Below are 230,686 nucleotides of genomic sequence, written 5' to 3' on the forward strand. Positions count from 1 at the left end.
AATAGCGCTAAAAATTTCACGACCCGCTTGAGTGGATAGTCCTTGAATTTGATGGCAGCGAACCGGTAATTTGTCTCCTTCTAGGCCATTTAATCCCTGGGGTTTCTCTCTAGAGGTGAGAAGTAGACAGCTTTGGTGATAGGTTTCTCCGACAATTTTGAATAATTGCCCATATCCTTCATACCCCGCTCGATAGACGCCAGCCCGGTTACAGTCTTCTAAAATCGACTCAACATTGTCCAAGATCAGCAAGCAGCGACGCTCCTGTAAATGCTGCACCAATCGCGACAACAAATCTGCAATAGATTCAAACACTCTTGTTTCCAGGTGATGAGAGAGGACTTGAATCAACTGAGACAATAAGGACTCTACAGCAGGGGCATTGCGTAAACTGCGGAAAATGACCGTGTCATATTGATCCTGTAATTCTTGAGCTAATTTCACAGCCAGAGACGTTTTGCCCACTCCTCCCATACCCAGAATGGTGATCAAGCGACATTGATCCGTCTGAATCCAGGTGTGCAACGTAACGAGATCCGCCGACCGACCATAGAACCGGGAAACATCTATGGCCTCTCCCCAATCTTGAAAGTTTGCCGGAGGGGTGGGGGATTGTGATGGAGGCGATTGATGCTGTGAACCGCTTTTCTGGACTGGATCGCCAAGATCTGCCACCGTTTGCCAATCTAAATTCAGTTGTTCGCAAAGCTCAACAAAAGTGGCGAAATCGACAGGCTTTCCTCTCAAAAAGTTACTGACGGTAGACAAGCTAAAGCCAACATGCTCAGCCAAGGAGCGCTGACTGTGGAAGCCACTCCGCTTCAACACCACTTTAGTACGGGCAATACAATCACTATGGACACTCAGAGATCTAGACATGCGTCATCCCAAAAAAAGTTGGCTAATTCGGTCCTATCGGTGGATGGTTCTGTTACAGGTCTCAATGGGATCTGGACAGCTACGGCTCAAGTTCTTCTGCTACCTAAGAAGCTTTCTCTAAAAGAAGGGGTATAGATTTAGTTTTTTGAAGCTTATTTTTTACTCTAAAAAAATGATATATCTGACCTCTATTAACGGTTGAGGCCAATACTCTAAAGGGCTTATCTTGGCAAGTTCCATATATTGAATAGGTCCTTTTATATTTAACGTTTATTCTATAAAAAATCAAAAATAAACTGAGCAAAAAGTCAGGCAGAAGTCAGTCATTCTCAGGGCTTAAATCAGTCAACCATGTCGTTTGATAGTAAATATCAAGTCTTTGATTCACTCAAATCTTCAATTCTATTGGTTTAATTATCAATAGAATTGAGATTGTTTTTATCTAGATAAAACTAAATTCAATGGGAAGATATTTCTATCCTAACCATGAATGAATGGCACAGCTTTTTACCCAGGTGCCAAAGAGATAGGAACGAAGAACCTTACTTCTTAGCTCTTGCTCAGCCATGAAAGCTGACAAACAGATTTCATCAAATTTTGACTCGGTGTTCCCTATTTCCAATTAGCGCAAATATTTGAGATTCGCGGTTGGTTCAGATTTGCAGGTGCTTGCGCCTCAAGCTGAAATTCAATGGGCGGAATCAAATGACACTCAATTTCTAATGGTTACAGGGAGATAAATCCATGGCTTTATTTGAAGGAACAGGCGATATTTCATCTGTGGTAGCAGATTTTCAGGCAGCATTAGGTGGGCCAAACAACGGCAATACGTTTGGCCCAGTTGCCAACGGCAGACGAGAAATTAATTGGGATGCCAATATTGTCCCTTTTGACATGCCTGCTGATTTTTTCAACAAAACCGTTACCCGGGGTGCAGAATTTGTGACCAACGCCGGATCTGAGTTCCGAGTAAGCAACCCAGACCCGAGTGATCCAGGTGCCCCTGACAATGAATTTGACAGTATTAATGCCACCTACCCAGATCAGTTCGATACCTTTAGTGAATTCCGACTGTTTACCCCTTCGGGGTCAAATGTGACAGAAGTGGAATTTTTTGTGCCCGGTTCTGATGTCCGGGCGACGTCTAGTGGATTTGGGGCAGTCTTTACAGATGTTGACTTAGCAGACAGCACCAAGATTGAATATTTTGATATCGACGGCAATCTTCTCCAGTCTGAGTTTGTCAATCCTGACCCTCAAGGGTTGTCCTTCTTGGGGGCAACCTTTGAAGAAGGCAATTTATACAAAGTCAAAATTACCAGCGGTAATACCCCCATTGGAGCAGATGATGATCCTGCCAATGGGGTAGATGTGGTTGTCATTGATGACTTGCTCTACGGGGAACCTCAAGCCGCCGAAACACAGGATGGTGATGACGGTGACAACGTGCTGACCGGGACACCCGGAGGAGAATTTATCCGAGGTTTCGGGGGCAACGATACCATTCTGGCTTTTGGCGGCAATGACATTGCCCAAGGGGGCGATGGAAATGATGTCATTAGCGGAGGAGATGGCAATGACTTCCTGGATGGCGGTGCTGGCGATGACACCGTTATCGGTGACAAAGGAGATGACACCAAACTCGGGGGCGATGGCAACGATCGGATTATTTGGAATGATGGTGATGGATCTGATCGGATTGATGGCGGTGCAGATATGGACACCGTCGAAGTCAATGGCAGCCCTGATCTAGGCGATGAGTTTGAAGTGGCTGCTGGAGCCAGCGATGTCTTTTTTCAACGGGTCAATCTGGGTCAATTCGACTTGGATATTAGTACCGTTGAAACCCTAGAGGTGAATAGTGATGGCGGCGACGATCAATTCACCGTTGGAGATCTGTCTGGCACTGGGCTAGAAAAAGTGGTTTTCAATGCCGGGGATGGTAGCGATGTCCTGGAAGGTGCGGATGCAACCACTGATGTACAAGCATTGGGTGGCACTGGCGACGATACCTTCACCACTGGCTCGGGAAATGACACCCTGGAAGGAGAAGGTGGCAATGACTCTCTTGCTGGCGGCAATGGTGATGATCAGCTCTTGGGTGGCGAAGGGGATGACACCCTTCGAGGTGGCAATGGCAACGATCTCACAGACGGCGGAACGGGTAACGATACGGCTGATTTTAGTGATATTCCCTTTGAGATCAGAGCAGATTTAAATACGGGGAAAGCTCAATACGATGTGGCCCCAAGTGTAACCGTCGAAGACACATTAGTCAGCATTGAAAACCTGACGGGTAGCACTTTCAATGATCGACTAGCAGGAGATCGCAATGCCAATATTTTGGACGGCGGAGATGGCAATGATCGCTTAACGGGTCGTCGAGGAGCCGATACGCTTCTAGGAGGCAACGGAGATGACAACTTAATCGGTGGTAGAGGAGCCGATAGGCTAGTTGGTGGCGCGGACAAAGATGTCTTGCTGGGCGGTCGAGGAGCTGATGACCTCAATGGTGGAACCGGCAACGATCTGATGCGAGGCGGTCGAGGGGCGGATGTCTTTCGATTTGAACGTGATCTCCTAGACGGCATCGCTGATCGTGATGTTATTCTGGATTTCCAAGCCCAGGATGCCTTAAATTTCGATGATTACCTGGGTGCTGGCGGATCCGTTACCTTCTCAAGAATTACGGGCGGCTTAAATATTGATTTGAGCGGAGAGGATACCATTACGGTTTTTGGTAGCCGAAGTGCACTTAATGCGGCAGAAGCCCAACTGAAAGCATTGGTCTAAATACCAAATAGCGAAGTAAGTTGAAGCCATACAGAGGAAGCTAAATCCCCTAGCTTCCTCTGTTTCTTGCGAATGCCTGCATTAACCAAACCGACCTGAGACGTAATCGCGGGTGTAGTCTTGCTTGGGATTGGTGAAGATGGTGACGGTATCGTTAAATTCCACCAAATACCCCAACTTACCCCCCTGCTCAGTGGCTTCGGCATTGAAAAAGGCTGTTTTGTCAGAAACCCGAGAAGCCTGCTGCATGTTGTGAGTCACGATCACAATGGTGTACTGCTCTTTTAGCTCCTGCATGAGTTCTTCAATGCGCAGGGTAGAGATGGGATCCAAGGCTGAGCAGGGCTCGTCCATGAGGATGACTTCGGGCTGGATTGCGATCGCACGAGCAATACACAACCGCTGCTGCTGTCCCCCCGACAAAGATAGTCCACTCTCCTTGAGCTTGTCCTTTACCTCATCCCAAATGGCAGCCTTCCGAAGAGAGCTTTCCACCAGCTGGTCCATATTGCCCTGGTAGCCATTGATGCGAGCGCCAAAGGCAATATTCTCGTAGATTGATTTGGGAAAAGGATTCGGCTTTTGGAAGACCATGCCAATCCGACGCCGAACTTCAACCGGATCCACCTTCTTGCTGTAGAGGTTAACGCCCCGGAAAAAGACATTTCCCTTCACCTTGGCACTAGGAATCAAGTCATTAGTGCGATTGAAGCAGCGGAGTACCGTGCTTTTACCACAGCCCGATGGCCCGATAAAAGCCGTAATTTGACTCGCAGGAATGTCGAGAAACACTTCACGAACAGCCGGAGTGGATCCATAATAGACGGACACCCCTTCCATTTTTAATGCAGGTTGTTCAGTGACTGGACTGGAATCAGAGGTCATAGGTGAGTCGGCAAGGTTAGTCATGGGTTCGCATCCACAAGCTTATCAGTGAGAGTCGGTTTATTATTCTCATTTCACCTTAAAGAACACAGCTTATTACTGGGTTAAGAAATGAAAGAAAATAATGAGATTAGGATCACAGCTTTTGATTCTGAAATTTATTACGAAGCAGAATCGCGGTTGTATTCATCAGCAACAGCACCACTAGCAAAATAATGATCCCTCCAGCTGCAATGGGTTCAAATGACTTCTGAGCCCGGGCAATCCAGACATAAATTTGAATGGGTAACGCTGTAAAGTCAGATTGCAGCCCTTCCAGAGACAAAGGAGGAGCAAAAGCGATATAGCCTGCCGCACCCACCACCAAAATAGGGGCTGTTTCGCCAATAGCGCGGGAAAGGGCCAGAATCGTTCCGGTTAAAATCCCCGGCAGAGATTGAGGAAAAACTAGATCTCGAATCACTTGCCAGCGGGTAGCCCCCAAGGAAAATCCGCCCTGGCGCAGGCTGCTAGGAACAGCCCGCAACGCTTCGCGGGTACTGACAATAATGATGGGCAAAATCAATAGGGCTAACGTTAACCCTCCAGCTAACACACTATTTCCACCGGTAATGGGACGCATAATGTCCACGAAAACCGTTAGTCCTAGAAGGCCATACACAATGGAAGGAACGGCTGCCAAATTGCCCACATTAATTTCAATGATCCGGGTAAATAGATTATCGGGGGCAAACTCTTCCAGAAAAATGCCAGACCCAACACCAATCGGAAATGCAACGGCTGCAGTAATGCAGAGGAGCCAAACGGTGCCCATCAGAGCTGGCCAAAGTCCAGCTTTTGCAGCTTTGCGGGAAGGTGGACTGGTCAAAAAATCAAAGTCAATACTGCTCGCCCCGTCAGAGAGTACATCGAGAAGTAAGGTCACCAACACCACCAAACTAATAAGGGTGGCCAGCCAAGTCAGAATTTCAAAAAAACGGTCCCACCGATAGCGTCTACTTAGAGCAGGCTTAAACTGATCGTTGGCATCGTCTTGAAGACTGGGTAAATCCCTGGGATTTGATAAGGTCATTCGTATTTCTCCTGGAAACGGCGGACAAACCAGAAGCTAAAGACATTCAGACAAAATGTAATCAGAAACAACGTCATCCCCACCACAAACAATGTTTTATAACCAATCGTGCCGACCGGATTGTCTCCAAAGGTGGCCTGAACAATAAACGAAGTCATGGTCTGTACGGAAACCCGAGGATCCAGGGTCAGTACAGGGGATGCACCAGCAGCAACCGTGACAATCATCGTTTCCCCAACAGCACGGGAAATAGCAAGTACGCAGGATGCCACAATCCCCGATAGAGCAGCGGGTAGAACGACCCCGGTTACGGTTTCTCGCTTCGTTGTCCCTAATGCGTAGGATCCTTGCCTAAGACTTTGGGGAACTGCATAAATGGCATCTTCACTGAGGGAGGCCACCAAAGGCATAATCGCGAAGCCCATCACCATACCCGCACTCAGAGAGTTAAAAATCTTCAAACCTGGAACGAATCCCTGGAGTAACGGTGTGACGAATAACAAAGCAAAATACCCGTAAACCACGGTAGGAATACCGGCTAACACTTCCAATGCCGGTTTCAACCATCTACGAACATTGGGGGAGGCATACTCACTCAGACAAATTGCAGCCAATAGACCAATTGGTAATGCCACCATCAACGCGATCAGCGAAGTCATAAAGGTCGCGCTGATCAACACAAAAATTCCGAATTGATCACTAAACAAGGGGGTCCATTGGGTATCGGTTAAAAACCGAATCAAGGGAATCTCCTTGAAAAACTCAAAGGTCTCAAAGATGAGGGTGCCAACAATGCCAACGGTGGTGGCAATTGAAATAAGCGCAAAGCTGGCAAACAAATATTTAACGATTCGTTCAGACCATACGCTCAATCCTCGTTTTGGCCTCCACAACTGTGAGTCATGAGGTGGGGGGAGTGAGGTGGATTCAGTATGCATATTCAAACCAATCAGGTTATCTCAATTCTCGAATTATTTAGGGATTCTGAATAGCGCTACCTGCCCAACCAGAATCCCTAGGTGAGTGGTGTTAATTAAAGAACGTCACTCAATTTAACGCCAACTGTCTTTCCGTCAGGGAAGATGGTTCCAGTCTTCCCTTCCTGGGCACGGGCCAACGCCTTGCCATAGATATCATCTGGCATGGGGAAGTAACCCACATCAGCGACGAGTTCCTTGTTCGCTGGATCCAAGTAAAACTCAACGAAGGACTTCATTTCAGGACGATCCATAGCCGTCTTGCTGACATAAATGAAGAGAGGGCGCGCTAGAGGAGAATAGGTTCCATCCAGAACAGTTGCATCGCTAGGGGTGATACAACCATCCCCCCCATCAATCTGAACTGCTCTGAGAGAATCCTTATTTTCCTCATAGTAGGAATAACCGAAGTAGCCCATGGCATTTTTGTCGCCTGCAACACCACGGACAATTGTGTTGTCATCTTCACTAGTGGCAAAATCGCCTCGGCTCCCTTCTTCGTCAGTAATCGCTTCATTGAAGTAATCAAAGGTACCTGAGTCTGTACCAGGTCCATAAAGGGTTAGAGGGGCATCTGGATACTCAGAATTGACCTGATTCCACTTACTAATCTTGCCTTGAGCACCCTTTGCCCAGGCGGTCTTTAACTCGTCGACAGTCATACATTCCGCCCAATCATTATCCTTATTGACAACAACAGATAGGGCATCATAGGCAACAGGTATTTCGATGTATTCGATATTTTTTTCCGCACACAAATCTATTTCTTTTTGCTTAATGGGGCGGGATGCATTTGAGATTTCGGTTTCACCTGCACAGAACTTCTTGAAGCCCCCACCAGTACCAGACTTACCAACGGTAATCTTGACATCACTGTTGGCCGCCTGGAATTCTTCGGCCATGGCCTCAGCGATGGGAAGAACTGTACTAGAACCATCGATCGTGATCTTGCCAGATAGGTTCGCGTCGGTGCCAGTGCTAGACGGCCCGTCACTAGTCGTTTCGCCACCCGCACAAGCGGATACGCTAGCAACCAAAACAGCTAGGGAAACATAGCGTAATAAATTCATAGATTTATGCTTCAGAAACATGGGTTATAAATCTCCCTAACCACACAAAAATAAGTAAGTTTATTCTACCTTCCGTTGGAGAATATCTGCTCAAGGTAAAGAATAGGTTAAATTGGCGATAAGGGAAGCTAAATAATAGGGATAAAATGACGTAAATTGTCGGTAAATTTATTAAAATTCTTTGACACATTTTGGCAAATAAGTTACTCAAAAAAATCTTTGTTAGTTAGAATAATTAAGATACGAAAAAATATTTTGCGTGTTTGTTTGAATTCACCCCATTCTCCTAAAGACCAGTCCGATAGCAAATATCGGTATTTATACCCTCGTAGTAAATACAGAGGGAGCTTTACTCCTGAAAAACTTGCATTCAATGCAAATCTTCAAGAATTTGCCCATAAAGTTACTTTTATCTGTGCTCTGGAAACATCAGGAAAAATCTCTTCTCTGCAGGCTTATAAAGACATCAAGCGCCTTTGGAAACAGCTTAAAAAAAGTAAGAACAACTTACAAATCGGTCAAGATCAACTGGATTAAGAACTGGTTGGATTCACGAGTACTTGGAAAATATTAACTCTAATAAAGAAATACTAAATATTTCTTCCAGAAAATGATGATTGCACAAGAGAAATATAATTAAACTTTCTCCAATAATCCTTTAGATAAGTCAACAAGAGATTTATCATAGTAAATTTAGCCCAAATTCACTGCTTTAATCTCTCTATCTTTCTTATCCTATGTTTATCTATTGTTTTATCCTGATTTAGTGGTCTGTATTTCTCGGGGAATGATGCCTGAGAGACACTCTTGGAGGTTAAGCAAAGGTTAATATAAGTCTGGCTGCCCATCAGCTGGGTTCTTCAGGGCTTTTATGCCATACCATAGGGCACTGGTTCTAAGAATCCTCTTCTTCTGCAGAAGTTCTCTTCTAGGTTGAGCATCTTCTGTAGAACTCCCTTTGCCCCAGTCTCGACCGGATGAGCTTATCCATCATGAAAACTCAATCCTCATCTTCTACTCAAAAGAGAAAAACGAAGTCTTCACAGCTCGATGCCCAATTATCCTTGGGGGAAGTGGCCTATCGCGCGATTCAAAAACATTCTAAGAAATCCACGAAGTATCAAGATGGGGTACTGGCGGATCGCGATCCAGAAAATCTCCACCAAATGCGAGTGGGCATGAGACGATTGAGAACGGCCCTTGAAGTATTTGGTCCTGCGATTGATCTACCCGAGGCTGCTCAATCCTCTCAGGTTACTAAAATTGCCAAGCAGTTAGGCAAGGTGCGAGATTTAGATGTCTTGCAACTCTGGTTTCAACATTTTTTATCCATTTCCAGTACGAGCGCTGAAGAAGCCCAGGAAATTAAGCGGGTTTTAGGCCGACTAAACAAACGCCGTCAGAAAAAGTTCGCTCAACTCCCCAAATTGTTTAGGAGCAAACTCTATCGACAATTTGTCGTCGCATACCAAGATTGGTTAGAAAAACCACAATACCAGGCTATTGCCATGATGCCTGTATTAGATGTGGTCCCAGATTTATTATTGCCTCTGCTCAGCCAACTCTTTCTTCATCCTGGGTGGCTGGTGGCAACGGAACCCCTTGAAGGGCGCATCTATCCTACGGTGGGCATGAGTATGGAAGCTCTGGATCAGGTGTTGGCTCAAGAAGGACCCGATCTGCATGATTTGCGTAAGCAAATGAAACGAGTGCGCTATCAAACAGAGTTCTTTATCCCATTTTTTGGAAAAACCTATCAGACTCAGACGCGGGGATTTAGAGATCTGCAAGAATTATTGGGACTTTTCCAAGATGAGGCAGTCTTAAATGAATTCTTGGTCAAAGAATTGGGAGCCTCTTGGCCAGATCAGCTTCCTTCTCTAGCCAAGCTACTGCAAGAAGAGCGGTTTCGAAACTGGAAAAAATGGCAAGCGCAACAGCTCAAGTATTTGGATCCAAAGTTTCGACGAACCCTCAGCCGTCGAGTTATGTCACCATCCTTGGAAACACTGACCACCTGATATTGGCCTTCGCAAGATACCAAACAGACCAGAAAAACGGATAGGTGGACTTAGGATAGAGCTGGACTATCTGGATGTAATTTATCCCAATCCCAGGCATGGGGGTTGGTAGTGATGTATTGGTGGAAGGTGTGAAAGGCAAACCGATGAGGAATGATATGCTGATCCACTTCTTGTTGCCAAAGGGGTTGATGGGGCAAGTTTCTCAGATGCTTGATGCGTTGGCTGGCCATCCCTTTAAAGGATGAGATCCACTTGAGCAGGGAATGCGATCGCACCTTCGTTTCCTGCATCAGGGGCTGTTGGGCCAGGTCCTGGGAGCTTGGGTCAGCTGCGCCAATAATGCCGTGAATATGATTGGGCATCATCACCCAATGGTGAAGGTCAAAGTCGGAACTCTGCTCGAAAGAGATCTGCCATTCTTCTGCAACTAATGCTCCTAAATCATTGAGCTGCATTTCACCAGCAATAATTTCCCCAAACAAGCACTCTCGTTCATGGGTGCAGAGAGTAATAAAGTAGGTCTCTGTCTGAGGAAATGTCGATTGGAGGGTGGGGGCGGTGGGGGAAGGGAGGGTTAAAGTTTGAGACACGAGAGGAAAGCTATTGTTGTTGGAAAGAGTTGAGTTGGATTTGAATGCATTGTCCTTAGAATGCCCATATGAATGGGAAATCTAAAGAATATAAATATATTTAATAAGTAATATTACTAATATTTACTATTAATTAATCCGTAATTCAATTATGGCAAATATTTAGAATAGATGTCGTTTCTTTCGATACAAAATAGGGAATTAATCCTATGGGTCATGTGCCTATTGATTGGAACTAATCTCGTTGATTGCCATCAGTAAATGTGCGTAATTCTTACTAATTGAGAGAAAATATATCAAAAGTTGACATTTGTTTTACAACGAATACATAAAGAAGACTCAACCTGAATTAAGCTGAGTCTCTTAGAACGGATGATAGCTACTGCAAGTATTTCTAATATGGCCTAATATAGCTCTGTTTAGCAGTGTTTGACTGAAAGTTGAGTCTTGAACTGCTCTGCTCAGATACAGTTTGGGGGCAATCCCGTTGAATTTTTTTCACCACATCGCAACTAACGTTGCTGAACAATATATTCTAGGCTGATAATACCCCCACCAGTGCTGAAAAATAGTCGGATAAACGGCCTTGGAACGCAGCGAGTTCAATGTTGGCCATTGCACCCAATACTCAAACTATTTTGGTTTGCCCAATGGGAAAAGTAGTTATAACCATAGATATCAAATTTTAAGGGGTCTTAGACTCTCGATGCGCTGTCTTACGCTTTGGAAATGAGCGATTAGACTGGGCAAAGGCCTCGGTTCCAAACCTACCCAGGGAAGACATCAGGCTAGAGAAAATAGCCAGGCTGCTTAATAACTTTTTCACGGACATATCCTCTAAATTGATATTTCTATGAAAACACTAAAAAATCAGCTTTTAAGGGATACATCCCACAACCTCGTAGAGATATTATCTGCAAAATTGTGGGGGCTAGATCATGGTCTCACGCCCATTGGATCGGTAGAATAGTTGAATTCTGAATGATGTTATAACCTGACAACGATTTAGCCCTGACACCCAAGAGACCTGTCATAGGTACACCACAGCATCTTGTCAGTGCTGCCCAGTACGATATTGATTTTATTGAGTCCCACACATTTCATTCACCAGAAATACCCCAGGAGATTAGAACGCCATTTCTATTTTCTTAAAGTCCAGCTCAATTTCAGCCCAAAGAGCCTTATTGTGAGGATCCGTATTCAATGCTTTCTTGAGATAAGCTCTGGCCTGATTGAGTTTCCGTTCCCGGATGAGTTGCCGTCCCCATGATTGGTAAATAATGGCCTGCCATTGTCTCACTTCCACATCCTGGGGAAGACGTTGGGCAAGGGCTTCAATAAGGGCAACGGCTCTGGGAAATCTCTGGCGCTGAATTAATTCTTGAAGTTGCTTATAAGAATCCACCTTCAGTTTGATGTCTGCAGGTGAAAGGGGTGACTTTCTGGGTGCAGAGGAAGGCTTGGGTTGAGGAGTGGGCTGCTTTGGAACCGTTACACGCGGCCTGGATATCGAGGCTTGAGGTCGAGTCTGATGCTGAGGCTGTTGTGGGGGCGGGGGCGACGAAGGTTTTGCCGGCTGGGTCGAAACTTTGACTGAGGGAGCAGAACGGGGCTTTGCTGTTGCTCTGGATGGAACAGATGCTGGAACTGTACTGTTATTCGGGGCAGGAGGGACAATTTTTTGCAGCGTTTTGTAAGCCTCAGTAACCTGAATAAATTTCTCATGGGCGAGTTGATCGCCCGGATTAGTATCCGGGTGCCATTGCCTTGCTAGTCGACGGTATGAGGCTTTGAGGTCTTCTATATTGGCTCTAGAAGTCAGTTGTAGCAGGCGATAGCAGTCTGCGATATCCATGTGTTTTGTTAAAGTCAGAAAACCCTTAATTGAATTTAGATCACCTGTCGGGATGCTCGATTTACTTATTCCACCTCTATAGTTGTCACTTCCAACAAATTTCTTTCACCATGAGCAAATATATTCACGTTGAACCACAGTAGCATCAACGCTAAGTTCGCAACAATAGGCTATTTGCGGATTTACCAGAGTCTGACTGGCTAGAATACTGCATCATCGAGGTCAATCTATAGAGTCTAAACCAGCCAAAGAAAGGCAAAACTGATTCCATAGGTTTAAGCATTGTCTTTAAACTCAGGGGAGACACTAAGGTTTGCTAAACTGCCTCTACCACTCAACATATGGACGAAGAGTTTGGTTTGACTGTCTCTACTGCTGTTTGTAGCAGGTACCCCTTGTGCAACAACTACCGAGCTTCTGTATTGTTCATCCCCCTCAACATCTCACTTCCACAACCCAAGACGTGTTTTATCAACATATCTATGAGCTGGTTCAATCTCGGGTTGAGGTCATTCTGATCAATTTGGAAACCGTCACCCGTTTAGATAGCGGGGGTTTAGGTATTTTATTTGGCGCTTTTCGGATTTCCCATCGCCAAGGAAAGCGGTTAATGTTGTATTCACCTCAGACCCATGTGGTGAAGAATCTCCACAAGACGGGACTTACTCAAATCGTTGGGACTTATGCAACCCTGGCAGACTGCATCAAGGATGCCATCCCCTACTCCCATCGCTGGGCTCAAGATCGGTCGATTCAACTGCCTGAGTTTTAGGCTCAACCAGGTTCATTCAAGAGGGCTTAGAGCTGAAAAACTGGCACCTTTATTCCTTAACTAGGCGAAAGCCAAATAGAATATGACGAGAATTTTGGGGGCGGGAATGTTGGTAGGCAGCCCGGCAAAAACCCGGTGAATCATCCCACGAGCATCCCTTCATAACGACTGCTGAGCGAATGACCTGTTGCGTTAGGGTAGATGTATATTCAAAGACATTTCCCGCCATATCTTCTACCCCGGCTGGACTCCGACTGAGGGGATAAGTTGCGATCGCACTGGTCTGCAGTCCACCATGATTAGCCCAGTTGGTGGCATCGGCTTGCCAATCATTGCCCCAAGGAAAGTAGCGGCCATCGGTTCCCCGAGCGGATTGCTCCCACTCTAAGGCAGTGGGTAAGCGATAGGACTGTCCATCTTGTTGGCCTCGCCATTGAGCAAAGGCTTGGGCATCGGGATAAGACACTAAAACAACGGGGTGCTGACCTTTACCCGTTGGAAAGCGTTGACCTTGCCAAAGAAAGGGTTTGACGGAGAGATAGGGGTGCACTAGAAACCCTTGTTTTTGATAATCATCAGCAGAAATAAATGGCGAACGATGACCCGTGGCTTTAACGAAGGCTTGGTATTCCGCATTGGTGATCAGGTTTTTTCCCATACAAACTGATGGTTGCGATCGCACCTGCCGATTCGGTTCTCCATCGAACCAGCCCCTTTTGCGTAAACGGGCTTCCGCTTTGGCCCGCTGTTCCGGTTGTTGGGCCGAGGTCGCTGCTGAGATGCGATAGGCATAATCTCGTTCTTGGCGATCGCTCCCGAGAATATAGTCTCCTGCCTCAATCCAAACGAAATCCCCCCCTTGCTCGCACTGAGTTGGCGTTAAAGACGATGGTTTCACTCCAGTCTGGCAGCCCAAGAGCTGAGTTAAAGTCAGTACCCCCAGCAAGGATAATTTGAGGTAGAAGGTCTGATGCATGGGTCTCCAAAGGATTGAGAGTAACCCTCTTTATCTTAAGGGGGCAGGTCTCCAAAGGTATGAAGGGGGAGTCGATTAGGGCCTGGCACTACATATCAGTCTTATTGGGACCTGGCATAAGGTCCGGCGTATAGACATTCCCCGCTTCAATGCGTCCCACTAATGTTGCGCCTGTGCCGCAGAGAATCACTACAATTTGAGAAATATCGCTGCCGGTCATTTTACCCTCATCTACACTGTTGCCAACGATGGGGGCAATGGCGGCAACGGTCGTAAAAATAATTCCCCAGAAGGTCTTACTGGAAAAAATACTTTTGCCTGAGCTGTTGGATGGAATGGAAGGGGGATGAGTGATGGTATTCATAGCTGCTTCCTGATTCGATACTCCATACCTTAAGAGAGAGTTCGGTCAGCATCAGTGACTGTTGTAGAGTAAAAAATGTGACGCTGATCGAATAAAAATCAGGCTAATTTTATTTTTTAAGGTCAATATTCGCCAAAATTAAACTTTCACAAAGAGATACTAGCATTGACAATGAAACCCAGGGAATGGCTCCCCTGGGCAGACTCCTTGGTGTGAGAAGTTAATCTACTTTGATAGTAGACAGGGAATCTGAGTATTGGCTGATGAAAGTCTGAGAATCAAGCAAGGATTTAATGGGAATTAGGGGGAGGATGGATTGCCTGCTTCTTCCTCTGTTGAATCCTCAGTTTCTAAGGGAAAGAACTGCATCTGCTTATGGGATTTAATGGCTTTATCAACTTGTTGCCACTGCACTAACGTAATTCTGATTTTGCCAGTGGTATTCAGCTCTTTTTGAAAGCTGCCGGCTGTGCCTGCGGTCAAGATCTTGGGTTTGATTTCAGCTGTGCCTGCTTCAATAATTTTGTCCGTCTCTTCGGAATAAATTTCGTAATAGACCAGGGGGGTCAGAATTGAAGCATCTGACTGATTTTTTAAACTGCCCCGTAACGTATAGAACCAGGTGTCTGCAAAGTTCTCTTTCAAGATTTCTACTTCTGTAACCACTGCGGCGGGTGGCTTTTTGTCCTTTTTAGCGAGTAAAACATTAGAAGATAGAGCCGGACTGGGCAGGAGGACGCTGCTTTGCAATGCGACAAGGGTTGAGTAGAGAAAGAGGTTGGCCATAGTGGGGGACAGTAAACTTTAGAGTCTAAGACGAGGTGAAAGGGATCAGTCGTTCCCGCTTGCAGTCAATATACAAAACAATCCTGAGCATGCCTCACCGGCATGCTCAGGATCGCAAGAATATGGATGGGAAGACTTCTCAGTAGAAGGCGTTGAAGACTAGGCTAGGCCCAGATACGAAAAAATGCCCTGACCGGTGACCGCTTCAAAAACAAGAGCGGCAATAAAAGCAATCATTGCAGCACGACCGCCAAACCGTTCTGCAAATTCATTGAATCCAAACTTGGGAGAAATTTGATTTGGAACGCGGCTGGGTTCAATCATGGTTGGTGATCCGGGAATGTTAAGAAAGTTTACGTTAGTCTCAGAATAAAAGCCAGAGACGCTCTAAGTCAATCTTAACAAAAGGACTTTGCATCGATCACAGGGGCCGCCAAATCGCGTCTGCCACCTGGCAAACCTCTCTCATGGCTGCTCCATCATGAATGCGGAGGATGTCGGCACCACCTTGAATGGCCGCGCAACAGGCCGCAGCCGTCCCCCATACTCGTTGTTGCGGATCTGGCTGATTTAGGATTTGACCGATAAAGCTCTTTCGGGAAGGTCCCACCAAAATAGGACAACCTAAGGCCCTAAACTGTGCGATTTCTCGCAGTAGGGATAGGTTTTGGGGGCCAGTTTTAGCAAACCCAATGCCCGGATCAATCGCCAGGAACTCTCTAAGGATGCCTGCGGCCTGGGCAGCATCGATTTGCTGTTGCAAGAAGTCAATAATGTCCTTAACCAAATCCTGATAGTCTGTGAGTTTCTGCATGGTTTGGGGGGTACCCCGCATATGCATCAAAATAATCGGGACCTGTAGATGGGCAACGGTGGACAACATCTGTGGATCATAAATGCCACCCGAGACATCGTTGACGAGATCGGCTCCGGCTGCGATCGCAGCTGCTGCTACGGAAGATCGGGTCGTATCCACCGAAATGGGAACGTCTAGTTGAGACCGAATCGCCTGAATAACGGGAATAACCCGATCTAACTCTTCTGCCTCAGCAATTTCAATGGCTTGAGGACGAGTGGATTGCCCCCCAATATCGAGAATGTCAATACCAGCTTTTACTAGATGATGGGCCTGAGATAGGGCTGCGGATTGGGAGTTAAATTGGCCACCATCACTAAAACTATCCGGGGTTACGTTCAAAATTCCCATTAAATAGGTGCGACTTCCCCAGGCAAAGGTGTGATTGTGCAGTGTCCAGGATGGAATTTGGGCAGGAACATTCATAGGTATAGATAAAAGGGGATGGCAAAGCACACATTCTCTGAACAGTTTAAGGTTCAAAACTCCTGTAAATATTTACTGGCTATCCCAATCGAGACCAAATAGCGTGCTTTCCCAGGACGCAAGTCTTTCCCTCATTAACCAGAAGTCAGCTCTCTCAATTTGGGACCGTACTATGGCATTAACATCAATGACAGGTCGCTCTCGCTTCCAAAGAATGCGAAATAGGATGATCTGGATGGGACTGGGTGCTATTTGTACCTTGTCTTGTCTAGGCCTTCACACCGAAACGGCCCTGGGGGCCACCAAGATTAAATTTACCTATGGGCCATTTGGTCAATCCCTCACGGTACAGGAACTCAAGACCTTTGCTGAAACCGGTAAAGCCTCTTCCAAACTCAAGTTTTTTATGAATGCTGCCGATCAAGATCCAAAGGTCGTCCGTCGATTTTTAACTCAAGATGTAAAAATTAGCCTCAGATTGGCCGATCGGTTGCTCTACCTATTGCCAGGTGAATATGCCTTGTTTCAAGCGGGCCAGATTTTTCAGACTCCAAGTCAAGGGGCCAATATCCAAGCCCTTCGCTCGGGGGTGATTCAGTCCTTGAGCGATGATAGTCAAATTTCCCTGTTGGAGTTTCTGGAAAAGTATCCCCTGGCTGAAATGACGATTGATGGTGTCAAGTTGGCCCGAGCCGCCGATCAGATTGATCGACTAGTGAGTCGGTTTGCACCTTCCGTGGAATCCGGTGCTGCGATCGCAACTGAACTTCTAGAAAGTTTGGTTTGTGATTGTGAGTCTGGTGCGATTCGACCCAAACCATCTGTTACCACGCCGAACCCAATCCCTGAACCAGCCCCTGACTCGACACCTCCCGATTAAGAGTTGAAGGAGGCTCAAATCTGATGATGGTCGGATTTTATTGGATTAGGGAAATCAAATCAGGAGCAGAATCATAGACCGAGTTTTGCTGTTCTCGTAAAAATGCTCCGGTTCGATGTTTAACAACGGCCTGGATCTCTGACACTATCGCTAAGGCGATTTCGCTAGGCGTTTCTGCGCCGATATCTAGGCCAATGGGGCCATGGAGCCGATTGAGCTGCTCCGGCGTGAGAGAGCCCCCATCCTGTAGACCTTGAATAAGCTGTTGAGTCCTTGCTTTTGTGCCAGGAACACCTAAATAGCCAATGGCACTAGACCAAAGAAACTTTACGATCGCCAAATCCTGCTCAAAGTCTCCAGTCATCACAACAGCAGCTGAATAAGATGAGAGCTGAATTTGTTGATGCAAGTCCTGAGGCTCGACTTGCAAAATATGATCTGCCTCTGGAAAATGGTTGAGTTTAATCTCTCGCGATGGATGCTCAACGATAATAACAGTCCACCCCAACTGTTTTGCGAGGAGTGTAATGGGGGAAGTGTAAGGTGTAATGCCAAAGATATAGAGCTGGATGGGGGGAGTAATGACTTCAATCAGGGCTTGGACATAACCGTCAATAAAGGGATAGCTCCTAGTCCGAGTTTGACCCGCTGCCAATATTTTGACCGTATCTTGAAAAATAAGATTGGTGAGAAAATGGTCCCCAATTTGATTGGCCACTGAACCATCCATCTTGAGAAATAATCGGGAGGCGACTTGGGCAGGAATATCACCTTCTACAGTAAAGACAGTTGCGATTGCCCCGGATTGGTTCTCGTCATAACATTCAGCGATGAAATCAAACTGAGCTCTAGTGGATCGACTATTAAGAGGCTCCAGTAAAATCGTAGTTCCGCCTTGAGAACTTATCTTATCTAGTGTGTGGAGTGTATCGATATGATATCGATACACTTGGGGACAGTCATTAATCTGAACAAGTTGTTTGACTTGGTTAATAATTTTCTGATCAACATAATCCTCACAAATCGCCCGAATGGTTTGATCAGTTTTGGTCAACAGAATCCGAGTTCCAGACCTGCAGTAGCTTGATTCCTCCGCTTGCAACACAGTCGCTACAATAATTGACGGATCTTGATGATCGGCTTGAATAACAAAAGGAATGATTTCTTGTAGCTCTTTCATTCGAACGGGTAGCAAAACTGTAAAGTGATTGCTCTAAACGGAAAAAATCTATTTCCAAATTTAGTTATAGGTATGCTTTTCTGCTCTAAAAGTCATCAATCCCCCCAATCATCTAGTAATTCTTTTTTACTGCGAAAATCCTCGTTAACTTCAAATAAAATCCTTCTAAAATATTTCTCAAAATATTTAATGGGAACGTTGGCTATTTTCCAAATCTTGAGTTTATACTGTTACCATTTCTTAGTTAGCTACTAATTTATACTTTGCTATTTAATCCAGCTATAACCCTTTAGCAAGGCATTGGCTCATAAATATTAGTAATCTTTACAAAAAGCTGAGAAGTTTACTTGTTGGCACTTTGCTGTAAAAGATTTGTGATGAAATGTGAATTATTTAGATATTGAAGCAATTCAAAGTTTGACTAAATAAATGAAAATTTAGACAGGCATAAAAAGCGATTAATTTACTCTATTTCTGAAATTAGGACGAAATTCAATCTTTATGAATTCCCTTAGAACTCATCAACTCTTGATAAAGTGAGGTCACGTCTCACTGGTTTCAGATAAGGAGCAACAATAGTTGTGCGTAAGTACATTTTTCTACTGCTGTTGGGATTAATCTCTGTCCTGGGATGTGAATTGTCGACCCAAGCGAATCCTACTTTGCAGCTAGGGCTACCCATTGATTGCACCTTAGGTAATGACTGCTTTGTTCTGCTTTATCCAGATCGTGATCCTGGCCCAGAAGCGGTAGATTTTGGCTGTGGCCGGATGACATACGATGGCCACAAAGGAACCGACTTTGCTATCCCTGATGAGCAGGTAATGGCGGAGGGAGTCAAAGTAAAAGCCGCCGCCGCAGGAAAGGTATTACGCACTCGGAACAACATTCGCGATCGCCGCATTCAGAATCAAACTCAAACCGACGCCGTTGAAGGAATGGAATGTGGTAATGGTGTTGTCATAGAACATGATGAAAACTGGCAGACTCAATATTGTCATCTTCGGAAAGGCAGTGTTCTAGTTCAACCAGGTGACAAAGTGAAAGAGGGGACGCCTCTAGGTTTAGTGGGTACTTCTGGAAAGGCTTCTTTTCCCCATGTTCACTTGAGTGTTCGCTACCAAGATCAGGTTGTGGATCCGTTTGTGGGACCTGAAGCCCCATCAGGGTGTCAGGGTAGCAAGAGTCCTTTATGGAAAACGGCCCTTTCCTATCAATCAACGGGATTGATCCGGGCTGGCTTTGCAACGCAACTTCCAGAGCTAGAACAACTATGGGATGGAGAATTTAAAGATCAAGTGCTTCCAGTGGATAGCCCGGCCCTAGTGTTTTGGGTCCACACCTATGGAATGCTCAAAGGAGATCAAGAACGCCTGCAGATCCGAGATCCTCAGGGTAAGATTGTCGCTCAGTTTAATCGAACAGTATCGGAATCTCAGAAGGTATGGACCCGTTCATTAGGGAAAAAGGGCACTAAGCACCCCCTTATTCCAGGTCAGTGGTCTGGACGGTACCAGTTGATTAGAGACCAGAAAACGATCATTGATCATGAAGCAGATGTGCTTTTGCAATAGAGAAATAGGACAGATCCAAAGCTTCGGGGGTTATGATGTCTGCTTTTTATAAAGTACATGGAGGCTATCTTCTGCATTTGGATCCAAGAGGTCAAGTTTATGATGGGCTAGGTCATGGATTGATACCGACGCTCTAGATCCTTAATCTGCAAAGAGAGGTTAGATAGTTGACGGATTAGGTCAACTGGCACTTCTTCGGCTAATTGGATAATAGGGATATTAATATCAATTAAGTTTTTCGCTAAGGCATAACACTCAACCAATTCGCTGAGTCTGTAATATTTACTCTGGAAGTACTGGCGTTTCCTGGGCTTATCTGAAATTGATCTGATGTGAAAGACTTCATCTTGGCTATATGGAAGTAGCCTTTTATTAGCTTGATGCAATTTTGTTAATTCTATTTCCAGTTGTTGGAGCTGTTCTCCCCAGGCATCACTTTGTTTAATGAGTCGTTGCTCCAACATCAAACGATTTTGCGTTTTGGAGTTGTGTTGCTTGCTTCTCAAGACTCTTGGCAAAATATTACCGACTAAAAGGCTACCGAAAACCGCCACAATGATAATTGTCGCTAACCCTCCCCAAATCGATAAACCTAAGCAAAGAATAAATATACTGACCCCAATCACTGTATATCGTTGATATTTGAGAAATTGCCGCTGAGGATGGGGCAAGAAGTGAGACTGGTTGGTCTTGACGTCTACTAATAGAATGGGCTGTAAGTGACCAACACCTTTTGCCGGCATCATCAAAATAATTGGAATATTTGCACCGATGAGATGGTCAATTTCGACTGTTTTAATGGACCCAGTTCTCATCTGAATTCTAGCTAGATAAATATTTTGGTGATCACGGGAAAACCCCAACCATGCGCCAATAATGATACCAGGCTCAGCTTGGTAGAGTGAATAGCAATGGGAACAAATGACTTGCCATTTTCGCAGAGACTGATAGTCTTCTGGTAAGTACAATGAACGTTTACAAGTCGGACAAGTGCTTTTCATCTTCAGTTTAAATTGATAATTCCATGACCTTATTTATCGTGATTTTTTAGATAAAAAATAATATTAGAGTGACATCTCTACTCGCCCATTAGATATCAAGAGACTATTGTTCTTATTTGAGCAATTTGAAAAAATTAGCTATACTTATTACCTATATTTTTACATATGTAAAATACAGTCGTTATCTTTTGAAATTATTATTATTTAATGTAGTCGAAAGTAAATTATTCTCCTTGAATAGCCCTTTTAGATTGCTTGAACCTTAGGTCTAACACCCTAAAAGCAATTGACTATTGATAGGTTGTTTAAATTCTAAAAGTCCCAGAAAATAATTAGATAGATTGAAGGCCTTTCAGGATAAACACATTAAATTTTGGTCGTACACGGTTTAATGTTGAATGAGCAGAAATAACTGAGTGAAGTTTAAGCTAACAGAGGTGAGTCTAGAGGATTTCAAAAAGGAATCAACAATCAGCACATAAAGATGCAAAATTTAGAAGATTTGTCCGTGAATTATGTCGTCACAGATGAATAGCGTAAGATGTGGGACAAACGCAGAATTAAATTTTGGCGGTATCACTACAAACTCAACAGTGGAAGAGAATGAGATGAGTTTGAGATCGGATTTTCACCCTGCAAACATTATCTGGCCATTGGATTACCCCATTGTTGAACAATCATAAGAAAGTCTAGTAAATATTGGCGCTGGAAATGATGCCTCCCCAATAAGACATTGGATGGAGAGCTGTTGTGGAAACTACGCTCTGCTGTCTACAATAAATATGGCCATTTATGTTCCTAGGACCAGCTGAAACTAGGATTTATTACTAGCAAGTATGCTCATGTTTATAACGATAAGGTTAGGATAATTAACCCTAGCCGTCTAATGATCTTTGCTATTTGCCATGACCTAGCTTAAATCGACAGGAAAAAAAGTGGGTTCTTATGGTGTTAAGCCCAATCCCTATGCTTTCATAGCGTTGCTTCTGGGGGCGGTTGGTATTGCATTTGCTCCCATTTTTGTGCGCTTGAGTGAAGTAGGGCCGAGTGCAACAGCATTCTATCGATTAGGGTTTGCTGTCCCTTTACTGGGCGCTTGGTTATGGACGTCCCGACCTGCTACATCCTCCCTCCCGAAAGAACAGCGTGTAACGGGGTTGCCTCTGATATCAGCAGGGTGTTTCTTTGCAGCAGATTTGGCGGTTTGGCATTGGTCTATTCAATTTACCTCTGTTGCCAATGCAACCTTGTTGGCTAACTTCGCCCCTATTTTTGTGGTGTTAGGGGGTTGGCTACTGTTTGGGGAAACGGTTTCACGATGGTTTTTGGTTGCCATTGCTCTCGTTCTCTTAGGGGCGACTCTACTAGTCAGTGCGAGTATCGATACTCAACATTTATTTGGGGATGCATTAGGGCTACTTACGGCTATTTTCTACGCTGGATATATTCTGTCTGTGGCTCGGTTACGTTTGCATTTCCCGACGGCAACCATCGCCTTTGCCAGCAGCATCGTTGGAGCTACGATTTTGTTTTTTGTCGCTTGGCTATCGGGAGAAGGCTTCTTACCTATGACGATGACTGGGTGGTTGTCTTTAGTGGGATTAGCCTGTATTTCTCAGGTGATCGGCCAAAGTTTGATTATGTTTGCTTTGGCCCATTTACCTTCCGCATTTGCGTCAGTCAGTTTGCTGCTACAACCGGTTACGGCGGCAATTTTGGCTTGGCGATTGTTTGGGGAGGCGCTGACCCTGCAGCAAGGCTTTGGGAGCGTTATTGTATTGGCAGGGATTGTTCTGGCTCGTTGGAGCGATCGCAAACCCGTATCATAGCTTCTGGCAGGATCCTTCGAAGAATCGTCTATGCAATGCTCTACGCAACAACTAATTGCTCAACCCATTACTCCAGAGACATTTCAACCCTACGGTCAGGTCATATTTGCTTCCGAAGATGGGGCCGTTTATGGTCCTGACAATGCTCAATTACAGTTAGATCAGGGGATTCCCCGGTTCTATATTATGCGACTAGAAAAGTTGGGACGACGGTTTTCTCGCATTACGCGGCATCTAAAATGTACCCAATGTTTAGGGTCTCTAGCTGGTAAACCCTGGCTGATGGCCGTTGCTCCTCCAGGAGATGCTGCTCAACCTGCTCTAGATCAGATCACGGCATTTCAAATTCCTGGAGACTGCTTTATCAAATTAGAAGTGGGGACCTGGCATGCGGGTCCTCACTTCGATACCGACTTTATCGATTTCTATAATTTAGAGCTGTCTGACACCAATCAAGTGGATCACGATACGTGTAACTTGATCAACCAATATAATGTTGAATTCATCATCACGCCCATGTGATTGCCCTTTCTATCCGTTCGCCAGTGAAGCCCCGTCGTCGTCAATCCCTCCGCCGAAAACTAGCCCAAAGTTTGCCTCAAAAGAGCTACTTGAAGTTTCAAGATGGCAAATTTAGTATTTCTGGGTTGGGGGTTTGGTATACCTATTGGCGCGATCCCTATCATTTATTGCTGACGATTCCTTGGCTGGGCTTTCTGCTCATTCTAGTCGGCGGCTATTTGGTCATTAATGTACTGTTTGCACTGGCCTATCTGGCTGGGGGAGATTGTATCGCCAATGCGACACCGGGCTCGTTTTGGGATGCCTTCTTCTTTAGTGTGCAAACTTTGGGAGCCATTGGCTATGGAGCTATGCACCCCACTACGGCTTATGCCAATTTTGTGGTTACGATTGAGGCCTTTACCAGCATCCTTAGTGTGGCCTTAATTACGGGTTTGGCGTTTGCGAGATTTTCTCGACCGACAACTCGGGTGTTGTTTAGCCATGTTGCGGTGATTACACCTTACAATGGCGTCCCAACCTTGATGTTCCGCACTGCCAATCAGCGCCGCAACCAGATTCTTGAAGCTGAAATTAATCTCTATTTTCTGCAAGATGAAATCAGCATTGAAGGAGATGCGATGCGGCATTTGTATAATCTCAATTTGCTTCGTCCTCGAACGCCTTCATTCACCCTGACCTGGACGGTTATGCATCCGATTGATGAATCTAGTCCACTCTATGGTGCTACTGATGAATCCCTTGAACGTACAAAAGCGACCTTAATTGTGACATTGACTGGAATTGACGATACGGTGGCTCAATCTTTGCATGCTCGCCATACCTATGGAGCCCTAGATATTATTTGGGATCATAAGTTTATTGATATTTTCCATCAAACTCCAGATGGGCATCGATATATTGATTACACCCACTTCCACGACGTAGCCCCTAAATAACTCGATCAGAATTAAAACAAGTAGTTTTAGAACGAACTGGGTAATGGTCCCCAACACACTTGCCGGGTATATGCAGTATTTCGAGCCATTGTTTCCTCAATAGTTGATTTGCTTACACCTTCCGTCGCACTATCTAACTCCAAAATCTCATTTCCCTCTTCTGCCCCTACCGATTGAGCCACTTCCGAATTTTTTATTGACACGCGTTTCCCTGTAGCAAGCGCAACGTGGCCAGGATCAGTTCCAAAAGCAACTACAACTCCCTTTACGAGTGGTGTCGATATGGCAAAAGGGATCTTTGCAATTGCATCTTTGTCTTTTGTCAGAGGTCCTTCGGCCTTACCACTTGGGCCATCCATAATCGGTTTAACAAAAGCTGGAACACCACCTTTAATAACAATTGCTTTCTTAATATATTTTTTATCTATTAGACCAGCTTTGAATGCTGCAATAAGTACTGCCTCCCAACAGTTAAATACTTTAGGTTCGGGCTCACCTTCTTTATAGAGCCATAGAGCCAATGGAGTAGCTTGATTCCCATATTTTCTGGGTGGTTGAGTAGCCAGTCTCTTCGCTAATGGCCCTCCAAGGGTATTTGAACCCCATTCAAAATCCTCATCTTCCATCGACTGCATTGACTCAAAAAGAAGATCACCAACACCATCCAATGGCGCAACACTTAAAGCATTCCACTCAATCCAACTCTTCTTATTCTTCTTTCCCTGCAATGTAGTGTATTCTTCCTCTGTTCCAGTCGTTATTGCTTCAGCATTTGTGATCTGAAACCACATTGAATTAGACGAATCCATATACCATGTAACACCATCTAATACTTGGTCCCAATACCACGTTTCAGCTTTTTTCCCTGCCACCCATTGTGCCTGTACGATAGCATTTGACTTTTGCAAATCAGCATTTGAGGATTTCGAATCCTTGACCAACACCCCATTTTGTTGAACTACATGTGTGAGTTCGTGAGCAAGGAGTTCTTGCCCCGCTCGGTTGCTTGGTTGGTAGGCTCCTTGGCGAAAAAATAGATCTTGGCCTGTGGTAAAGGCACGCGCTTGGATAGATTTGTTGAGTTGATGCGCTTTAGTATCGCTATGGACTCGCACATTACCAAAATTTGCTCCAAAAGCTTGTTCCATGGGGCCGCGGATCTTATCGTCCAGGGGACGACCACCCCCTCTAGATTGGTTAATGGCTTGTTCTAGGTTGGGGTTCGCATCTTTAGGGCCATTGTGTCGTTGAATAATGGGTTTCATCATCAGCTCATCTTGTTCAGGTAAATCCTGACGTTGAGCAGATGATGGAGGATTTAGGCCCTTGGGAGAATGCATTTGGGTGACGACCTGCTTGGCCACGCGGTCGGCCTCTTGTTCATATTTATCTCCCGGTGCTCCAATGGTCAGTTTGGGTTGAAAGGGGTTTCCATTGGTTAAGCGTGGTGGCCCCATCTGCACCATACTGGTATCTAATCTCTGAAATTTCTCCAGTCGTTCTGCATGTTCTGCTAGGCCTTCAGCATTCGACTTAGGTTCTATGGTGGGGGATGGGGATGTCGGTTGAGTAACGGGTGGGGTAGAGGTAGGGACAGCATCTGTTTTGGCTTGCTGTACCTGATTTTGATGCGTCTGCACTGATATTCCCCCAGAATCCGTACGATATCATCGCCGAAGGAATTATCCCACTTCAAAAGGGTCTCAGGACCTCGCCATTGGGCTAATATTTCTGCCGTTTTCAAAGGCTGCCCAACCTACAAGAATACTTTGATCACTATCGCTGTTGGAGATCTTGGGCTATTTCCTGGCCAACGGTAGGAACATAGTTACCGACAAAGCCATGTCCTTTTGTACCACCAACACTCTTTAGCTTCGATTTCTTGGAGCCGCCTGTGCCAATAATCGAGTCGATCTTTCGACCTGTTTCGCTGTATGTGCCCACAAACATACTGACCAGATCAAGGCCACCCACAAACAGCTTGACATCGATAAAAGCGGAAGGATGCTGAACGGCATTACCTGCATAGATAAGCTGAATATAGTTATTCAACTGTTTCTTGGCTTCTTCTGCGGCAAAGCCACTGTAGCTGAGTTCAGCAAGCATATCTGCCGACAACCCAATTTGCGGATCGTTGGCTTGCCAATAGGCCATCACTTCTTCTTGTCGAGCTGCCCTGATGGAGGGCAATAATTCCTTTGTCAATATTTCATGAACATTGCGAACAGCATTGTCGGTCTTGATGGTGCCTCGGCTATGGGCAGAAACTGTTACCCGCTTTTTGCTGCGGACCGCATCCAGCATGATATCTTCTTGTTTGCCCGTGGCCTCATCCTCAATTTGGAGCTTGCCTTTGATGCAGTCGATCAAATCAAAGACAACATTGCCACGCTGGGCGCTGTAGGTGTACAGAATATCAACCGCATCCTGACCAAAAGCAACGTCCTCTTTCCCACCTAGAGCCGTATTAACGGTTTCTTGCAGGGCTGCAGCACTAAGTAAGCCAGACTTGGGAGCCACGGCCATGCCGTTGATATGGGTGACTTTTGGATACCAATCCCCCAAGGGAATGGGATCGGGATAAGGGGCAACCATGGGTGCTTTGCCCTTAAAGTTAGTCACCAGTCCAGTGGCATAGTAAACGACTGTTCCATCTTCCATCTTCTGGCGTTTGACTTCTTCGATGCGGCGTTGAGGTGCTCGCCCTGAGACTCGAAATTGCTTACTGTCGAAATCGCTAAAGTCTGAGCCATATTTTTTGCCCGCGCCAGTGACTTCTGCAGAAAAGGCGTTACGTCGAGATCGAGTTGGGGGTGGGTTCTCTGGATCAAAATCTTGACTGAGGGAGGTGGCAATTTCCTCCAATTCTGTCATCACTTCTTCTCGAAGCTGGAGGACAACAGGTTTGCGGGTGCTGTCTTCGCTAGCGACTTTGAGCCAACCATTAATGGCTTCTAGCAATTCGCTGAGCAGAATACTATCCATCCCCGATTGATCAATCTTTTTGAGGGGGCCATCAATGGCAGTTATCCGCTTGCGAGGATGCAACAATGTCCCTTTAGTCGCTTCCTGAAAGCTTTTAACATCCATTAACCGCTGAATGGGAGAATTGGCACCCATCATAGGAGAGATATGAAGGTGTGCTGATGGATCAGACGGAGATGTTATATTTTTGTCTCGCTGGGTCTGAAGCCAAGTTTGGGGAGAGTTCCCAGGCGGTTGGTCCATCCAAGCATTCCCTATCTTGGCCCATTTCTGTTGCTGGGCAGCCCATTCTGCCAGTCCAGCTTCATTGGTTTGTTCTTGTAGAGCTGGAGGCTTTACCAAGCTTTGCTGAGTAGGTTTCTCAATCTTGGTCTGTCGGGTTTGATTAAGGGATTTCTTCTTCTGCCGAGGACAGTAGGTTCTCATTGATTCAGGAAAACAGAACTGAATATCTCTAGCATGCCCAAAAATGCTTGAAGTTCAAGGTCTGACAATTAACTTGGAAATGAATAATCATCTGTGGAGTTAATAAAAAAGCGCCTAGAGAATAACCTACTTTAAATAAGCGAATATCTTGTTGCAAAAGGGTAGACTTCCCTTAATCCTCGATCGAATACCACCGCCACTAAACTCACTACCGTGCACCAGAAATCCTTACAATATATGCTCCAACGGCATCTGCCCCAACCAATAAAATTGAACCAGCAGGCTCTATCACTGATTTACTTATAGCTATCGCTCCTTCCCTCTGCAATCGCTGCTCATTCACTTCAAATTGCTCGAGTTCTTTTAATTTATGACCATTTTCATCAAAGACAATTAATTTCCTAGCATCTAAAACGTAATAACTATTTCCCTCGACTGCGATCAAGCGCGAAAATGAACTGCTGAACGAACTTACCTGAAATGAGGGATCAATTGCTTCTCCCGACTTCCAACGAGTGATGCATATTAAATCTTTTTCTCTTATACCAACATTGAGTTCTTCGTTTTCACGAACTAACCCAGCAATAGATAAACGTTCCGTCTCCAAGCCCTCGGAATTCATCCAAATCAATTCTCCCTTTTTAGGAATAGCTAAAAGCACTCTACCGTTTGGCAAAGAGCCCTGAGCCTGATCCAATATATATTGCAGTGGGGGTTCACCAAGGGTGTGTTGTTGACCCGTTTCTAAATTTTTGCTGACCCAAGTGTGCGTTCCCGCGTCAGAGAAAACAACCCAAGATAAGGAACCTTGATTAACCCATACTTTCTGGGGTGGCTGACTTTCAAAACTAACAACTGTTGTAGAAGAACCATTGGTCAAATCAATCTTTACAACTTGTCCAACTTCCCTACTCACAGCGTATAGGAACGTGGAACCATCAAAATCGACCAAGAGTTGTGCCTGAGTTAAATGCTGTTGAAGCGTTGGCAAATCGTTGCGCTGCCAGATTAATTCGCCTGTACTAGAAAGCCGCGTTAAAACAGAGTTCATGTCCCGGCGACTCAACACGATTAAGCTCCGATCCTCTGTTGGGACTAGCGCGATTATTTCATCTGTTTCAATTGCCTTCAGAGAGAAAATATCCGCTGCATCTGTGCCTTGAAGTCTTGCAACTGTACCTTTTGACATCAGCCAAAGTGTACCGTCCGGTCCACGGAACAAATCGGGGGGAATGCGAGCCAGCATCTTTGGTTTACCCAATTCAAGGGTACTGGCATATAAGATCTGATCTTGAAGTCCATCTTTCTGCCAGGTAACAGAACCGACAAGCTGAAACTTATACTGACTCATACAATTTGTTGCTCCATTCAATTGAGGGGAAGGGAAACTATTTCCTATTGGGATGAAAAATAGGCAAGCAACAGTTACCCCAGCAAACAAAACTCCGCGCTGCCTCTTACCACGGACATGGTGCAGTATATACATCCGGGTGATAGCCGCCTACAAATAGTTGATTTATCGTCAAATATTGGAAACTATTGCCTGGTTGATTCCAATGACTCATGATTTCCGCATTGCCTCCCACTCCCCTGCCTAGCGATATAGCAACATGCTCAAGTTTGTCTCCATTAGTTGGAGCTGCTTCATCAGTGAAAAACATAATATGTCCTCTTGGAACGCCTGTCAGTGGCATAGCGGTTGGATCCCAAGGGTTTGAATTATGGGCATTAAGGAATTGAGCTAGCCCATCATAGTAAGCATTCTGTGCGTTTGTCCACGCAGTATAAGCCGCTAAAGGTATTGGACCGACTCGACCACCAGCATCCCACGCTTGAAAAGCTGCAAACCCTGCGCCACCTGGATCGATTAGATTTGCAGCTGTAGCAACTTGGATATGTATATTGGTTAGCTGAAGATAGGTTAGCTTTCCTGCAAGGTATGCTGCAAAAAGTACGCCTTCCCAGCAATTCATCGTTGAAACGGCATTAGCCGTTGGTTTGTTTAGGTTCTCATTTCCACCCCGAATCCAGCTTGCAAAGGTAGAGCCAAGGCGAATTTCATAATTTTCTGAAGGCTCTGGTCCCGAGCCAGCAGGCCAATACAAAGATCCTTCTAATATAGTTGCCATAATGGCTGTTGCGTCTCCACCTGCCACCCATCTTTCACGAATGACTGACCGTAGGGCATCATGATTCGCAACCGCTTGCCTCTGTCCAGTGTTAGCGTTAGTATGCGATTCATTAATTACGTTATCAGCTGTTCTGTTTTGCTGAATTCCATCCTGAACAAGATATTCGCCAAGATTATTTACGGCAGGAGCAACAGCTAATGCATCTAGCTCATTGACCGTTAAGTTAGGTAGATTTGTGCCAAGGTTTACGAGATCTGCTAGTGGTCTAGCTCCTCCTCGTGCCAATGCACCCTTTAACTGAATAATTTGGGCAACTGCATTAACTTGCCCAAGACCCGCTAATTGACCGATATCAGCATTTGAAGTGCCCTCTAGCTGCACAATCTCCGCTACGGTTGGAGCCGGTACTCCTACAACATTTCCGGCTAATAAAGTCCCAATGTCTGCAAGTGTTCGGGTTAAAGGTGCTAGAGTCACAATATCCGGTACAGTTAAGTTCTGAGGTCCGGCTAATAAATTTCCAATACCTGCAGGAGTTAGGTTTAAGGGGGCTAGAGTCACAATATCCGGTACAGCTAAGTTCTGAGGAAGCTGTGCAAGATCCCTCAATCGTACTGCTCCCCAAGCTGGATTAGCCAGTAAAGCCGTCGCCAAGTTAGCAATATCAAGATCATTTCGGGCTGCATGTAAACTTATCAAGAGCACGAGATCGGCTACTGGTAAAACCGGCGCTCCCATTGTATTGATGATATTCACAACTCTCTGAGCCAGGACATTTGTACCGCCTAGGTTGCTAATTCCTTGCCCTAATGTCAGCATATCGGCATGGCCATACCCTAATGGTGGATTGCGGGTTAGATGAATATCGATCAGTGTTTCAACCACATTGTCTTGTAAACCAATTACCCTTAGAGCAGCTCGTGTTGTATTTCTTTGATTCTGTTGTGGTGTGTAACCGCCAATAGCTTCTGGTATATGCTTTCTAGGGTTCGCGTTACCCAAGTGCTTCTCGAGCAAACCACGCTGTACGACATGATTACTTTCGTTTAGGTTGACTTCAGATGACGAAGAGTCTGTCAAGGCAGGAGAGGTAACTTGTTTTTTGCTTCGCTGAATGCATGGACCATTCTGTTGCACCACATGGGTTAACTCATGGGCAATTAACTCCTGTCCACTCCGCTTTTCTGGAGTATAAGCCCCTTGCCGGAAAAACACATCTTGCCCCGTCGTAAACGCTTTTGCCTGCAACGATTGATTCAACTGGTTTGACTGGGCATCTGTATGCACCCGCACCCCACTAAAATCAGCCCCCATGGCCTGCCCCATCGTCTGTTGCAACCCCACGTCTAAAGGCTGTCCCCTGCCCCTAACCTTATTGATAGCTGATTCAAGGTTTGTTAAAGCTTCTCCCTCAGTGATAACTCCGCGTTGTGGATAAGTTGACTTTGTCTGCAGGTCCTCTTCATTTGGCATCCCTTTGCGTTGTAACCCAGGGGGTAAGGATAATATCCTTGGGCCAATGGTCCCCCTTTTGGCCTGGTAAAATTTATCGAATTCTGTCTGACGTTGAACTTCAGACTGTGGAAATGGCTGAGCTGAAACGGGAGCATTGATTTGTTGGACCACCTGGGAGGCAACCCGATCAGCTTCTTGTTCGTACTTATCATTGGGCTTACCAAGTGTCAGCTTTCTCTGAATCCAGGGTTGGGCTAGCTCACCAGATGGATTAGGAACCTTATCCATCCAGGGGGATCCTATGCGTTCCCATTTTTGCCGTTGCGCTTCCCATTCTGCTAACCCCTCCTCCTTAGATTTCGCTTGTACTGGTGGAACCCCAACTGAATGAGATTTAGTGACCTCTTTCCTAGGGGGTAATAATGGCGAAGTTAGCTTTTTAGAACGCAAGGCATGAGTACGCATAGTCAAAGTTTCCTTAGATTTAGATCGAGCTGCACTCTATCAAAGCAGACTTATAAGTAGGGTTTGCTGAAAAAGTAAATTGAGCTAATTCCTGGCATCAAATCGTACAATCAACCCAGTTGTGACGGCCAGGGCCATATTCCTTCACTGGCCCTAGAAAAGCCCCAAGGCAGCCCTGGCAGCTCCATAACGCTTTCCAACACCAGCAATCCCACCCAAAATGAATGATAAAAGGTGGCGGAGCCACCGCTCTAGATTCATCACCAAGAACGTGATAGCAATCGCACTAGCAGCCGTATCCGCTAACTTCGCCATCACTCGATTCAAGCCAAATCTTCGCTTGGCCTGCCCAAACTTGCCCTCAATTTGGACTCTCACCTTTTCGTCCTCCCGTGCTTGTTGCTTGAGTTGGCCCTGCACCTGGGGGTCTTGTTGAGGTCTTCCTAACGGTGGTCCACTCAATCGGATACCTCGAGCTTTACACCATCGTCGATTAGCTCGGGTTCGATAGATTTGGTCGGCATGGACTGAGAGAGGATAATGGCCAAAGCGACGATGAAAAGCTTCCACTTGATATTGAAGATGCTGGGATTCATTGAACGCATCCCAGCTTAAACGTTCCAGAAACACACATCCGTTGACACAACTGAGGGATAGCTTGGCCCCAAACTCAACAGGTACTCCAGCTTTGCCTCGGACCATCGGTCGGACATGAGGCTGAGTGAGGCTGACAATACGGTCATCTACTCGACGCACGTGCTGTTGATACATCCACTCTTGCTGTCGAAAGACTTCATGAATCACCAGCAACAGACGGTACTGTCGCCGGGACAGTCGGGACAGAGACGCTCCTAAAGCTATCAATCCATCAATGTGGGCTAGATTCCGACGCACATAGCCCAACTGCTGACGAATCCCTTTACGAATCAGCTTGCGACTCGGTTGACGTTTCTTGGCAATGGCCAGATAAGCTTTGCGGGCCTTTTGGCGGTAGGTGCGAGGTTTGCCCTTGAGAGACAGCATGACTTGAGCATATAAAGCATCAAGGATGGCTTCACTCGCTTTGCGGGCATCATTGAGCAGATCTAAGTCTGTCGGATAGCGAATATCGGCTGGCGCACAGGTCGCGTCTATCAACAATTGGCCCTGGTTGGGAGGGGCAGGAGGCTCATCTTCGTCATCTTCAGGAGAAGGAGATGACTCAGGGGACATCACAACAGGAGAACCCTCAGATGCGAGCACTGATTCCACGACTGCGTCGTTGACTTGAGTCAGCAGCTCTAGATTCAACCGTTGGCGAAAGTGAACCAGCATGGAGGCATCAAACGGAGCACTCTCTCGATATTCACTAAACCCCAGAAAGTACTGCAAGTAGGGGTTCTCTCGAATCTGTTCTACGGTCTCTGCGTCGGATACACCCAATTTCTCTTTGATGATTAAGGTCCCTAAGGCCACACGAAAGGGTTTGGCAGGTGCCCCCATGGTCTGACTGAATTGGTCTGCATATTCTGATTCAAAGCTTTCCCAGGGAATCAGCTCGGCGAGTTTGACCCAGCGATTCTCTTCTGATAGTTTGCCTCCGAAGGGCAAGTAGAAGTTCTTAAAGGACAGTTGACCGGGGGATGGGCGACGATACATTGGGGTGCATGTGCAAAGGTTTTGAGTATTTTGAACGATTTTCCTTGCACTTCTCAAGGGCGCTCAACACTTGGATACACTGCAAATATTCAACCTTAGACTTTCGAAGCAAGCCCTAAGTAAACGCAGATGCAAAGAAATCCTCACGACGACTGTAACTTACATCCATGTAGTACTTGTTCTAATTCTATGAGATTTGCGCAGGCAGAATACCTCAGCGTTGCCTCACATTTTTCCTCAGTTTCACCACCCTAGACCGGATAGGGGATGGAGCTACCATCGCTGATTCCTCCTGCGCCATCTAAACCCAACCTTTCACCTCAGCATCCGTCAGTGGCCGCTCCAGTTTGACATATTCACTGCGGGCCGCCTGCAATAAATGTTGCATTCCTACCGGCTGCTCATCGTCCGCTGCCAAGAACGCCGCATTCAAGGCAATATTGCGGATATTCCCCCCCGACACACTCAGCTTCGCTAGCTTCTTTACATCTAGCCCCTGGGTAGGAGCTTGCTGCGGGAAAATATGCTGCCAAATTTCCGCCCGCTGCTTCGCATCTGGAAATGGGAACTGAACAATAAATCGAATGCGACGCAGAAATGCTTGATCGAGAGAACCTTTAAGGTTTGTGGTTAAGATGGCTAAGCCCCGATACGCCTCCATCCGCTGCAACAGATAGCTCACCTCAATATTGGCATGGCGATCATGACTATCCTTCACTTCTGATCGCTTACCGAAGAGAGCGTCGGCTTCATCAAACAACAGGATCACGCCTCCCCCTTCTGCCGCATCAAACACTCGCCGCAAATTTTTCTCTGTCTCGCCAATATACTTACTCACCACCGAACTGAGATCGATGCGGTACACATCGAGTTGCAAGGTATTAGCCAATACCTCCGCTGCCAGGGTCTTACCTGTACCGCTTGCTCCGGCAAACAGAGCCGCAATGCCAAGCCCCCGCTGACTTTTACTTTGAAAGCCCCACTGCTCATACACCTGTCGCCGCTGCCGAACATGGACGGCGATATCTTTTAGTACCTGTTGCTCCTTTTCAGGCAGGACCAAATCTTCCCAGGTACTATTCGACTCAATGCGTTGGGCCAGCTCGTCCAGGCGGGGGCGGGCCTGTTGGCGGCAGGATTGCCACAAGAGAACCGTTGGCGACTGGGGTTCCTTGATTTTTTCCGTGGTTTTATCGGCTAGGGATTGCAGCCGGAATTGGTGACTAATCTCCCGAATTTTGCTGGCGCTGAGGTTAAAGTGGGACACCAATGCCTCGACTTGCCCATTCAGTTGGGTTGTCAATTCCCCCAAGGACTGTTCCCAAACTTGTTGCTGCTCCTGGGGATTGGGTGCTCCGATCTCATGGGTGACTATCTGTCTCAGATGCTGGGGACGACGGACTCTGCTCAAGAGAATAAGGGGGAAATCCAAACGATCGATGAAACCCGCTAATGCCCGATCTCGATCTTTCAAAGAGTCGTCCAAGCCATCACAGTGCAGGACGATCACTCGATGATGCAACAGCCATTCTCGTTCGAGTAATTTTTGAATAAGCTGCAAGCCAGATTGATCAACAGGTAACGTTTCTGCCGCCAGCCCAAACGGCCACATCCCCATTTGCTCACAAGCAGCCAGGGTTACTCCTTGCTGGCTGACTACATCAGGTCCGCAAAGCTGGATGATGGGAAATGACTGTTGCAGTTGAAAGGCTCGCCACCAAAGCTGCACTATCTGGTCCACAATCGCTTGGTGCGAAGAAACCAACTCCGTGGGGTAGGGAAAGGGCAAGGTCAAAGGCTTTAATCTCGGATCAACTTCACTATCCCCCAACAGGACCTGCAACAAATGGGGATCAAGGCTTAGGGGCCGAGTGGATAAAGCCGTACCAGCTCCTACCTCAATTAAGTGCCACTCCTGCAAGATCCGAAAGGACTGTAGCCCGATCCAATCTGATCCAGCAAAACAAGTTAGGGCTAACCCTAGGGTGGGAAAGGGACGATTCGGATTCCCGTGAGCCAGAGCACAAATGGATTCCCAGCCTCGATCGAGTTCCATGCCTACACAAAGCAGTAGCACATCCCGAGCAAAGGGCGATAGGCCAAAAGCTTTACTGATTTGCTCTAAATAGGAAGGGGGAGATAGTTCCGATGGGGGTAATGGATCAATAGGTTCAGGAGCTGGGTCCTGGGATTCCAGTTGCTTTCCTTGATGGCGTAGGGCCTGCTTCACCCGTAGCAAAGCTTGGGTGAAGTAAAGCCAATTTGCCTCTTGCCATGCGGCATCCCCCTGTTGCATGGGCACTTACTCCGACGTTTCAATGGTCTGCAATAGCGCAAGCAAAAAGGCTTGGGCTTCCTTGGGAGTCATCAATAGGGCTTGGCCCTTGTGTAAAATCTCATACTTGCCCTGGTGGTGACCATGCCCTAGGATCAATCCTGCAGATTGGGCACGATTGCCTAACTCATGGAGTTTGTTGTATTGCAGGGATTCTGACTCTAAGTTGATTCGAGGCTCTAGGGAATCATCAGTCATATTTAGCACACCTTAGGGGGTTGGGGTATTTTTTGAATGATGGGCACGGATGACCGGGGTGAGTTCGCCATCTGCCATCTGCCACAATTCCCAGGCGGTTTTGAGCTTGGGGGTGAGAGATTGGTTGCCAAAGTCTAAAGCTTTATCTAGGGTCTTCCACTGTTTGGCCAATGTCGGTTGAGTGCAAAAACGAGGCTGTTCGTCCTGCCAGGCTTTGTGGACATAGCCTAAATTGGGGACTTGGATATGGTAGGTGCTCATATCGTTGTCTCAAATGATCTGGACTGTAGGGCCCACAAAGCTACCAAACGTGGGGCTGGTTACTTCTGGGTCGATGTTTAACGAGCTCTCTGCCCCGTCAATTTGGATGCGGACAAAATATTCTCCTGGTTTTACATCGTCCACTTCAACTGTGATGGACTGAGTATCAGTCGTTCGGTGAGACGCTTCAAATAAATAGGCGGCTGGATGTTCAACCGTTCGTTCATTCAAGATGAGAGTGACCTGTTGCAGGCTAGCGATGGTAACGTCCGTTGTGATTTGAATCGCAGCAGACCGGAGTTCTTCTTCTTGGCCTTGGGTAATAGTGACGGCTAGGTCAATGATGGTGGGTCGCAACAAAAAGGGAGAAGCATTAGAGACCATCCCGACTTGATGGTTTGGAGCTACTAGGGCAGCTCTGGCAGAACGCCACGCTCCAGGCCGGTTTGGTGTGGGGGTTTGCGATTGATGGACCACTTGCAAACTCTGGACTCCAGCTCGGAGGCTATGGGTGGGCAAGCGAACCAGAGGCAGCAGCAGCTCCCCTTCACTCACCTGGGAAGGAGCAACTTCCACGGCCCCAATCCGGATACCGGTATGAATTCCTTGCAGCCGTTTGCCCCGAATTAATAGGGTAGAATCGGCCACAATTGGCTCAAATTTACCAGTCATCGACGCAATCTCCGTGATCAGGGGCTGGCCAGAGAAGGGGGCAACCGCTAAGCCTCGACTGGCCACAGGCAGGGCTTTTTGGGCTGGAGTCTGGCCTTCGATCATGATCACTGTACTGCGGTAGGCCATCGACAGGGCATAGGGGGTCTGAAAGAAGACCGACCAGACTTTGGAGAGATCTTCTAAGGACATATCCATGGGTTTAAAGTTAATCTCTTCCACCTGCTGCCATAGATCAGATTCAGCTAGGTATTCGTAATTAGAGTCGGAAAGGGTCTCTTGAATCATCTCCTCCCGCACTACCTGGGCATCGCTAAGGGAGCGGACGACGCTGCCTAATAAGCGTTGGGGTTCTAGCTCGACTTCGTTGCCATAGACGCTAATCATATAGTGCAAGTCTAGGGCGGTGCGCGATCGCTTGGCCGTATCGCTATGACGATGCCGACCCCGATGATCGGTATTGTTCCAGGCTGTATTTAGGGAGGTTTGATAGAGGTAAATATTGACTCCAGAAACCGGTGTACCCTTACCGATATCGGCGGGACGCAGGGTGGTGACCCTGGCTCCTTCTACATCCTCTTGAATGGCCGCTTGCAAGGTCCGTTGGAGGACCGCAGTTACGGTTGCGATCGCAAGAAAGTTACTCATTCAACCAACCTTAGGGGGTAACCAAACCTAGCTTCAGGGCTTTGACAATTGCCTGAGAGCGGCTTTTGACCTCAAGCTTTTCAAACACAGCCGTTAGGTGGGCTTTCACCGTTGCGATCGTAATGTGTAAGTGATTTGCGATCGCTTGATTCGATGCCCCCTGAACCAGCCAATGGAGCACCTGCTTTTCTCGCGCCGTCAGATGGAGGGTCTGCTCCGATTGAACAGCCCGGCCTTCATAGAAATGGAAAGATCGAAAAAATCCAGTTGCCGCATCCGGTGGCAGAAACACCTCATTCTTCAGCACCGTTTGAATAGCTTGATGCAAATTCATAGCTAACTGAGACTTAAACACATAGCCATCAGCCCCCGCTCGCATGGCTCGGAACACCCATTCATCTTCCTGATGGGCTGAAATCACGAGAATCTTGCCGGTGTAGTTCTGCTGTCTGAGGTGTTGTAGAGCGGCGACCCCGTCATCTTTCGGCAGTTCCAAGTCTAGAAACAGCAAGGTTGGATGTTGTTCCAACGCCAAACTAATCGCCTGATCGGCTGAGGCTGCCTCACCCACAATGTGAAATTGGAACGATTCTTGAGCTTGGTAAAACCCTAGTAATGTTCGCAATCCCTGGCGAAAGGTGGGCTGATCATCTGCTAAAACGACGGATAGCGGCTGAGTACTTCTCATGGTCAAATCCCCCGATAATTTTAATTGTTGGACTCTTGTGGCAAACTAATCGAAAATTGAGCACCGCCTTCTGGCAAATTAGATGCCCACAGCCGACCCCGATGACGACAGACGATTTGCTGTGCGATCGCTAATCCTAAACCTCGTCCCCCTTGCCGTCGTGAGTAATAAGGGGAAAACATGCAGCACAAATCTTCCGATGATAATCCCGGTCCTTGATCCCTGACCTCGATCAAGATTTCGGTTTGGAATCGCTGCCAAGTGAGCGTAATCCGACCTCCTTGGGGACTAAAATGCAGAGCATTACTCAGCAGATTGTCGAAAACCTGCAGCATTTGCCAACGATCTATCCAAACGACCTCAGACATTTGTGGATAGCAAATTTCCATGCCCTGACTTTGCAGGTGGGGTTGAAGAGCGCGGATATTCTCCGCCACCAAATCATGTAAATTACAGGGTTCAACAAGGGGGGAGTCCTCCTCTTCGTCATCCACCAAATCCTGGAGATGATGATGGAGTTGTTTAACGGCCTGTTGCAACGGTACTAGATAGTTCTGACCGTTTTGGGGGGTTGTTTTAACTTGCAACATGTCAGCATAAAGGGTGATGAGTGACAATGGCGTCCCCAATTGATGAGTGGTCTGGTGAAGATGCTGTTGTTTGGCTAAGAGCGCGGCTCGCTGTTGATTAAAGGCCAAATGCAGATCAAAATAGTCACTCATTAACAGAATTTGACGTTCTATCCATTGCCGTTCCGACGTCGTTAACGGTGACTGGGAGACAAATAAAAGGGACTGCCCCTGCTGCTGACAAAGGCAGCTACTGTAGACTTGCCAGTCTTGATAAACCCAGTGTTGTAAACCGGGTTGGGTAGATACAAGAGCAAATTGAGAAAATAGATTCGGGGATGCTAGGAGATCCTTGAAAGAGGTGCGGTTGTGAGCAGCCGTGAGTACATCCTGCGGTACACAACCGTCTAACTCCATCTCAATCTTAAGCTGATGACCCAAACCCCGCCGTAAAATCCAAGCGATGGGGAGGGATAAATAATCAATAATTAAATCTAAAAAATCCTGGCAATGCCGATTTAAATCGATGGTTGAGAAGGATTGGCGACGGTCTGGAAGTTTTTCCAGTCCCAAAGACCCATTGCTTAGAGTTATGGGTTGATCAACCTGCATAGCCGCCCCCCATCCCCATCCAAATATTATAAAAAACAATAAAACGAGTGAGCGCTTCTTTTATGATTGAAAATTTCACAATTGAAGCAAGGCTGGAGTGAGTTTTCTCCTCCATCACATATTCACACTTAGTAATAAATCTCATAACCAAACCACTCGCACTCATAAATCAGCCTACGGCTTTCTATTCAAATTCCCCTCGGTATTTAGATTCTTTTAAGTCCCTTAAAAATGAGGCTAATCCTCCTGGTAAATATTTAAAAATATGAGGATCTTGCTTTTGTATAAAACCGGTACAAAAGCGTTTGGAGAGTAGAATACCCAGTTATAGACTTTTTGGAATCAGTTTATTTTTATTCTAAAAAGGATAAAATTTGTGGCTTAACGACTCCTTCAGATAATCGTGAGAGATTGTTTATTGACAAAGTCCTTCATAGCAATAGTTCATTAGAGGTTATGGCATGGATAGGTCATTTGGGGGCTTAACTTTTTTAGTTTGGCATGAAGTAAAACTTAAAATGCTCCAGTTTTACCTCACTTTTTCCCAGAGATTAGTAAAGAAATATTTAGTTTTTTGATTTTTCTCAACTGGCATCGATAAAAGTCTTATTTACTTGAGTCTTTCAGTATTTCAGGGAAAAAACTTGTTCTAGGTGGCTATTGAATAAATGGTGCAGCCTAAGGAAGACAATAATTCCGACCTAAGTCTAATAACGATATATTTCGTAACTCCTTACTGTAGAGCTGTGCTTCCTCATGGCGCTCATTTATGATTCCTGCTGTCACTCAAACCTTGGCAGAAATCCTGTCTGACGGAACGTCTTCCATCACGAAGGACCAAATATTTTTCAACCACCCCAAAGTGGAACAGGAGATGGCAGTTGGGGTAAACCTTTACTGTTATGACGTTCGTGAAAGCTATCCTTGCCTCCCAACCGGTTTACCTGGAGAAGAAAAGTCTGTTCAGGATGTAGAAGCAAAACAGACCAAGCCCTTAAAGTGGTTTGATATTTCCTTCTTAGTTAGTGCCTGGGATTTTACTGCTTTAGGAGAGCAACATTTGCTTTCAGAAGTCCTGATGCTTTTATCCCGTTATTCGTTCTTACCCCTCGAATATTTATCTCCAGTTTTGCAAGGCTATGGCCGTTTGCCCATGAGAGTTTCGACTGGACGATTAGGAGACCCGATCGAACTCTGGCATGCCTTGGGTGCTCCCCTGCGTCCGGCGCTACATGTCATCGTTACCATTCCGTTTCTTATATCTGATCGAGCGTCTACTAATCCCAACCCCAGTAGGAATCATTGGTGTGAAAGCACGCCTATAAAGTAGTTCAAATTCTTACCCCGTATTGAATGGAGGAAGCTAGTCAATGGCCCTGGATTATTTTGCCCCTGGCGTTTACGTCGAAGAAGTTGACCGAGGGAGTCGCCCCATCGAAGGTGTCAGTCTCAGTGTGGCCGGATTTATCGGTTTTACTGAAGACGTACGCGGAGATGCTGAATTGTTCCAGCCGATGATGATCACCAATTGGGATCAATATCGGGAATTCTTTGCCAAACCTGGCTCAGATGGGTTTACGGATTATGACGCCTACTTACCTTTCGCGGTTCAAGGCTGGTTTCTGAATGGGGGTGGGCGCTGCTGGGTAACGAGTATTGGCACCCAATTACCGGGCTCTGCTGCTCCAGATCCAGAAGAAGCCGGAACCTTATTACCCACCTTTAGTGGCCGACCTTCCTTAAAATTTAGCCTTAAACTTCCAGAAGATTCAGGGGATGCTCCTGCACTCCCCTCTGGAGATGCCCGCATACAAGTGGCTATCTTTGAGAGCACGCCCAAGCCAGTGGACGACGATGAAGAGCCTCCGCTCAACTCTGGTGAATACTTTACCGTTGTCGTCAGGCAAGGGGGAGAACAGCTGGAGAAGTATGAACATCTGACCATGAATCCTGATGTTGACACGGCTGTTGCGGACTATGTCGTTACAGCGTTGGAAGAGTCTGAATTCGTCGCAGTTGCGAACCTCTCCCAATCTGGCCAGGCCCTATCTCGTCGCCCAGCTAATGGCGCTTTTGAAATTACCCCTCCACCCCAAATCTCCACCCCTGAAAGATTTCCTCGTGATCTGCAAGGCCAGCGGGATGACCGAACCGGGATGCAAGGAATATTCGAGATTGATGAAGTGGCGATGATTGCCTGTCCTGACCTCATGCGTGCCTATCAAAATGGCCTGCTCGATCTAGATCAGGTTCATGGGGTCATGGAAATGATGGTCAGCCTATGTGAGAATTCCTTCCCTGGACCTGCTTACCGGATGGCTGTCTTAGATCCCCCTCCTGTCAAAATTGGTAAAAATGACAATACCGCGGTTCCCCCAGAGCAACAGCGCCCCCAGCATGTCGCTCAGTGGCTCAATGAGTTTAATCGCCGCTCTATGTTCGGAGCCATCTATTATCCCTGGATCAAAGTCGCAAATCCACGCAATGGTGGACGCCCCATCATGGTGCCACCCTGCGGGCATATGATGGGAATTTGGTGCCGGACAGATGAATCCAGAGGTGTGTTTAAAGCGCCTGCGAATGATACCCCAAGAGGCGTTATTGGTTTAGCCTATGAAACCAATATGCGGGAGCAGGAACTCTTAAACCCCAAAGGGATCAACTGTATTCGCAACTTTGCCAATTACAATCGTGGCTTTAAGGTTTGGGGTGCCCGCACTTTGGTGGAGCCTGATAACGTCCAATGGCGGTATATCAGTGTCCGTCGTCTGATCAGCTATATCGAAAAATCCATTGAAATTGGCACCCAGTGGGTCGTTTTTGAGCCCAATGATCAGGATCTATGGGCACGGATTACTCGAACCGTTAGCAATTTCCTAGAACGGCTTTGGCGAGAAGGAGCATTATTCGGCGCTTCTCCCTCCGAAGCATTCTATGTCAAATGCGATGGTGAATTGAATACCAATGAAACCATTATGCTAGGTCGTCTTTATGTCGAAGTAGGAGTTTGTCCGGTTCGGCCAGCGGAATTCGTGATCTTCCGCATCAGCCAGTGGGCTCCAAATCAATAAATACCTTAGGGCAGAAAGCGGTGCTCTTGCTTTCTGCCCTAAAGCATATCCATTGGGATGGTAGCCCCTTTCAAACTCCATCGTTAATTTCATCGATCCCTGAACAAGGAGAATAGCTGTGGCGAGTGAACTGAATAAACCCATTGCCCCCAGTAGTTTCTATCTAGAAATTTCTGGTGTTGCGGATGGCGAAAAATCTGTATTCAAAAGCGTAAATATTCCCGATTACTCGCCTAAAGTCCAAGGGGGACAACAGGCAGTGGGGACCACGAAAGGAGGGAAAACCGTTTGGCAAGTCAACTCCGCAGGTTTTGAAGGGCTATTCTCCTTTGACTGCATTTGCATTGCCAGTGGAGATGGCGATAGTACCAGTATGAATATGTATAAATGGTTTGAGCAATGTCTACCCTCTTCCAGTGGTGGCAAAGGCAAGTGGGCCGATAACCAGAAAGAAGGCAGTATTACGGCCTACAACACAGATGGTGAAGAAGTGGCCAAATGGCAGTTTAGTGAAGCTTGGCCGTCTAAATATAAATGTGCAGACTTAGATGTTACTGCCGATAGCTATATCGAAGAGACCTACACCATCACTTGCGAGAAGTTTAACCGGACACAATAGTGCCGATTGCTTCTCATGGGATCTAGCACAACAGTCGTAATTATCAGGGATAAATTCGGAGATCCAAAATGGTTCAGTATCTAGCCAATTCCAAGTTTTATTTTGAGATAGATGGAGTCACCTCTTTGACCCTTAAATCAATTAGTGGCCCTGAAATTGAGCTGGAAGTGGCAGGGGGGGATGCAGCTATTGGTGTGACCAAAGATGCTAAAACCCAGACTCAGGCGACGATTGGTGGTGTCAAATACAACAGCACCATCGCCCTCACCTACGTTGCAGGTAACGAGGGAGAGCAAAAGAAGCTTTCAGATTGGTACGATGACTGCCACCCAGACACATTTTCTGGAGGAGGCTCAAAAGCCATGGAAGGCCGTAAAACCGGGTCTTTAGTCATTTATAACCCGGATGGCAAAGAAGCCATGCGCTTTAACTTCACGGATCTATTCCCTGGGGCGAAAAAACAGGTGGGTAGTCTATCAGTAGATAGTGGTGGACAACTAGCAGAAGACAATATTGATCTGTATTTCACTCAGGTCATCCGCAAAGTCTAAGTTCTATGCACAGTTCACTAGGGTAAACCGCTCCAATGCCCGATCTACCAGAAATCCTTACACGGTCAAGATTTTATCTAGAACTGAAACTCGAGGGAAGTCAAGATTCAGTGGATGGAATATTTATGGAATGTAGTGGATTTCAATCCTCCCAGGAAGTGATTGAAGTGGTAGAGGTGACCCCCCAACTCTGGGGAAAACAGGGAAAAACGAAAGGTCGCAACATCCGCACCAAGATCCCTGGCAATGCCACTTACTCTAACCTCACCTTAAAGCGGGGTTTGATGTCTTCCATGACCCTATGGAACTGGTTACAAAAGGTGCAAGACGGGGACTGGGCCGAGCAGCGCCGTGAAGGTGCATTGGTGATTTATAACCAAGGGGCGAAGGAACAGTGCCGGTTAGAATTTCAGGGAGCCTGGCCTGTTAGCTACAAAATTTCTGATCTAGATGTCAAAAGTGGGGAACATAACATTGAAGAGGTGGAGATTACGGTTGAATCCGTCAAGCGAGTAGAGGTAACGGCATAGTATGCAACTGAGTAATAATTTAGGGCTAGCACCTCCCCCTGAGGCTCCTCAACCGATAACAGAGCCTCAAACCATTATGGGTTCGGTGCAAACAGAGTTTGAATTTGAATTGCCCAAAGGCTACCTCGATACGGCAGGGAATTTACACCGAAAGGGAATTATGCGCTTATCCAGGGCCATGGATGAGATTGTGCCCATGCGCGATCCACGGGTAAAAGCCAATCCAGCCTATGCTACGGTCATTATTCTGTCTCGGGTGATCACTCGTTTGGGAGCCCTAGACTCAGTCAGCCCCAATATTATCGAAGGTCTGTTTGCCTGTGACCTCAGCTATCTTCAGAAGTTCTATCGACTCATCAATGAACTTGAAGATGGCGCAGAAGCTGAAACCCCTTCGTCTCCTGAAACCCAAGGATCCTAACCCTTACTAATCTATTCAGAATGAACGACTCTTCAACCTACGTGTTTACTTTGCCCAAAGGGTTACTGGATGATCAAGGAACCCTCCATCGTCAAGGAGGGCTACGTCTGGCCACGGGGCATGATGAGATCAAAAGTCAGCGAGATCCGCGAGTTCAAGACAATCCCCACTATGGAGCTTTGGTTCTGTTAACCCAGGCCATTACTTTTTTAGGACGCTTTCAGACCGTTACGCCCCTTCATTTAGAGCAATTATTTCTGACGGACTTTCTTTACCTGCAAGAGGTTTACGTCGATCTCACCCATTCCTACGGAGGCCCGATTGAACTGGGGGAGCACTGGGCTACCCCCTAGATAAACTCTATGAGGAGGTAGCCTATATCGCTTATCACTTTCACTGGTCCCGGAATGACATTCTGCTCATGGACCATGGAGAACGGTTGCAGTGGATTCGAGAGATTGAGCGGTTAGTTGGCTAGGTTTTTTCAGCATATGGTCAATATGAATCATGATCCCTAAGCCCCCCTACCCTCAATATGCCTGCCCACAAGGAAACCCTTTAACCTGCACTGAAGATTCAGAAAAGGGAAGTTGCTCAGTTTGTCATTTTCCAGGAATTCTCTCGGCCAAAACCAAAATAAACGGCCAAAATCAATATGAAATTGTTGATTTTTTAGGCCAGCGAGGAAACGGCCGCTTATATAAGGCAACCAATCTTTCCGATCAAAGCGCCTGTGTCTTGAAAGAATATGTGCTTCCACAGCAGACTTTTAATTCTAGTCAAATGGCTGAGCGGAGAGAAGCATTTATTCAAAGATCAGGCATTAGCTTAGCAGATGGTCGCACCCAGAACTTTCGGTTAGTGATGCCTTTAGAGGCCATTCCATCTCCCCTGTCTTCATCTGAACGGTATTTCCTGGTATACGGCGGTGAGTATACCCATACCACTTCTCTAAAGCAGTTCCTCGATCACCAATCTCCTCTATCAGTTGCGACAATCCGAAATATTTTGTCTCAGATTCTGCAAAGTTTGGAATTTATGCACCAACAGCAATTCCGATGGATCTCAGGTCAGGTGCAAGCAGGTCTTCTCCATGGCAATCTCAATTTAGATAGCGTGTTAGTTGCTGAGAAAAATCCAGGACTACTGGTGTATCTCTGTGATTTTTATTTTTGGGAGTCTCTGTTTACGTCTCCTTTCGCGCCGCAATGCCGACCTGCGATCGCACAGGATTTACAGGCCGTTGGAACAATCGCTGAGTATTTAACTACAGCATCCAAAGACATACAGCCACCTTTAGACGCAACTCAAATAGAGAGCCAGAGTAGATCTGATCTTCCCCTAGCAGATCAACAATTTATTCAGCGCTTAACTGGAGAATCAGACCCGCCATTTGAAACTTCAGAACAGGCGCGGCAAGCACTTTTAAGCTTGCCTCCTGTTCCTCCGTTAGACAGACCATTTTCTCCAGTCGCGGCGCAAAAAACGATCCCCACTCATCCATTTCGCTGGTGGATGGGATTAATCCTTGTTTACTTCTTCATAGGCAGTGTAGGTATAGGGTGGCTATACCTCAGAAATCAAACTAAACACTCACTTGTTACAGAGCATATCCCTTGTTGTATCGATCAAGTTGCCAATGTGCCGACAGGTCCTGTCCAATTCTTAGCTGAGAAACAAGGGACCTGGGATTTCCTTTATACTCAACCCCACCTGCTAAAACGGGATACAACCCTGCAACGGGAATTAAATCAGGCTCAAGCCCTACTTCAATCTTGGCAATATCAGCCCCTGTCCGTATCCCAAGATATGTTGGTCGCTAATCCACCTGGAGCCTATGGACAGAAAGTGATGGACTTGCTCAATGGAGATTCAGCAAACTTTATCATCACCAACCATGCTGATGATATTGATCCATCCTTTGGCGTTAAACCCTTTGCCTATAACGGCATTGCTGTCTTTGTTGCCTTTGGCTATGCCCAGCGAGAGAATAGCCTACCCCGAAGATTAAAGGGCAAAATTACCTTGCAGCAGTTACGAGGTTTATATACTGGCAAAATCAAGAATTGGCGGGAGTTAGGCGGCCCTAATCGTCCAGTTAAAGTATATTTCCCCAATCAGGATGGACTGCTGCGCATCTTCGAGCGTAAAGTTTTGGTGGACGAATCTAGCATTACAGCTTTCCGGGAACAGATAGCTATTCAGACTCAACCATCTAGGCGTATATCGGACCAAACCTGTGTGGGTTCCTTTTGCGGTTTTACCAGCACCACTTTGCAACTCCGATCCGTGATTGAAGACTTTGAAGATCGAGACGCCTTCAGCATTGGGTTCGATGAGTTAAACAAAGTCGTGAATCAATGTTCTGTCTATCCCTTAGCTCTGGCAGAAAAGGGGAAGTCTGCTATTTCCCCATTCCGGCTAAATAATAATCGCCCTGTTACGCCTACGACGGACTTATGTAATTCCAAAGCCAGTTATTCCGTCAATAATCAGGCACTTCAGAACCAAACTTATCCCCTCACTTTTTCCCTGAATGTGGTTTATGCTCGCGATAATCGACGTCAACCGGCTGGACAAACCTTTGCCAATATTCTCAAAACCCAAGAAACCCAATGTTGGCTCCAGCAAATTGGACTAGTTCCCCTCCGCAAGATTTCTGCAAAATCCGAATGTCAGGCGAAACCCAAGACAAAACCCTAGCGTTTCGCGTGACAAAGCAAATTGCTAGGGTTTAAGAGAGGGAATTTTAAATCCCAGGAATTTCAGAAAGCTCGCACTGTAGCTCTTCGACGTTAAAACCAATCATTTCTTGCCACTCATCTACTGTGAAGTTATAGCCATGCATCTGGGCCATGCTGACAAACTCTTCTTGACTTGAGGCTGTATTCAATTGCTGCCGCAGTATAGGATTCTCCTGTGTTGCTCTAAATAATCTTGCAAATTCTGTTTTTGCCATCGTTCCACCCTAATTAGACAATGGTTCGTGCCCCTCACTTATAGAGCACTGGCTCAGGTTTCTCCATTAGCCAAAAGTGGAGGGTGCAGACTATGAAAGATCTGGGGCCAATAAACGAGGCAGCTTAGCTTGATGTGAACCTTAGTTCAAGGGCTATAGGCTTGGATCGATGCTCTGGTGGAGAGACCCAACGCATGGCATACGGGGGACAATATAAAATTTATTTTAAAGAAATATGAGATTTCCCTGAGTTTAACCTTAGAATAATGATACAAGTAATAAAAAATTGCGCGGGGACAGATAATTACTATCCTACGGAGTATTGCATACTAATGAGCATAAGATAAGTTATTCTGGATTCGCAAAAAAGATAAGCGCCTCAGCTAATCAACACTAAACACTCACTTCTTTTTTGTTGTTATTAGTCTCCTTGTAGCCCGCGTTTTTGGACCGACTGTCTTTCAGTAGAAGCTTGGGCTATCGTGCATAACCGCTTACTTGAGACTAAATCAGTCCTGGTTGTGTGGCTAAGGGGTCAGAATCAGTTCCCTGCTGAATAAATAGAATATTCAAGCTATTTTTGGCTCTTAAGGTTGCTGAAGCTTATTGGCTTTAGCTGATTTTTTCAGCCTTAAATTTGGTTTGAAACAATATTGAATCTATGGACTTTCTCTGGGTTTAGACCTAGTGAAGGGGAAGTTTTGTAGGGCAATTTCTTCAATCAAGCTTGAACAAATTTTTTAATTGTTGGATTTTCCTGAGGTTGAAACCATGAACGATAACAAAATCACACCTAATTTTTTAGAGTCGACCGCCAATCCGCTCTATGGCTCTCGAATATTGGATATAGATCAAGTAAATAGTAGCGTTCCAGGTAATACAACCTCATTATTTCAATATCGTTCGATTGATGGAACAGGCAATAACCCTTATTTCACTGATGCGGGTTCAACCGGGACTCAGCTTTTAAGGCTTTTAACCCCTGCTTATGCTGACGGGATCAGTACTCCTCGTGGAGGGGTAATTACCTATGACTCTTCAAGAGGCCCTTACAGCATTCCTGATCCAGCTGGATTGCCTAATCCCAGAACGATCAGTAATACCGTGGCCAGCCAAACCGAGTCGGTTCCCAATTTTCTGGGAGCGAGTGATTGGTTGTGGCAGTGGGGACAATTTATTGATCACGACTTGGATTTGAATGAAGGTGGACATGAAGCCTTTTTTATCCCAGTTTCTCCATCTGATTCTCTCTTTAATCCGCAATTCCCCTTTCTGCCGTTTACCCGTGTGCCAGCTGCCTACGGGACGGGGACTAGCACTGATAACCCCCGCGAACAAAGTAATGAGATTACCTCATTTATTGACGGTTCTGGCGTGTATGGTTCGGATACGGAACGCGCAAACTTTCTCAGGTCCTATGCAAACGGTAAGCTGAAAACCACTGTTGCTGAGAATGGCGAACAACTCTTACCGTATAATCGCGCTGAGAACCCATTTGGTAATGCTGACGGTGGAGAAGATATCGCAGCTGCGGATCTTTACTTAGCAGGGGATGTTCGTGCCAATGAACAAATCGGGCTGACTGCCAATCATGTTTTGTTTGTACGTGAACATAACCGTCTAGCTGCCGACATTTTGAATCGGCTAGAGGCAGGTGAATCAGGACTTGTCGCTCAATATCAATCCTTCAAAGGTGAGTATCTTAATCAGAATGGAGCCACCAATGAAGGTTTAGTGAAGGATGAATACCTTTACCAAGCTGCCCGTAAGGTCATTGGGGCCAAGATTCAAATCATTACCTATAAAGAGTTTCTGCCGATTCTGATTGGAGATACCCTGTTAGATGACTATGAGGGGTACAAGCCCTATATCAATCCAGCTGTTAGCAATGAATTTGCAAATGCGGCTTATCGTTTGGGCCATACTCTCCTCAATAATCAAATCCACCGTTTTGATGACAATGGTTTAGAGTCGATTGCCCTGAAAGATGCCTTCTTTAAACCAGAAGAAGTGTCTGCCAATGGGGTTGATTCCCTTTTGCGAGGGCTGGTATTACAAGAAGCTCAGGAACTAGATAACTTTATTGTGGATGGCGTCCGCAACTTCCTTTTTGGCGCGGGTACTGGAGGATTGGACCTTGCCTCTGTCAATATTCAACGAGGCCGGGAAGTAGGTCTCCCTAGTTATGTTGATGCTCAAAAGCAACTTTTTGGCGTCGAAATTACCTCTTTTAAGGAGTTGCCGTTTGCTCCTGCTGTGATTGAGTTATTTGAGACGGCTTACGATCATGTGGGTCAGATCGATTTATGGCTTGGTGGTATTTCGGAGTTATCGGCAAATCATGGTGGCCTGCTGGGACCGACCTTTAGCTTTTTCATCAAAGACCAATTTGCTCGGGCAGCCGCTGGCGATCGCTTTTTCTTCTTGAATGATCTGGATGAATTAAAGGTGCTCGATGATGACATAACTCAAACCAACCTAGCGGATATCATCCGTCTAAACACGACTCAGGATTATCTGGTTCAAGACAATGTGTTCCAGGTCCCTTATGAGAACAAAATATTGGGAGATAATGGCCAAAATTCATTACGGGGAACTCGGCAGAACGATCTGATTGATGGATTAGAGGGCAATGACTTTATCCGTGGGAATTTTGGAGCTGATATCCTGATCGGTAATCTTGGTGATGACTACTTAGTCGGTGGTGCAGGAGACGATACCGTTATTGGCGGTGATGGGAATGACGTGCTGATTGGATCTGCTGACAACGATGTCTTAGTTGCAGGCAATGGCAACGATATGGTCAGAGGGGGGTACGGCAATGACATTATTAATGGTGTTGGCGATCAGTTTGGCCAGCGAGACTTTGACCTCTTAAAAGGCGGTAGAGGTGAAGATGTTTTTATCCTAGGAGATGAGCGTTCTGTCTTTTATAAAGGTCAAGGGCTTGCTATTATTCAACGGTTTGAACTCAATCGAGATACGATTGAGCTTGCAGGTAGTGCTGCAGACTATACGTTGATGACCTTCGGCAGTCGAACGAGTCTTAGTCTAGCTGGGAGTAACGATTTGATTGCAATTCTGGAAGGAAGAGTTGAAAATTTCAACACTGGCTTTAATTTCATTCAGAATCAGTAAATCGCTTTTCTATCTCACTAGCGTTCAATAACCTCTACGACCTCTAGGGAGTCCAACTCTAGAGGTCTCTCGTTTGGGGAATAGATTGAACGGGATGATGATTGCCGGGGTAAGGAGGACAGATGATCACCATTGGCAATGAGCGGGCAGGGGCGGCCTTTTCCCCTTGCCGGACCTGGCGATATCAATTGTGGCGTCGGTGGAATGGAACCCCTCTGATTATCATCATTGGTCTCAATCCCAGTACGGCTGATGAATCTTATAACGATCCAACGATTACCCGCTGTATGGGCTTTGCTCAGCGTGAAGGTTATGGTGGATTATTAATGCTCAATTTATTTGCTTTTCGGGCGACTGCTCCTGCTGACTTGAAAGAAGCCCAGGATCCGATTGGCCCGGAAAATGATGGGGTGATCTTGTCCAAATGCCAGAACCAAGATCGGGTAATTGTCGCCTGGGGCAATCATGGGGGGTTTTGTGGGCGCGATCGCACCATCAGTACCCTATTGAATTCATCCGCAACCAAGGTGGAGTGCTTTGGGGTCACTCAATCGGGATGTCCGCGCCATCCCCTCTACCTTAATAAAGACACTCCTCTAGTGCAGTGGCCTGGTTAAGGGAATAGATAAGATCGACAAAAGTAATGCTTTCATCTTGTCCAGGAATCGATCTCAAATGCCTGGGTGGATTTTATTTCACAGTACGCTGAAAGTACTGCTATAAAAACATTTCAGGAAGTCCATGAACTGCTATGCACCTTTTCATCGCGACAGAACTGAAACAATAAATCAGTCTCGTCAATCAATGATGTGGCCATGCCATAGGCAAATTGAATGGGCAATGTAAGAAACACAGACCGTATTGAATTCTAGAAATAGCTTAGTCTGCTCATTTCATTAGAGACTAAGATATATAGCACTCATATATCAACATTTTAATCAATTTTTAGCTAAAAAAGCGCATTTAGACTTATTTTTACGAATAAATATCTTTTTTTTATATTTTTTAGCCCAATATCTGCCAATAAAGATCTTCTTGTTTATTTCTTTAAGAAAAGATAAAATAGGATTTCATGGCTTTCATTAAGATGTTTTTATTTATACAGAAGAGATAAAGATGAAAAAAATACAATCAGAATGTTTTCAATCTTCCTGGAGACAGAGTCGCCTTCTCTACTCCTATAACTTGATCAATTTTTGGTAGTTCAATTACGCTTATTTGGGAAATTCTCATCCCGTTTTATTAGTTTTTATCTTGAAGATTACTATTTCTATCTTTTCGTTTATAAGCATTGAATAGGTAAAGAAATTATCTGAGAACAATCTTCTATAGGGTTGTCTGACATCTGCAAGACCTTTGTGCGGTTAGAGGCATTCCCATTAACTTCCATCTATTGGAGATGTAAAGAGTAGCAATGGATCAACGCTTTTATGTGCGCTCGATCACTGCATCCAAGGGTATCAGGGCCGAGTATAAGGTCATCGGGAAAAGAATCAAATCTGTTTGGTACGGCTTATTGGTTCTTGTCTCCCTCCTAAATTAGATGGCAGACAATCTGCAACCACATCTTTTTTTATTCATACAAGTCCAGCCTGCCCTGAGCTAACTGCGTGACCGCCATGAAAACGACTCTGCCAAAGCCAACCAAAGTAAGCCAAAACTTCATTGCAGACAAAGTCCTCATGTCTCTGCCTCAACCCAAGGTCTTATTAAAACCAACCAGCGCGGCCCAAATGAACAAGTCATTGCCAGAGCAGCAAGTTCTGAACTCTTCTATCACTGCTCTTCGATTGAACAAATCAATGCGCACCATCATACAGTGGGCACATGGCGGAGAAAGCAAATCAGTCTGTGTTGCCAATGTCCATATGTTGATGGAAGCCTATTGGCATGATAAGTTTTCTCAGGTTCTGCAAAACGCTGACATGGTCACCCCTGATGGCATGCCCTTAGTTTGGATGATGAAATTACTCGGGCGTAAAGGGCAAGACCGCGTAGCAGGTATGGACATCCTGCAAAACCTTTGCCAAAAAGCTTCAGAGGAGAAGGTTAAAGTATTTTTCCTAGGGTCTCAGAAATCTATTTTGGACCGGATGCGTGCTCGATTAGAGAAGGAATATCCCAATCTCGAAATTGCGGCGATGAAGCCTTTACCCTTCCGTCCGCTGACCGCTGCTGAGGATCAAGAGTTGATTGAAGAAATCCATGAATCCGGTGCTGGAATCGTCTTTTTGTCTCTAGGTTGTCCCAAGCAAGAGAAATGGATGGCCGAACATCAAGGTCGCGTCCAAGCGGTGATGATTGGACTCGGCGGTGCCTTTCCAGTCTATGCAGGCTTGAAAAAGTGGGCTCCTCGCTGGGTCAGACAAACCGGACTTGAGTGGCTATATCGCTTAGCTCAAGAGCCTAAGCGCCTTATTGGTCGCTATACCCAAACGATTCCACCTTTTATCTTTCTCGCCTGTGTGCAGTTAGTGGCCCATCACTTGGCACCAAAAAGATTGCTTAACGCTTTCAATCTCTAAGCACTGTCTCATCAGTATTAGAGGCTTATCTCAACCCAAAAGCGCATCTTCAAGGGTGCGCTTTTGGGTTGAAGCTGAACTCTTATAGGAGTTTGAGTGGATCAACATCCACTTGGAGACGAATATTTTGTGGGCATCGTTGTTGGCATCCTTGCCTCGGGAAAGGCCAAAGTTCAGTTTGCCCCATTTCTGTTTGGGGCCGTTTGATTAATACATGCCAATAATAACGACGAGCTACCTTCAAAATATTGGCAGGTGCTGGACCTAGAATGGTGCCCTGATAGCGGTGAGTATGGATGTAAGCGTGCAGGTAATTGGCAATCTCTAGGGCAGTCTTCTCCACCATCATTTCATTTAGACCACTAATCCGTAAGAGGATGAGCTGGTGAAACGGCGGATAATTGGCTTCCTGACGCTGTTTGAGTTCAGCGATCAGAAAGCTATCCATTTCATATTTTTGAACAGCTTGGATAACAGGATGTTCTGGAGCATAGGTTTGGAGCAGGACTTGTCCCGGATGTTCCCCCCGGCCAGCCCGTCCTGCGACTTGCAGCAGGGTCTGAAAGGTGCGTTCACTGGCTCGAAAATCGGGAAGGTTGAGCAAACTATCCGCGGCTAAAACGCCAATGAGTTGGACTTGAGGGAGATCAATCCCTTTCGTCAGCATTTGGGTGCCAACCATTAGATCGGCCTCTCCGCGGGCAAACTGATTGAGGAGCTGACGATGAGCGCCTTTACGGCGGGTGGTGTCGCTATCGAAGCGAATCACCCGTAATTCAGGAAAGGTTTTGGCAAGTTCCTCCATGACCCGTTGCGTACCGCTGCCAAAAAAGCGGAAATAAGAGGATTTGCAGACGGGACATACTTCTGGTTGGGGCTGAGCATAATTGCAATAATGGCACCGCAACAGGGTTTGACGGGAATCGGGGCTATGGTGATAGGTCAGAGAAACACTGCAGTGGGGGCATTCAGAGACATAACCACAGCTGCGACAGGAGACAAAAGTACTATGGCCACGGCGGGGCATAAATAATAGCCCCTGCTGTTGGTTTTGTTGCAGACTATGTAAGCGTTTTTGTAGGAGTCGACTAAAGATCGAATGGTTCCGATCCGCTAGCTCCAGACGCATATCCACGATGTCGATGGGAGGCATGGGGCGAGCATGTACTCGCCGAGGAAGCCGGAGATAATGGATATTGGCGTGAGAAGGCTGGGCGTTGGCGGGGGGCGTTTGGGACCAACTCTCCAAGCAAGGGGTTGCAGAGCCAAGAATCAGGGGGCAATTTGCCTGTTGGGCACGCCACCGAGCGACGGTGCGGGCATGGTAGCAAGGGGCGGGTTGATCTTGTTTGTAGCCTGTATCATGCTCTTCATCTAGGATCACTAAGCCAATATTGGTGATGGGAGCGAAAATGGCTGACCGGGTTCCAATCACAACTTGGGGAGTACTGGTAAGAAACTGCCGCCAGGTATCATAGCGTTCCCCCTCCGAGAGGGCGCTGTGATAAACCCGAATGCGATCGCCAAATCGAGACCGAAATCGATCCGTTAGTTGAGGGGTAAGCCCAATTTCTGGCACCAGGACGATCACCGACTGTTGTCGCGCTAAGACAGGTGTGATGGCCTGTAAATAGACTTCTGTTTTACCAGACCCCGTAACGCCATGGAGTAAGACTTCAGTGTAATCCTGGAGCCGGTGAATCTGAGCGAGAACCCCAGCTTGGTCAGGGGTCAGGGTTCGAGGTTGATCGGGCTGTATGGGAGAGGTTTCTAATCGGAGTCGCTCCTGTTGGTGTAGAGTGATACAGCCTTTACTAGCTAATTTTTTGAGGGTGGTGCTGCTCGTATGGGCCAGCCTCAAGAGATCTTGAGCCCATAATTCCCCACCCTCATGCTTGAGAAGGGTCAAAATTTCCTGTTGGCGCACGGTGAGATCCGGCGCACTAGGGTCAGTCAGAGTGACGGCCTGCTGTTGCCTCGGTTTGGTGGGGGCTTGGGTTTGCAGATAGCTTTCGACGAGGCCTTGCTGTTGAAGCTCTTTTAACCCCACCTGGGCTTTTTTGATCTGACGACGCAGATACTGCCAGGTATAGTCTTGACTGGGACTTTGCTTAAGCAGCGCTAGAATACCCTTTGCCGCAGCTCCTAAACCGTTAATGTCACTGGGATGAAGGGCTGTGTTTAAGCGGATACGGCGTTGCGATCGGTGCAACAATCCCGGCGGCAATGCCACTCGAATCACCGCCATCAAAGAGGTGTGATAATAGGCCGCCACTTTTTCTAGGAGTTGCCAATAGCCAGGGGGAAATAACGTGCGGCAAGCCACATCCAACACCTTCAGAATACGGGTGGTAGCTAACTCCGGCGGCAAATCGGCCAGAAACCGAATGGCAATGGCTCCAACTTGCTGAGCACCAAAGGGCACGCTGAGAATATCGCCAGGTTGAATACTCAGATCGGAGGGGACGCGATAGGTAAAGAGCTTGTCAGTGCCAGGACAGTCAACCAGGACTTCCACAAAAGGGGCAGCTGTAGTGCGGTCTAGAGAAGGAGAGGCTTTGGGTGTCGACATATAGGCGCACCCTGGAGTTTATTGTTTGTAAGCCAGGGTCCAATAAAATGTAGCACCTTGATTTACCACTGCATCAAACCAAATTTGCCCACCATGACAGTGGATGATACGTTGCACCGTTGAGAGACCAATACCACTACCCGAAAAGTCTTCAGAATTGGTGAGTCGTTGGAAGGGCAAAAAGATCCGGTCCGCATGACTCATATCAAATCCGGCCCCATTGTCCTTGACAAAATAGATGGGCTGATTGGGAGCAATGGTTTCAGCCGCGTTCAAGGGTTGTCGGCTCACATGGGTTAAGGTGGTTTTACCAAATTCAATTTGGGCATGTTCCAGTGCCCCAGTATACTTCCAGGCGTTCCCCAATAAGTTTTCTAGGGCCACCCAGAGCAGATGGGTATCCCCCTCCACATTCACTTGGGGTTCGATGACAAATTTGACATTCCGCTTGGGCTCTTGCAGCAAGAGCTGTCTGGCAATGGTTTGTACTGTAGAGCTTAAATTCATCACCTGGGCCTGGATCGGGTTGCGCCCAATATTCGATAGTTGCAAGAGCCCTTCCAACAAGGTGGCCATGTGCCGGGTGTAGTCTTGGATTGTGCCCAGATATTTTTGTAATCGGGGATCTTCATCCCCCATATAGGCTGTCAGTAAGGCACAGCCTGTTTTAATCCCAGTTAAAGGATTGCGCAGATCATGGGAGACGGTATAGTTAAAGGCTTCCAGTTCAGTGTTGGCGGCTTCTAGCTCTAAAGATCGTTTACGGAGTTCTTTGTTGAGGCGCTCCAATTCTATGGTTTTTTGCTTGAGGGCCAGCTCATTTTGTTGACGCTCAATGGAATATCGAATGGCATGGATTAAGGAGCCTGGCGTCACTTGGCCTTTCACTAAGAAATCCTGGGCCCCTTGTTGAACGGCCTGCATGGCCACCGTCTCATCATCTAAGCCTGTGAATACCACAATTGGGAGAACGGGACTTTGAGCAACCACTTTCTCTAAGGTCGTTAGCCCATGACTGTCCGGTAAGGACAAATCTAGCAAAATGACATTAAAGTCTTTCTTGGCCAGGGCTTGCAACGCATCCTCTAGCTTATCAACATGGGTGATTTCGTATTGAACAGCGTCTTCGCTTCGATTGACCCCCAACATGCCCTGAATCAAGAAGGCGTCCCCAGGATTATCCTCAACCAGCAACACGCGGATAATCTCACCTTCCTGCGGTAAGGCGGTGGAGGAACGTTCTCCCTCTTGTTCGGGTTTGGTTTGCTTTGATTTGAGTGACTTGGCCATTATTTCCTAAGAGGGGGTAGACATTCCTTGATGAAGTTTGAATAGGTTCATTAATTACGCCCTTGCCATTGCAACCAAAAATCTTGAATATCCTGTGCTTTTCCAGCAAATTCGTGAAAACTACTGGGCTTAGTGACATAATAATCTGCTTTGAGTCGATAGCTTTCTTCAATATCTTCAGGGGCATTGGAAGTAGAAAGCACTATAACAGGGATATGTTTTAGTTTCTGGTCAGTTTTAATGTCTGCCAAGACCTCTTTCCCGTTCATAATCGGTAGGTTTAAATCGAGCAAAATCAATTGAGGGAAGGGAGCCTGCTCATAGGAACGTAGATTCCGCAAAAAGTCTGTAGCAGACTTACCATTGTCAACGCGGTGCAGCGTATAGCTGAGGGAACTTTCCTCCAACATCCGTGTGATTAAAAACACATCGCCGGGGTTATCTTCAACGAGGAGAATGTCAATGGGATTCGTTTCCATCGAAACAACGGTTCTAGAATTGATAGACGATTGCCTTTTTAGTTGTATATAGGTTGCACAATTCCCACCGAAATTTGCACAGTTGGCAAACAAAATCCTACTTTTGTCAGTCGCTTTCTCTGTAAAAAAGAATTTTCTGCCTCAACAGTAACAACCGTTAGACAGGGCATTAATCTTCACACAAGCGCAAGGCTAATATTCGTCTACCTTCTAGAATACTGCGCTTCAACTGGCAGATTCCATAGGCAATGTGAAGAAAAATGTTGAACCTTGATCGACGTCTGATTCCACCCAGATTTTGCCCCCTTGCTGATCGATTATTTTCTTGCAAATGGCTAAACCAATGCCGGTGCCGGAATACTCCTGGCGAGTATGTAGACGCTGAAACACCATAAATACCCGATCTGCATGTTTTGGATCGATGCCAATGCCATTGTCTTTCACCCAAAAGAGATAGTCTTTTCTCTGTTGCTTGTAGTTGATTTCAATATGGGGGACTCGTTCTCCACGATATTTAAGGGCATTGCCAATCAAATTTTGAAAGAGTTGAGTGAGTTGACGAGGATTGGCTTGTAGAGTGGGTAACGGCGATTGTTCTAGGGTTGCCCCACTTTCTTGGATGGAGAGCTGGAGGTTTGAGATGGCGCTCTCTACAATTTGGTTACAGTCAACGGTTTCCAGAACTTTGGCCTGGGTCCCTACTCGGGAATAGCTAAGTAAATCTTGGATCAGCTGCTGCATGCGGGTTGCTCCGTCCACGGCAAAGCCAATAATTTGGTCGGCCTGCTCATCGAGCTGCCCCGCATAATTTTGCTCCAACAGCTGGGTAAAACTAATCACCATGCGTAGGGGCTCCTGTAAATCGTGGGAGGCAACGTAGGCAAACTGCTCTAACTCTCTATTGGATCGTTCTAACTCTTCATTCAGCTGTTGCAGTTCATGTTCGAAGTGCTTCCGCTCGGTGATGTTGCGAGCGACCCAAACCACGGAGTCTTTTTGTTCGGTGACGTTGCGGGCCACCCAGACCACGGAGCTATCTAGGAGAGGAGAAACATTAGCTGTAAACCAGACCGGTTCTTCGTCAATCATCAATTGGTAATCAAAGTTGACGGTCTGTTGGGTTGCAATGGCTTCTTGAATAATGTGGGACCATTGCTGATCGGGATCTTGCCACAGCTCATTAATCGTGTAACTGATCAACTCTGCATCGGGTTCGCTACCTTCGCTAGAATTCGTGGGGGCCACTTCGATATTGCTAATTTCACCTTTATCCACATCACAAACAAAGACCAAGTCCTTCATCGCTTCAAATACTGCTCGGATTTTGCCTTCAGAACTTCTTAGCTTGGCTTCTAATAATTGGCGATCGCTGACCTGATTCTCTAATTCCTTGATTCGCTGTTGAAGTGAAACGACATCATCGGAAGGCGTGGAGGCTGAAGATTGCTGGATTAAGGTATCTGATGTGATCAGTCCTTGGAGATGGGAAGCTTCATCAACAATGGCAACAAAGGAACTACCTTCGGTTTGCATGACTTGGGTGGCAGCAGGTAAGTCGTCGGCCTGTTCTAAAGGCAAGATCGGTAGTGGAGCCATCACGGATTGGACGGGGGTGATGGACAAATCAAGTTGGGTGGCGAGGGTGGTTACTAGGGTGCGATCGCAAACCACCCCCACAGGAATTTGATCTTCAACCACCACTAAGTAGTTGGCTTCCGCTTGATATAGAATTGCCACCGCATCTTCTACAGAAGTATCTGGCTGAGTGACTAAAGGCTCACGAATCATCACTTGCTTCATTGAAATACGTCAATACCTTGTGCCATCTAGCTTTGTCTAAATGCGATGCCAAAGGCAATCCGCATCGATACTAGCGTGAATCACAAGGCCAAGGCTTCCTTTTCTCCACCAAAAACAGAAAATTTTGCCAAAACCCTTGACGAAGCCAAAAACCTGTGCGAGATTTGGTACTACAAACGTAGTATTTCATCCGCTTTGGATCGAAACCTTCAAATGAAACGCAGACTCACCTCAGCCAACCTTCATCGTCCGTCGCAACGACCCGTTGTTGACGTAGCGATGCAATTTGGCTTTGAGGCCTTGACAAGAATAGTCTGCAGTCTCTCCGAAGGCAAAAATTGGGAAACCATTTTAGGTGGACTATATCCAGATCCAATTATCCAGAGCGGCAGGTGCGCCCAGGCACCGACATAACAGCAAGCCTTACCCAAACTTTGCTGAACCCCCGCTCTGACACCCAGAGCGGGGGTTCTTTTATTGAGGAGTGATCCATGACCGTTATCCAGCCTATTCTCCAAAACACCGTGGTCGTCTTTTCTAAGGCCTACTTGCCCTTGGCCCGGATCAATATCAAGCGGGCCATTGTGCTTCTGATCACGGGTCAAGCGGAATCCCTCGATTTTGGCATTACCCAGGTATGGGAAGTGCGATCGCCCAATCAAGTCTTGCGGGTATCAGAGCATATCCGCTTGTTGATGGGCAACCCAGAGCGGATGTGGAAAATACCCCCCGTTAACCGCCGCGAGGTCCTCAAACGCGATCAGCACCGCTGCCAATACTGCGGTAGCCAACGCCGACTGACGTTGGATCACGTAATTCCCCGATCAAAAGGGGGATTGCACACTTGGGATAACGTGGTTGCTGCCTGTGAGCCTTGTAATTCCACCAAAAGCGATCGAACGCCCACCCAAGCGGGGATGACGTTGCAGTCCAAACCCAAGGCACCGATCCATCCGGCTGTGGCCTTTGCCGACCAGTTTTGGAAAAGCCAAGAAAACCTAACCCATTAAGGGCTGGGCCGTCCCAGTTCTCCGACTTTAACTCAGAAATTTTTGGAGACAGTCCACCATGCTGAAACTGATCTATACCGAATTGGGACTGCATATGGAATATGTAGGAGACTCCCTAGAAACCGTTGTGTCTCAACATGTTGTTCTTACCGTTCGTACTGGCCAAACCCTCCATTTAGAACTGGGGCAGGCCTCATTCTTACTCCCAGTGTTGACCCCTGGCTTAGGGGCTTTAGAAACGGCACTTCGCCAATATGACCAAACCCTAGAGATCACTCGTGTGGATGCGGAATATGTCGAAGTTTGCCTCGCTGGGACCTGGATGGCCCAAACGTCCCAAGCCCACGAGGGGATGTTCTTAGCCGCCTATGATTATGAGACTGAATTAATTCTTCGTCGTCTCTGGCAAGCTTCTGATCAGGCCCTAACCTCTGTTGTTTAGTAAGCAAGTGCAAAACTCATAACAGTTTTGCACTTGTCCCCATTCCCTAATTTCAGGAAGAGGGTTCCAAATCCTTTTGGAAATATTTAAAAAGGTTATTTCGGCTCTTCTTGCTAAATTCAATACCTGGAATTTCTGCAATTAGTGCATATAGAAGAAAGCATAAATCTTGTAAGCCTTCTAGTCATTCTCTATCAACTGATATGCGTCGAATTATTGGACTTGCAATTCTAGAAGATGAAGTAATTATCACTTCTGGATTACAGCCTCCTCTGCATCGAGAGCGATCGTTCTATTCTCACCAAGGGACTAGTGCTCGACCACACTGAATTAGATAGGTAAGCTAGAAACAATCTAGCTGTTTTTAGCCAACCAATCATGCCTGATAAATATATTGTGACGCTAACGCCTGAAGAACGCAGTGAGCTGATGCAACTCACCCGACGTGGAACCTTGTCAGCGCGAAAAATGAAACGAGCCCAGATTTTGATGTTGGCAGATAAGGGACACAAAGACGACACCATTACTCAAATGCTCAATGCAGGCATCTCTACCGTGCATCGTACTCGCCAGAAATTTGTGGAAGGTGGTGTGGAGTTCGCCCTCAATGAGCGTCCCAGGCCAGGGGGGCAAAAGAAGCTCGATAGCAAAGCAGAGGCCTTGCTCATTGCGACAGCTTGTAGCGACCCACCTACCGGTTGTTGCCGGTGGACCATGCAGCTATTGGCAGAACGGCTAGTTGAACTCAACGTCGTCGAAAGCCTATCGGATGAAACGGTGCGACGCACGCTCGAAAAAACAGCTTAAGCCGTGGCTAAAAGAGCAGTGGTGTTTTTCTACTGTAGGCGCAGACTTTGTTTGGCGGATGGAGAACGTTCTAGATTTGTATGCCCAACCCTACCATCCTGAGGAGCCTGTTGTTTGTTTTGATGAACGGCCTTGCCAACTGATTGGCGAAACCCGGGTGCCCCGTCCACCAAAGCCCGGTCGTCCCAACGCTACGACCATGAATATGAGCGCAAGGGCACTTGTAATATATTTGGCTTTTTTCAACCGCTTAAAAGTTGGCGACATTTGAAGGTGACTGAGCATCGAAAAAGTGAGGACTTTGGGGTGTGCATGCAGTATCTAGTAGATGGTCTGTTTCCTGATGCTCAACAAGTGCACGTTGTCTTAGACAATCTCAACACCCATACTCCCGCTGCACTCTACAAAACCTTCAAACCTGATGAAGCTTTGAGGATTCTCAGTCGCATCCAGTTTCACTACACTCCAAAACATGGCAGTTGGCTCAATATGGTTGAGTTTGAGTTTTCGGCTCTTTCTAGGCAGTGCTTAAATCGACGAATTCCTGATATTGAAAAACTCCGGCATGAGGTCACCGCATGGGAACAAAGGCGTAACCGAGATAAAACGACGGTTAATTGGTTATTTACAGTGGATGATGCACGAACTAAACTCAGCCGACTCTATCCCCAAACTACCCTGTCATAATCACTGTGGTGAAGCACTAGCTACTGGTCTTACTTTCGTGCAGTTGTGAAGCGACCTCGCCTGCCAGGTTTATTCCTGCTCTCTCCTAGAATAGTGGCCGTCAGCGACATCCGTTATCACGATTCTCCCTACAGCCAACTATCTCTAGAAACATCCTCATCACTCACCACTATTGATCCTGGCATCATCATTACAGCTGGCTGTGGTGTGGATATTGGCCAAGAACAGCGTACTTTATTCCTGGTTATATGTAGGAATCGGATTAAATTTTTTATCCACTTCTGTGGAGGTCTATTTCACCCGATCACCCTAGAACTAAAACAACGGGGGAAATCTCTGGCTGGTCGATTGAGGAATCTCTTGCAGGAACTCCATTTCTCAGAGTTACCAACTTCCCTCTCTCTCTCTTCCAACTTTAATTGGTCTCAGCAAGAGCTATCGAGACTTGAGCGTAGTTGGAAGAAACCTATCTCACAGGAGGTTTATATTGTGAATGCTCAAATGGACAACCACCTTCAAGAAATATCGAAGGATATTTCTGAAGACTTTAATTTCGTGATCCATCAAAATTACTACACTGTTTATGAGCAGGGATTGCAAGTACTTTGCACTGATGCATCCTTGACTCAGCTCATAAAAATCGCGAGTTGAAGATAGATTTCCCTCTTTTTTCCTATAGTTCTTTACTGCCAGAGTTACTCCTTTTTCTGGGTGATTTCCGTATTGAATTAAGTGCCATTACTTTTACCTTGATATTTGTGATTTAGATATCCAAATCATTCTTTGTTGAAGTGTCTAGCACCACGAAATAAGTATTTCAGTTCATTTTGAAAAAGACAAAAAAACTTGTAGTATGCTCTTGACATTTTTGTAGTATATTTGTAGTATTAATGTAGTGCAGTTGAAACGAGCTACTACAGCCAATCAACTTCTGAACCTTGAAAACTGAATATTTTCCACATTTGGGGGTGTAGCTCAGTTGGTCTAGAGCAGTCGCCTGTCGAGCGAAAGGTCGCGGGTTCAAATCCCGTCTCCCCCGTATAGTCTCGTGGACGATTAGATAAGTCGCTTTGGTTCTCAGCTAAGGAGAAGCGGGTGCAACTCCCGTCGAGACTTCTTTACCTGTCCAGGTCGCCAAGGGGTTGAAGGCGTCGGTCTGCAAAATCGATATCGTGGGTTCAACTCCCACCCTGGACTCCAATCCTTGCGGGGATGGTGTAATGGCAACACCTCAGTCTCCAAAGCTGATGTTCTGGGTTCAAATCCTAGTCTCCGCGTTGCTCGAATCCAACGATTCAGGCAAATACCAAAGTGGTGTACGCAAATGGTTTAAGCGACTTGATTTTCAACCAAGTGATTGCGGGTTCAAATCCCGTCACCACTCCCAACCATAGGTCGGCTCGCCTACTGGCGTGGGCAACTGCCTGTAAAGCAGCCGCTTAATGCGTTGCAGGTTCAATTCCTGCCCGGCCTATCGACATGGAGAGATTGCCATTGGCAAGGCAATCTGTTTGCTAAACAGTCGTGGATTTTGTCCATTGGGGGTTCGACTCCCTCTCTCTCCGTTTTGAGAACGTGGTGTAACTGGATAACATCTCAGGCTACGAACTTGAAGATTGAGGGTTCAAGTCCTTCCGTTCTCGCTTTAGATAACCTGTCGGTTGTCTTATCCCCCGGTAGCTCAGAGGTAGTAGCGCTTGTTTGAAGAGCAAGAGGTCGCCAGCTCAAAACTGGCTCGGGGGGCTTTGTTGCCCTGTAGCTCAGTGGTAGTAGCGGTCGCCTGTTAAGCGAACGGTCGCAGGTTCAATCCCTGCCGGGGCAGCCAATTCTTTGCCGAGTGGACGAATAGCAAGTCGCCTGACTCTGAATCAGGAGGTTGTAGGTGCGAATCCTACCTCGGCATCTGTCTGACCTTGTCCTGTGGTGTAACTGGCAACATTTCGCTCTTTGAAAGCGAAGTCCTAGGTTCGAATCCTAGCGGGACAGTTGGAGGCCGTTGAAACAAAACCTATTGCCTGGGTCTATTCACGCCTCCTTTTCCTACTCCTGTGGCGCAATTGGCAGACGCAACTGTCTTAAACACAGTTTGTTGTGGGTTCGACTCCCACCAGGAGTATAGGAGTTTAGAGTTCAGAATTGAGGTACTTCACAAATAGAGGCATATCTCGAAAGCTACTTTTTACTCCTGTAGCCCAATTGGCAGAGGCGCTGGTTTCAAACGCCAGAGGTTGTGGGTTCGACTCCCACCAGGAGTATTACGGAATTCCAATTTCGGTAGTATCTTTCTCTGGATTAATGCTCCTCTCACTTCTGAATTCCAAACCCTTTATTCACTCCTGTAGCCCAACTGGAAGAGGCGCTGGTCTTAGAAACCAGAGGTTGTGGGTTCGACTCCCACCAGGAGTACTAGATGTCCGGGTGTAGCGCAGTTGGTAGCGCGCCTGGTTTGGGACCAGGATGTCGCAGGTTCAAATCCTGCCACTCGGACTGAGCCCCAAACAGATCGTGGAGGGGCCTTCCTCTCCATCGATCTGCTTGGGAACTATGAAGCTGAGATAGCTCAAAAGATTAATGGGCCGTTGGCAGAGCGAATATGCAGCCGCCTTTTAAACGGATAGATCTAGGTTTAACTCCTAGGCGGCCCACCAGGGTTGTTAGCTCAGTTGGTAGAGCAGTCGCCTCTTAAGCGAAAGTGCGTAGGTTCGATCCCTACACAGCCCATCATCCCCCTTGGGATGAAAATGCCGGATTAATGGGCATTGATTGAGTGAATATTGGTCAGCCAATTATAGGAGTGATGTGATGACTGTGATTGTAATGGAGGTAAAAAACGTCGAGAAGCATCCGAATGCTGACTCTCTCAAAGTGTATGTGATGCAATCCCCTGGATCTCCTCCTATTCAGGTGATTGCGAATTTGGAACGAACCTATGAAGTAGGCGAACATGTTCTGGTTGCCCAGGTCAATTCTGTTCTCAAAGACGGCACCAAAATCAAAGCAACCAAATTGCGTGGCATCATCTCCTACGGGATGGCACTGGGGAAAACGGAATTACCGATTGGTGAAGATGTATCTCAAACCTATTGCCAGCAGTCCGTTGTGCAGTCGGTACAAATGCAGCGATGGCCCAGTGTGGAACTCCTGCATAATGTTCGACGCAGCTTAATTGCTCTGGAAGCCACTCCGGTAGTGACCTATCGAGCAAAAATCAAACTGGATGGAACCAATGCCGGGGTGCAAATCTTCTCGGATGGTCGCGTAGCTGCCCAAAGTCGATCCCAGATCATCACGCCTGATGATGACAATATGGGATTTGCCCAATGGGTCAGTCAACAGATGGATTATTTTGCTCCATTGGCAGGTCACGAACACATCACAATCTTTGGAGAATGGTGTGGCCGGGGGATTCAGAAGCGAACTTCTATTTCCAAAATCGATCGCAGAATCTTTACGGTGTTTGCGGTCCAGTATGGCGGAGTAGAAAATGAAGTCGCCAAGCTGGAAATCGATCCAGATAAGATATCCCAGCTACTCCCATCTCACCCGGACATTTTTGTTCTGCCGTTTATGGGAGAGCCGTTGACCTTGGACTTTGGCAACCGAGACCAATTGGAATCCGTCGCCAATGCCATCAACCAACTCGTCTCTAAAGTTGAGCAAATTGACCCTTGGGTTAAAGCCACTTTCGGAATTGATGGGTTGGGGGAAGGCCTGGTTCTCTATCCTCAAACTCAAACTCGAGTGGATCGACTGACCTACCCTGAGCTGATGTTTAAGGCGAAAGGCGAAAAGCATCAGGTAGTCAAAACAAAACAGGCCGTGCAGCTAGACCCTGAATTCGTTAAGAGTATCGATGAATTTGTGGCGTTGATGGTGACTCCTGCTCGACTGGAACAGGGGTTAACTGAGAGTTGCCAAGGGCCATTGGATATGAAACAGTTGGGGGGCTTCCTGAAGTGGCTGGCTCAGGATGTCCAAAAAGAAAGCAAAGCTGAATTAGAAGCAGCCAAACTTTCTTGGAAGGATGTCAATAAAGCGGTTACCCATTCTGGAAAGTCTTGGTTTCGCGATCGCATCCTCTCTCTCTGACATTGCTCAGTAAATGGGTGGTCACTGTTCGCTCCTACGGGAGTTGAACAGTGACCACCACCCAACCTCGATTGCCTGGTAAACGCCAGCTCAGAATTGCTTGCGAGTCAAGATAGAAGTCTTATGGTCAAATCCAGTACCCATACAATCGCCCAAGAATTTTGTGATTGCACGCTACCTAAATCAGCGTGGACTCATGAGGCTCACCTAAGGGTTGGACTTTGGCATTTGATGCACTACTCTCCACCAACAGCCTTGAATCTATTGCGGGAGCGGATTCGAAGATACAACGTCGTCTGCGGGGTAGTGAATTCTGAGACATCGGGCTATCACGAGACCATCACGCAGTTTTATCTGAAGGTGATTGTTTACTTCCTTGAACAGCACGATGTTTCCCAACCCATCGACCAACTGGCTGAGGCTTTGATAGAGGCATGGGGCGATCGCAATCTTCCTTTGATTTACTACTCCAAGGATCGGTTGATGTCGAAGGAGGCCAGGCAGCATTGGGTGGAACCAGATTTGGCTCGAATGCCCGGAGCATAATTTCAGAGGGGGTGAGTTGCGATCGCAACTCATCACCCATACCCTGAAACAGCTCCAAAATTTGCAACCACTCAAGAACAATGCAGTATCGCAACCCTCATAGCGGAGATGGAGCAAGAGGGGCTCGGCAGTTTCATACGCTGCACATCCGTGAGTGCAACTCTCACCTCCGCTACCAAATCTTGGGCTGGTGTAGCTCAATGGCTAGAGCAATTGTCTTGTAAACAATAGGTTGCAGGTTCGAATCCTGTCACCAGCTTGTCCCATTATTTAGGTACAGAAAGATGATTCTTCTCACTAGGCGATTTCCAAAGGTGCTAATCCATGGATACCCGAATCGAAATAGTCCAAACTGATATCACAACCCTACAAGTAGATGCGATCGTCAATGCGGCCAATGAGTCCTTGCTCGGCGGGGGTGGCGTCGATGGCGCGATTCATCGAGCAGCCGGGCCGCAACTCTTAGCAGAATGCCGAACCCTTAAAGGCTGTAAAACGGGCCATGCCAAACTCACAAAAGGATATCAACTACCAACCAAGTATGTAATTCACACCGTTGGTCCGATTTGGCGAGGCGGGGGAGCCAATGAAGCGATTTTATTGCAAGCCTGCTATCAACGCAGTTTGGAGTTAGCCGTTGACAATGGGATTCAAACCATAGCCTTTCCTGCCATTAGTTGCGGAGTCTATGGCTATCCGATAGACCAAGCCTGTCAGATCGCCTTTGAAACGACCCTCAATTTCTTGCAGATAAATCAATCCATAACCCAGGTTATCTTTGCCTGCTTTGGCGAATTGATTTATCACACCTACCTAAAAATAGCGGAGCAGGTGAATTAATAGGTGCAAAATTAGTGAGGTCCACAAAACTTAGGTGCATAAAACCTAACGGATATAAACTCTTGCGGATATGGTGCAATGGCTAGCATGAGAGGCTTCCAACCTCTTGATACGAGTTTCTCCTGCGGAGACGCTCAGCGAACGACTCTCGTTATCCGCTTTGGGCGAGTGTGATGTAGAAGTAGCATCTGGCGGTGCCAACGCCAGCGCGTGAGTGCGAATCTCACCACTCGCTTTGTGGTCCTGTAACTCAGCCTGGGAGAGTGCCTTTCTTACAAAAAGGTAGCCGTAGGTTCGAATCCTACCAGGACCATCAGTGGGGGATAGCTCTGGTGAGCGGCTTCGCCTTATAAGCGAGGGGACCAGATTAGTCTAGACGGCTGGGATCATAACCCAGATCCCCTACCAAACCTGGGAGTGTCGCCTAAGGGATGGGGCACCGATCTTCTAAATCGGTCTGTGTAGGTAGCTCCGTTGGAGCCGCTTCGCGCACGAGTCCTACCACTCCCGCTATATGAGTCTGTAGCTTAATTGGAAAGCATCAGCCTTGCAAGCAGAAAGATGCCAGTATCTCCTATCAGAGACGCTATGCGTACAAATCTGAACAGAATCAACTATGTTGGCCGAATCCGAAGCGGACGAGGAGCTAGATTGTGATCCTAGTGTTAGCGGGTTCAAGTCCCGTCGGTCACCCCAATTCACACCTTATGGAAGGTGCCGCCGAATGGTCGGCAACTGGTCTTGAAAATCAGGGTACGGTTCGCTGTAGGGGTTCGATTCCTCCACCTTCCTTTCTCATCCCATATGCTGCTGTCGAAGAGCGGATAAAGATTGGTTCTAAACCTAGAATTCCACCAGCAGAGTTCGGTCCGCTGTAGGGGTAATTCCTTAGGAAATGCGATGCGAACGATTATTGAGGATTATTTTGGTCTAGCCCTACTCAATGGCGGGAAGTCTTAAAATTTTGCAATGCCCTAAAAGCTTTGGAATAAAAGTGTTTTAGGAGGCTTATGATAGGCAATTTATCCCTAGACTGACCAACTCTCAAGAACCCATAGAATCTATGTCCGCAGGACTTACAGCGATAGGGGTGAATGTTAAAAAGTAAAAGCACATTTTCATGGAATCCTCTAAGGCGAGAATGTATGAGATAACGGCTCTTACATCTGCGACAACTTTTAGCCACGGCTTTTACTTTGCTTCCTAGGACTGAGCTTTATCTACAGATATCCTGGCCTATTTCAATAAAAAATGTAGTAATTTTTGAGACAATCTTGTATGTTTAATCGATGATTTTTTCATTCAATCATATTGTTTAAACTCACTAATAAGTTTTATATATATAGGTCGATTTATTTTTTTTAGAATTTTAAATACGGTCAGAGACCCCAGAGGTTCAGTTTCCACTGAAAATTAATTTCTCTCTTATCGATATATATTTCGCCTTTACTAGAGGCTTAAAACCAGTTCGAATAAATAGTAAATAAGCAAAACTCGTATTACATATTACTTCACCTGGCGCTTGAAAACTCTGTCTGGCATGGCTTACAGGCACATCTAACTTCAAGGCTTCAGATCGAAAAAATTATCCGATTGAACACACTAAAACTCATGTGGGTGAAGCATTCTCAAGGAAATACTCCCATGTGATTATATTCCCCTTTCTGAAGGGGAATATAATCACAGCTTGCAGTATATACTACAAACGTGTTACAAATGATCTAACGCACGTTTGCAAGGGTTAAAACAATGAGTGATAAAGGTACATCTGAAGGCATTTAATAACAGAAGGGTTCGCATATCTACCTCTCTGTACGCACTAAGGGCTTCTATTTAAATCCCTCCTCTCTCTAGCATTCACAAGCTTTATTAACTTAAACGTTGGCAATACCAAATCTCAATTAGATGAAAAATACCGTCATCACAATGTATCGACCGACGGGGCCTGAAGAATTGAAGTTGCTCAAAGATGCTAATTTTCGTCGCTGGCCGCCAAGGCTACCGGAGCAACCCATCTTTTATCCAGTCACAAACGAGCAATACGCGATTGATATTGCCACCCGATGGAATATCAAAGCGAGTGGTGTTGGATACGTCACTCGGTTCAGCGTCAAAAAATCTTTTATGGATAACTATGTCATCCAGAAAGTTGGGGGTGCCCACCACACAGAATGGTGGATTCCCGCAGAAAAATTGGAAGAGCTGAACGACAATATCGTCGGTGAAATTGAGGTGATTGGGGAGTATCGCTAACCTCAGTCCATAGCTCTGGTCTCAACAACAATAGAACACCATCCATCATGATTCAGGAGGTCAAAATGGTGCATATTCGGTTTGAAGGGCGATCTTATGATGTCGCTGAACAACATTTAGGAATTCAAGGGGGGATGGGTGACCGCATCCTTAAAGCGCATGTAGCCCGCCACCTAGAAGTCCCCGTTAACCGTCTCGATACCTACGTGGTCGATCACCGTCCAAGTGGAGATGTGATTGTCCACCCCGAGGCCGTTTACGGATAAATAACTCCCGTGCCCCAATCGAGAAAGCTTACACACGAATAACGGTCCTAAGGTAGCAACGTTCGAGCGATCGCACTAGCGAAGCATCCAATATCTCTCGCAGATAGAAGATGCGGGCCCACTGCCAAGGTTGATTTGGTAAGAGCGGCCGCAAGTTGATGAACTGCTTTCTAAACTTGCATGGAAGTATTGTTATTGCCCAAAACTCGCGTTCGCACCCTAACGAAAAAAGCCTACATACTCGCCAAATGGTAAGGCACTTGATTTGTAGATCAAGCACATACAGGTTCAACTCCTGTGTATGACACAACAGCTTTTTTGACTTGTGCGAAGCGCTATTTCTTGACGCAATTGAGTTCTGGATTTCTGGTATTGGCAGCATTCGTTCCCCTCCACTCCCCATTTCTGAGGGGAGTATCGCCAAAACATTTACAGATTATCTAGAACCGCACTATGAGCGAACATCGATTAAGCGAAATCACCATTGAACGACCTCGTGGGGGAATGAGGCGTAGCCTGAGAAAGGTCAAGGGAGCCAGAAAACAGTTGGATCGCCTCACTGAAGTGGCCACCGAGGATGGTTTACTCAGTCCGTACCTCATCAAACCGAGAGGCAAAACAAAGTGGCTTTCAGATCATTTGGGACCGCTGCGGCGATTTTTAAAGTCCCATGTGGGTCAACCCTGGGATGACGTTTACAGCAAACTCTGTCGACAGCTTAAAACCAACACCATGGCGGGACAGCATGTTCTGAGCCATTTATGGGACTTTGTTGAACCCCATGTTGAAATCATGGATGGTGTGCTGTACCACAAGCCTCGCTGGGGGTCCTTTCAGCCTTTAGACTATCGCTGTTATCGGGACAAATTCTATGTGCATCCTGAGACTAGAATTCTATGTGCAGTTGAAAAGAAACCTCGTAAGCGGCAGCGACAAAGGCCACCATCCGATAGGGTTGTTATCGATGCCTATCATGAATATCAGCAACTCAACGAGCTTTGGTATCTGATTTCCTATGAGGACTTTCCCCCTTTCCCTGTGATGACTGTGAGAGATGTGCTGCGGGGCGAAATCCCTCGGCAGACTCGATATGGCAATATCAATACCCGTTATGCAGTCAAGAAAAAACAGTGTAACAAGAAGGAGATCCGATTTATTTTGAGTCAGATTAAAGCAGTTAAACCTACCTCCTGAGAGGGGTTGAAAGTCCTAGCTCTCTGTAGGAGATTGTTATGCCCCACAAACACCACTTTAACCAGATGAAAAATCCTGAATCGGCCTTTGCCCTTCAGGAAAAACTGCGGCACCAAGTCATCCAAGAAGACGATTTTGGCCCCCTTGAAACGGTGGCAGGAGTGGATGTCGGATTTGAGGATCAGGATCAAATTGCCTGTGCTGCAGTTGCAGTACTGAGACTATCTGATCTCAAGGTCCAGGAATCTGTGGCGATTCGTCGTCCGGTTACCTTCCCCTATGTACCGGGATTGCTGGCATTCCGAGAAGTTCCCATCGTTATGGAAGCCTTGGCAAGTCTGAAAACCCAACCTGGACTCCTAATCTGTGATGGCAATGGCACCATCCATCCTCGTCGGTGTGGATTTGCTTGCCATTTAGGAATTGTTAGTGGACTGCCGTCTATCGGAGTAGCCAAAACCCCCTACATTGGGGAATTCCAACCTCTAGCCGATGATCGTGGGGCATGGCAGCCGATCACAGATGGGGGAGAGGTTATTGGGGCAGCCCTGCGGACTCAAACAAAGGTTAAACCTATCTTTGTGTCCATTGGCCATCGCATTAGTTTGCAAAGTGCTATTGATTTGGTGCTCCAATGCGCTCCCGCATATCGTTTACCTGAAACCACTCGCCAAGCCGATCAGTTATCCAAGGGCAATGCCCAACCTGTCATCTTATAAACAATCCGCACCCCAACCAGAAAAGCTTACATACTTGGTTGAGTCCTTACTTTATAGGGAGGGCTGCAGGTTCAAATCCTGCTTTGCTTCGCGCAAAAATGCTTTTCATACTTGTGTGGATTTTTCAATTGGATATCGTGCTCTTCACCAGGTCGATGTCCTTCATTTTTTACTAATGGCAGTATTGCCGCACCCGAACAGGGGAAGCTTACATACTCTCAATGGCCTGTTGCGTCTATGGAGATAGAAACAACAGGCCGTCGCGAAAGCGAATTGCTTCCTTAACTTGTGCGGTGCATCCACCAGGATGTGCTTTGCGTGCAATCGCTGCCTCCGAACTCAACCCAGGAGGTTTATATGAATACTGCAGAACAGGATTTACGTCTAGAAATGCTGAATAGCTTGCTAACCACCCCTCATCGGAAGTTGGAGCAAGTGGCGGAAACACACCAGTTAATGGTGGAAGTAGACCCACTATTTTACGGTCACCTAGCGGTATGGTATCAACGACATGGTGATGTGCGTGACCACAAGGAGGTTTTCGTCAGTCACCTGTTAACCAGTGGCATGGCGGATCACCGAGAAGCGGGATTTGTCCTGTTGCAAGGACTGCCCCCATACCAGGTAGCCCGCGTCATTGACTTTATGAAGCAGAAGTTGGGCAAGGTCCCTCGATCAACTCGGACTGCAGTTCGCCGGTATCTGACTCAGCGAGAGCAAAATCCCAAACAATTTGATCGAGCCGCGCTACGGGCACGAAAAGCCATTAAGCATCTCTATGCGACCCTGCACATTAAGCCGGGAGTTCGGGCTGATGCCATTCTGTTCAAGAATGATCCACCCGATGGATCACTGGCGAAAGTCCTCAAGCAGATTGCAAATGCACCGAATCCAAGTGAACAGGCGCGATTGATTGTGGAGTTTAAGATTCCCTATGCGATCGCAACAGGCACTATCCAGCAACTCACCCCCACAGTACTGGCTGCTTTAATTCACAATATGAGTCCTCAAGAGGTGATCAATCACCTCAAGTCCCTGAAAGCACGGGGGGCAATGGACCATGCTGAAATGAAGCAGCTAATTGATGACAAGTTAGAGAAGGCCCAAACAGACACCCGAATCTCTGCCTTCAAAGCCCAAGTGGCAGCAGAGGCAGTCGACGTGGATGCGGAAACAACTGCCAAACTGGAAAAGGTCACCAATAAGCAGATTAAGCGACGTGGAACCATCGGTAAGTCTACAGCATTGTTAGTGGACAAGTCTGGCTCTATGAGCTGTGCGATTGAGGTAGGAAAGCGACTAGCTGCCATGATTTCTGGCATTAGCCAAGCGGATCTATTTGTCTATGCCTTTGATACGATTCCCTACCCAGTCCAGTCCCAAGGCTCAGACCTGAGTGACTGGGAGCGAGCCTTTAAACTAATCAAAGCTGGGGGCGGTACTAGTTTAGGTTGTGCCCTGGAGGTGATGTGTCAGCGCCAGCAAAAGGTTGACCAAATTATTTTGGTTACTGATGAAGGGGAAAATACAACACCTTACTTTGCTGAAACCTACCAGCGATATTGTCGGGCGTTTGGCCTTTTGCCCAATGTTGTGATTGTGCGAGTGGGCCATGTCTACCAGTTGGTGGAAGACCAGCTTAGACGGCAGCAAGCTCCAGTGGAAACGTTCACGTTCCAAGGAGACTACTACGCACTACCCAACTTGGTGCCCTTGCTGACTCGCCCTTCTCGACTGGAGTTGCTGATGGAAATCATGGAGACTCCATTGCCCATTCGGCACTAATTGATAGCTAGTTCAGAGAGCATTTATCCAAGGGTATCCCCATTCAATCTGCAGGAGCATAGTAATGGTCAATATCCATACATTACTGAACCACTTAACCATCCAGGAGGTAGAACTCCTTAATCAACAGTTTTTGGCACCTTGTGTCTGCAATGGTCGTGTCCGCACCAAGCTTTCAAACTTGGTTTACACCTTCAGACCTATCCCCCATGATTTTCAAGGCTGGGGAATCTTTCAACCAGTGGATAGAGCCCATGCAAGGGTCAATAGAATGGCAGATCTCCCCCAAATCGAAGCCTATCTACACCCTTTACCAACCCTCCGATTGATACTGGTCCGATTGCTGCAAGGCCAAACTTGGTTAGCTTTTCCCCTCAATGTCAGCGATATGACTCAACGATGGGGATGGGCCAAACCCGTTCCGATTCATCTGGTAACGGAAGGATCGGCATTTGATGTTGCGATCGCACGCCCAAACACCCAAACTTGGTGGTTTGACACCCTTGACCGTCGAGCCGACCCCCAACCCTCGGAGTTTCTCAGACAAGCCTTTCAGCAACATACACCCCCTGAGCAGCTCCGCTTCAAAGGCCTAACACCAGAAATGCGAATGGCCTATGAGCTAGCCACTCAGCCATTAGCTGAATTTTCTCAAGCCGAACGCGATCAAAGGCGGCTAGCGAAAGCCCTCAAAGTGGGGGGAGGCACCCTCCAACACTTCTCTAATCAGGAGGAGTACTGGCGAGTGGAGTGGACAACGGCGGAGGGCCAACCACAGATCAGTGCGATCGCAAAATCGGACCTCACCGTATTGAGTTCAGGTATTTGTCTCAGCGGTCGCGATCGCGATTTTGATCTGGAATCTCTTGTCGGAGTGATTGAACAGGAGGAAGAAGATTGGATCTAGCGGCACAACCTCTGTTCTGGAGTGTCAATGTGATATTCTCGCAGTGCCTATGAGGTGAAAAAATCAGGTCTTGCCCAAGAAAATCAGAGAATTAAAGTCAATGCTGAGGAAAGCTGGTTTTTCGGAACAACCCGCCAAAGGAAGCCATACTAAATGGCTGCACCCCTTGTATCCAGGGCGAATAACCTTATCTGGCAAAGATGGGCAAGATGCTAAACCCTACCAGGAGAAAGAGATTGCCAAAGCCCTTACAATGGTGAATGAGCAAGGAGATCAAGCGTAATGGATACCCTGCGATATCAAATGGTCATTGTTTGGTCAGAGGAAGATCAGTGTTACCTGGTACATCTGCCTGATTTTCCAGAACAGACCTACCGAACCCATGGCCAAAGTTATGAAGAAGCGGCGAAAAATGGTAGGGAAGTCTTAGAACTTCTTCTGGAAGAAGACGGCCTATCTTTACCTGAGCCAACTTCAGCCGCAGCCTGATGGAAATATGTATTAAATAGAAGCGGCGAGGCGTATTGGTTACATCAAAGGTGACTCGACAGGACGCATCATTCAACAACCTATAAACTTCCGTACTTACAGAAGTTTCAAGCAGGATTAGGAGCGGGCATTTTCTCCCTAGCCCCTGAGAAAACTGGGTGCAATTTTTGCAATGATCAATGTTCTCCACTGAAGAGGCTAGGGCTGTGTAAAAGCCTTTAATCAAGACAATTAAAAAAGAGAAGATTGGTATGACTGAACAATTTTTTCATGAGCAACTATATCGGTCTAGCCAGCAGATGGCGATGCTCCGAGATTATCCGGTGACCGTATGTGGAGCAGGTGCACTAGGGGCCAACTTAGTGGAAACCCTGGCCCGCTCCGGCTACGGAAAACTTAAAGTGATTGACTGCGATCGCATCGAGATTCGCAACCTTTCTACCCAGCCCTACTATCGATCTGATGTCGGGGCCTACAAAGGTAAGATCCTGGCCAATATGCTGTATCGAGCCCTGGGAACTACGGTGGATTTCATGCCCAAGCAGCTCACCGCCACCAATGCCCAGTCTTTGTTACGGGGGAGTTCTTTGGTTATTGATGCCTTCGATAACAGTGTTTCTCGCCAAGCGGTTAAAGACTATTGTTTAGAGCAGGATATTCCTTGCCTCCATGCTGGACTGGCTGCAGAGTATGCAGAAGTGGTTTGGGAACCGGCGTATCAAGTGCCATCGGCAACCCATGATGATATCTGCGACTATCCCCTAGCGCGGAATTTGGTGTTGTTGACTGTTGCGATCGCAAGTGAAACCATCACTCGATTTATCACGGAAGGTCGTCATCAAAGCTGTACGATTACCCTTCGAGATTTGGTGATTCACACCAGTTGATAGTTGCAAAATCTCTGTCAGGGATTGTCATGACACAATTAGACTGAAAATCTTCTAGAAATTCTGAGTGCAATAGTGTAATCTCTGTTTCTGAGCGCTTTGAACTCTGTTCATCAAGAACCCAAGTTAACGTTGTGATGGGCTCGGCAATCAATATGGACATCCAGCAATCATGGGGATATGGCGTTGTTGAAGGCTTCTTTGGTAAGCCTTGGCCTTGGCAAGCTCGGTTAGATTACGCCAGTTTTCTCAAACAAAATGGATATCAGTTCTATATCTATGCCCCTAAAGCCGATCCCTATTTGCGGATTCGATGGCAGGACGTTTGGCCAGAGACCACCTATGCAGAACTGAAGCAGCTAGGGGAACGGTATCGCCAAGCGGGTATCGCCTGGGGAATTGGCATCAATCTGTATGAGATCTTCTTTAATTACGATCAACAAACGATTGAGCAGCTAAATGCCAAAATTCGATATCTCAATCAACTTCAGCCGGATATTCTGGCGATTTTGTTTGATGATATGCGAGGAGATTGCGATTGCATTGCCCAGATTCAAGCTGACATTACCCACCGAATTACTGAACTGAGTACAGCCAAGACCTTTATTATGTGTCCGACCTACTACAGCAGCAGTCGGATTCTGGATCAATTATTTGGGGAACGCCCCGAAAACTACTTAGAAACCCTGGGGCAATTGATCGATCCACAGTTGCATATTTTTTGGACAGGGCCAGAGATTTGCTCAAACAGCTATCCCCTCGAACATTTGCAAGAGGTCAGCCAGAAGCTGGGGCGAAAACCCTTTATCTGGGATAACTACCCGGTCAATGATAGTGCCAATATGTGTAACTATCTGCATCTCAGGGCTTTTGAAAATCGGCCTTTTCAAATGGCTGACTGGATCTCAGGCCATGCGGTTAATCCCATGAATCAACCCTACCTTTCTCAAATTCCGTTGCGAACTCTGCACCTAAGCTATCAACAACAAGAGAACTATGATCCACTGCAAGCGTTGCAGGAAGCTGTTATGTCTCTATGTGACCCTACACTGGCCAAGAGTCTGATGGACCATCTCAGTCTGTTGCAAGACCAGGGTTTAGAGCAGATGGAGCCAAAGAAAAAAGCAGAGTTAATGGCCCAATACCAACCCATAGGCACTAAGTTCTCACAAGAAATTGTGGGGTGGTTACAAGGAGACTATCCCTTCTCCACGGACTGTCTCACGATGTGATTATCAAACCTGAAGGTATCCTAAATCGATGTCTACCTGTCATCGCTTTTTACCCAAAGAATACAGACTACGCCCGTGAAAATAGAGATTCTAGACCGCATTTTTTAACCCCTCACCCTGACACTATCAGTAGAGCTGGGGAACGAAAAACTGTTCGTTCAGGGGTGGACGGACATAATCTGTCGGAGCTGTCTTTCGGGGTGGCAACTCCATCGGTTCGGGGGTCATATCTTCGTAAGGAATCTTACTCAAGAAATGACTAATGCAGTTGAGACGAGCCCGCTTTTTGTCATCCGCTTCCACCGTGAACCAAGGAGCCTCAGGAATATTCGTATGGGCGAACATATTGTCTTTGGCCTGGGAATATTCAGCCCAACGATCGCGAGACTCTAGATCCATGGGACTCAACTTCCAGCGGCGGGCTGGATCCGTTGTCCGGGCCTGAAAGCGCCGCTCTTGCTCCTCATCACTGACGGAAAACCAATACTTCAGCAGAATGATGCCGGAGCGAACCAGCATCTGTTCAAATTCAGGGCAGGTCTGCAGGAATTCCTCATACTGGTCGTCGGTGCAAAACCCCATTACATGTTCAACGCCAGCTCGGTTGTACCAGCTACGATCAAAACAGACAATCTCTCCAGCTGCCGGAAGGTGTGCCACATAGCGCTGAAAATACCATTCTGTCTTCTCGCGATCGCTGGGGGTTCCCAAGGCCACCACCCGACAACCGCGAGGATTGAGGGGTTCGGTAATTCGCTTAATGGTGCCGCCCTTACCCGCCGCATCTCGGCCTTCAAACAAAATGACGATGCGAGTCCCCGTATTTTTAACCCAGTACTGCATTTTGACCAGTTCAAGCTGGAGACGGGCGAGTTCTTTCTCATACTTTTTTTTGGACAGTTTGGAGCTGCCTTCTGATTCCGAGATATGGTGAAAGACTTTGCGCTCCGAGGAGAGTTGACGGCTTGCTTTCTGCTTTTTACTTAGTTTATTTTTCTTCTTTGTTTTGGGTGGCTTATCCTGTTGGACCTCAGCCTTTTCAGGTGGGGAATTAGGGGAAGCATTTTGCTTCTTTTTTGATGACATTGCTCAAATCCTTCTCTTGGATAGCACCCAACTCCATCCTAGCCCTAGCTCTTCAGCAGAGTAGTTTAAGTGCGCTCTGAACAAGAAACTCACTTGACGACCCTCAAGTGAGTTTCTTATTTGTTATTCGCCAGTGGGGTTACTTGATGAACAACATTTCTTGATAGGTGGGCAAGGGCCAGAAACTATCCGCAATTTCACCTTCTAAGGCATCTGCATAGGATCGCACCTCGTCCATTAGGGGACGAATGGTTTTGGCACAATACATCATCTGCTCTTCTGTCGAACTAAAGTCATGGGTTTCCATCGCTGCAGATAATTTGCTAGTGACGTCTGCCATCGAATTGGTGAGTTCTGCAATTGTCTTGGCACTGTCCTTATGACAATCGATACCCAGATCCGACAGACTAGAGATGGTCGAGGACAACTTGGATAAGTACTCAACCGCTGCTGGATAAATAATGGTTTTGGCCATATTCGTGACCAGCTTTGCTTCCACCTCAATGGAGAGAATGTATTGTTCAGCATAGACTTCAAAGCGGCTTTCCAACTCAACGGGAGTTAAGACACCCGTTTTTTGGAAAAGGTCTTCAATGAATTCTGCTTTTAGATAGGGTAAGGCATCGGCAGTGGTGGGTAAGTTGGCGAGTCCTCGCTCTTCAACGGCCATCTTGTGCCATTCGTCAGAATAGCCATTGCCACCGAACACGACTGAACCATGGGTTTCCATTACTTCTTTGAGTACAGTCAAAATGGCTGTATTCAGTTCGAGTCCATTCGATAACTCACTTTCTAGGCGATTGCCGATCCATTCCAAGGAATCTGCCAGCATGGTATTGAGGACAATCAAGGGGCCAGAGACCGATTGGCTGGACCCTACCGCCCGGAATTCAAACCGATTGCCCGTAAAAGCGAAGGGAGAAGTCCGGTTCCGATCGCCCGCGTCTTTGGTCAGGGGAGGCAGGACATCGATGCCTAAATCCATCACCCCTTTGTGCTTGGAATCCGTGACCGAGCCATTTTTGATTTGCTCAAAGACTTCTTCGAGTTGGGTGCCCAAGTACACGGACATGATTGCTGGGGGCGCTTCATTGGCGCCGAGGCGATGGTCGTTGCTAGCGGTTGCGATCGCAGCCCGCATCAAAGGGCCATATTTATGCACACCCCGAATCACTGCCCCACAGAAGATCAAGAACTGAGCATTCTCATTGGGGGAATCGCCTGGATCTAACAGATTGCCTTGGGTGGCATTGCCCACGGACCAGTTCACATGCTTACCCGACCCGTTAATCCCCGCAAAGGGCTTTTCGTGGAGCAAGCAAATAAACCCATGTTTTTTGGCCGTATGCTTAAGGACCGTCATAATCAACTGCTGATGGTCACTAGCCACATTGGCCGCTTCAAAGAAGGGGGCAATTTCAAATTGTCCTGGAGCCACCTCGTTATGACGGGTTTTGGCGGGAATGCCGAGTTTATAGAGGGTTTCCTCCACATCCTGCATAAACACCTGAACCCGTTCTGGAATGGCCCCAAAATAATGATCGTCAAATTCCTGGCCCTTGGCCGGAGCTTTGCCGAATAGGGTGCGACCCGCTAGCATCAAATCGGGTCTCTGGCTGGCAAAGTTGGAATCGATCAGGAAATATTCTTGCTCAGCCCCACAGCTAGAGTTGACATGGGCAATATCCGTATGGCCCAACAGCTTCAGGACTTTGTTTGCGGCTTTATCCATGGCGGCGATGGAGCGCAACAAGGGGACTTTCTTATCTAACGCTTCCCCGGTCCAGGAAACAAATACGGTGGGAATACACAGGGTGGCTCCATTGTCCGTTTCCATAATATAGGCGGGACTGGTGACATCCCAGCCCGTATAGCCCCGAGCTTCAAAGGTGTCGCGAATGCCGCCATTAGGGAAAGAAGATCCGTCCGGTTCACCCTGGACGAGTACTTTGCCAGAGAATTCTGAAATAACGGTGCCATCCCCTTGGACGGAGATAAAGCCATCATGCTTTTCTGCCGTCAGGTTGGTCATGGGATAAAACACATGGGCGTAGTAGAGAGCCCCTTTGGCAAGTGCCCAATCTCTCATGGCCGTTGCCACGGCATCCGCTACGGATGGGTCGAGCTTTTCCCCCGTGGTAATGGTCTTTTTAATCGATTTGAAGACGGCTTTCGGCAGGCTCGCCTGCATTTTACTTAAGTTGAAGACGTTCTCAGCCCAAATTTTCTCCAGGGATTCAGGAGGCTTGGGTGGCATCAATTCCCGATTGGTAATTTGGTGAACAGCTAGGACTCGGGCTTCATTTCCACTCATGGTGATTCCTCAGGACTCGAACTTCCTGATGGTACGCAAATTTATTCCTTAAAATGGATAGAACGGATACCGAAATACAAACTGACCTGTACCTCACCTTCTATAGGGCAGATGAGACCAGTGAGTAAAAACCTTAAAGCTCTTTGAGAGAAGGAATAATGGCGTTACTCAAATCAAAAAAATCCCCTGGTATTAATAGAAAAATAGCTTTAATAAAATTTAACCTATCGTTCTCAACACGCTGAGTTTGTAAATTCAGCAACGCCATTCGAAGTTGGAGTAATCCAAGCCTAGACCTGAATTGCTTTCATTACTGACATGTAATCTAGACCTCTGCTGTGTTCAAAACTACAGAACGCCAGGATCCATTTCGCTTTTCCATAAATAAATTTTGTTTTCCCAGGGCAGGGGAATTGCTAAACTGGATCTTATTAGGAATCTCTCTCAACAAAATAATCCACCTTTAAATTGAACTTTATGGATATCTCTGCTGCATTACCCACCTTTGTTATCACTCTCCGAGAAGGCGTTGAAGCAGCTCTAGTGGTGGGTATTGTTCTGGCTTGCTTACAAAAATCGGGAAAAAGTTATCTCAATACCTGGGTTTACCTGGGAATTTTAGCTGGTTTAGTGGGGAGTGTACTTACGGGCTTTCTTTTGAACTGGACCCTTAACTGGGTAACCGTGAGTAACGCCACCTTTGAACCCATTATTGAGCCATTACTGAAAAGCGGCTTATGCCTAACGGCCATTGTCATGTTGAGCTGGATGCTGATCTGGATGACTCAACAAGCGCGCTCCCTCAAGTCAGAAATCGAAGGCTCGTTGATTTCCGCATTGCAAAAGAATGGCAAGTCTGCGGGATGGGGGGTGTTTATGCTGATTTTAATTGCAGTCCTGCGCGAGGGATTTGAAACCGTCCTGTTTATCTTTACCAATTTGCAGCAAGGAACTGCCGGTAGCGTGGGTGCGATCGCAGGTTTGATCGGAGCTACTGGCATTGGCTTTGGTCTGTTCAAATTCGGGGTCAGAATTAATATCCGCCGCTTTTTTCAGGTGATGGGGATCTTCTTGCTACTGATTGTCTCTGGGTTGGTCGTTTCCGTTTGCAAGAATCTGGATGCCGCTGCCTTTGCTTGGGAGCAAATGGCCATTTCCCCCACAAATCTATGTTTTGCCCAAGACTCGTGCCTCCTGGGTCCCCAATTGTGGGATACAAGCCGAGTCCTGTCCGATCATCAATTTCCAGGGTTACTGTTTAAGGCCCTATTGGGTTACCGCGATCATATTTACTTGGGGCAAGCCGTTGCCTATGGCACGTTCCTCTTCTCCGTCGGAACACTGTACCTGAGAAGTCTGCAGCCTCAAGCGGTGGCTCCTACCCCTTCCAAAACCACTGCCTTATGAAGCCTGACGAACGCTGGCAAAAGGAGTGTTATGGCACTTAGAGGCTATTTCAAACGGTAAGGTTTGGCCAAAGCCAGATTCACTAATGCTATGCACTTCGACGTGTAAATGTGGAGCCGAACTCCAACCCGAATTGCCGCTGTAGCCAATCAGGTCCCCCGTCCTCACCCAATCATTCAGCTTGATTGGGATTTTCTTTTTAAAGTTCTGCTGCAAATGAATGTAGGCCGAACGGACCCCATTACTATGTTCTAGCCAAATAAAGTTAAACTTCTCCGCATTTCTGCGTCTTCCCCCTTTATCGGGATATTTATCTCGTAAGCCGATGACTCGCCCACCCTGCATGGCATAAACAGGCATGCCAATGGGTACGCCAAAGTCATAGGCATATTTCATCCGGCCTTGATGAGTATTGCCTCGGGTCCCTTGACTGAGAAACCCTTTGCCTTGAAGGGGGTGACAATAGCCTTTCATGGCTGTACTGGGTAGATCCGTTAGGGGATGAGTTCCTCGACGATTATCAAACCACTGCTTTACCCCTAAGCGATTGAGAAGAAGGCTGGGCATGGTAGTGGGGGGATCCGGGAAAGCCCCCCCTTCTGGCATGGATGGAGCGGGTCGAACTGACAAGGGAGAGCAACCCGAGCCTAAACCACAAACCAGTGACAAACTCACCAAGGTGGCCGTTTGCTTCAGCCCCTTAGAAATTGGAGTTCGGATCGATTGATTTTGGTGGTTTTCTACAGGGAAATCGCACCGATTCTGCTTATTGCTAAATAATTTATAGAAATATTGATAATAATCAGCCTTAAATCCATTTTTCTCTTTATTTAGACGAAAAAAATGATTTTCTGGGGAAATATAATCTGGATAATTCTTATTTCTAAGCTTATTTGAGTGAAGAATAATAGAATTGAATATTGAGGTTAAAGAGGAAAATTCTCTTACCCAGCAAGGAATCTTCTCAGAAGGCATATTACTTGAACACACTTTTTAGGCTGACCAACTCTAAGATTGATCAAGATAATAATGTAGTAGCATTGAATACATTCATGAGAATAAAATTTATTCTTTAAATATTGATTGATTGTTTTTATATTAGGAAATGTTAATCATATTTTGTTGTTTATAGCCTTTATTTAGGATAGCTATTACACATTTATAGGAATAAAATAGATTTTAATTTTATGGGTAATTCCTTAGTTGATAAGAGGTTGCTCGTGAATTTGTCCCTGCTCGATCCCTAAGGGTTTGGAAAGATTCTGAAACGCATTATCCAATTTGAGAATCTCTCTCTTAGAATCAAAGCCTGGGAGAAGCAAGAAGCTGTATGGCTTTCAGCAAAAGAGGTACAGCCAATTTCTCCTTGCTTTAGAATTTCTTTTTTACAGAGAAAACCTGTTTTTTCCTGAAAGATGAAAACAGTTTAAAAATCATTAATACTCTTAAACCCTGCGAAATATAAATTCCTAAATTAGTGGTTTTAATTTCAGGGGATATCGTCTCTAAATACTATAAGCAAGGAAAAAATATGTCTGGTCCAATTAGACTCTGAGTGATGGCCGAATAAGAGACTGAATTAGAGGCGAATACCAAAAGTCTCGCTACTCTTTATACTGGGTCTACTTTTCGCCAAGGCGGTTCCAGAGCTGCCAAGCAGCTATTGTCCATTCCCCAAAAGCGAGTACCAGTGGATGTTGCGGTGTTCGAGACATCCGATAAGGGTGTGTAAGCCTAATACTTCTCTTTTTTATGTGAGTGCGGGAAGACTGAACGATTGGGAGATAGAGATTTGGTTAGCCGAATGGGCTTAGAAAGGGATCTTGGGGCCTTTTCTCATCAGAGGTGCTTTTTTGCAGATGTTAGCTGCTTGACGTTGCTTGGGGGAGAAACTCGTTAAAAATATATGCGACATTAGAGAACAGTTGGAAGTTCTGCTAGGTAATGGGTAAAAACTGGGCAATTGCCATTGGCATTAACGATTATCAAAATATGCGTCCGCTGAAATTTGCCCGAAAAGACGCGGAGGCGGTGTGCCAGTTTTTTCAGGAGTCCTTACATTTCGATAAGGTAGATTTGTTTGCCAAAGGGGCAGAGCCTGTCCGCTATGAGGATGGTCCTCCCCTTGAAGCTGACCCTACTGTCGGCAATTTAGATACGTTTTTTGATGTCCGGTTTGAACGCCCATTTCTAGAGCCGGGAGATAATCTGTGGTTTTTCTTTGCGGGGCATGGCAAACGCCACAAGGGGCGAGATTATTTGATGCCGATTGATGGCAGCCCCCGTCGCGTTGAGAAGATGGGTATTGCCATTGATTATATTGCTGAGCGACTGCGGCGCAGTGGGGCAGACAATGTGATTTTGATGATTGACGCCTGCCGAGGCGAGGATGATCGGGATGGGGGTGAAGGGGTGGGTCGTCAACAGCAGAAAGGGATTATTACGCTGTTTGCCTGTAGTCCCAAGGAGTTGTCTTATGAGATTGAGGAGATAGAGCAAGGGGCGTTTACCCATACGCTACTAGCTGGACTCCAGATCCAGGGGGCGGGCAATTGCGCGACGGTGGAACGCTTAAGCCAATATCTAAAAGTGCAGGTGCCTGAGGTTAACCGTCGATACAACAAACCTACTCAAACGCCTTACACTCGGATAGAACCTGAGTCGAAGCTGCATTTTATTCTGCTGCCGAGGCAAGCCACGCTGCAAGATGTAGCAGCAATGAAAATTGATGCCCTGGAAGCTGAGGCGGAGAATGATTTGGATGGGGCTGAGCATCTGTGGACTCGGGTGTTAGCAGCTTCCCCAGCGGATATGCAGGCGATTAAGGGGCTGCAACGAATTGCAGTTAAACAGGCGACGAGCCAGTCCCCCAGACCAACACCGACTCCAAGTCCAAAGACGGTAATCACTCGGGCTGATGACTCTTCCCGAGAACCTGGGGTTAACCTCCAGTCAGAGTCGGAGGCCAACCTGGCTGATAATGAATCGTCTGACTCTCAACCTTTAAAGGCGACGTTTACGGTAGTCAAGGTCAATGCCCAAGGCAAGGTCATTGAGCAGCAAGAGAATCAGGCAGAACAGAGCTTAATAATGTTGCCGGGAGAAGTTCCCCTATCTTTGGTTCGCATTCCCGAGGGGCAGTTTTGGATGGGTGCCCAGAAGAATGAAGTAGATGCTCTGGATACTGAGTACCCCAGGCATCAAGTGTCAGTTCCTTCTTTTTGGATGGGGCAATATTCGGTAACTCAACGGCAGTGGCAAGCTGTTGCGGGCCTGAGTAAAGTCAAGATGGAACTGAACCCAGATTGTTCCAAATTCACAGGAGAGACGTTACCCGTGGAGAAGGTGTCTTGGTATCAGGCGATTGAATTTTGTGAGCGCCTATCGCGACATTCAGGCCAGGACTATCGGTTACCGACTGAGGCAGAGTGGGAATATGCCTGTCGAGCGGGTACCGAAACCCCTTTTTATTGTGGGGAAACTATTACAACAGATCAGGCTAATTACTATGGGGATGATACCTATGGGCAAGGCCCCAAAGGGCAGTTTAGACAGAAAACCACAGCCGTCGGTTCATTTGCTGCCAATGCCTTTGGCTTATTTGACATGCATGGCAATGTCTGGGAATGGTGTCTGGATCATTGGCATGAGGATTATACAAACGCCCCTACAGATGGGACTGCTTGGCTAAGCAATAATGATAATCATTCTCACGTGCTGCGGGGCGGTTCCTGGGGCCTCTATCCGAGGAGCTGCCGCTCGGCTTCGCGCGGCAGGTACGAACCCGGCCTCCGGAACCTCGTTGTCGGTTTTCGTGTTGTGTGTGTGTCGGCGAGGGCTTTCTAGCCCTTTACCCTCTTTCCCTTTTGCCCTTTGATCGAATTATTTTTTAAATTATCCTAATAAATAAAATCCTTATGGAAGATCTACCTGTTATTCAAAAGACATACGATTGTATTCGCTGGTATGTGCCGATTCTGAGTAAATTGCCCCGCCATCATCGCTATACCTTGGGAGATCGAATGATCTCTAGCCTTTATGACCTCCTGGAAGGACTGATTACGGCCCAATATTCCCGCAATAAGCTGCCCCTGCTAGAAACCCTCAATAGCAAACTGGATATTCTGCGGTATCAAACCCGTCTGATGCAAGACTTTGAACTGATATCCGGCCAGCGGTACGAAAATGCAAGCCTCTTTCTCCATGAGATTGGTTTAGACCTGGGGGGCTGGATTAAGCAACAGCGGAGGCGGTAGCACCATGCGACGGGTCGGCAACTTGTGGCCCCAAGTCATTGCCTTTCAGAATTTGCTGCAAGCAGCGCGGCAGGCCCAAAAAGGCAAGCGATACCGAGCCAATGTTCTGCAATTCAACCATCACCTAGAAACCGAACTGTTCACGATTCAGTCTGAGCTAGCCACGCAAACCTATACCCCAGGTCCCTATCGAACCTTTGAAATTTTTGAACCTAAACTGCGGTTGATATCAGCAGCCCCCTATCGGGATCGAGTGGTTCACCATGCCCTTTGCAACATTATTGTTCCGGTGTTTGAACCCACCTTTATTCGCGATTCCTATGCCAATCGGTGGGGGTATGGTACCCATCGGGCTGTGCAGCGGTTTACGCAGTTTGCCCGCTCCAGCCGATATGTATTGCAGTGCGATATTCGCAAATACTTTCCCTCCATTGATCATGGACTGCTGAAGGCTTGTTTGCGCCGCAAAATCAAATGTCCAGACACCCTTTGGTTAATTGACCAAATCATCGATCACAGCAATCCCCAAGGTTCAGTCCTTGAATATTTTCCTGGTGACGACTTACTCACTCCCCTGTCCCATCGCCAAGGGCTACCCATTGGCAACTTAACCAGTCAGTTTTTTGCCAACGTCTACCTCAATGGGTTCGATCACTTTGGGAGCATGTCACCTTTGCATTCCAATTAAGCCATTGAGGTAAGCACACCGATGTGCCAGCACTTGCGGGACATTACTTTCATTCCACTGCGCCCCTGAAATTTTGACTCTGCGACTAATCTGCTTGATAGCAGATTCAACAGCCCCAGACCCAATAGAGCAGATTTGCTCACTCTGGTAATAGTCATAATTGACGATCCGATGCCGATGTTTGCGAACATAGTTGCAAAAGACTTGGGCCTGCTTTTCTTCAATGACTCAAATAGAGCCAAGGTTTCATCAACCTTCCCCTGCCATAAGAGCTGCTCAGCCTGGTGCAGACGTTTGAGGGACCCACCGACCTTATGAAGATTTTCCACCAGATGGTACCAGTCCAGAATCTCTCGCCGTTGCTCAGGTATGCTCAGCTGACGAATGATATTCCAAATGCCATCATGACCATCCCCTAAACAAGTCAGTGGAGAGGCTAACGGTTGCTGGTGAGTCCAGTCAATGAGCCGGGCATTATTGTGATAATCCGCGATGAGTCCCACATGCGTTGCCAGGGTTTTATAGTCTTTCCACTGACAAGGGTGTCCTAAAGGGGTGCGGATGCGCACTTTGCCACCATCTACACTCACTTCGGTTAAAGCTTCATGAGCCTGGGGGTAGGAAACCGTTGTTGATGCACCAATCGCTGCTGGGTTTTGGCTGGTACCTGAATCCCAGTTAAATAAGCCACATCTTTAGCAGTTTGAGCATAGGAGACATTGGCACTGATGCGCAAGCAACAATTCTCTAAATGAGGACTGATTTGACGATAGGGGGAAACGGCTAGATGCTGTGCCTGTTGAGTTGTAATGCTTAGAACGCCCAAGGTGCTTTTCAGGCGTCGGTTGCGGCCTGCTGCTGTGCCAGTAGCTGTGCGGATAAAAAATGACCGAGTTCGGGACTGACATGGGTCTGAATTTGCTGACGCACCGTCATCTCAATACCTTCTAGCGTCTTCAGGTTCTCTGGATCGCTTTCTTCGTACAGTAATTGGGCTATCGCATCAAGATGGACTTTGAGTTGAGCTGCTTTTTCGGAGTTCATTGATGAAGACTTCTGGGCAACACTTGTATCCTGAACGATTTCAAAACAATCTGCAAAGGTGACATGCTCCCGATCACTTTGTTAAAGAGCAGTTAAAAGCCAAAAAATACGTCAGATATGTGGATGACTTTGCCCTGTTCGATGACAGCCGCAAACAATTAGAACAGGCCCGCCAAGCCATAGAAGCCTATTTAACCCAACTCCGACTCAAAATCCATCCGATCAAAAGCCAAATTGTCGCCACTCAGCATGGCGTTACTTTTTTGGGTTTTCGGATTTTTCCCACCCATATTCGTATCCAGAGTGCCAATATTCGTAGAGGCCGCAAAAGATTACGAAAACTACAAAAAGCCTATGCACAAGGTGAAATTAGTGCCACGATAATCGATCAATCGATTAAAAGCTGGGTTGCCCACCTGAATCATGCTGATACTTGGCAACTGCGACAACGGATATTTGCTGACCTTGTGTTTTCAAGGCAGTAGAGATGGGCTAGACACAACCGTGCTGCGGGGCGGTTCCTGGAACAACAATCCGAGGAACTGCCGCTCGGCCACGCGCAACAGGAACGAACCCGACAACCAGAACAACAATGTCGGTTTTCGTGTTGTGTGTGTGTCGGCGAGTACTCTCTGTACCAGAACCGAGTGATGGGAATCCCTCGGGCGTGTGCTAGAAGAGTCCAAGTCTAGTCCAGAGATGCGGGTAACGGCATCCAAAAATCAAACCGGGCTGGATAGCTTCGTAAGCAATCCGCTGAGCAGTTATTCAGCCCAAGCCAACAACGTAAGCGGGGACTATTATGTCAGACACAATTGAACTCTGGGTAGTGGCAGAAGATGAATCTGAGGTTCCAGTAGAGACCGGGAGTCGCGACGGTGGCTATACCGGACCTCGCTTTGGCGAACGGACAACAGAGAAATTGATTGCGATAACTCGCAAACGAGTCCCTGTGGATGTCACGCTGCTTAAAAGACAGATGCATGGCATGATGCAGGTAGTGGATGAGCTATTTATCCAATCAGAAAATCAAACCAAAATGCAGCTGGATGAAGTAGAGCTGAAAGTTGAAATTAACGCAGAAGGTCAACTTAGTCTCGTAGGGAATGGCGGCAAGCTGGGGAATACAGGCGGAATCACCTTGAAATTTAGCCGTCCAAAGTCCTAGATACGACCTAACACTAACCAATGGCACCCTCCTGGGCGATCACTATAAGGGTTAACCTCTACGACCATTTACAAGAATTCCAGTTTGCCAAACGAGATGCAAGGTTACATTTTTAGTTATCCTGCAATTTTTATCAGTAGTTTAGTCGGCGGGTACAATCCTGACTGGTTACTGCCCAGGCTGAAGCACTGGTCTAACAGGATTGTCAGCAAAAATACTTTTGAGTGCATCCAGTACAGGGATATCTTGCTTTCTCAAAGTTGAAATATAACCGCGAATGCGGCAGAACTGCTGGGCACCTGCCAAGGAGCGAAAACATCCCGATATCTTCTGCTTCAACTTCATCATGCGGATATCGCGCTCAGCCTGATTGTTATCAAAAGGCACCTGAAAATCATACATAAACGCCAAGACAGCAGCTTGGTGCTTTCGAAGTCGGTCGAGCAAGTTTTTGGGTGTACTCTGCTTCTGCTTGCCTCGTTTCTTGGGTGCATTTTCATCGACGGTTGGCATTGGATTATGCTTGAATCCATCGGCTAACACTTGGCGATACCGCTGCTCAAACGCCTCGACTTGTCTCGCATCGAGAACGCTTAAGTGTTCAGCTTTTGCCCGCTCTACCTCAGCTTTGATATCTAGCAGCAGTGAGATCATCTCCTCAGCCCAAGGTTGTTTGTAGCGTTCAACAATAAATCGGAGTTCGCGCAAATGATGGGCATTGCATAAGCTATGCGTACAACCATAGCGGGCATAGCTCTTCCAACCATCATGAATACTCGTGCCCGTAAAGTTTGGCAGAATATCCATTTCGTCCATCGCTGCTGTGCCGCGTTTGGCATGGACAAAGTAGTAGGTTAATCCACTCGTACAAGCGACATGCAGCCACCACAACTTGCTGTTGACTCGCAACCCCGTCTCGTCAAAATGTCCCACAGCTGCTTGCTCAATAGCGTCTTTGATCTGGGCTTCAATCGGTTCTAATTGCTGGGCACAGGTTGTACGGGTGTTGCACAGGGTTCCTTCAGAAACCTGACAACCCAAGAGGTCTTTAAGCAGTTCACGGGTGCGCTCAAACGGCAACAGTTGAGCCTCCATCAAATACACCATCAAGCCTTTGAGATTACTGCCATACTGAACCACATTGGTGACATCGCTGGGGAATTTACCCCGGTTCAAGGTTTGACAGTGCTCACAATATTTGACTTCTGCTTGATGCTCGATGACCTGTAATGACAAGGAGGGCAGCTCATGAACCTGGCGCAGTTCATACTCAAGGACGGCGACCTCTGTTAACGAGGCACCACAGCCTTGACATTGAGTGACTGGATGTAACACTACGGCATCGACGGTTTCACGCCATTCCAAGGTACTACCGGGATGGCCTTTTTGACCCCCACTTTTACGCTTACTCTTACCCCGTAGACTTTTGGTCCGCTTCCCAAAGCCATCGCTTGAGGGTGGTTTACTACTGTTCCGACTATCTTTGCCAAGATGCTCTTCTAGTCGCTCTATCCGTTTAATAAGAAGGGTGACCAGCTCAACAACTGCATCCTCTCCTTGATGGTAGATTGCTCGAATATCAGATTCACTAATTTTCTGGTCAGAGACTTTCTTGTTCAACGAATGAGTACGGATTGACTGCTGGTGTGCTTAAAACATAGTCTCAGATAGAGTTATACCTTCATTCTCAACACAATGATTTAAGCCTGGGCAGTAACCCTGACTGAAACAATCTTTGGGGCACCCCAAAGAAACGCGATGGCCTTCGTTTTATCAAAAGCCATCGCCATCAGTCAAAGCCAACACAACCTGGAGAACCTCAACCTAACGCCACGTCTCGCGCCAAGCCCCTACCACATCAAAACCATTGCCTACGGGCTTAATTTTCAAAGAACCATAGTTGAAATGGTTACAAACGGGTCCAAACACACTGCCACAAATATCACTCGCTCCCGCTCCTTTTAGGGATCGAGTCCCTAAATGACTATAAGTTGATTGCCCCCATTGACCATTGCCAAACCAAGTTGTGAAGTAACGCTTGGGGGCGTAAGTTCCTTGCGGGCCAACCTTTAAGACACATCGAAGTCCTCTGCCCTGACGACCTTTTGGCGGCGAAATTAAATCTGCAACCCGATATTGATCAAAAAACTTACCGCAGGTACGTGCCCGACGTAAGGGTTGATATTGAGTTGTTCGCACCTGGATCCATTCTTCATTCCAGGCTCCAGTTACTTGGATGCGGTTGGGAGAGATCATCCTGACCCGTAGGTTGCCAGGGAAATTATTCTTAAAATGTTCGCCATTACCATAGATGTCCGACGCATAACCTCGCATTATGCGACGATTGCCAAACGCATGGCCGACGTGACGATAGGATTTACCATTCCAATTTCCTTCGCCATACCAAGCAATCTTGGGAAGTCGTCGAGATCCACGTCTGACGGTAGAGACCTTCACACAACGGATTCCCCGACCTCTCTGCTGATTTAAAGACCGGACCACAAAGGTTTTGAGATGGCGGCCGCAGGAAAATTTCTGGGTTTTCAGGGGACGCTGGCTAAAGGTACGCTGGTGAAGGGTTTGCGCATTGATAGCGGGTGCCATAGAAAGGGCCAAAACCCCACCTAAAGCGATCGACTTCAGTTGATTAATCTGTGCAGACATGACCTGACTCCTGTAGATAGTGAAAGGGAAAAGCTCCCTACACTCGTCTATAGGTTGGAGTCCGATTGATTATGCAGTGATTAAAGCAAAAGACTTCGTTTTCTTCAGATCCAAATAGGCCAAATCAAATAGCTGGCAAAGGTTCTGGCTGCTCTTGCCCCGCCCCAAATCCTATCGCCCCACTCGAATAAGTCGTACCAAAATTCTGAACAAGTTGATTAACCTGACTCAAAGCTGATCGAAAATCGCGATCTTGCAGCGAAGACAGGGGATGAAGAAAGGTAGCAAAGACAATGCCATTACTGACTGCATACCGACCATCCAAAGCGGTGTGGAAATTGGCAAGCAGCATATTATCCCGCTGTTCTGGGGTGATCTCCGCTGCCTTTTTGATGGGAGCCAGAATTCGCATCCGATCATGCTGCGCGCTTGTCAGTATGAGCATGGTTCGCCCGTCATACTTAAAGCTAATCTGCCCTTGCTCAACTTGAACATCGGAGGCTTCATCTCGCAGAATCGTTTCCAGCTGTTCAATGGTGGTCGATCCTGCCTCGGGACTTTCGGATTGAATGGCTTTGGGAAGGAGCTGAGCCTGAACTGCATTGAGCTTTGTCTGCGGCAAGAGTTCGGTCTGAGCCCTCGCCCAAGTCAAGGAGGCGATCGCTCCCACAAACAGAACTAATAGAGACATCCTTTTCATGACAGCACCCTGACCAGCTAACTGCTTAAGCATAAACATCTAAAGTGAGATTTCCCTGAATCCAACCTCAACGCAACGGGTGGGGCTTAGTCTTTGGATCCTGAGTCGTAAGCTAGCGGTCCATCACCCCCCACTCACAGGGGGAATTAACACCACCTCATCGCCGGGCTGTAAGGGCGTATCCCCAGGGACAAAGTCCAGATTGACGCCAAAATGGGTCACAGACTTTAAGGATGCCAGTTCGGGATATTGCTCCCAAAAATATTGACCGACGTGAGCCACGGTTGAGCCATTGGGAAATTCAAGTTCCAACTCTGGGGAACCCACCACTTCCTGGTAGGCGGCAAACAGCTTGACCGTAACTTTAATGTTGGGAGCAGACATCCTTAAGCATGCATTCCACATTCTGTACGGGCTTTTCCTCGCCAACGACCGGCCCGCTCTTCTTCCCCAGGCTTCGTCATGGTGGTTAAAGGCTCATCGCCGATACTGGCATAACCCTGATCATAAAGGGGGTTATACAACACCTGATTGTTGACCAGATAGTTCCACACATCTTTGTAAGACCAGTTGGCCAGGGGATTCACTTTTAAGCGCCCGTCTCGATCACATTCAAAAATCGGCATCTTCGCTCGGGTCGAAGACTGATCTCGTCGTCGGCCCGTAATCCAGGTGGCGACCTGTAGCTGTTCGAGTCCTCGTCGCAACGGTTCAACTTTGGTTAGTTGATGAAATTGTTCTAAATTCGTTTCCCAGAGCTGCTCACCATATTGCTGAGCAAATTCAGCACGGGACGTCACACCTTGGGGACGAAAAATTTGCAAATCTAATCCGTAATGGGCCTGAGCATCGTTGGCCAGTTTTAACGTTTCTGGAAAATGATGCAGAGTATCCAAAAACAAGACCGGAATGGAAGGATTGGGATTGAGGTCTTTGTAAAGCAGGTCCATAATCACCATGCCACTCGCCCCAAATGCAGTGCTCTGGATCAGCCCCTCAGGTAGATTCTCTAAACACCACGTCAAAATACTTTTGGGATGAGCCTTATCCAACTGCTGATTCAGCTGATCAATATCAACTGTCTGCTGCTTGGGGGTCTCGATGCATGGATCCATAGTGCCAATGCCAACCTATTTCAAATTCGGTACGAACATTCTAACTGCTTATTTCCCTAATCCCCACCGGATAACCGTAGTATAAAGTTCGGTCCCATTGAATTGGACACAGCTTAGGGGGTTGGCGAAGGCAAATGGTGTAGCCAATTTGACAGCTTTCCTAGCCAAGGCATGTATTTGATGGTTCTACCCCACCTTAGATCGGCGGGTAAGTGTGAAAGACTCGATACCCACAACAGGGCAGGCATTTAACCCTAACCGACTATTCCCTATTCCACCAAAGCACATTGGTTTCCCCAGCGTTGGCCTACTTAACTAGAAGCGGAAATACCACTGACTATGCTGGACTTCAGGGGTTTCGCCATAACTACTGACGGATACGGACCGGAGTTTACTCAGGAGGGTTTGAGCATTACTTTCCAGCTTGGAAATAACGGGTAGATTCTTTTTCAGAATGGGCTTCATCACGGGCCAATCTATATATAAGAACCCTTGATTGGGCTGATCGAAGGGTGCGATCGCATCTTGAAACGACCGCTGACTAGTCAAGGCATCACTGCCTGCATCCAGGGCTAACCCCAGGGCCTCTGGTGAGCTGGCCAAGATCTTTTGGTTATCAATATTGGCGTAGGCCCCCGTCACTTCCGTCTTGAAGGTGAGGTTGCTGCTGCGAGTATCGTCGATTTCTTGAGAGACCAAGCGGGTCCAGGCATAGACCTTGCGACCAGCTAGCTCAAACGGACTTGTGCCTAAATCCTGTTCCGTTGCTAGCTCATTTAAATGAGTCGCCAACTGCTTATTTTTATCGCTATTGGTCTGTTCATAGGCAAAAAGCCAATCTGCTTCTGCATTCGCCTGGGCCGACAGGACCGGCGACAAAGAATCCGGTAATAGTGCCCAAGCATAATCCCCATCCACCCATGGGAAAATTTTGCTAGTGAGATTGAGTCCGCGGGTTTTCCCCCAAGTGCCGAGGGTTTGATTCACCCAAGATTTGAGATTGGGATAGCCTTGCAAATCCTGGTTGATTTGAGACCATAGGGTGCCTAAATTCGATCCAGAGACTACAAATGGACTATTGCCGGGGAAATAACTAAGGGCCGCCATCGGCTCTTGTTGGGTTATCTTAACGGCGGGTAGGTCTCGTCCGGCCTTGGCAACCAAAGCGGTCTCAGCTAACAGCCCCTGCCGAGATTCACCAAAGGCAATCCCCAAGCTGCGATAGGTGGGTGGAGTCGTGGCCGCTTGGCCAGAAATGGCCGGAAGCAGCTTTTCTAAATCCAGATAGGCCATTCCAGACTTCTGTTTTTGAGTCAGGGATGCGATCGCAGTTTTATATTCTGACCGTTTTGCCAACTGCGGGGTCTTTTTTTTAGACGAATCTACCGCCTGCTCTATCACTTGGCGCTGATTGGCGATTAAGATAAAGCGATCATCCAACTTCGCGGTGGTCAAATATCGAACCGGCTTCAGCAGTCCTGGTAGACGAACAGGCGTAGCCACATTGGGCGATACATCAGCTGAGATCAGATCGACCCCAGCATACCGTTCAAAATTTATCGTCTGGCCATCTGTGGCCTGCTGCTGCCAAATCCGCTCCAAGAAGGCATCTGCATCCCGATTATTTCGGGTTTTAACCGCCAGCAAATATCCAGGCTGCCCGTTCTCCAAACTGGTCAAGGCAAAGGTGATTTCATCACTCACCCAGGGGCGAATATCCTTTTGATAATCGATGCCCCCAGTGGCCAACAAAGCCGCAGGTAAATCCGTTAGTTGGGAAGAGGCTCCTGCTGACTCATTTCCGGCCATCTTTAGTGGACTTCCCGTCAACGAAACCATTAAAGACGTTGTATCAGGCATAAAATGGGCCGATTCAGGGCCTAACTCAGGCTCTGGCTGAGGCGGGGCCAATTCAGGCTCTGGCTCAAGGGCCCAGACGGGTCCGCTCCAAATCAGCAGGGCAAGAACGCTGGCTAGTAACTGAAGAAAAACAGAACGAAGTTTTACCATAGAGTGCGAAAGTCAGGCTCATAAAGACCAGATATTGCAGTAGGGCTGAGAAAAACCCACAGAAGCTATTTGACCGTATCAGCCCCATTATTTCAGCAAACTGCACCTGAACAAGTTAAGCAATCTAAAATCTACAAGTCACGGCATCTATTCCCCATCAGGCCCTCTTGCAACGTTGCACCTAGGGGACTTTAGCCAGCCCGATCCACCACAGCATCCGTGTCATCCACTAACCGGCTGAGCGCTGAAACAGCGTATCTAAATAAACCCGAGCCGCACGACGATCCCCTTCGCCATTTTGCAACAAGAATAAAGATAGAGCCGCCGAAAAGACTCGATCCTGGTCCCAATCAGGATGAGACTCTAAATATCCTTTGAGGGTGAGATGCAGTTCCTCAGGAATTTCAGCAAGGATGCTAATGGTTGCATTCATAGTTATCAATTTTGGCAATACAGTTCGAATTGATCATTATTTGCGTGCACGAACCCTGCCCCCCAATACTGAGAGCACTCAAATAACTTAGGCCGATTCATTTTGCGCTATGTGGGGGTGGGGTTGTCAATGGTTAAGGGCCAGATAAATTCTTAAGAAAAAATGAAGCCCACAACGAGATGTTAGGGGTTACAGAGCTTTTTCGTTACATAGATACATATTTTCCTGGGGAAATCTCATTTATATCTCAAAATCCCCAAAAGATTCTCAAGGGCTTTGAGTCTCATCCATCCCCTGTGGAAAACATCGGAAAAACTGTGGAAAACTGTGGAAAAACTTGTGGAAAGCTTGGGGATAACCTGGGGAAAGATAATTATTCGAGAAAATTATTTTTTTTTACTTTCAAGTCACCATTTGACGATTTTTCTGGCCATCATACAGACCCAAGCAACATTAGGATCTTTTAAGCAAGCTAAATAAGAAATAATGTCTGGCCCTAGAAAAATCATTGGGTAGGAGTGGGATAATAAGCATCAGCCTCTTCCGCTATCCAAGTTGTCCATTCCCCTGCAATCCATTCTTGAGATTGCCCTGGATATTGTTATGAACCCTCTGAAGCGTCCCCAGCAACATAGAGATCTGGTCCTCCCAGGCATTATTGCAGTGGGGCTAGTCTGGTCCGTCGGCCTTTTGGGCTTTGGGGTTTGGCAAAACCTGCAAACCCCACAACTGCAAAGGGAACAACCTAACAATCCCGCGGTCAAAGCCGTTTCGGAGAATTCAACCTTCGCTCAAGTAAATCCCGTTCCTTCAGGTCGATTTAGATACAGCGGTAGCCCTAACTGGTCCTCTATCCGGCTAGTCGTTGACTCAGCGATCCAATCCGAACGGCGAGAATATCAACTGAGCTACGTGCAACCCAAGGATAAGTCTGCAAATTCCACCACCGCTATAGACCTTCTAATCCAAGACCAATTGGATTTTGTGCAATCTGACCGTCCCCTCCGTCCCAACGAGATCAAGCAAGCCCAAACCAAAGGGTTACAGCTCCAACAAATTCCCGTCGCCACAGACGGGATTGCCATCGCTGTACACCCCAGCCTGACCATCCCGGGCCTAACCCTCCAAGAACTGTCCGATATCTATCAAGGGAAGATTACCAACTGGCAGCAAGTGGGTGGTCCCAACTTAGCCATTCAACCCTTTTCCCTCTCGGTCGGCTCAGTCGGAAGCGTAGATATCTTTCTGAGCAAGGTGATGGAAGGCCAGTCATTTAGTCAAACCCTAGACTACTTCCCCAACCTGACAGCTGCCCTGAGAAAGTTAGCCCAGAGCCCAGGCGGAATTCTCTTTGGTTCCTCGGCAGAGATCGTTCCTCAATGCACCGTCAAGCCGGTCCCCATTGGTCAAGACACCCAGGAAAGGGTTGCCCCTTATCAAGCCCCCTACGTCTTATCTGAAGACTGCCCAAACCAACGAAATCGAATTAACAGCTCTGCCTTCTTAAACCAGCAATATCCCCTCACCCACCCCCTCTACGTTATCTATGCCCAAGGGGATGAACCTGCGGGAGAAGCCTATACTCAACTCTTGCTCAGCAACCAGGGCCAAGAATTATTGCAGAAAGCTGGCTTTGCCCAGCTTTCTGCCAACCCGCAGCCATAGACATTAACCCTAGACTTTTTTGCTTCGCTGGTGTCGAACCGTTCGGAAGGTAATAATCGCAAAGGTAATAATCGTCAACGGAGCGATAAACGTACTGATGACGGTGGTCAATACACTAATGCCTTCATGGTGCATGGTATCCAATACCAGATAGCTGTTATAGGCCATGTAATAGATCAAAAATAAAATTCCTTCCCACCGAGAAATCACATTGCCCGTGGCAAAAATGGGAAGACAGGCCACTGCTGCGGCAATCATAATGGGGATATCAAAGGAGCGAACCGTGTTGGTCACGGCGATACCATCTGGAGCAAGCATACTAGCCAACCCCAAGGCCGTTAAAATATTGAAAATATTACTGCCAATCACATTACCAACGGCAATATCTCGCTCTCCTCGAATACTCGCCACAATGGACGTGGCTAACTCAGGCAAAGATGTCCCCACTGAAATAATGGTTAAACCAATAACGAGTTCAGAAATCCCGAATTTCTGAGCAATGCTAACTGAACCATTTACCAAGGAATTGGAGCCTGACACGAGTAAAATCGCGCCCACAACGACATATCCTAGATTGGCCAATAAGCTGGGTCCTGAGAACTGGATCGGCTTACCGTATTCATTGGCATATTCCGCTTGAACCTCTTCGTTAAGTTCGCGTCGACCTTGATAAATCAAAAAGAGGGTATAGATAATCCCCCCTAAACACAAGATCACACCATCCGATCGACCCAAAGTGCCATCCCAGCTAAAAAGCCACATCAAGCCGGAGACCCCAATCATAATGGGGACATCTAGACGGACCAACTGCTGGGCTACCAATAGTGGGGTAATTAGAGAAGAGAGACCTAGGATCAGCAGAATATTAAAGATATTACTGCCAATCACATTTCCCAAGGAGATGTCACCTTGGCCAATGATGCTGGATTTGACACTAACGGCCATTTCAGGCGCGCTGGTGCCATAGGCCACAATAGTTAGGCCAATAATCAACGGAGACAGACCCACCATCGTTGCTAAGCGAGACGCACCTCGAACTAAGGCTTCCGCCCCAACAACTAACAGCACTAAACCGCCAACAATAGCAGCGATAGCCGTTACGATCATGGTTGTTCCCTAGATAAGATGGCAAAGTTGCACACATAATCGCGATTGTAGCGAAATCAGAATGCACGAGATAGCTGAGTCCCCTCTTCTCTAAGTCAAGCAACCTTTCAAACAACCCAAAACCGGTGCTGATGAAAAGACCTTTGGCATTTCAGATAGGATGGCTCAAACCTTCTACATTCTGCACTAAATATATCCATTGGCAAAAAAGTTTATGCCACCCTGGAAAGTGAGCCAGATAAATATGTCAGAAAATAATAGTCCCTAAGCTTGAATGGCCGCTCCACAGCTCAATTCACACACTTTAGAGGACCACTACTGCCACTCCAGAATCTGACTAATTTCCCGTCGAGACAAACGATGTTTAAGACGGTTGATGGGGTTACGTCCTCGATAGGATTGGACAAATTCTGCCTGGGGCTGTCCCTGGTTCGCAACCTTTAGAAAAGGGGGGGCGATACCCGGATCATAATCATTGGTGGACATGTACTCAATGACATAAGCCCAGCGGATGCCTTCTGTTGTGTTGGGAGTTGTTTTATGCAGCGTTAAAGATGAAAACAAGACGATATCTCCGACCTCTGCCGTAATAAAGGTGGGTGATTCAGGTTCCCCTTGATAAACCATATGGTTATTGATTTTTCGATGGGGCAGTAGCTGGTGATGGCTCCCAGGCACTAGCCAAAGACCACCATTTTCAATAGTCATCGAGGTAAGCGCGACCCAAAGTTGATAGTGGGTCTGCTTAAAGCCGTTATAGGCGTTGTCTTGGTGCCAGGGAAAGGTTTTTGCCCCTGGCCCTTTAGCAACCGCTTGATCCCATCTCACCCAGAAGTCTGAACCGATAAATGGGTAGAGGAAATTGACAATTTTAGGCTGAGAAACAAATTTTTGAATCGATTCATTATGACGATAGAGGTTGGCATAGAATCTCAGAGTGCCTTTGGTTAGACATTGATCTAAACATTGACGGCTCTGGGGAGATTCGATTTGCTCAATCAGGGTCGCCATCTCTTGGGGAGAGAAGAAATTCTTGATGACAACGTATCCCTGCTGCCTAAAGGTCTGTTGAAGGAACATGGAAGGAGTCGTTGGGGGTGTCGCTAATTCCATATGTTCAATCTGTAGTGAGACCAGTCTAGTCGGTGAAGTAGAACAATAGCCCCATCTCTATAAACTTCAAAGTCAGGTTGAAGCGACTATGGGTGGTGAGGCCTCTAATAATCATTCCCACCCCCGAGACTATCCTATCTCGCTTCATATCAAGATTTATGTTCTAAAGACCAGAGATTAGCTAGATTGACATCAATAATTGACCACCAAAAACGGACTGAGTTTAGAGACCCTACAGCAAGGGTTTTACAATTCAGATCAGATATTCCATTCTTTTGAGACCTTCAATGCAATTTAATGAATAGCGAGAGATAATACTAGGCTATTCTTAATTCCAAAAATCTATGCAATTGATACAAAGTATGCATACAAAGTCCGTTTTCTTTTATTCTTTATTCACAGTATTTTGTTAAATAGGATACAGTCGATTTTTAATGGACATGGTATGTTGAGTGGCAATCTAAAAATTTATATTTTCCATAATTCTAATCCCTCGGCGACTTCGCCGAGGGATTTTTGTACTCTATTATTTTTGCTAATTTTTCAATATTTTTTAAGCCGAGAACCCTTTAGGTTTGGCTTAGGGATGATTGAAAGGTCTGTTGATTTTTCAGAATCTGTAAGGAAAGAGAAAACGTCAGGGTAGCCATGTAAACCGTGAGGGAGGTCCATAGCAGATGATTATTTTGGTAATACCAACCCGCGATCGCAATCGGTGCATAGCCGATTCCCAATGCCGTCAACGCAGAATTTCGAAGAATAGCACCCTCTTTGAGACCAATAAAATATCCTTCTAATACAAAGGCCACCGCCGTTAGACTCAGTAGGGGCACCAGCCAGATCACATAGGTATGGATGGCATAGCTCACCTCCGTATGGCTGGTCAATAGACCAAACACCGTCACCGGAAAGAGCACGGACAGCACCGCAAAGGGCAGAGAGATTAGCAGTCCATGAACCATTGACGTATAGAGAACCGGCATCATCAGTTCTGACTCTCCTCTACCCTTAAAGTTGCCCACTAGAGTCTGAGTGGTAAGTCCCACCCCATTCACCGTGAACTGACTCAGCAAAGCAATTTGGAGCAGCAAACCATTCTCCGCCAGGATAGTCGTACCCAAAGTGGCGCTGAGATTGGTGAAAATGGCATAGGCGGAAATCAAGGCCAAAAAACGGATCAGAATATTCCCTTTCAGCAGCAGGGTGGATTTGAAGGCAGCGATATCCCAAATCTGCTTTAGGGCGGCAGGCACCGTGGCCCATTCAATGCTAAAGACCACTGCGACCAACGCCACCCCCAAAGCTAAGTATTGACTGAGGGCCGTTGCTAACCCGGCTCCCATACTCTCCCAACCCCAGCGGTTAATCATTAAGTAGTCCATCAGAACGTTGGAACCATTGCCCACCAGAGAAATAATCAGGACAATCCGGTTCATTTCCCGCCCCAAGAACCAGCCAATCAACACAAAGTTGAGCAATACGGCAGGGGCTCCCCAAATCCGGGCATTAAAGTAGTCAAGCCCGGCTGCTTCGATCTCTGGAGACCCTGACAAGACGGCAAAACCCAAACGCTGCAAGGGATATTGGAGGAGAAGGATGAGGATGGCTACTGCGATCGCAACCATGCTGCTGCGCAATGCAGCCAACAAAACCTCTTGATGGTTCTTCTCACCTTCCGCTTGGGCTGTAATAGCGTTGGTACTATTTCTAAAAAACTTGAGAATGCGGTAGAGGTAATCGAAGAGAACGCTGCCCAAGATCACCCCAGCTAGGTGGCGAATATCGTCGAGATGTCCCAGGAAGGCCGTATCAAACAAACCCGCCAGAGGCACCATCATATTCGATAGGGCACTCACAACAGCGAGCTGATAAAAGCGAGGGAGAAAACTTCTATAGTGAGCCGGGATTGATAAGCCCATACTTACCTTTTCTAGCATCCTCAATATGAACCTCTATCTGCATCTCTAAAGAATATTCAACAGAGAGGGGAATCCCTACATTGGCCAACCCAAAAGGTAGAGTTTAGTTTATTTAAATCATTCCAGGCTCATCAAGAATTGGGCTTAAAATGACGACCCTATATTTCTTCTAGATTAGGTGCAGATAAGTAACTGATAACATAGTTTTTCTAGGTTCTTGAATAAGCTTATTTGTGACTTAATCTGAGGTTTACCTACAATTAACCTTCCTCCTCAGCGGCAAAAGTTAATCTGCTAATTCTTCAGGATTTGGGTAAATTCATTACCTTTTCTTAAATTAATCACGATAGCCTTAGTCTTAGGCTCATTACCCTATATTTCATGTCCATCAGCCGCAGAGAATTCTTGCTATTTATGGGCGCTGCATCCACCATGGTGGCCTGCAACGCCTCCACGAATAGACTCTACCGTTCGTCCACGGCAACGGAAGCAACGATTTCCTTCAAGCCCGTTCGGGTCCCCATTCCCCTGGACATTGAAGGGCTATCCCCAGAACAGCAAAAGCAAACCTACAGCACCTATCAGGTCATTGATGATTTGGTCTTGCCAGAAGGCTATATCTATGACACCATCGCCGCTTGGGGAGACCCGGTTGGCGATTCTCGGTTTGGCTACAATAATGACTTTGTCTCTTTTGTAGAGACAGCACCAAACTCAGGTTATCTATCGATCAATTTCGAATATATTAGCGGTAAAACCTGGATGCAGACCTATGAGCAGGTTTTAGGCAAGTCTCTCCCATTTGATCAAGTTCGATCCGCTATGGGACAGGAGAAAATTGATGCTTTTGCCCTACCCGCGGACAATCCGCTCAAGCAACAAATTGAAGCGATTGCCAAGGAAGGACTGATTGATCAAGGCATTGGAGTCATTGCCGTCCAAGCCCAAAAAGGCAAATGGGTGCGCCAGCCTTCTGCACAAGATCGACGGATTTCTGGAATATCGGGGTTGGAAGATGGCCGCTATTTAAAAGCGACCGGACCTGGAGTGGCGGTATTTACCAAGTCCAACAAACGGGGCTACGACGATAATTTGGGCAGCCGCATTATTGGCACCTTTCAAAATTGTGCGGGTGGGACCACCCCTTGGGGAACCATCTTGAGTGCCGAAGAGAATTTTCAAGACCAAGTCCCCGAACCCGTGATGGCGGATGGCTCCTCTTTTCCCCCTTCCCATACTCCGTTTGAACTGACGGAAGATAAGGTGGATGGTCGGGGCAATCCCTTTGGTCTGGCTGGGAATAAATATGGCTGGATGGTAGAAGTCGATCCCAGCAATCCCAAGGACTATGGCACCAAGCACACCTGGCTAGGGCGGTATCGCCATGAAGCCGTTGCAGTGAATGCTATGGCAGGTCAGCCTTTGGCCGTGTATTCGGGATGCGATCGCAGGGGCGGTCATCTCTACAAATTCGTCAGTGCTGGCAAAGTCAAAAATCCCACGGACAAAGCCAACTCCAAACTTTTAGAGAACGGCATGCTCTACGGTGCCCAACTGAATGCCGATGGTACGGGTCAATGGATTCCCCTGAAAGCCAGCACTCCCATTAACCCCGTCCTTCCTAGTCAGGTTCTAGGCGAATCTGACTCTGGTCTGGTTACGTTACCCAACCCCGATCGCCAGGAAGGCGGCTACATCGACATCACTAACGATCCAGACGCCTTAACCTTCCAGCAGACCTTTCAAACCTTGGGCGATCTCTATGAAGGCAGCGCCAGCGAACGTCAAGGGGCGATCCTGGTCGATGCTCACTATGCAGCCAATGCGGCTGGAATTACTGGCTTAGCCAGACCCGAAGACACCACCTTTGATCCAGAACAGAAGGCGCTTTTTGTGGCCTTTACTTCCGGTGGGCCAGGGGAAGATGGTGGACCCGATCAACAGATTTTTCAAGGCCCCAATGGAGAAACGCCCTACGAATATGGGTGGATTATGAAAATCATGGAGGTAGACGATCATCCAGCCGCTATGCAGTTCCGGTGGGTGATGGTTGCCGTGGGAGGGGAACCGGCTCAGGATGGCCTTGGGTTTGCCAATCCAGACAACCTAGAAATCGATGCTCAAGGCAATCTGTGGATGGTAACGGACATGTCCACCAGTAAGCACAATCTGGCCATTCCCAATCGTAGTGGTGTTGATCAATCCAAACTACGAGGAATCTTCGGCAATAATACAGCCTGGTATTTACCTTTGATGGGCACCCATGCGGGTAAAGCCTTTCCTTTTGCGATGGGTCCGATGGATAGTGAGCTTTGTGGGTTATGTCTACATCCAAATCAAAAAGCGCTCTTTTTAACGGCCCAACATCCAGGTGAAGCAGGCGGTATCCGGCAAAAAATGGCATCTGAGACCCGAGAGATCGCCCTGCTAACCACAGATGGTCAGGAATTCCTACAGACTCGGGATGTGCCCGTCGGTTCAAACTGGCCTGGGAAAAAAGCAACGGACCCGCCTAAACCCGCTTTGGTTGCTATCTATCGCTCGGATGGCAAAGCCTTGATTTAATCATCCCAAACGTAAACTGGATACATCAATTCCATCGTCTACTGAAAATAGCGGCTTCTGGACAGAGCGGTTACTTGGATTCCATTGCTGCTTGCAAACCACATCCACCCATCGACAAATCGAACAGGTGTAACCCTAGTTTTTGAGAAAGTGCTTCTAGCTTGACGTTCGCGTAATCGGATCGCATAAAGATATTCAGCGTATGCTCGTCTAGCAATCAAGCTAGGACAGTGGCATGGCAGATCAACTTACTGTTACGACTGAGCGTATTGATGATGTAGTGCTCCTGCTGCACATGATGATGCAAATGGGCTTACCAGAAGTGCTCAACAAACATCTTCCCCGCCACTGGAAACAGGAAGGCTTAGATTGGGGGTGGGTGATTGTGATCTGGCTTTCCTACATCCTTTCCGAAGGCGACCACCGCAAAGTAGTCGTTCGAGACTGGGTCAAGCAACGCAGCACCATGATTGCCCAAGTCTGTGGTCTGACATTACGGGAGACAGACTTTACCGATGACCGCCTGGGCATCGTATTGAGTAAGTTGAGTCAGCCAGAGTACTGGCAACAAATTGAGGGGGACCTTAATAGTCAAACCCTCCGTATTTATAAGTTAGACCGTTATCGTGTTCGTCTTGATGCGACCACAGTTTCTGGTGTCCATCTGGTTCATGAGGACGGACTATTCCAGTTTGGTCATAGCAAAGATGATCCGAGCCTTCCTCATCTCAAAGCCATGCTAGCCAGCCTAGACCCATTGGGTATGCCATTGGCGACTCACATTGTTTCGGGGAGCAAGCTGATGACGGACTGTACCTACCGATTTTCGAGCAAGTCCGCCAAAGCTTTACTCGGCTAGGGTTACTGTGGGTAGGTGATTGTAAGATGGGTGCCCAAGCCACACGGGCCCGAATTCATCAGCAACAACATTATTACCTGACGCCCTTAGCGAGGGTGGGTTCAGTACCTGAGTTGCTGGAACAAGGACTCATTGATGCAGTTGCCAACGAGTCTCCTCTATTGAGAGTTCATCGTCTTGATGAGAAAGGACACCCCCAGGAAATTGCCACGGGATATGAGTTATCCAGAAAGCAGGAGCATCATCAAGCGGATGGCAACACAGTAGAGTGGACCGAACGAGTATTTTTAGTCCATTCTCCTGCTCATGCCCAACAGCAACAGCGGGGTCTGGAGCAGCGACTTAAACGAGCAACCCAAAAGTTAAACGCACTGACACCTGCCGTTGGACGCGGTAAGCGACAAGTTCGCAGCCTCTCAGAGCTTCAACAGAAGGCTAACGCCATCCTTAAAGCCCATCGCGTTGAGGGATTGATTGAATATAGCTATGAGTATCACCCAGCGGTAAAGCAACAGAAAGAGCGCTACCAAATCACCAAAGTTACACTCATAGAAGCCGCAGTTGAGACAACACAACAACGCTTTGGCTGGCGGGTTTACGTCACGAATGCTCCCCTTGAAGAGTTGTCATTTGAGGAAGCTGTCTTGACTGTTCGGAACGCTTGGATTCAAGAAGGTGGGTTCTCTCGCTTAAAAGGTAAGCCCCTCGGGGCATCTCCACTCTTCGTGCAAAGGGATGACCAAGCCAAAGGATTGATGCATTTACTGAGTCTGGGATTGCGGATCTTGACGTTAATTGAGTTCGTTGTTCAACGTCGATTAAAGCAACAGAACGAAAAATTGTTTGGACTCTTCCCTGGAAATCCAAAACGCGCCACTACCCGACCCACTACAGAAAGAATTCTAAGGGCGTTTAAGGACATATCTCTGACCATTCTTGGCGTAAAAGACGAAGAATATGGACATGTCTCTCCGTTAACTTCACTGCAACAAAGAATTGTAGAACTTCTAGGCTTGCCCCCTGATATCTACTCCAGTCTTGAGTCAAGTGCTGATGAGGCTTAAATTACAAGAGGATGAGGCAAGACATTTATTCAGACTTGGATAACGCGAATGCCAAGTTCTAGAACTCGACTGCCCCGAATGCTATTCCCATATTCATCCAGCAGGGGAGAAAATACGGCGATGCCGGCTCGGTTGGGAACCACGGCCATAATCCCCCCTGAAACGCCACTCTTTGCAGGTAAACCGACTTTATAGGCCCATTCTCCAGCAAAGTCATACATACCGCAGGTATACATTACACTAAGAATATCTTTGACATAGCCAGATTCAACCGCCCGTTCTTGGGTGATGGGATTGATGCCCTTATGAGCTAGGGTGGCTGCCATCACGGCTAAGTCATGGCAATTCACGAGTACCGAGCATTGCTGGAAATAAAGATCAAGGGCTTCATCGATATTCTTGTCGATCATGCCAAAATTGAGCATTAAGTGGGCAATGGCTCGGTTGCGATGCCCGGTATCCCGTTCAGACATAAACACGGGCATATCGATAAAGACTTCATGGCCCACATAGCGACGAAACATTTCCAACAATCGGTTGAGGCGCTCGGTGGGACCATTGCCTTGAATTAAGCTGGTTGTGGCGATCGCCCCCGCATTGATCATGGGATTGTCAGGGCGTTTGGAGTCTTCGTCTAGACGAATCAGAGAATTGAAGGGATCTCCGGTGGGCTCAACGCCTACTTTTGCGAGTAAGGCGTCCCGGCCATGATCAGCAAGGGCCATGCCGTAGACAAAAACCTTGGAAATGGACTGGATGGTAAAGGTTTGCTGGCAGTTCCCTACTTGGAAAGTTTGACCATCGGTGGTGACGATGGAAATGGCAAACCAATTGGGATCGGCTTTACACAGTTCAGGAATATAGCAGGCGAGTTGTCCAGCATCTTGCTGCTGGTAGGTTTGATGTAGGGATTCGAGAAGGGCTTGTAACTCCGACATAGATTTTTCTGCTAGGTCTGGAGCTATTGTCGCAAATTGTTTAGGTTGAGATCACATCGGTAAGGTCACTGGCTCAAATTCGGTTTTATTCATTTGCCGAGTTTTGACGGGGCGGGCGGGATTACCCGCATAAATGGTCATCGGTTCTAGAGTCTTGCCTGCAACACTTCCCAGACATAACACGGCACCTTGCCCCATCGTCACCCCTGGCCCAACTATGGCTTTTGCTCCAACCCAGGATCTTGATTCTAGGTGAATCGGAGACAGTCTAAGGGCAAAATTGGGATCTCGCCAGTCATGATTGCCGGTGCCTAGATAGGCTCCTTGGGAAATACAGACATGATCGTCAATGCGAATTTTAACCACGTTATCAAGCCAGACTTGCTCACCCAACCAGACATAATTACCAATTACAATCCGCCATGGAAATTTGATGTTGACACCAGGTTTGACTCTAACGCCTTTACCCACCTGAGCGCCAAAAAGCCGCAGTAGCCTTACTTTTAGGCCAGAGATGGGGAGCCAATAACTTCGGAACAGGGGTTGGCCGAGGAAGTACCACAGGAGCTGTTTGATATAGGGCGCACCTGGAGTGTATTGACCTACAGTGTATTGATCTAGACGCATAGCGTAAGGCAGGAAATGAACAAACTGACAGGAATCAAAATGGGGGGCTTGAGTAGAGTTGATATACTCTAGACAGCTCTTATGGGGACTTATTGGCGATGCAGGTTACTGAAAACCAACCCGATGCAGCCATTGTTTATCCAGTATCGGATGGTGAACCTGTGGCAGAAACCTATGATCATCTCTACGCGATCTTAGTGACGTTAGAGGTGCTGCGACAGCATCTTGACGGACAGCAAGCGACGGTGTTAGCAAATCAGTTCCTATACTATGCCCAAGGGTTGCCGAAATTACGAGTGGCCCCAGATGTGATGGTTATTTTTGGAGTTGAACCAGGGGGGAGGGATAGCTACAAAGTTTGGGAGGAGGGAGAGGTACCTAGAGTTGTCTTTGAAATGACATCGAAGGGTACTCAACAGGAAGACCAAATTTTTAAGCGTCGCCTCTATGCTCAGATTGGAGTAGAGGAATATTGGTTGTTTGATCCAAAGGGAGAATGGTTGGAGTCTCCATTGATGGGGTATCGCCTTGTGGGGGATGACTATGTTTTGATTGCGGATAGTTGCAGTCAGGCTTTGGGGTTGCAATTACAAGTGGAAGGGACGTTGATTGGCTTTACAAGTCTGGCGACGGGAGAACGACTATTAGCACCAGCAGAACTCAGTCATGAATTGGTACAAGAACAACAACGTGCGGAGCGATTACGGGAACAGTTAAGGGCTTTGGGTGTGGATCCGGTTGAATAGGGATATAGCAAGCAAGGGGATTTGTGATTATGGTCAAGACTTCTCCTCCACTGAGTTTAGAGGAATTTCTCAAACAACCTGAGCGTAAACCGGCTTTTGAGTACATTGACGGCAAACTCTATCCTAAGCCAATGCCCAAACGTCAACATTCCTTACTGCAAAGCGAACTGTGTATGGCAATAAATGCTGCAAGTAAGCCGAACAAGGTGGCCTATGCATTTCCGGAGCTGCGCTGTACATTTGGGGGCTGTTCGCTTATTCCGGATTTAGCGATTCTTGACTGGGATAAAATCGAGTTAGATGCAGAGGGGATTCCGGTAGATGATGTCTATATTGCACCGGATTGGACTATCGAGATCCTTTGCCCTGATCAAAGTGCGAATCAGGTAACAGCGAATATCGTCCATTGTTTAAAGTATGGTTGTCAGTTGGGTTGGTTAGTTGATCCTAGGGATCAATCGATTATGGTTTTTGAACCGGATCAACTTCCAACACTATTTCAAGGTGAAGAAGCTTTAATTGTTCCTAATCAAATTAACTTAACTTTATGTGCAAAAGATATTTTTGATTGGCTTAAGTTAAGGTGATTTTTTCTGTGAAAATATGATTTTTTGGACTTTCCTTGCGACCTGAAATTTAACGGCTTAAAGCTAAACGTATTAATTGAGTGAGTTCTGATAATACAAATTTAATTAGGATGGGTTAAGTTGTGCAATTAATCGAAACCAAGCCTGTTTTGCTAGACGTGCGGGGAATTACTCTGCGTGTTACCCATGCAGAGTTTGAGCGGTTATGTCAAGACAATCCAGATCTACGGCTAGAGTTAACGGCATCAGGAGAATTGATCACCATGCCACCAGCGGGATGGGAAAGCTCGAAGCGGAATGCCGAACTGACTAGATTAGTGGGTAACTGGAATCAGGAAACTGCGTTAGGAAGAGTCTTTGATTCTTCCGGTGGCTTTACTTTGCCCAATGGCGCGGTTCGATCACCGGATGTCACCTGGATTGCGGTCTCGAAACTGGAGGGAGTCTCTGGTGATATTGCTTTTCCAGCTATCGTTCCTGATTTTGTGATTGAATTGCGTTCAAAAACTGATGCTTTGAAAACTCTACAAGAGAAGATGAGAGAGTACCAGGAAGCAGGGGTCCAATTGGGTTGGTTGATTGATCCGCAAAACCAACAGGTTGAGATCTATCGACTAGGCAAGGATGTTGAGATACGGCGGTTACCCACTGATTTAGAGGGGGAAAATGTGCTACCGGGTTTGACAATTGATCTGGCTTGGATGTTGCATTAAGGTGGCAGTCGAACTTGCCCGGAAGAATCAGTTGATGAAATTGGTTTAATTGAAGACATTTTGATTGTTTATCTACCGAATTATGGCTCTGAATATGGTGATGAGAATTTCTCAGAACTTCGTGTAGCTCTACTATCAATTTCTACAGACTCCTACCGGAGGCCAAGGAGCTTGGTTTGATGGGGTTTGGCGAATGCTTCCTTTCCTGCTGGCGTTGTTCATAGAGTTTGGCATCGACGAGGAAGCGATACCAAAAGCCTTGAAGAAAATGAAAAACCAGTCCTTCCATACCATCAAGAAAACCAAGGCCAACCGTGTAACGCAGGAGGAAATAAATAAAGGCTCGTAGGAAAAGGGGAGATCGAGAGTAAAGATTATTCTTAACCCAGCGGCGTTGCTGTGCTTGAGATCGTTGTTGATTATGGATCAGGGGGTCATCTGAATCTAAGAGAACGCCGAGCATATCTTGGATTTCACGATCGGCGTAGTGATTGTGCTTATTAGTCCAGAAAGTAAGACCTTTTTGATTTTCGTCAATGATGTCGTTCTTGAGATTGGCGATTTTGCCTTGAGATAGAACCATATGCTCATCCATCCAGCGTTGTTCGCAGGTGCCGCTGCCAGTGCGCCATATACGTAGAAGCCAAGTGGGGTAATAGCCACCGTGTTTGATCCAACGTCCCATGAAAAAAACGCGACGTTTGACTTGGTAGCCGCTAATCTCTTGGGGAGTATTGGAGAGTTTTTGCTGAAGTTCGGAGCTAAGCTCTGGTGTTACCCGTTCATCAGCATCTAACCTCATAACCCAGGAGGTTTGGATTGGTAAATTCGTAAGGGCCCAGTTTAGTTGTTTGGCATAATTTTCAAAAGCATGTTTATAAACTTTGCAACCATATTGACGGGCAATGTCGATAGTTTCATCGGTACTACCAGAGTCAACAATATAAATATCTGCCCCGAGTGGTTGCAAGCTAGATAGACAGATTGGTAGATTAGCCGCCTCGTCTTTAGTCAGAATGATAATGGAGAGTAACATAACAAGTACTATTCATTAATAATCTTTGAACAGAGCATCGCTTTCCACAGGTAGAAGATTCGCCCAGCGAACTGGAAGTTGAGATCCCTATATCCCTCAGCTTCGAGTAGGTAACTAAGCGTCTTAACTTTCCTTGCTCTTCTAGTTTTGGCAGCATTGAAAGCAACGGCTGTAATAAAAAGCTGTGGGTATTGATCAGCTAATCTTTTGCGTAAAGATACTCATATTGTTTTTATTTTGTATAGGCAGAATTATTCTGTTGAAATATTTGGAATCATCTTTTAATAAGACTAAGGTCGTGAGGTCGAAAATGAATACTGTTGGTTTGGTTCTCGTCGGAGAATTGTTTGGTAAACCTCAATTAAGTTGATTGTAACTTTATCCCAGGTATAGTTTTCTTGGATAAATCTACGGGCACGTTCTCCCATCAGTTTGGCTTCTTCTGGATTTTTTAGACAATGAAGAAGGGCATTAGTAATGGCTGTTTCTTCTAAAGGAGGGACATATCCAAGTTGTTGCTGGAGGACAAGCTCGGATAAAGCCACGCCTGGTGTGACAAGTGCCGGTAAACCTGCAGCTAAGGCTTCAAGAACAGCAACACCGAAGTTTTCGGAATGGGACGTGAGGGCAAAAAGATCAGAACCTTGTAATAATAGGTTCTTTGTTTCACCTTCCACGAAACCAAGAAAGTGAGTGAGATCGCTTAATTGATGCTCATTAATTAAGTTTTTAAGATAACTTTCATAGTCAGAATCTCCAGAACCAGCAATCAAGAATAAGAAAGGATTATCTTTGAGGCTACTCAGAGCTGTAATCAAGTACTCAAGACCTTTTTTGGGGTGAAGACGAGATAAGAATGTGATGATGGGAGTTTTAGTTGATAACTGTAGTTGGGCTCGTAATTTTGTAGAAGCATTACTAACTTTTTCTGGAACATGTAATCCATGGGGTACAACGAAACTCGGAGCGTTGAGACCTAAAGATGAAGCTTCATTCTCTTCTGCTTGGGATGTAAAGTGTATACCCTGACTTTGTGTAAGGTTCTTTTTCTCTATTAGGCTTAGATAGGTTTTTTTCTTTATAGCTTGTTGACTTAAAGACCAATGACATAATTGTCCTAGAGGGCGAACAATATAGGGTACTTGTTTCCATCGCGCGAACGCCATTGCCACTGTAGAAGGGTATGAAAAAATGGCATGGATATGGAGTAAGTCGTAATTATGAATATTATTCCAAAGCCAAGATGTTAGGTCTGAGGAATAAGAAAACTCTCTTATGGGTGCAATTATAGGTGAGTATCTAGAAAAAAAATGAACAGGAACACCTTTATAGTTAGTCCAATCCTTAGTTGAGATTTTTAGTTGTCGGTCGCCATGATCATTTGTAGTGATTATCGAAGCCTCAATGCCATTGAAATTAAGACTTTCTACCATTTCAATAGCTGCGAGACTGGGACCACCCCTAATGGGAGATAAGGATGGAATGATATGAAGTACTTTCATGAAGATAAGGTTGATATTTCGGTCTGTAAATAATTTCTTAAAGTCCTCTTAAATGAGGTAAATCCAAATCTCTCTATTACTGAGGAGCGTAGTTTGTTTGGCTGAAACATTAAGTAATTAGGATATGTTCTATTAAGGATTTGGATGACAGTTTCGGCAATTTCCTCAGCATCATCAGGGTCTACAAGTGCTCCTAATTCACCTTTGCTTAGTGCATCAACTGCTCCATCTTGATTGCCACCAATAACGGGCTTACCACAGGCCAGAGCTTCCAAATAGACAATCCCAAAACCTTCTAATTTGCTAGGCATTACAAACACATCACAAAGATTGTAATAATCGCATAAGTCTTGATCTGGCACAAAGCCAGTTAATATCACATGTTCTTGCAAGTCCATCTCAATGATTTTTTTTTCAAGGCGACTTTTATCATCACCCTTGCCAACAATAAAATATTTTGCTTCAGGTATTGTTTTGAGAATAGTGGGTAGTGCTCCAAGCACTACATCGTAACTTTTATAAGATTCAGAGGCACATAGTCGGCATACGGTTAAAAGTATGGGTTGTCTAATATGTAAACTATGCTTTTTTAATAACTGATCTGGTTTAGGACTAGGCTGAAAGCGTTTTGATTGAAAGGTGTTGTGGAGTAAAGAGATTTTTCCAGATTTTAATTCTTGCTCCTTAATTAAGCGATCGCAAGTATAGTGGCTCACGGCTAATATTTTTTGTGCTTTACTCAAAGCATTTTTCAAATCAGGTCGAGTGATATCCCATGCCTCTACTCCGTGAGCTATTGTCCAGAAAGGAATCCCAGCAATTTGATTTAGCCTGTGAGCAACAACAGAAAAATTAAGGTGTGTAGAAATTATTAGATCAGGTCTATGAAACAAACCATATGCTATTAGATAAAAAGCATAAATCCACGAACGAAAGCTTAGCTTAAATTTGCCAAAAGAATGAAATCTTGTATCAGTTAAGAAACTTACCTGACTGCTGGCAATATCTTGACTAGTATCATGCAATAGAAATACATCTATTGTTGCAAATGGATAAATCTCTTGAAGTGCTTCCAAAAAAAAAGCTGAGTAAACTTGTACTCCACCTTTAAATCCAAAAATATTTGGAATCAAAAGATGAATCTTAAGCCTTTTTGATTGACTGAAATTTTTAAACATTATCAATCAGAAATATTGTTTTCGTCGCAGTTATGATGATATAAGCAATATTTTATGTATACTTAATATAATTATAGCGGCTTTCAGAATTATGAAATCGCCAAGTACCTTCCTAACAAGGCTCTAAACTGATCATGTAGTTTCGATAGTTATGCAATCTGCTATATTTAACAAGCTAGAAAAATTGGTAAATAAGTAGATTTTAATTGAATTACAGTCATCAATAATTCCAGTCATCAGGCAAACTACCAATGAGTTTAGAAAGCTTGATATTCTCTTCATTATAATATTCCTTTAGCTTTTCTAGAGTCTCTCTATTGGGATTAGCAGGCTTCCATTTAGGTAATGGAAAATCCTTTAAAATATTTCTATCAAATTTATGAACTACTTTCGTTAGGATTCCAGTAGAATAGTAACTTGCCCATACTCCTAGCTTGGTAGAAGCCAACTTGTTTTCTGGATCATGGACGTATTTAAACTTAAAATCATTATTAGCTCCTAAAAATCTTACGGTTTTTTCAAGAGTTAGTTCAGGAGTTTTAATAATATCAGACTCAAAAAAAAGAACTAAGATTTGTTCGCGATGGAAAAAGTTTAAGAATTCTGATAATTGCTTAAAATAAAGTCCTCTACTGAGGATACCATGGCGCTTGACCACATCAGAATACTCTGGCAAAAAAATCTTGTTGATATCCAAAGAAGGAAGAATTGCCCCTGATCTAACATTGTGATTCCAACCAGATATTGCTCTGGTGACTGGATTTCGTAAAATAAGAATTAATTTTGCTTCAGGTATTAGCTGTTTAATACGAAGAGGTTTATCTTTAGGTTCATTCGGAACATCATCACATGTGGTCCAAAAATAGTCAGGTGACTTCTCACATCGAATAACTTTATCGAGTGAATTTCGAAAAATTGATGAATACCATTCGGGTCCCTTAGAAAAATTTTTTTCGTTATCAAAATAATGAACTTCCCCAGGAAAAATATAAATATCTGGATGCTGTGAAAGGCGTTTTGATAACCAAGTTGTAGCAGATTTTTGAACCCCAATAATCAAAGAATTAGGTAAAGTATTCTGGTAATATTTAAGCTTTTTTTTTGTTTTTAACATATATGTTAATAACTAATATCATTCAGGTACTGTATTATTCAAGCTAACAAATTTGTGACATTAGACTGCGCACCAATAAATTTTATTTGTTAAGCTGTTAAATCAAATGAAATGGAGGTAGTTTTTCCTATCTACTAATAAAAAATCATCTATTTTTCATCTTAACTAAATACTGGTAAGTGCCTGGCTCTGCCGGGGAGACTCTCGTAGGTTTGACCGGGTGCAACGGTAGAAAATTCTCCTTGCAGTTTTCTCGCAAGGAGAAAGAAATGTCACCTAAGAAGTTAAATCATACGACTTGGGATTGCAAACATAACATTGTATTCATTCCTAAGCGTCGTCGGAAAGCTATATATGGTAGTCTTTGTAGTCATTTAGGAGTTTTATTTTGGGAGCTGGTGGAATATCGAGGTGTTGAAATTTTAGAAGGTCATAAATTTCCAGACCATGTTCTTATGTGTAAGAGAATTCCACCAAAGCATCCAGTCTCAAGGGTGTTGAGTTTTATGAAAGGTAAGAGTGCCATAGTGATAGCGCGTCACTTTATGGGAAAGCGCCGAAATTATTCAGGATAGAGCCTTTGGGCGCGGGGTTACTATGCATCAACAGTGGATTTGGATGAAGCGGTAGTTCGAGCATATATGTAATCAGGAGTTAGATGATGCTCGCTTGGAACAGCTAAACCTACCGTTAGGATGAAGCTAGAGAATTGCACTTTGGAGGCTATTCCACTGCGTTAACTAAAATAAGCCTCTGGCTCTACCGAAGGTAATTTTACTTCTCAAATAGCCTCCGAGAGATATGAGTAATAGGTTTAGGTTATACACTTATAGAATTAAATCTATTCAATTGATCTGTATAACCAAATGCATGGATATCCTTAGCATATCGTTTAGCTACCCATTCCCAAGTATGGGAATCATAATAGTCATAGTATGTTTTATGAAATTTTTCTTTGGACTTAATTCGCCTCCAAAGCAGCCTTGCGAAATTCTTTGCATACGATGTTTTGATGCTAATTGGTTGTTCTAATGTTTGATTGACATGAGGCAGTTTTTCTAGTGAAAAACCTAGTTTAGTTTGTATGACTTTAAAGTCATCTTCTAAACTTTCAAAGTGTCCAATAAAATCAACTAAGCATAAACCTTTTTCGTCATAAAGATAATCATATTGGGACATTACGTGACGCCAATCATCAGTTCCATCGGGTTGTGGAAAAGCATTATACAACCAATCTTTGAAGCTCCATCTCCTGTAATAGCCATGCCACTTATATTCTGAAACTAAGCGTGACCATGGATCCCGAACGAAAGAGAACTTAAAGTAACTTTCTAACTCTTCGTTTTTGACATACCCAAGTGAACTATATTCACTTGCTGTTAAGTGAGCAAGTCTAAATGGTCCCTTACTTGGATCAGTATTTTTATCAAGTAATAAAACACCTCGCGATTCCCATGGAATCTCAAATTTCTGAAGAAAAAAAAGCTCAACACTTTGCCCAGCAGTTTTAGGTACGTGAACAAAAATAATTTTATGTTTATGAGAAAGCATTGGTACAATGTAGTAAAATCAAGTTAACATTCTCGATGTGAAATTTAGATATATAAATTATCAAAAAACTGTTTTTCTTATTCTTTACTCTATAATCAAATTCATAATGGAATTAGGAATATTTTTGAGCCTTGGAATTTAATCTGTCAACTTCTTTAGGTATTCCAAGTGCTATATAAAAAATACATAAAATAAGAATTTGATTTCTAAAATTAACAAAAATCACTGAAAATGAATTAGCATCTACGTTAAGGAAGGAAATTTGACCTAAAAAAAGAATTTTTCCAATATATTGGTACCTTGACAATAGTAGTCGAGCTATAAAACCATTAAAAGCTCCAAATATATACCCTAAAATCAAACCTCCAAAAATACCTGTGTATTGGTAAATATGACTAAAAACAGTAGTAGCAGGATCTGGCTTGGATTTACTATTCTTATCAAGTGAAAAGTGATGTGATGATACAATACCGGCTTCTATAACTGGCTTATTATTACCTAAAAATAGTGAAGGTATTGGAAGCATTAGGTTTTCAGCCATATCAGTTAATGGCATATAATTCCAGCCATTTCTTAGTCTATTTAATTGTGAAGAAAAGCTGCCTTGCCAATGTTGATATCGATTTAAAATGCTAGCATCTTCAAGAGCTAGAGACTGAGCCTCTTTATCTGTCTCATTAAAAAGACCATAAACTGTAGACGGGATATACTCTGTGATTGTTTTCTCGATTATTAGCATTGGGTTATTTAAGAATATAGAACGTTCAGCACGATATATTGCTCTAATTCCTAAAATTGAATTTAGTGAAAAATTCAGAATAATTAACCAAGCAATAAGTGATTTAATCGGTAAAACAATTTTTTTGGACTCAGATATTGATGTCAGCGATTGTTGAGTTAGGATAATAGAAACTATTACCTGAATAAGCAGTAAACGTTTGCCTTCTAAAAATATTAATAGCAAAAAAAAGATTAAAATAAATTTAAATAATTTTATACTGTTTGATTGCAAACAGATTAGCACAGCAAGAAGAGGTGAAAGAAACTGCTGTATCATATAGTGAGCAGGGATTTGAAAATCTCCAGCATTGACAATATCTGTTCTCATCCAGCTAAAGTAAGTACCTGATTTGATGCTAATTATTCTAATCGTTAGGTCAAAAGCAAGAAGACAAAAAGTTAATAAGCGTGTTCTAAGAATTATCTTTTTATCAGGGAGGATATGTTTAGAATGATGTAAATTTTTTCCTTTATAAAACTGTCGAAAACCCATTGATATTGACAACATTATGGGGCACATCATAACGTAAGCTGTCAGAACATCTTCTCGCTCAAATGCTACACCATTAAATTGAACATAGCTACTTGAAGGGCTAAGTATTATATGAAAGCCAGCCACTCCATAACATACAAACAAAAATATCGGAACATACAGTTCCCCTAAAAGTTGAACCCACTCTTTCTTCTGCGCCAGTAAATAAGCACGTTTAATTAGAATAAATCCACTTATTCCTAGCAAATAAACATATATAAATATTTCCATAAATTAAGCATAAAAATTACATTTAAATACTATGAAAAATAGTTCTCAGGATATCTAATTAACTGATGAAACTTCGTTAAAAGTAGAAGGTTTAAAGCCTAATTTTATGAAATCAGCATGAGCAACAACTTGTCCTTGACTAAACTCAAAAATGCAATCGCATTTCCTAAGCGTACTTAATCTGTGGGCAATCAGGATAATGGTGAAGCGATTACTTAAACTTTCTATTGCATTCATAACCTCTTCTTCTGTCTGATTGTCTAACGCGCTAGTCGCCTCATCAAAAATAAGTACTGATGTATTGTTATATAACGCGCGCGCAATCCCAATCCGCTGCCGCTGTCCGCCTGATAGACGAACTCCACGTTCTCCTACATTAGTGTTGTACTGATTGGGTAATCCATTAACAAATTCATCGATTTGCGCTAGCCTAGCCGCTTTGATAATACGCTCAAAATCAATCTCTTGTTTAGGTATGCCAAAAGCGATATTCTCTGCGATCGTTCCATCCATCAAAAAAATACTTTGCGGTACATGTGCAATACTCTGCTGCCACTGCCGCAATCTTTCTCCTTCTAATGGAACTCCATCTACTGAAATACAGCCTTTTTGAGGGCTCAACAAACCCAAAATTAAATCAGCTGTCGTACTCTTGCCACTACCTGAACTACCAACAAAACCAACAGTTGTCTTTGCTGCAATTCTTAAATTCAAATTTTTAAAAATCCAACTGCTCTCATCACTGTAGCGAAACCAAATATTCTCAAACCTTAATTCATCTTCAACCCCCAGTCCGACCGTCGGTACCCACAATTGCAAAGGATCTATTGGACGATTTAACCCTCTAAGGATCCGCTTTAAAGAAGCTCGTGCCCCCTGGATAAAAGTCAGTGCAACAAATTCCTGTTGTAACAGGGGTAGCAGTCGATTTGCTCCTACAGCTAAAGCTCCTAGCACTGACAAAGTTTGACTTATATTCCCTACCCTACTCAACCAGACAGCCAAAATGGCAATTACGACCATGGCCAACATCTCAATCTGATAGCGAGGCGTCAATTGGATAACCATGTTCGATGCAAGAGCTTGCCGATAGGGCTGATCTGCCTTCTTATAAGCTGATTGGAAAAAACTTTGAGTTCCTCCGATCAGTACATTCCGGATTCCTCCCAGCCCTTCTTGAACTACCTTGACCTGTTGTTGACTACTTTGCACTAGAACATTGCTGTTAAGTTGCAACCTTTTCCGCCGAATTTGATAAAGCCTTGCATAGGCAGAACCCAACACAACAGCGCTCGTCAGAGCTGCGCGCCAATCAATTAAGAAAAGCCCTCCGACCAGTGCCAAAATCAATAAACTGTTAGTAACAAATATCAGCAGGGGGATTAAAATCCTACTAGTTAGTTGACGAGTATCCTCCATTACTGAATTGATCAAATCACTACTATTATGTTGTAAATGGAACACATAGGGTTGTAATAAAGTTCTGTTATAAAGAAGACAACTAATGTCGTTAGAAATATTCCCAGCCAAACGACTCTGAATGTTAATAGTTAAAATTCTCAGTCCGTTAGCGATTACTACCGCAACTGCAAACAAGATTGCAAAGAACATTAACAGCTGTGAAGGCTTATCGATTTTAAGTAGATTAACAAGAGGCTGTAATTGTTGAGTTTTTAGCAGTTGATCCGAGTTATTTAATGCATTTAAAAATGGCAAAACTGCCCCTAAGCTTAGCATTTCGCTAAAAGCAGAAATCACCATCAAAATCAATAGTAGCCCTAACTGTTGTCGTCGCTGCTTGCTTATATGACTCAATAAGTTATGTAAGTCATTAAATAATGACTTATTCTGTTTTTTTGCCTTTGTGGCGGCATAACTTGATCTGAAAATAGATTTCATATTGATTTGCTAAGGGTGAGACGAATTATGCACTAACATACTTTAAATAATGAATTCATCCAAAATTGCATTCACATTTTATGAAAACCTAATTTTCTCTCTCAGATATTAGAGGTTGATCGATTTTCTACAGAAAAATCATATATATGATGATTTTTTATGTCTATATTTCAGTATTAGCATCAATGTCTGGATTAAAACCTTGCCAGTTTCGTTTATGCTGATGTATCTCTCTGTTTAGTAAGGATTGGTTTACAACCTTGAAGTATTCCTTAGAAATTATCTGAGGCGTGAAATGTTCTTCTAAATAATTGTAAGCGTTTTTCCCTAACTCTTCAGTTATTCTCTGATCTTTTTGCAAGTAAAGAATGAAATCAGCCAACCCTTTACTATCTCCATTTTCAAAAGTTGTTCCACATTTTGCATCTGCAATTAACTCATTCAAATATGAGTTTTTTGGACAAACAGCTGCAATGGGCCGCCCTGAAGACAAAGCTGAATAAACCTTGCTTGGAGCTACCAGATCTTGCATACCAGAACTAATACTTACTAAGGACAAATTTCCAGCTGTTAATGAGTAAGGTAATACAGTTTTATCTTGGTATGGTAAAAACAAGCAGTTATTTAGATTGAGCTTATTTACTTTATTAATCATGTCCGGGCGCTTAGCTCCCCCTCCAATAAACACAAATCGGATGGGTTCATCTCGTAGACGAGTTATAGCATCTAACAACGTGTCCATATCATGACAACGTCCCATATTGCCGGAATAAATTACTGTAAATACATCAACTAACTGGTATTTCCATGAAAACCAGTTTTTTTCTTTAGGAATAGGTGAAATTTGCTTCGGATCGGCCCAGCTATGAATCACTGAAATTTTCCCCTTGATATCAGGACATTGCCGAATAACTCTTTTCTTCATTGCCCGGCTTAAAACGATAATCGCGCTGGCATTTTTCCAAACATGGTAGTTAACTTGACGCCAAAACTTTGCTAAGAAGTGATTATTCCTAACGACATTTAGTTCAATTGCAATATCAGGGTAAAGATCATAAATTAGGCAAACATAAGGCTTCCTTAAAATAAGCGAAGCTAAATACCCTAATATAGGCAAAAAAGGTGGAGCTGTTGTTAGTAGGATGACATCATACTTCCAGGAAGAACGAAGTAAATGTAAACCAGCACGGATAAAAAATAAAAGGCCATTAATAGCCTTGCCACGAATTTGTTGTGGCCAAAGTTGAGCCGTCCTAGATCGCTTAACTAAAACACTGTTTCTAAATTCTTTTAATGGAGCGGATTGATCTGAACGAAATGCATATCCGGGTTGTCCACTAAAAACATTGATCTTAATATCTTGATGAGATAAATGCTGAGTTAATTCATCAATTAGCTGCCCAGTTGGTGCATAGTCAGGAGGGAAGAACTGGGTAAAAACACCGAGTCGAGTATTCCTAGAAACTGGAAATTCATGTTCAACCTTTTTAACCTGACTAGTAGAGGGATGATTCGTATGTACAGCATTCTTTCGTGTCATAATCTCAATCAATTTTAGAGTAAGCAAACTAATATTTACGATTGTGGTGTGGTTAGAGAAATGTAGAAGATGTCTATTTAGAAAAAGTTGTAAAGGTTACCTCTTCTTCTTTATTCCTCTCTGTCATACAAATCCTTTTTAAGACCCAAGACTTGATATTGCATCTGACCTAGTTGTTAAGCCAGTACCAAGACATGAAATAGTTAGCTCATTGCTTTGTTCGAGTGTTAGGTCAACCTAATTAATTGGGTTGGTAAAGATATATCTGTTTAAATCTTATTCGTTGATGTATTGGCCAAATTGACAAGTCATTTAGTCTAAATTCCCTAGTCAAACTACTTTGGAAACAGCATGATCAGGTTTCGTTATTTGGTGGCACTTGGCAATAAAAAAGGACCAAACAAAGTTAAGCAGAAATTTACTTCGATCAACGAATCGTTCTAACATCCCCAATTTCATGAACAATACTTGTAATTTTCCCTGCCAAGTTCTGTTCTGCCCTGGCTGTTGAGCAAGCCGAGTTAGAACGTTATTGATTAAGAGTAGCAACCCTCTATCCTGACTAATCAGTTGATTAACTTCTGCAGGCAGATGAATCTCAAAGAACTCAGCGGTTAAAGATAGACCTAGTAGAAGTCGACGGGTACAGTACGCTTCTTTAGATCGAAAAACTACTTCATTTATATTCAACTGAGGATGGGATTTAAGTATAAAAGCAACATCACAAATCGATTGCAATTTATTCCAGCCATCTTGAGAGCCATGCACACACATTATCAATAGTGAATCTTCAGCTTCCAAACTCATAACAGTATCTCCCTGCAATGTTATGGGTTTAGATCGTCTCAAAATTTCATCAAAAGAGAATTGGAAATACTTGGATATTTGTCTATGCAAATCAATAAATAAATGATGATCTTGATGCTTCCGACCTAAAGGAAGTTCGTGAGCCATCACCCCACAGTGAAAAGAGTTAATCCACCTCAAGAACATTGAGCGTCTCCAGGTCTGACGTAAATAAGGAGACTGATAACCAGCATCTATTAATAGCTTCAGAGAGGTATCAAAATCTTGCTTTCTAACCCATAAATCTAAGTCACAGAAAGGACGCATACCCATATTTCCATAGACCATCTGGGTAAGCGTTGGACCTTTAAAGGGGATTACAGGGATCTGATACCGAGCGAACATATCCAAAACTTGAATCAGTTCTTGGGTATGGAAAGAATTTTTTAGTGCAATGGCACAAGATTGTTGCCTTAGCGTGGACAATACATAAGACGGCACTTGATTTTCACCAGCATTTTTAAGCCGTTGATAAATCAAAGGAACGACCTTGTGAAATCGTGCAAGCCTTAGAAAATATGGCCAATCAAATTCATTGCTAATCTGAATATCAGAACCATACTGTTGCCGAAATAGGTCCTCTCGATTTAGACAAGCCAGTAGAAAACTAAATTCTGATTCAATCAGATAGGATTTTTTGGGTTTCTGAACTAGCAGCATTTAGATCTATAGGCACAAGATAAAATTTATGTGCGGACCTTCATTTAAACGACTGAAAGTGAATGAGTGTTAGTTTGGACATGATGGTCCACGATGGAATCAACTAGACTCCATACTTTCGATAATGCCAAAGGCCGCGTTAAAGAGTAAACTGGCACAGCCTGCAAAAGGTTAATACACTGCTCAAAATGCTTCTCTCGAGAATTAGGATCCTGCAAAACTTTCCCTCGTGAATGTTTTACTAAGTTCAAGAATCCTTGCCGAGCTTTGAGTGGATCAATCCTTAACTGAGGCCCTTGACTCAAAATGTAAATTCCTGCTAAAGGAACATCCCCAGAAGTATTGTTCGTCGAATGATAGCGCTTATCAGAATCTGGATAAATAGAGGGTAATTGTTTGAGTTGATGCCCACAAGCTAAAGCAGAATCAGGCCATAACTTAATGCGGGGAATACTCGGTACAACCTGTGGATTAGCAGAATTGAAATGGATGGCTAGGACGTCATCTGTCACCACAGGAAATTTTTTCTGATAAAAAACCTCTGCCAAAGTTGATTTTCCAGCTCGAGATGCTCCAAGGAACGCAATGGCAAAATTGTCAATTACAATGCAACTGCCATGAAGGACTAATAAACCTCGCTGGCGTAAGAGAATTGAAAAAATAGGACCATAAATTGCCGATTGTATTAGGCTTAAATCTACATCTTCATAAGGGGCAATGCTAATTTCTTTCCCTTCATGTACTCTAAAACGTAGTGTATTATCAAGCTTTCCTTGGAAAGATTTTAAGCTTTTATTGGTGGGAGAGAGATGATTTTTCTTTGATAGTTTGAGGGTGACGTCTGGATGACAATTTACTTCTACCAATTCTGGTAAAGGCACCTGTGATTCAAGACAAAAATCAAAAACAGAATAGATGGGCATAATCTGAATTAATTTAATCAAAATAGGGAAAGGTGGAAAATCCTAACTTTCCCTATTTCATTTTAAAGAAAGTAGTTGTCTATTCTTACTCTTCCTCTAAATCGGGTTTAACAATCCCAATCGATTCAATATCATCTCCACCTTCTTCTATCCTCTCATTACGTTCCCTATCTTCGGGACCATTATCACCTAGTTCAGTGGTGATTTTTTCCATTCGACCAAAAGCAGTCAATGTTGGGGAACTAAATTTCTGTTTCATGGGAAAAACTCCTAGTAATCAGTATTGGGTTGGACGTGTTTCTTCAAGGACTAGATAAGCAGCTGATTAGCCTGACCTCGAAAAATAGAAAATGATCTGAGTGTGGTCCTAAGCTCCTGAAAATCCAGTAAAGACCCAAATTAAGGATCTTCCGCTATCCCTTAGGACTTTATAAATCGGTTCTTGTTCATTGTTTGTAGGAACATAAACGGGGGTAAAGGTTATACCTTGACTGCCTAAAACTATGGAAGCAATAGCTTTGGCTCTTGGCATATGGTCATTAGATGTAATGACATAAATGTGTTGAATTCGACGCTGCTTAAATTTAGGAACTAACGTCGTAAAGTTAGTGACAGTATCAGTTGCTTGATAATCCAAATGCACTCTCGAGCGTTCAATCCCTAAAGCCTGAAAAAACGATAACGCTTTTTCAGGCTTAGTGCCACTAGAGATCCAAATATCGAGATGGTTTTCGAATTGAGCAATTTGGGCGGCACTTTTTTCTCGATCTGGATTTCCACCCAAAACCAAAATGGCTTGGGGACTTGGAGCTTGCCAAGCTGCGATTGTAAGCCGAATGGGGATAATGCTGATCAAAGCAGCGCAGAGCCCCAGAAGAAATATGATGGTATATTTTCTAGTCTTGCGGTGGATTTTAAGCATTTACTAGAAAAACAAATCAATTAGGATAGATATGAGTTAATTAGTTTTCAAATACCTGTTAAATCAACCAGTTATCTAATGGTGTAATTCAGTGAGTTGCTTCACTAAACCATTGCTTGAAGAGTGTACTTGGTCTGTATAGCGTCCATAGTAGGAATAGTAGGAATGAGGTTCATTGCTATCTATCACACCGTTAATTACAGTTCCTAAAACGATTAAATTAGATTGCGTCAATAATTCATTCGCCTTTTGGGCAAGTTCACGTTCTAAGTGTTCCGGGCGGGCGACCAAAACAATTCCATCTGCAATTTTGCCAATCACTAATGGGTCAGCAACAGAAACTAATGGTGGAGAGTCAATCAGAACATAATCATATGTATCCAGTTGTCCTTGCACAAAAGCAGAAAATTCCTCAGATTCCAGCATGGGTAATGGATTTGATGAAATCCGCCCTGCCGTAATAACATCTAACCCTTTTGATACGCGATGGGTAGGGAGTGAATGCTGCTCAACTACGTTATTCCTTAAAAGAATATGCGTTAAACCTTCTTGGTTCTTCAACTCCCAAATATGGTGTTGTGAAGCCAGGCGAACATCAGCATCAATCAACAAGACTCGATGATTCATTTGGGATAAAGACGCAGCCAGGTTGGCGCATGTTGTGCTTTTCCCTTCTTGAGTAATGGCACTAGTTACCATAATGATGCGGGGCGACAATTCTAAACTCAAAAACTTGAGACTGGCCTGCAGCATTCGGTATGCTTCGCTCACATGAGATGCAGGATTCGCCAGAGTCGGGAGTTTGGAATATTCTCCTTCCGCTTCTGCAAAGGTGGGGATCTCACCCAAAATTCGGTAAGGATAAATTTGTCGAATATCCTCTTTGGACTTAAGCTTGCGATCGACTCGCTCTAGTAGGTACACGATACTAGCCGCGAGTAACAGACCTGCCATCCCCCCTCTCATACCTGCAGACATATAGGTTGTTCGAGTCGGTTCGGGACGGGTTGCGTTCTGCAAAATCTTGACCGTTGGCGTGGCTTGATTCGCTGTCACTTTTAGCTCTTGGATTTGCTCCAGTAAATTTTGGTAGGTTGATGCAGCCGCTTTAGCATTGCGTTCTAGATCATTTTGTTGCTGTTCCAGTTGCGGGAGCGTTTTAGCCTGCAGATTGTATCGAGAGAGTTGGTTTCTAAAGGTGGCTAATTGCTGCTCTAGCCCTCGCCGTTTAATTTCTAATTGAATCAACTGGGCGCGCAAGTCATGTTGTTGATTTCCAACAAGACTAAGCTGTGATGTGGATTGAGTAGATTCTTCAGCTTTCTGCTTTAATAACGCTTGCAGTTGCACTTGACGTTCTACCAGCTCCTGGATTACCGGGTGATCTGGATGAAAGTTGGAACGGGCTTCAGCGATCTGCTTTTCAACTTCTTCATGACTTTTGGTGATGCTAGCATGGCTGGTAGTAATTGTAAGCAATGCTTGTTGAGGATCGAGCCCTAGCAAGCTTTGTAATTTTTGTTGCTGGGCTTGCGTCTCCGATAACTGTCGATGAGTTTGATCTAAGGTAACTTGCAGATCATTTTGTGCTTTGGCATTTGCTTCTTTGGCACTATCCAAGTCGTTTATTTGATAGGTCTCCTTAAATCGCCGTAAAGCTGAATCAGATCTGAAAACCCGTTGTTTAACTTCAGGAAGTTGTCTGTTAATAAAGTCAATTGCGGCTAACGTAGAAGCCCGATTTTTCTCCAAGTTTTCATCCACATACTGCTGCATAATTTGGTTAACCACAGCTGCAGAAAGCTCAGGCTTGTTTGCAGAGTAACGGATTGCAACAACGTTAGTTTCATCTAACTGTACAATCCTTAAATTCTCCTGCATCTCACCAAGACTTGGTTGTATTCTAGGATCACCAATCTTCTCTAGTACTTTAATCAGTTGTTCAGGGGAAGACATCGACAACACTTCTGTATCCAAGGAACGTTGCCACTGCATGGAAGATTGGCCACGTTCGTTTTCATTGATAGCCGAATCCAAACCAATTAGTTCAGAGCTGCGCTGACCTTCTTCGAACTTAAGCTGGCCCGAAGCAATATACTTGGGCTCTTCTTGATAAACACGAAAAAGCGATATAACCAAAACAACGAGAAAGGTTAGGCTTGCTGGCAACCACCGTCGCCTAACCATCAACCAATATTTAATAAAGTCAGATTGTTGTGAACTTTCCATCACAACGGGAGTGTGAGTCATGGAGAATTACCAGGGATTTTAAAATTCTGTATCTCTCAGTAAGGTCGTCGTTCTTCTAAAAACGCTGAAGTCAAGTAGGAAAAATATGCTTACAAACACAACTAGATTTCTAGATCACTTAACAAACACTAGAAATCTTAGTAAATATGTCCAAACTGTTTGATTTTATGGGCTGCCATACGGGCTTGCTTACGCGTAAATTCCCCCACAGAGGGATTACCTCTTGGATCTGTCACCCCCATAACGCGTTGCCAAAGTTCGGGGGGAGGCGTAGAAACCCTATATTCCCGATCGATTTTGTGGATGTGATACCAAGTGACCTTTTGGCATTCCTCACACCAAAATGCTTCTAGCCAGTGATTATTAAGAATCACCTCTGACTGAGCCGCTAATATTCGTCGAGAGGCTTGTTTGCCAATTCCATATTCTAATAATTGGGATGGTTGATTAGAGTAAATGGCGTGTTTTTGACTAACACTGTCTAAATAGCAGTGATGAACAGGACAATAAATCGCTCTTCTTTTCGAGCGTTTCCGATTGCGATCGCACCTTCTCCCCAAATTCGGCCTCCTTTGCTCGTAAATACATCATTCGCGGCATCGCAAGGTTCGTGTTTTGAGGCTGAGATCAGAAAGACCATCGAAGACCCAGAAACAAAAATCAAAGGGTATTTAATTTATCTCAATACTGAAGAAAACAGCTGCCAAAAATCAGGATATTTAGATAGCAGCTAAAGGCATGAAGCCTTTTTCTATGTAAGAACCAGATTAATAGGTGTACTAAAAATCAAGATTCCATTGTAAATATGGCTCAGTTGTTGATGTAATGCCAGTCATATTTCCCCCTATGAATCGATTTGCTGACAATAAAAAAACAGGTGTGAACTATAGTTCGAATAAAATGTCAAGCTCAATACTAGTGTAATACATTCAAAATAGAAAGTAGACTTAACAGAAATTTTATTCTATCCATATTTATTGGATCCGTAGAAAGCATAGCACGCTACATTTATAATGTTAAGCAAAAAAAGTCATATAAAGTCATATATCTTGTGATTTAAAGTAGCCATACTATATTCATCGAAAATCAATAAAATTCCCTAAAAATTTAGCAATTGCAAGATTCCTTTTTAAGCTCAACCTTACTTTTCTGACATTATCGCTTATTTTTAGCAAATCAACATCCTGATATAATTCTGCTTAAGACTATGTTTTTTTCTCTTTGAGATGTAAAAAATATCCTTTTTATCTGGCTTTTAGAAGCATTTCATCTCAAGGCTTGAATAATAAAGAAATGGGCAGAAAAACGCTTAGAGACTACCCTTCGTTTCGAATTTGACAAAGAGCTTATCTCTCTTAAATTTGAACAATCAGAATCTCTGAAAACTAAAGTCAATTTTTTAGGCGAAGCCATACATCTTTTTGTTCTAAAAAAATTAAAATAGGATCGAATTGGAGCTGCTTTTGGTAGCATGCTTTTTTTGCTTTACCGCCTCAAAGGCTAGCCAATTACTCGTTCTCCCTTCTATCGTCGCTTTCTGCTGAATACCTCATTCCACACAGCAGATTGAGCTAAAGGAACATCTACTAGGATTCCCGATATGTACCAACAGGGCCCCTAGGGTATACTCGTTACTCAAGGTATATTTGCCTCTCTCGGCAAAATGAGGGTATTAGGATTGCTGGAAGGGATATCCATCTCCCCTGTAAGGGAACTATCAAGCTAGTGAATGGAGATTATTAACCATGCAAGTTCTGGTTACAGGTGCGGCTGGTTTCATTGGTTATCACTTATCCCAGCGTCTCTTGCAAGATGGTGTTCAAGTCATGGGGATTGATAATCTCAATGACTACTATGCCGTCGATCTGAAGAAGTCTCGCCTAGCCGAGCTGGAGCCGAATCACAACTTTAAATTCCAATGTTTAGATCTCAGCGATCGCAAGGGCATGGAAACCCTGTTTGAGAGCAATATCTTTGATGGGGTGATTCATTTGGCTGCCCAGGCTGGGGTTCGCTATTCTCTAGACAACCCTCATGCCTATGTAGACAGTAATCTGGTGGGCTTCCTTCATATCCTTGAAGGCTGTCGCCAAAGCAAAATATCTCACTTGGTTTATGCGTCTTCTAGCTCAGTCTATGGTGCCAATAAAAAAGTCCCTTTTTCCGTCGCTGATAATGTGGACCATCCCGTTTCTTTGTATGCCGCCACTAAGAAATCGAATGAGTTAATGGCCCATTCCTACAGCCATCTATATCAAATACCAATCACCGGACTGCGGTTCTTTACGGTATATGGTCCTTGGGGACGACCGGATATGGCCTATTTCAAGTTTGTGGATGCCATAGCAAACAACAAATCCATCGATGTCTACAACCACGGAAAAATGCAGCGAGATTTTACCTATATCGATGATGTCGTCGAAGGGATTGTCCGAGTTCTCCATCAGCCTCCTAATCCAGACACCACAACCCCTCCCTACAAGCTCTATAACATTGGCAATAACCAGCCCGTAACCCTGATGCGCTTTATTGAAGTGATTGAAACCGCCATGGGCAAAACGGCGGACAAGAACTTTTTACCGATGCAACCGGGGGATGTCCCGGCAACCTATGCAGATGTAGATGCCTTAATGAATGACGTGGGCTTTCAACCCAAAACCCCAATTGAAGATGGGATTCAAAAATTTGTAACTTGGTACCGCGACTATTATCATTGACATCCTCATCCAGCCAACCTAACGGTATGGCTGGAGATTCCCCGGATTGCTCCGAAGATTTCCTGCTTCAGTGCCAGTTGACTAGAATTCAGTACTGAACTCCCCGTCACCTCGACTCCACAGGCATTTTCTATTCCCCGTTGCCCACGGGTACAAATCACTTGAGCGGCAGCAATGTCTCTGGGCTTGATGGACCCACATTCAAGACAGTGAGAGATTCTAACACTCAAGTCTTTTTTGACTTCGGCACCACAATCAGGACATTCCTGACTCGTACCTCTTGGGTCAACCTTGGCGTAATAAACATCACGCTTAAAGCACACCCAAGGCAAGATTTGATTCGTAAACTGACCCAAACCAGCATCAAGTGTGTGCTTCCCTAGCATCCCCTTAGCCATAATGCGGAAGTCCAAATCCTCAACAAACAGGGCATCAGCTCTGTCACAAAGCTGATGAGCCAGCTTAAAGTGCCAGTCCTTACGAGTGTCGGCAATCCGTTGATGCACTCGTGCTATTTTCTGCAACAACTTAGAACGGTTAGCACTTCCCTTTTGCTTTGTCTTCAGCCGACGTTGCAGCAATTGCAGCTTGCGGTGTAACGGATTGAAAAAGCGAGGACGCTTCACCTGGAGTCCATCTGATGTTGACAGAAAATACTCCAAGCCCACATCAATTCCAGTGGGATGCCCTTGAAAGGGCACCTCTGGAATATCGACATCGGCTTGTAAGCTCAACAGGACAAAGTACCCTGAAGCTTTGCGGACAACCCTGGCCTGCTTGATTAAACAGATATCAGGAATGTCTCTCGACCACCTCACCTTTACCCAGCCCAGCTGTGGAAGCTTGATCCCTTGATCGCTGATGGGATTCCTCAGCATCTGGGGAAAGACAAAGCTACGCATTCTGGCTTGGTTCTTAAATCGAGGCAACCCTGCTCGTTTCAACAGCCATGCTTCCCAAGCAACTTCCAACTGCCTTAAGGTCTGTTGCAACATTTGAGCATTGACAGACTTTAGTTCAGGTATTTGCTGTTTAGCTTGAGTAAGCGCTTTGGCCTGTTTCACATAATTAGGAAACGGCTGATCAGCAGGCAATATATATTCCCGATGGAGGGAGCAAGCGTTCACGGGAGACTTGCGAGAATTCAGCCAGTCTTTACGCTCTGCTAGGGCATAATTCCAGACTTTGCGACACACGGATAATGTGCGCTCAATTTCTGCAACTTGCTCTACAGTTGGTTTTAGCTTGAATTCCCACGTCATATTGAGCATATCTACATTATACAACTTACAATGTAGATCTTGCTCCCTTTGGTCACGCTCCGCTACACCCCCAACCAAGCTTTCAGCTATGGTTGGAGTACTGCGAAGGTCTTTTTGATAGCGAAGTTCAAACTTGTGTTTTCTTCCATCTCTGCCTAAAGCTTCCGCAAAGCTGGTTGGTTTCCTTTCTCAGAATCAAGGTGTTTGTCCCAATACCGTATGGGTGGACTGTCAACTTATCTGGTTTCTAATCTAAATCACAGAATTCCATCAGGATAACCTCAGTCTCTTTGAATAGATTAGTAACTATCAAGGGTCAATCAATCCTTTTACAAGACAAACTCACCGTCGTCATCCATACCAGAGCTATCGATAATAACTCTGCTATCGGGTTCCCATATGTCACGCTGTAGAGTCTGAAGATTAGAAACGCACTGGTAATTTTCCACAAACACAAAAACCTTTAAAACCAATGAACCCCCACATATTGCTAGTTGAAGATGAAGTTAGAATTGCTCAGCTCGTTGAACTAGAATTGTCCGATGCAGGGTATCAAGTCAATATTGCCCATGATGGCCAAGTCGGTTTAGAACTTGCCCAGGCCATCCAGCCGGATGCTATTGTTCTGGATTGGACCTTGCCAAATTTGACGGGTCTAGAAATATGCCAACATCTTCGGGCAGCCGGAAATGCAGTTCCGATTGTGTTTGCAACCGCCATGGATGATCCGCCCCATCGTCAAGCAGCAATGGCCGCAGGTGCCAATGCCTATGTGGTCAAACCCTACAGTATTAACGATTTGATGGAAACCCTGACTGCTCAACTTCCCAGCGCTGCCGCTTAAAATCCTAGGGAGAATTAACCGTTGGTAAAGACACGGTAACGGTAGTGCCACTAGCAGCTGAAGACTGAATTACTAACTCGCCACCATGAGTTTCCACAATCCGCTTGGTAATGGCCAGTCCCAACCCATTTCCAGAGGACTTGGTGGTAAAAAACGGCTTCGTTAACTGGGGCAGCACATCTGCGGGAATTGGTTCCCCGCCATTATTGACTTCAATCTTGACTTGATCTTGCAGCGCTACAATCTGAAGCTGCCAAATAATGGGTTCACCTTCGGGAACCGCTTCACAGGCATTGCTAACTAAATTGATAAAGACTTGCTTCAGTTTATCGATATCAGCATCTACCCATGCCGACTCATCAGCAGGCATCAGCTGAATCGGACGATCTGCTGCACTGGGCATTTCTTGTAAGGTCGGCAGCATATCGGCAAACAACTGATTGAGCTCAACTGCCGTTGTGTCTAACTTTTGCTGTTTGGCATAGAGCAAAATTTCATTCAGGAGTCGTTGCAACCGTTCTGACTCCTCTAAGGCCAACTGCAAACGGAGTTTGGCCCGGTCGGGTAAGTCCATGCGCTGGAACGAATTCAGTCCCATCAGCACGGTTGTCAAAGGATTACGGACTTCATGAACAATCATGGCGGCCAGTTCGCCAATTTCCGCCAGTCGCTCTCGATCCTTTTCCGCTTGTTGTCGCTCAGTAATATCTCGGGCTAGGGCTAGGAGTAACTGTTCTTCTCCCGCTTCAAATAACCCTAATCGAACTTCGACGGGAAACTGACTGCCGTCTTTGCGCTGATGAGTGCCAATAAAGGTGAGAGGATCTTTCGGTAGCAGTCGTTGCCATAAGTCCACAAAATCGTCGTCGGACAAACTTTTTTGAATATCTGGTACCCGACAGGCTAATAATTCATTCCGGGTATACCCTAAGTTGGCACAGGCTTGCTGGTTCACATCCACAAACTGCCCCAGTTCGTTAACCACATATATGGCATCAACGGCTTGATCCACCAACATCCGAAATCGCTCTTCGCTCGCCTCTAGGGCAATTTCGGCTTCTTTACGCTCGGTAATGTCATTAATGACGGAGAGGATGCAGTCCTGGTCGTTGACCTTCAGCTGTTCGGAGGAGTAGAGAACCGTCTTTTCTTTGCCGTTGCGATCGCACAGTCGATACTCATAATTTCGAATAATGCCATCCTTGAGAATGGCCTGAATCATCTGCATCCGATCCGCTGGATCGGCCCATAGATCCAGTTCTAAACTGGTCCGACCTAATACCTCTGAAGCGGTCAACCCAAATAAATCCAAAAAGCTGTCATTCACTTCAACCAGACGACCATCTTCCAGGGTGCTCATGGTGATGGGATTGGGGCTGGCTCGGAATGCTTTAGAAAATTTCTCTTCTGATAACCTGAGGTCAGATTCGGCTTGCTGCCGGGATGCGATCGCATCGCGAATCTGATTAAACATCTGCTCGAAGGTTTGAATCACATCCCCCAATTCATCATCCGGTGGATTCTGGGTGGACTCAAACTCTGGCGGTGAACTGCCAGGTGGTGTCGCTAAGAAGGTCCCCGCCTGGAGCAAATCTTTCCGCAGCTGCAAGATGGGGGCAATCACAAAGGACTGCAAAACAATCATAGTTGCTAAGGACACAAACAGGGAAATAATGACCACCAGACCAATGATCCGCCAAATAAACTGATTGAGTTCGTTTTGGACATTGCTGGCATCGTGGCGAACAATTAGCACATATTTATCGAGCAAGGGCATGGGCCAGGTGGCATCGTATCGTTGTAGGGTTCGATTGAGATATGTTTCTTCGGAACGCCGAGTAACCTGCTCAAAAGTAAGCTCAGGCAGCTCGCCGAACTCCCCTACTTTGGTGCCATCAGTCCGAAATAGAATCCCACCCGTCACAGCTGGATTTTGCTCAATTACCTCAAGTTTGTCTAGGACCGTTTGATCGGTGATTTCATTGCCCTCATTGGCTAGTACACCTGTGGCTTTTGCTGCAGAAATATCCGTGAGGTGCTTCAGCAATTCGGCTTCACGTCGATAAACCGAAGGGATAAGAATAACGGCTTCAATCGCAATAATGCTCAGAAATACCCATAGCTCGATCCGTCGCGAGAGTCGAGCCTGAAAAAGTTGGGTGAAGGGATAAAACCGAAAGGGCACTACAACACTCAGCTAAACCTGATCCCCATTATCCCTGTAAGGGGGATGGGTTTTATGAGTATCGACAAACAGGTATCTATCCATATTTGCAATCAATACCTTTTGGAAGAACCTTCTCAAGACTCAATCAATGGTCAAATTCCTTGAGTATTAAATCCCCCTCCAAAAAGGACTAATCCTCTAAGCCTTCAAGATTAACTGTTACACAGATACTCTAAGGCTGGAAAATTCATTCTAAAGGAAATCTGCGAATCCAAATGAGGGTAGACTGTTCAGATTTAATCTAAGGAGGGCACAAATAGTGAAGTGTTAGAGGAGAAGTGATGTCTCACATCAGTATCAAGGGCATGGTTGTGGGTTGTATAGGTGCGATCGCAACCACAATTACCCTATACACAACCCCCGTATCAGCCAACGAACTCACCAAAGTGTTAGTAGATACACCGCTGAAACTGCAGTTAAAGACCTTGGATAGTACCTGGAAACGGCTGAGTTTGAACCAAGATTCGTTGGGACCTGCCATGCTGTTTGGGATCTCTGGCTTATTCCAATCTGCTTTAAGAACCAATATTTACTACACCCAAGGTCAAACCATCATGCTGGGTAAACAAAAGTACCTTGTGGTTTATCGTCCAGAAGGCAGTAGCTTGAAGTTGACAGAATTGATCAAGGATAGTCGCAATTCTGCCCTTGAATCTTTAGTTAAAGAACTCACCCCTGATACAGGATTGGTGCTATCTCTGATTAATCTTGCGAACATCGAGAGTCTCCAGGATATTCAACCCTTCAATCTCCAACAAGAAATTAGGGAATCAAAACAAGCTAAATCCAAGAAATCTGATGCCAATGAGAAATCGATTGCACCTCCCCAACCTATTGCTCCTATAAATGAGCCCAAATAACAATCAACGGGAAACCGTACCCTAAATGAACTGTTTCTATTACCTTAGAAACAGTTCATTTTTTCGGCTATGGTAACCCAACCCCAACCTCGCTACTCCGTTCAGTGGTTTGAGCAGATTGGACAGATTTCGCAGCAAGCTTGGGATGATTTGGCAGTCCCCCTAAAAACGCCGTTTTTAGAGTGGCACTGGCTTAATAATTTGGAGACGTCTGGCAGTGCGATCGCACGCACAGGATGGTTACCTCAACATCTAACGGTCTGGCGGGATCAGACCCTGGTGGCGGCAGCTCCACTCTATGTCAAAGGTCATAGCTATGGCGAGTTTGTGTTTGATCACCAGTGGGCAGATGTGGCCTATCGCATGGGGATTGAATATTATCCCAAGCTCTTGGGGATGACACCCTTTACCCCTGCAGAGGGCTATCGGTTTTTAATTGCCCCCGATGAAGATGAGGATATGCTAACGGGGTTGATGGTCCAGGTCATCGATGGCTTTTGTGCCCAAAACAATTTATCAGGCTGCCACTTTCTATTTGTCGATCCAGACTGGCAGCCCGTAATTGAACGTCACGGGTTTAAGGGTTGGCTTCATCACAGCTATATTTGGCAGAATGAGGGTTTTTCGACCTTTGATGATTACCTGGGGGCGTTTAATGCCAATCAGCGCCGTAATATTAAGCGGGAACGCAAAAGCGTTGCCAAAGCAGGACTAGAACTCAGAACCTATCAAGGGGAAGAAATCCCTGACTTTCTCTATGGTCGGATGCACCATTATTACCAAGACACCTGCGAAAAATTTATGTGGGGCAGTAAGTATCTGACCCGACGATTTTTCCTAGATCTGCAGTCCACCTATGCGGATCGGGTCATCTTTGTAGCGGCTTACCCCGAGGGGAATATTCAACAACCTGTTGGCATGTCGTTTTGCTTAACCAAGGGTGAGCAGCTATATGGTCGCTATTGGGGCAGTGATCAGGAGTTTGACTGTTTGCATTTTGAGGCTTGTTATTATTCACCCATTGAATGGGCAGTGGCTCAAGGGATTCAGCGGTTTGATCCGGGGGCAGGGGGCAGGCATAAAAAACGACGGGGCTTTCGGGCAACGCCGAACTATAGCTTGCATCGGTTTTATGAACCTCGTCTCCAACAAATTTTTCATCACTATATTGACGAAATTAATGAGGATGAGCAGCGGGAGATTGACTATATCAATCAAGAATTGCCCTTCAAGCAGAAAACTAAATCCTGATTACCCTGCAGGTTATGACTGCTAAACGAAAAAATGGTCCGATATCCAATTCGAGTTACCCAAGGTTGAGCATCTACATTGTTTTCATAATGCTAATCCATTGCTGCCATTGAGGTATCAACTATTTCAGAGGATAAGATCTCAATATCAGTTGCCACTACTTTGCCTTCATGAGCAACCCCGCCTGGGAAAGAACTTAAGTTCCATAAATCTCATTACCCTGTTGAGAAAAAGCTTATTTACTGTATCGAGGTTATTGAACAGCCATAATGCTTTCTATTTCACCTTAAGCCATTATTGTGGGCTGGTTATTTAAAGATAAAAGCTCAAGCAGCATAGATACTTTCGAATCTACACAAATGTTCTATTACTCTACACAAAAATCGTTTATCACCTAATGATAATCTGCATTCAGCCAGGGAAAGTAACGACTATATCGTCAGCAAATCCTCGATTGGTTCTTCTACCCTGCGTCCGTATGAGTGATTTTTGTTCCATTTGTTTTAGAACTTTTTTATAATTCGCTTTGATATATGGAGTATCAACACAATGCTCCTCATATATTTCACGCATCTTAGCCGTTCGTCCTCGAAAATCTTCCAGAAGCAACTCATGCAGATCGTCTAACGGTCGATTAAGTTCAAAGAGCAACTTCTGATTGATAGAAGTAGACGGCAAAAACTGAAAAGAGGGTACGCCTTGGAAATCTTTTGAGCTTTGTCTAGCCATGACTTGTTTCATCACTTCGTAACCTTTGAAATTCTTCGTTACGAATATGAGGTGATGAGTTGTTCTTGTCCCACCTTGAGTTTTAAAACAAAACGGGAGTACAAAACGTTGGCCAAAGGATTTGAGAGATTGAGCTAGGAATTCCACGATAGTAGCCTCACGTTCACAAGGTAGAAGATTCCTAAGCTCTTGGGTTAGCTCATCAGTTCGATCCCCAAATAGAGCTTTCATATGCTCGCGAACTAGGGGATTTGATAATCCAGCATTAATGCGCGCATAGTTAAAAAAGAAAATACAATCGCACCCCCAATCTTTGAGAAAAGCATCGACCAACCGAAGAGATAATCCCTTATAACCCCATGGATCAATAAATGCGAGTAACGGTATTGTTTTTATTTTGTCAAATTGCTTTGCAATACCATCTCCCACTTCTTCATTCCATATCACTGGCTTATTCTCTAATTTGGAGATGTTCTCTAAATCTTCTATTGCATAACTCAAAGATCGGGAATGCTCTTCATCTTTATCATTAAAAATAGTAACAAGCCGTTTGCAAAGGTCTTCATCTTCAATAGCTCTATTTAGTATTCGTAAAGGAGTAGATATTGATCCGTCTTTATATCTGCCTGGCCCAGCAAAAAGATCTACATATCCGACTTTCTGTGCATAATTTGAATATTTCTTCTGAGCTGAAATTATGATCTTTGCCCATGCTACAAAATAGAACTCAACAATCTTCGCTTTGACTATGGATTGCTCTTGAGACTCATCGAAGAATGTATTAATTGAGGGCATCCCTTATCCTCCTGAAGACTAAAGCACTGGCAGCTGGTTCCAGAATATTTGGTCTAGCATACGGCCTGTTTTCTTCTTTCCCACCTTTATGAATTGTTCTCCATACCATGTTTCAATCTTGGAGGGTTTACCTGGATTATCCATCTCTTCCAGAGGAGACCAGTCTCCCCATTGCTTGAAATGAAATGGTACATCATGAGCTATGCAAATATCGCGTATTTCTCTAAACCAGCTTGCCGAAGTTGGTCTTGCGTAAGGGCCTGTCTCACCACCAGTTATCACCCAAGAAATTCCATGAATCCATGTTGATAAATCCAGAGATTCTAACAGTGGTTCACATGAAAGAAACTTGACTTTAGCATTTATATCAAGGAGTTTCGGTATCCTTTCTTGTGCAGATACATTATCTTCCACAGTCGTTCCAATCCATATGTTGTCAGGCCATTTCTCATCCCAAGGAACAAGGCGCTTGACTAAATGAGGTCTTTTCGTAAGCAACAGCCAATCAAGATTTGGAGTGTTTTCAATAAGGAGCCAGAGACGCTCTCTAGGTTTAAGCAGATCTTTACGCCACTCAAATACATCAGCCATAGATGCACAGAATACACGTTTTCTACCAAAAGTCTTCGCTTCCTTATCCCACACTAAGGGTTGCTTCCAGTACTGATCGCTTAGTGTTCTTCTGGGAGCTTGGTATCCCCAAACCAAATGGCCCGTCCGTTTTGCCCACGCTTCGGCATAACAATTTCTGCATGCTTCAGAAACTTTGGTACATCCCCACCAAGGGTTAAAAGTGTGATCAGTCCATTCAATCTTCGAATCTCTCATAGGGCAATGCTATCACTGTGTATTTAAATGGAAAGGTTACAGTTCTATCAGGATGATGATGTCACGATAATCATCTTTACTTTTATCTTCCATCCCAAGGAAATAATCCCCAAATAAGAATAAGAACCATTTAAGGATTAGCTCAGATGGACTAATTCAGTTGATGCTCCATACAGTCATTGCTAAGTTGAACGGACTCTGCTGTTCCTTTGAGCAGATCTCGCTGTTTATTAAGAAGGTTTATCATTCAATATTGACTTCATGGACAGTTGTGTTGATATAGACAACCGTTTAGAAAAGTATCGAGACTGTTGGAAAGAGGCATTCCTTTGATCTGACTTCTCATCTTGACCAACTCGATCATCTGTAATAAGTACCTAGCCAAAAATAATTACATACTGTATTAGCCTAAAAGCCATCTAGGACTAACAGCTATCGTAAATAATTCTGTACAGTTACTTACTTTTCAAAGTCTCCAGCAAACATCGCAAAGGCTATCCTTCCGAAACCCGCGTTAAGCAGGGACACCAGGTGGTCAATGGCCAGAAGGAATTACAGGAAAAACTAGGCAGAAAAGACCCTTGCCCCTGTGGTTCTGGTCGAAAATTCAAGCATTGCTGTATGCAGAGCGGTCGCTTTGACGGTTCACTTAGAGACTACTATGTCCGAGAGTAGTGCGGCCTGGTCTATAGGCATAGAATCAGGATCTTGAGCGAACCAACCGGGCCAATGACGCTTCCATCACATCCGTCGTTTGCCCAAATACCGAAAAAGCTAACGCTTCTCGATAAACCCGTTGGGCGGGATGGTCCATTAAATTAGCTCCACCCCGCCCACTAATCACAGCCGCATGGGCACAGCGATTCGCCAATTCAATCGCCCAGGCTCTCAGCTGTAGACGTTTGGGCAGCGTTAACTCAGGGGTTTGCTGCTCCTGGTAAATTGCCAATCGGCACGACTGTAACTCCTGATCCAATAATTGTCGAGCCGGGTCTACAAAGTCCGGTAGCTTCTCACTTGAGAGAATATCCAACCCAGCCTGAGCACATCCCAAAGCAAAAAAGCTATGGTGTAAGCTATTTTTCTGATCATTGGTATGAATCCAGCCCGGTGGACGTATCACCACCACTGCATCCTGCAGAAGTTGCCAGCAGTTCAATCGTACCTTCACCGTCTGGGTAGACCCCATGGCCGCCAATGGTAGTGGATTACTGCAAGTGATCATGCCCCCAGCTTGAGAAACCGTTGCCAAGGGCACTAAGCCAAACACTGCTCGTCCATCCGCCAGTTGGGCTCCAACAATAAAGTGATTAAAACAACCATATCCAGTGACCCAAGGGACTTCACCCGTAATTTCATATCCCGTATCCGTTTCAATAGCCTGAACAGGGAGTGGATTCTGGCGGCGTAGATGAGAAAAGCCAATACCAACTAACACCTGACCACTACTCAGATGGGGAAGATATTTTTCCTGCAGCCCCGTATTGGTACTATGAGCAATGAGCGAGGCTGCACTTTGATGTTGGGTTTGTAAAAATGCCAATGCCCCCGAATAGCGACTGACCTGTTCTTGAAACTGGCGAAAGGTCAGCTCATCAAGATCTTGTCCACCCCATTCCTGGGGCACTCGCAGCCCCAGCAGCCCCTGAGTTCCCAACGACTGCAGCGCCTGAAATAAAGACTCAGAACCCTGGTCAATCTGTATCGCTTGCGGCGCAATCACCCCTCGCAAAAATGCCTCAGTCTGCTCAAGAAACGTCATTCAATTCGCCATCAGTGCCAGAAAGTCTCTAAAGTCTCTACTCACACCCCCAAGATCCAGAACTGAGCGAAGCCAAGCCCAAGCCAACGACTTAGGAAGCGGCTGGAGCTAGTTCTTCCTCTTCAGACTCCTCTTCTTCAGACGCTTCTGCCGCCATGTCTATAGTCGCTCGCGGAGCTTCAGAAAAGATCAGCTCATCCTCATCCCAGTCCACCATAATCGTGTCGCCACTAGTAAACGTATTCTCCAAAATTTTGGTGGCAATCGGATTTTCAAGTTCCCGCTGCAAGGCCCGCTTCAAGGGACGTGCGCCATACACTGGATCATACCCGGCTTCCACAATATGTTCTAATGCTTCATCAGAAAGCTGAATAGCCAACTTCTGTTCAGCTAACAATGCTTCAATTCGCTTCAATTGAATCTTGACAATCGAACCTAGCTGCTCGCGATTGAGGGTATGGAACATGGTGATTTCATCGATACGGTTGAGAAACTCGGGACGAAAGTGAGATCGCAACGCCTCCAACACTTTCATCTGCATCTCTAAGTATTGTTCCTCTTCCTCAGTTGCCTCAGTAATATGCTCACTGCCAATATTGCTAGTTAAGACAATAATCGTATTGCAGAAATTGACGGTCCGTCCCTGGGCATCCGTGATTCGGCCATCGTCCAGAACCTGTAGCAGGATATTAAAGATCTCTGGATGAGCTTTCTCGACTTCGTCCAATAGCACCACCGAATAAGGACGTCGCCGCACCATCTCTGAGAGTTGCCCCCCTTCTTCGTAGCCCACATAGCCCGGAGAAGCGCCCACCAGCCGGGATACAGCGTGCTTTTCCATATATTCAGACATATCAATCCGAATAATGGCATCTTCCGTATCAAACAGGAACTGGGCTAAAGCTCGAGCCAGCTCGGTTTTACCCACTCCAGTTGGCCCCAAGAACATAAAGGAACCAATGGGGCGATTCGGGTCTTTCATCCCCGCTCTAGCTCGACGGATAGCCGCCGATACCGCTTCCACGGCATCTTCCTGGCCAATCACCCGTTCATGCAAATGATCTTCTAATTGCAACAGCTTCTGACGTTCCGACTCCAGCAGCCGACTCACTGGAATCCCCGTCCAGTTGGCGACGACCTCGGCAACATCTTCCTCCGTCACTTCTTCTCTTAGAAGAGTGGGGCCCTGGGCTCGAATCGCCAATAGTTTGGCTTCATGCTCTTCCAATTCCTGCTGCAATGTGGCCATGCGGCTATAGGTGAGCTGGACGGCTTTTTCGTGGTCAAACTCTCGCTCTGCTTTTTCAATCTCAACCCGAACCTGGGCTTCTTGTTCTTTGAGGCTATTGATTTCCTCTAAGACCTGTTTTTCCGTCTTCCATTGTTCTTCCAAAGACTCACGCTTCGGCAATAGCTCTTCAATCTCTGCCATCACCCGCTGCAAATGATCTTCCGAAGACTCGTAAATGCCGCCAATACTGGAGCGTTTTTGCTCCTGTTCTAGAGACATCTTTTCCATCTCTAGTTGCATCACTCGCCGCTCGATTCCCTCTAGTTCGCTGGGTTTCGAGGTCATCTCCATCTTCAGCTTAGCCGCCGCTTCGTCCACCAGATCGATGGCTTTATCGGGCAGGAACCGATCGGCAATATAGCGATCGGACAAGACTGCTGCCGCGACAAGGGCAGAGTCCGTAATTTTAACGTTGTGGTGAATTTCGTATCGATCTTTTAATCCACGCAGAATTGAAATAGCAGAATCAACATTGGGTTGGTCAATATAAACCTGCTGAAACCGCCGCTCTAAAGCCGCATCTTTCTCAATATGCTTGCGATATTCATCAAGAGTGGTGGCTCCGATACAGCGCAGCTCACCCCGGGACAGCATGGGCTTTAGCAAATTGCTGGCATCCATGGAGCTTTGGCCTGACCCTGCCCCCACCACAGTATGGAGTTCATCGATAAATAGCACAATCTGACCATCGGAATGGGTGACTTCCCGCAAAACGGCCTTGAGGCGATCTTCAAACTCACCCCGATACTTTGCACCGGCAATTAAACTGCCCATATCTAGGGTGATTAACTGTCGATTTTTCAAGGATTCCGGCACATCGCCATTCACGATTCGCTGAGCGAGACCTTCTGCGATCGCAGTCTTCCCCACTCCCGGTTCACCAATCAAAACAGGATTATTTTTTAACCGCCGAGACAAGACCTGAATCACTCGTCGAATTTCATCATCGCGACCAATCACCGGATCCAACTTCCCGGCCTTGGCTCGTTCTGTCAGATCGCGACCATACTTTTCCAGGGCATTATAGCGAGACTCCGACTCTTGATCCGCCACCTTTTGGGTGCCCCGCATCACCTTGATAGCTTTCTCCAGATCCGTACGGGCAATTCCTTGGTCTCGCAGCAAAGACTGTCCCACCCGAGCATCTTCAGCAAAGGCTAATAAATAGTGATCAACGGAAATAAACTGATCGCCTCGATCCTGCCGTAGGGCATCAGCCTGATCAAGAAGGCGATCCAAACCTGGACCTAAGAACAACGCCGTTCCTTCGGCAACCTTAGTCTGTCGCTCAGCGAAAGCCGTTAACTGCTGCAAAATCTGCTCAAAATCAACCTTAGCCTTGCTCAAAATCTTATTGGCTAAGGGCTCTTCCTCTAACAGAGAAATGGTTAAATGCTCAACCTCTAGTTTGTTATTACTAAACCGTCGCGCTACATCTTGAGACTTAACAATCGCCGTCCAGACCTTATCGGTAAACTTATCAGGATCAGTAGGTTGCATACAAAAAGGAGACGGCTGGGTCTGAATTTTTTTCAGGACTAGTATAACAAGCTATTCCATTGGATACGGTATGGCCGCAAAGAGTTCACAGACACCATCGTCAGTTTGCGATTTAAGTCCCTTGGCTCGGGCTTTACCCATTCAATCCTTTTTCGCTAAACCTGAGACATTGCAAACCGAGGCAAACAATCCATCAGCTCCGACATGTTAGGTAACGCAGCATCTTTCTGCGAGAGGATCGGCTGGTCAATAGGCCAGTCTATAGCCAAGGCCGGATCATCCCAAGCCACCCCTTGCTCATCCGTTGGATCGTAAAAATCACTACATTTATACATAAAATCTGCCATCTCGCTTAGGACACAAAAGCCATGGGCAAAACCAGGTGGAACATACATCTGCTTATTGTTTTCACTAGAAAGATACTCCCCAAACCATTGGCCAAAATAGGGTGAACCCCGTCGGATATCAACAGCTACATCAAAAACCTCCCCCGCACTCACCCTGACTAATTTTCCTTGGGGAGACTTCAGCTGAAAGTGGAGCCCTCGCAATGTTCCATGGGCAGATCGAGAATGATTATCTTGCACAAAAACCTCATCAATACCAGATGCTGTATACCGTTGGCGATGATAGGTTTCCAAGAAAAAGCCCCGTTGGTCCGAAAATACACGAGGTTCAATCACTAACACACCCGGCAAAGGCGTTTCTATCACATTCACAGGGGTTGATCTCCCTCTTCCAACACTCTCAGGAGATACTCTCCATAACTGTTCTTGCACAAATCTCGACTTAATTCTTTGACTTGAGCGGCTGAGATATATCCCATCCGATAGGCCACCTCTTCCACACAGGCAATCTTCAACCCTTGTCGTTGTTCCATCGTCTCTACAAAGGCAGCCGCTTGCAGCAAACTTTCATGGGTTCCCGTATCTAGCCACGCCACCCCACGACTCATTTTCTCGACTTTTAATTGTCCCCGTTGAAGATAAGTGGTATTGACATCCGTTATTTCTAATTCCCCTCTAGCTGAAGGCTTCAAAGCTTTAGCAATATCAACCACTTGGTTGTCATAAAAATAAAGCCCCGTCACTGCATAATGAGATTTCGGGTGCTGGGGTTTTTCCTCAATATCCGTAACCTGCCCCTGTTGATCGAAGGCTAACACGCCGTACCGCTGTGGATCCTTGACCCAATAGCCAAACACAATCCCCCCCTTAGTGAGTCGCGATATTTTCTGAAGTCGCTCTGCTAGAGCTGCTCCATAAAAAATATTATCTCCAAGAATCAGGGCAACCGAATCATCACCAATAAAGTCCTGACCAATAATAAACGCTTGGGCCAAACCTTCAGGTTTAGGTTGTTCTGCATAGGAAAGGGTTAATCCCAGCTGATGACCATCTCCAAATAATCGCTGAAACAACGGTAAGTCTTGAGGGGTAGAGATAATCAGAATGTCCCGAATCCCCGCCAACATTAAGGTTGAGAGGGGATAGTAAATCATGGGCTTATCGTATACAGGCATGAGCTGTTTAGATAGCACCCGAGTAATGGGATAAAGTCTAGTACCTGAACCACCAGCCAGAATAATTCCTTTCATCAGTATTATCTCGGCAATATATAACTGCAGCGTTCTTTCTTCAAACTATGCCCATCTGACTGGAGATGTGTAACATGGGCAAAGGTCTATTACTGCTGGACAGCCGTTAATCCCAACCGTTGGCGTTCATACTGGTCGGATGTAACCTGATCACACCATGCCTGATGGTCTAAATACCACTGCACCGTTTTCCTTAATCCAAACTCAATAGTGACTTGCGGAGACCAACCTAGATGTTGATTGATTTTAGAAAAATTGATCGCATATCGTCGATCATGTCCCGGTCGATCCTGCACAAAAGTAATTAAATTCGCATGGGGGCTGTGGGCTGAATGAGGGAGCAGATCATCCAAAATTGCACAGATTTGTTGGACGAGCCAGAGATTCGTTTTTTCTGCATTCCCACCAATATTATAGGTTTCACCCATCTCCCCTTGAGTCAACACCAGGTCTATGGCTCGACAGTGATCTTCCACAAAGAGCCAATCTCGAATATTTTCCCCATCTCCATATACAGGCAACGGCTTGCCCTCAATTGCATTCAAGATCATCAAAGGAATTAACTTTTCAGGAAATTGATAAGGGCCGTAGTTATTAGAACAGTTGGTAATTAACGTTGGCAGATTGTAAGTGTGGAAATAAGATCGCACCAGGTGATCGGAGCTGGCTTTGGAGGCGGAATAAGGGCTATTAGGAGCATAGGCCGTCGATTCCGAGAACGGAGGATCTGCAGCCGAGAGGGTGCCAAAGACTTCATCCGTCGAAACATGCAGAAACCGAAAGCTGTTTTTTTCAGCAACAGAGAGGTTCTGCCAGTAGGACCGAACCGTTTCTAATAGGTTGAAAGTGCCAACAATATTCGTTTGGATAAAGGCATCTGGGCCATCAATGGAGCGGTCCACATGGGTTTCAGCCGCAAAATTGAGAATAGCCCTAGGATGATACTGAGTTAGCAAGTCCTCAACAAGCTGGCGATCACCAATATCCCCTTGAATAAAGATATGGCCTGGATCAGACTTCAGGGAATCTAAAGTGGATAAGTGACCTGCATAGGTCAACTTATCTAGGTTCAATACCAAGCCTTCATCATTTTGCCGCTTGCGCAAAACATAGTTTGCACCAATAAAACCGGCTCCCCCCGTAACCAGAATTGTCATGATATTTTGTTTTTTAGTAATTGACTCGTCAATTTACCTTAGCTAAGCAGAGGTGGGTTGAACAATCCCCCGCACCTGTAAAAATTCAATCACCTGCTGTGCACAAGCCTCTAGGGAATCTTCTCCCGTCTTCACAATGATCTCTGGTTCTTCAGGTGACTCATAGGGAGAAGAAATACCTGTAAAGTTAGGGATTTCTCCCGATCTAGCCTTCTTATATAACCCTTTTACATCTCGCCCTTCACAGACTTCTAGACTCGCTTGGCAATATATTTCAATAAAGTCACCTTCTGGAACCAATTCTCGAACACGATCTCGATCGGCTCGAAACGGAGAAATAAATGCCGACAAAACAATGATGCCTGCTTCCGTAAATAGTTTAGCGACTTCACCAATTCGGCGAATATTTTCAACTCGATCCTCACTCGAAAAACCGAGATCCGCGCATAAACCGTGACGAATGTTATCTCCATCGATAACAAAAGTTCGGCAATTCATCTTACATAGGGCATCTTCAACGGCGTGAGCCAATGTCGATTTACCCGCACCAGATAGTCCCGTAAACCAAAGAATCGCACTCAGGTGGCCATTTTGCTCCTGTCGGTTCTGGCGTGTGACGGTAGATTGATGCCAGACAACATTGGAAGATTTCATAATCATAATCAGTGAGGAATTTAGGAGCGCTCTACGGCATTAACATCAGCTTTTTTCTTTTTTTTCTTGGCTTTTGACTGTTCGCCCCCGGAATTCTCTCCATAATAATCTTGAGCATAGTAATAATAATAACTATCTGGCTCGTTTTCAGGTATAACACCATTAATGACAAGTCCTAAAACCTTCTGGCCAGCACGTTCCAATGCATCTTTTGCAGATTGAGCAGAGCCAGTGTCCACTAAGCCTGGACGAGTTACTAAGAGAATACCGTCCGTCATTTTACCGAGTAATAGGGCATCGGCGGCAACGGCTAGGGGTGGAGAATCAATCAGTACGTAATCATAGGCTTGATGAAATTCTTCAAGCAATACAGCCATGTGATGGGAGTCAATTAAAGGCACTGGGTTAGGAGGGGTAACCCCTGCCGTGAGAATATCAAGCTGATCATCCTCAGGGCGGATAGATTCATGCCAATCTTTTTGCTCCACCAAAACGTTACTTAATCCCAATGTGTTTGGCAATTCCCAAACTTGGTGTTGAGAGGGGCGTCTCATATCAGCATCGATAACTAAGACTCGGTGCCCCAGTTCACCCAACGCTAAAGCCAAGTTGGCCACAACGGTTGATTTCCCTTCTTTAGGAATGGAACTGGTGACCACAAAAACCTGTACATGGTGATCCGAGCTCAGGAACTTAAGATTTGCCTGCAACATTCGATAGGATTCACTCACGGAAGAACGAGGAGAATCTCGAACTACCAAATCAGGGGTGGGACGATCCAACCCCTTACGGGTCATCTTTTCAGCATCTTTCAGTAATGGAATATTACCTAGAACTGTATAGTCAAATAGATCTTTTGCTTCTTGGACTGTCTTAACAGAAGTATCCAGCGCTTCCAATAGCAGTGCAGTCCCAATTCCCAGCAGCCCACCTAGAATAAAACCCACTGCAAGGTTAAACACTTTACGGGGAGCAATTGGTTCTTTGGGTTGGAGTGCAGCAGCGATAATTCGAACATTGCCAATATTTTGGTTCTCACTAATCGTAATTTGCTGCAATGCTTTTAATAATTCCTCATAGGTCGTTTGAGCAACAATCCTATCCCGCTCTAGAGCAATTAATTGCTGCTCTAACTGAGGGATTACGCCTTGCCGACGCTTGTTTTCAGCTTGGGTTTGAGCCAAAGAAAGCACTTGTTTCTCCAACCCTAAGCGCTCAACTTCAGCTTCAACCAAAGCATCCGTTAAAGATTGCCGAGATTCGCCTGCTTGAAGATTGCGAAGCGGCTGGGCTTGATTGCTCTCGACAATCTCGCTTGTTTGCTTTCCCAACACCGCTTTAAGAGCAGTTCTTCTATCTTTAAGGTCAAGAATGGTGGGATGGTTCGGTTGAAAAACTTTTTGGGCTTCAGCCAGTTTTCGCTCATTTTCTTGGTAGTCGGCCAGCGCTTGCTGAACCACTGTCGATTGGCTCAAGGCATTGATATCTTCGCCTTGCTGGGGAGAAAGCCCCAACTTGTTTCTAAGCGCACGGCTTTTTGCCCTCGCATTAATAAGAAGGCTTTGCATTTTAGCCGTTTCTTTGTAAAACTCGCCTTCAACCTCCACAGACACCTTAGCTTCTTCTTCTAAAGCAATAATTCCGTTCTTTTCTTTAAACCGTCGTAAAGAGAGATCCAGATTTTTCAGTTTTGCGGCAACCTCTGGAACCTGTTTTTCAATAAATACCCTTGCCGAGGCCGCTTCAGCTCGATTCGTTTCAATATTATTCTTGAGATAGTCATTCATTAGCCGATTGACAACATCAGCGGACTCTTTTGGATCAATGCTTTTGTAGGTGACCTTTAGGACATCGGTATCCCTAACATTAAAAACATTCAAGGCTTCTAGGAAGTCCTTGGTTTCTAGAGGTTGATCCTCATCATCGACTAACTTCAGCGCAGTAATGGTTTGTCTTAGAATCGGTTCTGAGCGAATAATCTCTGCTTCTGTTTGGACCGGACTACTTTTGGTAGACAACGCTTCTAGGGCACCCAGCCCTCCTATCTCCAAATCAGAAATGGATGCACTTTGTTTCTTAAGTAGAAGCTTACCTTCTGCTTCATAAACAGGCTTTTGCAAAAATGTTGCCAATGCAGTTAGAACAAAAACCGAGCCAAATACAGCCGTTGCAGGTATCCATCGACGTCTAAGTATGCGGAGGTAGTTGCGGATATCGATGCTTTCATCTGTATACTCATTACTCATTGGCAATATGGGGTCTTCTTAATTCATTTCAGAGCAAAGGGTTGAGGATAATTTAGCTTTCAGCTATGCAAATGGCAAATTTCCTTGAAGGTTACCATCTCATATTCCCTGGAATGGAACATTACTTTTTGCATTAAACCATTCCTCGGTGAAGATTTGAGAAGTAGAACTGGATGTCCAATAATTGGCACATACATGGTTTCCCCCCTTCGGTCAAAAATCACTGAGGCACTTGGGAAATTATTGTATTTCGTTCCCAGAAAATTTCTTGGGCAAATCCTTGAATGGTTGGGTGAGAGTCAGCTAGTTCGATACGCCGTTCGGACAACAAGCAATACTCCTCATCAATTTCTATACCGATAAATTGTCTTTGCAGTTTTTTAGCCACAACAGACGTTGTGCCACTGCCCAAGAAAGGATCTAGCACAGTATCTCCAGGGTTGCTACTGGCCAGTATAAGCTTTGCAACTAATTTCTCGCTTTTTTGAGTGGGGTGATCCGTATTTTCTGGCATGGACCAAAAAGGTATCGAAATATCAGTCCATAAATTAGACGCAAAGGTATCTCTAAAGTTGCCATTTTCCGTTTGAGACCAATCTTTAGGAGACCCATCTGGACGTCGATAGGGGGCTAGTACCCGTCGCCGTTGCTTCACAGCTTGACTATTAAAGGTGTATGTGTTCGAATTTGTGCAAAACCAAATATCTTCGCTTGCATTTTTCCAATTAGAACGGGCACCTCTCCCTTTCTCGCGCTCCCATGTAATCCGGTTACGGACCTGAAAATGAGAAGTTGCAACTGTGAAAATTGAAGCCGATGAGAACCAGTCACCACAGATATATATCGAGGCATCAGGACGTAGTAGGGGTTTGAGCTTAGAACAAATATGATCTAACCATTCGGTATAGGCTGCAACAGATTGCTTGGCAAACGTTCGACCATTAAAGACTTTGTTCAGGTTGTAAGGTGGGTCAAGAATCAGCAAGTTGATACTGCTTTGAGGCAGTTTGGGAGCTATATCGAGGCAATCTCCTTGAACTGTAATATCTACCTTTGGCGATGTTTTTGTAATATTTTTGACGAGTTTCAATCTCAACCGCTCTCGGTCTGCCGTACTGAGGGTCAATGTACGGTTCATAGGGGCTCTTTTCTTTTGTGTTTGAGGTAGGTCTGACATAATCCAGTGTCTTACCTATATAAGCAGTTCCAAGAGGGTGCCTAGCACCTAAACTAATTAACGTTAGCTCAATTTCCACAAATTTTGATGAACAAAGCAGATCTGGCAAAAGCAATTTATGAAACGTCCCATATCACAGGTGAGTTTTTACTGCGATCGGGGCAAGTGAGCCATGAGTATTTTGATAAATATTTATTTGAAGCAAATCCAACTTTGTTGAAGGCCATCGCCGAACATTTAGCCGCCATGCTCCCCACTCCTGTGGATGCCTTAGCCGGTTTGGAAATGGGCGGCATTCCGATTGTGGCAATGCTATCTCAAATCAGTGGATATCCATCCCTTTTTGTCAGAAAGAAGGCGAAACCGTACGGTACCTGCAAACTAGCGGAGGGAGGAGAAATTGAAGGAAAACGGCTAGTCATCATTGAAGATGTGGTGACTTCAGGTGGACAGATCAAACTTTCAGCCCAGGACTTACGTTCCCTAGGCGCTACGGTTACGGATGTCATGTGTGTCATTGATCGTGAAGCCGGTGGACAAGCCAATCTAAATGCTGAAGGTTTAACGCTCCATCCCCTATTTACGATGACAGAATTAAAGCAGTCAGCTCAATAGTCCCTTAGCTTCCAATGGCTTACCTTCAAATCGTTGCTCCTAGAATAAGAACCAGATGCAACCATTGCTTTCAATTATGGATTGAGAAATAGTGATACGGCTCTTCAGATCACTCCCTGTTAGTTGGGCAAGGAAGATTGTGGGATTGATGATGCGTTCGCATCTACCGATCACGACTTTTCTATGTTTTTCAATCTTGACCGGATGTAGTTTCTTCTCAACCTTCCCCCAATCAAAGGTTGACCACTTAGCTCTCGGGAATCCTAGTCAAGCCAGAGTCGTCTTGGCCAATAGTAATAATTATTTGATAAAAAAGCCTCAATTTGCCCTGTCTTACAACCGCAGCAAGGGAATTCCCAACTGGGTGAGTTGGCAGCTGGATCAGACTTGGTTAGGAGACGTCGAACGTCGCAATGATTTTCGAGCGGATCAAAGCTTGCCGCCAAAATGGGAGAAAGTTGATTCGAGAGACTATAGCCGGAGTGGCTATGATCGAGGGCATATGGCTCCTTCTGGTGATCGAACTAATTCAGAAGTCAACAATTCTGCAACCTTCGTCATGACCAATATTGTGCCCCAGCGGCCAGATAACAACCGAGGGCCATGGGTTGACCTGGAGAATTACTGTCGAGATTTAGTGGATGAAGGCAAAGAGCTATTCATTATTGCGGGAGGATATGGGAAACGAGCTGCGATCGCAAAAGGAAAAGTCACTCCTCCCCAAAGCCTCTGGAAAATCATCGTCGTAATGGATGAAACAACATTAGGTGTAAAGGGTATTTCTACCAATACTCCAGTAATTGCCGTTGATATTCCCAATAAGCAGGGGATTAAATCCCATGAATGGCAACGGTACATTGTCACCGTTGACCATTTAGAACAAGAAACGGGGTATGACTTCTTGTCTAATATCCCCGACCCCCTTCAAGCTAAATTAGAAAGCCAGAAAGCTGTTTTAAGCACATGAAAGAGCAGACTGCAAAAATCATGCTCAGTACTTCCTCATAATCTGTACCCCACACTCCACGCCCACTCTAGACACGGCAATAGAGACATCTGAATATGATAAGATCCTCGGATGGCTCGTACCGAGTTCAATCCTATCCTGGCAAAGTCTAAGCCCATTCCGGTTAGTTTATGGTATCCCTCCAACCACCAGATATCAGCTCATCTACTCCAATCGCGGAGACCTCTCCCAACCAGCAAATACTTCCTCTATCTGCCGAAATTGATCAAGCAGGACAGATGGTTATTGGTGGATGTTTGGTTACCGATCTCGTTAAGCAATTTGGCTCTCCCCTTTACATCGTAGATGAACTCACCCTAAGGACTGCATGCCAACAGTACCGTCTCTCATTTCAAAAATTCTATCCTGGGCCATCTCAAATCCTCTACGCCTCCAAAGCCTGGAGCTGTATGGCTATCTCCGCACTAGTCGCTAATGAGGGCTTAGGACTAGATGTAGTATCAGGGGGTGAACTATACACCGCCCTACAAGCAGGTGTGGATCCTGAAACGATCTATTTTCACGGCAATAACAAATCAGTGCCTGAGCTGGAAATGGCGCTGTCTTGTGGCTGTACCATCATTGCGGATAACTGGCTTGAATTAGAACAACTCACAGAAATTCTCGCCACAATCGATGCCTTGCCAAACCCTCCTCGGGTCATGCTCAGAATTACCCCTGGTATTGAATGCCATACTCATGAATATATTCGAACAGGCCATCTAGATAGTAAATTCGGTTTTGACCCGAACCAAATCGATCAGGTCTTGTCCTTCGCTCAAAAAAACCCTCAAATTACTTGGGTTGGCTTTCATGCTCATATTGGGTCTCAAATCTTTGAGCTGCAACCTCATCAAGATCTCACCAGTGTGATTGTCGAGTGGTTAGCTAAAGCACAAGCTTTAGGCTTATCCATGAACGAACTCAACATCGGTGGCGGTTTAGGTATTCGTTATGTTGAGTCAGATGACCCACCCAGTATCGCTCAATGGTCAGAGATCGTCTGCAACGGCATTGCACAAGCCTGCCAAACAGCCAATATTCCACTTCCAAAGCTACTCTGCGAACCAGGACGCTCCCTAGTAGGTACATCCTGCATTACGGCTTACACGGTGGGAGCCAAAAAGAACATTCCCGATATCCGCACTTATCTTTCTGTAGATGGTGGAATGTCCGATAATCCCCGCCCCATTACGTACCAATCCGTTTACAGTGCTGCCATTGCCAACCACATGGACTCTTCTGCAACAGAAATCGTCACCGTAGCAGGTAAACATTGTGAATCTGGGGATGTTTTGCTGAAAGATATCCCTCTTCCTCCAAGTCTCCCTGGAGATATTCTGGTTGTAATGGGAACAGGAGCATACAATTACAGCATGGCATCCAATTACAATCGAATCTCTCGACCTGCTGCCGTTCTGGTACAAAACGGAGATGCCAACTTAATTCTTAAGAGAGAAACTTATCAAGACCTTATTCGTCAAGATTGTTTGCCAAGACATCTAGAGCAATAGGTTGGTTAAACCTCATAGCGATAACCAAGCTAGCCCTCTATTTACTAAATATTGCACTAATTACTGATAACGCTAAACTGACATAGGTATACGAAAAGGTTAGGCCAAAGGCATGGACGGGGTTAAGGAATGGCTGATAAACCATGACTGGGTTCAGACCTTTCGTTCCTTAATTGATATCAGCCTCGCTTTAGCTTTAACGTATATGCTGCTCTTAGTCATTGCTGAGCGGCGAACCCTATGGATGGTAAGAGGTGTCGTTTTTCTTGTTCTAGCAACCGTTGCTAGCAAACTACTGCAATTCAATTACCTCAACCAATTACTCACTTTCTTACTCATTGGCTCTGCCGTAGCCATGGCCGTCATTCTGCAATCAGAAGTCCGACGATTTCTGGAGCAATTGGGAAGAGGCGAACTGTTGAAAATGTTACGTCCCGCGCAGCAGGTCACCCAAAATCCAGATAACATCATCGATGAAATTGTTGATGCAATTAAAGAACTCTCCCAAAATCGGACCGGCGCTTTACTCATCATTGAAACTCGAAATATTCCGATTGATGAACGAGACTTTTCAGTACCAGGAATAAAGTTAAGTGCAGAAATTTCTCGGGAGCTCATCCAAACCATTTTTCAAACAACTACCTTGTTACACGATGGTGCCCTATTGATCCGAGGGGACAGGATCGTTTCAGCTGGCGTTATTCTACCTATTTCTGAACAGACCGCTTCTCGCCAATTAGGCACTCGCCACCGTGCAGCGATGGGGATCACAGAACGGGTTGATAATTGTGTCTGTATCGTCGTTTCCGAAGAGACCGGCTCCATCTCCCTGGCTGAACAAGGTATACTGAGACGCCCTTTAACTAGCAGTAAATTGAGAGAACTGTTGGCTGATCGATTAATCTTATCTGTGGATAGAGAAGTTGTCACCCCAAGCTTGAGAAGTTTAGGCAGGAAAATCAGAAAACAAATCTTTTCTTTGCTTTCTCTCATATTCCCATTGCTCAAATCTCGCAAGAATATATGACGTTAAATTCAAGTCTTCCAAAGCAACTCCCTTCAGACCTAGATGTTCAGCGACTGCCCAAACATGTCGCCGTCATCATGGATGGTAATGGGCGATGGGCCAAGCAGAGAGGATTACCCCGCATTGTCGGACATCGTCGTGGAGTAGATACCCTGAAGTCACTCCTGCGTTGTTGCAAAGATTGGGGAGTCCAAGCACTCACAGCGTATGCTTTTTCCACAGAGAATTGGGGACGTCCGCTTGATGAAGTGGAATTCTTGATGATGCTATTTGAAAGGGTTTTGCGTCGCGAATTACAAGAGATGATTGATGAAGGCGTACAAATACACTTTGTCGGTGATTTAGAAGCTCTGCCATTGACGCTACAAACAGAAATACAGCGAGCGATGACTGCGACAAAAGACAATCACACCATCAAATTTATCGTCGCCACTAATTACGGAGGTCGTAGAGAAATTATTCAAGCATGCCGCAATATTGCCTCTAAAGTTCAGCATAATCAAATCAACCTGGATGATATTGATGAAAGCTTATTTGAACGGCATCTATATACAGCCGGAATTATAGACCCAGACCTGTTAATTCGAACCAGTGGAGAAATGAGAGTCAGTAATTTCCTCTTGTGGCAAATGGCCTATGCTGAACTCTATGTTACCAAGACCCTATGGCCAGACTTCGATCGAGATGAGTTCCATCAAGCCCTTAAAGACTTCCAAGATAGGCATCGAAGATTTGGTAAAGTCAACTAATTATTTAGTAAGATGCTGCATATTTTGCATAAATTACTGATAAGCCTAAGTAAGCCCAGTTCAAATTAAGTCCATTTTTTAAGGTTCTTCTACTGAAGAATACAGGTTTTCACTCACGGAAAACTAGGAGTTTTAGCATATCTCAAGCTTAGGCCAAGTGATACCACTAAGGACCAGAAAACACTGCATCCTCAATATCTTGGCGGCTTAAAGAGTACTTGAAGGTTCGTTGAATATCGCGTTCAGTGGAAACAGCTGGCACGTATACAACAGACAACTCCTCGATATCTAGCCATATTTCTGCCTTCCACTGATCGCGCTCAACACGCCAAAGATGCAAATCCTGAGAATCTTGGTGGCATCCAAGCTGGTGAAGCCATAGCTCAATTTGAGGAAGAGGATGATTATACAGCGGAGTTTTAGGATCTGGCAAACAGGATTCAGTCATTAGCTAACTCTTACAACTTAGACACAAATTGATCGAGAGTATGTCACCTTTGCAAGTATATAAATTTTGAAAGTAACAGCTTGGCATCTGAAATCAAGGCTAGCAGGAATTACTGAAATGAGTATAAACACTCAGACACGAAGGTGACATACTCCCAAATTGATCAATAGTTGGGTGCTTAATTATAAAGAAAAACACGAGGTCAATGAAGGAGAGTTGAAGATGCCCATAACTCATCAAACGAGGTTCAATACTAAATCTTCCTAAAACCACATCATCATATGCTAAAAAGCAATAGAGAGAATCGTCTTACAAACTCCTAAAGAAAATTTCAAATTCATATCAGGTAAAGAGTAGCAAGTCCTACAAACATCATTTCTCCACGGGCAAAACCCAACACCACAGCCAAGATTAAACACCCTAAGAAGGTTATACACAAAATTAATAATGCAACAAGCTCGCCAGAAGACAAAGGACGTTCTTGGATTTGAACCTGTGAAGATGCCACTGGATTATCTGAACTGCGCACCTTCTGCACGGAGGTATATTTGGCAGGCGAAACACCTAAACGATAATCATATGATTTTCTTAGTTCAGGACTACTCAAAACACTATATGCATCATTAAGTTGTTGAAATTTTTGGATCGCAGTTTCCTTGGGTAAAGCCGTTGTGTCGGGATGGTAAACCTTGCTCTTTCTTCGATAAGCATCATGGATCTCATCACTAGAAGCTCCAGGAGAAAGATCTAGCAACTGGTAGAAATTTGAATCCATCGACATCACTCTAGTTCAAGCTTTTTATAATTCTGTGCTAAAAATTCAACACTCAAAGAAATTCCTAATACATATTGTAAGCAAGCTCTATCTCTTAGTCGATAGAGCTTGCTTACAATATGTATTAGGAGCTAGCGAATTTTAGCGTAAATCACACTTAAACCGAGTAAATTACTGAATAGCCCTTTATTAACCGATTAGATCGAAGATCTTGAACATAGGTAAATACATAGCCACAAGAATGGAACCAACCATACCTCCTAAAACAACGATCATCAAGGGTTCCATCACACTAGTCATGGCTTTAACCGCCTGTTCGACTTCATCTTCATAAAAATCAGCAACCTTCATAAGCATCTTGTCAATCTCTCCTGTTTCTTCCCCAACATTGATCATTTGAGTCGCTAGGAGAGGAAATACTTTTTCTTTTTGCAACGCTAAGCTCAACATGCCACCCCCTTGAATTTCTCGTCGAGCTTCATCAATAGCGTTAGATACAACCTGGTTTCCTGCAGTATCACGAACAATTTCGAGAGAATAGAGAATAGGCACACCTGAACGAGAAAGTGACCCAAAAGTTCGACAAAATCTAGCCACAGCCGTCTTTTGAATCAGATCACCAAACAGAGGCAACTTAAGCATGATTCGATCAATAGTTTCTCTGCCTGCTCGGGTTCGATAGTACTGCCGAAGGGCAAATGTGGATCCAAAAACAACAATTGCAGCTGAAATCCCATAAATCGGTGTCCGCAAAAATTCGCTGAGATTCACCATAAATTGAGTAAACGCAGGTAAGTCACCACCTAATTGGCTAAATATGCCATCAAATACTGGGATAAGGAAAATAACCATTCCCAAAAAGATTGAAACAGCGATAAAACCAACGACAACTGGATATGCTAGCGCTGATCGAATCTGATTTTTCAAACGCGCTTGATCTTCCAGCAAAGTGGCTAGACGATTGAGAACCTCATCCAAAACACCACCTGTTTCACCTGCTTGAATCATGGCAACATATAGCTGATCGAAAGCAGCAGGGTGGCCCCTCATAGCATCTGATAAGCTAACGCCTTGTTGGACAGCAGCATTGACATCTAGAAGTGCCTTTTTAAGCTTAGGATTCTTACACTGTTCAGACATAACTCCCAAGCCCCTTACCAATGCAACCCCGGCATTGACTAAAGCTGAAAACTGTCTCGAGAACAAAGCTTTATCTTTAACAGTGATGGACTGAAGAAAACTCAGATCCAGCTCAGCATTCATGCTGAAGCCTTGAGATTCCTTTATATCAAGGATCTGTAGCCCTTGGCGCTGGATATTAGAACGAGCTTCTTTTTGAGAGGTTGCGTTTACCCTTTTTTGGCTTGATTTTCCTTGAGAGTCTCGCGCACGGACGACGTAAGTTGGCATAACTCAATTCTCAGCAGTAAATGAAGAAAGAACGAATGTTAGGTTTATACTCAATGCTTATCGCCGATAGGATGCGGCACCAGAGCCACGTTGATTCCCCATAGGAGCTGCCCCCATAAGGCGTTGCATTTCATCAGGTCGGGAGGTTTTTGATACAGCAGATTCAAAGGAAATCGTACCTGCACGATACAGTTCTGCTAAAACTTTTTCCAACGTTACCATCCCCAACTTTCCACCAGTTTGAATCGCAGAATAGATCTGGGACGTTTTCCCTTCCCGAATTAAGTTAGCAATTCCAGGTGTTGATACCATAATTTCTTGGGCCATGACTCGCCCAAACTCGCCTGGTTTTGGGTTCTTTCGTGTCACCAGCGTTTGGCTAAATACAGCTACTAAAGAGTTAGACAATTGCACTCGAACTTGAGTCTGTTGCTCAGGTGGAAAGACATCTACCATTCGATCGACCGTTTGGGCAGCTGAACTGGTATGAAGTGTCCCAAAAACCAAGTGACCTGTTTCTGCTGCAGAGATAGCAAGTTGAATGGTTTCGAGATCCCGCATTTCCCCAACCAGAATAACATCTGGATCTTCACGAAGAGCTGCTCGTAGCGCATTCGCAAAGCTTTTGGTATCTTCACCAACCTGACGTTGATGAATCAAACTTTTAATGGGTTCATAAACAAATTCGATGGGATCCTCCACCGTAAGAATATGCTCAGCCCGAGTTAGATTGATATTGTTAATCATAGAGGCAAGGGTTGTTGTTTTCCCTGAACCGGTAGGCCCCGTAACGAGGACCAACCCTCGTGGTTTTTCCGACATTTCTCGGACAATATTGGGTAGTCCTAATGTTTCGATAGAAGGAATTTTAGAGCTAAGAGCACGCAATGCCGCAGCATAAGTCCCTCGGTCTTTATAGACATTTACCCTAAACCGAGCTAGCCCCCTCACACCATAGGAACAATCTAGTTCCCATGTTTGCTCTAGCTGCTTACGTTGAGTGTTATTCAGCATGCTAAAGATAAGACGCTGACATTGCTCTTGACTGAGCGGATCATAATCAGTAGGAGTTAATTTTCCGTTGATACGAATGTAGGGAGGTAAGCCTACTGAGAGGTGTAAATCGGAGCCTCCCCGCTCAACGACCTCTTCCATCAGATCTTCAATCATGTAGTCCATAAATAGCCTCTTAATAGTCTCAGCTAGCGTAAATTGATTGATTCAGCAAATACAAAAAATATTTCATGGATTCCTGTATTAATCTTGGAATCTTGGTGTCGTGCAATAGGGGCAATCCAACCACTCAGGCCTTAAATCTGCATCACAGACTCGACAAGTTAGAGATGTTTTGCGCTTAGCCTTAAGTTCAGCTTCTAAGCCACTATCTGTAAAGGTAACTCGTTCAACTTCAGCGAGAGTAGTATCCCCTTTCTTAACTAGTTCAAGACTGTAGGCCAGAAGGGTTTTCATTCCTTCTTCAACTGCTACTTCTTTAATCCGCTCGGTAGGGGCTCCCTCAGTAATTAGTGTTTGCAGAGTTTCAGTGATCTGCATGACTTCATAGACACCACAACGCCCTTTATAACCAATACCATTACAAGTTGAACAAACCGTTTGCCCGGTAGCTTGGGCAGTTTGAAGTTCATCAGCTGAGAGAGTATTAGCTTTATAAAAGGTAATCTCTGTTCCAGGAGAAGCAGATAACCCAAATCGGCCAAGCTCAGTGGGAGTAGGGTGATAAGGGATTTTGCAGTCTGAGCATACTCGCCGAACCAAACGCTGGGCAACAACACCCAGTAAGGATGCAGAAACCATAAAAGGCTCAACTTCCATCTCTGCCAGGCGAGCAACCGCACTAGCCGCATCATTCGTATGCAGGGTTGTTAACACAAGGTGGCCCGTTAGCGCAGCCTCAATAGCTGTTTTTGCCGTTTCTTTATCTCGGGTCTCACCCACTAGAATGACATCTGGATCTTGTCTTAGAAAAGCTCTCAAGATTGAGGCAAAATCCATTCCTTTCTCTCGAATCACCTGAACCTGGGTTAAACCTGGGAGAGTATATTCAATCGGGTCCTCAGCAGTACTGATGTTAACGCCTGGGTGATTACATTCGGCTAAGGCAGAATAGAGAGTCGTTGTTTTACCAGAACCAGTCGGTCCTGTCACCAAAATTAGTCCAAACGGTCGACTGACCATTTCTCTGACAATGTTTAGACTATCTTCATCTGAAACAAGTTTGTCTAAACCCAGTTGAGTCGAGGAGTTATCCAGAATACGAAGTACAATCTTCTCTCCATATCGGCTTGGTAAGGTATTCACTCGAAAGTCAATCTTGCGTCCTTGAAAAAGTCGCCGGATACGACCATCTTGCGGAAGGCGGCGCTCGGCAATGTCGAGCTCTGAAATGATTTTGAAACGGGATATGACTGCAGGAATGATTTTTCTAGGCAGTGGGTCAAAGGCCTGTTGAAGCACACCGTCTTTACGGAATCGAATCCGAAGATGATCTTCTTGGGGTTCAATATGAATATCAGAGACACCGTTCTGTAAAGCTTTAGCCAGAATTTTGTTAACTAGACCAATGATGGGAGCTGTTTCCGCATCCTGAAGAGCAGCCCCCAAGTCCGTTTCAAGTTCATCACTAGGGAGATCGTCTAAACCTGCGATCGCATCTAAGTCATCATCTAAATCGAACTCAATCGGCTTTTCATTCGCTTTTTGCTCAGCCGCTTGCTGATCAAGATACTTACTAATAAGTTGCTGATAGTCCTCAACCGCAATTACCATGCGTTGCAAGGTTAGATTTTTCTCCCTGAGAATACGTCCTAGATCGTCCAGGGCACCTAAATTATCTGGATCAACCATTGCCACCAGCAATGTTGCCGGATCCGTTTCTTTATCAAGGGTCAGGGGGACCATCTGATAGCGTCGACAGAGGTCTAGAGAAATATAATTCTGGATCAATTCTTCGATCTGATCCGTTGGAATTTGGCTTAACTCAAGATCTAAAGAGTCGATACCATACAGTATTTTTAGTTCAAAAAGTTGTTGTCGTTTATATTGGCGTAGAAGTTCTGGTGGTAAAGACTGTCCAGTGAGTCCTTGAAGAATTTCGACAAGTGAACGTCCTGAGCGTCGACTTTCTAGGGTCGCTTCCCGCATTTGGTCTTGGTCAACATAACCTGTTGAAATCAGCTTGTTGCCAAAAGGGGAAAAATTGTGCCGAGTAACGAGAGCACGCCGCTGTGAGGAAGAGTTAACCATAGCGATGAAAGCGAAAGACCTAACCGTGGATATGTAAGCTTGAAAATAGACTTCCTTGCCAAGTCGAGGCAATGGCGAGGCTGTTCTCAGCATGCCCACATTTTTTGAGGTTTTTACAATCTTCCTGGGTATCAAGAATTCCATTTCCCTCGACATCAGCAATTTTAGAGTCCAAGTTAGCCAAACTTCAGGCCTCTGATCCAAGGGAGATTCCAAGAGCAACTGCTAGAGTATATATAGGTTTAAAATATTCTTAACGTTAATATTCTCAGCCTTTTTCTACCATTAGGCTCCATTACTAGCCTTAGTAAGCTTAGATTGTTCAAATTATCGATATTTGATGATTTTCTGGTTCAACTCTCTACTCAGAATTGGAATAGCAATATAAAATCAAATTGTGGAAACAACTGAAAGGCAGGCTACTATATTGAGGCTTAAATCATCAGCAGTACTAAGGCTCCCAGCCCTTGGGGAGGTTTAATACTCTCATATTTGAGCAGGTCTGAGATACCATACGATTAATTACACTGAAACATGTTCGTTAAAGATCACAACACATTAAGGTTGTAGAACTGTTAACCAAACTGTTTGTTGATGGAAGTAAAGAAAACAGGAGCATCATGAGCGAAGACGCGAAGCAGCACGAGAATACTGAGGCTAATGATGTAGGTTACTCAGATGAATCTTCGCTTCATCAGGAAGAGTCAAACTCAGAGTACGAAGAATTAGTGGTAGACGACTCTGAAGAGTTGCCTTTAGATGCTTTAGAAGAACTGGTTTCATCTGCTTCGTCTGATGACGCCCCCCATAGCTCGACTGCCTCACCGGAAGAAACATCCATACCTGAGCAAGAAGACTCATCAGAAGCACTATCTCAGTTAGCAACAGAAGTTGAAACCTTAAAAAGTCAGTTAGACGAGCGCACCAGTCAATATGTCCGAATCGCAGCGGATTTCGAAAACTTTCGTAGACGTACGGCGCGAGAGAAAACAGATTTAGAACAACGGGTGAAACGAGAAACACTCAGTGAGCTTCTTCCCGTTATTGATAGCTTTGATCGGGCCAGATCTCATATCAAACCTCAAACCGATCAAGAAGAAAACATTCATAACAGTTACCAAGGGGTCTACAAACAATTAGTGGATTGTTTGAAGCGAATTGGAGTTGCACCCATGCGTTCTAAAGGACAACCCTTTGACCCTAATCTCCACGAAGCTGTAATGCGGGAACCCACTAACGAATTCGAAGAAGGTATGGTTGTTGAAGAATTAGTCAGTGGATACTTATTAGGTGAACAAGTTCTACGGCATGCCATGGTAAAGGTTGCTGCTCCTTTAGAGCAAGAAGAGCCAGAAGCAGTTACTGAGGAAGAAGTAGCTGAGGAAGCCGAAAATGCTGTCTCTGAATAACTTTGCCAGGGTCTGAATCATTCTCTTCTCACCTGTTTCTTGGGTTAATTTGCAGAAGGTTGATTAAATTCATGGGCAGATGAGGCACCCTACAGTATGAGGAGCATTTTAGAAAGCTCAATACATTTAATCAAGCATAATTGCTGTTTGCTGCGAAAAAGTTATGGGTAAGGTCATTGGTATTGATCTAGGAACAACGAATAGCTGTGTTGCTGTTCTTGAAGGGGGAAAACCGGTCGTTATCCCCAATACTGAGGGGGGCAGAACGACCCCTAGTATTGTCGGTTTTGCTAAATCTGGGGACCGCCTAGTTGGCCAACTTGCCAAACGACAAGCAGTCACCAATGCTGAAAACACCATTTTCAGCATTAAGCGATTCATCGGCCGTAGATGGCAGGAAACAGAAACGGAAAGATCTCGTGTCGCTTATACCTCTGTTCCTGGCAAAGATGAAACCGTTGATGTTCAAATTCGAGGGAAAAACTATACCCCTCAGGAAATTTCAGCAATGGTTCTGCAAAAACTGAAACAAGATGCTGAAGCCTACTTAGGAGAGGCAGTGTCTCAAGCAGTTATCACCGTTCCTGCTTATTTCAGTGATGCCCAGCGCCAAGCCACAAAGGATGCAGGAACCATCGCTGGATTAGAAGTTCTGCGAATCATCAATGAACCCACCGCAGCCTCTCTATCTTATGGTCTGGAAAAGCAAGAGGAAGACCATAAGATCTTAGTCTTTGACTTAGGAGGGGGTACCTTTGATGTCTCCATCCTTCAACTCGGAGATGGGGTCTTTGAGGTAAAAGCCACTGCTGGTAACAATCACCTCGGTGGGGATGACTTCGATGAATCCATTTTGAAATGGATGTTAGAAAGTTTTCGCCAAACTGAATCGATTGATCTATCCAAAGACAAGATGGCCCTGCAGCGATTACGGGAAGCAGCAGAAAAAGCCAAGATCGAGCTATCTAGTACCATTACAACCTCCATTAACTTGCCATTCATCACGGCTGATGAAACAGGTCCCAAACATTTGGAGATGGATTTAACCCGAGCCAAATTTGAAGAGTTAGCTGCTGAACTTGTAACAGGAACGATGGAACCTGTTGAAAGGGCTCTCAAGGATTCAGACTTACAAGCTGAGGACATTGATCGCATCATCTTGGTGGGAGGCTCCACCCGGATTCCTGCAGTCCAAGAAGCCGTCAAACAATACTTTGGCGGTCAAAGTCCGGATCGCTCGGTTAATCCTGATGAGTCGATTGCCCTAGGTGCTGCCATTCAAGCTGGTGTTCTGGGCGGGGAAGTTAAGGATCTATTGCTCCTGGATGTATCTCCCCTGTCGATGGGTATTGAAACTTTGGGAGGGGTATTTACCAAAATCATTGACCGTAATACAACCTTGCCCACCAGCCGTTCACAGAGCTTTTCTACCGCAACAGATGGGCAAACCTGTGTAGAAATCCAGGTTTACCAAGGTGAGCGGGCCATGGTGAAAGATAACAAGTGTCTCGGTCGTTTTGAATTAACCGGCATTCCTCCGGCACCGCGGGGTGTACCACAAATTGAAGTCACCTTTGATATCGATGCTAATGGCATTCTCAATGTTTCTGCCCAAGATAAAGGCACTGGACGAGAACAAAGTATCCGGATCTCTAATACCGGAGGCTTAAGTAGCTTAGAAGTTGAGCGAATGCGCCAGGAAGCCCAAATATATGCCGATCAAGATCGGCAGTTGAAAGAAGTTGCCCATCAGAAAAATCAGATTGACAGCATGCTATATAGCTGCAGTGCCACTTTGAAGGATAATGCAAGCACCGTTTCTCCAGAACTCAAGCAACGGGCCGAGCAAGCAGCGGCTGAACTTAAAGTTTTAGCCGACCAGCCTGATGTCACTGCAGAAATGTTGAAGCTTCGCATAGATACACTCCAGCAGGTACTCTTAGATATTGGGGCTGAAGTTTATCAGCAGTCGGCAACAAACTCACCGTCGGCGAATGATGTTTATAATCCGAGTGACGTTTATAATAGTCAACCTAGCACTGTAGTAACGCCTGATCTAGTTTCGGAACCTTCAGCACCGTTGGATGACGACTCCACCATTGTTGGAGATTTTGATGATACGGTTATCACTGACTATGAAGCCGTAGATTAGGGGTTAAGTGCGTTGCCAGCCTAATTAGTGACCTAAGTTAAGAACCATATATGGCCCGCGACTACTACGACATTCTAGGTGTTTCCCGCAGCGCCGACCCCGATGAGCTCAAGCGTTCCTATCGACGTTTAGCCCGTAAGTATCATCCCGATGTCAATAAAGAACCCGGGGCCGAAGATAAATTTAAAGAAATCAATAAAGCCTACGAAACCTTGTCCGATCCGCAAATGCGAGGCCGGTATGACCAGTTTGGTGAGGCAGGGGTCAGTTCTGCGGCAGGGGCGGGCTATCAAGATTTTGGCGACTTCGGTGGATTTGCAGATATCTTTGAAACCTTTTTTAGTGGTTTTGGAGGGAGTCCACAATCAGGAAGACGTCGTTCGGGGCCAGCGCGGGGCGAGGATCTGCGATTTGATCTCAAGCTCAAGTTTAGAGAAGCCGTGTTTGGTGGAGAACAGCAAATTCGCATTTCTCACCTAGAAAGCTGTAAAACGTGTGAAGGAACTGGGGCAAAACCTGGCACTCGACCCCAAACCTGCAATACTTGCCAAGGGTCGGGTCAAGTTCGACGGATGACCCGTACGCCTCTGGGAAATTTTACGCAAGTGTCTGTTTGTCCAACTTGCAACGGTCAAGGGCAAGTGGTTACAGAGAAGTGTGATAGCTGTGGCGGACGTGGGCAAAACCAAGTCAGCAAGAAATTACAAATCAAAATTCCAGCTGGCGTAGATACAGGTACTCGATTGCGGGTCTCCAATGAAGGAGATGCGGGCCAAAAGGGTGGGCCTCCTGGTGATTTGTATGTTTATCTGTTTGTACAAGAAGACTCAGAATTTCGTCGCGATGGCACCAATGTCCTATCTGAGTTTAAGATCAGCTACTTGCAGGCGATTTTAGGTGCCCAACTGCCAGTAAAAACCGTGGATGGAGAAGAGACCATTACGATTCCTGCGGGAACTCAACCAGGCACTGTTTTAACCCTGGAAAATCACGGTGTTCCCCGTTTAGGTAATCCGGTAAGTCGGGGAGACCATTTGATTACGGTCATTATTGATATTCCTAACCGAATTTCTACAGAAGAGCGTGAGTTGTTGGTGCAGCTTGCCAGTATTCGAGCGGAGCAAACTGGGAAAGGCGGAATCGAAGGCTTCCTCGGGGGCATTTTTGGCCGATGACGGAGCCTAGCCCACCGCTTTTGCCAGCATCAGATGACCAAATTGATTTAAGGGGAACACCTTGCCCCCTCAATTTTGTTCGCACAAAACTACATTTGCAAAAAATGGCTCCTGGATCCTTGTTAGAAGTTTGGTTAGATCCCGGCGAGCCCATTGAGCAAGTACCCGATAGCCTCAAAATGGCTGGCTATAAAATTGAACAATTACAGGACTGCTCTGGTTTTTACGCTTTGCAAGTCAGATCGGCTGACCTATGAGTAAGCAGGCACGAGCAGCAACGGATACTCCTTTAACAGGAACGGTGTTAGCTGTTCAGGCCAATTTTTATCAGGTACAGCTTCAGGCCGCACAGAATTTCCCTTCTAGTCAGCTGCTCTGTACTCGCCGCTCTCGTCTCAAAAAGCTGGGGCAGCAAGTCATGGTCGGGGATCAAGTGGTTGTAGAAGAACCGGATTGGTTAGGGCAACGAGGTGCGATCGCAAGTATCCTCCCCCGTCAGTCCCAACTCGCTCGTCCGCCCATTGCCAATGTCAATCAAATCCTATTGATGTTTGCCTTGGCGGAGCCCAAATTAGACCCTCAGCAATTAACCCGATTTTTAGTCACAGCGGAACAGACCCACCTCCCCATTATTCTCTGTTTCAATAAGCGGGATTTAACCTCTTACGCGACGCAAAAAGCCTGGCGCGATCGTATGAAGCGGTGGGGCTATGATCCCATTCTGATCAGTCTCCAAACGGGGGTAGGGTTAAAGGCCCTTGAGCGCCCCCTTAGGGAGCACATCACCGTGGCATCAGGGCTATCAGGGGTAGGCAAATCCAGTCTGATCAACCATTTCATCCCAAACATTGACCTGCGAGTGGGACGTGTCTCGGAACGATGGGGCCAGGGTCGTCATACCACCCGCCATGTCGAGCTATTTGAGCTTTCAAAGGGGGGCTTTTTAGCGGATACCCCTGGTTTTAACCAGCCCAGCCTAGGCAACATTCTGCCAGCTCAGTTAGGCCAGTGTTTCCCCGAAATCCGACAGCGGCTCTCCCAGGCCCGTTGTCAATTTAAGGATTGCCAACATATGGATGAACCCAACTGTGCCGTTCGAGGCGACTGGGAGCGTTACCCTTATTATTTGAATTTGCTGGCAGAGGTAACAGAAGAACATGCCAAGCGGCAAATGACAGCCACGACTGAAACTCGGACGAAGCGCAAATCCGGCAAGCGGGGCAAGATCAAAAATGAGCCCAAGTTAGAAACAAAGCGGTATCGTCGCCCCTCGCGACGCCAACTCCAGCAAGATCTCCAAAATATCGATTTAGATCACCTAGAACATTCATCATCTTGATGGGGAGCTGCTAGCCACCATAGATCTGGTAAAGCCTTTGACGAATCGCGATTAGATTTCGCGGCAGGTCTTTCCCTAGCTGCATTTCTATCGCTCTCACCGGAATTAAACGGGTTGGGCAGACTTGCAAGGTGTAGGTTAAGGTTGTGCCTGACTGATCTTCATTCTGGGTCATTTCCCAAGCGCCTGCAAAGGCATTGAAGTCACCTTCAACCATTTCAAATCGAATGGCATGGGGGAAATCTTCCACCATATCCAGCACAACCCGGGCCGAGAATTTCAGAAATAACGCATTCTTAACGCCAATTTGTTCAATGCGAATGCTTTCCGGATGAGGGATACGCTCACTTTTAGCCAGATTAGGAATAAAGTCGGCTAGGGCTTCATAGTCAATGAGGACATCCCAGATTTGCTCAGGTGAAAAGGGCAAAGAAATCTGGGCTTGGATTTGTCGATGCCGTTTCTCTAATTTCTGTGTTTCTAAGGTGACGGCAGCCAGCTCTTCGGGGGTAATATCTGGCTCCAACTGTTCATCAGGCGTATCTACAAAGCTTAAATCAGTTTCCATGCTGTCTCTGCAGGCGGTAGAAGGTTAGTATTAGCATCTCTATTTGAGGACAAGGACCCGTGATAACACGTTACAATACTTAAAAATATACCGTTCTTAAAGAGAATATCTGCATTGTCTGGCAATGCTTTGGAAAAGATGAATCGATGCCCCGCTTAATTACAGACTTTGATGGTCCAATTGTTGATGTATCTGAACGGTATTATCAGGTTTATCAGTATTGTCTAACCACTATTTCTAGACCGGGGCAAGCTATAAGCCGTCTTCCTAAGTCAAAATTCTGGTTTCTAAAACGATCAAGAATCCCTGAGACTCAAATTGGCATCTATTCAGGACTCGATGAATCCCAGGCAAAGGACTTTGCCCATTTACGTCGAGTTACTGTTCATACGATGCCCTATTTTAAGCATGATCTGATCATTCCCTGCGCCCGAGCTGCACTACAAAAACTCCAGTCCAGGGGAGTAGAACTCGTGGTGATGACCATGAGGCGCACTCGGGAATTAGACTTTGCCCTGTCGAATTATGGGTTAGATGAATTCTTTCGGCCTGAACGACGGTATTGTCTGACCAATGACTATGTGAAGACTCAAGATATTGAAGATAAAACCCTGCTGATGGAAAAGGCGATGCAGGAACTCCCCCCAGATCAAACATGGATGTTGGGTGATACGGAAGCGGACATGATTGCGGCCCAATCCCAAAACCTACCTGCGATCGCAGTTTTGTCTGGCATTAGGGATCAAGCCCAACTTTCTGCTTATCATCCAGACTACATATTGGAAGATATTGCTGCTGCAACAGACTTAATCCTTGAGCAGATCTTGATGTCCAGTGCTTCTGCTTGAAAAGGGCTCACCGTATTTGGGTGGTTTCACTTCCTATTATCAAGGCCATCAATCACAGACTTAAGCAACTCTTATCAGCTTCATTACAATTGTTGATCCCAAGGCAACGGATCAATAGTATGAATAGAGTGAATTGCTTGCATACACTGCTGCATGCACGGTGGCTCATTGAAATACATTGATTGAAGGTTATCTAGGATGAAAGTTCAACTCAACAAACTATGGGATTGGAAAGGACAACTACAGCGGTGGTTGATTGTTGGCCTGCTTACCCTCCTGGTCGGATTACCGCTTTGGTCTCCTCCGGCCTTGGCAACCGTTGTTGAGGATATCCCCAATCTTTCCGCGAGTCAGTCGACTTGGTTAGCCGATAAAGCAGAACTTCTGAGCGTCATTACTGAGCGCTCGGTGAATAAAACCCTTAAACAGATATCCCGACAGACTGGGACAGACGTTAGGGTCATTACCATTCGAGGTCTTAATTATGGTGAGACCGCAGATAGTTTTGCGAACACCTTATTTGAACAGTGGTTCCCTACATCAGAAGACCAAGCAAACCAAGTCTTGCTAGTTTATGATGCTCGTACCAATGCCCCTGCGATTCTAGTGGGCCAAGAAGCCCAGAAATTGCTTTCAGAAGAAACGGCTCAAAGTATCGCCTTTGACAATCTGCTGATTCCTATTCGTAAAGGGAACTACAACGAGGCCTTTATTGGAGCTGGGGATCGATTTGCAGCTGTGATCACTGGGCAAGAAGATCCGGGTCCACCTGAAGTTGAAGTCACCGCTTTTGCTGAAAGTAATTTCCGTACTGCAGAAGAAACCAATGACACCAGCTCCGCCATACTAGTCGTTGTACTACTAATCTTGGCAACAGCCATTCCGATGCTGACTTATTTCTACTATCAGCGTTCATAGGCTAGAAGATCTTCTCATCCTGATTTTCTAGCAATTCAGCTTAAAAAAGCAGCCCCAGATTTGGAGCTGCTTTTTTAAGCTGAAAGCTAACCCTTAACTACTGCAGAATATCCATCTGTACGGGAGCGACACCACTACTGGTCACACCAATCAGTTGAGCAGCACCTTGGGATAAATCTATGATGCGTCCAGGGGTAAACGGTCCGCGGTCATTGATTCGTACAACTACAGAACGCCCGTTATACAAATTGGTGACTCTGACTCGGGTCCCAAAGGGCAAGGTTTTATGAGCTGCGGTCAATGCGTACTGATTATAAACTTCACCATTGGCAGTGTAGTTACCATGAAAGCCTGGGCCATACCAAGAGGCTTCGCCACTAACTTGATACCGGACAGATGTTGCGGCAACGGCAGGAGCAGGAGGCTTAGGGCGACCGGGAATGTCTTTTAACGCCACAGTAGTCCCCATTTGACGACGCAGTAAATTCGTAATCTTCAGGGCGTCATCTCCCATATCCTTGGTAGTTTTGGGGAGTATCGTTAGCTCGCTCATTTCCAGGATGTGGGCGTCGCTTGTCTTAATTACATAGCTCTCGCGCTCTTTATCCCAAATGACCTTAATGTTATTGGCATCAACCCCATCTCGATCCAACTGATTAATCTTGGCGGCAATGGTTGTAGCCCGCCACACCGGATCTTGCTGATTCGCTTCAGGTTGAGCGGTTTCTGATTTGGTTGTAGCGACTTTCTCTGTTTCAGCAGACTTTTCTGTCCCTAGAAATGTAACGACGGGGATATTACGCACATACAAGGTAGCGGCCGGTCGACCCGACTTTTCATAGGCGTGAATTTTTGCGATCGCAGGTTTGTTACTAACCGCGCCCTTAGGTTGACTGTCTCCGACCTTAACCACATCAGCATCTTGAACCTCTTCAGACACATCGGCCTCATCCGAGGTTTCAATTGATGCATCTTGCTCACGGACTGTCTCTGGAGCAGGCTTTTCTACTTCTAGGGTTTGATTGGCCTCACTCGTACTCAGTGCGCTCACAACGGATACCGTAAGTGCGGCAGCTAGGCCAGTTAAAACCAGTTTATTTCTCATGAATGCTCTTGCCTGGAGAGTATAGAAGGACAAGATTGAAAACAGTCTTCCTTAACACAAAATACGGTGGAGACTCTATTAACCTTTACAGGATTCAACCTTCCTTTACAGAACTTAATTACCCTATCACGAACTTTGGGTTGCTGAAATCAGGGATTCTGCTGAGACCAAGACTAAAACTTACCTATTACAAACATTTTGTATTTGACATTCACTAATGCTTAAAGTGCTGAAAGCAAGAAAAATTAATATCTTCAGGCGATTAAGAACTCCAGACAATTGATTAGTAAAAACTATCAGTACATTTCTGCCGTTTGAATATTCAAATACTTTAATCAGCTGAGGATATCATTTTTATAGATATTTTTAGCACAGGAATAATATTAACAGTTGCAAATATCACCAAAAAAGCCCCACATACTCCCATCCTTCAAAAAGCCTTAAGACCTATCTATATATAGCCATCAGAGATTTTGAGAAGATTTTATAACGATAGATATCAGAGGACCCATAGGTTATTTTTATCGATCAGTTCTGGCAAATTTATTAATACGTAGATGGCGTTAATAATTTAGAGGTAAATATCGTTCTTAGTCAGCAATTTTTTAAGATCATTTTTCTAGCTGACTATAACTAGATTGATTTGGTCCTGATGATGTATTGCTTTGGTGGATCATAATCTGTCAATATGTCATGTTGCTCTTAGGTATCGGAAAGGTTTGGGAATGGATTATCGTGACGCTGGTGTGAATATACAGGCAGGACGGACCTTTGTCAGTGATATCAAACAGATGGTAGCCGACACCATTCGCCCGGAAGTTTTAGGCAATCTAGGAGGGTTCAATGGCCTATTCCAATTACCAACAGGCTATCAAGAACCTGTTCTGGTCTCAGGGACGGACGGCGTCGGCACAAAGCTGAAACTGGCTCAAGCTCTCAACCAACATCACACCGTCGGCATCGATCTGGTCGCCATGTGTGTCAATGACGTGCTGACCTGTGGAGCAGAACCTTTATTTTTCCTGGATTATCTCGCCACCAGTCAACTCCAGCCTGAACAGCTTAAGCAAGTCATCGCTGGGATCGCCCAAGGCTGCAAGACAGCTGGATGTGCTCTGTTAGGGGGAGAGACCGCCGAAATGCCTGGGTTTTATCAGCCCAGTGAATATGACCTTGCAGGCTTTTGCGTTGGGATTGTCGATAAACAGAAACTGTTGAATGGAACCAAGATCAACATTGGAGATGCTGTGATCGGTCTGGCCAGTCAGGGCGTTCATAGTAATGGATTTAGCCTGGTGAGAAAGATCGTAGCTGAAGGAATGAATCCCCATCGAGCAGAACCTGGATGGGATTGGCAAGACTGTCCTGAAAGGCTAGGGGGAATGAGCCTAGGCGAAACCCTGCTGACGCCAACTCAAATTTACGTCAAGCCCGTCTTGTCTGTCCTTCGCTCTGGCTTAGATATTCACGGCATGGCCCATATCACCGGAGGCGGATTACCTGAGAATGGACCTCGCTGCTTACAACCCGATCAATCCCTACAGCTCAATATCGGACAATGGCCGATTCCACCTATTTTTGAATGGCTTGCAGAGGCTGGACAGGTGAGTCCAGCCGATATGTTTGAGACCTTCAATATGGGGATCGGATTTATGTTGGTCGTTGCCCCAGAGCAATCCCAGACAGCCCTGGACTGGTTGGGTAAACATCAAATTTTGGCTTACGAGATTGGTTCAGTGGTTCCTGGAAATCAGTCAGTGCTGGGATTACCAATTGCTGGGAGTTGAACCATGGGTTGTCCCCAAAAGACTCAGACATCCTTGAACCCAGAAAGCACCTTAACAAGACTCCCAATCTGGACAGGAATCGGTAGGTGCACCATAAGGATGCATGCCACACACTAGAAAGGCTTCTCCATAAGTTTTGCCATGATAATGGCGACAGCCAACACAAGCAGGCTGCTGATCGAATAGGGGATAAAGCCGTTGGGTTAAAGGTGAAGCCAGATCTTCCAGCTCATGCTCAAACGCAATGAGATCAACAATAATGGGATCAAGCACTTCGTCTAATCCCTGTTCAATCTCTTTCACTACCGGCTCAACATACTCCTCTACCCCTTGCTCAATCTGGGCAAGGGTTTGATCCAGCATGTCTGCAGAAGCATCAAACATCTGCTCAGATTGATGAAGAACCTGCTGTAGAAATGCTTGTATATCCCTAGTCAAATCAGCCATTAACAATCCTTTAATCTGGCAAAAGGCATTATGAGGAGTGCTATTTATGAATCCTGGAGACGGCGTAGTTCTTCTTCAAGTTCATTAACTTGTGCGTGAATATCCTTTGATTCAGATGGAGCCTTTTCTTCAGCTTCGTCTCCTGTCACCAGTTCAATCGTTTGAGGCTGATCGGGATAGGGAACCTCTTCTACCGAGACTTGTGCAGGGGTGTCATTAAACTGATTAAGCCACCGATTTGCCTCTTCAGCATTCATCTCACCACGACGAATCATTTCATCGGCCAACTGCTGAGCTCGCTCTTGGATTTCAGCAACTTTATTACCAGCCTGTTCCCCTGCATAGGAGGCAACGCCAACCCCAAGGTAAAAGGCCTTTTTGACAAAATCAGGAAGGTCGTTCATTGCCTATTAGGAATCCAATCGTTTTGTGGGACAGGGTAAAGGCAGGTCTAAAATCTTGACAGGAACGTAGCGATTTTAGGCTCCTTCAATATCATTATATCCAGATACAAAAGTGACCCGGAGTCCACGCCTATCACAAGCATCCCGTATTGCTGCTACCTTCCGGTCCTGACAAGATTGAGGCGTTGTAATCGCATGGGTCCGAGCCAACATATAGTCTAACATCGTTGCCTCGGATTAACCCAACAAAATGCAAAAAAGGGCATCAACGACTGGCCGTGTTTCGTCTTGATGCCCTTTTTTTAGTTCGCTCCTCACACAGTGGTGATTATATATAATCTGTTGCCGGTTGTCATCTATAAACAAACTGTTTACCAGTCTGAAGGGGAAGCCATCATGATGCTAGGCTAAGGTGTAAGAGTATGCGATACATACTCTGTGACGGGATGTAGCGCAGTTTGGTAGCGCACTTCGTTCGGGACGAAGGGGCCGGAGGTTCAAATCCTCTCATCCCGATTTCATTCAGCAGAAGCACTGCGATTCAACAGCTCCATCACTGACTTATATGGGCGGAACATCCGCCGATTAGTCAGGTTTAGATCTTCGCCCATCTCGATCTTTGAGAATAATGGCCCCTGCCCTTGCCCCTGCTCGTGATGAGGGTAAAGCTAGGGACTTTCGTCTTTGTGCACCCAACGCATCACCCAAGGCACTAATCAAGTTTTGCTTCGTCTTTTCGTGGCTTTGCTTTTCTTGCTCCAAAGCTTGTAATAACTGATCTCGTTCAGCCATCAAATCAGCCATTTGGCTCTGTGAATGCCCACTAGATCCCCCCTTAGACTTTCCTGGTGAAAGCATCAGCATTGGTGCACTGCCTGAAAACTGGCACAGACGCTGAACCTCTGCTCTCAAACCTTGGATTGTTTGCTCAGCCTCGTCCGATTCTTTTTGACGCTGCTGTGCTTCAACTTCATATAAACGACGCCAGCGCTTTGCACTCGCCTGAGCCTGATCTCGCTCATGCATCAGGGCGTCTAATGATCGAGCAGGCTCAGGACTAGAAGGAGTAGGTTGATCAGGGGTCATGAACTTAAATAAGAACAGCTTTTCAGTTCAGCAGATATTGCTGAGCTACCATTGCAAAATTGCAATGGCTCACTGCCCTAAGCATGGACCGTTTGCTCTACTAAAAGATCAGTTTCCTGATTTTGAGTTTTATTTTGCGGTTGGGTTGAGTCATATAAACGATTCAACGCATTGAGATACGCTTGAGCGGATGCCACAATAATGTCCGTATTGGCAGAATATCCCGCATAAATTTTGCCATTCTGCTCTAGACGAATCGTCACTTCACCAATCGCATCAATTCCAGCCGTCACAGACTGGACTGAAAACTCAATTAATCGATTCGGCACTTTAACCACTCGATTAATCGCTTGATAGACCGCATCCACTGGCCCAGTTCCTACCGCAGCATCCGTCAACTCTTGGTTGTCAGGTGTACAAATGGTCACGGTCGCCGTGGGACAGGCATGATCCCCACAGGAAACCTGCACCAACTCCAGACGGAAGCCGCCAATCACTTGGGATTGGGTCTCGTCTTTAACAATGGCTTCTAGATCACGATCGGAGATTTCTTTTTTCTTATCTGCCAGCTCTTTAAAGCGAATGAAGGCTTTATTCAGATCTTGTTCGGACAGCTCCATCCCCAATTCCTGCAGGCGAGTACGGAAGGCGTTTCGACCAGAATGCTTACCCAAAACAATTTGGTTATCCCCTAATCCAATGGATTGGGCATCCATAATCTCATAGGTGAGTTTGTGCTTAAGCACACCGTCTTGATGAATCCCTGATTCATGGGCAAAGGCATTCGTGCCCACAATCGCCTTATTCGGTTGAATCAGCATTCCCGTCAAATTAGAGACCAAGCGGGAGGTTTTGTGAATTTGTTTGGTGTCAATATTGGTGAGGGGAGCTTCAGACTCGGGAGGGCGTCCGAGGAAAGGGTTATAGTACTGGCGGCGCACATGCATGGCCATGACTAATTCTTCAAGGGCAGCATTCCCTGCCCGTTCACCAATGCCATTGATGGTGCATTCCAGTTGGCGAGCCCCGTTTTTAACTGCCTCTAGGAAGTTGGCAACAGCTAAGCCTAGATCGTTATGGCCGTGAACGGAAATAATGGCTTGATCAATGTTGGGGACATTTTCCTTAATACCGCGAATAAGAGCCCCAAATTCTTGGGGGGTGGTGTAGCCAACGGTATCGGGGATGTTAACGGTAGTGGCACCGGCTGCGATCGCAGCTTCTAATACCTGATACAGGAACTCTGGATCGGAGCGAACGGCATCTTCTGGGGAAAACTCTACATCATCCGTAAAAGACTTAGCGAGAGCCACCATGTCTTGGGCAATAGCCAACACTTCAGGCCGCGTTTTTTTGAGCTTATATTCTAGGTGGATGTCGGAAGTGGCAATAAAGGTATGAATGCGGTGATGGAATGCAGGTTTTAAGGCTTTTGCCGCTGTTTTAATATCTTGCTCAGTGGCTCTGGCTAGGCCACAGATAATCGGGCCGTTTTCAGTGCCGACCTCCGCAGCCACTTGCTGGACTGCTTCGAAATCACCAGGGCTGGCAAAAGGGAAACCGGCTTCAATAATATCAACCCCCAACCGTGCCAACTGCCGCGCAATCGTCAATTTTTCATCGATATGCAAAGTAGCCCCTGGAGACTGTTCGCCGTCTCTAAGGGTGGTATCGAAAATGAGAATACGATCGACCTGTTGGGGTTGAATTTTGATCATGATGTTATCCAGTACCCATATTTAGGTAGAAGAAGAAAAGGACACTATCTAAAATTTAGATGTTCTTATTCTAGAGTACTGACCTTAAGATTTGCTGATAAAAGGCAGTTCGGCAGAATCAGGGTTCGGTTTTTTCGATGCGATCGCGAATTTTGTTGAGATCGATGTACCGATCCGTCGCATTCCGAAGTTCACGAGCAATCATGCCTTCCGTCGATACCACCGTTATGTGGGTATTCTTTGAACGCAATAATTCAATTGCCCGTTCAAAATCACCATCTCCACTTAATAGAATAACCTGATCATATTGGTCCACCGTATTAAACATATCGATCACAATTTCGATATCTAAATTGGCTTTTTGAGAATAGCGACCAGATGAATCATCGTAATATTCTTTGAGGATTTTTGTGCGGACGGTATAGCCTAAACTGATGAGGGCATCTCGGAACCCTCTTTGGTCTTGAGGATCTTTTAATCCGGTATACCAAAATGCATTAATTAAGCGAACATCCGTGGGTTCAGTAAAGTAATTTAGAATTCGTCGGGGATCAAAGAACCAGCCATTCTTCTGCTGGGCATAAAACATATTATTTCCATCCACAAAGATGGAGGTCCGATTGACCAAACTATGCATACAATTTTTCTATAATTTTCAATAAGGAATAAAGGTTATATCAGTACTGTATAAATAGATATAAATTTCAGCCTTTTTGCATTCTAACAAAAAAAACTATAAAAGACATTGGGCAATATTTTTTAATGCCCATTCTTGGATACATCTATAGACTGATAAATGTGTTCGGCACAGAGATTTAGAATAAGCCTAGAGATAAAAACAACACTAAAGCTCTTCCTTAGAAAAGTTAAAGCTCTAAAACGATTTAGTTAACCACTCAAGCCTCTCTCTCAGGCAGTCTAACCTTTCCCCACGCAAGATAATGACTGCACCGTTTCACTTGCTGTTTATTCTGTCGTAAGTAGTTTAGTCTGGTCGCTCGTAATAGGCAACATTATCAATGTTGAGGGTTCTGAAAACGCGGTTCGCTTGGCGCATTTTTAGATCTTCTGCATCTCGGACCACTACCAGAAAGGTGCCAGCTTCAATTTGCTCTGCGTAGGGAACGGCTTTATCTAACATCAAGGACAAACCACCACCGGTGACGTATCCTCCTAATGCCCCAGAAGCAGCTCCCAATAGCCCGCCAATCAAGGCATTGGCGAAAAACCCCAAGCTAGGTAGAACATCCACGCGGACCGCCTGATAGAAAATAATGCCCCCTACAAATCCTAGGGGCAGCAAAAAGATCATCATGCGCTGCATTTGCCGTTTCTTAATCAGGGCCGGGTCAAAGTCTTTACAGTCCTCGCCTGTCTTGTAACCTTTGCCAAACAGACTAAGATTGGGTTCCGATAATCCGATCTCTTGCAAGGCTAAATGGACTTCTTCTGCTTGGATGCGATCGCTTAAGGTTGCGATCAAATAGTCGGCCATATTAATTCATCGGGACTCTACACTATACTCATACCGCAACCCCATGATTTTTTGGCATCTTGGCTCAGTTTTTCCATCAACTCCGATCCCGTTGGCCTAATCTCGCTATCGCTCTCCTTGCCGGACTCGCCGTGAGCGGTGGCGTTCTAGGTATTCGGCAAGTCACCCGCTGGCAAATCGGTTTCCTGCGGGTTGAAGGGCTCCAGTCCCTGGAACTGTCCGCATATGATCACTTTGTTCAAGCCCAACCCGACTTGGGTCAAGATTCAAGACTTCTCGTTGTCGGAATCACCGAAGCAGACATTCAAGCCATCGGCCAGTGGCCTATTCCTGACAGCGTGCTGGCTGATGCCTTCAAAAAACTACAAACCCATCAGCCCCGAGTTATCGGTCTAGATATTTGGCGTAATCTCCCTATTCCCAATCTTAAAGAACCGACCCAGACCAACGGCCATGCCCAACTTATTCAACAGATGAAAGGGTCTGACCGAGTGGTTGTGATTACTAAATTCGGCTCTGAGGACGAAGCCACCATCCCTCCTCCCGATGGCGTACCAGAAGCACAGGTCGGATTCAACGATACCGTCGTTGATTCGGGCGGGGTTGTCCGTCGGAATCTGCTGTATCAAGAGGACTATTTCCCATCCTTTGCCCTGAGGATGGCCCTCCGCTACCTCAAGGATGACGGCAAAGAAGATAAACCCAGCGAGGTTGATCCAAATGTCCTACAAATTGGTCCAACGGTATTTTGGCCGCTGCAAAGCAATGATGGCTCTTATATCAATGCGGATACCCGAGGCTATCAGATTTTAATCAACTATCGATCTGCCCACGAGAGTGTAGAGCAGGTCAGCCTGTCTCAGGTGTTAGCCGGCCAGGTGGACCCTAATTTGATAAAAGACCGCATCATCCTAATCGGTACGACGGCCGAAAGTGGCAAAGATCTGTTCCATACGCCCTACAGTTCTAGCCTTGACGATCGGCAAACCATGCCAGGGGTGGTGATCCATGCCCAAATGGTCAGTCAATTCCTAGATGCAGCAGACGGCACCCGCAATCTGATTTCCGTCTGGCCAGAACCGGGGGAAATGGGTTGGATTTTGGGTTGGGCGCTGATCGGAAGCCTACTCGCCTGGGCCGTCCGTCACCCGATAGGATTGGTGCTGGGCAGCGGTATCGCCTTAGTTGTGCTGTATAGCGTCTGTCGCATCCTATTCTTACAGCAAATTTGGATTCCCTTGGTCCCTCCTTTCCTCGCGTTTGTCGGCGCAACGGGCATTGTGGTGATTTACAATGCCCAACAAGCTCAGCGGCAACAAAAGATGGTGATGAAACTGTTGGGGCAAAGTACTTCCCCCGAAATTGCTGAAACCCTCTGGCAACGACGCGATGAGCTTTTAGAAGATGGCAAGCTCACAGGCCAGAGAATCACGGCCACCCTCTTGTTTACGGATTTAAAGGGGTTCAGCACTATTTCGGAAAAGATGTCGCCGGAACAACTTCTGGAGTGGCTCAATGAATATTTAGAAGCCATGACCCAGAGTGTGCAAGCCCATCATGGGGTGATTAATAAATTTACGGGGGATGGGGTGATGGCCGTCTTTGGTGCGCCGATTGCCCATGAAGAACAAGCTGCGATCGCAAAAGATACCCAAAATGCGGTGGCCTGTGCGTTAGATATGGGCAAACGTCTGGACGAACTCAACCCCCAATGGCAAAAAAGCGGGTTACCCGCCGTTCAGATGCGGGTTGGGATCTTTACCGGCTCAGTGGTGGTGGGAAGTTTGGGTAGCAAAACTCGCTTAGAGTATGGCGTAATTGGGGATAGTGTCAATACCGCCTCCCGTCTGGAAAGCTTGGATAAGCAACGTCAAAGCTCCTCATGTCGGGTATTAATTGCCAAAGAAACTCTTGAGTACTTAGACAATCAGTTTGAAGTCGAGAACTGGGGAACCTTAGCCCTGAAAGGGAAAGTCGAACGGGTGGACGTTTACCGGGTGATCTCTGCACTCCAATTCCCCAATATCGACGGAGATTCTGAAGCATAACCGTTGACGGATGTATGTGGCCTGGATGGAAAGAACAAAAGGATTTTCCTCGTCAGACCCCCCCAGGGTTTGATAGCTTAAGATACAGGATAAATTCGCTACAACTTTATGGACGCATCTGCTCAATCGCAACCGCCTGATATTGCTGAGTTGGAGTCGCAACTCAACACTGGTTCAGAAAAGATACAGCTTCAGGTGATGCCAGACATTCTGGCTCAGGGGGAAGCAGGGTATGCCATCTTGCAACAGTTTCTTCTTTCTCGCCAGCAAGAACCCTCCACCTATATTGATGGCCGCTGTTATGAGCTGCTGTTAGGGACAGAGGTACCAGCAGTCCAGAGCTTTTTACAGGAGCATTTTGAGTCGGGTGTTGTTCCCCTTCGCTCCGAACAAAATATTGACTATTTGCCCCTCCAGCGTTTACTGGCTAAACAATCCTTTCAAGCAGCCGATGACTTAACCCTAAGTAAGCTCTGTGAGCTATCAGGGCCAGCAGCTGTTAAACGAAAGTGGATTTATTTCACGGAAGTTGAGCAATACCCCATACCTGACTTGCAAACTATTAACCAGCTGTGGTTAGTGCATTCGGAAGGGAAATTCGGCTATAGCGTTCAACGGCAGCTATGGCTTAGTGTCGGTCGCAACTGGGATGTCCTCTGGCCCAAGATTAACTGGCGTTCGGGACGCAATTGGACCCGTTGGCCCGATGAGTTCACCTGGAATCTGAGTGCGCCTAGAGGTCATCTCCCCCTGTCTAACCAGCTGCGGGGGGTTCAGGTGCTTAATGCTTTGTTGTCCCATCCGGCTTGGACCAGCTAGAGCTGAACCTATGGCTTGAGAGGAGAAAGGTTTAATGTCCCTTGCTCGACCATCCCTAGGGCATTTTGGGGACCAAAGCGCCAATGCTGCTGATATTGGTTGAGAAAATTTTGGCCAATAAGACCGTCCACTTGCATCCGCTCAATTAGAGGACTGGCAATAATTAAAGCATCGAGCTGTGCCGTTTGATGCGGACCAATCTGAACCGCATCGAGTTGAGTGGGTTGAGCTGCTTCTACCCCCAGCAATCCCTGTAACTGAACCGGTTTAGCGGTAGGCGAGAGGGCCAATTGGGCCGCTAACTTAGGAGAGAGAATGGTTTGGGTCGCTCCCGTATCTAGAGCAAAGGTAAAAGGACCTTGACCATTAATCAATACTTGAACTGTCAGCCAGCCTCCCTTACCGGTTAAGGGAATTCCCCCGGTTTGGGAAGTCGGTGGGAGTAATTGGATCTGGCGCTGCTGGGGGTCGATAACCATGTCAAATTGACTGAGGAAATCTAGCCCCAAGATTCCAGATAAACTATGGAGGATAGACTGTTTCGCCATCCCCAAGGGATGAATTTGCTGGACAGAAGCATCCTTGATGCTCAAGGTTAGGGCTGGATAGATACCCACCTGAGTTTTTCTTTCATTTCCAAAGGCCAAGCCTTGGGTCAAGTTGGGTGGATAGTCCTGTAGGGGCAACCCCAGCTGTTTGCCCAAGGTTGTATTGATGACGGTATGGGTAGCCCCTGTATCCAGTAAAAATTGCCCAGTGTATCCCTTAAGTTGGACCGGAAGGCTGAAGCAGTTGCTTTTGGGTAGGGACTCTAACGCTAAGGTCGTTTGGCCCTGGCGCCGACGTTTGGGAATGGCAATTCCCATAGCCTCAAAGAGTGCCAATAAGCGTTGAGATGCATCTGGACGTCGGTTGCCCTTAGCATCTAGCAATATCAACTGAGTGATGCAGGTTTGATAACGCTGGGTAGATGTTTTCGCTGTAGGGGAATTCCCTACACAATCTTGGACCTGTTGCTGTAACTGCTTCCCCAGTTGAGTCGGTCTTGACTCTTGAGAAACAGCTGAAAACTGAGGACTCCCTAATAGGCTACTCAAGCCAATCAGAGAGAAGAAAACGAGCTGTTTCAAACTCTCCTTTTGAGTTTTGTATGGATTAAGAAACATTCCAAGTTGGGCTTTTATTCAAAGATGCGAGCTACTAATCCGGAGTGAGGATTCGCTGATTAACGGTAGCAGGATAGTCATGAACTGAATTCGATATTTACGTTAGAAGAAAGGAGAGAGGGTTGCTCATATCAGTGGCAAATCCCAGTATGCCCTGATCGCGATGTTCATACACTGGTTGTCCCTGTTGATCGAACAGGAACGTGCCGCCCCGCTGGGTAATGTAGGTGGCATCCGGCACATAGGTTTTCCAGTATTTCAGCACTTCAGCCATATTTCGTAGACGGAGAGTAGCCAGTTCAAAAGGACGTTGAAATCCTTTTCCTCCTGCTCGATTAAACAAGGCACCATTTACAGGCGGCAAGGGGAATGCCCTAACTTCTTCGTCCTCGGCAATGAGTTGTGGGGCATTGCGATCGCCCCGATAGCCTCGAAACACTTCTGCCAAAGTTCCAGGGCTACCAATCCCCGCGCACATCAGTAACAAATTTAAGTATGCATTCTGAATCGGAGAGAAAAACGGCACCTTCCAAGTCAGTCCCGGATACAGGTTGAGCTGTTGATGGAGCTGGCCCGTGGAATCTATGAATAAATGCTCAGGAGGGAATCCGGTGAAGTCACAAAATTTCTGTCCTGAGTTGCGATCGCCAATACCCACTGCTCGAATTTGCACACCTTTGGCTTGAATCTGCTCGGCCTGTCGCTTTAGCCACCAGGCATATTCCAAGCTGTCAAAATCCCCTAGCTGCGGCCAAACCAAAACCAGGGTTAAGCTTGCCTGCTCACAATCGGATAAGAGAGGCACCACGGCACCATCACTGACTCGTAGGGATTGTGTTTGTTTAAAAATGGCGTAGGTATCCATCTCACCTGCTTATGGTCACTCCTTCTTGATCATGTATCCATCTCGTAATCAGTGCATATTGTTGTTTATCACAAAGCTTGAACTAAGAAACTCTTAGCCCCATACATATTGTTTGAGCTAGCTCAAAAATCATTTTTACCCTGTCTACGTTTTTTAGAGCAATCACAGGCTGAAGTATCTTTCACATAAAATTTAGTTTACTTACAACCTATTTACACTTAGATGCATTTAGACAAAACAGCCACACCAGCAGAAAATATACAAATAAGCTTAAAAGATTACCATTTTGCTGATCTCAGAAGATTCAATAGCTAGAAAACGTCTATTTCCCCAATTTTAAGGAATAGGAGCATCAGAGAATGGAACCTAATTGTATTAAGCATCAAAGAAATGTATAAGCATGATGAAAATTCTTGGGCAAGAACTACCAACATCAGGGTTGTTTTACGTTACTCCTAGAAAAAATAGGATGGTTCTACTGACCAACAGTAGAGAGACCGATGAGCCATCTAATCGATACTTTGAAGCAAGTCCCGGATTTCCGCAGTGCCCATGGCCGTATTCATCCGTTATGGCTGCTGTTGCTATTGATGGTGATGGGCATGCTTGCTGGATATCAAGGGTACCGTCCGTTAGAAACCTTTGTGAGCGATTATCGCCAGCCTTTAAGTGAGCTATTGGGGCTTGAGAGCCTCGAAGTTCCGTCTCACTGTACCTTTCGTCGAGTGATGAAGGGGCTTGACTTCCAAGCGTTGAGCCACCAATTTGAAGCATGGATGCTCTCGAAAGCCCAGACTCACTCTCCCGATAATTATGCAGCCTCCATTGATGGCAAACGGATTCGTCAGGGGCTGACAGATGCCAAGGGGAAGCAGCGTTTTGTGGGCTTGGTGAGTTTATTTGCGGTGGAAGCAGGCATCACCCTCAAGCTCGAAGCCCTCACTCAGGAGGATAATAGCGAAATCAAAGTCGTGCAGGCACTGTTGGAAACCCTTCAACTCGATGGCTTGCTGATTACCATGGATGCCTTACACGCCCAAAAAACACTTGAGAAGATTGTGGCCTCGGGTAACGACTATCTTGTGGCGGTCAAATCCAATCAGGGAAGACTTTACGACCACCTCCAGACTTACTTGAGTGTCTTAAACCCATGGCTGAGCACATCCACTCCGCCCAAAGTAGAGGACGAGATGAACATCGGTGTATACAGGTTTATGAGCCTGTCGGCATAGCCCTACAAGAATGGACAGCAATTCGCTCTGTACTTTGTGTCCAACGATGGGGTACTCGCAAAGGAAAGGAGTATCACAATACCGCCTATTACATCAGTTCAGCTGCCACCTCACCCCATCATTGGCAATCTCTGGTCCGAGAACATTGGGGCATTGAAAATCGGTTGCATTGGCCGAAGGATGTTGTTTTTGGCGAAGATGATTATCGACTCGAAGATGAACAAGCACTGCTCAATTGGTCAGTGCTTAGAACTATTGGGATTAATATCCTGCGGCTAAACGACTATCAATCCCTCAAAACCGCGATGACTAAGCTTGCTAATCGGGTCGATATTATTTTTTCGCTGCTAACTTAAAACAGCCCTGCTACCAACATCCTTTTGGGAAGCTTTACGGGCATTAATCGATACATTGAACAGGTCTAGTGAGGAAAAATTTATTTTTCTCTTAGTCGGTCGAACGGGAGTAGGCAAATCAAGTACAATCAATTCTTTGATGGGAATAGATATCGCTCAAACTGGCAAATATGATGCAACAACAATGAGTGTCAAAGAATATGATCATGAGCTGAACGGTATTAAATTCACCATTATTGATACTCCTGGATTATGTGACGATCTTCCTGAGAAGGGCAATGATCAGAAATACATCGAGTTAATACAATCTAAAGTTGACAGATTAGATTGCATTTGGTTCGTGACTCGTCTTGACGAACCACGAGTAACTGCTGATGAGATTAGAGGCATTAAAATTATCTCAGAAGCTTTTACCCCCGAAGTCTGGGAGCACTCGATTATCATTTTTACTCGTGCAGATAAAGCAGATAATTTTGAAGAAGACTTAAGGGAAAGAACTAAACGAATCCATAGTGAAATCTCAAAATATGTCAGCCCAACAATTTCAAGCGCAATTCCTTCAGTTGCTGTAGCCAATGGACATGAGCATACTCCTGATGGGAGAAAATGGTTAGGAGAGCTATGGACAAAGGTTTTTGTTCGTATTCAACAACAAGGAGCTATCCCTTTCTTAGTGTCTACAATTGGCAGACTCAATTATGGCTCCACAGCTCAACAAACTCCTCCCCAATCCAAATCGGTTTACAGAATCAAATTTCGTGAAAGCTCAAAGTCAACTAATAAAGACCAAGAGGACCCAAACAACCAAGAAGATCATGAATCTCATCAGAAATCCAAGGTTGATTTTTCTGATGATCAAGTTAAAGAGGTCAAAAAACGTCTTTTTGACATCGTTCCAGTTTTGAAATCTGTAGGGAAAGCAATTGGTTCCGTTGTTGGCTTGCTTGCCGGAGGAAGCTCTGGACAAGCAATTGGGCGCGAAATTGGGATAGAGGTTGGGGGTGCAGTGGGTAAAGTGATAGAGTTTGCTTTCTCCCTCTTTTGAGATTCAAAAGGTTAAAGTTTATACCCTCTATTTAAGATGGCTTGAGTGATTCAGAGAGCTTGACCTCCTCGATTAGAGTTTAGGTATCGTTTTGAAGTGAAGAGAAATAAATCCAGCAATGGCAAATTCGTTGATTGAGGACGAACGTATCCAAATCCTGAATAAACAGAACGTACAGCCCGGAGGTTATGTTCTGTACTGGATGCAGCAGTCTCAGCGAGCCGAATACAACCATGCCTTGGAATATGCCATTCAGCGGGCCAATGATCTTCAACAGCCTGTGGTGGTTTGCTTTGGCTTGATGGCCGATTATCCTGGTTCTAATCTGCGCCATTACACCTTTATGTTGGAAGGTTTGCAGGATACGGAGCAAGCTCTGATCCAACGAGGTATCAAATTTGTGATGCGCTATGGTAACCCGGATCAGATTGCCTTGGAGTTAGGGAAAGACGCTTCGTTGGTAGTTTGCGATCGCGGCTATCTTCGGTTCCAACGTCAGTGGCGAGACAATGTGGCTCAAAATGCCCTCTGTCAGGTGGCGCAAGTGGAATCAGAAGTGGTGGTGCCTATAGAAACCACCTCCGTCAAAGCCGACTATGCCGCCCGCACCATCCGCCCTCGCATCCATCGTCATTTAGACCGCTTTCTGGTTCCCTTCGCTTCGACACCCGTCCAACAGTCTTCTCTCCATCTAGATCTGAAGACCTTAGATCTCAGCAATATTGAGGCCGTTCTAGCTAAGCTGCCCCTGGACTGCAGCGTGCCCCCCGTCAGTTCTCTGTTCCAGGGCGGCACTACTCGGGCCAAGGAAATCCTAGAGCAGTTTTTGCAAAAGTCCTTCGCTATCTACGCCGATCATCGCAATCAGCCCCAAACCGATGATGTCTCTTATATGAGCCAATATCTGCACTTTGGCCAAATCTCTCCTCTATATTTGGCCTTGCAGATTCAATCCATGGGCAATGTTCCTCGTGACAACGTTGATACCTATATCGAAGAGCTGATTGTGCGGCGGGAGCTGGCTATGAACTTTGCCTATTACACCCCCGACTATGATGCCTATAGCTGTCTCCCCAACTGGGCCAAAACGACCTTAGACAACCATCGTCACGATCCCAGAATCCCCTGTTACTCCCTAGAACAGCTAGACGAATCACGCACGGAAGATCCCTATTGGAATGCCGCCATGCGGGAAATGAAGCATACGGGCTATATGCATAACTACATGCGTATGTACTGGGGCAAAAAAATCATTGAATGGACTTCTACTCCAGAGCTGGCCTTCCAAACGGCCTTAGATCTCAACAATAAGTACTTTATCGATGGCCGCGACGCAAATTCTTATACGGGCGTGGCCTGGGTATTTGGCGTCCATGATCGAGGCTGGCGCGAACGTCCCATATTTGGCACCGTTCGCTATATGGCCGCTAGCGGTCTCAAACGCAAATGCGATATTGATGGCTATATTAAAAAGGTCAATCAGCGGGTTAAATCTCTCAGTCCCTCTCTGAAATCACAGATAAGTCCCTAAGACGCGGCTTAAAATCAGGACTCTCGATTGACACTAGGGTTGGAGGGCCGTCTTCTGCTAACGTATCCAATAGTGTATCGCTAACGCATTATGGCTGAAGTACTGTTATTTAACGCCCTCCGTGACGCCATTGACGAAGAAATGGCTAATGACAACACCGTCATGGTGATGGGAGAAGACGTGGGCCACTATGGTGGCTCCTACAAAGTCACGAAAGGCTTGTATGACAAGTATGGAGAGCTGCGCGTCCTCGACACCCCGATTGCAGAAAATAGCTTTACGGGCATGGCCGTTGGCGCTGCCATGACGGGCCTGAAGCCGATTATTGAAGGCATGAATATGGGCTTTTTGCTCCTAGCCTTTAACCAAATTGCCAATAATGCCGGTATGTTGCGCTACACCTCCGGCGGCAACTTCAAAATCCCCATGGTGATTCGCGGACCGGGTGGCGTGGGTCGTCAACTGGGTGCAGAACACTCCCAGCGCCTAGAGGCTTATTTTCAAGCCGTACCTGGCCTCAAAATTGTGGCTTGTTCTACCCCCTACAATGCCAAAGGTCTGCTCAAAGCCGCCATTCGTGACCCCAACCCAGTTCTCTTCTTTGAGCATGTCCTGCTCTATAACCTCAAGGAAGAATTACCCGACCAAGAATACGTCCTGCCTTTAGACAAAGCCGAGGTGGTTCGCTCCGGTAAAGATGTCACCATCCTCACCTATTCCCGGATGCGCCACCATGTTGTGCAGGCCGCTAAAACCCTAACGGAGCAGGGCTACGATCCTGAGATTATTGATTTAATCTCCCTCAAGCCCCTTGACTTCGATACCATTGGAGCCTCCATTCGCAAAACCCATCGGGTGATTGTCGTCGAAGAATGTATGCGGACCGGGGGCGTGGGCGCTGAAATTATCGCCTCTATTAATGATCGATTTTTTGATGAGCTGGATGCCCCCGTGGTGCGGCTCTCTTCTCAAGATATTCCGACGCCGTATAACGGCATGTTAGAGAGTCTAACGATTGTGCAGCCGCCTCAAATTGTGGAAGCGGTTCAGCAGATTACGGCTCTTCAGGTCTAAATTCCTTTTTTACTTTTTCCTTTGGAGCAGTGTAGTGCTTAAACAACAACGCTTTTTACTAGCTCTCATTGCCCTATTAGTGTTGGGGGCATTAATCGTCGTCACCCCTTTTGGCAAGCAGTATGGCCTGGGCAAGATTAATCTGGGACTAGACCTAAGGGGCGGGTCTCAACTCACCCTTCAGGTCAACCCGACGGAAGAAGTGAAAGACATCACCCCCAACGTGATGGAAGCGGTGCAAACCGTGGTGGCCAATCGTCTGAACCCTGAAGGGGTATCGGAAATCGTGGTCCAGACCGTGGGTAGTCAGCAAATTCTGGTTCAGCTTCCGGGTGTTAGCGATCCCAAAGACGCTGAACAATTACTCAGCCAAGTTGCCCAACTTGATTTTCGGCGTCCCAACAATGCCATCTTGGCGCAAGTCAATGTCCGTAGCAGTGAGCTACAGCGGCTGTTACAGAAGCTACCCGAAGCAGAAAAAGCGGGCGATGCCGCCGCCCTCGCAAAGCTCCAGGGAGAAGTCCAGCAGAAGCAAAAGCAGCTGACGGAGCTACAGGATCAGTTCTTTGTCAAAACAGACTTAACGGGAGAAGACCTCAACGATGCGGGGTATGCCATTTCCCAATCTCAACCGAATAAATGGGATGTCACCCTCCGGTTTGATGTCGATGGCGGCAAAAAATTTGCGGCCCTCACGAAAAGTCTGGCAGGTACGGGTCAACCCTTGGGAATTTTTCTAGATGGAAAATCCATTAGCCAAGCCACCGTCAGCGAGCGATTTAAGGCCAATGGCATTACGGGTGGTGCTGCTATTATTACAGGCAATTTTGAGCTAGAAGATGCCAAGCTACTGGCTAATCAACTCAAAGGCGGATCCCTCCCGGTGCCCGTTAAAGTCGAAGAGATTCGCACAGTGGGTGCCACCCTAGGACAAGACAGTATTCGTCAAAGTGTCTATGCCGGGATTGGTGGGCTGATTCTAGTGCTGATCTTTATGGGGGTGTGGTACCGTCTGCCCGGTTTAATTGCCGACGTGGCCCTTTGTGTTTATGGTCTGCTCACCTTTGCCTGTTATGTCTTGTTTGGCGTTACCCTGACTTTGCCGGGAATCGCGGGATTTATCCTCAGTATCGGCATGGCCGTGGATGCCAATATTCTTATTTTTGAGCGCACCCGAGAAGAATTGCGGTCTGGGAAAACCCTCTATCGCTCCATCGAATCGGGATTTTATCGTGCCTTCACTAGTATTCTCGATAGCAACGTCACCACGCTGATTGCCTGTGGCGTGCTGTACTGGTTGGGGTCGGGACTAGTGAGAGGATTTGCTGTCACCTTGGGCATTGGCGTTGCTGTCAGTATGTTTACGGCCATTACCTGCAGCCGCACCCTGATGTTTACCGCCATTAGTCTTCCCAATCTCCGAAAAGTTGAACTATTTGATTCTAAAAGGGCAGTCTCATGAAGTTGAATCTGAATCAGCAACGGGGACTCTGGTGGACCATCTCCGCAGCGTTGATCCTAGCGGGGGTTATTTCCATGGCCCTGTCCTGGAATCAATATCAAGCTCCCCTGAAGCCGGGCCTCGATTTTACGGGGGGGACTCGCTTACAGCTAGAGCGAGACTGCAGCAAACCTGAAAATTGCCAAACTCCTATCCAGATTGCAGAAGTTCGCCAGGTTTTAGATGAACAGAAGCTGGCGGAAAGCAATGTACAGGTCATTGGCCAAAATGCCCAAGGGGTAGCAATTCGCACCAAGGATTTAAACCAAGAACAACGGACGAAGCTGACAGAAGCCCTCACTGCTAAATTGGGCCAGCTGGATGTTGAGAAATCTCAAATTGATACGGTCGGTCCAACCCTCGGAAAACAATTACTGGCATCGGGATTATTAGCGCTGATCGTGTCCTTTGCAGCCATCATTGTCTATGTTAGTGTCCGCTTCCAATTTGACTATGCCCTGTTTGCCATTGTGGCGTTGTTCCACGATGTCCTCGTTACTATGGGCTTTTTCTCTATTCTGGGCTTAACCCGAGGGGTAGAGGTGAACAGCCTGTTTATTGTGGGCCTATTGACTATTATTGGTTTCTCAGTCAACGACACGGTGGTCATTTACGATCGCGTTCGAGAAAACCTCAAATATGGTGCGAAGCGCTCGATTAGTGAAACCGTCGATATTGCCGTAAACCAGACCTTAGGCCGATCTATCAATACTTCCCTAACGACGGGGTTACCCCTGATCGGTATCTATATCTTTGGTGGGGAAACCTTAAAGGATTTTGCCCTAACGCTGATCGTTGGATTTGCTGCAGGGGCCTATTCCAGTATTTTTATTGCCAGTACCTTGTTGGCCTGGTGGCGTCAACGCCAGGAGCGTGGCGGTTACAATACGGTGGATTCCAGTCCAGAAGAAATTTAGCCCTATGAGTCAACCCCCTGGACGTTCAAACAGTGCTGTTCCAGAGCAGAACTCAGATCCTCAACTACAGGCTGAAATACAGCGATTATTCCAACTAACCCTCTATACCCGCTGGCTCGTCGTCGGTGGGTTATGGCTGACAGTGGGTGGCATCAGTCTATGGAGCTTGAGAGAGTCTATTCAACTGTGGTTTGAATACTTTACCTGGGCTGCGGTTCGCTATGCCTTTGCCTTTAATCGGCTGGCTGCAATTGGTGTCGGAATCTGTTTAGGGACGACTTTTGCAGTCTTGCTGTGGCAAAGTCGAGTCATTCTCTGGGGCATTCCTGCGCCTGAGTATCAACGCCTTAGCCAACAGGTGATGCGAATTCGAGTGCAAGGGAACACCCATCCCCTATGGAATTGGGTTTGCGGCAAAAAGGATATGGGCCACACTATGGGGCAAGGGCAGAATAATCAACACTAAAATGCCCAAGGAAACTAGCCCTAGCAGGTCCCGCTTGTTGTCCAGTTCACTGACATCATTCAGGGCTGGCTGATCCACCGTGGGCATAAATAACAGAATAATGGCCCAGATCAGTAGTGGGGGCTGGATAAAGGCGAGAAACAACACCAATAATCGGGCGATTTGACCGATGATGGCCCCGTTGCGTTGACCAAACATGGCATGGACGATATGACCACCATCGAGTTGGCCAATGGGCATTAGGTTCAGGGCCGTAGCAATAATACCGATCCAACCTGCGATCGCAACGGGATGTAAATCAATCCCCTTACCTAAAGTCAGGGCACTCCCCATGGCCAACCTGCTAAACAAGGACAGTAATATCGAAGACGTGGGATTCATGGCATCAAAGGGCAAGCCTTCGATCTTGTCGGGGATGGTCACCACCGTCGAGTTCATCAGCCCCCAAAATAAAACGGGAATTGTCACCATCAGTCCCGCTAAAGGCCCTGCAATTCCCACATCAAACAGCGCTTTGCGATTGGGGACGGGAGACCGTTGCTGAATAAAGGCCCCCAAGGTACCGATGGGGAAAAAGCTAATGGGCACAGGGATAAAGTAGGGCAGGGTCGCTTTGATCCGGTATCGCCGGGCGGTAAAGTAATGGCCTAATTCATGAATCCCTAAAATGGCCATTAAAGCCAAAGCATAGGGTAGCCCCTGAAGTATCAATTGCGGCTGATCCCGGATTAATTGGCGCGTCAAGTCTGGGACACTAAAATTTAATCCGGCTAATGTGGTCGTTAATAGGGTGGAGAAAAATAGTCCCAAAGCCAGTCCTGGTCGACTGACGGGACCGCGCCGCTTCTCTTTTTCTTGGGTTTGGGGATTGGGAACCAGGATAAAAAAAGGCTTATTCATGGCCCCATCCTGAAAGACCACCAAAAACCGATCGCCAAACTGGGTTTTGATGTTTTCGCGGATGGTTTGATAGGCTTTTTCCGGTTGCGATCGCAACTGGCCCCGGCAGATGACGACTTGGGGACGGTAGTCCACGTTTTGCAAGTAAAAAATAGACCAGGGAAAGCAATTTTGGAGTTGACTCTCTTCGCCCTTGGTTAACAGATTCGCCGCTGCTATGGGCTTAGGGGGCTTCTCTTCCTTGTTCGGAGAATCCTCAGCGGACTGGCTCTTTTCAGGTTCGGTATTTTGGGTCTCTGAGGATTGAGGGGCAGACTTGCGTTTATTGGGGCGGGCTAAATACAAATAGGAAATCAGGGCAAAAATGGTACTGGGAATCCACAGTCGAGGCGGTGGTTTAACATCCGCACCATAGACAGCAGCCCAACCGCCAGCCACTAAGGCTGGAATCATCAATACTAGCCACAACAGCCACGTAGGGGTATTTGTGGTCCGAGAAACACTGTGATGAACGATAAAATACAGGACCAGTCCAAAGATAGAGAGGGAAATCCAAATCATGCAAAAAGGTTATTCTCGGGGACAAAGACACCAGGGAAGGGACTTACTGTGAGTAAAGAACCACGACAGGTTTTAGAGTCTGTTTATAGGTTTCCTCCCAATCGTGAGACGCTCGGGGGCACCGCTTATCTTATTGTAGAAAATGGCGGCAATATCCTTGTGGACTGTCCACCCTGGACTGATCATACAAAATTATTTCTGAAGGAACAGGGGGGGGTTGATTGGTTCATCTTTACCCATCGCCAAGGCATTAGCCAACAGGTCCGTCACATTCAAGAAACGTTCGCCTGTCAGTTGGTCATCCAAGAACAGGAAGCTTACTTACTCCCGAATTTGAAAGTCACAACGTTTAGGGAACGAGAAGAAATCACACCTCACTGTTTGCTTATTTGGACACCAGGATTCTCTCCAGGGTCCTCCTGCCTCCATTATCAGGCTTGGGGCGGAGTTTTGTTCACAGGCCGTCATATATTGCCAAATCAACACGGACAACCTTTGCCCTTAAGAACAGCGAAGACCTTCCACTGGCCTCGACAGATCGCTAGCGTCCAAAGCCTCCTTGATCAATTTACCCAAGATACTTTGCAATTTATCTGCCCTGGCGCCAATACTGGCTTCTTGCGAGGACAAGGAAAGATTAAAGAAGCCTATGAGGCGCTGAAAAAATTAGATATGGACGAATTACGGTCTGTTGAACCTGGCCTTTAGCTTGTGCGTGGTACAGAAATGGCTAAGTTGAGTGTGCAAGCCAGAATCGCTTTATGCTCTAAACGTAAAAGACGATGGCCTGACGTTCAAATAAATATTCGCTGTAGTCAACGAGGTCATCAATACCAACCCAGTTCAGCACGAGTTCAGCCAATAGCCATAAGGACAAGCTTACGATTAGTTGTCGCCAACGAACGGTCATAACAGGTCCTCCTCTAGTGCTGTCCTTAGCCTACGGCGAGGGCCAAGAGCTTGTATTCAGGAGGAACACCGAATTCTAAGCCCTTAAGGGATTGGTTGCACCTGCAATCATTCCTCGACAACAGCAGGGAGGGTAAGCAGTTGTACGGATAGTATTTAAAGTCTGCATCCCCTCTGATGAATCTTGTAGGCTAAATCTATGCAGAACTACGGATTTTCTTTTCAGGAATGAACTTATGGCTGATGGAGATCTAACACAAATTCAGGCTTTCTTAGGGTTATCTGATCGGGTTGGAACTGCGGGGCAACCCACGGCGGCTCAATTTAAGGACATTCAAGCTGCGGGTTACCAAAGCATTGTTAATTTGGCCCTGGTCCATTCGACAGATGCCATTCCGGAAGAAGGAGAGATTGTTGCTCAGCTAGGCATGGAATATGTCCATATTCCAGTGGATTGGGAAGAACCGACGTTGGAGGATTTAACCCGTTTTTTTGAAGTGATGGATCAGCGCTCCCATACTCAGGTGTTTGTCCACTGCGCCAAAAATATGCGAGTTTCGGCTTTTATGTATCTATATCGAGTTCTGCGACTACAAATGGCACCTGAAGAAGCTCAACCAGCGTTACTACAAATCTGGCAGCCTATTCCCCATTGGCAAGCGTTTATGGATCGTGCGATCGCAGAATTCACTTCTGCCTAAGGTCATAGGAGATTTAATCTATCAGGGATACTAACGTCCCGAGGTTAAGTCAGCGGTAGAACGTCAGCTTCCCAAGCTGAATGATGAATTGACAACTTTTAAGTTCACTTCTTGACAAAATCTATAGTTCGATTGAGGGGTGAGAGTTGGATGCTATCTTAATATTCACGTTCTGCGGATGTAGTTCAGTGGTAGAACGTCAGCTTCCCAAGCTGAATGTCGTCGGTTCGAGTCCGATCATCCGCTTTGACACATACTCATCATTCTCTACCCTAAAAAAGGGTTGATGAGTGTGATCTGACAACCTTCAAAATCGCTTGTGTTTCGAGTTGCGATGGCTGCAGACTGATCGTAGACCATCGCCGCAATCATCATATCGAAGGCATCCACATGTAGCCCCTGTTGCAAACGGGCATTACACAACTCCCCGTAAGCCAGAGCTGCTTTAGGTCCAAAATTCAATAGTCGATCTCTAAACCCCTTATCGATAAATATTTCAAATCTACGGTGCAACTCTTCACGCCTTTTTCCCTCTGGCAATCGCCCCAACCCATAGTAAATTTCTGCCAAGGTAATCACCGTAATCGCCAGATCCTTTTGATCTTGATCGCGCATCCAGTTCAGTACCTGTGGAGATGGAGCTGGCTTCATCAGTTCTGAAACCACATTTATATCGAGAATGATCATTCCAGCTCTAGTTCTCGTGGCAGGACAGCAGGATGAGCCTCTAACTCAATACCATTGTCTTGACCAAATAATTGCAGTGCCAAATCAGCAATATTAGGCTCGGCTTGAGCTAAAGCCTGTCGCAGAATGATACGAGCCTCTTCCTCCATGGAGCGATTATTCTGGGCTGCCTGTACACGCAACTTTGTCTTAATATCTTCATCCAAATTTCGAATAGTGATGCTAGCCATATAGATGACTCCTAAGACTTGATATCAATTTTAATCAATGATTTCAATGCCATCAAACATGGAATTTTAAAATCAGAGTTCGTTGCAAACCGGGCTCAAGGCTTGGGGGCATCAGTATTAGTTGAACGATGCTTCGCCCGTTTGGGGATTTCTAAGTTCTACTCACCGGATTTGATGAATCTTGGAGAGACTCTTAAGCCAAATTACTGAGATGATTGAAGTCTCAGAATTCAGTGTCGGGACATTGAATCAGCTCCATCAGAAAGAATTCAGAAATATTTATGATTACTGGCGAGATTAAATCCAAAGTTGACAAAATTTGGGACACGATGTGGTCGGGGGGGATTTCTAACCCGCTGTCGGTGATTGAGCAGTTGACCTATTTACTGTTTATCAAGCAGTTGGACGAGCAGCATACCCGCAAGGAGAGTAAAGCCAATCGATCAGGGAAGCCGATTGAGGAGCCGATTTTTGCCCCCGAGCAGGATCATCTGCGCTGGTCACGGTTTAAGGAAACGGCCCCGGAGCAGATGTTTGAGACTTTGCGAGATGAGGTGTTTCCGTTTATTAAAACCCTAGGTCAGACTGACAGCGGCGAGAATGGCGAGGAGGAGTCTACCTACAGCCACCATATGAAGGATGCGCTGTTTATGATGCCGACGGCGCGGGTGTTGGCGAATGTTGTGGATCAGCTGGACGCCATTGAGATGGCGGATCGGGATACAAAGGGGGATCTTTATGAATATATGCTGGGCAAGATTGCCAGTGCGGGCCAGAATGGTCAGTTTCGGACGCCGCGCCACATTATCAAACTGATGGTGGAGTTGACGGCACCGACCCCGAAGGATGTGATTTGTGATCCGGCCTGTGGGACGGCGGGCTTTTTGATTGCGGCGTCGGAATATTTGATGGAGCATCACGGTGATGTGATTTATAAGGATGCGGAGTCTCGGCGACGGTTTAATGAGGAGACGTTTTCCGGGTATGACTTTGATTCGACGATGCTGCGGATTGGCAGTATGAATATGCTGCTGCACGGAGTGGAGAAGCCGGATATTCGCTACAAGGATTCGTTGGCTGAGGCGGATGCAGCGGCGGGGGATGATGAGGAAGCCTATTCTTTGATTCTGGCGAATCCGCCGTTTGCGGGGAGTTTGGACTATGAGACGACGGCGAAGGATTTGTTGAAGGTGGTGAAGACCAAGAAAACAGAGCTGTTGTTTTTGACGTTGTTTTTGCGGGTGTTGCAGACGGGCGGACGGGCGGCGGTGATTGTGCCGGATGGGGTTTTGTTTGGATCGTCGAAGGCCCACAAGGCCCTGCGAAAAATGCTGGTGGAGGATCAGAAGCTGGATGGGATTATTTCGATGCCGTCGGGGGTGTTTAAGCCCTATGCGGGGGTGTCGACGGCGATTGTGTTGTTTACGAAGACCAATTCTGGGGGAACGGATCGGGTGTGGTTTTATGACATGCAGGCGGATGGGTTTAGCCTGGATGATAAACGGACGGAGCAGCCGGATAAGAGCGATTTGCCGGATATTTTGATGCGGTGGCAGGCTCGGGATGCGGAGGCTGAGCGAAAGCGGACGGAGCAGAGCTTTTTGGTGCCGAGGGAAGAGATTGCAGAGAATGATTATGATCTGTCGATTAATCGGTATAAGGAGGTAGTTTATGAGGCGGTGGAGTATGACCCGCCAGGGGTGATTTTGGAACGGTTGGCAACGTTGGAGAAGGAGATTGCTGAGGGACGGAAGGCATTGGAGAGGATGTTATGAGTATGCCTCTGGTTCCTATGGGTGAAGTGCTTAAAGTGGAGGGTGGATTTGCTTTTAAATCCAAAGACTTTGAAGAGAATGGGTATCCAGTTATCCGAATCTCGAATATTGATGGTGCAACAGTTAACGTTGAAAATACGGCAAAGATTCCACCAGAAAAATTGGGAAAAGCAGAGAAATTTAGGATTCTATCTGATGACATCCTTATTGCTATGTCAGGTGCAACTACTGGGAAACTTGGAATAGTCCCTGATCTCAATGGCTACTGTGCCTATCTGAATCAGCGCGTTGGCCGGTTCTCTCTGAAAGGGAATTCAGCAATTGACAGAAAATATTTGTGGTTCTTTTTAAAGAGTGAGATATGTCAACAGCAGATAAAAATTTTAGCTGAAGGTGCGGCACAACCTAATGTAAGTGGCTCTGAATTAGAATCTATCAAAATTCCCCTGCCTCCGATCGCAGAACAAAAACGGATTGCGGGGATTCTGGATGCGGCGGATGCTTTGCGGGTTAAGAGACGAGATGCGATCGCAACTCTCGACGCCCTCCTCCAATCCACCTTCCTCACCCTCTTCGGCGACCCCATCACCAATCCAATGGGCTGGGATGCCAGCAACTTAGAGGCAGTTTCCGAGAAAATTACAGATGGCACACATAAAACGCCTAAATATACTGAATCAGGTATCGAATTTCTCTCAGCCAAAGATATTAAAAATGGTTCAATTAAATGGAATACAGGAAAATTCATTAGTGAGGATGAGCATAAAAGCTTAATCACTAGATGTCATCCCGAGATAGGCGATGTTTTGCTAGCAAAGAGTGGTTCTCTAGGATCTGTGGCAATTATTGACCGAGACCATGAGTTTAGTTTGTTCGAAAGCTTATGTCTTATCAAGCATAATCGTCAGAAGATCGAGGCACAATTTCTTACAGCTATGCTTGAGAGTCCTAGAATGCAAATGCATTTATTGAGCAGGAACAAAGGTATTTCTATTAAGCATCTTCACCTGACTGATATACGAAAGCTCAAGATATTGCTTCCTCCTCTCGATAAGCAGCGTAAGTTTGCCACTATCGTTGCATCAATCGAAAAGCAAAAAGCGCAACAATGTGCCCACCTCGCCGAACTTGACACCCTCTTTGCCTCTCTCCAATCCCGCGCCTTCAACGGAGAACTATAAATCCCTCATTGAGCAGAAGCTATAGTCATATACGAAGGCTTAGCAAAGAAATGACAGATGTACTCAATCAACCTGCAAAAAGCCGAACATCAACTAGCCAAGCTAATAGACGATGCCGCACGGGGCAAAAATGTCATCATCACCCGCGATGATGGCACATCCTTTCAGCTCATTCCATTCAAACCAAAGACTGCCATTCCCACATTTGGCAGCGCCAAGGGCCTGATCAAAATTGCAGACAATTTCGGTGACCCCATAGAAGGCTTCGAGGAATATACACCGTGAAGCTCTTGTAAGGTACTCATACTTTTCCCTAGCTTCATCACCATTCGCTAATCCAACACCTTAAAAAGCCGTAACCCATTAAGTTTGGCTACCGCTTTTATCCTTGATATCTAGTTTAAATAGCTATCCCGAACCGGAACGTTGCGACAAATTGACGACGCTCCTTCCACCTTCAGCTTGTTGCCTTTGCAAATCAGCAAAAATAGCATTTAAATCATTGTTCCAAGCACAGGCATACTGTTCACGAATCTTGTGAACCTCTTCCACAATCTCATCTTGATACATCATTAACCTCCCAGGAGTTCATAGGGTGTACAAAGAATCGGCAATGCATATCCTAAAGCCAGACTAACCTCCGCTAGTTTCCGCTGAATCTGAGCATTAGCAATGTGTTTACAGTTCCAGGTCAGCACGTAATCCATACCATGAACCGTTGCCACCGCAATATGAATAGCATCAACATTTGCTTTAGCAGGCAAGTTGCTACGCTCCAAAAATGCCGTCGCCAACTCAAGGACAGCTTGGTCCAAGTCCAGCAGAGAAATATCACTCAAAATGTCTAATCGTTGAGCTGCAATTTCAGCATCTCCCTGGGTGGTCTCTTGCACAACGGCTTGGGAAGAATAAAGTTGAAAGTCAGGACGACGGGCATCCCACCACTCTCGCGTGATTTCAATATTAGCCATCACAATAATATCCCTGCTCCGCCGAGCCGTGAGATAGCCTAATATACTGGTCTCAATATAGACAGTTTCACGCATACACAACAGATTTGCTGATATCTCTACCATAATCTTTTCAATCAAAAAATCGCCTATTTTTTACTCCGCAAACCCAAAATTATTGTTTGTCTGACTGCATGACTAACTTCGCCTTCCTCCCCAGCCAATTCCGCACCATCGCCGAATCCGCCACCCGAGCCGAAGGCTACATCAACAGCGACCCGCGCACCGCCTGCTTCCATTCCCGCTTCGCCCTCGAAGCCCTCGTTCACTGGCTCTATCGCCATGAGCGATCGCTGCACATGCCCTACGACAACAAACTCAGCGCCCTCCTTCACGAGCCATCCTTTCAAAACCTCGTCCCCCAGGTCCTTTTTCATAAAGCCAAGCTGATCAAAAATATCGGCAACGACGCCGTCCATAACCCCCGCCCCATTCACCAAAAGACGCCCTCCAAGCCGTCAAAGAACTCCACCACATTTGCTACTGGCTCACCCGCACCTACACCCCCGACGCACCCCGCAATGGTGCAGCTTGGAATGACGACCGCGTCCCCACCCCGATAGACAGCACCCAGGTTGTCCCCCGCCAGGAATTAGCAACGCTAGAAGAGAAACTGGCCAAACAGCATGAAGCCACCCTCAAACAGCAGCAAGAACGCGACAAACTCGACACCGAACTCCAAGCCCTACAGCAGCAGCTCGCCGAAATCCGCGCCGCCAACGAACAGCAACCCGACCCCCACGACTACACTGAAGCCGAAACCCGCCACTACCTCATCGACCTCGACCTGAAACGCGCCGGATGGCCCCTCGACCAAAAACGCGATCGAGAATACCAAGTCACCGGCATGCCCACCTCTAAAGGGACTCACACCGGCACTGGCTATGCCGACTACGTTCTCTGGGGCGACGATGGCAACCCCCTCGCCGTCGTCGAAGCCAAAAAATCCACCGTCAACCCCGCTATTGGCCAGCAGCAGGCCAAACTCTACGCCGACTGCCTAGAAGCCATGCATAACCAGCGGCCTCTGATCTTTTACACCAATGGCTATACCACCTGGCTGTGGGACGACACCGTCTACCCTGCTCACCAAGTCGTCGGATTTTACAAAAAAGACGAACTGACCCGCCTTATCCGCCGCCGTACCCAGCGTCAGAGTTTAGACACGGCCCAGATCAAAGATGAAATTGTCGACCGCTACTACCAAAAGCGGGCCATTGGCAGTATTTTCGAGCAGTTTACCCAGGCTCGCCGCAAAGCGCTGTTAGTGATGGCCACCGGCACCGGCAAAACCCGCACCGCCATCGCCCTAGTCGATGTTCTTCAACGGGCAGGCTGGGTCAAACGCGCCCTTTTTCTCGCCGACCGCGTGTCCCTCGTTAAACAAGCCGCCAGTTCTTTCAAAAAAAATCTGCCCGACTCCAGCCCCGTCAACCTCGTCACCGAAAAAGATACCGATGGCCGGGTCTACGTCTGCACCTATCCCACCATGATGGGTCTGATAGACCAAACAGAGGATCATAAAGCCCGATTTGGCGTCGGCCACTTTGATCTCGTCATCATCGACGAAGCCCACCGCTCCGTCTACCAAAAATACCGAGCTATCTTCCAACACTTTGACTCGCTGCTCGTGGGCCTCACTGCCACCCCTCGCGAAGAAATCGACAAAAACACCTACGACCTCTTCGACCTAGAACCCGGTGTCCCCACCGATGCCTATGAACTCGAAACTGCCGTCGCTGATGGCTTCCTGGTGCCCCCCCGTGTGGAACAGGTAGATCTGCGCTTTCCCCGCGAAGGCATTGACTACGACACCCTCAGCGACGACGAAAAAGCCCAGTGGGAAAGCCTCGACTGGGGTGATGATGACGACTCAGACACCCTGCCAGACCGGGTCAATGCCGCCGCCGTCAACAGTTGGCTCTTTAACAAAGACACCGTCGATAAAGTCCTCAAATACCTAATGGAGAACGGTCACAAAGTCAAAGGAGGCGACAGACTCGCCAAAACCATCATCTTTGCCCGTAATCACGACCACGCAAAGTTTATCGAGGAACGGTTTAATCACCACTATCCTCACCATGCCGGACATTTTGCCCGCATCATCGACAACTATGCAAAATATCCCCAAAGCCTGATCGACGATTTCTCCATCAAAGACAAAGCCCCCCACATCGCTATCTCCGTAGATATGCTCGACACCGGCATTGACGTGCCCGAGGTCGCTAACCTGGTGTTCTTCAAGCCCGTCTATTCCAAAATCAAATTCTGGCAAATGATCGGTCGCGGCACCCGCCTTTGCGAGCATCTCTTTGGTCCTGATCAAGACAAACAAGACTTTCGCATCTTCGACTTTTGCTTTAACTTCGACTTCTTCCGCGAACAGCCAGAGGGTATCACCAGCAGCGGCAGCGCTCCCCTCAGTACCCGACTCTTCCGCGCTCGTGTGCAGTTGCTGGGCTACGTTAATGCGAATCCTGAACTAGATCCAGATATCGCCCTCAAAGGCTCCCTTACAGATCAGCTATATGGCGAAGTGGCCGCCATGAACCCCGAGAATTTCATGGTGCGCATGCACCTAGAAGCCGTAGAAAAGTTCCAACAGCGCCAGACCTGGGACCAAATAAACGACAGCGATCGGGAGGTGCTCACCCAAGAAATCGCTGGTCTGCCCAATGACCTAGAAATCGACGATATCGAATCGCGGCTATTTGACCTCAAACTATTGCGCATGCAGCTTGCCCAGACCGAGGGAGACGCCGCCACCTTCGAACGCCATCGTCAGCGCGTGGTAGAGATGGCCCTGCTCATCGAAGAGAAAACCACAATCCCCGCTGTCGCTGCCCAGCTCGAATACCTTAACCGTATACAAGAAGCTAGTTTCTGGGAAGCCATCGACCTGAACGACCTCGAAGAGTTGCGCCTGCGCCTGCGAGGGTTAACCCCATTTCTCGACAAGAAAAAACGCAAGATTGTTTACACCGACTTCCAAGACGAAATCATCAGGGTGCGAGAACAAGACGTGGTCTACATGCCCAAAATGACCGGCGTGCAGTACGAGAAAAAAGTCAAAGCCTATCTGCGCAACCATCAAGATTACCTTGTCATTCAGCGGTTACGGACCAACAAACCCCTGACTGATACCGATCTGCAAGGACTAGAGGCCGCTTTAGCCGAGATCGGCGCAGACGAAGGCGAAACGCTCCTCTCCAATTTATTAACGCGCAGTAATGCTCCATCCCTCGCTCATTTCATCCGCAGCCTCGTGGGAATGGATCGCAAGACTGCTCAAGCTGCCTTTTCTCATTTTTTAAATGACCGCAGCCTTACACCCCCACAGATCCGCTTTATTGAAATGGTGATCGATCAGCTCACTGCACAAGGCATCGTAGAAGCTTCTGCCCTTTACGAACCACCCTTCAGCAACCTTCATGCAGGCGGTCCCGATGAGTTATTTCAAGGGCAGGAAACCATCATAGACGGCATCTTCGAGACTTTAGCATCAATCCACAGTGGGTTAGTCTCTACGGCCAGTTGATCTTAATGCAGTCAGGCTGCTCAACATCAATAGCTGCATTAAAATGACAAGGATGTCTGCCCAAAATGTATGGGGTCTTATCGCCAAACCCGCTGTTTCTTCCACATTTGGGCAAAAGAACAGCGTTTGCAGGGTCTTGTCCGCTTTTGGTGAACCCAAAGAGGCAAATGACAAAGAGTCTGACCTGTAGTCAGTCCAGCAAGTTTGCTTTCATACAATAGAGACTGAACTGATGGAACGAAGCATCTAGTGTTGCAGAACCTCTCAATTCCTCAATCCCTCTTGGCCTTAATCGTACTTCAACCCATTGACCTAGCTTGGGCATTAGGCTTAATGGCGATCGCCATTGGTCTCTCGGTTTGGCAGCAACTTGACCTGACCTGGAGCTTATTTTTAGCCATGGGTCGAACAATTTTACAGCTCATGATTATGGGCTATGTCTTGTGGTTTATTTTTGACTGGAAACATCCAGGAGCTGTTTTAGCCCTGGTAGCAGGCATGTTGACCGTAGCCAGCATTGAATCTCGCAACCGCATTGGCAAAGATATTCCCCACCTTATCCCCTGGCTATGGGGCTCAATTTTTATCAGTACGGTTTTGACTCTGAGCTACACGACCCTTTTTATCCTGCAACCAGAGAATTGGTTTGATCCGCAATATCTCATTCCCTTAGCGGGGATAGTGATGGGAAACGCGATGAATGGTGCTGCGATCGCAGGGGAACGCCTCGTCAAAAGTTTAAAGGCGAATCGTAATGAAATTGAGACCCACCTTTGCCTAGGAGCCTCTCCTCAGCAAGCAATTGCCCAATATCGTCGCGATGCCATTCGGGCCGGACTCATTCCCACGATCAATGCCATGATGGTGGTTGGCCTCGTTAAGCTACCTGGCATTATTACGGGACAGCTGCTTAGCGGTGTTAACCCTCAAGAAGCAGCCTCATACCAGATATTAATTATGTTTATGTTGGCTTTCGCCACCTTAGTGACCACCTTGCTGGTGGCGAAAGGAGTGTATCGTCAGTTTTTTAATGCATCTGCTCAGTTGACCTTGCCCTAAAAAGGGAGGGATGTTCAAGAACCCGTTACTCAGCTTTGACTTCCAGGCCAATATCAAACATAACTTCTCTAACACCGGGAATATCTTTGATTTGAGTGACAATATCACGAGCAATATCAATATCTTGGACATTGCCAAAAATTTGGACTGAACCACTCGCTACTGCTGCAAAGACTTCTGGGTTAATGTCTGATTTGATCAAAGATTTAATTTCTGGATCAGTGAGCCGTTCCGCTTCTGGTTGGAACTGGACATATTCCAAGCCACGGTAGCGCAATTTGGTGGGGTCAATTTTCAGATCTTCATCAATGACTCGTTGTCGCTGATCTAAAGCACTATCGGATGCTCCCATTGCAGCCAATTGAGGCAGGTTAAGGGTTAGAGCAGCCACGCTATTGCCAAACAAGAGGATACTGACTAGGCAGGCAGCCAAAGCTGAACTCAGAAATCGTTGAGACTTCAAAAAAGGAAGTTTCATCAGCAGGACAGTGATTGTACTGGCAAGAAAGAAAACAAGGAACATGGCAGATCAATTCAATACAACACCAGCCAACAGGCCGCATTTCACCGTAACACTTTTCATTCCTTTACATTCACCCTGGTATGCAGAATATAGGACTGCGCTATAGGCGTTTCAGCATATGACGGCAATCTTTTCGGTCAAAGCATTCTCCTCTCCAGTACGATAGCCCTAGCCATCAACTCTCAAATTTTGAAGGCTTTCGAAGTCAAGCCGAGACCAACATCCTCAGGGCTAGCTGGTCTATCGTCTGCTCACACAGGACTTCAATCTGTTGCCAATTTTTCTCTCAGAATTGCGCTTTCCCGTCTTTTTGAGGCGATCTTTGGTCTATATCAGCGCCAGAAACTCTTGTGTTGTCCCTAGCCATGAGTGCCATATCCCTTTAATCACCATTTTTATCGTCACCCCATTGGGCTAACCTAACCGGAGATCATGGCTCCATCAGAATTGGAATGGTAACCCGCCATCAACTGCTGAAATGCGGGTTCTGAGCGCAATGGATCGAGGTCTGCATCAGAGGCTGCCAGGTCACCAACTTTTGGATCGAGATTAAGAGCCTGGCTCAGCATGTCTAATGCCTGTTCACATTGTCCTTGCAAACTATAGGTACAGGCCTTGTTATAGACAGCTGTGGCATTCTTAGAATCTAAGGAAAGGGCTTGATCATAGGATGCAATCGCCCCTTCAAAATCTTGGAGTTGTAGCAAGGCTGAACCTTTGGCAATCCAGGTTTGGGTCGCATCTGCCCGCAGATTTAAGGCATGATCGTAGCAGCGAATGGCTCGCTTATACTGCTGCTGAGGCATCAGTGCAAGTCCTTTTAAGTACCATGCGGTCCAAGAGGATGGATCAATGTAGGCAGCTCGATCAAAGCTATCAACCGCTGCTTTATATTGGCCCAGGTGATAGTGGGCTAAACCGTGATCGCACCAAATATTCGCATCTTCAGGATCAAGAGCGAGGGCCTGCTCGTAGTCAGCAATCTCATCTTCATAGCGCTGTAATCCTCGCTGAGCCCGGCCTCGATGCACCCAAGCTAAGGACTGATCAGACTGCAAATGCAGGGTTTCGTCGAAGGCTGCGATCGCATGTTCGTACTGCTGCATAAATAACAGGGCAATCCCCCGGGAATGCCAGGTATCGGCATCGGGTTTCAGTTGGATGGCCTGGTGAAAGGCTGCTTCAGCAGCCTCGTACTGATGATCTTCGAGCAGCAGCTGTCCTCGCTGATACCAATATTGGGGCTGATCGGGATTGGCCTGAACGGCTTGTTCTGAGTTTGCGATCGCACGCTGCAAATCCACCCTTTGATTAGACTGAACGTGGGTTCTAGGGTTCAATCGTTGACCAATAGCAATCGTCGCCACCAGAATCACCAGCGGCAGCCAGGACCACTGCTGAAAAACAGCATATCCCACCTTTGAGAATAAAACTGGGATACCTATCTGCTGAGTCAATCCATCCACAAATCCCCAAAAGGTGGCATTGGCAACGGGCACAAACCACAACAAAACAAATAAGATCAAAAATCCGTAACGGCTATACTTTCTCGCTTGTTTCTGCACAGAAGGGGGAAGCCAAGGCTCAATAATGCCAAAGCCGTCCAGAGATGGGATAGGCAAGAGATTTAAAACAGCACCTGCAACTTCTAACAAGCCTAAAAACGCCAGGGCTAACCATAGCTGATCTTGGGTAGTCAGGGCTTCTAATTCAAACGTTCCTAAACTCAGGGAAGTTTCCACAGTTTCAAGGGGATTCCCTAGCCGAAAAGGCACTGCCAATACCAACGCCACTATAAATGTTGCCGCAGGCCCTGCTGCGGACATGGCACTATCCCACAATCGATTCCGGATCAGGCTGCGATTGATATAGACTGCTCCTCCAGGCAATGGGATGCCACCAATGAGTAGAAAGACAATTGGCAATACCAAACTCAAAGAAACATCCGTATATTTGAGGGGGTTTAGGGTGAGATACCCCTTATCTTTGACCGTTTTATCTCCGCCCCAGTAAGCAATAATGGCATGTCCAAATTCGTGCAGACAAACAGAGACAATCCATCCCAAGAAAACGATGAGGGTAACAATCACAACGGCGGTTTCATTCCTGTCGGTCAGCTAGCAAATATTGTAAAAGTGCCATAGGTCAATGCACTGGTTATCAATAATAGAGTCGGAACGGCCAATGTAGCATTTTGCTCTGACAAGTTATTCACTTGAGAGCAGCCCACATACAGCATCAACACCGAATCACACCCCAGATAGAAGGATAAAATCCAAACGCCAGCCGCCCCAAATTGAACCACCAGCCCACTTAAAAACATCAGCAGACTCAGAGGCAAGAGCGTTGCCCCACTGATAAAAATATCGCTGGCCCAACTCCCTCGAGCCCGAATCAGACTCCGAACAAGTTGATTCAAAAAAACTAAGCTAAAAAATGGCATCGCGCCGAGTATAAACCGTTCGCCCAAGGTGACTGAACTAAAGACAATCGGAAACAGGTTAGCGGCTAACACAAACCCCAGTATGGACAGCCCCGCATAGCTTAACCCCACTTCAGTAGCCCGACGAGCAGACAAGCGGCCAAAGGTGGGCAACAATCCACCACTTGGGTTCATAAAGAACTCAGGAATCGTCGTAAAAATATCTTGTAAGAGACCTTGCTCTCTTAATTGCTGTCTTTGGACTTTAACCTCAGATTTCGAGTGGCGACTCCGCCCCATCTCTTGCAAAATCACCTGCACTCGGTTGACTTCATCTGGTTCACCTTGGGCTTCAAAAAGCTGTGCAGCCTTGGTTAAGTCTTCACGGGCCAACGTCTCTTCCTGCATTTCCAGACGGGCTCGTCCACGGTGCAACCAGGCTTGGGCATAATCTTCGTCCAGAGCAATAGCTTGGCTATAGGATGCGATCGCAGCGGGTGCAGAGCCTAACTGCAATCGGGCTCGCCCCTGGTAATAGTAGGCCTGGGCAACCGTATCATCCAACCCCAAAATCTCCGCACATTCTGCCAGTACCCCTTCGTCATCCCCCTGAACAAACCTCACCTGACATCGTTTGAGGTAGGCATCCAAGAATTCTGGATCGGATTCAATGGCACGGGTGTAGTCCTGAATGGCCCCCACATAATCTCTTTCAGCAGCCTTTTGAGTCCCTCGGGCATACAATGCTTGAGCGGTGGTGAAACCATTACTGCCATCCCCATGAATAAATCCATCCACTGGGCTAGAAGGATAGAGGGCTTCAGAAATAATGTCATAGGCTTCGCTCAAACGTTGAAACTCAGCCTCAGCAGCAGGGTTGTCTGGGTGTAAATCAGGGTGGCAGGTTCTGGCCTGACGCCGAAAGGCAGCTTTAAGCTCTGCAGGCGTTACATCCGCTGAAACTCGAAGCAGTTGAAAGTAAGGTTGCAAATCCGCCATTAATATCTAAATTCAGGAGTGATGCTGCTTGATGAGCAAATTCTAGTTTAGCTAGTTCAGAATAGGCCAATTCGTTCTTTGTAAGCCATCTCTTGGCAACGCCACTAGCGTTATTCACAAGACCGGATATCAGACACCCCTACACAACCCTATCAATACAGGGAACAGAATGCCCACCTACACTGGAGGAGACTTAGGCTGCAACTGTTGCTCCCACAGCCACAACAAACCATTACTGATGACAGCTAACAGGCCCACCACAATTGTCCCAGCCCAGATTTTGTCATATCGCCCCGCTTGAGCAATGCCCTCAAAAAGCAATACCCCCAATCCCCCTGCCCCAAATTTAGCTGCAATGGTTCCTAGAGCAATCATGACCGTCGTAGCTAAGCGAACCCCCGCCAAAAAGACAGGTCGCATTAACGGAACTTGCACCTGCCACCAACATTGCCAGGCAGACATACCCATCCCTTGAGCTGCCTCCAATATAGGTTGCGGAATAGACTGCAACCCCACCAAAATACTTCGCACCAATATGACTTGTGCATATAGGGTCATGGCTACTATTGCGGTCATGGAACTGAGTCCCAGCAACGGGATGAGCAAAATCATCAAGGCCAAGCTAGGAATGGTATAAATCACTCCCAATATCGCCATAATGGGTCCTTGCAGCCAAGTCCACCGATAAATGATCCAGGCAATAGGAACTGCAATGATCACAGCCCCTCCTAAAGCAATCCCCGTCATTTGCAGATGCTCCAGCAATAATTCCAATACAAGATCTGGATTTTGGAAGATATAGCTCATGATTTTGTGTTGCTCAACCAACCATGTAAGCCAATGGCCCCTAAGATGCCGCTCAGCAAAGTCCAGACACCATCGGCAAACAAGTTAATCCGCTGAATATTTTGAGCGGCTTCTGCTTTGAATAGTGCAGATAAATCATCTGTACTGCGAAGAACATCTTCATAGGCTCGATAGTCGATTTTGAGCTGTTGCCAATCCGTTAAGGTTGCATTGCCAAAAATAACCACTCCAGCTACCCCCGGAATAATTACAAGCAGGAAAAGGGCGTTTCGCATCTTCAAATGTTCACTCCAGAAAGAGGAAAAGAGTTGTGCACTGAATCCTGTTGATTGGTGGGAGGAAGCTGGGGCTTCACCAAATTTTGACAGAATCATCAGAAACTACAGTCAATGTATCGTATGAATTTAAGTTCATATACATGGGGCTGAGCCCATTTCACGGATCACCACTCAGATTGGTCTTTTAGAATCAGCCTGATACAGTTTGATTAATCTTGGACCTACGCTTAGCCACCTGTATCTAACCTCAGTCATGAAGATCATTCACGGAACCTGGATCCCTGACGAAGCCGCATTTATGCAAAAAGGGGCCTTCTATCTTTGGGTTGAAACCTCTAAACCTAAAAAGAAGCGCAAAACGGCCCGTTCTATTCATCCCTATCAGTTGGCCAGAGATGAATTAGAGGACTTCCTCAGCAATGAGTTAGGCGTAAAACCCGGTCGCCCCCTAGAACAACTGATTGATTCACGCCATTTTTTGCTTCCCAGCACCGATCAGGCCCCGCTCCCCTCTCTTGAACTATCCCGATACCTGGAGCAAGCCACTCCTGAGACTTTTGAGTGGCAGTATTGGCAAGTGGATTGCTTTGAGGTCAAAACCTGGGTAAAGACAGGCCAATATGAACAGCGACCCGTAACCGACATTATCAAGCTACTGAATGAGCTACACTTTATTGCCCTGCATAATCTCGCGGATATGCAGCTCGGGGCAGATTTACTGTTTTGGTACCACTACACCCAAACCCTCAAACCCGTCTTGCTGAAAGACCTATATATTCCAGCCTTGCGTTATCGAGAGGCATCATCCACCAAAGACTCTCGCAGCAAATCTAAATCTCGGACTAAATCTCCGTCTGTCGAAATCTATCCAGCCTGGGAAATTGTTAGTGAATCCTATGAAACTGAGCTAGATCGATTTGTGGATTATATGCCTTTAGCCTGTGTATCCGGGTTCTCAGACTGTCCTAAAACCCCCACTTTTTATGATCGCAAAACGCTACTACGGCATTTTTCAGAACATTTGCTGACTGAAATTATTACCGCAACCTATTTACCCGCCAGCTTTACGAAGAAAATTGCCAGCACCTTGATTGAGGATTGTCTGCAATCGCAACCGGTCATGCATTATGGCCGTAACACCAATCAGGAGCTGTATGAGCAGTGGCGAGTGTGGCGCGATCGCATCCACCAGACCCAAACCTCAACGCCTTTTTATCTCTGCTTTCAGCTCCAGGATCCCCCCAAACCAGAAGAGGCTTGGCAACTACAGTTTCTCGTCGCACCTAAGCAGGATCCGTCCCTACAAATTTCCCTCTTGGATTATTGGCGGTTCAAACCTGAAAAGCAACAGGAATTACATAAGCAGTTAGGTGAGAGTTTCCAGCAGAATCTATTGCTGAGCTTAGGGTATGCCGCTCGAATTTATCCCCAGCTTTGGCAGGGATTAGAAACTGACCAACCCATTGGTATTCCCTTGGAAATTGGTGCCGCTCTAGACTTTTTACAGGAATCCGCCTGGGTCTTAGAGAATGCAGGCTATAAGGTCATTATCCCGGCCTGGTGGACCCCCAAAGGACGGCAGCGGGCCAAAATCAAGCTACGGGCGAAAGGCAAGTCCTTCTCCAGCGCCAACGATAAATCCAAAAGCTACTTCTCTCAAGATCGGCTGGTCCAATATAAGTACGACCTCGCTATTGGCGACCAAAAGGTATCTGAACAGGAATGGCTGGACCTGGTTCAGGCTAAATCTTCCCTGGTGCAGTTTCGAGGCCAGTGGATGCACCTCGACCAGGACAAAATGCAGCAGATGCTGGAGTTCTGGAAAACCCAGCAAGCCGAAAACCCCGATATGACCCTTCTAGAGTTTATGCGGATGACCGCAGAAGGGGGAGACGATGTTGAAGTTGATTTTAACCGCGACAAGACCCTGGCCCAGATGCTCAAGCAGCTTCAAGATAAGAGTAGCTTGGATGCGATGGCCGAAGGCCGGTCGGAGACCATCGCAGATCCTAAAACCCTTAACGGCACCCTGCGAGAATACCAAAAACGAGGTGTCTCCTGGCTAAACTATTTAGAGCAGCTCGGTCTAAACGGCTGCTTGGCCGATGATATGGGCTTAGGCAAAACTGTGCAGGTGATTGCTCGCCTAGCTCAGGAACGGGAAGAAGCCGAAACCGTTCCCCCCACCCTGCTGATTGCCCCCACCTCAGTGGTGGGCAACTGGCGGCGAGAAATCCAGAAATTTGCCCCCCATCTACAAGCCATCGTTCACCACGGCAATGAACGGGCCAAAGCCGCCAAAGAGTTTAAAGCAATGGCAGACCAAAATGATGTGGTCATCACTTCCTTTAGCCTCGCCCGCAGGGATAGCAAGCTATTGGATGCCGTTCCCTGGCATCGGATTGTTTTAGATGAAGCACAGAATATTAAAAATCCCAAAGCCGCCCAAACCAAAGCCATCCTCAAGCTCTCGGCTACCCACCGACTGGCCCTCACCGGGACTCCCGTGGAAAATCGATTGCTGGATTTATGGTCCATTTTCAACTTCCTCAATCCAGGGTACTTAGGCAAGCAAAACCAATTTCGCAAGAACTTTGAACTACCGATCCATAAAGACAATAACCGCAGGCAATCCACCACCCTCAAAAAGCTAGTGGAGCCCTTTATCCTGCGGCGGGTTAAAACGGACAAGTCCATTATCAAAGACCTACCCGATAAGGTGGAGCAAAAGCTCTATTGCAATCTCACCAAAGAGCAAGCCTCCCTTTACGAAGCCGTTGTCAAGGAGATTTCCAAAGACATTGACGAGGTAGACGGCATCCAGCGCAAGGGCATGATTCTTTCCACCCTGCTAAAGCTCAAGCAAATTTGCAACCATCCCCGTCAGTTCCTCCAAGATGAAAGCGACTTCACCCCCGAGCGTTCCCATAAACTGAGCCGCCTCACGGAAATGATCACCGAAGTCATGGAAGAAGGGGAAAGTTTACTCGTATTTACCCAATTCACTGAACTCGGGGATGCCTTAGAAAAGTATCTCCGCCAAACCCACCACTACACCACCTACTACATTCATGGCGGCACCAACCGTAATAAGCGAGAACAGATGATTACTGAGTTTCAAGATCCTGAGACTGGACCATCTGTGTTTATTTTGTCTCTCAAAGCAGGGGGCGTCGGCATCACCCTTACCAAGGCCAATCATGTCTTCCACTTTGATCGCTGGTGGAATCCGGCAGTGGAGGATCAAGCCACAGACCGTGCCTTTCGGATTGGCCAGAAAAAAAATGTATTTGTCCATAAGTTTGTCGCCATCGGCACCCTAGAAGAGCGGATCGACGAAATGATTGAGGACAAGAAAAAACTAGCAGGGGCAATCGTGGGTTCAGATGAGTCTTGGTTAACCGAACTCGATAATGAATCCTTTAAAAAACTTATCTCCCTTAACAAGAGCGCTATCTTGGAATAATAAATATGGAAAGTCACAACTTATGTATTTCAACCTCATTTAGGTGTAAGTAGACCAGTTCATGCCGCGAAAGATTCGGGAACTGAAGGCTCAACTTGTACGCACAGGATTCGTCTATTTACCTAAACGGGGTAAAGGTAGCCACGAACGGTGGAAGCATCCTCTTCTCAATAAAACGTTGACCCTCTCAGGCAAAGATGGAGATGATGTCCCCCGCTACCTAGAAAAACAGCTAGCCAAATTACTGATTGAGTTGGAAGAAATACGAAAGGACGAAGATTAATGAGCCAATACAGCATGATTATTCAATGGTCTAAAGAAGATCAGCTTTATCTAGTCACAATCCCTGAATTCGCTGATCTCGTCGTCATGCCTTGCACTCATGGTGCGACTCGTGAAGAAGCAATTCGCAAGGGAGAAGAGGTGATTGATATGTATCTAGAGTCCTGGCAAATGGAGAATCAACATATCCCTGAACCGAGTACTCTGCAAATGGTTTAATCCCAATTATGATCACAGTAAACAGGCGAGAATTTCAACAGGTATCTGAATCTACAGGTTGAAAATTGGCGGCAATCTCAGAAAGATAGTTGATGCCTCATGTAGACGGAAGAACTTTGCAGATCTGGCTCCCACTTGAAAGTTGTTTGACCAAACTTACAGTCGCTAGGACGCTACTTCAACATCCCTGTAATTCCGGCATAGCTTGTTTCGCGCTAAGGTGGCTATAAATCTTAACAAAATTAGCATGACAACTATTGCATCAGAAAAATTAGGTGAGCACGCTTCTTTAGTTAAAGACTGGGCCAAAGGCTATGACTCTCAGCTAAATGAATATAGTTACTGGATTGATGAGATAGAAGGCACCATTCCCCCGGAACTTCAAGGCACTTTATTTCGGAATGGAGCTGGGAGTTTAGAAGTCAACGGCCAAAAGATCGGTCATCCCTTCGATGGGGACGGCATGATCTGTGCCATTACCTTTGACCAAGGCCGTGCCCACTTTCAAAATCGCTACGTCCGCACAGAAGGCTATCTCAAAGAACAAGCCGCTGGGAAAATCCTGTACCGAGGGTTTGGCACCCAAAAAGCGGGTGGATGGCTAGCCAACATCTTTGACACTAATTTCAAAAATGCAGCCAATACCAGCGTCATTTACTGGGGAGATAAATTATGGGCCATGTGGGAAGGTGGTCATCCCCATCAGCTCGTTCCTAAGACCCTAGAAACCATTGGCCCAGATACTCTAAATGACTTACTCTCAGCCGATCAGCCTTTTTCAGCTCACCCCAGAATCATTGATGGCCGTTTTATTAATTTTGGCGTCAAGGGGATTGCATCCCAAAGCTTAACCATCTTTGAACTCGATGAGCAGGGCAACCCATTAAAACAGTCCTCTCATCCTTTGTCAGGGTTTGCTTTTTTACACGACATGTTAGTAACGGCAAATTACTACATCTTTGTGCAGCATCCTTTTCAGGTCAAAGGATTACCTTTCCTGCTAGGATTCAAAACCATTGAACAATGTTTTGACTTCAATCCAGAGCAACCCACCAAAATCATCCTGATTTCTCGCCATGGGAATCATGATCTAGAGATATTAGAAACCGATTCATTCTTTGGATTTCACCATGGCAATGCTTGGGAAAAAGCAGGGAAACTCTACTTTGAATCTGTTTGTAGTGATTTCTTCCCCCAGAAACAGCAAGACGAGTTAGATTTTGAGCAAATTGACTTTGAATCGTTCCCTACGGGAGAGTTATGGGAATTTGAGGTCAATTTATCTTCTAAAACCATTGTCTACCAAAAAGTAGTGGAAAGAGGCTGTGAATTCCCCTCTGTGCATCCCCAATGGGTCGGGAAAGAGCATCGTTATGTATATATGAGTGTCTGTGACAGTTCAGATAAAAATGGTCCCCTGCAAGCCATTCTGAAACTTGATAAAGAATCTGGCGAGCAGCAAATTTGGAGTGTGGCTCCCAGAGCATTTCCGGGTGAACCGATTTTTGTCCCTCGCCCCGACAGCACTCAAGAAGACGATGGCTGGATACTCTCATTGGTGTTTGATGCTGCCACCCATCGTTCTTATTTGGCCATTTTAGATGCCCAAGATTTGAACACCGTCATTGCAAAATTACACCTTCAGCATCATATTCCCCATGGATTCCACGGTAGTTGGACGTCTAAAGTTTTCCTTGACTCTTCTAAAAATTAACAACTGTACAGAAAAGAATAAGGCCCTAATCTAAGAATCAACAGAAGCAGACTACATTAGAATTAGTCCCCAGCCCACCCTGATTGCCCAAGGCAAAACCGATCATGACTCAGGCTGCCACACGAAAACTAACCCTAGATGAGTTTCTCACTCTTCCTGAGGGTGAAACGGCCTGTGAACTCATTGATGGAGAAGCAATTCCTAAAATATTTCCAACTCGTTTTCATTCCAAAACTTGTGGTGCTTTAATCATGCTGTTGCAACAGTGGGCACCAGGTCGAGGAGAAGTGGGTATTGAATGGGCGGTTGTCTTATCCCGAGATGGCAAACCTTGGGTCCCTGTTCCTGATTTGCTCTATATCTCCCATGAGCGTCTTTCTAGCATGGGAGATGAAGATGGTCCCTGCCTTGTCCCCCCCGAATTGGTAATCGAGGTCATCTCACCGGATCAATCTTTTGGAGGGATGGCGGAAAAGGCAACAGACTATTTAAGTGCAGGCATATTAAGAGTCTGGATCGTAGATCCTAAGGCAAAAACTATTACGGTGTTTATACCTGAACAATTACCTATTACCTATCGAGAAAATCTTGTTCTGAGTGATGAATTATTCCCTGAGCTAGAACTAACGGCCCAGGACGTATTTAGAGGAGTAATCACCCATGGCTAACTTCAGTCGAACCTGGTGGGGACAACGGTTTCTTACCGCAATTGAGCAAATTACCGATTCGGGGCGATTAGGTCGGGGGCGATCCTATGCTCGGGGGAATAAAGTCAAAAGCTTCACCATTCAGGATGGATTTGTGGAAGCTCGGGTTCGTGGCTCGGTGAATCCTTATTTTGGGGTTTATAAAGAGCCTTTGTATGAAACCAGCATTGAGTTTGAGCCAATTAGTAAAGCCAATTGGGCAGCTGCGATCGCATTTATTGCATCCAAAGCCAGTCTAATCTCGCGGCTAATGCTAAATGAAATGCCCGACAATATCGAAGATGCCTTTGCCAAACTGGATCTCAACCTGCTGCCCCGCAGCAATTCTAATTTCACGACTCAATGTTCTTGTCCCGACTGGAGCAATCCCTGCAAACATATTGCTGGTGTCTATTACCTATTAGCTGCAGAGCTGGATCAAGACCCATTTTTGCTGTTTGAATTGCGGGGTCTGTCTCGGGACAATTTACAAAAGGAACTTGCGAAATCTCCCCTCGGTCAGGCATTATCCGCTGAACTCACTGCCCAGCAAACAGAACTGGAACCAGACACCAGTTACTACACTCAGCCCCTGACTACACCCGCATCCGAGATCGAACAGCTCAAAGACTTTTGGCAAGGAGAAAAGCGGCTCCCGCAAACCATTAATGCCCCACCTTCGACCGGAGTCTCTGGGATTTTGGTTAAAACCCAAGGCGACTTCCCAGCCTTTTGGCCAAAGGAGCAATCCTTCTTAGCCGTTATGGAAGAATTCTATGATCGAGTCAGAGATAAAAGTTCTGCAGTGCTTTAATTCAAATGACTCAAGCGCAAACCATCGCAACGGATTCAACGGTCTTAGCCTTCATCAAAACGGCTTGGATCTTGCCAAACAGTTTGAAGATGATTGAGGTCTAAAATTCCTACCACATCTGTCCCGTTCATAACCTGTAATTGCGATTGACCCAACTTCAATAACATGGACAAGGCCTCTCGTAACGTGCTACGACTGGCAATTTTGGGAAGATGGGGAACGGAGGAAGCTGTGGATACCATCACTCGTTCTACAGGCAATACCGATAGCTGTTTTAGAATGTCCTCAGTCCCCACTAATGCTTCAACAAAAGCATTGGCGGGTTGGGTGAGAATTTGCCACGGTGTTCCATATTGGACCAACTGTCCTTGATTAAGAATCAGAATCCGGTCTGCTAATTTCAAAGCCTCTTCAATGTCATGGGAGACAAATAGAATCGTTTTTTTGAATTGTTGCTGTAACTGCTGCAGCTCTTGTTGCAGGGATTTACGGGTAATGGCATCCAAAGCCCCAAAGGGCTCATCCATCAGTAACACTTTTGGTTTGGCCGCCAAAGCCCGCGCTAACCCCACCCGTTGTTGCTGTCCACCGGAAAGTTGGCTGGGGTAGCGTTTGCCAAACTCTAGGGGAAGTTGAACGAGTTCCAATAATTCTTCTACCCGAGCTGCGATCTCAGTTTTTGACCATCCCAATAACTTAGGCACGACCGCAATATTTTGAGCAATGGTCATATGGGGAAATAAACCTGCCTGCTGGATGACATATCCCATTTGGCGACGCAGAGTAGTCAGGGGAACCGTATGAATGCCTTTGCCATTGAAGAAGATCTGTCCTGAGGTTGGCTCATACAAACGGTTAACCAGCTTTAACAGGGTAGTTTTGCCACAACCCGATGGCCCCAAAATCACCACTAATTCCCCAGCCTCGACTTCAAAAGTGCAGCTTCGCAATGTTGGCTCTGGTGCACTTGGGAATTGCAAACTGACCTGTTCAAAGTGCAACATATTATTAAAGATTTTTCAGGAGAGTTTTTGAGTCATATCCACTTTGGTCCAGAATGATGACCAGTCTAACCTAGACCTCACTTTCGAGATAGTCCTATGAATTTGAGTCGTTGGCTGCAGTTTATGGGCAATGAGCCTTCTAAACAATCACTGTCTAAACTAGAAGCAGATTATATAGGCTGGTGGCAAACTCTTAGAGATGATCCTGATCGTCCTGAAGAAATTTGCACTTGTCTTTGCCATACAGGAGGCATCGTGCATTGCAAACCCTGCTGTATCAATTGTCCAACCTGTCATTTACCGATTCGAGAAGACTTTTTTGCAGATCATCCTTCTCGCTGTGGTCAATATTTAGGACCACAGAATAAGAACCATGACATTGACGAGGGCTATGACTATGAGCGGTAGAACGATTGAGGTATAGTTTGTACTGCGGGTAAAGGGTTAGCACCGGAGAAAAACAATGCCAGTTGCCGTTGGAATGATTGAAACCTATGGATATCCGGCTGTTTTAGCAGCAGCAGATGCCATGGTCAAAGCCGGTCGGGTGGCCCTAATGGGGTACACGAGCTGCGCCAGCGGTCGCTATGTTATCTCCATTCGTGGACCTGTGGCGGAAGTAAAGCGGGGCATGGAGGCAGGTATTGCCGCTGTTGAAGGGATGCCTGGTTCAGCTAAAGTTGAATCCCACTATATCGTGCCAAATCCCCCTGAGAATATTGAGGCGATTTTGCCGATTGATTACTCAGAACGTTCTGAACCTTTCCGAACGTGAAGTAAGGGTTAGAACGAGCGCTAAGTTGTACATTATTATCTTTGAGGAAAGTCGGAATGCCACAGGCAGTTGGGTCACTGGAAACGAAAGGATTCCCCCCCGTATTGGCGGCAGCAGATGCCATGGTCAAAGCAGGGCGAGTGACCTTAGTCGGTTATATTCGGGCGGGAAGTGCTCGGTTTACGATCAATATTCGCGGGGATGTATCTGAGGTCAAAATGGCTATGGATGCCGGTGTGGCAGCGGCAGAAAAAACACCAGGTGGTGTTTTGGAGACTTGGGTGATTATTCCTCGTCCCCATGAAAATGTGGAAGCAGTCATGGACATCGAATTCGGCGATGAGGTAGAAGAATTCCGCCGCGCAGTTGAAGGTCTAGCCTGATCCTGGGGAAGAGTCAGTTCTCCCAACTAGGAATTTTTAGGTGTAAACAGATCATTTGCGATCGCAGTTCCTAACAGCACCAATCCACATCCAATTCCCATCGATACCGTCACGATTTCTCGTAGCGCTAATGCTCCCCAAAGCATGGCAAATAAGGGAATCAGGTAAGCGACGGTCAAAGTTTTGCTTGGCCCCATAGCTTTGATCAAGTGAAAATAGAGCATCTGGGCCAGAACCGAAGACAGAATCCCCAAAGCAAAAACAGACAGGAGTGCTTTGGACGAAGGAATCTGGCTAGGTATGGAGAACGGAAGCAATGGCACCAGGCTCACCGCCGCACTCAGTTGGCTTCCCGTTGTTACAGCTAAAGCAGGAACTCCGGCAAACTGCTGCTGAATATAAGGGGCAGCAATGGCGTATAGCAAAGCCGCTAAAAGCCCCGCAGCAATGGCAATGCCTTGATTAAGGGTTAGGGGTATATCCTGCCAGCCCACTAAAAGCACTACCCCCAAAAAACCAACCACAAAGCCCACCAAGCGGGGCATGGAGAGTGTCTCCTGTAGCCACAGGACCACAATCCACAAGCCAAACAAAGGCGTCGTGGCATTCAAAATGGCAGTAAACCCCGAAGATAAGGATAAAGAAGCATAGGCTAACAGGCTGAATGGCAAGGCTGAATTTAAGATGCCCAGCAGCATCAAAGCCCGCCACTTGCGCTGAATCTGAGGCCATAGCCCTAATTTGAACACCAGCGGTAGCAAGGTCAGGCTAGCGATTAAAACTCTCAGTTCAATCAACCAAATCGGTCCCCATTCTGGCGCTGCAATCCGGGTAAACAGAAACGAACTACCCCAGATAGCGGCTAGCAGCAGCAGTTTAAGAAAATTGTGAACCGACAACTAGCGCTGCCACTGAAAGATAGCCGCGCCCCAACTCAAGCCTGCCCCAAACCCAGAGGCCGCAATCGTATCTCCAGGTTTAATATGGCCTTTGCGAACCGTTGCGTCCAGTGCGAGGGGAATCGTAGCGGCAGAGGTATTGCCATAGTTGGCGATATTACTAATCACCTTCTCGGCAGGCACTTTGAGGCGTTTGGCCACCGCATCGAGAATGCGCTGGTTTGCCTGGTGTAAGAGCAACCAATCAATATCGTCCGTTTTTAAGTCCGACTGGAAGAGGGCCTTCTCCACGACTTCAGGCACTCGATTCACTGCAAATCGATAGACTTCCTTCCCATTCATAGAAATAGGTTGATATGTCCCTTGACTAACATTAATTCCCCCAGTCAAGGGACGTGCCTCGCCCTGATATTGGACATTGAGGCAATCATGTAAACAGCCGTCGCTGTGTAAAGCAAAACCGAGGAAGCGATCGGTGTCATTAGCTTGGAGAACCACCGCTCCTGCTCCATCCCCAAAGAGGACACAGGATCGACGATCAGTCCAATCCACCCAACGAGAGAGCACATCAGCTCCGACCAGGAGGACATTGCGGTAGACGCCCGTGCGGATAAATTGGGCAGCCGTAATCATGCCAAACACAAACCCAGAGCAGGCAGCGGTGAGGTCAAAAGCAACCGCATGCTTTGCACCAATTGCAGCCTGGATTTGACAAGCACTGCCAAACAAATCGTCGGGGGTTGAAGTGGCCAGTAAAATTAGATCAATATCAGTGGCTTCCACTTGGGCCATCTCTAAAGCGTTTTGGGCTGCGATCGCACCCAGTTTCGCCAACGTATCATCTGGACCCGCGAGATGCCGAGATCGGATGCCCGTGCGACTGGCAATCCACTCATCAGAGGTATCAACGATTTGGCTCAGACCATGATTATCCAGGGAAGTCTCAGGAGCAGCAGAGCCGCACCCAGTAACTGCCAATCCAGTGGCCATTTGCTGCACGTTTATTCTCCATTGGAGGCGGCTGTCACCGTCTGTTGATAGCAAGATTGAATACGCTGGGATACCTGATTATCCGCAGCCTCTTTTGCCAATCGAATGGCATTAAAGATTGAAGGCGCTTGGGAACTGCCATGGCTAATGATACAGACACCTGCAACGCCTAAGAGCAATCCTCCACCATGTTCTGCATGGTCCATCCGCTGTTTAATCCGACGCAGGTTGGGCTTTAAGATACCCGTCCCCACTTTGCCATGAATGCCTCTGGGCAACTCTTCTCGTAGTATTTGAAGGGCAACTTCGCCCACCGCCTCCGCAAATTTCAGGAGGATATTGCCAGTAAACCCATCGCAAACAATGACATCAAACTGGCCTGAGAGCACATCACGGCCCTCAGCATTGCCAATAAAGTCAACGTGAGGATTCTGTTCTAATAGTTGATAGGTTTGAACCGATACTTCATTGCCCTTACAGGATTCTTCTCCAATGTTGAGCAATCCCACTTTTGGCGCCTCAGTTCCTAAAACGTATTCGCTGTAGATGGTGCCCATGGTGGCAAACTGATCGAGAAATGCCGGGCGACAGTCTACATTTGCCCCAACATCCAGTACCAATACGGGTTTACCAGCAATGATGGTGGGGAAGACACCGCCAATGGCCGGTCGATCAATCCCTGGAATTCGGCCCAGTCGTAAGAGGGCGGCAGCCATTGCAGCTCCAGAGTGACCTGCTGAAACAACTGCATCAGCCTTCTTCTTTTTGACTAAATCCATCGCCACGTTGATCGAGGCCTTACGCTTGCGGCGAAGGGCACTGATCGGCTCTTCGTTCATCTCGATCAGCCCTTCAGAAGGGATGATTTCAACAGGGACGGAATCAGAATGGTTTTTGATGGAAGCTTCAAGACGGTCAGGATCACCGACTAGTAAGACATCTGCATCCAATTCTGCTTGGGCTCTTAAGGCACCAGCAACAATCTCATCTGGGGCATGGTCGCCCCCCATGGCGTCAATGGCAATACGTGCGCGAGTGGCTCCCATGTGGCAATCTTGTAGAATCTTTAAGTATTTTAACAGATTGTCTTAGTCTAACTTAACGGAATCCGCTTAAATCAAAGTTTGAAATGAAATGGCTTTCGTTAGGATGAAACGACACTTGCGATCGCAGACTAAATACACCTAAGGCAGTCAACACAGTTAATGCTTGGATGCTGACCCTACAGACATCCTATAACACTCCCATCCGGATTCAATAAAAACAACGCAATAAGTTAGCCACAACCTCAACTTTGCTGAAGCAGATGGATTACGCTCTATTGTTTCTATTGTTTGAGAGAGAATGCGGACGAAAGGACTTGAACCTTCACACCTTGCAGTACTAGAACCTAAATCTAGCGCGTCTACCAATTCCGCCACGTCCGCAAATTTGGCTTTATTATCATAGCGCAGCTTTTGGCGAGAAACAGAAGTCTACCAGAAATTCTGTAAAAAATATTGTAAGTAACCTGCCAATGTTGATTCAAGTCGCTATCTGCCAACCACAACTACCGAAACAAACTGCCAAAAATCGCCACAATTCAATCTATCTGCTCTCAAGATCGCACATGGATTGATTGAGGGTAAGCTTTTGTTCAGAGGGCACTATTTGTGCATTGATGAGGCGAACAGATTGGACTGGTCTACCCTTGGCGTCGTAATAGTGCCACCCATTGCTGGTGGCATCATTGGCTATTTCACCAATGACCTTGCCATTTCAATGTTGTTTAAGCCCTATCGAGCCATCAAGATAGGCGATCGTCGGCTTCCTTTTACTCCAGGGCTTATTCCTCGCAACCAAGAACGGTTAGCCCAAAAGGTATCTGATGCAATCACGACCTCCTTGCTAACCCCAGAAGAGTTACAAGCCATTGCCCAGCGATTGTTGCAAACTGAACGGGTACAAGGCGCTATTTTTTGGCTACTCCAACTTGCCTTAGATCAAGTCAAGTCTGATACGGGTCAAAGGACCGCCCAAATTTTAGCCAACATCCTTAGGGATTTTGCCGATCAATCCTTACCTCGCATCATTGTGGCCCTAGCCCGTCGCGAAGATTTTCTCCAAGATCAGCTGGACCAAGTGTTCGATCAAGTACTCCTGGACTTACAACTGACAGATGACCAAGCCCAACAGCTTGCCAACTGGATTATTAATGTTGTAGTACCACCGGATACCCTACGACTACTGCTGATTGACTTCCTGACCGACCGCAATATTGCGATTTTGGATCGCGATCTACGCACCAAAACCAGTGGAACCTATTGGTTAGTCGCCAATGTAATGGGAGTCCAAAATAGCTTAGTGAAATTGCGGACCTTCTGTATCGAAGAGAAATTAGCGTGCAACGCCATAGTGGCAGAATTGCTGACATCCCTGGGAATTCGTCAACGGTTTGTCGAATGGCTAGCCAGTTTATCGCTACAAAACCTACCCGTTCGCACCGTGCGACAGCTCCGGCAGCAGTTTCGTGAAAGCGTACGAGGATATACCCAAAATAAAGGAATTTCCGTATTGCAAAACCTTGGGACTTCTGTAGATTGGGATGAAACCGCCATGCTAATTGTCAAACGATTGCAGACTTCTGAAGTTGTTACAACATCTCTCAAAGACATCAGTGAAGATTTAGCCTTGATCTTGGAGCGATACTTGGAACGTGATTTAGAAATGATTGTGGTGAAAGCCCTGCCCATTTTAAATCTGGACCAGGTGATCATCGATCGCGTCAACCACACTGCCCCAGAGGATTTAGAGGCAGCGATTCAGGGCATTGTCAAAACAGAACTCCAAGCCATCGTCATTTTAGGAGGGGTCCTGGGAATTGTAATTGGATTATTGCAGTCCTTAATTCTGTTATTTTCCTGACAAACAAGGCAACCCATCTCGATAATCTGAGACAGGAAACGTTCTACAACAAGATGTCATTTTCTGTTTGAAGTGCGGCTAGGTTTAAGAGTCAATCAAAACTAGGGAAAGATAAGGGAAGATTTTATGTTGTCTATTCATCTACAAAGGTTGATCACCTTTTTGCATTCCCAAAAGTCATGAATTCTGAACCTAAAGTCACACCTACATCCGACCATCCTTCATCCCCTGAACAGGCCGAACAGCAACCCATTATTCAAACCTTTAGTTTACGGAAGACCTATCGCACTGGCTTCTGGATGAACAAAACCGTCACCTCCCTGCAGCAATGCAGTGTTCAGGTCATGGCTGGTGAGACATTTGGTCTACTGGGACCTAATGGTGCAGGGAAAACCACTTTATTAAAGATCCTCTTAGGTCTTGCTAAACCCTCTGCAGGTAGAGGGTTCCTATTGGGCAAGCCTTTAGGGGATCGGTCAGCCAAACAGCATATTGGATACCTGCCCGAGAATGCCTACTTCTACGACTATTTAACCGGGTGGGAATTTCTCAAGTATGCGGCGGGTTTGTTTCAAATCCCCGAAAAAGTCCAAAAACGACGCATTCCAGAACTATTAGACATGGTGGGATTAGATCGTAAAACTGCCAAGAAAAAGCAAATGCGACGCTATTCCAAGGGGATGCTGCAACGGGTGGGTATGGCCCAAGCGTTGATCAATGATCCAAAACTCGTCTTTTTAGATGAACCCATGTCAGGTCTCGATCCTATGGGGCGGTATCAAATGCGGGAAATTATTCTGTCCTTAAAAGAGCAAGGCAAGACCGTATTCTTCAATAGCCATGTTCTGTCCGATGTGGAAGTGATTTGCGATCGCGTCGCCATACTGGCTTTGGGAGAGCTAATCTGCGAAGGCACCCTGGATCAACTATTAGGTGCAAACACCCAAAACTACCAAGTCAAAGGGAGAGGGGGTAGCTCAGAAGTCCTTTCAGAAGTCCTAATCGATTTTGAGATGCAGGCCGAGCAATGGCATGGCCAGCTTCAAGGCGATCCACAAATCTTTATTTCCAAACTAGACAGCATGGGAGGCACGTTGATGGAGATGAAACTGATGCGACAATCCCTAGAAGACTTCTTTATCCAACAACTCCGGCAGCGAGGCATTCAAAAAAGCCGCTAAGCTTCGTTAAGGTCACCCGTAGGGTCATCGTCCATAGCAGGCGTATCAGCCCAGCTCGAACTTTCCTCTTCTTCACCATCGCCTAGGGCAACAAGCACAACAGTGATATTGTCTTGCCCGCCTTCGTCTTTCGCCGCTTCGACTAAAGCATCTACAACCGTCTCGCAGGGGTGTTTGACCTCGAAGAACGGCGCAATTTGCTCATCCGCCAGCTCTTCTGTTAAGCCATCACTACAAAGCAACAACTGATCGCCAGATTTGACATCAAGGGGTTGGATGCCGATTTCATCAAGCTCTTCACGTCCCAAACATTGGGCTAACACATGACGCCAAGGGTGGCTTCGCGCCTGATCCTTCGTCAACAAGCCAGATTTCACGGCTTGAGAGATCCAGGTGTGATCCTCTGTAATCTGTGCTAACTGGGATCCTCTCCATCGATACAACCGCGAGTCACCAATATGAGCACACCAAGGTTGGCCTTCTGTAGGGAATAAGACCACTACAACGGTTGTTCCCATGTCAGCCCGTTCTGGGAAGTCTTTTTGATTCTGGATAATATCTTGATTCGCTTTCAGTAGCGCTTTTTTCAATAAATCTGGTGGATTAAGCTGGGCTTGCCAATTTTCCACCAAAAACTTCTGGATGGTTTCAGCAGCTATCCGGCTCGCTTCTTCGCCACCTGCATGGCCCCCCATTCCATCCGCCACGATAAAAAACCGGCCTTCGGGTTCATCAATCCGGTAAGAGTCCTGGTTCGCCTTACGGACTAACCCTTGATCACTAAGGCCTGCAAACAGACGTTTCATATTAGTTTCAACGATTCTATAATTCCTCTACTGTGATTACCATCTGCTTCAAGTTAGGAAGATGATATAAAGCCTCAGACATTCAAATAGTGTAGCGAAAAAAGCACCTTTCCTGATTTGCCTATAAAATGCTACAACATTCGTTCAAAACTGTCATAACGTTTCATTCTTAATAACAGCCGCAAGAAGACAATAGCAGCGACGCTGGCAGCTAGAGCTGCAATCGCAGCCAGCCACACGTACTTATTCACCAGCAAAATCGTTGCAGAGAGCGTAAAAGTACCAATAAGCAAGGCGTAGTTGGTTCCCATATGGGTTAAATTCAGCCGCCGCAAAATCCGGTCTGTTTCCACTGAGCGTACCCGCATCCGGAGGTCACCCTGCTCTAACTTGTCCAGGGTATCTTCCATTCGTCGGGGTAAGCCCAAGGCAGTATTACTAACCTGGGCAGCCTGTCGCCCCAACTCTCCCAACAGATCACCATTTTGATTATTCGAAAATCCACCGTTGGTCATAAGTTCTGCTGCAAAGGGTTCTGCAACCTCCATAAAGTTAAACGTAGGATCTAAACCCCGCCCCACCCCTTCTAAAGTGGAAAAGGCCCGCATGACAAATGTAAACGTTGCGGGGAAACGAAAGGGTTGATCATAGGCAATCTCAAATAGATCATCGCCAATTTGAGCAACAGACTGCTTATCAAACGGCTGCCCCATAAAATTATCCAACATATATTGGATCGAGCGCCGGATCGGACCCATATCATCTACAGGTAATAGTGCCCCCAAATCGATCAAAGAAGCAATTACTTTATTGGCATCTTTTTGGGCAAACCCGAAAAACGTCTTTAGCAGCTTCTCCCGGGTCAACGTCGTAATCTGGCCCATCATGCCAAAATCATAGAAAATCAACTTTCCATCTGAACTCACGGCCAAGTTGCCAGGATGAGGGTCAGCATGGAAGAACCCATCCGTTAAGAGCTGATAAAGATAGGCTTTGGCACTCAGCTGGGCAATTCGCTTTCGATCGATACCCGCAGCATCAATGGCATCATAATTACTAATTTTGAGACCTGGAACATACTCTAAGGTCAGCACTCGGGGCGTTGCATATCGCCAAAAGACTCGGGGCACATACACCCATTCTTGCGACCGAAAATTGCGTCGAAACTGATCCGCATTGCGGCCTTCATTTAAATAGTCAATTTCTTCATAGAGGATTTTGCAGCATTCTTCGTAGATGCCCAGCCAGTCTCTTCCAGGCCCCCACTTGGGGTGGTTTTGAAAATAATGGGCAATGCCTTTTAAAATTCTCAGGTCAATATCAAACAGCTTTTTGAGACCCGGACGCTGAATTTTGACAACAACTTCTTCCCCGGACTGCAGTTGAGCACGGTGAACTTGACCTAAGCTCGCCGCAGCCAGAGGAACGGGATCAAAACTGCAAAATAACTCTGGAATAGTACGGCCAAAGTCCTTCTCAATAATTCGTTCTACAATCTCATAGCTAAAGGCCGGTACACGATCCTGGAGCTTGGACAGCTCTTCGACATACTCCGCTGGGAATAAATCCGCACGGGTTGAAAACAATTGTCCAACTTTAATAAAGGTGGGTCCTAGATCGAGTAAAGTCTCTCGGATCCAGATGGCTTGCTTTCGTCGTCGGGTCGCTCGCTTGTCTTCGGTCATCCCTCCGACATAACTCCAAGACTTACTCAACCACCACCTAGAGCTAAGCAGCTGCAGCACAAAGGCCCAAATATCCAGGAAACGACGTTGCCGAGAATAGCTTTCTCGATTCCAGCGATAGGCTTTGCGATTTTGTTTTGGGAAGGTCAACTCAGAGGATGAAACTGACACAGGCACTAACCAGAATGGCTGCGGTAGTTTTGCAGAGCTGAACGGAGCTGGGCAATTTCTGCCCGTAACTCATCAATAGTCTCTTGTAAATCACCAGAATTAGCGGTACTGGAAGCCGACGAGTAGCTTTGAGGATTGCGAGCTGCTTCTGAATCAGCTCTTTCCCTGACCTGATCGGTGAAATGACGGATTTTTTCCCGTTGCTCAGCATCAAACTTTCCCACATTGCTGAGGGTATCTGTTAGTTGATGCTCTAGCTCTTCATATAAAACTTCAGCAGTAGCTCTACCCAAGAAAAATGCGCGGATTAAAGGGTTGGTCATGGGATAGTTACATTACGATGGCTTCGCAAAAATTATAACTTGCCTCTTTGCACTCCTGCTCTAACTTGAACCCATAGAATCATCCTGCTGTAGATGAATTCAGACAAAAGCTGGAGAGGTACACCCTCAACCGTCAAGACTATCCGAAAGAAAAAATATGGAAAACCTTTTGAATTGATGACAAGGGAGGGGTTACTCCGAATAGGTTTCAAAGTTAAAATAGAGTTGTAAATCAATACCTTGTCGAATACCGTTCAGATTCAAGCGAACACTGCAGAAATTCTGCAGATGTTTTAAAATTCTGCTGATGTTATTCAATCCCTACTTGAGCTAAACGACGATGTCTGTTGAAACACTTGAAAAACGCTCTACAGGCCGAAAGCTGGCACCAAAGTACCGTGTTTTGCTCCATAACGACGATTTCAACTCAATGGAACATGTCGTCCAAGTGCTGATACAAACCGTCCCCAATTTAACCCAGCCCCAAGCGGTCAGCGTGATGATGGAAGCTCACACCAATGGCATTGCCCTCGTGATTACCTGCGCCTTCGAGCATGCGGAGTTCTACTGTGAAACGCTTAAAATGCATGGTTTAACGAGCACCATAGAGCCTGATGAGTAAGCAAATTTTAGGACGGTAACTAGGGTGAAGCTGATATCTCAGCCCTAGTTACCATCGCAACACAAAATTTTCTATCCTGGCCAATGGAATGCTGTCTTCATCCGTGGTGCAACATCCAATTAGAAGGTGGCATTTGTTGGTATTACCAGTCTATTCACCACTAACCAAATACCAACGCCCCTCTTTTCTGACGAGAAAAACTTTCCCATCCTCTTTGCCGTCTTCGTTGTTAATACTCACCGTTGCTTTGTCGCCATTGATTTGCGACTGAGCCAAGCTTCCTTTAGAAATATCTGCAGAAAAGCGCGCCTGTGCTTCCTTTTCTGCATCCGCTAGATCGCATATTTTTTGAATTCCTTGATCGGCCTCTGGAGCACATAACCCTCTTAATTCTTCAAAGTTTTTGGAGGTTGCAACATCAAAAACTTTTTGAACAACCCTTTCAGGGGTTGAGTGCACCCCATGATCTGCACAAGCCGTTATCAGTAATACTCCCAATAGCGAACCTAGCCGTTGCATAGCCACCCTCCCGGGAGCGTGTCACTTCTTTGAGAGGAAAATGATAATTGATCTTAGATGATCCCTCTTATTGACTATGACACCAGAAGAAGAACAAGAATTCAATGCTTGCGTCACACGCATTTCAGAACTGCTGTATCAAGACTCCCAATCCCAGTCTCTGCCCATGAAGACTTTGGCAGAGATTGAATGCACCGTTCGGACTCAACTGCAAACTCATGTGTCGCCTCAAATGGGTCTTTTTTATCGACCAAGTTAGCCCGCCAGATGTCGGAGAATATCGACGGACCTTAAAAAGCATTCTGGGCAAACTCAACCTCACTCGGACCCAAGCAACAGCCCTCAAGGTCAAGCCCAACAGTCAGTTAAGCCCCTACTTAGAGATGTGCGCCCTGCGTATTAGTGCCAATGTTTCCTATGCCCATGCATCAGAGGATCTAGCAGTTTTAACGGGTATCACAGTCAGCTCCAAACGCAGCAGCGTCTCGTTCATCGTCAAACCTTCAGTCCACCCTCTTTGACGCAAGGAGTCACTCAGCTCAGCTTAGATGGGGGCAATATTCGGTTGATTACTCCAAAAGGGGAACCCTGCCACTGGCGTGGTTATAAAGCAGTTCGCATCAATGGCGATAGGGTTGGCTTGGCCTACTATCAAGACCATACTTCCCTCTGCCTGGCGGTGAACCGCTTCAGATTTGCTGCAAGGGTTTACTGTCTTGGGGATGGTCATGTTGGGATTTGGAAGCTTTACCGACAGATGAGACTGCCAACTCAACAGGAGCAGATCCTAGACTGGTTCCACTTGATGGAGAATTTACATAAAGTCGGTGGGTCACTCAAACGGCTGCAGCAAGCTGAAACCTTTTTGTGGAGAGGGAAGATTGATGAGGCCATCGATTTGTTCTGTGGTTTGAGCAAACCTCAGGCTAAACGGTTCTGTCAGTATTTGCGAGACCACCGAGAGCGGATTCCCAACTATGGTTACTATCAAGCTGAGGGAATACCCATTGGCTCTGGTGCCGTTGAGTCGCTTGTTAAGCAAATTGACCGAAGGACAAAGATTTCAGGTGCGCAATGGCAAGAAAAACATATCCCCAAAGTCCTAGCTCATCGCTGTGCCTATCTCAATCGACAACTTGACTCTATTTTTCTCCTGAAAAAGTGACACGCTCCCACCCTCCCTCATACGTCATCGATCTCCAGCCCATCAGTTTCAAACCTGGTTCCACTAATATTCAGGGTGGAAATCAAGAAGCTTAATCCGTCCAGCAAGGCTCAATACTACTCTTGGAAACGCTGCAAATACCAATTGCCATTTTCCTGAATGAGTTCAAATTCAAGGGAATTTTTTTGGTTAGGACGCATGACAGCTTTTACCGTTGCCGTATAACCGCTAAATTCGGTACTTCCTCTTATTTGTGCAGTCAAGAAGCGATCAACAAACTTTTCTTTTTGGTCAGGCTGAGCTTCAGAAATTTCGCAGATAATGTTAGCCGTGGTTTCTGCCTGGGGGGCACACAAAGGACTGAGTTGCTGAAGGTCTTTTGTTTTTGCCGAATCGAAAATTCTTTGAATTACACCTTCAGGGGTAGATTGAGTACCGCCCTGACAGGCGGTCAGGGTCAATAGTGAGACCAATAATATGAGCTTTCTCAGCATGAGGTTGAGGCTCGAAAAAGGGCGTATAAATCACTTATGGGGCAGATTATACACAAAATCAGATTTCGAGACCTAAACGTAAAACCTAGTTTTGTGAAGTACTAATAACTAATATCAATCTGATTATCATTCATGGTCTTGCTCGTCCTATGCCTGTTGCAGAATGGCCATGAAAAATCCATCCATTTTTTTCTGATGGGGCCATATCTTGAGATTGCTTTGTGGCTCTGAAGTTGAAACCCAATCAATAATGGGCAGTTGGGCTTGCCATTGGGGCATTTGCGCTAGAAATTGGTCAATTATCTTTTCATTCTCTTGCGGATGGAGGGTGCAAGTGGAATAGAGGAGTGTCCCTCCTGACTTCACCCAACGGGCACTATTCAGGAGTAGGTCTAGTTGCAGGGTTGATAGGTCTTGAATATTGTCTGGGGTTTGACGCCAACGGGCATCGGCATGGCGATGTAAGGTGCCTAAGCCTGAACAGGGGGCATCCACCAACACATAGTCTGACAAGGGGATTTGGTCCGGAAGTTGCCGACTGTCCCCGGTCCAAATCTGGACTGCATCGATCTCTAAGCGTTGAAGATTTTGCTTTAGCTTGCGTAGACGAGACGGGGTGCGATCGCACGCCCAAATCTCCCCACGATTCTCCATCAACTCCGCCATATGAGTGGTTTTACCGCCGGGTGCCGCACAAACATCCAGGGCAATGGCTCCCGGTTGAGGATTCAGCAGATGCCCCACGAGCTGAGCGCTAGCCTCTTGCACAGTCCACAACCCCTCCTGAAAACCAGGCAGTTGGGGAATGGGACCGGATTTACCTTTGATTCTGAGGGCTTGGGGTAAATGGGGGAGGGGCGTTGTGGTGACGCCTGCTGCTGCGAGTTGCGATCGCACCGATTCACGATCGGTCTTTAGAGGATTAATCCGCAAATCGATATGGGGAGGCTGGTTGCAGTAGTCGCACAGCTTTTTCGTCTCTTCGGAACCAAGTTGATCATGCCAAACCTGCACAATCCAATCAGGATAGCTATACAAAATCCCTAGACGCTGAATGGGATCAGGGGGTAACTCTAGAGGGTCATTCAGGTTGGCTGCTGCCCGTGTATATTGCCGGAGCAGTCCATTAACGAACCCTGACAATCCCGACAGTTTATTCTGTTTCGCTAACTCCACGGTGGTAAAAATAGCGGCAGCATCAGGAATATGGTCGAGAAAGCGCAGTTGATAAAGTCCCAGATGCAATAAGGTGCGCAAATCAGGAGGCTGCTGGTGGGCAGGCTTTTTGGCAAATTGGTCAATCAGCGCATCCAGAGTCCGTTGGCGACGAACACTACCATAAAGTAGCTCAGTCAATAGGCGGCGATCAGCATCAGCTATCGTTTTCGGCATCACCCGACTAAGGGCAACGTCTGCATAGGCTCCTCGATGGACTGCTTTGAGGCCTTGATAAGCCAGTTGTCGAGGATTGGGGGTCATTCAGTACTGGTGCAGCAACTGGCCTCATTGTATAAGGACTCAGGTTCCACAACTCAATCGCCAGTATGTCTATGTTGTGGAGCAAAATTCTGCACCATAACCGCTTCTTGCATCTAGAATCTTTACCTAGAGATGTCATTCATTATGTGTGTTAAA

At 46.1% G+C, this 230,686-nt stretch carries 201 protein-coding genes, 26 tRNA genes, 1 other RNA gene and 8 pseudogenes (1 of these 236 cut by a window edge); 126 read left to right on the plus strand and 110 right to left on the minus strand.

Translation table 11 applies throughout. The annotated features are described in order from the left end of the window. Positions 1-879: the beginning of an eIF2A-related protein gene (locus tag ON05_RS21555; RefSeq protein WP_010474653.1), read on the minus strand. The gene continues 2,697 nt to the left of window position 1, outside the view; only the first 879 of its 3,576 coding nucleotides appear in the window; it begins with the start codon at positions 877-879; its stop codon lies beyond the left edge, outside the window. 744 nt (positions 880-1,623) lie between these two features. Here ON05_RS21555 and ON05_RS21560 point away from each other — a divergent pair. Next, positions 1,624-3,672 carry a calcium-binding protein gene (locus ON05_RS21560; RefSeq protein ID WP_010474655.1) on the plus strand — a complete coding sequence of 683 codons (2,049 nt, stop codon included), beginning with the start codon at positions 1,624-1,626 and terminating at the stop codon, positions 3,670-3,672. An 81-nt stretch (positions 3,673-3,753) separates the two neighbouring features. Here ON05_RS21560 and pstB read toward each other — a convergent pair whose 3' ends face one another. The 4 genes from pstB to ON05_RS21580 all read right to left on the minus strand — a co-directional run bounded on the left by pstB (position 3,754) and on the right by ON05_RS21580 (position 7,676). Continuing rightward, positions 3,754-4,557 (minus strand): phosphate ABC transporter ATP-binding protein PstB, encoded by an 804-nt coding sequence (gene pstB, locus ON05_RS21565; RefSeq protein WP_010474657.1) that lies wholly within the window; start codon positions 4,555-4,557, stop codon positions 3,754-3,756. Between the two features lie 136 nt (positions 4,558-4,693). After that, positions 4,694-5,629 carry a phosphate ABC transporter permease PstA gene (pstA, locus tag ON05_RS21570; RefSeq protein ID WP_010474659.1) on the minus strand — a complete coding sequence of 312 codons (936 nt, stop codon included), beginning with the start codon at positions 5,627-5,629 and terminating at the stop codon, positions 4,694-4,696. Further along, on the minus strand, positions 5,626-6,501 hold the full coding sequence (gene pstC / locus ON05_RS21575; RefSeq protein WP_010474661.1) for a phosphate ABC transporter permease subunit PstC: 876 nt from the start codon (positions 6,499-6,501) through the stop codon (positions 5,626-5,628). Before pstC ends, pstA begins: the two co-directional genes overlap by 4 nt. Before the next feature lie 161 nt (positions 6,502-6,662). After that, positions 6,663-7,676, minus strand: coding sequence for a PstS family phosphate ABC transporter substrate-binding protein (locus ON05_RS21580; RefSeq protein ID WP_010474663.1), 1,014 nt, complete (start codon positions 7,674-7,676; stop codon positions 6,663-6,665). 267 nt (positions 7,677-7,943) lie between these two features. Here ON05_RS21580 and ON05_RS21585 point away from each other — a divergent pair, with 267 nt between their 5' ends. Together ON05_RS21585 and ON05_RS21590 are read left to right on the plus strand one after the other, a co-directional pair. Further along, on the plus strand, positions 7,944-8,213 hold the full coding sequence (locus ON05_RS21585) for a hypothetical protein (protein ID WP_012160876.1): 270 nt from the start codon (positions 7,944-7,946) through the stop codon (positions 8,211-8,213). 455 nt (positions 8,214-8,668) lie between these two features. Continuing rightward, positions 8,669-9,697, plus strand: a complete 1,029-nt coding sequence (locus tag ON05_RS21590; protein ID WP_010474666.1) for a CHAD domain-containing protein — start codon at positions 8,669-8,671, stop codon at positions 9,695-9,697. A 50-nt stretch (positions 9,698-9,747) separates the two neighbouring features. Here the strand turns inward: ON05_RS21590 and ON05_RS21595 are convergent, their stop codons facing one another. Next, positions 9,748-10,290, minus strand: coding sequence for a transposase (locus ON05_RS21595; RefSeq protein WP_010474669.1), 543 nt, complete (start codon positions 10,288-10,290; stop codon positions 9,748-9,750). A 1,126-nt stretch (positions 10,291-11,416) separates the two neighbouring features. Then, a complete protein-coding gene (locus ON05_RS21600) occupies positions 11,417-12,145 on the minus strand; it encodes a J domain-containing protein (protein ID WP_010474671.1) in 729 nt (242 codons plus the stop codon). A 397-nt stretch (positions 12,146-12,542) separates the two neighbouring features. Here ON05_RS21600 and ON05_RS21605 point away from each other — a divergent pair, with 397 nt between their 5' ends. Further along, positions 12,543-12,917 carry an STAS domain-containing protein gene (locus tag ON05_RS21605; RefSeq protein ID WP_010474672.1) on the plus strand — a complete coding sequence of 125 codons (375 nt, stop codon included), beginning with the start codon at positions 12,543-12,545 and terminating at the stop codon, positions 12,915-12,917. Between the two features lie 49 nt (positions 12,918-12,966). On the opposite strand, the gene ON05_RS21610 is transcribed toward ON05_RS21605, so the two are convergent. From ON05_RS21610 to folP, 5 genes are all read right to left on the minus strand, one after another. Further along, positions 12,967-13,893 carry an SUMF1/EgtB/PvdO family nonheme iron enzyme gene (locus ON05_RS21610; RefSeq protein WP_010474673.1) on the minus strand — a complete coding sequence of 309 codons (927 nt, stop codon included), beginning with the start codon at positions 13,891-13,893 and terminating at the stop codon, positions 12,967-12,969. Positions 13,894-13,981: 88 nt separating this feature from the next. Beyond that, on the minus strand, positions 13,982-14,257 hold the full coding sequence (locus ON05_RS21615; RefSeq protein ID WP_010474674.1) for a hypothetical protein: 276 nt from the start codon (positions 14,255-14,257) through the stop codon (positions 13,982-13,984). A 300-nt stretch (positions 14,258-14,557) separates the two neighbouring features. Beyond that, the gene (locus ON05_RS21620; RefSeq protein ID WP_010474675.1) at positions 14,558-15,043 is read right to left on the minus strand and encodes a hypothetical protein; all 486 of its coding nucleotides are present in this window, start codon (positions 15,041-15,043) and stop codon (positions 14,558-14,560) included. A gap of 159 nt (positions 15,044-15,202) precedes the next feature. Continuing rightward, positions 15,203-15,367, minus strand: coding sequence for a high light inducible protein (locus ON05_RS21625; protein ID WP_010474676.1), 165 nt, complete (start codon positions 15,365-15,367; stop codon positions 15,203-15,205). A 97-nt stretch (positions 15,368-15,464) separates the two neighbouring features. After that, positions 15,465-16,325, minus strand: a complete 861-nt coding sequence (gene folP / locus ON05_RS21630) for a dihydropteroate synthase (protein ID WP_010474677.1) — start codon at positions 16,323-16,325, stop codon at positions 15,465-15,467. Positions 16,326-16,560: 235 nt separating this feature from the next. On the opposite strand from folP, the gene ON05_RS21635 reads away from it, so the two are divergent. Beyond that, a complete protein-coding gene (locus ON05_RS21635; RefSeq protein ID WP_010474678.1) occupies positions 16,561-17,205 on the plus strand; it encodes an alpha/beta hydrolase in 645 nt (214 codons plus the stop codon). Between the two features lie 37 nt (positions 17,206-17,242). Here the strand turns inward: ON05_RS21635 and ON05_RS21640 are convergent, their stop codons facing one another. Then, on the minus strand, positions 17,243-18,385 hold the full coding sequence (locus tag ON05_RS21640; protein ID WP_010474679.1) for an XdhC/CoxI family protein: 1,143 nt from the start codon (positions 18,383-18,385) through the stop codon (positions 17,243-17,245). A 581-nt stretch (positions 18,386-18,966) separates the two neighbouring features. Between ON05_RS21640 and ON05_RS21645 the strand changes: the two genes are divergently transcribed. Next, on the plus strand, positions 18,967-19,959 hold the full coding sequence (locus ON05_RS21645) for a M23 family metallopeptidase (RefSeq protein ID WP_010474681.1): 993 nt from the start codon (positions 18,967-18,969) through the stop codon (positions 19,957-19,959). A 107-nt stretch (positions 19,960-20,066) separates the two neighbouring features. Here ON05_RS21645 and ON05_RS21650 read toward each other — a convergent pair whose 3' ends face one another. Next, positions 20,067-20,960 (minus strand): hypothetical protein, encoded by an 894-nt coding sequence (locus ON05_RS21650; protein ID WP_236618988.1) that lies wholly within the window; start codon positions 20,958-20,960, stop codon positions 20,067-20,069. Between the two features lie 935 nt (positions 20,961-21,895). Between ON05_RS21650 and ON05_RS21655 the strand changes: the two genes are divergently transcribed. The 3 genes from ON05_RS21655 to ON05_RS21665 are packed head-to-tail and all read left to right on the plus strand — an operon-like array spanning position 21,896 to position 24,249. After that, the gene (locus ON05_RS21655) at positions 21,896-22,789 is read left to right on the plus strand and encodes a DMT family transporter (RefSeq protein ID WP_010474686.1); all 894 of its coding nucleotides are present in this window, start codon (positions 21,896-21,898) and stop codon (positions 22,787-22,789) included. Between the two features lie 30 nt (positions 22,790-22,819). Then, a complete protein-coding gene (locus ON05_RS21660; RefSeq protein ID WP_010474688.1) occupies positions 22,820-23,311 on the plus strand; it encodes an ureidoglycolate lyase in 492 nt (163 codons plus the stop codon). Further along, on the plus strand, positions 23,308-24,249 hold the full coding sequence (locus ON05_RS21665) for an ion channel (protein WP_010474690.1): 942 nt from the start codon (positions 23,308-23,310) through the stop codon (positions 24,247-24,249). The genes ON05_RS21660 and ON05_RS21665 overlap by 4 nt, the downstream gene beginning before the upstream one ends. A gap of 26 nt (positions 24,250-24,275) precedes the next feature. Here ON05_RS21665 and ON05_RS21670 read toward each other — a convergent pair whose 3' ends face one another. The 11 genes and pseudogenes from ON05_RS21670 to ON05_RS21720 form a co-directional block, all read right to left on the minus strand. Continuing rightward, positions 24,276-25,715: a DUF4157 domain-containing protein gene (locus ON05_RS21670; protein WP_262562260.1), complete on the minus strand. Its 1,440-nt coding sequence runs from the start codon at positions 25,713-25,715 to the stop codon at positions 24,276-24,278. Between the two features lie 310 nt (positions 25,716-26,025). Beyond that, the gene (locus ON05_RS21675; RefSeq protein ID WP_010474696.1) at positions 26,026-27,660 is read right to left on the minus strand and encodes a hypothetical protein; all 1,635 of its coding nucleotides are present in this window, start codon (positions 27,658-27,660) and stop codon (positions 26,026-26,028) included. Between the two features lie 208 nt (positions 27,661-27,868). Next, entirely contained in the window at positions 27,869-29,011 is a 1,143-nt protein-coding gene (locus ON05_RS21680) for a hypothetical protein (RefSeq protein ID WP_010474698.1), read from the minus strand. Positions 29,012-29,117: 106 nt separating this feature from the next. Beyond that, on the minus strand, positions 29,118-31,712 hold the full coding sequence (locus tag ON05_RS21685) for a DUF4157 domain-containing protein (RefSeq protein WP_010474699.1): 2,595 nt from the start codon (positions 31,710-31,712) through the stop codon (positions 29,118-29,120). A gap of 110 nt (positions 31,713-31,822) precedes the next feature. Continuing rightward, positions 31,823-33,350 (minus strand): annotated as a pseudogene (locus tag ON05_RS21690) (IS5 family transposase). A gap of 301 nt (positions 33,351-33,651) precedes the next feature. After that, positions 33,652-35,646 (minus strand): ATP-binding protein, encoded by a 1,995-nt coding sequence (locus tag ON05_RS21695; RefSeq protein WP_262562262.1) that lies wholly within the window; start codon positions 35,644-35,646, stop codon positions 33,652-33,654. 6 nt (positions 35,647-35,652) lie between these two features. Next, positions 35,653-35,883, minus strand: coding sequence for a hypothetical protein (locus ON05_RS21700; protein WP_262562264.1), 231 nt, complete (start codon positions 35,881-35,883; stop codon positions 35,653-35,655). A gap of 12 nt (positions 35,884-35,895) precedes the next feature. Then, positions 35,896-36,144 carry a hypothetical protein gene (locus ON05_RS21705; RefSeq protein WP_262562265.1) on the minus strand — a complete coding sequence of 83 codons (249 nt, stop codon included), beginning with the start codon at positions 36,142-36,144 and terminating at the stop codon, positions 35,896-35,898. Positions 36,145-36,153: 9 nt separating this feature from the next. After that, a complete protein-coding gene (locus tag ON05_RS21710; protein WP_262562267.1) occupies positions 36,154-37,464 on the minus strand; it encodes a DUF4255 domain-containing protein in 1,311 nt (436 codons plus the stop codon). A gap of 10 nt (positions 37,465-37,474) precedes the next feature. After that, on the minus strand, positions 37,475-38,152 hold the full coding sequence (locus tag ON05_RS21715) for a response regulator transcription factor (protein WP_012160963.1): 678 nt from the start codon (positions 38,150-38,152) through the stop codon (positions 37,475-37,477). A 20-nt stretch (positions 38,153-38,172) separates the two neighbouring features. Continuing rightward, positions 38,173-39,333, minus strand: a complete 1,161-nt coding sequence (locus ON05_RS21720) for a sensor histidine kinase KdpD (RefSeq protein WP_262562270.1) — start codon at positions 39,331-39,333, stop codon at positions 38,173-38,175. 769 nt (positions 39,334-40,102) lie between these two features. Here ON05_RS21720 and ON05_RS21725 point away from each other — a divergent pair. From ON05_RS21725 to ON05_RS21760, 9 genes are all read left to right on the plus strand, one after another. Next, positions 40,103-40,663, plus strand: coding sequence for a DUF4255 domain-containing protein (locus ON05_RS21725; protein ID WP_262562271.1), 561 nt, complete (start codon positions 40,103-40,105; stop codon positions 40,661-40,663). A gap of 40 nt (positions 40,664-40,703) precedes the next feature. Beyond that, the gene (locus ON05_RS21730) at positions 40,704-42,404 is read left to right on the plus strand and encodes a phage tail sheath C-terminal domain-containing protein (RefSeq protein ID WP_262562272.1); all 1,701 of its coding nucleotides are present in this window, start codon (positions 40,704-40,706) and stop codon (positions 42,402-42,404) included. Between the two features lie 118 nt (positions 42,405-42,522). Further along, on the plus strand, positions 42,523-43,023 hold the full coding sequence (locus ON05_RS21735) for a phage tail protein (protein WP_262562274.1): 501 nt from the start codon (positions 42,523-42,525) through the stop codon (positions 43,021-43,023). A 68-nt stretch (positions 43,024-43,091) separates the two neighbouring features. After that, positions 43,092-43,574, plus strand: coding sequence for a phage tail protein (locus ON05_RS21740; RefSeq protein ID WP_262562276.1), 483 nt, complete (start codon positions 43,092-43,094; stop codon positions 43,572-43,574). 35 nt (positions 43,575-43,609) lie between these two features. After that, positions 43,610-44,104: a phage tail protein gene (locus ON05_RS21745; protein ID WP_262562278.1), complete on the plus strand. Its 495-nt coding sequence runs from the start codon at positions 43,610-43,612 to the stop codon at positions 44,102-44,104. A 76-nt stretch (positions 44,105-44,180) separates the two neighbouring features. Next, a complete protein-coding gene (locus tag ON05_RS21750; RefSeq protein WP_396150478.1) occupies positions 44,181-44,525 on the plus strand; it encodes a hypothetical protein in 345 nt (114 codons plus the stop codon). Between the two features lie 20 nt (positions 44,526-44,545). Next, entirely contained in the window at positions 44,546-44,878 is a 333-nt protein-coding gene (locus ON05_RS21755) for a hypothetical protein (protein WP_262562280.1), read from the plus strand. Further along, on the plus strand, positions 44,863-45,003 hold the full coding sequence (locus tag ON05_RS38680) for a DUF6760 family protein (protein WP_315875439.1): 141 nt from the start codon (positions 44,863-44,865) through the stop codon (positions 45,001-45,003). The genes ON05_RS21755 and ON05_RS38680 overlap by 16 nt, the downstream gene beginning before the upstream one ends. Positions 45,004-45,032: 29 nt before the next feature. Beyond that, positions 45,033-47,228, plus strand: coding sequence for a substrate-binding domain-containing protein (locus ON05_RS21760; RefSeq protein ID WP_262562281.1), 2,196 nt, complete (start codon positions 45,033-45,035; stop codon positions 47,226-47,228). Between the two features lie 46 nt (positions 47,229-47,274). On the opposite strand, the gene ON05_RS21765 is transcribed toward ON05_RS21760, so the two are convergent. Continuing rightward, a complete protein-coding gene (locus tag ON05_RS21765; RefSeq protein ID WP_262562284.1) occupies positions 47,275-47,484 on the minus strand; it encodes a Nif11-like leader peptide family natural product precursor in 210 nt (69 codons plus the stop codon). A 771-nt stretch (positions 47,485-48,255) separates the two neighbouring features. Here ON05_RS21765 and ON05_RS21770 point away from each other — a divergent pair. The 3 genes from ON05_RS21770 (at position 48,256) to ON05_RS21780 (ending at position 53,147) form a co-directional block, all read left to right on the plus strand. Then, positions 48,256-50,622, plus strand: coding sequence for a peroxidase family protein (locus ON05_RS21770; RefSeq protein ID WP_262562285.1), 2,367 nt, complete (start codon positions 48,256-48,258; stop codon positions 50,620-50,622). Positions 50,623-50,744: 122 nt separating this feature from the next. Then, entirely contained in the window at positions 50,745-51,239 is a 495-nt protein-coding gene (locus tag ON05_RS21775; protein WP_262562286.1) for a DUF1643 domain-containing protein, read from the plus strand. Between the two features lie 1,116 nt (positions 51,240-52,355). Then, on the plus strand, positions 52,356-53,147 hold the full coding sequence (locus ON05_RS21780; protein ID WP_396150481.1) for a WecB/TagA/CpsF family glycosyltransferase: 792 nt from the start codon (positions 52,356-52,358) through the stop codon (positions 53,145-53,147). An 82-nt stretch (positions 53,148-53,229) separates the two neighbouring features. Here the strand turns inward: ON05_RS21780 and priA are convergent, their stop codons facing one another. From priA to ON05_RS21800, 4 genes are all read right to left on the minus strand, one after another. Continuing rightward, entirely contained in the window at positions 53,230-55,719 is a 2,490-nt protein-coding gene (gene priA, locus ON05_RS21785; protein WP_262562288.1) for a primosomal protein N', read from the minus strand. Between the two features lie 18 nt (positions 55,720-55,737). Beyond that, positions 55,738-57,009 carry a response regulator gene (locus ON05_RS21790; protein ID WP_262562289.1) on the minus strand — a complete coding sequence of 424 codons (1,272 nt, stop codon included), beginning with the start codon at positions 57,007-57,009 and terminating at the stop codon, positions 55,738-55,740. Positions 57,010-57,059: 50 nt separating this feature from the next. Beyond that, positions 57,060-57,488: a response regulator gene (locus tag ON05_RS21795; RefSeq protein WP_261890570.1), complete on the minus strand. Its 429-nt coding sequence runs from the start codon at positions 57,486-57,488 to the stop codon at positions 57,060-57,062. 225 nt (positions 57,489-57,713) lie between these two features. Continuing rightward, positions 57,714-59,276, minus strand: coding sequence for an ATP-binding protein (locus ON05_RS21800; RefSeq protein WP_262562290.1), 1,563 nt, complete (start codon positions 59,274-59,276; stop codon positions 57,714-57,716). 57 nt (positions 59,277-59,333) lie between these two features. On the opposite strand from ON05_RS21800, the gene ON05_RS21805 reads away from it, so the two are divergent. The 41 genes and pseudogenes from ON05_RS21805 (at position 59,334) to ON05_RS22005 (ending at position 77,441) form a co-directional block, all read left to right on the plus strand. After that, positions 59,334-59,702: a hypothetical protein gene (locus ON05_RS21805; RefSeq protein ID WP_262562291.1), complete on the plus strand. Its 369-nt coding sequence runs from the start codon at positions 59,334-59,336 to the stop codon at positions 59,700-59,702. A gap of 77 nt (positions 59,703-59,779) precedes the next feature. Beyond that, positions 59,780-60,298 carry an HNH endonuclease gene (locus ON05_RS21810; protein ID WP_262562292.1) on the plus strand — a complete coding sequence of 173 codons (519 nt, stop codon included), beginning with the start codon at positions 59,780-59,782 and terminating at the stop codon, positions 60,296-60,298. 58 nt (positions 60,299-60,356) lie between these two features. Further along, positions 60,357-60,740: an alr0857 family protein gene (locus ON05_RS21815; protein ID WP_262562293.1), complete on the plus strand. Its 384-nt coding sequence runs from the start codon at positions 60,357-60,359 to the stop codon at positions 60,738-60,740. A 378-nt stretch (positions 60,741-61,118) separates the two neighbouring features. After that, positions 61,119-62,234: pseudogene (locus ON05_RS21820) on the plus strand (IS630 family transposase). 45 nt (positions 62,235-62,279) lie between these two features. Beyond that, positions 62,280-62,885: a hypothetical protein gene (locus ON05_RS21825; protein WP_010479543.1), complete on the plus strand. Its 606-nt coding sequence runs from the start codon at positions 62,280-62,282 to the stop codon at positions 62,883-62,885. A gap of 313 nt (positions 62,886-63,198) precedes the next feature. Then, a tRNA-Asp gene (locus ON05_RS21830) sits at positions 63,199-63,273 on the plus strand. A gap of 85 nt (positions 63,274-63,358) precedes the next feature. After that, positions 63,359-63,434, plus strand: a tRNA-Cys gene (locus tag ON05_RS21835). A 6-nt stretch (positions 63,435-63,440) separates the two neighbouring features. Next, positions 63,441-63,511: transfer RNA gene (locus tag ON05_RS21840), tRNA-Trp, on the plus strand. A gap of 33 nt (positions 63,512-63,544) precedes the next feature. Continuing rightward, positions 63,545-63,621, plus strand: a tRNA-Glu gene (locus tag ON05_RS21845). A gap of 5 nt (positions 63,622-63,626) precedes the next feature. Further along, positions 63,627-63,708, plus strand: a tRNA-Tyr gene (locus ON05_RS21850). A 7-nt stretch (positions 63,709-63,715) separates the two neighbouring features. Next, positions 63,716-63,799, plus strand: a tRNA-Ser gene (locus ON05_RS21855). Positions 63,800-63,803: 4 nt separating this feature from the next. After that, positions 63,804-63,877, plus strand: a tRNA-Arg gene (locus ON05_RS21860). Positions 63,878-63,904: 27 nt separating this feature from the next. Further along, a tRNA-Phe gene (locus tag ON05_RS21865) sits at positions 63,905-63,977 on the plus strand. A 6-nt stretch (positions 63,978-63,983) separates the two neighbouring features. Continuing rightward, positions 63,984-64,059: transfer RNA gene (locus tag ON05_RS21870), tRNA-Asn, on the plus strand. A 6-nt stretch (positions 64,060-64,065) separates the two neighbouring features. Further along, positions 64,066-64,137, plus strand: a tRNA-Gln gene (locus ON05_RS21875). 11 nt (positions 64,138-64,148) lie between these two features. Then, positions 64,149-64,220, plus strand: a tRNA-Gln gene (locus ON05_RS21880). 56 nt (positions 64,221-64,276) lie between these two features. Continuing rightward, positions 64,277-64,350, plus strand: a tRNA-Leu gene (locus ON05_RS21885). 65 nt (positions 64,351-64,415) lie between these two features. Further along, positions 64,416-64,489 (plus strand) — tRNA-Leu (locus ON05_RS21890). A gap of 77 nt (positions 64,490-64,566) precedes the next feature. After that, a tRNA-Leu gene (locus ON05_RS21895) sits at positions 64,567-64,640 on the plus strand. Between the two features lie 8 nt (positions 64,641-64,648). Further along, a tRNA-Pro gene (locus tag ON05_RS21900) sits at positions 64,649-64,721 on the plus strand. A gap of 86 nt (positions 64,722-64,807) precedes the next feature. Then, positions 64,808-64,882: transfer RNA gene (locus ON05_RS21905), tRNA-Lys, on the plus strand. Next, positions 64,883-64,955: transfer RNA gene (locus tag ON05_RS21910), tRNA-Lys, on the plus strand. A gap of 81 nt (positions 64,956-65,036) precedes the next feature. Further along, entirely contained in the window at positions 65,037-66,323 is a 1,287-nt protein-coding gene (locus tag ON05_RS21915; protein ID WP_010479541.1) for an RNA ligase family protein, read from the plus strand. Positions 66,324-66,554: 231 nt separating this feature from the next. Continuing rightward, positions 66,555-66,869, plus strand: a complete 315-nt coding sequence (locus ON05_RS21920; protein WP_236619131.1) for a hypothetical protein — start codon at positions 66,555-66,557, stop codon at positions 66,867-66,869. 101 nt (positions 66,870-66,970) lie between these two features. Continuing rightward, positions 66,971-67,047: transfer RNA gene (locus ON05_RS21925), tRNA-Met, on the plus strand. A gap of 8 nt (positions 67,048-67,055) precedes the next feature. After that, positions 67,056-67,128, plus strand: a tRNA-Thr gene (locus ON05_RS21930). A gap of 65 nt (positions 67,129-67,193) precedes the next feature. Continuing rightward, on the plus strand, positions 67,194-67,709 hold the full coding sequence (locus ON05_RS21935; RefSeq protein WP_010479537.1) for an O-acetyl-ADP-ribose deacetylase: 516 nt from the start codon (positions 67,194-67,196) through the stop codon (positions 67,707-67,709). Positions 67,710-67,773: 64 nt separating this feature from the next. After that, positions 67,774-67,869 (plus strand) — tRNA-Gly (locus tag ON05_RS21940). A 79-nt stretch (positions 67,870-67,948) separates the two neighbouring features. Continuing rightward, positions 67,949-68,022: transfer RNA gene (locus ON05_RS21945), tRNA-Val, on the plus strand. 100 nt (positions 68,023-68,122) lie between these two features. After that, positions 68,123-68,219 (plus strand) — tRNA-Arg (locus ON05_RS21950). A 108-nt stretch (positions 68,220-68,327) separates the two neighbouring features. After that, a tRNA-His gene (locus ON05_RS21955) sits at positions 68,328-68,405 on the plus strand. Positions 68,406-69,614: 1,209 nt separating this feature from the next. Further along, a complete protein-coding gene (locus ON05_RS21960; protein ID WP_029315617.1) occupies positions 69,615-69,962 on the plus strand; it encodes a hypothetical protein in 348 nt (115 codons plus the stop codon). 65 nt (positions 69,963-70,027) lie between these two features. Beyond that, positions 70,028-70,228, plus strand: coding sequence for a hypothetical protein (locus ON05_RS21965; RefSeq protein WP_029315616.1), 201 nt, complete (start codon positions 70,028-70,030; stop codon positions 70,226-70,228). Positions 70,229-70,681: 453 nt separating this feature from the next. After that, complete coding sequence (locus tag ON05_RS21970; protein ID WP_010479532.1) at positions 70,682-71,422, plus strand: hypothetical protein; 741 nt, start codon at positions 70,682-70,684, stop codon at positions 71,420-71,422. A 38-nt stretch (positions 71,423-71,460) separates the two neighbouring features. Then, positions 71,461-72,141: a deoxyribonuclease V gene (gene nfi, locus ON05_RS21975; protein ID WP_010479530.1), complete on the plus strand. Its 681-nt coding sequence runs from the start codon at positions 71,461-71,463 to the stop codon at positions 72,139-72,141. Positions 72,142-72,498: 357 nt separating this feature from the next. After that, complete coding sequence (locus ON05_RS21980; protein ID WP_010479529.1) at positions 72,499-73,926, plus strand: hypothetical protein; 1,428 nt, start codon at positions 72,499-72,501, stop codon at positions 73,924-73,926. Positions 73,927-73,990: 64 nt separating this feature from the next. Then, positions 73,991-74,833, plus strand: a complete 843-nt coding sequence (locus tag ON05_RS21985; RefSeq protein WP_010479527.1) for a hypothetical protein — start codon at positions 73,991-73,993, stop codon at positions 74,831-74,833. A gap of 70 nt (positions 74,834-74,903) precedes the next feature. After that, positions 74,904-75,116, plus strand: coding sequence for a type II toxin-antitoxin system HicA family toxin (locus tag ON05_RS21990; RefSeq protein ID WP_029315614.1), 213 nt, complete (start codon positions 74,904-74,906; stop codon positions 75,114-75,116). After that, positions 75,116-75,322 (plus strand): type II toxin-antitoxin system HicB family antitoxin, encoded by a 207-nt coding sequence (locus ON05_RS21995; RefSeq protein WP_010479523.1) that lies wholly within the window; start codon positions 75,116-75,118, stop codon positions 75,320-75,322. Before ON05_RS21990 ends, ON05_RS21995 begins: the two co-directional genes overlap by 1 nt. 251 nt (positions 75,323-75,573) lie before the next feature. Next, complete coding sequence (locus ON05_RS22000) at positions 75,574-76,209, plus strand: ThiF family adenylyltransferase (RefSeq protein ID WP_010479520.1); 636 nt, start codon at positions 75,574-75,576, stop codon at positions 76,207-76,209. 155 nt (positions 76,210-76,364) lie between these two features. Next, positions 76,365-77,441, plus strand: a complete 1,077-nt coding sequence (locus ON05_RS22005; RefSeq protein WP_029315612.1) for a beta-N-acetylglucosaminidase domain-containing protein — start codon at positions 76,365-76,367, stop codon at positions 77,439-77,441. A 126-nt stretch (positions 77,442-77,567) separates the two neighbouring features. Here the strand turns inward: ON05_RS22005 and ppk2 are convergent, their stop codons facing one another. Together ppk2 and ON05_RS22015 are read right to left on the minus strand one after the other, a co-directional pair. After that, positions 77,568-78,527 (minus strand): polyphosphate kinase 2, encoded by a 960-nt coding sequence (gene ppk2, locus ON05_RS22010; RefSeq protein ID WP_010479515.1) that lies wholly within the window; start codon positions 78,525-78,527, stop codon positions 77,568-77,570. A 139-nt stretch (positions 78,528-78,666) separates the two neighbouring features. Continuing rightward, a complete protein-coding gene (locus ON05_RS22015; RefSeq protein WP_010479513.1) occupies positions 78,667-80,841 on the minus strand; it encodes a glutamine synthetase III in 2,175 nt (724 codons plus the stop codon). 477 nt (positions 80,842-81,318) lie between these two features. On the opposite strand from ON05_RS22015, the gene ON05_RS22020 reads away from it, so the two are divergent. Next, the gene (locus ON05_RS22020; RefSeq protein WP_010479511.1) at positions 81,319-82,248 is read left to right on the plus strand and encodes an FTR1 family protein; all 930 of its coding nucleotides are present in this window, start codon (positions 81,319-81,321) and stop codon (positions 82,246-82,248) included. Here the strand turns inward: ON05_RS22020 and ON05_RS22025 are convergent. Then, the gene (locus tag ON05_RS22025; protein ID WP_029315610.1) at positions 82,243-82,923 is read right to left on the minus strand and encodes a M23 family metallopeptidase; all 681 of its coding nucleotides are present in this window, start codon (positions 82,921-82,923) and stop codon (positions 82,243-82,245) included. The two genes, ON05_RS22020 and ON05_RS22025, sit on opposite strands and share 6 nt — an antisense overlap. A 1,269-nt stretch (positions 82,924-84,192) precedes the next feature. Between ON05_RS22025 and ON05_RS22030 the strand changes: the two genes are divergently transcribed. The 3 genes and pseudogenes from ON05_RS22030 to ON05_RS22040 all read left to right on the plus strand — a co-directional run. Further along, entirely contained in the window at positions 84,193-86,094 is a 1,902-nt protein-coding gene (locus ON05_RS22030; protein ID WP_010479507.1) for an SUMF1/EgtB/PvdO family nonheme iron enzyme, read from the plus strand. A 71-nt stretch (positions 86,095-86,165) separates the two neighbouring features. Continuing rightward, a complete protein-coding gene (gene avd / locus ON05_RS22035; protein WP_010479505.1) occupies positions 86,166-86,504 on the plus strand; it encodes a diversity-generating retroelement protein Avd in 339 nt (112 codons plus the stop codon). Positions 86,505-86,508: 4 nt separating this feature from the next. Further along, positions 86,509-87,162: pseudogene (locus tag ON05_RS22040) on the plus strand (reverse transcriptase domain-containing protein); the annotation flags it as partial. A 9-nt stretch (positions 87,163-87,171) separates the two neighbouring features. Here the strand turns inward: ON05_RS22040 and ON05_RS22045 are convergent. Then, positions 87,172-88,236 (minus strand): annotated as a pseudogene (locus ON05_RS22045) (ISKra4 family transposase). Positions 88,237-88,334: 98 nt separating this feature from the next. Here ON05_RS22045 and ON05_RS22050 point away from each other — a divergent pair. The 3 genes and pseudogenes from ON05_RS22050 to ON05_RS22055 all read left to right on the plus strand — a co-directional run. After that, positions 88,335-88,721, plus strand: a pseudogene (locus ON05_RS22050) (RNA-directed DNA polymerase); the annotation flags it as partial. Next, a complete protein-coding gene (locus ON05_RS38685; protein WP_139026230.1) occupies positions 88,660-88,887 on the plus strand; it encodes an SUMF1/EgtB/PvdO family nonheme iron enzyme in 228 nt (75 codons plus the stop codon). The pseudogene ON05_RS22050 and the gene ON05_RS38685, both read left to right, overlap by 62 nt. Before the next feature lie 151 nt (positions 88,888-89,038). Continuing rightward, positions 89,039-89,404 carry a hypothetical protein gene (locus ON05_RS22055; RefSeq protein WP_010482531.1) on the plus strand — a complete coding sequence of 122 codons (366 nt, stop codon included), beginning with the start codon at positions 89,039-89,041 and terminating at the stop codon, positions 89,402-89,404. A 168-nt stretch (positions 89,405-89,572) separates the two neighbouring features. On the opposite strand, the gene tnpC is transcribed toward ON05_RS22055, so the two are convergent. The 7 genes from tnpC to ON05_RS22090 form a co-directional block, all read right to left on the minus strand. Then, a complete protein-coding gene (gene tnpC / locus ON05_RS22060) occupies positions 89,573-90,997 on the minus strand; it encodes an IS66 family transposase (protein WP_262562131.1) in 1,425 nt (474 codons plus the stop codon). 231 nt (positions 90,998-91,228) lie between these two features. Next, positions 91,229-92,068: a hypothetical protein gene (locus tag ON05_RS22065; protein ID WP_010481030.1), complete on the minus strand. Its 840-nt coding sequence runs from the start codon at positions 92,066-92,068 to the stop codon at positions 91,229-91,231. 124 nt (positions 92,069-92,192) lie between these two features. Beyond that, a complete protein-coding gene (locus ON05_RS22070) occupies positions 92,193-92,759 on the minus strand; it encodes a hypothetical protein (protein WP_039782094.1) in 567 nt (188 codons plus the stop codon). 132 nt (positions 92,760-92,891) lie between these two features. After that, a complete protein-coding gene (locus ON05_RS22075) occupies positions 92,892-93,152 on the minus strand; it encodes a MoaD/ThiS family protein (protein WP_010481033.1) in 261 nt (86 codons plus the stop codon). A gap of 2 nt (positions 93,153-93,154) precedes the next feature. Continuing rightward, positions 93,155-93,883, minus strand: coding sequence for a phosphoadenosine phosphosulfate reductase (gene cysH / locus ON05_RS22080; RefSeq protein WP_010481035.1), 729 nt, complete (start codon positions 93,881-93,883; stop codon positions 93,155-93,157). 315 nt (positions 93,884-94,198) lie between these two features. Further along, entirely contained in the window at positions 94,199-95,893 is a 1,695-nt protein-coding gene (locus ON05_RS22085; RefSeq protein ID WP_010481037.1) for a DUF3352 domain-containing protein, read from the minus strand. A 229-nt stretch (positions 95,894-96,122) separates the two neighbouring features. Further along, positions 96,123-96,326, minus strand: a complete 204-nt coding sequence (locus tag ON05_RS22090; protein WP_010481038.1) for a DUF2811 domain-containing protein — start codon at positions 96,324-96,326, stop codon at positions 96,123-96,125. Positions 96,327-96,881: 555 nt separating this feature from the next. Here ON05_RS22090 and ON05_RS22095 point away from each other — a divergent pair. Continuing rightward, entirely contained in the window at positions 96,882-97,991 is a 1,110-nt protein-coding gene (locus ON05_RS22095) for a substrate-binding domain-containing protein (RefSeq protein WP_010481039.1), read from the plus strand. Between the two features lie 9 nt (positions 97,992-98,000). On the opposite strand, the gene ON05_RS22100 is transcribed toward ON05_RS22095, so the two are convergent. The 3 genes from ON05_RS22100 to gntT form a co-directional block, all read right to left on the minus strand. Then, positions 98,001-99,098 carry a calcium/sodium antiporter gene (locus ON05_RS22100; RefSeq protein WP_010481041.1) on the minus strand — a complete coding sequence of 366 codons (1,098 nt, stop codon included), beginning with the start codon at positions 99,096-99,098 and terminating at the stop codon, positions 98,001-98,003. 315 nt (positions 99,099-99,413) lie between these two features. Then, positions 99,414-100,211: a phytanoyl-CoA dioxygenase family protein gene (locus tag ON05_RS22105; RefSeq protein ID WP_010481042.1), complete on the minus strand. Its 798-nt coding sequence runs from the start codon at positions 100,209-100,211 to the stop codon at positions 99,414-99,416. Between the two features lie 569 nt (positions 100,212-100,780). Then, complete coding sequence (gene gntT, locus ON05_RS22110; RefSeq protein WP_010481043.1) at positions 100,781-102,130, minus strand: guanitoxin biosynthesis MATE family efflux transporter GntT; 1,350 nt, start codon at positions 102,128-102,130, stop codon at positions 100,781-100,783. A 381-nt stretch (positions 102,131-102,511) separates the two neighbouring features. Here gntT and ON05_RS22115 point away from each other — a divergent pair, with 381 nt between their 5' ends. The 3 genes from ON05_RS22115 (at position 102,512) to ON05_RS22125 (ending at position 106,618) form a co-directional block, all read left to right on the plus strand. Further along, positions 102,512-104,695 carry a PhoX family phosphatase gene (locus tag ON05_RS22115; protein ID WP_029315794.1) on the plus strand — a complete coding sequence of 728 codons (2,184 nt, stop codon included), beginning with the start codon at positions 102,512-102,514 and terminating at the stop codon, positions 104,693-104,695. 235 nt (positions 104,696-104,930) lie between these two features. Next, the gene (locus ON05_RS22120) at positions 104,931-105,554 is read left to right on the plus strand and encodes a hypothetical protein (protein WP_262562295.1); all 624 of its coding nucleotides are present in this window, start codon (positions 104,931-104,933) and stop codon (positions 105,552-105,554) included. A gap of 26 nt (positions 105,555-105,580) precedes the next feature. Next, on the plus strand, positions 105,581-106,618 hold the full coding sequence (locus tag ON05_RS22125; RefSeq protein WP_262562297.1) for a hypothetical protein: 1,038 nt from the start codon (positions 105,581-105,583) through the stop codon (positions 106,616-106,618). A 29-nt stretch (positions 106,619-106,647) separates the two neighbouring features. Here ON05_RS22125 and glsA read toward each other — a convergent pair whose 3' ends face one another. Further along, positions 106,648-107,556, minus strand: coding sequence for a glutaminase A (gene glsA, locus ON05_RS22130; RefSeq protein ID WP_010473313.1), 909 nt, complete (start codon positions 107,554-107,556; stop codon positions 106,648-106,650). Positions 107,557-107,607: 51 nt separating this feature from the next. Further along, the gene (locus tag ON05_RS22135; RefSeq protein WP_010473316.1) at positions 107,608-108,183 is read right to left on the minus strand and encodes a WcaF family extracellular polysaccharide biosynthesis acetyltransferase; all 576 of its coding nucleotides are present in this window, start codon (positions 108,181-108,183) and stop codon (positions 107,608-107,610) included. A gap of 98 nt (positions 108,184-108,281) precedes the next feature. Here ON05_RS22135 and ON05_RS22140 point away from each other — a divergent pair, with 98 nt between their 5' ends. The 3 genes from ON05_RS22140 to ON05_RS22150 all read left to right on the plus strand — a co-directional run bounded on the left by ON05_RS22140 (position 108,282) and on the right by ON05_RS22150 (position 110,229). Next, a complete protein-coding gene (locus ON05_RS22140; protein WP_010473317.1) occupies positions 108,282-108,929 on the plus strand; it encodes a Uma2 family endonuclease in 648 nt (215 codons plus the stop codon). Positions 108,930-108,958: 29 nt separating this feature from the next. Beyond that, positions 108,959-109,516: a Uma2 family endonuclease gene (locus ON05_RS22145; protein WP_010473318.1), complete on the plus strand. Its 558-nt coding sequence runs from the start codon at positions 108,959-108,961 to the stop codon at positions 109,514-109,516. Positions 109,517-109,638: 122 nt separating this feature from the next. Further along, positions 109,639-110,229, plus strand: a complete 591-nt coding sequence (locus ON05_RS22150; protein WP_010473319.1) for a Uma2 family endonuclease — start codon at positions 109,639-109,641, stop codon at positions 110,227-110,229. Between the two features lie 142 nt (positions 110,230-110,371). Here the strand turns inward: ON05_RS22150 and ON05_RS22155 are convergent, their stop codons facing one another. The 4 genes from ON05_RS22155 to ON05_RS22170 form a co-directional block, all read right to left on the minus strand. Further along, complete coding sequence (locus ON05_RS22155; RefSeq protein ID WP_010473320.1) at positions 110,372-111,265, minus strand: glycosyltransferase family 2 protein; 894 nt, start codon at positions 111,263-111,265, stop codon at positions 110,372-110,374. Between the two features lie 290 nt (positions 111,266-111,555). After that, positions 111,556-112,767 (minus strand): glycosyltransferase, encoded by a 1,212-nt coding sequence (locus ON05_RS22160; RefSeq protein ID WP_029315192.1) that lies wholly within the window; start codon positions 112,765-112,767, stop codon positions 111,556-111,558. Beyond that, entirely contained in the window at positions 112,764-113,945 is a 1,182-nt protein-coding gene (locus ON05_RS22165) for a glycosyltransferase (RefSeq protein ID WP_010473322.1), read from the minus strand. The genes ON05_RS22160 and ON05_RS22165 overlap by 4 nt, the downstream gene beginning before the upstream one ends. 220 nt (positions 113,946-114,165) lie before the next feature. Next, positions 114,166-115,059: a sulfotransferase domain-containing protein gene (locus ON05_RS22170; protein WP_010473323.1), complete on the minus strand. Its 894-nt coding sequence runs from the start codon at positions 115,057-115,059 to the stop codon at positions 114,166-114,168. A gap of 269 nt (positions 115,060-115,328) precedes the next feature. Here ON05_RS22170 and tnpA point away from each other — a divergent pair. Continuing rightward, positions 115,329-115,758, plus strand: a pseudogene (tnpA, locus tag ON05_RS22175) (IS200/IS605 family transposase). Between the two features lie 120 nt (positions 115,759-115,878). On the opposite strand, the gene ON05_RS22180 reads toward tnpA, so the two are convergent. From ON05_RS22180 to ON05_RS22225, 10 genes are all read right to left on the minus strand, one after another. Continuing rightward, a complete protein-coding gene (locus tag ON05_RS22180; protein WP_010473327.1) occupies positions 115,879-116,610 on the minus strand; it encodes a sulfotransferase family 2 domain-containing protein in 732 nt (243 codons plus the stop codon). Positions 116,611-116,722: 112 nt separating this feature from the next. Next, positions 116,723-118,153 (minus strand): hypothetical protein, encoded by a 1,431-nt coding sequence (locus ON05_RS22185; RefSeq protein ID WP_010473329.1) that lies wholly within the window; start codon positions 118,151-118,153, stop codon positions 116,723-116,725. Between the two features lie 54 nt (positions 118,154-118,207). After that, positions 118,208-120,052, minus strand: a complete 1,845-nt coding sequence (locus ON05_RS22190) for an ABC transporter ATP-binding protein (RefSeq protein WP_010473331.1) — start codon at positions 120,050-120,052, stop codon at positions 118,208-118,210. A 163-nt stretch (positions 120,053-120,215) separates the two neighbouring features. Continuing rightward, on the minus strand, positions 120,216-121,592 hold the full coding sequence (locus ON05_RS22195) for a glycosyltransferase family 4 protein (RefSeq protein WP_050857468.1): 1,377 nt from the start codon (positions 121,590-121,592) through the stop codon (positions 120,216-120,218). 330 nt (positions 121,593-121,922) lie between these two features. Then, a complete protein-coding gene (locus ON05_RS22200; protein ID WP_010473335.1) occupies positions 121,923-123,098 on the minus strand; it encodes a nucleotidyltransferase family protein in 1,176 nt (391 codons plus the stop codon). A gap of 44 nt (positions 123,099-123,142) precedes the next feature. Further along, on the minus strand, positions 123,143-124,021 hold the full coding sequence (locus ON05_RS22205) for a hypothetical protein (protein WP_029315193.1): 879 nt from the start codon (positions 124,019-124,021) through the stop codon (positions 123,143-123,145). An 85-nt stretch (positions 124,022-124,106) separates the two neighbouring features. Further along, on the minus strand, positions 124,107-124,280 hold the full coding sequence (locus ON05_RS22210; RefSeq protein ID WP_010473339.1) for a hypothetical protein: 174 nt from the start codon (positions 124,278-124,280) through the stop codon (positions 124,107-124,109). A 108-nt stretch (positions 124,281-124,388) separates the two neighbouring features. Next, positions 124,389-124,943, minus strand: coding sequence for a YdcF family protein (locus tag ON05_RS22215; RefSeq protein WP_050857469.1), 555 nt, complete (start codon positions 124,941-124,943; stop codon positions 124,389-124,391). Positions 124,944-125,018: 75 nt separating this feature from the next. Further along, the gene (locus ON05_RS22220) at positions 125,019-127,193 is read right to left on the minus strand and encodes a polysaccharide biosynthesis tyrosine autokinase (RefSeq protein ID WP_010473343.1); all 2,175 of its coding nucleotides are present in this window, start codon (positions 127,191-127,193) and stop codon (positions 125,019-125,021) included. Positions 127,194-127,330: 137 nt separating this feature from the next. Next, positions 127,331-127,753, minus strand: a complete 423-nt coding sequence (locus ON05_RS22225; protein WP_010473345.1) for a hypothetical protein — start codon at positions 127,751-127,753, stop codon at positions 127,331-127,333. A gap of 1,185 nt (positions 127,754-128,938) precedes the next feature. Here ON05_RS22225 and ON05_RS22230 point away from each other — a divergent pair. After that, positions 128,939-129,910, plus strand: coding sequence for an NAD-dependent epimerase (locus ON05_RS22230; protein ID WP_010473346.1), 972 nt, complete (start codon positions 128,939-128,941; stop codon positions 129,908-129,910). Positions 129,911-129,915: 5 nt separating this feature from the next. Here the strand turns inward: ON05_RS22230 and ON05_RS22235 are convergent, their stop codons facing one another. Further along, positions 129,916-131,181: an RNA-guided endonuclease TnpB family protein gene (locus ON05_RS22235; protein ID WP_029315195.1), complete on the minus strand. Its 1,266-nt coding sequence runs from the start codon at positions 131,179-131,181 to the stop codon at positions 129,916-129,918. A 478-nt stretch (positions 131,182-131,659) separates the two neighbouring features. Here ON05_RS22235 and ON05_RS22240 point away from each other — a divergent pair, with 478 nt between their 5' ends. Then, positions 131,660-132,016 (plus strand): response regulator transcription factor, encoded by a 357-nt coding sequence (locus tag ON05_RS22240; protein ID WP_262562299.1) that lies wholly within the window; start codon positions 131,660-131,662, stop codon positions 132,014-132,016. A gap of 4 nt (positions 132,017-132,020) precedes the next feature. Here the strand turns inward: ON05_RS22240 and ON05_RS22245 are convergent, their stop codons facing one another. Then, complete coding sequence (locus tag ON05_RS22245; RefSeq protein WP_010473352.1) at positions 132,021-134,201, minus strand: PAS domain S-box protein; 2,181 nt, start codon at positions 134,199-134,201, stop codon at positions 132,021-132,023. A 323-nt stretch (positions 134,202-134,524) separates the two neighbouring features. Here ON05_RS22245 and ON05_RS22250 point away from each other — a divergent pair, with 323 nt between their 5' ends. Together ON05_RS22250 and ON05_RS22255 are read left to right on the plus strand one after the other, a co-directional pair. Beyond that, on the plus strand, positions 134,525-135,103 hold the full coding sequence (locus ON05_RS22250; protein ID WP_010473355.1) for a hypothetical protein: 579 nt from the start codon (positions 134,525-134,527) through the stop codon (positions 135,101-135,103). Positions 135,104-135,172: 69 nt separating this feature from the next. Next, on the plus strand, positions 135,173-136,354 hold the full coding sequence (locus ON05_RS22255) for a GNAT family N-acetyltransferase (RefSeq protein WP_010473356.1): 1,182 nt from the start codon (positions 135,173-135,175) through the stop codon (positions 136,352-136,354). A 411-nt stretch (positions 136,355-136,765) separates the two neighbouring features. Here ON05_RS22255 and ON05_RS22260 read toward each other — a convergent pair whose 3' ends face one another. Together ON05_RS22260 and ON05_RS22265 are read right to left on the minus strand one after the other, a co-directional pair. Next, on the minus strand, positions 136,766-137,878 hold the full coding sequence (locus ON05_RS22260) for a three-Cys-motif partner protein TcmP (RefSeq protein WP_010473358.1): 1,113 nt from the start codon (positions 137,876-137,878) through the stop codon (positions 136,766-136,768). Positions 137,879-137,896: 18 nt separating this feature from the next. Next, positions 137,897-138,706, minus strand: a complete 810-nt coding sequence (locus ON05_RS22265; RefSeq protein WP_010473360.1) for a DUF5131 family protein — start codon at positions 138,704-138,706, stop codon at positions 137,897-137,899. A 531-nt stretch (positions 138,707-139,237) separates the two neighbouring features. Here ON05_RS22265 and ON05_RS22270 point away from each other — a divergent pair. Further along, entirely contained in the window at positions 139,238-139,381 is a 144-nt protein-coding gene (locus ON05_RS22270) for an SEC-C metal-binding domain-containing protein (protein WP_010473362.1), read from the plus strand. 25 nt (positions 139,382-139,406) lie between these two features. Here the strand turns inward: ON05_RS22270 and ON05_RS22275 are convergent, their stop codons facing one another. The 8 genes from ON05_RS22275 to ON05_RS22310 all read right to left on the minus strand — a co-directional run bounded on the left by ON05_RS22275 (position 139,407) and on the right by ON05_RS22310 (position 150,051). Then, the gene (locus ON05_RS22275) at positions 139,407-140,468 is read right to left on the minus strand and encodes an acyl-CoA dehydrogenase family protein (RefSeq protein ID WP_010473363.1); all 1,062 of its coding nucleotides are present in this window, start codon (positions 140,466-140,468) and stop codon (positions 139,407-139,409) included. Positions 140,469-140,559: 91 nt separating this feature from the next. Next, the gene (gene clpB / locus ON05_RS22280) at positions 140,560-143,259 is read right to left on the minus strand and encodes an ATP-dependent chaperone ClpB (RefSeq protein ID WP_010473365.1); all 2,700 of its coding nucleotides are present in this window, start codon (positions 143,257-143,259) and stop codon (positions 140,560-140,562) included. A 155-nt stretch (positions 143,260-143,414) separates the two neighbouring features. Further along, entirely contained in the window at positions 143,415-143,978 is a 564-nt protein-coding gene (gene rfbC / locus ON05_RS22285; protein ID WP_010473367.1) for a dTDP-4-dehydrorhamnose 3,5-epimerase, read from the minus strand. Continuing rightward, positions 143,975-144,856 (minus strand): glucose-1-phosphate thymidylyltransferase RfbA, encoded by an 882-nt coding sequence (gene rfbA, locus ON05_RS22290; RefSeq protein ID WP_010473368.1) that lies wholly within the window; start codon positions 144,854-144,856, stop codon positions 143,975-143,977. The genes rfbC and rfbA overlap by 4 nt, the downstream gene beginning before the upstream one ends. Positions 144,857-144,945: 89 nt before the next feature. Then, positions 144,946-146,013: a dTDP-glucose 4,6-dehydratase gene (gene rfbB, locus ON05_RS22295; RefSeq protein ID WP_010473369.1), complete on the minus strand. Its 1,068-nt coding sequence runs from the start codon at positions 146,011-146,013 to the stop codon at positions 144,946-144,948. Between the two features lie 42 nt (positions 146,014-146,055). Further along, the gene (gene cysC / locus ON05_RS22300) at positions 146,056-146,673 is read right to left on the minus strand and encodes an adenylyl-sulfate kinase (RefSeq protein ID WP_010473370.1); all 618 of its coding nucleotides are present in this window, start codon (positions 146,671-146,673) and stop codon (positions 146,056-146,058) included. 14 nt (positions 146,674-146,687) lie between these two features. Then, positions 146,688-148,913: a polysaccharide biosynthesis tyrosine autokinase gene (locus ON05_RS22305; RefSeq protein WP_262562300.1), complete on the minus strand. Its 2,226-nt coding sequence runs from the start codon at positions 148,911-148,913 to the stop codon at positions 146,688-146,690. Between the two features lie 220 nt (positions 148,914-149,133). Then, positions 149,134-150,051 (minus strand): site-specific DNA-methyltransferase, encoded by a 918-nt coding sequence (locus ON05_RS22310; RefSeq protein WP_010473372.1) that lies wholly within the window; start codon positions 150,049-150,051, stop codon positions 149,134-149,136. Between the two features lie 126 nt (positions 150,052-150,177). Between ON05_RS22310 and pyrE the strand changes: the two genes are divergently transcribed. The 5 genes from pyrE to ON05_RS22335 all read left to right on the plus strand — a co-directional run bounded on the left by pyrE (position 150,178) and on the right by ON05_RS22335 (position 155,001). After that, a complete protein-coding gene (pyrE, locus tag ON05_RS22315; RefSeq protein ID WP_010473373.1) occupies positions 150,178-150,705 on the plus strand; it encodes an orotate phosphoribosyltransferase in 528 nt (175 codons plus the stop codon). 151 nt (positions 150,706-150,856) lie between these two features. Then, the gene (locus ON05_RS22320) at positions 150,857-151,672 is read left to right on the plus strand and encodes a DNA/RNA non-specific endonuclease (protein WP_010473374.1); all 816 of its coding nucleotides are present in this window, start codon (positions 150,857-150,859) and stop codon (positions 151,670-151,672) included. A gap of 170 nt (positions 151,673-151,842) precedes the next feature. Beyond that, positions 151,843-153,225, plus strand: coding sequence for a diaminopimelate decarboxylase (gene lysA, locus ON05_RS22325; RefSeq protein WP_010473376.1), 1,383 nt, complete (start codon positions 151,843-151,845; stop codon positions 153,223-153,225). Positions 153,226-153,337: 112 nt separating this feature from the next. Next, the gene (cdaA, locus tag ON05_RS22330; protein ID WP_010473377.1) at positions 153,338-154,252 is read left to right on the plus strand and encodes a diadenylate cyclase CdaA; all 915 of its coding nucleotides are present in this window, start codon (positions 153,338-153,340) and stop codon (positions 154,250-154,252) included. Next, a complete protein-coding gene (locus ON05_RS22335; RefSeq protein WP_010473380.1) occupies positions 154,249-155,001 on the plus strand; it encodes an isoprenyl transferase in 753 nt (250 codons plus the stop codon). The genes cdaA and ON05_RS22335 overlap by 4 nt, the downstream gene beginning before the upstream one ends. 166 nt (positions 155,002-155,167) lie before the next feature. Here the strand turns inward: ON05_RS22335 and ON05_RS22340 are convergent, their stop codons facing one another. The 5 genes from ON05_RS22340 to ON05_RS22360 all read right to left on the minus strand — a co-directional run bounded on the left by ON05_RS22340 (position 155,168) and on the right by ON05_RS22360 (position 160,898). Then, entirely contained in the window at positions 155,168-155,449 is a 282-nt protein-coding gene (locus tag ON05_RS22340; protein WP_010473382.1) for a DUF3143 domain-containing protein, read from the minus strand. 337 nt (positions 155,450-155,786) lie between these two features. Then, on the minus strand, positions 155,787-156,224 hold the full coding sequence (locus ON05_RS22345; protein WP_010473384.1) for a J domain-containing protein: 438 nt from the start codon (positions 156,222-156,224) through the stop codon (positions 155,787-155,789). A gap of 189 nt (positions 156,225-156,413) precedes the next feature. Next, positions 156,414-157,634 (minus strand): type II secretion system F family protein, encoded by a 1,221-nt coding sequence (locus ON05_RS22350; RefSeq protein ID WP_010473386.1) that lies wholly within the window; start codon positions 157,632-157,634, stop codon positions 156,414-156,416. Between the two features lie 57 nt (positions 157,635-157,691). After that, positions 157,692-158,813, minus strand: a complete 1,122-nt coding sequence (locus tag ON05_RS22355; RefSeq protein ID WP_010473388.1) for a type IV pilus twitching motility protein PilT — start codon at positions 158,811-158,813, stop codon at positions 157,692-157,694. Between the two features lie 78 nt (positions 158,814-158,891). Then, positions 158,892-160,898, minus strand: a complete 2,007-nt coding sequence (locus tag ON05_RS22360) for a GspE/PulE family protein (RefSeq protein ID WP_010473390.1) — start codon at positions 160,896-160,898, stop codon at positions 158,892-158,894. 620 nt (positions 160,899-161,518) lie between these two features. Here ON05_RS22360 and grpE point away from each other — a divergent pair. From grpE to rsgA, 5 genes are all read left to right on the plus strand, one after another. After that, positions 161,519-162,307, plus strand: coding sequence for a nucleotide exchange factor GrpE (grpE, locus tag ON05_RS22365; protein WP_010473392.1), 789 nt, complete (start codon positions 161,519-161,521; stop codon positions 162,305-162,307). A 163-nt stretch (positions 162,308-162,470) separates the two neighbouring features. Beyond that, positions 162,471-164,459: a molecular chaperone DnaK gene (gene dnaK, locus ON05_RS22370; protein ID WP_010473394.1), complete on the plus strand. Its 1,989-nt coding sequence runs from the start codon at positions 162,471-162,473 to the stop codon at positions 164,457-164,459. 50 nt (positions 164,460-164,509) lie between these two features. Further along, positions 164,510-165,634, plus strand: a complete 1,125-nt coding sequence (gene dnaJ, locus ON05_RS22375; protein WP_010473396.1) for a molecular chaperone DnaJ — start codon at positions 164,510-164,512, stop codon at positions 165,632-165,634. Then, complete coding sequence (locus tag ON05_RS22380) at positions 165,631-165,891, plus strand: sulfurtransferase TusA family protein (protein ID WP_010473398.1); 261 nt, start codon at positions 165,631-165,633, stop codon at positions 165,889-165,891. The genes dnaJ and ON05_RS22380 overlap by 4 nt, the downstream gene beginning before the upstream one ends. Continuing rightward, positions 165,888-166,973 (plus strand): small ribosomal subunit biogenesis GTPase RsgA, encoded by a 1,086-nt coding sequence (gene rsgA, locus ON05_RS22385; RefSeq protein WP_010473401.1) that lies wholly within the window; start codon positions 165,888-165,890, stop codon positions 166,971-166,973. The genes ON05_RS22380 and rsgA overlap by 4 nt, the downstream gene beginning before the upstream one ends. A gap of 10 nt (positions 166,974-166,983) precedes the next feature. Here rsgA and ON05_RS22390 read toward each other — a convergent pair whose 3' ends face one another. After that, positions 166,984-167,541 carry an SRPBCC family protein gene (locus tag ON05_RS22390; protein WP_010473402.1) on the minus strand — a complete coding sequence of 186 codons (558 nt, stop codon included), beginning with the start codon at positions 167,539-167,541 and terminating at the stop codon, positions 166,984-166,986. Between the two features lie 146 nt (positions 167,542-167,687). Here ON05_RS22390 and ON05_RS22395 point away from each other — a divergent pair, with 146 nt between their 5' ends. Together ON05_RS22395 and psb32 are read left to right on the plus strand one after the other, a co-directional pair. Further along, positions 167,688-168,389 (plus strand): HAD family hydrolase, encoded by a 702-nt coding sequence (locus ON05_RS22395; protein ID WP_010473404.1) that lies wholly within the window; start codon positions 167,688-167,690, stop codon positions 168,387-168,389. 198 nt (positions 168,390-168,587) lie between these two features. Next, entirely contained in the window at positions 168,588-169,307 is a 720-nt protein-coding gene (gene psb32 / locus ON05_RS22400) for a photosystem II repair protein Psb32 (RefSeq protein ID WP_010473406.1), read from the plus strand. Positions 169,308-169,404: 97 nt separating this feature from the next. Here psb32 and ON05_RS22405 read toward each other — a convergent pair whose 3' ends face one another. Further along, entirely contained in the window at positions 169,405-170,412 is a 1,008-nt protein-coding gene (locus tag ON05_RS22405; protein ID WP_010473408.1) for a septal ring lytic transglycosylase RlpA family protein, read from the minus strand. A gap of 725 nt (positions 170,413-171,137) precedes the next feature. Between ON05_RS22405 and purM the strand changes: the two genes are divergently transcribed. Then, a complete protein-coding gene (purM, locus tag ON05_RS22410; protein WP_010473410.1) occupies positions 171,138-172,199 on the plus strand; it encodes a phosphoribosylformylglycinamidine cyclo-ligase in 1,062 nt (353 codons plus the stop codon). A 51-nt stretch (positions 172,200-172,250) separates the two neighbouring features. Here purM and ON05_RS22415 read toward each other — a convergent pair whose 3' ends face one another. The 3 genes from ON05_RS22415 to ffs all read right to left on the minus strand — a co-directional run bounded on the left by ON05_RS22415 (position 172,251) and on the right by ffs (position 173,258). Beyond that, positions 172,251-172,646: a hypothetical protein gene (locus ON05_RS22415; RefSeq protein ID WP_010473412.1), complete on the minus strand. Its 396-nt coding sequence runs from the start codon at positions 172,644-172,646 to the stop codon at positions 172,251-172,253. Between the two features lie 44 nt (positions 172,647-172,690). Beyond that, a complete protein-coding gene (locus ON05_RS22420; RefSeq protein ID WP_010473413.1) occupies positions 172,691-173,050 on the minus strand; it encodes a hypothetical protein in 360 nt (119 codons plus the stop codon). Between the two features lie 111 nt (positions 173,051-173,161). Beyond that, positions 173,162-173,258, minus strand: an RNA gene (gene ffs, locus ON05_RS22425) — signal recognition particle sRNA small type. 234 nt (positions 173,259-173,492) lie between these two features. Between ffs and ON05_RS22430 the strand changes: the two genes are divergently transcribed. Beyond that, positions 173,493-173,566, plus strand: a tRNA-Pro gene (locus tag ON05_RS22430). 69 nt (positions 173,567-173,635) lie between these two features. On the opposite strand, the gene ON05_RS22435 is transcribed toward ON05_RS22430, so the two are convergent. The 4 genes from ON05_RS22435 to ON05_RS22450 form a co-directional block, all read right to left on the minus strand. Then, on the minus strand, positions 173,636-174,136 hold the full coding sequence (locus tag ON05_RS22435; RefSeq protein ID WP_010473415.1) for a hypothetical protein: 501 nt from the start codon (positions 174,134-174,136) through the stop codon (positions 173,636-173,638). 77 nt (positions 174,137-174,213) lie between these two features. Beyond that, complete coding sequence (locus tag ON05_RS22440; protein WP_010473417.1) at positions 174,214-175,854, minus strand: 2-isopropylmalate synthase; 1,641 nt, start codon at positions 175,852-175,854, stop codon at positions 174,214-174,216. 118 nt (positions 175,855-175,972) lie between these two features. Continuing rightward, positions 175,973-176,491 carry an NYN domain-containing protein gene (locus tag ON05_RS22445; RefSeq protein WP_010473419.1) on the minus strand — a complete coding sequence of 173 codons (519 nt, stop codon included), beginning with the start codon at positions 176,489-176,491 and terminating at the stop codon, positions 175,973-175,975. Between the two features lie 348 nt (positions 176,492-176,839). Then, on the minus strand, positions 176,840-177,349 hold the full coding sequence (locus ON05_RS22450) for a DUF1269 domain-containing protein (protein WP_010473421.1): 510 nt from the start codon (positions 177,347-177,349) through the stop codon (positions 176,840-176,842). A 59-nt stretch (positions 177,350-177,408) separates the two neighbouring features. Here ON05_RS22450 and ON05_RS22455 point away from each other — a divergent pair, with 59 nt between their 5' ends. Beyond that, positions 177,409-179,397, plus strand: coding sequence for a CHASE2 domain-containing protein (locus tag ON05_RS22455; protein WP_010473422.1), 1,989 nt, complete (start codon positions 177,409-177,411; stop codon positions 179,395-179,397). Between the two features lie 108 nt (positions 179,398-179,505). Further along, a complete protein-coding gene (locus tag ON05_RS22460; protein WP_010473423.1) occupies positions 179,506-180,216 on the plus strand; it encodes a GUN4 domain-containing protein in 711 nt (236 codons plus the stop codon). An 8-nt stretch (positions 180,217-180,224) separates the two neighbouring features. On the opposite strand, the gene ON05_RS22465 is transcribed toward ON05_RS22460, so the two are convergent. Beyond that, the gene (locus ON05_RS22465) at positions 180,225-181,346 is read right to left on the minus strand and encodes a retropepsin-like aspartic protease (RefSeq protein ID WP_039780044.1); all 1,122 of its coding nucleotides are present in this window, start codon (positions 181,344-181,346) and stop codon (positions 180,225-180,227) included. 133 nt (positions 181,347-181,479) lie between these two features. Further along, a complete protein-coding gene (locus tag ON05_RS22470; RefSeq protein WP_010473425.1) occupies positions 181,480-182,247 on the minus strand; it encodes a peroxiredoxin-like family protein in 768 nt (255 codons plus the stop codon). 500 nt (positions 182,248-182,747) lie between these two features. Here ON05_RS22470 and ON05_RS22475 point away from each other — a divergent pair. The 7 genes from ON05_RS22475 (at position 182,748) to ON05_RS22505 (ending at position 190,369) form a co-directional block, all read left to right on the plus strand. Next, positions 182,748-183,835, plus strand: a protein-coding gene (locus ON05_RS22475) for an ISAs1 family transposase (RefSeq protein ID WP_262561924.1) whose coding sequence is annotated in 2 segments (ribosomal slippage) — positions 182,748-183,381 and positions 183,381-183,835 — 1,089 coding nt in all. Because the reading frame shifts where the segments join, the coding sequence is not laid out codon by codon here. A gap of 55 nt (positions 183,836-183,890) precedes the next feature. Then, entirely contained in the window at positions 183,891-184,880 is a 990-nt protein-coding gene (locus ON05_RS22480; protein ID WP_262562302.1) for a GTPase, read from the plus strand. Between the two features lie 118 nt (positions 184,881-184,998). Next, complete coding sequence (locus ON05_RS22485; RefSeq protein WP_010469153.1) at positions 184,999-186,411, plus strand: deoxyribodipyrimidine photo-lyase; 1,413 nt, start codon at positions 184,999-185,001, stop codon at positions 186,409-186,411. A 90-nt stretch (positions 186,412-186,501) separates the two neighbouring features. Continuing rightward, positions 186,502-187,485 carry an alpha-ketoacid dehydrogenase subunit beta gene (locus tag ON05_RS22490; RefSeq protein WP_010469156.1) on the plus strand — a complete coding sequence of 328 codons (984 nt, stop codon included), beginning with the start codon at positions 186,502-186,504 and terminating at the stop codon, positions 187,483-187,485. A 34-nt stretch (positions 187,486-187,519) separates the two neighbouring features. Further along, positions 187,520-188,947, plus strand: a complete 1,428-nt coding sequence (gene secD / locus ON05_RS22495; protein ID WP_010469158.1) for a protein translocase subunit SecD — start codon at positions 187,520-187,522, stop codon at positions 188,945-188,947. Further along, complete coding sequence (gene secF, locus ON05_RS22500) at positions 188,944-189,903, plus strand: protein translocase subunit SecF (protein ID WP_010469161.1); 960 nt, start codon at positions 188,944-188,946, stop codon at positions 189,901-189,903. The genes secD and secF overlap by 4 nt, the downstream gene beginning before the upstream one ends. Before the next feature lie 4 nt (positions 189,904-189,907). Then, positions 189,908-190,369, plus strand: a complete 462-nt coding sequence (locus ON05_RS22505) for a hypothetical protein (RefSeq protein WP_010469163.1) — start codon at positions 189,908-189,910, stop codon at positions 190,367-190,369. On the opposite strand, the gene ON05_RS22510 is transcribed toward ON05_RS22505, so the two are convergent. After that, positions 190,298-191,830, minus strand: a complete 1,533-nt coding sequence (locus ON05_RS22510) for a site-2 protease family protein (RefSeq protein ID WP_010469165.1) — start codon at positions 191,828-191,830, stop codon at positions 190,298-190,300. The genes ON05_RS22505 and ON05_RS22510 overlap by 72 nt on opposite strands. A 48-nt stretch (positions 191,831-191,878) precedes the next feature. Here ON05_RS22510 and ON05_RS22515 point away from each other — a divergent pair, with 48 nt between their 5' ends. Beyond that, entirely contained in the window at positions 191,879-192,538 is a 660-nt protein-coding gene (locus tag ON05_RS22515; RefSeq protein WP_010469167.1) for a hypothetical protein, read from the plus strand. 58 nt (positions 192,539-192,596) lie between these two features. On the opposite strand, the gene ON05_RS22520 is transcribed toward ON05_RS22515, so the two are convergent. Beyond that, on the minus strand, positions 192,597-192,740 hold the full coding sequence (locus tag ON05_RS22520; protein ID WP_010469169.1) for a hypothetical protein: 144 nt from the start codon (positions 192,738-192,740) through the stop codon (positions 192,597-192,599). A gap of 235 nt (positions 192,741-192,975) precedes the next feature. On the opposite strand from ON05_RS22520, the gene ON05_RS22525 reads away from it, so the two are divergent. Both ON05_RS22525 and ON05_RS22530 read left to right on the plus strand, forming a co-directional pair. Then, on the plus strand, positions 192,976-193,440 hold the full coding sequence (locus ON05_RS22525) for a protein tyrosine phosphatase family protein (protein WP_010469171.1): 465 nt from the start codon (positions 192,976-192,978) through the stop codon (positions 193,438-193,440). Positions 193,441-193,614: 174 nt separating this feature from the next. Beyond that, positions 193,615-193,686 (plus strand) — tRNA-Gly (locus ON05_RS22530). A 21-nt stretch (positions 193,687-193,707) separates the two neighbouring features. Here ON05_RS22530 and ON05_RS22535 read toward each other — a convergent pair. Then, positions 193,708-194,127, minus strand: a complete 420-nt coding sequence (locus ON05_RS22535; protein ID WP_010469173.1) for a type II toxin-antitoxin system VapC family toxin — start codon at positions 194,125-194,127, stop codon at positions 193,708-193,710. Continuing rightward, positions 194,124-194,357 carry a FitA-like ribbon-helix-helix domain-containing protein gene (locus ON05_RS22540; protein ID WP_010469175.1) on the minus strand — a complete coding sequence of 78 codons (234 nt, stop codon included), beginning with the start codon at positions 194,355-194,357 and terminating at the stop codon, positions 194,124-194,126. Before ON05_RS22540 ends, ON05_RS22535 begins: the two co-directional genes overlap by 4 nt. Positions 194,358-194,638: 281 nt before the next feature. Between ON05_RS22540 and ON05_RS22545 the strand changes: the two genes are divergently transcribed. The 3 genes from ON05_RS22545 to ON05_RS22555 are packed head-to-tail and all read left to right on the plus strand — an operon-like array spanning position 194,639 to position 197,598. Further along, the gene (locus tag ON05_RS22545; RefSeq protein WP_010469176.1) at positions 194,639-196,132 is read left to right on the plus strand and encodes a class I SAM-dependent DNA methyltransferase; all 1,494 of its coding nucleotides are present in this window, start codon (positions 194,639-194,641) and stop codon (positions 196,130-196,132) included. Then, positions 196,129-197,313 (plus strand): restriction endonuclease subunit S, encoded by a 1,185-nt coding sequence (locus ON05_RS22550; RefSeq protein ID WP_010469178.1) that lies wholly within the window; start codon positions 196,129-196,131, stop codon positions 197,311-197,313. The genes ON05_RS22545 and ON05_RS22550 overlap by 4 nt, the downstream gene beginning before the upstream one ends. A 57-nt stretch (positions 197,314-197,370) precedes the next feature. Next, the gene (locus ON05_RS22555) at positions 197,371-197,598 is read left to right on the plus strand and encodes a type II toxin-antitoxin system Phd/YefM family antitoxin (RefSeq protein WP_010469180.1); all 228 of its coding nucleotides are present in this window, start codon (positions 197,371-197,373) and stop codon (positions 197,596-197,598) included. Positions 197,599-197,721: 123 nt separating this feature from the next. On the opposite strand, the gene ON05_RS22560 is transcribed toward ON05_RS22555, so the two are convergent. Further along, on the minus strand, positions 197,722-197,886 hold the full coding sequence (locus ON05_RS22560; protein ID WP_187152966.1) for a hypothetical protein: 165 nt from the start codon (positions 197,884-197,886) through the stop codon (positions 197,722-197,724). Beyond that, positions 197,886-198,359: a type II toxin-antitoxin system VapC family toxin gene (locus tag ON05_RS22565; protein WP_010469183.1), complete on the minus strand. Its 474-nt coding sequence runs from the start codon at positions 198,357-198,359 to the stop codon at positions 197,886-197,888. The genes ON05_RS22560 and ON05_RS22565 overlap by 1 nt, the downstream gene beginning before the upstream one ends. A gap of 98 nt (positions 198,360-198,457) precedes the next feature. On the opposite strand from ON05_RS22565, the pseudogene ON05_RS22580 reads away from it, so the two are divergent. Both ON05_RS22580 and ON05_RS22585 read left to right on the plus strand, forming a co-directional pair. After that, positions 198,458-201,861 (plus strand): annotated as a pseudogene (locus tag ON05_RS22580) (DEAD/DEAH box helicase family protein). Between the two features lie 249 nt (positions 201,862-202,110). Continuing rightward, a complete protein-coding gene (locus ON05_RS22585; protein WP_010469190.1) occupies positions 202,111-202,920 on the plus strand; it encodes an ABC transporter permease in 810 nt (269 codons plus the stop codon). Positions 202,921-202,945: 25 nt separating this feature from the next. On the opposite strand, the gene ON05_RS22590 is transcribed toward ON05_RS22585, so the two are convergent. The 5 genes from ON05_RS22590 to ON05_RS22610 all read right to left on the minus strand — a co-directional run bounded on the left by ON05_RS22590 (position 202,946) and on the right by ON05_RS22610 (position 207,946). Then, positions 202,946-203,398, minus strand: a complete 453-nt coding sequence (locus ON05_RS22590; RefSeq protein WP_236618827.1) for a hypothetical protein — start codon at positions 203,396-203,398, stop codon at positions 202,946-202,948. 464 nt (positions 203,399-203,862) lie between these two features. Continuing rightward, complete coding sequence (locus tag ON05_RS22595) at positions 203,863-205,533, minus strand: tetratricopeptide repeat protein (RefSeq protein ID WP_010469194.1); 1,671 nt, start codon at positions 205,531-205,533, stop codon at positions 203,863-203,865. 23 nt (positions 205,534-205,556) lie between these two features. Further along, complete coding sequence (locus ON05_RS22600) at positions 205,557-206,864, minus strand: tetratricopeptide repeat protein (protein ID WP_010469195.1); 1,308 nt, start codon at positions 206,862-206,864, stop codon at positions 205,557-205,559. Between the two features lie 177 nt (positions 206,865-207,041). Beyond that, the gene (locus ON05_RS22605) at positions 207,042-207,671 is read right to left on the minus strand and encodes an ABC transporter permease (RefSeq protein ID WP_010469198.1); all 630 of its coding nucleotides are present in this window, start codon (positions 207,669-207,671) and stop codon (positions 207,042-207,044) included. Beyond that, the gene (locus tag ON05_RS22610) at positions 207,668-207,946 is read right to left on the minus strand and encodes a hypothetical protein (RefSeq protein WP_029314979.1); all 279 of its coding nucleotides are present in this window, start codon (positions 207,944-207,946) and stop codon (positions 207,668-207,670) included. The genes ON05_RS22605 and ON05_RS22610 overlap by 4 nt, the downstream gene beginning before the upstream one ends. A gap of 256 nt (positions 207,947-208,202) precedes the next feature. Between ON05_RS22610 and ON05_RS22615 the strand changes: the two genes are divergently transcribed. The 6 genes from ON05_RS22615 to ON05_RS22640 all read left to right on the plus strand — a co-directional run bounded on the left by ON05_RS22615 (position 208,203) and on the right by ON05_RS22640 (position 215,130). After that, on the plus strand, positions 208,203-211,415 hold the full coding sequence (locus ON05_RS22615) for a DEAD/DEAH box helicase (RefSeq protein ID WP_010469202.1): 3,213 nt from the start codon (positions 208,203-208,205) through the stop codon (positions 211,413-211,415). 61 nt (positions 211,416-211,476) lie between these two features. Next, positions 211,477-211,698: a type II toxin-antitoxin system HicA family toxin gene (locus ON05_RS22620; protein ID WP_010469204.1), complete on the plus strand. Its 222-nt coding sequence runs from the start codon at positions 211,477-211,479 to the stop codon at positions 211,696-211,698. Further along, positions 211,698-211,916: a type II toxin-antitoxin system HicB family antitoxin gene (locus tag ON05_RS22625; RefSeq protein WP_010469206.1), complete on the plus strand. Its 219-nt coding sequence runs from the start codon at positions 211,698-211,700 to the stop codon at positions 211,914-211,916. The genes ON05_RS22620 and ON05_RS22625 overlap by 1 nt, the downstream gene beginning before the upstream one ends. Before the next feature lie 247 nt (positions 211,917-212,163). Beyond that, positions 212,164-213,630 (plus strand): carotenoid oxygenase family protein, encoded by a 1,467-nt coding sequence (locus ON05_RS22630; RefSeq protein ID WP_010469208.1) that lies wholly within the window; start codon positions 212,164-212,166, stop codon positions 213,628-213,630. A 104-nt stretch (positions 213,631-213,734) separates the two neighbouring features. After that, positions 213,735-214,298, plus strand: coding sequence for a Uma2 family endonuclease (locus ON05_RS22635; protein ID WP_010469211.1), 564 nt, complete (start codon positions 213,735-213,737; stop codon positions 214,296-214,298). Continuing rightward, positions 214,291-215,130: an SWIM zinc finger family protein gene (locus ON05_RS22640; protein WP_010469213.1), complete on the plus strand. Its 840-nt coding sequence runs from the start codon at positions 214,291-214,293 to the stop codon at positions 215,128-215,130. The genes ON05_RS22635 and ON05_RS22640 overlap by 8 nt, the downstream gene beginning before the upstream one ends. Before the next feature lie 44 nt (positions 215,131-215,174). Here ON05_RS22640 and ON05_RS22645 read toward each other — a convergent pair whose 3' ends face one another. Beyond that, positions 215,175-216,134 (minus strand): ABC transporter ATP-binding protein, encoded by a 960-nt coding sequence (locus ON05_RS22645; RefSeq protein WP_010469215.1) that lies wholly within the window; start codon positions 216,132-216,134, stop codon positions 215,175-215,177. Between the two features lie 96 nt (positions 216,135-216,230). On the opposite strand from ON05_RS22645, the gene ON05_RS22650 reads away from it, so the two are divergent. From ON05_RS22650 to ON05_RS22660, 3 genes are read left to right on the plus strand one after another with little or no spacing between them, the layout of a single operon-like run. After that, entirely contained in the window at positions 216,231-216,542 is a 312-nt protein-coding gene (locus ON05_RS22650; protein ID WP_010469216.1) for a hypothetical protein, read from the plus strand. 55 nt (positions 216,543-216,597) lie between these two features. Next, on the plus strand, positions 216,598-216,909 hold the full coding sequence (locus tag ON05_RS22655) for a carbon dioxide-concentrating mechanism protein CcmK (RefSeq protein ID WP_010469218.1): 312 nt from the start codon (positions 216,598-216,600) through the stop codon (positions 216,907-216,909). Between the two features lie 56 nt (positions 216,910-216,965). Next, complete coding sequence (locus ON05_RS22660; protein ID WP_010469221.1) at positions 216,966-217,292, plus strand: carbon dioxide-concentrating mechanism protein CcmK; 327 nt, start codon at positions 216,966-216,968, stop codon at positions 217,290-217,292. Positions 217,293-217,318: 26 nt separating this feature from the next. Here ON05_RS22660 and ON05_RS22665 read toward each other — a convergent pair whose 3' ends face one another. From ON05_RS22665 to ON05_RS22680, 4 genes are all read right to left on the minus strand, one after another. Then, on the minus strand, positions 217,319-218,191 hold the full coding sequence (locus tag ON05_RS22665; protein WP_010469223.1) for a DMT family transporter: 873 nt from the start codon (positions 218,189-218,191) through the stop codon (positions 217,319-217,321). Beyond that, positions 218,192-219,190: a beta-ketoacyl-ACP synthase 3 gene (locus ON05_RS22670; RefSeq protein WP_010469225.1), complete on the minus strand. Its 999-nt coding sequence runs from the start codon at positions 219,188-219,190 to the stop codon at positions 218,192-218,194. 2 nt (positions 219,191-219,192) lie between these two features. Continuing rightward, positions 219,193-220,227 (minus strand): phosphate acyltransferase PlsX, encoded by a 1,035-nt coding sequence (plsX, locus tag ON05_RS22675; protein WP_010469227.1) that lies wholly within the window; start codon positions 220,225-220,227, stop codon positions 219,193-219,195. Between the two features lie 299 nt (positions 220,228-220,526). Next, positions 220,527-220,608, minus strand: a tRNA-Leu gene (locus ON05_RS22680). Positions 220,609-220,831: 223 nt separating this feature from the next. Here ON05_RS22680 and ON05_RS22685 point away from each other — a divergent pair. Both ON05_RS22685 and ON05_RS22690 read left to right on the plus strand, forming a co-directional pair. Beyond that, positions 220,832-222,085: a DUF445 domain-containing protein gene (locus ON05_RS22685; RefSeq protein WP_071826332.1), complete on the plus strand. Its 1,254-nt coding sequence runs from the start codon at positions 220,832-220,834 to the stop codon at positions 222,083-222,085. Between the two features lie 179 nt (positions 222,086-222,264). Beyond that, positions 222,265-223,266, plus strand: coding sequence for an ABC transporter ATP-binding protein (locus ON05_RS22690; protein ID WP_010469231.1), 1,002 nt, complete (start codon positions 222,265-222,267; stop codon positions 223,264-223,266). Here the strand turns inward: ON05_RS22690 and ON05_RS22695 are convergent. The 3 genes from ON05_RS22695 to ON05_RS22705 all read right to left on the minus strand — a co-directional run bounded on the left by ON05_RS22695 (position 223,263) and on the right by ON05_RS22705 (position 226,251). Then, positions 223,263-224,072 carry a Stp1/IreP family PP2C-type Ser/Thr phosphatase gene (locus tag ON05_RS22695; RefSeq protein WP_010469233.1) on the minus strand — a complete coding sequence of 270 codons (810 nt, stop codon included), beginning with the start codon at positions 224,070-224,072 and terminating at the stop codon, positions 223,263-223,265. The genes ON05_RS22690 and ON05_RS22695 overlap by 4 nt on opposite strands. A 131-nt stretch (positions 224,073-224,203) precedes the next feature. Then, positions 224,204-225,934, minus strand: a complete 1,731-nt coding sequence (locus ON05_RS22700) for an AarF/ABC1/UbiB kinase family protein (protein WP_010469235.1) — start codon at positions 225,932-225,934, stop codon at positions 224,204-224,206. Beyond that, the gene (locus tag ON05_RS22705) at positions 225,934-226,251 is read right to left on the minus strand and encodes a DUF6825 family protein (protein WP_010469246.1); all 318 of its coding nucleotides are present in this window, start codon (positions 226,249-226,251) and stop codon (positions 225,934-225,936) included. Before ON05_RS22705 ends, ON05_RS22700 begins: the two co-directional genes overlap by 1 nt. Before the next feature lie 340 nt (positions 226,252-226,591). On the opposite strand from ON05_RS22705, the gene clpS reads away from it, so the two are divergent. Beyond that, positions 226,592-226,873, plus strand: a complete 282-nt coding sequence (gene clpS, locus ON05_RS22710; protein WP_010469247.1) for an ATP-dependent Clp protease adapter ClpS — start codon at positions 226,592-226,594, stop codon at positions 226,871-226,873. Positions 226,874-227,023: 150 nt separating this feature from the next. On the opposite strand, the gene ON05_RS22715 is transcribed toward clpS, so the two are convergent. After that, entirely contained in the window at positions 227,024-227,332 is a 309-nt protein-coding gene (locus ON05_RS22715) for a DUF4878 domain-containing protein (RefSeq protein ID WP_236618828.1), read from the minus strand. A gap of 136 nt (positions 227,333-227,468) precedes the next feature. Between ON05_RS22715 and ON05_RS22720 the strand changes: the two are divergent. Continuing rightward, positions 227,469-228,557: pseudogene (locus ON05_RS22720) on the plus strand (ISKra4-like element ISAcas2 family transposase). Between the two features lie 116 nt (positions 228,558-228,673). Here ON05_RS22720 and ON05_RS22725 read toward each other — a convergent pair. Together ON05_RS22725 and ON05_RS22730 are read right to left on the minus strand one after the other, a co-directional pair. Then, positions 228,674-229,018 (minus strand): hypothetical protein, encoded by a 345-nt coding sequence (locus tag ON05_RS22725; protein WP_262562307.1) that lies wholly within the window; start codon positions 229,016-229,018, stop codon positions 228,674-228,676. Positions 229,019-229,198: 180 nt separating this feature from the next. Next, positions 229,199-230,530: a 16S rRNA (cytosine(967)-C(5))-methyltransferase gene (locus tag ON05_RS22730; RefSeq protein ID WP_010468262.1), complete on the minus strand. Its 1,332-nt coding sequence runs from the start codon at positions 230,528-230,530 to the stop codon at positions 229,199-229,201. Positions 230,531-230,686 lie beyond the last annotated feature (156 nt).

This window comes from Acaryochloris sp. CCMEE 5410 (genome assembly GCF_000238775.2).
Lineage (GTDB): Bacteria > Cyanobacteriota > Cyanobacteriia > Thermosynechococcales > Thermosynechococcaceae > Acaryochloris.

Excerpts from the sequence above, each read along its gene's own strand:
- ON05_RS21560 (WP_010474655.1), top strand. The coding sequence starts at position 1,624 with ATGGCTTTATTTGAAGGAACAGGCGATATTTCATCTGTGGTAGCAGAT.
- pstB (WP_010474657.1), bottom strand. The coding sequence starts at position 4,557 with ATGACCTCTGATTCCAGTCCAGTCACTGAACAACCTGCATTAAAAATG.
- pstA (WP_010474659.1), bottom strand. The coding sequence starts at position 5,629 with ATGACCTTATCAAATCCCAGGGATTTACCCAGTCTTCAAGACGATGCC.
- ON05_RS21580 (WP_010474663.1), bottom strand. The coding sequence starts at position 7,676 with ATGAATTTATTACGCTATGTTTCCCTAGCTGTTTTGGTTGCTAGCGTA.
- ON05_RS21590 (WP_010474666.1), top strand. The coding sequence starts at position 8,669 with ATGAAAACTCAATCCTCATCTTCTACTCAAAAGAGAAAAACGAAGTCT.
- ON05_RS21600 (WP_010474671.1), bottom strand. The coding sequence starts at position 12,145 with ATGGATATCGCAGACTGCTATCGCCTGCTACAACTGACTTCTAGAGCC.
- ON05_RS21610 (WP_010474673.1), bottom strand. The coding sequence starts at position 13,893 with ATGCATCAGACCTTCTACCTCAAATTATCCTTGCTGGGGGTACTGACT.
- ON05_RS21615 (WP_010474674.1), bottom strand. The coding sequence starts at position 14,257 with ATGAATACCATCACTCATCCCCCTTCCATTCCATCCAACAGCTCAGGC.
- ON05_RS21620 (WP_010474675.1), bottom strand. The coding sequence starts at position 15,043 with ATGGCCAACCTCTTTCTCTACTCAACCCTTGTCGCATTGCAAAGCAGC.
- ON05_RS21625 (WP_010474676.1), bottom strand. The coding sequence starts at position 15,367 with ATGATTGAACCCAGCCGCGTTCCAAATCAAATTTCTCCCAAGTTTGGA.
- folP (WP_010474677.1), bottom strand. The coding sequence starts at position 16,325 with ATGAATGTTCCTGCCCAAATTCCATCCTGGACACTGCACAATCACACC.
- ON05_RS21635 (WP_010474678.1), top strand. The coding sequence starts at position 16,561 with ATGGGACTGGGTGCTATTTGTACCTTGTCTTGTCTAGGCCTTCACACC.
- ON05_RS21640 (WP_010474679.1), bottom strand. The coding sequence starts at position 18,385 with ATGAAAGAGCTACAAGAAATCATTCCTTTTGTTATTCAAGCCGATCAT.
- ON05_RS21650 (WP_236618988.1), bottom strand. The coding sequence starts at position 20,960 with ATGAAAAGCACTTGTCCGACTTGTAAACGTTCATTGTACTTACCAGAA.
- ON05_RS21660 (WP_010474688.1), top strand. The coding sequence starts at position 22,820 with ATGCAATGCTCTACGCAACAACTAATTGCTCAACCCATTACTCCAGAG.
- ON05_RS21670 (WP_262562260.1), bottom strand. The coding sequence starts at position 25,715 with ATGGTGCAGATGGGGCCACCACGCTTAACCAATGGAAACCCCTTTCAA.
- ON05_RS21675 (WP_010474696.1), bottom strand. The coding sequence starts at position 27,660 with ATGAGAACCTACTGTCCTCGGCAGAAGAAGAAATCCCTTAATCAAACC.
- ON05_RS21680 (WP_010474698.1), bottom strand. The coding sequence starts at position 29,011 with ATGAGTCAGTATAAGTTTCAGCTTGTCGGTTCTGTTACCTGGCAGAAA.
- ON05_RS21685 (WP_010474699.1), bottom strand. The coding sequence starts at position 31,712 with ATGCGTACTCATGCCTTGCGTTCTAAAAAGCTAACTTCGCCATTATTA.
- ON05_RS21695 (WP_262562262.1), bottom strand. The coding sequence starts at position 35,646 with ATGCAACAGGGGGATGCCGCATGGCAAGAGGCAAATTGGCTTTACTTC.
- ON05_RS21700 (WP_262562264.1), bottom strand. The coding sequence starts at position 35,883 with ATGACTGATGATTCCCTAGAGCCTCGAATCAACTTAGAGTCAGAATCC.
- ON05_RS21705 (WP_262562265.1), bottom strand. The coding sequence starts at position 36,144 with ATGAGCACCTACCATATCCAAGTCCCCAATTTAGGCTATGTCCACAAA.
- ON05_RS21710 (WP_262562267.1), bottom strand. The coding sequence starts at position 37,464 with ATGAGTAACTTTCTTGCGATCGCAACCGTAACTGCGGTCCTCCAACGG.
- ON05_RS21715 (WP_012160963.1), bottom strand. The coding sequence starts at position 38,152 with ATGAGAAGTACTCAGCCGCTATCCGTCGTTTTAGCAGATGATCAGCCC.
- ON05_RS21720 (WP_262562270.1), bottom strand. The coding sequence starts at position 39,333 with ATGCAGGTTGATCAACCCATAACTCTAAGCAATGGGTCTTTGGGACTG.
- ON05_RS21725 (WP_262562271.1), top strand. The coding sequence starts at position 40,103 with ATGATTCCTGCTGTCACTCAAACCTTGGCAGAAATCCTGTCTGACGGA.
- ON05_RS21730 (WP_262562272.1), top strand. The coding sequence starts at position 40,704 with ATGGCCCTGGATTATTTTGCCCCTGGCGTTTACGTCGAAGAAGTTGAC.
- ON05_RS21740 (WP_262562276.1), top strand. The coding sequence starts at position 43,092 with ATGGTTCAGTATCTAGCCAATTCCAAGTTTTATTTTGAGATAGATGGA.
- ON05_RS21745 (WP_262562278.1), top strand. The coding sequence starts at position 43,610 with ATGCCCGATCTACCAGAAATCCTTACACGGTCAAGATTTTATCTAGAA.
- ON05_RS21750 (WP_396150478.1), top strand. The coding sequence starts at position 44,181 with ATGGGTTCGGTGCAAACAGAGTTTGAATTTGAATTGCCCAAAGGCTAC.
- ON05_RS21755 (WP_262562280.1), top strand. The coding sequence starts at position 44,546 with ATGAACGACTCTTCAACCTACGTGTTTACTTTGCCCAAAGGGTTACTG.
- ON05_RS21760 (WP_262562281.1), top strand. The coding sequence starts at position 45,033 with ATGATCCCTAAGCCCCCCTACCCTCAATATGCCTGCCCACAAGGAAAC.
- ON05_RS21765 (WP_262562284.1), bottom strand. The coding sequence starts at position 47,484 with ATGGCAAAAACAGAATTTGCAAGATTATTTAGAGCAACACAGGAGAAT.
- ON05_RS21770 (WP_262562285.1), top strand. The coding sequence starts at position 48,256 with ATGAACGATAACAAAATCACACCTAATTTTTTAGAGTCGACCGCCAAT.
- ON05_RS21775 (WP_262562286.1), top strand. The coding sequence starts at position 50,745 with ATGATCACCATTGGCAATGAGCGGGCAGGGGCGGCCTTTTCCCCTTGC.
- ON05_RS21780 (WP_396150481.1), top strand. The coding sequence starts at position 52,356 with ATGAACAAGTCATTGCCAGAGCAGCAAGTTCTGAACTCTTCTATCACT.
- priA (WP_262562288.1), bottom strand. The coding sequence starts at position 55,719 with ATGTCGACACCCAAAGCCTCTCCTTCTCTAGACCGCACTACAGCTGCC.
- ON05_RS21790 (WP_262562289.1), bottom strand. The coding sequence starts at position 57,009 with ATGGCCAAGTCACTCAAATCAAAGCAAACCAAACCCGAACAAGAGGGA.
- ON05_RS21795 (WP_261890570.1), bottom strand. The coding sequence starts at position 57,488 with ATGGAAACGAATCCCATTGACATTCTCCTCGTTGAAGATAACCCCGGC.
- ON05_RS21800 (WP_262562290.1), bottom strand. The coding sequence starts at position 59,276 with ATGATTCGTGAGCCTTTAGTCACTCAGCCAGATACTTCTGTAGAAGAT.
- ON05_RS21805 (WP_262562291.1), top strand. The coding sequence starts at position 59,334 with ATGCCAAAGGCAATCCGCATCGATACTAGCGTGAATCACAAGGCCAAG.
- ON05_RS21810 (WP_262562292.1), top strand. The coding sequence starts at position 59,780 with ATGACCGTTATCCAGCCTATTCTCCAAAACACCGTGGTCGTCTTTTCT.
- ON05_RS21815 (WP_262562293.1), top strand. The coding sequence starts at position 60,357 with ATGCTGAAACTGATCTATACCGAATTGGGACTGCATATGGAATATGTA.
- ON05_RS21915 (WP_010479541.1), top strand. The coding sequence starts at position 65,037 with ATGACTGTGATTGTAATGGAGGTAAAAAACGTCGAGAAGCATCCGAAT.
- ON05_RS21920 (WP_236619131.1), top strand. The coding sequence starts at position 66,555 with ATGCACTACTCTCCACCAACAGCCTTGAATCTATTGCGGGAGCGGATT.
- ON05_RS21935 (WP_010479537.1), top strand. The coding sequence starts at position 67,194 with ATGGATACCCGAATCGAAATAGTCCAAACTGATATCACAACCCTACAA.
- ON05_RS21960 (WP_029315617.1), top strand. The coding sequence starts at position 69,615 with ATGAAAAATACCGTCATCACAATGTATCGACCGACGGGGCCTGAAGAA.
- ON05_RS21965 (WP_029315616.1), top strand. The coding sequence starts at position 70,028 with ATGGTGCATATTCGGTTTGAAGGGCGATCTTATGATGTCGCTGAACAA.
- ON05_RS21970 (WP_010479532.1), top strand. The coding sequence starts at position 70,682 with ATGAGCGAACATCGATTAAGCGAAATCACCATTGAACGACCTCGTGGG.
- nfi (WP_010479530.1), top strand. The coding sequence starts at position 71,461 with ATGCCCCACAAACACCACTTTAACCAGATGAAAAATCCTGAATCGGCC.
- ON05_RS21980 (WP_010479529.1), top strand. The coding sequence starts at position 72,499 with ATGAATACTGCAGAACAGGATTTACGTCTAGAAATGCTGAATAGCTTG.
- ON05_RS21985 (WP_010479527.1), top strand. The coding sequence starts at position 73,991 with ATGGTCAATATCCATACATTACTGAACCACTTAACCATCCAGGAGGTA.
- ON05_RS21995 (WP_010479523.1), top strand. The coding sequence starts at position 75,116 with ATGGATACCCTGCGATATCAAATGGTCATTGTTTGGTCAGAGGAAGAT.
- ON05_RS22000 (WP_010479520.1), top strand. The coding sequence starts at position 75,574 with ATGACTGAACAATTTTTTCATGAGCAACTATATCGGTCTAGCCAGCAG.
- ON05_RS22005 (WP_029315612.1), top strand. The coding sequence starts at position 76,365 with ATGGACATCCAGCAATCATGGGGATATGGCGTTGTTGAAGGCTTCTTT.
- ppk2 (WP_010479515.1), bottom strand. The coding sequence starts at position 78,527 with ATGTCATCAAAAAAGAAGCAAAATGCTTCCCCTAATTCCCCACCTGAA.
- ON05_RS22015 (WP_010479513.1), bottom strand. The coding sequence starts at position 80,841 with ATGAGTGGAAATGAAGCCCGAGTCCTAGCTGTTCACCAAATTACCAAT.
- ON05_RS22020 (WP_010479511.1), top strand. The coding sequence starts at position 81,319 with ATGGATATCTCTGCTGCATTACCCACCTTTGTTATCACTCTCCGAGAA.
- ON05_RS22030 (WP_010479507.1), top strand. The coding sequence starts at position 84,193 with ATGGGTAAAAACTGGGCAATTGCCATTGGCATTAACGATTATCAAAAT.
- avd (WP_010479505.1), top strand. The coding sequence starts at position 86,166 with ATGGAAGATCTACCTGTTATTCAAAAGACATACGATTGTATTCGCTGG.
- ON05_RS38685 (WP_139026230.1), top strand. The coding sequence starts at position 88,660 with ATGCTGATACTTGGCAACTGCGACAACGGATATTTGCTGACCTTGTGT.
- ON05_RS22055 (WP_010482531.1), top strand. The coding sequence starts at position 89,039 with ATGTCAGACACAATTGAACTCTGGGTAGTGGCAGAAGATGAATCTGAG.
- ON05_RS22065 (WP_010481030.1), bottom strand. The coding sequence starts at position 92,068 with ATGTCTGCACAGATTAATCAACTGAAGTCGATCGCTTTAGGTGGGGTT.
- ON05_RS22070 (WP_039782094.1), bottom strand. The coding sequence starts at position 92,759 with ATGTCTCTATTAGTTCTGTTTGTGGGAGCGATCGCCTCCTTGACTTGG.
- ON05_RS22075 (WP_010481033.1), bottom strand. The coding sequence starts at position 93,152 with ATGTCTGCTCCCAACATTAAAGTTACGGTCAAGCTGTTTGCCGCCTAC.
- cysH (WP_010481035.1), bottom strand. The coding sequence starts at position 93,883 with ATGGATCCATGCATCGAGACCCCCAAGCAGCAGACAGTTGATATTGAT.
- ON05_RS22085 (WP_010481037.1), bottom strand. The coding sequence starts at position 95,893 with ATGGTAAAACTTCGTTCTGTTTTTCTTCAGTTACTAGCCAGCGTTCTT.
- ON05_RS22090 (WP_010481038.1), bottom strand. The coding sequence starts at position 96,326 with ATGAATGCAACCATTAGCATCCTTGCTGAAATTCCTGAGGAACTGCAT.
- ON05_RS22100 (WP_010481041.1), bottom strand. The coding sequence starts at position 99,098 with ATGATCGTAACGGCTATCGCTGCTATTGTTGGCGGTTTAGTGCTGTTA.
- ON05_RS22105 (WP_010481042.1), bottom strand. The coding sequence starts at position 100,211 with ATGGAATTAGCGACACCCCCAACGACTCCTTCCATGTTCCTTCAACAG.
- gntT (WP_010481043.1), bottom strand. The coding sequence starts at position 102,130 with ATGGGCTTATCAATCCCGGCTCACTATAGAAGTTTTCTCCCTCGCTTT.
- ON05_RS22115 (WP_029315794.1), top strand. The coding sequence starts at position 102,512 with ATGTCCATCAGCCGCAGAGAATTCTTGCTATTTATGGGCGCTGCATCC.
- ON05_RS22120 (WP_262562295.1), top strand. The coding sequence starts at position 104,931 with ATGGCAGATCAACTTACTGTTACGACTGAGCGTATTGATGATGTAGTG.
- ON05_RS22125 (WP_262562297.1), top strand. The coding sequence starts at position 105,581 with ATGGGTGCCCAAGCCACACGGGCCCGAATTCATCAGCAACAACATTAT.
- glsA (WP_010473313.1), bottom strand. The coding sequence starts at position 107,556 with ATGTCGGAGTTACAAGCCCTTCTCGAATCCCTACATCAAACCTACCAG.
- ON05_RS22135 (WP_010473316.1), bottom strand. The coding sequence starts at position 108,183 with ATGCGTCTAGATCAATACACTGTAGGTCAATACACTCCAGGTGCGCCC.
- ON05_RS22140 (WP_010473317.1), top strand. The coding sequence starts at position 108,282 with ATGCAGGTTACTGAAAACCAACCCGATGCAGCCATTGTTTATCCAGTA.
- ON05_RS22145 (WP_010473318.1), top strand. The coding sequence starts at position 108,959 with ATGGTCAAGACTTCTCCTCCACTGAGTTTAGAGGAATTTCTCAAACAA.
- ON05_RS22155 (WP_010473320.1), bottom strand. The coding sequence starts at position 111,265 with ATGTTACTCTCCATTATCATTCTGACTAAAGACGAGGCGGCTAATCTA.
- ON05_RS22160 (WP_029315192.1), bottom strand. The coding sequence starts at position 112,767 with ATGAAAGTACTTCATATCATTCCATCCTTATCTCCCATTAGGGGTGGT.
- ON05_RS22165 (WP_010473322.1), bottom strand. The coding sequence starts at position 113,945 with ATGTTTAAAAATTTCAGTCAATCAAAAAGGCTTAAGATTCATCTTTTG.
- ON05_RS22170 (WP_010473323.1), bottom strand. The coding sequence starts at position 115,059 with ATGTTAAAAACAAAAAAAAAGCTTAAATATTACCAGAATACTTTACCT.
- ON05_RS22180 (WP_010473327.1), bottom strand. The coding sequence starts at position 116,610 with ATGCTTTCTCATAAACATAAAATTATTTTTGTTCACGTACCTAAAACT.
- ON05_RS22185 (WP_010473329.1), bottom strand. The coding sequence starts at position 118,153 with ATGGAAATATTTATATATGTTTATTTGCTAGGAATAAGTGGATTTATT.
- ON05_RS22190 (WP_010473331.1), bottom strand. The coding sequence starts at position 120,052 with ATGAAATCTATTTTCAGATCAAGTTATGCCGCCACAAAGGCAAAAAAA.
- ON05_RS22195 (WP_050857468.1), bottom strand. The coding sequence starts at position 121,592 with ATGACACGAAAGAATGCTGTACATACGAATCATCCCTCTACTAGTCAG.
- ON05_RS22200 (WP_010473335.1), bottom strand. The coding sequence starts at position 123,098 with ATGCTGCTAGTTCAGAAACCCAAAAAATCCTATCTGATTGAATCAGAA.
- ON05_RS22205 (WP_029315193.1), bottom strand. The coding sequence starts at position 124,021 with ATGCCCATCTATTCTGTTTTTGATTTTTGTCTTGAATCACAGGTGCCT.
- ON05_RS22210 (WP_010473339.1), bottom strand. The coding sequence starts at position 124,280 with ATGAAACAGAAATTTAGTTCCCCAACATTGACTGCTTTTGGTCGAATG.
- ON05_RS22215 (WP_050857469.1), bottom strand. The coding sequence starts at position 124,943 with ATGCTTAAAATCCACCGCAAGACTAGAAAATATACCATCATATTTCTT.
- ON05_RS22220 (WP_010473343.1), bottom strand. The coding sequence starts at position 127,193 with ATGACTCACACTCCCGTTGTGATGGAAAGTTCACAACAATCTGACTTT.
- ON05_RS22230 (WP_010473346.1), top strand. The coding sequence starts at position 128,939 with ATGCAAGTTCTGGTTACAGGTGCGGCTGGTTTCATTGGTTATCACTTA.
- ON05_RS22235 (WP_029315195.1), bottom strand. The coding sequence starts at position 131,181 with ATGCTCAATATGACGTGGGAATTCAAGCTAAAACCAACTGTAGAGCAA.
- ON05_RS22250 (WP_010473355.1), top strand. The coding sequence starts at position 134,525 with ATGTCTCACATCAGTATCAAGGGCATGGTTGTGGGTTGTATAGGTGCG.
- ON05_RS22255 (WP_010473356.1), top strand. The coding sequence starts at position 135,173 with ATGGTAACCCAACCCCAACCTCGCTACTCCGTTCAGTGGTTTGAGCAG.
- ON05_RS22260 (WP_010473358.1), bottom strand. The coding sequence starts at position 137,878 with ATGCCCTCAATTAATACATTCTTCGATGAGTCTCAAGAGCAATCCATA.
- ON05_RS22265 (WP_010473360.1), bottom strand. The coding sequence starts at position 138,706 with ATGAGAGATTCGAAGATTGAATGGACTGATCACACTTTTAACCCTTGG.
- ON05_RS22275 (WP_010473363.1), bottom strand. The coding sequence starts at position 140,468 with ATGACGTTTCTTGAGCAGACTGAGGCATTTTTGCGAGGGGTGATTGCG.
- clpB (WP_010473365.1), bottom strand. The coding sequence starts at position 143,259 with ATGCAACCTACTGATCCTGATAAGTTTACCGATAAGGTCTGGACGGCG.
- rfbA (WP_010473368.1), bottom strand. The coding sequence starts at position 144,856 with ATGAAAGGAATTATTCTGGCTGGTGGTTCAGGTACTAGACTTTATCCC.
- rfbB (WP_010473369.1), bottom strand. The coding sequence starts at position 146,013 with ATGACAATTCTGGTTACGGGGGGAGCCGGTTTTATTGGTGCAAACTAT.
- cysC (WP_010473370.1), bottom strand. The coding sequence starts at position 146,673 with ATGATTATGAAATCTTCCAATGTTGTCTGGCATCAATCTACCGTCACA.
- ON05_RS22305 (WP_262562300.1), bottom strand. The coding sequence starts at position 148,913 with ATGAGTAATGAGTATACAGATGAAAGCATCGATATCCGCAACTACCTC.
- ON05_RS22310 (WP_010473372.1), bottom strand. The coding sequence starts at position 150,051 with ATGAACCGTACATTGACCCTCAGTACGGCAGACCGAGAGCGGTTGAGA.
- pyrE (WP_010473373.1), top strand. The coding sequence starts at position 150,178 with ATGAACAAAGCAGATCTGGCAAAAGCAATTTATGAAACGTCCCATATC.
- ON05_RS22320 (WP_010473374.1), top strand. The coding sequence starts at position 150,857 with ATGCGTTCGCATCTACCGATCACGACTTTTCTATGTTTTTCAATCTTG.
- lysA (WP_010473376.1), top strand. The coding sequence starts at position 151,843 with ATGGTATCCCTCCAACCACCAGATATCAGCTCATCTACTCCAATCGCG.
- cdaA (WP_010473377.1), top strand. The coding sequence starts at position 153,338 with ATGGACGGGGTTAAGGAATGGCTGATAAACCATGACTGGGTTCAGACC.
- ON05_RS22335 (WP_010473380.1), top strand. The coding sequence starts at position 154,249 with ATGACGTTAAATTCAAGTCTTCCAAAGCAACTCCCTTCAGACCTAGAT.
- ON05_RS22340 (WP_010473382.1), bottom strand. The coding sequence starts at position 155,449 with ATGACTGAATCCTGTTTGCCAGATCCTAAAACTCCGCTGTATAATCAT.
- ON05_RS22345 (WP_010473384.1), bottom strand. The coding sequence starts at position 156,224 with ATGGATTCAAATTTCTACCAGTTGCTAGATCTTTCTCCTGGAGCTTCT.
- ON05_RS22350 (WP_010473386.1), bottom strand. The coding sequence starts at position 157,634 with ATGCCAACTTACGTCGTCCGTGCGCGAGACTCTCAAGGAAAATCAAGC.
- ON05_RS22355 (WP_010473388.1), bottom strand. The coding sequence starts at position 158,813 with ATGGACTACATGATTGAAGATCTGATGGAAGAGGTCGTTGAGCGGGGA.
- ON05_RS22360 (WP_010473390.1), bottom strand. The coding sequence starts at position 160,898 with ATGGTTAACTCTTCCTCACAGCGGCGTGCTCTCGTTACTCGGCACAAT.
- grpE (WP_010473392.1), top strand. The coding sequence starts at position 161,519 with ATGAGCGAAGACGCGAAGCAGCACGAGAATACTGAGGCTAATGATGTA.
- dnaK (WP_010473394.1), top strand. The coding sequence starts at position 162,471 with ATGGGTAAGGTCATTGGTATTGATCTAGGAACAACGAATAGCTGTGTT.
- dnaJ (WP_010473396.1), top strand. The coding sequence starts at position 164,510 with ATGGCCCGCGACTACTACGACATTCTAGGTGTTTCCCGCAGCGCCGAC.
- ON05_RS22380 (WP_010473398.1), top strand. The coding sequence starts at position 165,631 with ATGACGGAGCCTAGCCCACCGCTTTTGCCAGCATCAGATGACCAAATT.
- rsgA (WP_010473401.1), top strand. The coding sequence starts at position 165,888 with ATGAGTAAGCAGGCACGAGCAGCAACGGATACTCCTTTAACAGGAACG.
- ON05_RS22390 (WP_010473402.1), bottom strand. The coding sequence starts at position 167,541 with ATGGAAACTGATTTAAGCTTTGTAGATACGCCTGATGAACAGTTGGAG.
- ON05_RS22395 (WP_010473404.1), top strand. The coding sequence starts at position 167,688 with ATGCCCCGCTTAATTACAGACTTTGATGGTCCAATTGTTGATGTATCT.
- psb32 (WP_010473406.1), top strand. The coding sequence starts at position 168,588 with ATGAAAGTTCAACTCAACAAACTATGGGATTGGAAAGGACAACTACAG.
- ON05_RS22405 (WP_010473408.1), bottom strand. The coding sequence starts at position 170,412 with ATGAGAAATAAACTGGTTTTAACTGGCCTAGCTGCCGCACTTACGGTA.
- purM (WP_010473410.1), top strand. The coding sequence starts at position 171,138 with ATGGATTATCGTGACGCTGGTGTGAATATACAGGCAGGACGGACCTTT.
- ON05_RS22415 (WP_010473412.1), bottom strand. The coding sequence starts at position 172,646 with ATGGCTGATTTGACTAGGGATATACAAGCATTTCTACAGCAGGTTCTT.
- ON05_RS22420 (WP_010473413.1), bottom strand. The coding sequence starts at position 173,050 with ATGAACGACCTTCCTGATTTTGTCAAAAAGGCCTTTTACCTTGGGGTT.
- ON05_RS22435 (WP_010473415.1), bottom strand. The coding sequence starts at position 174,136 with ATGACCCCTGATCAACCTACTCCTTCTAGTCCTGAGCCTGCTCGATCA.
- ON05_RS22440 (WP_010473417.1), bottom strand. The coding sequence starts at position 175,854 with ATGATCAAAATTCAACCCCAACAGGTCGATCGTATTCTCATTTTCGAT.
- ON05_RS22445 (WP_010473419.1), bottom strand. The coding sequence starts at position 176,491 with ATGCATAGTTTGGTCAATCGGACCTCCATCTTTGTGGATGGAAATAAT.
- ON05_RS22450 (WP_010473421.1), bottom strand. The coding sequence starts at position 177,349 with ATGGCCGACTATTTGATCGCAACCTTAAGCGATCGCATCCAAGCAGAA.
- ON05_RS22460 (WP_010473423.1), top strand. The coding sequence starts at position 179,506 with ATGGACGCATCTGCTCAATCGCAACCGCCTGATATTGCTGAGTTGGAG.
- ON05_RS22470 (WP_010473425.1), bottom strand. The coding sequence starts at position 182,247 with ATGGATACCTACGCCATTTTTAAACAAACACAATCCCTACGAGTCAGT.
- ON05_RS22485 (WP_010469153.1), top strand. The coding sequence starts at position 184,999 with ATGGCAAATTCGTTGATTGAGGACGAACGTATCCAAATCCTGAATAAA.
- ON05_RS22490 (WP_010469156.1), top strand. The coding sequence starts at position 186,502 with ATGGCTGAAGTACTGTTATTTAACGCCCTCCGTGACGCCATTGACGAA.
- secF (WP_010469161.1), top strand. The coding sequence starts at position 188,944 with ATGAAGTTGAATCTGAATCAGCAACGGGGACTCTGGTGGACCATCTCC.
- ON05_RS22505 (WP_010469163.1), top strand. The coding sequence starts at position 189,908 with ATGAGTCAACCCCCTGGACGTTCAAACAGTGCTGTTCCAGAGCAGAAC.
- ON05_RS22510 (WP_010469165.1), bottom strand. The coding sequence starts at position 191,830 with ATGATTTGGATTTCCCTCTCTATCTTTGGACTGGTCCTGTATTTTATC.
- ON05_RS22520 (WP_010469169.1), bottom strand. The coding sequence starts at position 192,740 with ATGACCGTTCGTTGGCGACAACTAATCGTAAGCTTGTCCTTATGGCTA.
- ON05_RS22525 (WP_010469171.1), top strand. The coding sequence starts at position 192,976 with ATGGCTGATGGAGATCTAACACAAATTCAGGCTTTCTTAGGGTTATCT.
- ON05_RS22535 (WP_010469173.1), bottom strand. The coding sequence starts at position 194,127 with ATGATCATTCTCGATATAAATGTGGTTTCAGAACTGATGAAGCCAGCT.
- ON05_RS22540 (WP_010469175.1), bottom strand. The coding sequence starts at position 194,357 with ATGGCTAGCATCACTATTCGAAATTTGGATGAAGATATTAAGACAAAG.
- ON05_RS22545 (WP_010469176.1), top strand. The coding sequence starts at position 194,639 with ATGATTACTGGCGAGATTAAATCCAAAGTTGACAAAATTTGGGACACG.
- ON05_RS22550 (WP_010469178.1), top strand. The coding sequence starts at position 196,129 with ATGAGTATGCCTCTGGTTCCTATGGGTGAAGTGCTTAAAGTGGAGGGT.
- ON05_RS22555 (WP_010469180.1), top strand. The coding sequence starts at position 197,371 with ATGTACTCAATCAACCTGCAAAAAGCCGAACATCAACTAGCCAAGCTA.
- ON05_RS22560 (WP_187152966.1), bottom strand. The coding sequence starts at position 197,886 with ATGATGTATCAAGATGAGATTGTGGAAGAGGTTCACAAGATTCGTGAA.
- ON05_RS22565 (WP_010469183.1), bottom strand. The coding sequence starts at position 198,359 with ATGCGTGAAACTGTCTATATTGAGACCAGTATATTAGGCTATCTCACG.
- ON05_RS22590 (WP_236618827.1), bottom strand. The coding sequence starts at position 203,398 with ATGAAACTTCCTTTTTTGAAGTCTCAACGATTTCTGAGTTCAGCTTTG.
- ON05_RS22600 (WP_010469195.1), bottom strand. The coding sequence starts at position 206,864 with ATGGCGGATTTGCAACCTTACTTTCAACTGCTTCGAGTTTCAGCGGAT.
- ON05_RS22605 (WP_010469198.1), bottom strand. The coding sequence starts at position 207,671 with ATGAGCTATATCTTCCAAAATCCAGATCTTGTATTGGAATTATTGCTG.
- ON05_RS22610 (WP_029314979.1), bottom strand. The coding sequence starts at position 207,946 with ATGCGAAACGCCCTTTTCCTGCTTGTAATTATTCCGGGGGTAGCTGGA.
- ON05_RS22615 (WP_010469202.1), top strand. The coding sequence starts at position 208,203 with ATGAAGATCATTCACGGAACCTGGATCCCTGACGAAGCCGCATTTATG.
- ON05_RS22620 (WP_010469204.1), top strand. The coding sequence starts at position 211,477 with ATGCCGCGAAAGATTCGGGAACTGAAGGCTCAACTTGTACGCACAGGA.
- ON05_RS22625 (WP_010469206.1), top strand. The coding sequence starts at position 211,698 with ATGAGCCAATACAGCATGATTATTCAATGGTCTAAAGAAGATCAGCTT.
- ON05_RS22630 (WP_010469208.1), top strand. The coding sequence starts at position 212,164 with ATGACAACTATTGCATCAGAAAAATTAGGTGAGCACGCTTCTTTAGTT.
- ON05_RS22635 (WP_010469211.1), top strand. The coding sequence starts at position 213,735 with ATGACTCAGGCTGCCACACGAAAACTAACCCTAGATGAGTTTCTCACT.
- ON05_RS22640 (WP_010469213.1), top strand. The coding sequence starts at position 214,291 with ATGGCTAACTTCAGTCGAACCTGGTGGGGACAACGGTTTCTTACCGCA.
- ON05_RS22645 (WP_010469215.1), bottom strand. The coding sequence starts at position 216,134 with ATGTTGCACTTTGAACAGGTCAGTTTGCAATTCCCAAGTGCACCAGAG.
- ON05_RS22650 (WP_010469216.1), top strand. The coding sequence starts at position 216,231 with ATGAATTTGAGTCGTTGGCTGCAGTTTATGGGCAATGAGCCTTCTAAA.
- ON05_RS22655 (WP_010469218.1), top strand. The coding sequence starts at position 216,598 with ATGCCAGTTGCCGTTGGAATGATTGAAACCTATGGATATCCGGCTGTT.
- ON05_RS22660 (WP_010469221.1), top strand. The coding sequence starts at position 216,966 with ATGCCACAGGCAGTTGGGTCACTGGAAACGAAAGGATTCCCCCCCGTA.
- plsX (WP_010469227.1), bottom strand. The coding sequence starts at position 220,227 with ATGGGAGCCACTCGCGCACGTATTGCCATTGACGCCATGGGGGGCGAC.
- ON05_RS22690 (WP_010469231.1), top strand. The coding sequence starts at position 222,265 with ATGAATTCTGAACCTAAAGTCACACCTACATCCGACCATCCTTCATCC.
- ON05_RS22695 (WP_010469233.1), bottom strand. The coding sequence starts at position 224,072 with ATGAAACGTCTGTTTGCAGGCCTTAGTGATCAAGGGTTAGTCCGTAAG.
- ON05_RS22705 (WP_010469246.1), bottom strand. The coding sequence starts at position 226,251 with ATGACCAACCCTTTAATCCGCGCATTTTTCTTGGGTAGAGCTACTGCT.
- clpS (WP_010469247.1), top strand. The coding sequence starts at position 226,592 with ATGTCTGTTGAAACACTTGAAAAACGCTCTACAGGCCGAAAGCTGGCA.
- ON05_RS22730 (WP_010468262.1), bottom strand. The coding sequence starts at position 230,530 with ATGACCCCCAATCCTCGACAACTGGCTTATCAAGGCCTCAAAGCAGTC.